This is a genomic window from Streptococcus sp. HMSC076H09 (assembly GCF_001811765.1).
In the GTDB taxonomy this organism is placed as follows: domain Bacteria; phylum Bacillota; class Bacilli; order Lactobacillales; family Streptococcaceae; genus Streptococcus; species Streptococcus agalactiae.
Genome location: NZ_KV806604.1, coordinates 57,672 through 254,634 on the forward strand (window position 1 = coordinate 57,672; position 196,963 = coordinate 254,634).

206 protein-coding genes and 2 pseudogenes (1 of these 208 running past the window's edge) are annotated in these 196,963 nt (G+C 35.1%); 169 read left to right on the top strand and 39 right to left on the bottom strand.

Annotation, left to right across the window (positions count from 1 at the left end; genetic code table 11):
* Positions 1–1,077 carry the 5' portion of a sucrose-6-phosphate hydrolase gene (locus HMPREF2818_RS05400; protein ID WP_001053054.1) on the bottom strand. 363 nt of this gene lie to the left of the window's left edge, so only the first 1,077 of its 1,440 coding nucleotides appear in the window; it begins with the start codon at positions 1,075–1,077; its stop codon lies beyond the left edge, outside the window.
* A gap of 184 nt (positions 1,078–1,261) precedes the next feature.
* Between HMPREF2818_RS05400 and HMPREF2818_RS05405 the strand changes: the two genes are divergently transcribed.
* From HMPREF2818_RS05405 to aroE, 11 genes are all read left to right on the top strand, one after another.
* A complete protein-coding gene (locus tag HMPREF2818_RS05405) occupies positions 1,262–3,181 on the top strand; it encodes a sucrose-specific PTS transporter subunit IIBC (protein ID WP_000157949.1) in 1,920 nt (639 codons plus the stop codon).
* A gap of 67 nt (positions 3,182–3,248) precedes the next feature.
* A complete protein-coding gene (gene scrK / locus HMPREF2818_RS05410) occupies positions 3,249–4,130 on the top strand; it encodes a fructokinase ScrK (RefSeq protein WP_000164268.1) in 882 nt (293 codons plus the stop codon).
* Between the two features lie 117 nt (positions 4,131–4,247).
* Complete coding sequence (gene manA / locus HMPREF2818_RS05415; RefSeq protein WP_001294263.1) at positions 4,248–5,195, top strand: mannose-6-phosphate isomerase, class I; 948 nt, start codon at positions 4,248–4,250, stop codon at positions 5,193–5,195.
* A gap of 108 nt (positions 5,196–5,303) precedes the next feature.
* The gene (secA, locus tag HMPREF2818_RS05420) at positions 5,304–7,832 is read left to right on the top strand and encodes a preprotein translocase subunit SecA (protein WP_001284141.1); all 2,529 of its coding nucleotides are present in this window, start codon (positions 5,304–5,306) and stop codon (positions 7,830–7,832) included.
* 125 nt (positions 7,833–7,957) lie between these two features.
* Positions 7,958–8,965 carry a 3-deoxy-7-phosphoheptulonate synthase gene (locus HMPREF2818_RS05425; protein ID WP_000505725.1) on the top strand — a complete coding sequence of 336 codons (1,008 nt, stop codon included), beginning with the start codon at positions 7,958–7,960 and terminating at the stop codon, positions 8,963–8,965.
* Positions 8,966–8,989: 24 nt separating this feature from the next.
* The gene (gene acpS / locus HMPREF2818_RS05430) at positions 8,990–9,349 is read left to right on the top strand and encodes a holo-ACP synthase (protein ID WP_000635015.1); all 360 of its coding nucleotides are present in this window, start codon (positions 8,990–8,992) and stop codon (positions 9,347–9,349) included.
* Positions 9,346–10,446 carry an alanine racemase gene (gene alr, locus HMPREF2818_RS05435; RefSeq protein WP_000625941.1) on the top strand — a complete coding sequence of 367 codons (1,101 nt, stop codon included), beginning with the start codon at positions 9,346–9,348 and terminating at the stop codon, positions 10,444–10,446. Before acpS ends, alr begins: the two co-directional genes overlap by 4 nt.
* A gap of 92 nt (positions 10,447–10,538) precedes the next feature.
* Positions 10,539–12,077, top strand: coding sequence for a CHAP domain-containing protein (locus tag HMPREF2818_RS05440; RefSeq protein ID WP_000043255.1), 1,539 nt, complete (start codon positions 10,539–10,541; stop codon positions 12,075–12,077).
* Between the two features lie 79 nt (positions 12,078–12,156).
* The gene (gene recG, locus HMPREF2818_RS05445; RefSeq protein ID WP_000926633.1) at positions 12,157–14,172 is read left to right on the top strand and encodes an ATP-dependent DNA helicase RecG; all 2,016 of its coding nucleotides are present in this window, start codon (positions 12,157–12,159) and stop codon (positions 14,170–14,172) included.
* A 290-nt stretch (positions 14,173–14,462) separates the two neighbouring features.
* Positions 14,463–15,377 (top strand): aldo/keto reductase, encoded by a 915-nt coding sequence (locus tag HMPREF2818_RS05450; RefSeq protein ID WP_000939995.1) that lies wholly within the window; start codon positions 14,463–14,465, stop codon positions 15,375–15,377.
* A gap of 97 nt (positions 15,378–15,474) precedes the next feature.
* On the top strand, positions 15,475–16,353 hold the full coding sequence (aroE, locus tag HMPREF2818_RS05455) for a shikimate dehydrogenase (protein ID WP_001086866.1): 879 nt from the start codon (positions 15,475–15,477) through the stop codon (positions 16,351–16,353).
* A gap of 34 nt (positions 16,354–16,387) precedes the next feature.
* Here aroE and HMPREF2818_RS05460 read toward each other — a convergent pair whose 3' ends face one another.
* Positions 16,388–17,350 carry an asparaginase gene (locus HMPREF2818_RS05460; protein ID WP_000723060.1) on the bottom strand — a complete coding sequence of 321 codons (963 nt, stop codon included), beginning with the start codon at positions 17,348–17,350 and terminating at the stop codon, positions 16,388–16,390.
* A 68-nt stretch (positions 17,351–17,418) separates the two neighbouring features.
* On the opposite strand from HMPREF2818_RS05460, the gene HMPREF2818_RS05465 reads away from it, so the two are divergent.
* Positions 17,419–18,801 (top strand): HAD-IIB family hydrolase, encoded by a 1,383-nt coding sequence (locus HMPREF2818_RS05465; RefSeq protein WP_000974891.1) that lies wholly within the window; start codon positions 17,419–17,421, stop codon positions 18,799–18,801.
* 55 nt (positions 18,802–18,856) lie between these two features.
* On the opposite strand, the gene HMPREF2818_RS05470 is transcribed toward HMPREF2818_RS05465, so the two are convergent.
* Positions 18,857–19,309, bottom strand: a complete 453-nt coding sequence (locus HMPREF2818_RS05470) for a universal stress protein (protein WP_000080032.1) — start codon at positions 19,307–19,309, stop codon at positions 18,857–18,859.
* A gap of 267 nt (positions 19,310–19,576) precedes the next feature.
* Here HMPREF2818_RS05470 and HMPREF2818_RS05475 point away from each other — a divergent pair, with 267 nt between their 5' ends.
* From HMPREF2818_RS05475 to HMPREF2818_RS05485, 3 genes are all read left to right on the top strand, one after another.
* Positions 19,577–20,788, top strand: coding sequence for a pyridoxal phosphate-dependent aminotransferase (locus HMPREF2818_RS05475; RefSeq protein ID WP_000688108.1), 1,212 nt, complete (start codon positions 19,577–19,579; stop codon positions 20,786–20,788).
* 125 nt (positions 20,789–20,913) lie between these two features.
* Entirely contained in the window at positions 20,914–21,699 is a 786-nt protein-coding gene (gene codY, locus HMPREF2818_RS05480; RefSeq protein ID WP_001133183.1) for a GTP-sensing pleiotropic transcriptional regulator CodY, read from the top strand.
* 66 nt (positions 21,700–21,765) lie between these two features.
* Positions 21,766–22,314: a cysteine hydrolase family protein gene (locus tag HMPREF2818_RS05485; protein ID WP_000158743.1), complete on the top strand. Its 549-nt coding sequence runs from the start codon at positions 21,766–21,768 to the stop codon at positions 22,312–22,314.
* Between the two features lie 46 nt (positions 22,315–22,360).
* Here the strand turns inward: HMPREF2818_RS05485 and HMPREF2818_RS05490 are convergent, their stop codons facing one another.
* Positions 22,361–23,341, bottom strand: coding sequence for a 3-hydroxyacyl-CoA dehydrogenase (locus HMPREF2818_RS05490; protein WP_256948415.1), 981 nt, complete (start codon positions 23,339–23,341; stop codon positions 22,361–22,363).
* A gap of 173 nt (positions 23,342–23,514) precedes the next feature.
* Between HMPREF2818_RS05490 and HMPREF2818_RS05495 the strand changes: the two genes are divergently transcribed.
* The 19 genes from HMPREF2818_RS05495 (at position 23,515) to HMPREF2818_RS05585 (ending at position 40,025) form a co-directional block, all read left to right on the top strand.
* Positions 23,515–24,144 carry a transcriptional regulator CcpN gene (locus tag HMPREF2818_RS05495; RefSeq protein WP_011074751.1) on the top strand — a complete coding sequence of 210 codons (630 nt, stop codon included), beginning with the start codon at positions 23,515–23,517 and terminating at the stop codon, positions 24,142–24,144.
* 10 nt (positions 24,145–24,154) lie between these two features.
* The gene (locus tag HMPREF2818_RS05500) at positions 24,155–24,985 is read left to right on the top strand and encodes a pyruvate, water dikinase regulatory protein (protein WP_000390090.1); all 831 of its coding nucleotides are present in this window, start codon (positions 24,155–24,157) and stop codon (positions 24,983–24,985) included.
* 12 nt (positions 24,986–24,997) lie between these two features.
* Positions 24,998–27,643, top strand: coding sequence for a pyruvate, phosphate dikinase (ppdK, locus tag HMPREF2818_RS05505; protein WP_000448257.1), 2,646 nt, complete (start codon positions 24,998–25,000; stop codon positions 27,641–27,643).
* 137 nt (positions 27,644–27,780) lie between these two features.
* The gene (gatC, locus tag HMPREF2818_RS05510; protein WP_000703033.1) at positions 27,781–28,083 is read left to right on the top strand and encodes an Asp-tRNA(Asn)/Glu-tRNA(Gln) amidotransferase subunit GatC; all 303 of its coding nucleotides are present in this window, start codon (positions 27,781–27,783) and stop codon (positions 28,081–28,083) included.
* Entirely contained in the window at positions 28,083–29,549 is a 1,467-nt protein-coding gene (gene gatA, locus HMPREF2818_RS05515; RefSeq protein WP_000009532.1) for an Asp-tRNA(Asn)/Glu-tRNA(Gln) amidotransferase subunit GatA, read from the top strand. Before gatC ends, gatA begins: the two co-directional genes overlap by 1 nt.
* Positions 29,549–30,991: an Asp-tRNA(Asn)/Glu-tRNA(Gln) amidotransferase subunit GatB gene (gene gatB, locus HMPREF2818_RS05520; protein ID WP_001008631.1), complete on the top strand. Its 1,443-nt coding sequence runs from the start codon at positions 29,549–29,551 to the stop codon at positions 30,989–30,991. The genes gatA and gatB overlap by 1 nt, the downstream gene beginning before the upstream one ends.
* 129 nt (positions 30,992–31,120) lie before the next feature.
* A complete protein-coding gene (locus HMPREF2818_RS05525) occupies positions 31,121–32,035 on the top strand; it encodes a DMT family transporter (protein WP_000161967.1) in 915 nt (304 codons plus the stop codon).
* A gap of 116 nt (positions 32,036–32,151) precedes the next feature.
* Positions 32,152–32,679: a YqeG family HAD IIIA-type phosphatase gene (locus HMPREF2818_RS05530; RefSeq protein WP_000020580.1), complete on the top strand. Its 528-nt coding sequence runs from the start codon at positions 32,152–32,154 to the stop codon at positions 32,677–32,679.
* The gene (gene yqeH / locus HMPREF2818_RS05535; protein ID WP_000391744.1) at positions 32,679–33,797 is read left to right on the top strand and encodes a ribosome biogenesis GTPase YqeH; all 1,119 of its coding nucleotides are present in this window, start codon (positions 32,679–32,681) and stop codon (positions 33,795–33,797) included. Before HMPREF2818_RS05530 ends, yqeH begins: the two co-directional genes overlap by 1 nt.
* A 92-nt stretch (positions 33,798–33,889) precedes the next feature.
* Entirely contained in the window at positions 33,890–34,207 is a 318-nt protein-coding gene (yhbY, locus tag HMPREF2818_RS05540) for a ribosome assembly RNA-binding protein YhbY (protein ID WP_000958131.1), read from the top strand.
* A gap of 129 nt (positions 34,208–34,336) precedes the next feature.
* Positions 34,337–34,969 carry a nicotinate-nucleotide adenylyltransferase gene (locus tag HMPREF2818_RS05545; protein WP_001162766.1) on the top strand — a complete coding sequence of 211 codons (633 nt, stop codon included), beginning with the start codon at positions 34,337–34,339 and terminating at the stop codon, positions 34,967–34,969.
* Entirely contained in the window at positions 34,966–35,553 is a 588-nt protein-coding gene (yqeK, locus tag HMPREF2818_RS05550) for a bis(5'-nucleosyl)-tetraphosphatase (symmetrical) YqeK (protein ID WP_000221168.1), read from the top strand. Before HMPREF2818_RS05545 ends, yqeK begins: the two co-directional genes overlap by 4 nt.
* Positions 35,554–35,616: 63 nt before the next feature.
* Complete coding sequence (locus HMPREF2818_RS05555) at positions 35,617–36,138, top strand: cysteine hydrolase family protein (RefSeq protein WP_000128167.1); 522 nt, start codon at positions 35,617–35,619, stop codon at positions 36,136–36,138.
* Position 36,139: 1 nt separating this feature from the next.
* A complete protein-coding gene (gene rsfS, locus HMPREF2818_RS05560) occupies positions 36,140–36,496 on the top strand; it encodes a ribosome silencing factor (protein ID WP_000136423.1) in 357 nt (118 codons plus the stop codon).
* A 65-nt stretch (positions 36,497–36,561) separates the two neighbouring features.
* Positions 36,562–37,296 (top strand): class I SAM-dependent DNA methyltransferase, encoded by a 735-nt coding sequence (locus HMPREF2818_RS05565; RefSeq protein WP_000257076.1) that lies wholly within the window; start codon positions 36,562–36,564, stop codon positions 37,294–37,296.
* A gap of 22 nt (positions 37,297–37,318) precedes the next feature.
* Positions 37,319–37,570: a hypothetical protein gene (locus HMPREF2818_RS05570; RefSeq protein ID WP_000583230.1), complete on the top strand. Its 252-nt coding sequence runs from the start codon at positions 37,319–37,321 to the stop codon at positions 37,568–37,570.
* Entirely contained in the window at positions 37,567–38,676 is a 1,110-nt protein-coding gene (locus HMPREF2818_RS05575) for a nucleotidyltransferase (protein WP_000218982.1), read from the top strand. Before HMPREF2818_RS05570 ends, HMPREF2818_RS05575 begins: the two co-directional genes overlap by 4 nt.
* A gap of 92 nt (positions 38,677–38,768) precedes the next feature.
* Positions 38,769–39,482, top strand: coding sequence for a MerR family transcriptional regulator (locus HMPREF2818_RS05580; protein ID WP_000859551.1), 714 nt, complete (start codon positions 38,769–38,771; stop codon positions 39,480–39,482).
* Between the two features lie 138 nt (positions 39,483–39,620).
* Positions 39,621–40,025, top strand: coding sequence for a cupin domain-containing protein (locus HMPREF2818_RS05585; protein ID WP_000675691.1), 405 nt, complete (start codon positions 39,621–39,623; stop codon positions 40,023–40,025).
* Positions 40,026–40,290: 265 nt separating this feature from the next.
* Here the strand turns inward: HMPREF2818_RS05585 and HMPREF2818_RS05590 are convergent, their stop codons facing one another.
* The 4 genes from HMPREF2818_RS05590 to dhaK are packed head-to-tail and all read right to left on the bottom strand — an operon-like array spanning position 40,291 to position 42,993.
* Positions 40,291–41,004 (bottom strand): MIP/aquaporin family protein, encoded by a 714-nt coding sequence (locus HMPREF2818_RS05590; RefSeq protein ID WP_000191475.1) that lies wholly within the window; start codon positions 41,002–41,004, stop codon positions 40,291–40,293.
* A 9-nt stretch (positions 41,005–41,013) separates the two neighbouring features.
* Positions 41,014–41,388: a dihydroxyacetone kinase phosphoryl donor subunit DhaM gene (gene dhaM / locus HMPREF2818_RS05595; RefSeq protein WP_001279899.1), complete on the bottom strand. Its 375-nt coding sequence runs from the start codon at positions 41,386–41,388 to the stop codon at positions 41,014–41,016.
* On the bottom strand, positions 41,388–41,966 hold the full coding sequence (gene dhaL, locus HMPREF2818_RS05600; protein ID WP_000453280.1) for a dihydroxyacetone kinase subunit DhaL: 579 nt from the start codon (positions 41,964–41,966) through the stop codon (positions 41,388–41,390). Before dhaL ends, dhaM begins: the two co-directional genes overlap by 1 nt.
* 37 nt (positions 41,967–42,003) lie before the next feature.
* Positions 42,004–42,993 (bottom strand): dihydroxyacetone kinase subunit DhaK, encoded by a 990-nt coding sequence (gene dhaK / locus HMPREF2818_RS05605; RefSeq protein ID WP_000722653.1) that lies wholly within the window; start codon positions 42,991–42,993, stop codon positions 42,004–42,006.
* A gap of 173 nt (positions 42,994–43,166) precedes the next feature.
* Here dhaK and dhaS point away from each other — a divergent pair, with 173 nt between their 5' ends.
* From dhaS to HMPREF2818_RS05650, 9 genes are all read left to right on the top strand, one after another.
* Entirely contained in the window at positions 43,167–43,703 is a 537-nt protein-coding gene (dhaS, locus tag HMPREF2818_RS05610; protein WP_000168603.1) for a dihydroxyacetone kinase transcriptional activator DhaS, read from the top strand.
* Positions 43,704–43,712: 9 nt separating this feature from the next.
* Positions 43,713–44,699 (top strand): DhaKLM operon coactivator DhaQ, encoded by a 987-nt coding sequence (gene dhaQ, locus HMPREF2818_RS05615; RefSeq protein ID WP_001232461.1) that lies wholly within the window; start codon positions 43,713–43,715, stop codon positions 44,697–44,699.
* Positions 44,700–44,816: 117 nt separating this feature from the next.
* Positions 44,817–45,533: a YebC/PmpR family DNA-binding transcriptional regulator gene (locus HMPREF2818_RS05620; RefSeq protein ID WP_000532903.1), complete on the top strand. Its 717-nt coding sequence runs from the start codon at positions 44,817–44,819 to the stop codon at positions 45,531–45,533.
* A 154-nt stretch (positions 45,534–45,687) separates the two neighbouring features.
* The gene (locus HMPREF2818_RS05625) at positions 45,688–46,377 is read left to right on the top strand and encodes a gamma-glutamyl-gamma-aminobutyrate hydrolase family protein (RefSeq protein WP_000956417.1); all 690 of its coding nucleotides are present in this window, start codon (positions 45,688–45,690) and stop codon (positions 46,375–46,377) included.
* A gap of 101 nt (positions 46,378–46,478) precedes the next feature.
* Complete coding sequence (locus HMPREF2818_RS05630) at positions 46,479–47,312, top strand: amino acid ABC transporter substrate-binding protein (RefSeq protein ID WP_000152905.1); 834 nt, start codon at positions 46,479–46,481, stop codon at positions 47,310–47,312.
* Between the two features lie 140 nt (positions 47,313–47,452).
* Positions 47,453–48,277 carry a MetQ/NlpA family ABC transporter substrate-binding protein gene (locus tag HMPREF2818_RS05635; RefSeq protein WP_000768250.1) on the top strand — a complete coding sequence of 275 codons (825 nt, stop codon included), beginning with the start codon at positions 47,453–47,455 and terminating at the stop codon, positions 48,275–48,277.
* A gap of 133 nt (positions 48,278–48,410) precedes the next feature.
* On the top strand, positions 48,411–49,787 hold the full coding sequence (locus tag HMPREF2818_RS05640) for a M20/M25/M40 family metallo-hydrolase (RefSeq protein ID WP_000176420.1): 1,377 nt from the start codon (positions 48,411–48,413) through the stop codon (positions 49,785–49,787).
* The gene (locus tag HMPREF2818_RS05645) at positions 49,780–50,850 is read left to right on the top strand and encodes a methionine ABC transporter ATP-binding protein (protein ID WP_000032379.1); all 1,071 of its coding nucleotides are present in this window, start codon (positions 49,780–49,782) and stop codon (positions 50,848–50,850) included. The genes HMPREF2818_RS05640 and HMPREF2818_RS05645 overlap by 8 nt, the downstream gene beginning before the upstream one ends.
* Entirely contained in the window at positions 50,847–51,539 is a 693-nt protein-coding gene (locus HMPREF2818_RS05650) for a methionine ABC transporter permease (RefSeq protein WP_000574037.1), read from the top strand. The genes HMPREF2818_RS05645 and HMPREF2818_RS05650 overlap by 4 nt, the downstream gene beginning before the upstream one ends.
* 48 nt (positions 51,540–51,587) lie before the next feature.
* Here HMPREF2818_RS05650 and HMPREF2818_RS05655 read toward each other — a convergent pair whose 3' ends face one another.
* On the bottom strand, positions 51,588–52,643 hold the full coding sequence (locus HMPREF2818_RS05655) for a zinc-dependent alcohol dehydrogenase family protein (RefSeq protein WP_001200719.1): 1,056 nt from the start codon (positions 52,641–52,643) through the stop codon (positions 51,588–51,590).
* 113 nt (positions 52,644–52,756) lie between these two features.
* Positions 52,757–54,124 (bottom strand): branched-chain amino acid transport system II carrier protein, encoded by a 1,368-nt coding sequence (gene brnQ, locus HMPREF2818_RS05660; RefSeq protein ID WP_000769342.1) that lies wholly within the window; start codon positions 54,122–54,124, stop codon positions 52,757–52,759.
* A 175-nt stretch (positions 54,125–54,299) separates the two neighbouring features.
* Between brnQ (HMPREF2818_RS05660) and sstT the strand changes: the two genes are divergently transcribed.
* From sstT to HMPREF2818_RS05680, 4 genes are all read left to right on the top strand, one after another.
* The gene (gene sstT / locus HMPREF2818_RS05665; RefSeq protein WP_000819594.1) at positions 54,300–55,508 is read left to right on the top strand and encodes a serine/threonine transporter SstT; all 1,209 of its coding nucleotides are present in this window, start codon (positions 54,300–54,302) and stop codon (positions 55,506–55,508) included.
* Positions 55,509–55,676: 168 nt separating this feature from the next.
* A complete protein-coding gene (locus tag HMPREF2818_RS05670; RefSeq protein WP_001095696.1) occupies positions 55,677–56,225 on the top strand; it encodes an ECF-type riboflavin transporter substrate-binding protein in 549 nt (182 codons plus the stop codon).
* A 16-nt stretch (positions 56,226–56,241) separates the two neighbouring features.
* Positions 56,242–57,918, top strand: a complete 1,677-nt coding sequence (locus HMPREF2818_RS05675) for an ABC transporter ATP-binding protein (RefSeq protein ID WP_000651259.1) — start codon at positions 56,242–56,244, stop codon at positions 57,916–57,918.
* Positions 57,911–58,741 carry an energy-coupling factor transporter transmembrane component T family protein gene (locus tag HMPREF2818_RS05680; protein WP_000013283.1) on the top strand — a complete coding sequence of 277 codons (831 nt, stop codon included), beginning with the start codon at positions 57,911–57,913 and terminating at the stop codon, positions 58,739–58,741. The genes HMPREF2818_RS05675 and HMPREF2818_RS05680 overlap by 8 nt, the downstream gene beginning before the upstream one ends.
* Before the next feature lie 34 nt (positions 58,742–58,775).
* Here HMPREF2818_RS05680 and HMPREF2818_RS05685 read toward each other — a convergent pair whose 3' ends face one another.
* The 3 genes from HMPREF2818_RS05685 to rsmG are packed head-to-tail and all read right to left on the bottom strand — an operon-like array spanning position 58,776 to position 61,567.
* On the bottom strand, positions 58,776–59,447 hold the full coding sequence (locus HMPREF2818_RS05685; RefSeq protein WP_000850144.1) for a potassium channel family protein: 672 nt from the start codon (positions 59,445–59,447) through the stop codon (positions 58,776–58,778).
* A 12-nt stretch (positions 59,448–59,459) separates the two neighbouring features.
* Entirely contained in the window at positions 59,460–60,839 is a 1,380-nt protein-coding gene (locus tag HMPREF2818_RS05690; RefSeq protein WP_000680109.1) for a TrkH family potassium uptake protein, read from the bottom strand.
* A gap of 14 nt (positions 60,840–60,853) precedes the next feature.
* Positions 60,854–61,567 (bottom strand): 16S rRNA (guanine(527)-N(7))-methyltransferase RsmG, encoded by a 714-nt coding sequence (gene rsmG / locus HMPREF2818_RS05695; protein WP_000188792.1) that lies wholly within the window; start codon positions 61,565–61,567, stop codon positions 60,854–60,856.
* A 127-nt stretch (positions 61,568–61,694) separates the two neighbouring features.
* Here rsmG and HMPREF2818_RS05700 point away from each other — a divergent pair, with 127 nt between their 5' ends.
* The 18 genes from HMPREF2818_RS05700 (at position 61,695) to HMPREF2818_RS05785 (ending at position 81,958) form a co-directional block, all read left to right on the top strand.
* A complete protein-coding gene (locus HMPREF2818_RS05700; RefSeq protein ID WP_000537055.1) occupies positions 61,695–62,249 on the top strand; it encodes a LemA family protein in 555 nt (184 codons plus the stop codon).
* A gap of 20 nt (positions 62,250–62,269) precedes the next feature.
* On the top strand, positions 62,270–63,160 hold the full coding sequence (gene htpX / locus HMPREF2818_RS05705) for a zinc metalloprotease HtpX (protein WP_000966819.1): 891 nt from the start codon (positions 62,270–62,272) through the stop codon (positions 63,158–63,160).
* Between the two features lie 104 nt (positions 63,161–63,264).
* Entirely contained in the window at positions 63,265–63,798 is a 534-nt protein-coding gene (locus HMPREF2818_RS05710; protein ID WP_000927543.1) for a YceD family protein, read from the top strand.
* Positions 63,799–64,032: 234 nt separating this feature from the next.
* Positions 64,033–64,722, top strand: coding sequence for a response regulator transcription factor (locus tag HMPREF2818_RS05715; RefSeq protein WP_000516681.1), 690 nt, complete (start codon positions 64,033–64,035; stop codon positions 64,720–64,722).
* Positions 64,712–66,217 (top strand): HAMP domain-containing sensor histidine kinase, encoded by a 1,506-nt coding sequence (locus tag HMPREF2818_RS05720; protein WP_000791116.1) that lies wholly within the window; start codon positions 64,712–64,714, stop codon positions 66,215–66,217. The genes HMPREF2818_RS05715 and HMPREF2818_RS05720 overlap by 11 nt, the downstream gene beginning before the upstream one ends.
* A 148-nt stretch (positions 66,218–66,365) precedes the next feature.
* The gene (nrdR, locus tag HMPREF2818_RS05725) at positions 66,366–66,845 is read left to right on the top strand and encodes a transcriptional regulator NrdR (RefSeq protein WP_001203682.1); all 480 of its coding nucleotides are present in this window, start codon (positions 66,366–66,368) and stop codon (positions 66,843–66,845) included.
* Complete coding sequence (locus tag HMPREF2818_RS05730) at positions 66,845–68,020, top strand: DnaD domain protein (RefSeq protein ID WP_000074512.1); 1,176 nt, start codon at positions 66,845–66,847, stop codon at positions 68,018–68,020. The genes nrdR and HMPREF2818_RS05730 overlap by 1 nt, the downstream gene beginning before the upstream one ends.
* Positions 68,017–68,919: a primosomal protein DnaI gene (gene dnaI / locus HMPREF2818_RS05735; protein ID WP_000843629.1), complete on the top strand. Its 903-nt coding sequence runs from the start codon at positions 68,017–68,019 to the stop codon at positions 68,917–68,919. The genes HMPREF2818_RS05730 and dnaI overlap by 4 nt, the downstream gene beginning before the upstream one ends.
* A gap of 47 nt (positions 68,920–68,966) precedes the next feature.
* Positions 68,967–70,277 carry a ribosome biogenesis GTPase Der gene (gene der / locus HMPREF2818_RS05740; protein ID WP_000244019.1) on the top strand — a complete coding sequence of 437 codons (1,311 nt, stop codon included), beginning with the start codon at positions 68,967–68,969 and terminating at the stop codon, positions 70,275–70,277.
* A gap of 155 nt (positions 70,278–70,432) precedes the next feature.
* Entirely contained in the window at positions 70,433–73,531 is a 3,099-nt protein-coding gene (locus HMPREF2818_RS05745) for a pilus expression-regulating Snf2 family helicase (protein WP_000089129.1), read from the top strand.
* Between the two features lie 164 nt (positions 73,532–73,695).
* Positions 73,696–74,313: a divisome accessory protein ZapJ gene (locus tag HMPREF2818_RS05750; protein ID WP_001079337.1), complete on the top strand. Its 618-nt coding sequence runs from the start codon at positions 73,696–73,698 to the stop codon at positions 74,311–74,313.
* Between the two features lie 9 nt (positions 74,314–74,322).
* Positions 74,323–75,654, top strand: coding sequence for a UDP-N-acetylmuramate--L-alanine ligase (gene murC / locus HMPREF2818_RS05755; protein WP_000048109.1), 1,332 nt, complete (start codon positions 74,323–74,325; stop codon positions 75,652–75,654).
* A gap of 85 nt (positions 75,655–75,739) precedes the next feature.
* Positions 75,740–76,243, top strand: a complete 504-nt coding sequence (locus HMPREF2818_RS05760; protein WP_000586873.1) for a GNAT family N-acetyltransferase — start codon at positions 75,740–75,742, stop codon at positions 76,241–76,243.
* An 86-nt stretch (positions 76,244–76,329) separates the two neighbouring features.
* On the top strand, positions 76,330–78,132 hold the full coding sequence (mltG, locus tag HMPREF2818_RS05765) for an endolytic transglycosylase MltG (RefSeq protein ID WP_000134314.1): 1,803 nt from the start codon (positions 76,330–76,332) through the stop codon (positions 78,130–78,132).
* 72 nt (positions 78,133–78,204) lie between these two features.
* Positions 78,205–78,687, top strand: coding sequence for a transcription elongation factor GreA (gene greA / locus HMPREF2818_RS05770; protein WP_000818772.1), 483 nt, complete (start codon positions 78,205–78,207; stop codon positions 78,685–78,687).
* A gap of 103 nt (positions 78,688–78,790) precedes the next feature.
* On the top strand, positions 78,791–80,251 hold the full coding sequence (locus HMPREF2818_RS05775) for an amidase (RefSeq protein ID WP_000231320.1): 1,461 nt from the start codon (positions 78,791–78,793) through the stop codon (positions 80,249–80,251).
* 160 nt (positions 80,252–80,411) lie between these two features.
* Positions 80,412–81,269: a transporter substrate-binding domain-containing protein gene (locus HMPREF2818_RS05780; protein WP_000751026.1), complete on the top strand. Its 858-nt coding sequence runs from the start codon at positions 80,412–80,414 to the stop codon at positions 81,267–81,269.
* 23 nt (positions 81,270–81,292) lie between these two features.
* The gene (locus tag HMPREF2818_RS05785; RefSeq protein ID WP_000611501.1) at positions 81,293–81,958 is read left to right on the top strand and encodes an amino acid ABC transporter permease; all 666 of its coding nucleotides are present in this window, start codon (positions 81,293–81,295) and stop codon (positions 81,956–81,958) included.
* Positions 81,959–82,156: 198 nt separating this feature from the next.
* Here the strand turns inward: HMPREF2818_RS05785 and yidC are convergent, their stop codons facing one another.
* Together yidC and HMPREF2818_RS05795 are read right to left on the bottom strand one after the other, a co-directional pair.
* Positions 82,157–83,089 (bottom strand): membrane protein insertase YidC, encoded by a 933-nt coding sequence (yidC, locus tag HMPREF2818_RS05790; RefSeq protein WP_000751922.1) that lies wholly within the window; start codon positions 83,087–83,089, stop codon positions 82,157–82,159.
* Positions 83,090–83,173: 84 nt separating this feature from the next.
* Positions 83,174–83,452 carry an acylphosphatase gene (locus HMPREF2818_RS05795; protein WP_000755489.1) on the bottom strand — a complete coding sequence of 93 codons (279 nt, stop codon included), beginning with the start codon at positions 83,450–83,452 and terminating at the stop codon, positions 83,174–83,176.
* A gap of 31 nt (positions 83,453–83,483) precedes the next feature.
* Here HMPREF2818_RS05795 and HMPREF2818_RS05800 point away from each other — a divergent pair, with 31 nt between their 5' ends.
* The 15 genes from HMPREF2818_RS05800 (at position 83,484) to yidD (ending at position 92,964) form a co-directional block, all read left to right on the top strand.
* Positions 83,484–84,227 carry a TrmH family RNA methyltransferase gene (locus tag HMPREF2818_RS05800; RefSeq protein WP_000207503.1) on the top strand — a complete coding sequence of 248 codons (744 nt, stop codon included), beginning with the start codon at positions 83,484–83,486 and terminating at the stop codon, positions 84,225–84,227.
* Positions 84,228–84,264: 37 nt separating this feature from the next.
* On the top strand, positions 84,265–84,768 hold the full coding sequence (locus tag HMPREF2818_RS05805; protein ID WP_000760496.1) for an HD domain-containing protein: 504 nt from the start codon (positions 84,265–84,267) through the stop codon (positions 84,766–84,768).
* A gap of 22 nt (positions 84,769–84,790) precedes the next feature.
* Complete coding sequence (locus HMPREF2818_RS05810; RefSeq protein WP_000999457.1) at positions 84,791–85,480, top strand: Bax inhibitor-1/YccA family protein; 690 nt, start codon at positions 84,791–84,793, stop codon at positions 85,478–85,480.
* 67 nt (positions 85,481–85,547) lie between these two features.
* Complete coding sequence (locus HMPREF2818_RS05815; RefSeq protein WP_000647218.1) at positions 85,548–86,069, top strand: transcription repressor NadR; 522 nt, start codon at positions 85,548–85,550, stop codon at positions 86,067–86,069.
* Between the two features lie 61 nt (positions 86,070–86,130).
* Positions 86,131–86,673: a hypothetical protein gene (locus HMPREF2818_RS05820; RefSeq protein ID WP_000039538.1), complete on the top strand. Its 543-nt coding sequence runs from the start codon at positions 86,131–86,133 to the stop codon at positions 86,671–86,673.
* A gap of 157 nt (positions 86,674–86,830) precedes the next feature.
* The gene (locus HMPREF2818_RS05825; RefSeq protein ID WP_000108275.1) at positions 86,831–87,070 is read left to right on the top strand and encodes a YneF family protein; all 240 of its coding nucleotides are present in this window, start codon (positions 86,831–86,833) and stop codon (positions 87,068–87,070) included.
* A 174-nt stretch (positions 87,071–87,244) separates the two neighbouring features.
* Positions 87,245–88,039: a glutamate racemase gene (gene racE / locus HMPREF2818_RS05830; RefSeq protein WP_000378351.1), complete on the top strand. Its 795-nt coding sequence runs from the start codon at positions 87,245–87,247 to the stop codon at positions 88,037–88,039.
* Positions 88,036–89,010 carry a nucleoside-triphosphate diphosphatase gene (locus tag HMPREF2818_RS05835; protein WP_000167813.1) on the top strand — a complete coding sequence of 325 codons (975 nt, stop codon included), beginning with the start codon at positions 88,036–88,038 and terminating at the stop codon, positions 89,008–89,010. Before racE ends, HMPREF2818_RS05835 begins: the two co-directional genes overlap by 4 nt.
* On the top strand, positions 88,992–89,513 hold the full coding sequence (locus HMPREF2818_RS05840; protein ID WP_001007723.1) for a metallophosphoesterase: 522 nt from the start codon (positions 88,992–88,994) through the stop codon (positions 89,511–89,513). Before HMPREF2818_RS05835 ends, HMPREF2818_RS05840 begins: the two co-directional genes overlap by 19 nt.
* A complete protein-coding gene (gene cbpB, locus HMPREF2818_RS05845) occupies positions 89,510–89,983 on the top strand; it encodes a cyclic-di-AMP-binding protein CbpB (RefSeq protein ID WP_000560705.1) in 474 nt (157 codons plus the stop codon). The genes HMPREF2818_RS05840 and cbpB overlap by 4 nt, the downstream gene beginning before the upstream one ends.
* Positions 89,973–90,713, top strand: a complete 741-nt coding sequence (gene xerD, locus HMPREF2818_RS05850) for a site-specific tyrosine recombinase XerD (RefSeq protein WP_000606413.1) — start codon at positions 89,973–89,975, stop codon at positions 90,711–90,713. The genes cbpB and xerD overlap by 11 nt, the downstream gene beginning before the upstream one ends.
* A complete protein-coding gene (locus HMPREF2818_RS05855; RefSeq protein ID WP_000351874.1) occupies positions 90,713–91,420 on the top strand; it encodes a segregation/condensation protein A in 708 nt (235 codons plus the stop codon). The genes xerD and HMPREF2818_RS05855 overlap by 1 nt, the downstream gene beginning before the upstream one ends.
* Entirely contained in the window at positions 91,417–92,001 is a 585-nt protein-coding gene (gene scpB, locus HMPREF2818_RS05860; RefSeq protein ID WP_000221690.1) for an SMC-Scp complex subunit ScpB, read from the top strand. Before HMPREF2818_RS05855 ends, scpB begins: the two co-directional genes overlap by 4 nt.
* Positions 91,991–92,713 (top strand): pseudouridine synthase, encoded by a 723-nt coding sequence (locus HMPREF2818_RS05865; RefSeq protein ID WP_001222206.1) that lies wholly within the window; start codon positions 91,991–91,993, stop codon positions 92,711–92,713. Before scpB ends, HMPREF2818_RS05865 begins: the two co-directional genes overlap by 11 nt.
* Complete coding sequence (gene yidD / locus HMPREF2818_RS05870; RefSeq protein ID WP_000920196.1) at positions 92,713–92,964, top strand: membrane protein insertion efficiency factor YidD; 252 nt, start codon at positions 92,713–92,715, stop codon at positions 92,962–92,964. Before HMPREF2818_RS05865 ends, yidD begins: the two co-directional genes overlap by 1 nt.
* 23 nt (positions 92,965–92,987) lie before the next feature.
* Here the strand turns inward: yidD and HMPREF2818_RS05875 are convergent, their stop codons facing one another.
* Both HMPREF2818_RS05875 and trkA read right to left on the bottom strand, forming a co-directional pair.
* The gene (locus HMPREF2818_RS05875; RefSeq protein WP_001043405.1) at positions 92,988–94,427 is read right to left on the bottom strand and encodes a TrkH family potassium uptake protein; all 1,440 of its coding nucleotides are present in this window, start codon (positions 94,425–94,427) and stop codon (positions 92,988–92,990) included.
* Between the two features lie 4 nt (positions 94,428–94,431).
* Entirely contained in the window at positions 94,432–95,781 is a 1,350-nt protein-coding gene (trkA, locus tag HMPREF2818_RS05880) for a Trk system potassium transporter TrkA (RefSeq protein WP_001220338.1), read from the bottom strand.
* A 205-nt stretch (positions 95,782–95,986) separates the two neighbouring features.
* Here trkA and HMPREF2818_RS05885 point away from each other — a divergent pair, with 205 nt between their 5' ends.
* The 16 genes from HMPREF2818_RS05885 (at position 95,987) to rsmI (ending at position 109,401) form a co-directional block, all read left to right on the top strand.
* Positions 95,987–97,339, top strand: a complete 1,353-nt coding sequence (locus HMPREF2818_RS05885; protein ID WP_000427467.1) for an APC family permease — start codon at positions 95,987–95,989, stop codon at positions 97,337–97,339.
* Between the two features lie 172 nt (positions 97,340–97,511).
* The gene (locus HMPREF2818_RS05890; protein ID WP_001019794.1) at positions 97,512–98,060 is read left to right on the top strand and encodes a tRNA (cytidine(34)-2'-O)-methyltransferase; all 549 of its coding nucleotides are present in this window, start codon (positions 97,512–97,514) and stop codon (positions 98,058–98,060) included.
* Positions 98,061–98,195: 135 nt separating this feature from the next.
* Positions 98,196–99,365 (top strand): MalY/PatB family protein, encoded by a 1,170-nt coding sequence (locus HMPREF2818_RS05895; protein ID WP_000634076.1) that lies wholly within the window; start codon positions 98,196–98,198, stop codon positions 99,363–99,365.
* A 109-nt stretch (positions 99,366–99,474) separates the two neighbouring features.
* Positions 99,475–100,104, top strand: a complete 630-nt coding sequence (gene upp / locus HMPREF2818_RS05900; RefSeq protein ID WP_000514490.1) for a uracil phosphoribosyltransferase — start codon at positions 99,475–99,477, stop codon at positions 100,102–100,104.
* A gap of 124 nt (positions 100,105–100,228) precedes the next feature.
* Positions 100,229–100,819, top strand: a complete 591-nt coding sequence (locus HMPREF2818_RS05905) for an ATP-dependent Clp protease proteolytic subunit (RefSeq protein WP_000613483.1) — start codon at positions 100,229–100,231, stop codon at positions 100,817–100,819.
* Positions 100,820–100,918: 99 nt separating this feature from the next.
* Positions 100,919–101,164: a DUF2129 domain-containing protein gene (locus HMPREF2818_RS05910; RefSeq protein ID WP_001041186.1), complete on the top strand. Its 246-nt coding sequence runs from the start codon at positions 100,919–100,921 to the stop codon at positions 101,162–101,164.
* Between the two features lie 153 nt (positions 101,165–101,317).
* Positions 101,318–102,484: an ABC transporter substrate-binding protein gene (locus HMPREF2818_RS05915; RefSeq protein ID WP_000415516.1), complete on the top strand. Its 1,167-nt coding sequence runs from the start codon at positions 101,318–101,320 to the stop codon at positions 102,482–102,484.
* A 105-nt stretch (positions 102,485–102,589) separates the two neighbouring features.
* Positions 102,590–103,459 (top strand): branched-chain amino acid ABC transporter permease, encoded by an 870-nt coding sequence (locus HMPREF2818_RS05920; protein WP_000941396.1) that lies wholly within the window; start codon positions 102,590–102,592, stop codon positions 103,457–103,459.
* Between the two features lie 2 nt (positions 103,460–103,461).
* On the top strand, positions 103,462–104,415 hold the full coding sequence (locus HMPREF2818_RS05925; protein ID WP_000662328.1) for a branched-chain amino acid ABC transporter permease: 954 nt from the start codon (positions 103,462–103,464) through the stop codon (positions 104,413–104,415).
* Complete coding sequence (locus HMPREF2818_RS05930; RefSeq protein WP_001185985.1) at positions 104,416–105,180, top strand: ABC transporter ATP-binding protein; 765 nt, start codon at positions 104,416–104,418, stop codon at positions 105,178–105,180.
* Positions 105,180–105,890, top strand: coding sequence for an ABC transporter ATP-binding protein (locus HMPREF2818_RS05935; RefSeq protein WP_000178150.1), 711 nt, complete (start codon positions 105,180–105,182; stop codon positions 105,888–105,890). Before HMPREF2818_RS05930 ends, HMPREF2818_RS05935 begins: the two co-directional genes overlap by 1 nt.
* 18 nt (positions 105,891–105,908) lie before the next feature.
* Positions 105,909–106,568 (top strand): CBS domain-containing protein, encoded by a 660-nt coding sequence (locus HMPREF2818_RS05940; RefSeq protein ID WP_001144242.1) that lies wholly within the window; start codon positions 105,909–105,911, stop codon positions 106,566–106,568.
* Between the two features lie 88 nt (positions 106,569–106,656).
* Positions 106,657–107,292 carry a dTMP kinase gene (gene tmk, locus HMPREF2818_RS05945; protein ID WP_000715592.1) on the top strand — a complete coding sequence of 212 codons (636 nt, stop codon included), beginning with the start codon at positions 106,657–106,659 and terminating at the stop codon, positions 107,290–107,292.
* A 19-nt stretch (positions 107,293–107,311) separates the two neighbouring features.
* On the top strand, positions 107,312–108,175 hold the full coding sequence (locus HMPREF2818_RS05950) for a DNA polymerase III subunit delta' (protein ID WP_000364567.1): 864 nt from the start codon (positions 107,312–107,314) through the stop codon (positions 108,173–108,175).
* 30 nt (positions 108,176–108,205) lie between these two features.
* Entirely contained in the window at positions 108,206–108,532 is a 327-nt protein-coding gene (gene yabA, locus HMPREF2818_RS05955) for a DNA replication initiation control protein YabA (protein WP_000358198.1), read from the top strand.
* The gene (gene rsmI / locus HMPREF2818_RS05960; RefSeq protein ID WP_000425866.1) at positions 108,532–109,401 is read left to right on the top strand and encodes a 16S rRNA (cytidine(1402)-2'-O)-methyltransferase; all 870 of its coding nucleotides are present in this window, start codon (positions 108,532–108,534) and stop codon (positions 109,399–109,401) included. The genes yabA and rsmI overlap by 1 nt, the downstream gene beginning before the upstream one ends.
* Positions 109,402–109,670: 269 nt before the next feature.
* Here the strand turns inward: rsmI and HMPREF2818_RS05965 are convergent, their stop codons facing one another.
* A complete protein-coding gene (locus tag HMPREF2818_RS05965; protein WP_000603271.1) occupies positions 109,671–110,306 on the bottom strand; it encodes a copper homeostasis protein CutC in 636 nt (211 codons plus the stop codon).
* Positions 110,307–110,438: 132 nt separating this feature from the next.
* Between HMPREF2818_RS05965 and serC the strand changes: the two genes are divergently transcribed.
* From serC to HMPREF2818_RS05990, 5 genes are all read left to right on the top strand, one after another.
* The gene (serC, locus tag HMPREF2818_RS05970; protein ID WP_000158397.1) at positions 110,439–111,530 is read left to right on the top strand and encodes a 3-phosphoserine/phosphohydroxythreonine transaminase; all 1,092 of its coding nucleotides are present in this window, start codon (positions 110,439–110,441) and stop codon (positions 111,528–111,530) included.
* A gap of 68 nt (positions 111,531–111,598) precedes the next feature.
* On the top strand, positions 111,599–112,147 hold the full coding sequence (locus HMPREF2818_RS05975) for an N-acetyltransferase (protein WP_001198082.1): 549 nt from the start codon (positions 111,599–111,601) through the stop codon (positions 112,145–112,147).
* Positions 112,148–112,208: 61 nt separating this feature from the next.
* Positions 112,209–113,390, top strand: a complete 1,182-nt coding sequence (locus HMPREF2818_RS05980; RefSeq protein ID WP_000232154.1) for a phosphoglycerate dehydrogenase — start codon at positions 112,209–112,211, stop codon at positions 113,388–113,390.
* Positions 113,391–113,445: 55 nt separating this feature from the next.
* Positions 113,446–113,922: a methylated-DNA--[protein]-cysteine S-methyltransferase gene (locus tag HMPREF2818_RS05985; protein WP_000966768.1), complete on the top strand. Its 477-nt coding sequence runs from the start codon at positions 113,446–113,448 to the stop codon at positions 113,920–113,922.
* 1 nt (position 113,923) lies between these two features.
* Positions 113,924–114,280: an arsenate reductase family protein gene (locus HMPREF2818_RS05990; protein ID WP_000287943.1), complete on the top strand. Its 357-nt coding sequence runs from the start codon at positions 113,924–113,926 to the stop codon at positions 114,278–114,280.
* A 40-nt stretch (positions 114,281–114,320) separates the two neighbouring features.
* On the opposite strand, the gene HMPREF2818_RS05995 is transcribed toward HMPREF2818_RS05990, so the two are convergent.
* The 3 genes from HMPREF2818_RS05995 to HMPREF2818_RS06005 form a co-directional block, all read right to left on the bottom strand.
* Positions 114,321–115,148, bottom strand: a complete 828-nt coding sequence (locus HMPREF2818_RS05995) for an exodeoxyribonuclease III (protein ID WP_000767486.1) — start codon at positions 115,146–115,148, stop codon at positions 114,321–114,323.
* 76 nt (positions 115,149–115,224) lie between these two features.
* Positions 115,225–116,067, bottom strand: a complete 843-nt coding sequence (locus HMPREF2818_RS06000) for an alpha/beta hydrolase (protein ID WP_000735436.1) — start codon at positions 116,065–116,067, stop codon at positions 115,225–115,227.
* Positions 116,051–117,268, bottom strand: a complete 1,218-nt coding sequence (locus tag HMPREF2818_RS06005) for a PTS sugar transporter subunit IIC (protein ID WP_000556340.1) — start codon at positions 117,266–117,268, stop codon at positions 116,051–116,053. The genes HMPREF2818_RS06000 and HMPREF2818_RS06005 overlap by 17 nt, the downstream gene beginning before the upstream one ends.
* A gap of 335 nt (positions 117,269–117,603) precedes the next feature.
* Between HMPREF2818_RS06005 and HMPREF2818_RS06010 the strand changes: the two genes are divergently transcribed.
* A complete protein-coding gene (locus HMPREF2818_RS06010) occupies positions 117,604–118,299 on the top strand; it encodes a YoaK family protein (RefSeq protein WP_000039372.1) in 696 nt (231 codons plus the stop codon).
* Between the two features lie 157 nt (positions 118,300–118,456).
* Here the strand turns inward: HMPREF2818_RS06010 and tehB are convergent, their stop codons facing one another.
* Positions 118,457–119,332: an SAM-dependent methyltransferase TehB gene (gene tehB / locus HMPREF2818_RS06015; protein WP_000248361.1), complete on the bottom strand. Its 876-nt coding sequence runs from the start codon at positions 119,330–119,332 to the stop codon at positions 118,457–118,459.
* 142 nt (positions 119,333–119,474) lie between these two features.
* Between tehB and metG the strand changes: the two genes are divergently transcribed.
* The 20 genes and pseudogenes from metG (at position 119,475) to HMPREF2818_RS06120 (ending at position 137,852) form a co-directional block, all read left to right on the top strand.
* Positions 119,475–121,472, top strand: a complete 1,998-nt coding sequence (gene metG / locus HMPREF2818_RS06020; protein ID WP_000136757.1) for a methionine--tRNA ligase — start codon at positions 119,475–119,477, stop codon at positions 121,470–121,472.
* A 195-nt stretch (positions 121,473–121,667) separates the two neighbouring features.
* Positions 121,668–123,005, top strand: a complete 1,338-nt coding sequence (gene brnQ / locus HMPREF2818_RS06025) for a branched-chain amino acid transport system II carrier protein (protein ID WP_000239244.1) — start codon at positions 121,668–121,670, stop codon at positions 123,003–123,005.
* A gap of 446 nt (positions 123,006–123,451) precedes the next feature.
* The gene (locus HMPREF2818_RS06030) at positions 123,452–124,063 is read left to right on the top strand and encodes a polyphosphate polymerase domain-containing protein (RefSeq protein WP_000171288.1); all 612 of its coding nucleotides are present in this window, start codon (positions 123,452–123,454) and stop codon (positions 124,061–124,063) included.
* 51 nt (positions 124,064–124,114) lie between these two features.
* Positions 124,115–124,792, top strand: coding sequence for a DUF4956 domain-containing protein (locus tag HMPREF2818_RS06035; protein ID WP_000654037.1), 678 nt, complete (start codon positions 124,115–124,117; stop codon positions 124,790–124,792).
* Positions 124,785–126,230, top strand: a complete 1,446-nt coding sequence (locus HMPREF2818_RS06040) for a CotH kinase family protein (protein ID WP_000533132.1) — start codon at positions 124,785–124,787, stop codon at positions 126,228–126,230. The genes HMPREF2818_RS06035 and HMPREF2818_RS06040 overlap by 8 nt, the downstream gene beginning before the upstream one ends.
* Before the next feature lie 6 nt (positions 126,231–126,236).
* Positions 126,237–128,396 carry a hypothetical protein gene (locus HMPREF2818_RS06045; RefSeq protein ID WP_000760425.1) on the top strand — a complete coding sequence of 720 codons (2,160 nt, stop codon included), beginning with the start codon at positions 126,237–126,239 and terminating at the stop codon, positions 128,394–128,396.
* Positions 128,397–128,535: 139 nt separating this feature from the next.
* Positions 128,536–129,948 (top strand): annotated as a pseudogene (locus HMPREF2818_RS06050) (glycosyltransferase).
* A gap of 239 nt (positions 129,949–130,187) precedes the next feature.
* Complete coding sequence (locus HMPREF2818_RS06060; protein ID WP_000752176.1) at positions 130,188–130,688, top strand: GNAT family N-acetyltransferase; 501 nt, start codon at positions 130,188–130,190, stop codon at positions 130,686–130,688.
* A gap of 197 nt (positions 130,689–130,885) precedes the next feature.
* Positions 130,886–131,134, top strand: a complete 249-nt coding sequence (locus HMPREF2818_RS06065; RefSeq protein WP_000411787.1) for a YbaK/EbsC family protein — start codon at positions 130,886–130,888, stop codon at positions 131,132–131,134.
* A gap of 89 nt (positions 131,135–131,223) precedes the next feature.
* On the top strand, positions 131,224–131,460 hold the full coding sequence (locus tag HMPREF2818_RS06070) for a DUF2829 domain-containing protein (RefSeq protein WP_000141918.1): 237 nt from the start codon (positions 131,224–131,226) through the stop codon (positions 131,458–131,460).
* A complete protein-coding gene (locus HMPREF2818_RS06075) occupies positions 131,453–132,151 on the top strand; it encodes a 3-oxoacyl-ACP reductase (RefSeq protein WP_000170241.1) in 699 nt (232 codons plus the stop codon). Before HMPREF2818_RS06070 ends, HMPREF2818_RS06075 begins: the two co-directional genes overlap by 8 nt.
* 8 nt (positions 132,152–132,159) lie before the next feature.
* Positions 132,160–132,393, top strand: a complete 234-nt coding sequence (locus HMPREF2818_RS09865; RefSeq protein ID WP_079739338.1) for a DUF3977 family protein — start codon at positions 132,160–132,162, stop codon at positions 132,391–132,393.
* Positions 132,390–132,841: pseudogene (locus HMPREF2818_RS09870) on the top strand (ASCH domain-containing protein). Before HMPREF2818_RS09865 ends, HMPREF2818_RS09870 begins: the two are co-directional and overlap by 4 nt.
* Positions 132,838–133,794 (top strand): Gfo/Idh/MocA family protein, encoded by a 957-nt coding sequence (locus HMPREF2818_RS06090; protein WP_000762189.1) that lies wholly within the window; start codon positions 132,838–132,840, stop codon positions 133,792–133,794. Before HMPREF2818_RS09870 ends, HMPREF2818_RS06090 begins: the two are co-directional and overlap by 4 nt.
* An 88-nt stretch (positions 133,795–133,882) precedes the next feature.
* Complete coding sequence (locus tag HMPREF2818_RS06095) at positions 133,883–134,260, top strand: VOC family protein (protein ID WP_000625774.1); 378 nt, start codon at positions 133,883–133,885, stop codon at positions 134,258–134,260.
* A 12-nt stretch (positions 134,261–134,272) separates the two neighbouring features.
* Positions 134,273–134,686 (top strand): VOC family protein, encoded by a 414-nt coding sequence (locus HMPREF2818_RS06100; protein WP_000237569.1) that lies wholly within the window; start codon positions 134,273–134,275, stop codon positions 134,684–134,686.
* Between the two features lie 243 nt (positions 134,687–134,929).
* Positions 134,930–136,309 carry a bifunctional UDP-N-acetylglucosamine diphosphorylase/glucosamine-1-phosphate N-acetyltransferase GlmU gene (gene glmU / locus HMPREF2818_RS06105; RefSeq protein WP_000073774.1) on the top strand — a complete coding sequence of 460 codons (1,380 nt, stop codon included), beginning with the start codon at positions 134,930–134,932 and terminating at the stop codon, positions 136,307–136,309.
* Positions 136,310–136,329: 20 nt separating this feature from the next.
* Entirely contained in the window at positions 136,330–136,884 is a 555-nt protein-coding gene (locus HMPREF2818_RS06110) for an NUDIX domain-containing protein (protein WP_000344991.1), read from the top strand.
* Positions 136,884–137,153, top strand: a complete 270-nt coding sequence (gene macP, locus HMPREF2818_RS06115) for a cell wall synthase accessory phosphoprotein MacP (protein ID WP_000517852.1) — start codon at positions 136,884–136,886, stop codon at positions 137,151–137,153. The genes HMPREF2818_RS06110 and macP overlap by 1 nt, the downstream gene beginning before the upstream one ends.
* 9 nt (positions 137,154–137,162) lie before the next feature.
* Positions 137,163–137,852: a 5'-methylthioadenosine/adenosylhomocysteine nucleosidase gene (locus HMPREF2818_RS06120; protein WP_000689758.1), complete on the top strand. Its 690-nt coding sequence runs from the start codon at positions 137,163–137,165 to the stop codon at positions 137,850–137,852.
* 39 nt (positions 137,853–137,891) lie between these two features.
* Here the strand turns inward: HMPREF2818_RS06120 and HMPREF2818_RS06125 are convergent, their stop codons facing one another.
* Entirely contained in the window at positions 137,892–138,539 is a 648-nt protein-coding gene (locus HMPREF2818_RS06125) for a metal-dependent transcriptional regulator (protein ID WP_000188493.1), read from the bottom strand.
* 166 nt (positions 138,540–138,705) lie between these two features.
* On the opposite strand from HMPREF2818_RS06125, the gene HMPREF2818_RS06130 reads away from it, so the two are divergent.
* From HMPREF2818_RS06130 to HMPREF2818_RS06140, 3 genes are all read left to right on the top strand, one after another.
* Positions 138,706–139,632, top strand: a complete 927-nt coding sequence (locus HMPREF2818_RS06130; RefSeq protein ID WP_000759089.1) for a metal ABC transporter substrate-binding protein — start codon at positions 138,706–138,708, stop codon at positions 139,630–139,632.
* A 170-nt stretch (positions 139,633–139,802) separates the two neighbouring features.
* Positions 139,803–140,519 carry a metal ABC transporter ATP-binding protein gene (locus tag HMPREF2818_RS06135; RefSeq protein ID WP_000587174.1) on the top strand — a complete coding sequence of 239 codons (717 nt, stop codon included), beginning with the start codon at positions 139,803–139,805 and terminating at the stop codon, positions 140,517–140,519.
* Position 140,520: 1 nt separating this feature from the next.
* Complete coding sequence (locus HMPREF2818_RS06140; RefSeq protein WP_000494347.1) at positions 140,521–141,354, top strand: metal ABC transporter permease; 834 nt, start codon at positions 140,521–140,523, stop codon at positions 141,352–141,354.
* A gap of 51 nt (positions 141,355–141,405) precedes the next feature.
* Here HMPREF2818_RS06140 and HMPREF2818_RS06145 read toward each other — a convergent pair whose 3' ends face one another.
* On the bottom strand, positions 141,406–142,209 hold the full coding sequence (locus HMPREF2818_RS06145) for a peptidylprolyl isomerase (RefSeq protein WP_000721132.1): 804 nt from the start codon (positions 142,207–142,209) through the stop codon (positions 141,406–141,408).
* 165 nt (positions 142,210–142,374) lie between these two features.
* On the opposite strand from HMPREF2818_RS06145, the gene HMPREF2818_RS06150 reads away from it, so the two are divergent.
* Both HMPREF2818_RS06150 and pabB read left to right on the top strand, forming a co-directional pair.
* The gene (locus HMPREF2818_RS06150; protein ID WP_000231582.1) at positions 142,375–144,822 is read left to right on the top strand and encodes a DNA translocase FtsK; all 2,448 of its coding nucleotides are present in this window, start codon (positions 142,375–142,377) and stop codon (positions 144,820–144,822) included.
* An 81-nt stretch (positions 144,823–144,903) separates the two neighbouring features.
* A complete protein-coding gene (gene pabB, locus HMPREF2818_RS06155) occupies positions 144,904–146,619 on the top strand; it encodes an aminodeoxychorismate synthase component I (RefSeq protein WP_000546843.1) in 1,716 nt (571 codons plus the stop codon).
* 28 nt (positions 146,620–146,647) lie between these two features.
* Here pabB and HMPREF2818_RS06160 read toward each other — a convergent pair whose 3' ends face one another.
* Both HMPREF2818_RS06160 and HMPREF2818_RS06165 read right to left on the bottom strand, forming a co-directional pair.
* Positions 146,648–147,001 (bottom strand): DUF3397 domain-containing protein, encoded by a 354-nt coding sequence (locus HMPREF2818_RS06160; RefSeq protein ID WP_000639447.1) that lies wholly within the window; start codon positions 146,999–147,001, stop codon positions 146,648–146,650.
* 60 nt (positions 147,002–147,061) lie between these two features.
* On the bottom strand, positions 147,062–147,967 hold the full coding sequence (locus tag HMPREF2818_RS06165; protein ID WP_000795897.1) for a LysR family transcriptional regulator: 906 nt from the start codon (positions 147,965–147,967) through the stop codon (positions 147,062–147,064).
* A 258-nt stretch (positions 147,968–148,225) separates the two neighbouring features.
* Between HMPREF2818_RS06165 and HMPREF2818_RS06170 the strand changes: the two genes are divergently transcribed.
* The 16 genes from HMPREF2818_RS06170 to HMPREF2818_RS06245 all read left to right on the top strand — a co-directional run bounded on the left by HMPREF2818_RS06170 (position 148,226) and on the right by HMPREF2818_RS06245 (position 163,738).
* Entirely contained in the window at positions 148,226–149,440 is a 1,215-nt protein-coding gene (locus HMPREF2818_RS06170; protein ID WP_001262300.1) for a M20 family metallopeptidase, read from the top strand.
* Positions 149,441–149,447: 7 nt separating this feature from the next.
* A complete protein-coding gene (locus HMPREF2818_RS06175) occupies positions 149,448–150,830 on the top strand; it encodes an MFS transporter (protein ID WP_000958259.1) in 1,383 nt (460 codons plus the stop codon).
* A gap of 210 nt (positions 150,831–151,040) precedes the next feature.
* The gene (gene rplK / locus HMPREF2818_RS06180; RefSeq protein ID WP_001085803.1) at positions 151,041–151,466 is read left to right on the top strand and encodes a 50S ribosomal protein L11; all 426 of its coding nucleotides are present in this window, start codon (positions 151,041–151,043) and stop codon (positions 151,464–151,466) included.
* Between the two features lie 103 nt (positions 151,467–151,569).
* The gene (rplA, locus tag HMPREF2818_RS06185) at positions 151,570–152,259 is read left to right on the top strand and encodes a 50S ribosomal protein L1 (protein ID WP_001085664.1); all 690 of its coding nucleotides are present in this window, start codon (positions 151,570–151,572) and stop codon (positions 152,257–152,259) included.
* Positions 152,260–152,648: 389 nt separating this feature from the next.
* The gene (nikA, locus tag HMPREF2818_RS06190) at positions 152,649–154,265 is read left to right on the top strand and encodes a nickel ABC transporter substrate-binding protein (RefSeq protein WP_001253839.1); all 1,617 of its coding nucleotides are present in this window, start codon (positions 152,649–152,651) and stop codon (positions 154,263–154,265) included.
* On the top strand, positions 154,252–155,196 hold the full coding sequence (locus tag HMPREF2818_RS06195; protein ID WP_000281516.1) for an ABC transporter permease: 945 nt from the start codon (positions 154,252–154,254) through the stop codon (positions 155,194–155,196). Before nikA ends, HMPREF2818_RS06195 begins: the two co-directional genes overlap by 14 nt.
* Entirely contained in the window at positions 155,196–156,002 is an 807-nt protein-coding gene (locus HMPREF2818_RS06200; protein WP_000044258.1) for an ABC transporter permease, read from the top strand. Before HMPREF2818_RS06195 ends, HMPREF2818_RS06200 begins: the two co-directional genes overlap by 1 nt.
* Positions 155,990–156,778: an ATP-binding cassette domain-containing protein gene (locus tag HMPREF2818_RS06205; RefSeq protein WP_000436152.1), complete on the top strand. Its 789-nt coding sequence runs from the start codon at positions 155,990–155,992 to the stop codon at positions 156,776–156,778. The genes HMPREF2818_RS06200 and HMPREF2818_RS06205 overlap by 13 nt, the downstream gene beginning before the upstream one ends.
* Entirely contained in the window at positions 156,765–157,445 is a 681-nt protein-coding gene (locus tag HMPREF2818_RS06210) for an ABC transporter ATP-binding protein (protein WP_000959463.1), read from the top strand. The genes HMPREF2818_RS06205 and HMPREF2818_RS06210 overlap by 14 nt, the downstream gene beginning before the upstream one ends.
* 120 nt (positions 157,446–157,565) lie before the next feature.
* Positions 157,566–158,294 (top strand): UMP kinase, encoded by a 729-nt coding sequence (pyrH, locus tag HMPREF2818_RS06215; RefSeq protein ID WP_000433491.1) that lies wholly within the window; start codon positions 157,566–157,568, stop codon positions 158,292–158,294.
* A gap of 15 nt (positions 158,295–158,309) precedes the next feature.
* The gene (gene frr, locus HMPREF2818_RS06220; protein ID WP_000159519.1) at positions 158,310–158,867 is read left to right on the top strand and encodes a ribosome recycling factor; all 558 of its coding nucleotides are present in this window, start codon (positions 158,310–158,312) and stop codon (positions 158,865–158,867) included.
* Between the two features lie 117 nt (positions 158,868–158,984).
* Positions 158,985–159,839, top strand: coding sequence for an RNA-binding virulence regulatory protein CvfB (gene cvfB, locus HMPREF2818_RS06225; protein ID WP_001094275.1), 855 nt, complete (start codon positions 158,985–158,987; stop codon positions 159,837–159,839).
* A gap of 137 nt (positions 159,840–159,976) precedes the next feature.
* Positions 159,977–160,486: a peptide-methionine (S)-S-oxide reductase MsrA gene (gene msrA, locus HMPREF2818_RS06230; RefSeq protein WP_000438902.1), complete on the top strand. Its 510-nt coding sequence runs from the start codon at positions 159,977–159,979 to the stop codon at positions 160,484–160,486.
* Complete coding sequence (locus HMPREF2818_RS06235) at positions 160,483–160,698, top strand: YozE family protein (RefSeq protein ID WP_001232073.1); 216 nt, start codon at positions 160,483–160,485, stop codon at positions 160,696–160,698. Before msrA ends, HMPREF2818_RS06235 begins: the two co-directional genes overlap by 4 nt.
* Positions 160,699–160,855: 157 nt before the next feature.
* A complete protein-coding gene (locus HMPREF2818_RS06240; RefSeq protein ID WP_001270883.1) occupies positions 160,856–162,628 on the top strand; it encodes an oleate hydratase in 1,773 nt (590 codons plus the stop codon).
* 123 nt (positions 162,629–162,751) lie between these two features.
* Positions 162,752–163,738, top strand: a complete 987-nt coding sequence (locus HMPREF2818_RS06245) for a PhoH family protein (protein ID WP_001158916.1) — start codon at positions 162,752–162,754, stop codon at positions 163,736–163,738.
* A 90-nt stretch (positions 163,739–163,828) separates the two neighbouring features.
* Here the strand turns inward: HMPREF2818_RS06245 and HMPREF2818_RS06250 are convergent, their stop codons facing one another.
* The gene (locus HMPREF2818_RS06250) at positions 163,829–164,575 is read right to left on the bottom strand and encodes a DUF4037 domain-containing protein (protein ID WP_223297802.1); all 747 of its coding nucleotides are present in this window, start codon (positions 164,573–164,575) and stop codon (positions 163,829–163,831) included.
* Positions 164,576–164,823: 248 nt separating this feature from the next.
* Between HMPREF2818_RS06250 and HMPREF2818_RS06255 the strand changes: the two genes are divergently transcribed.
* The 8 genes from HMPREF2818_RS06255 to HMPREF2818_RS09885 all read left to right on the top strand — a co-directional run bounded on the left by HMPREF2818_RS06255 (position 164,824) and on the right by HMPREF2818_RS09885 (position 170,262).
* Positions 164,824–165,300 carry an NUDIX hydrolase gene (locus HMPREF2818_RS06255; protein WP_000806807.1) on the top strand — a complete coding sequence of 159 codons (477 nt, stop codon included), beginning with the start codon at positions 164,824–164,826 and terminating at the stop codon, positions 165,298–165,300.
* A 321-nt stretch (positions 165,301–165,621) separates the two neighbouring features.
* Positions 165,622–166,428 (top strand): class I SAM-dependent methyltransferase, encoded by an 807-nt coding sequence (locus HMPREF2818_RS06260; RefSeq protein WP_000705140.1) that lies wholly within the window; start codon positions 165,622–165,624, stop codon positions 166,426–166,428.
* A 394-nt stretch (positions 166,429–166,822) separates the two neighbouring features.
* Positions 166,823–167,320 carry an rRNA maturation RNase YbeY gene (ybeY, locus tag HMPREF2818_RS06265; protein ID WP_001867191.1) on the top strand — a complete coding sequence of 166 codons (498 nt, stop codon included), beginning with the start codon at positions 166,823–166,825 and terminating at the stop codon, positions 167,318–167,320.
* Entirely contained in the window at positions 167,301–167,699 is a 399-nt protein-coding gene (gene dagK / locus HMPREF2818_RS06270) for a diacylglycerol kinase (protein WP_000365222.1), read from the top strand. Before ybeY ends, dagK begins: the two co-directional genes overlap by 20 nt.
* A 41-nt stretch (positions 167,700–167,740) precedes the next feature.
* On the top strand, positions 167,741–168,640 hold the full coding sequence (era, locus tag HMPREF2818_RS06275) for a GTPase Era (protein ID WP_000143288.1): 900 nt from the start codon (positions 167,741–167,743) through the stop codon (positions 168,638–168,640).
* Positions 168,641–168,876: 236 nt separating this feature from the next.
* Complete coding sequence (locus HMPREF2818_RS06280) at positions 168,877–169,278, top strand: hypothetical protein (protein WP_000551533.1); 402 nt, start codon at positions 168,877–168,879, stop codon at positions 169,276–169,278.
* Between the two features lie 459 nt (positions 169,279–169,737).
* Positions 169,738–169,989, top strand: coding sequence for a hypothetical protein (locus HMPREF2818_RS06285; protein ID WP_000973012.1), 252 nt, complete (start codon positions 169,738–169,740; stop codon positions 169,987–169,989).
* 27 nt (positions 169,990–170,016) lie between these two features.
* Positions 170,017–170,262 (top strand): CPBP family intramembrane glutamic endopeptidase, encoded by a 246-nt coding sequence (locus HMPREF2818_RS09885; RefSeq protein WP_228761751.1) that lies wholly within the window; start codon positions 170,017–170,019, stop codon positions 170,260–170,262.
* A gap of 336 nt (positions 170,263–170,598) precedes the next feature.
* On the opposite strand, the gene HMPREF2818_RS06290 is transcribed toward HMPREF2818_RS09885, so the two are convergent.
* On the bottom strand, positions 170,599–170,793 hold the full coding sequence (locus HMPREF2818_RS06290; protein ID WP_000606014.1) for a hypothetical protein: 195 nt from the start codon (positions 170,791–170,793) through the stop codon (positions 170,599–170,601).
* Here HMPREF2818_RS06290 and HMPREF2818_RS06295 point away from each other — a divergent pair.
* Positions 170,792–170,986 (top strand): hypothetical protein, encoded by a 195-nt coding sequence (locus tag HMPREF2818_RS06295; protein ID WP_001876109.1) that lies wholly within the window; start codon positions 170,792–170,794, stop codon positions 170,984–170,986. The two genes, HMPREF2818_RS06290 and HMPREF2818_RS06295, sit on opposite strands and share 2 nt — an antisense overlap.
* Before the next feature lie 50 nt (positions 170,987–171,036).
* Here the strand turns inward: HMPREF2818_RS06295 and HMPREF2818_RS06300 are convergent, their stop codons facing one another.
* Genes HMPREF2818_RS06300 through shp2 form a run of 3 tightly spaced genes read right to left on the bottom strand, consistent with a single transcriptional unit; the run spans position 171,037 to position 172,970 of the window.
* The gene (locus HMPREF2818_RS06300) at positions 171,037–171,213 is read right to left on the bottom strand and encodes a hypothetical protein (protein ID WP_000039430.1); all 177 of its coding nucleotides are present in this window, start codon (positions 171,211–171,213) and stop codon (positions 171,037–171,039) included.
* Between the two features lie 35 nt (positions 171,214–171,248).
* Complete coding sequence (locus tag HMPREF2818_RS06305; protein WP_000694240.1) at positions 171,249–172,841, bottom strand: transglutaminase domain-containing protein; 1,593 nt, start codon at positions 172,839–172,841, stop codon at positions 171,249–171,251.
* A gap of 60 nt (positions 172,842–172,901) precedes the next feature.
* The gene (shp2, locus tag HMPREF2818_RS10155; protein WP_132833258.1) at positions 172,902–172,970 is read right to left on the bottom strand and encodes a peptide pheromone SHP2; all 69 of its coding nucleotides are present in this window, start codon (positions 172,968–172,970) and stop codon (positions 172,902–172,904) included.
* Between the two features lie 87 nt (positions 172,971–173,057).
* Between shp2 and rgg2 the strand changes: the two genes are divergently transcribed.
* From rgg2 to smpB, 10 genes are all read left to right on the top strand, one after another.
* Positions 173,058–173,906 carry a quorum-sensing system transcriptional regulator Rgg2 gene (rgg2, locus tag HMPREF2818_RS06310; RefSeq protein ID WP_000410032.1) on the top strand — a complete coding sequence of 283 codons (849 nt, stop codon included), beginning with the start codon at positions 173,058–173,060 and terminating at the stop codon, positions 173,904–173,906.
* Between the two features lie 148 nt (positions 173,907–174,054).
* Positions 174,055–174,876, top strand: a complete 822-nt coding sequence (gene mutM / locus HMPREF2818_RS06315) for a DNA-formamidopyrimidine glycosylase (RefSeq protein ID WP_001114602.1) — start codon at positions 174,055–174,057, stop codon at positions 174,874–174,876.
* A complete protein-coding gene (coaE, locus tag HMPREF2818_RS06320) occupies positions 174,867–175,460 on the top strand; it encodes a dephospho-CoA kinase (protein WP_000930248.1) in 594 nt (197 codons plus the stop codon). Before mutM ends, coaE begins: the two co-directional genes overlap by 10 nt.
* Positions 175,461–175,583: 123 nt before the next feature.
* On the top strand, positions 175,584–176,285 hold the full coding sequence (locus HMPREF2818_RS06325; protein ID WP_000424353.1) for an ABC transporter ATP-binding protein: 702 nt from the start codon (positions 175,584–175,586) through the stop codon (positions 176,283–176,285).
* Positions 176,275–177,921: a hypothetical protein gene (locus tag HMPREF2818_RS06330; protein WP_000200921.1), complete on the top strand. Its 1,647-nt coding sequence runs from the start codon at positions 176,275–176,277 to the stop codon at positions 177,919–177,921. Before HMPREF2818_RS06325 ends, HMPREF2818_RS06330 begins: the two co-directional genes overlap by 11 nt.
* A 195-nt stretch (positions 177,922–178,116) precedes the next feature.
* The gene (locus tag HMPREF2818_RS06335; protein ID WP_000312381.1) at positions 178,117–179,286 is read left to right on the top strand and encodes a multidrug efflux MFS transporter; all 1,170 of its coding nucleotides are present in this window, start codon (positions 178,117–178,119) and stop codon (positions 179,284–179,286) included.
* Positions 179,283–179,429, top strand: a complete 147-nt coding sequence (gene rpmG, locus HMPREF2818_RS09895) for a 50S ribosomal protein L33 (RefSeq protein WP_001873241.1) — start codon at positions 179,283–179,285, stop codon at positions 179,427–179,429. The genes HMPREF2818_RS06335 and rpmG overlap by 4 nt, the downstream gene beginning before the upstream one ends.
* A 46-nt stretch (positions 179,430–179,475) precedes the next feature.
* The gene (secG, locus tag HMPREF2818_RS06340) at positions 179,476–179,712 is read left to right on the top strand and encodes a preprotein translocase subunit SecG (RefSeq protein ID WP_000282513.1); all 237 of its coding nucleotides are present in this window, start codon (positions 179,476–179,478) and stop codon (positions 179,710–179,712) included.
* A gap of 112 nt (positions 179,713–179,824) precedes the next feature.
* Positions 179,825–182,230, top strand: coding sequence for a ribonuclease R (gene rnr / locus HMPREF2818_RS06345; RefSeq protein ID WP_000659935.1), 2,406 nt, complete (start codon positions 179,825–179,827; stop codon positions 182,228–182,230).
* 2 nt (positions 182,231–182,232) lie between these two features.
* A complete protein-coding gene (gene smpB, locus HMPREF2818_RS06350; RefSeq protein WP_000238456.1) occupies positions 182,233–182,700 on the top strand; it encodes an SsrA-binding protein SmpB in 468 nt (155 codons plus the stop codon).
* Positions 182,701–182,783: 83 nt separating this feature from the next.
* Here the strand turns inward: smpB and HMPREF2818_RS06355 are convergent, their stop codons facing one another.
* From HMPREF2818_RS06355 to HMPREF2818_RS06370, 4 genes are all read right to left on the bottom strand, one after another.
* Complete coding sequence (locus HMPREF2818_RS06355; RefSeq protein ID WP_000042127.1) at positions 182,784–184,172, bottom strand: amino acid permease; 1,389 nt, start codon at positions 184,170–184,172, stop codon at positions 182,784–182,786.
* Between the two features lie 128 nt (positions 184,173–184,300).
* Entirely contained in the window at positions 184,301–185,227 is a 927-nt protein-coding gene (locus HMPREF2818_RS06360; RefSeq protein ID WP_001196765.1) for a glycosyltransferase family 2 protein, read from the bottom strand.
* Positions 185,228–185,355: 128 nt separating this feature from the next.
* Positions 185,356–185,748, bottom strand: a complete 393-nt coding sequence (locus HMPREF2818_RS06365) for a lactoylglutathione lyase (protein WP_001116199.1) — start codon at positions 185,746–185,748, stop codon at positions 185,356–185,358.
* Between the two features lie 87 nt (positions 185,749–185,835).
* Positions 185,836–186,510: an NAD(P)H-dependent oxidoreductase gene (locus tag HMPREF2818_RS06370; protein WP_000159254.1), complete on the bottom strand. Its 675-nt coding sequence runs from the start codon at positions 186,508–186,510 to the stop codon at positions 185,836–185,838.
* Between the two features lie 266 nt (positions 186,511–186,776).
* On the opposite strand from HMPREF2818_RS06370, the gene HMPREF2818_RS06375 reads away from it, so the two are divergent.
* The 4 genes from HMPREF2818_RS06375 to HMPREF2818_RS06390 all read left to right on the top strand — a co-directional run bounded on the left by HMPREF2818_RS06375 (position 186,777) and on the right by HMPREF2818_RS06390 (position 191,347).
* The gene (locus tag HMPREF2818_RS06375) at positions 186,777–187,619 is read left to right on the top strand and encodes an aldo/keto reductase (protein WP_070518637.1); all 843 of its coding nucleotides are present in this window, start codon (positions 186,777–186,779) and stop codon (positions 187,617–187,619) included.
* A 190-nt stretch (positions 187,620–187,809) separates the two neighbouring features.
* On the top strand, positions 187,810–188,532 hold the full coding sequence (locus tag HMPREF2818_RS06380; protein WP_001234921.1) for a pseudouridine synthase: 723 nt from the start codon (positions 187,810–187,812) through the stop codon (positions 188,530–188,532).
* 84 nt (positions 188,533–188,616) lie between these two features.
* A complete protein-coding gene (locus HMPREF2818_RS06385; protein ID WP_000824611.1) occupies positions 188,617–190,659 on the top strand; it encodes an amidase family protein in 2,043 nt (680 codons plus the stop codon).
* A gap of 109 nt (positions 190,660–190,768) precedes the next feature.
* Positions 190,769–191,347, top strand: a complete 579-nt coding sequence (locus HMPREF2818_RS06390) for an LPXTG-anchored serine-rich surface protein, SAK_1503 family (RefSeq protein WP_001865292.1) — start codon at positions 190,769–190,771, stop codon at positions 191,345–191,347.
* Positions 191,348–191,380: 33 nt separating this feature from the next.
* Here the strand turns inward: HMPREF2818_RS06390 and HMPREF2818_RS06395 are convergent, their stop codons facing one another.
* Positions 191,381–192,622, bottom strand: a complete 1,242-nt coding sequence (locus HMPREF2818_RS06395; protein ID WP_000244039.1) for an aminopeptidase — start codon at positions 192,620–192,622, stop codon at positions 191,381–191,383.
* Between the two features lie 177 nt (positions 192,623–192,799).
* Between HMPREF2818_RS06395 and HMPREF2818_RS06400 the strand changes: the two genes are divergently transcribed.
* The 3 genes from HMPREF2818_RS06400 to HMPREF2818_RS06410 are packed head-to-tail and all read left to right on the top strand — an operon-like array spanning position 192,800 to position 194,486.
* Positions 192,800–192,928, top strand: coding sequence for a DUF4044 domain-containing protein (locus tag HMPREF2818_RS06400; protein ID WP_000863865.1), 129 nt, complete (start codon positions 192,800–192,802; stop codon positions 192,926–192,928).
* Between the two features lie 60 nt (positions 192,929–192,988).
* A complete protein-coding gene (obgE, locus tag HMPREF2818_RS06405; protein WP_000061665.1) occupies positions 192,989–194,302 on the top strand; it encodes a GTPase ObgE in 1,314 nt (437 codons plus the stop codon).
* Between the two features lie 25 nt (positions 194,303–194,327).
* Entirely contained in the window at positions 194,328–194,486 is a 159-nt protein-coding gene (locus HMPREF2818_RS06410; RefSeq protein WP_000502594.1) for a hypothetical protein, read from the top strand.
* Between the two features lie 91 nt (positions 194,487–194,577).
* On the opposite strand, the gene HMPREF2818_RS06415 is transcribed toward HMPREF2818_RS06410, so the two are convergent.
* The 3 genes from HMPREF2818_RS06415 to HMPREF2818_RS06425 form a co-directional block, all read right to left on the bottom strand.
* Positions 194,578–194,928, bottom strand: a complete 351-nt coding sequence (locus tag HMPREF2818_RS06415; RefSeq protein WP_000656279.1) for a hypothetical protein — start codon at positions 194,926–194,928, stop codon at positions 194,578–194,580.
* Positions 194,929–195,076: 148 nt separating this feature from the next.
* A complete protein-coding gene (locus HMPREF2818_RS06420; protein ID WP_000818887.1) occupies positions 195,077–195,817 on the bottom strand; it encodes an amino acid ABC transporter ATP-binding protein in 741 nt (246 codons plus the stop codon).
* The coding region (locus tag HMPREF2818_RS06425) for an ABC transporter substrate-binding protein/permease (RefSeq protein WP_083306298.1) at positions 195,817–196,963 on the bottom strand (1,147 nt) is incomplete at its 5' end. The genes HMPREF2818_RS06420 and HMPREF2818_RS06425, both read right to left, overlap by 1 nt.

Consider the following 196,963-nt stretch of genomic DNA (forward strand, 5'->3'; position numbering starts at 1 on the left):
TTGAAGTTGTGTTTTAAATTCTGCTTGATGTTGACGAAGATTTTTCATAGCAGGAACGGGATATTGATAAAGGTTCCCATTTTTTATACTTAACTCTTTAACTAAACTCATAGCTCCTTGATAATCAAATTGATCGCTAGGATAATCAATATCTGGCAAGCCTATCCAACTCACGATAAAGGCACGACCATCAGAAGTGTTAAATCCTTGAGTAGCATAGGCTTCAAAACCATAATCTAAATTATAGATAGGGGATGGTTCAACTATCTTAGATGAGTTAGCATCGAAATATTGTCCGATTTTGTAGGTATTTGGATAAATGTTTTGGTAGTCCAATTCGTTTTTATCTAGTCCTTGAGGACTATAAAGTAATACAGGTTTTCCTTTGACAAAAATAATATTTGGACATTCAATCATATACTCAGATCCAGTACCACCAAAATCTAAATCTCCCACAAACTCCCAATGATGGATGTCATTATTAAGTGCTTTATATAATTTAATGAATCCGCATTTTTTACTATTTTGCGCCCCAATAACAGCATAGAATTGATTATCATAATTGAAAATCTGAGGGTCACGAAAATGCTCAGTGACATCATTTGGTTGTGAAATAAGGACCTTATCAAATTTTGTAATCTTGCCATCACTTGTCATCCATGCTCCAATTTGGCGGGGGTCACGGTTCCATTTCATGTCACGGACATTACCAGTATAAAAAAGAAAAAGCTTATCGTCAATGGCTAATGCAGAACCGGAGTATGCACCATGGCTATCATTGACATGGTCAGGTTTAAGCTTGATTCCTGTTTCTTTGAAATGAACTAAATCATCTGATTCTGTATGTACCCATTGTTTTAAACCATGTGCAGCTCCAAAGGGCCAATTTTGGTAAAAAAGATGGAATTTTCCATTAAAGTAAGAGAAGCCATTTGGGTCATTTAAAAGCCCTGTTTTAGCTTCTAAGTGATAAGTTGCTCTCCAAGGGGATTTTGAGACATTCTTTACAATATTTTCCTTATCTTCTTCAGTCCATTCATCATAAGGACGATAGCGGATTTCAGTGGGTAAATTCATTTGATACTCCTTGACTGTCTTAATATCTAATAACTATATAGTAAACGTTTTCTCTTTTGAAATCAACTCTTAATATCAAAAAATATTATTTTATGTCAAACGCTTGACATATATTTATGAGACGTGCTAGAATATTAGAGTAAATAAAATGAAACGCTTTCAAAATATCAAAGGAGATTTATAGATGGCTTCAAATACAGAAATTGCTAAACAAGTCATTAATGCGATTGGTGGTGCTAGTAATGTGCGTAGCGTAGCACACTGTGCCACTCGTCTTCGCGTTATGGTAAAAGATGAGACAGTCATTGATAAAAATACTGTTGAAAATATCGAAAAAGTTCAGGGAGCATTTTTCAATTCAGGTCAATATCAAATTATTTTTGGAACTGGTACTGTTAATAAGATTTATGATGAAGTAGTGGCTCAAGGTTTGCCAACTTCGTCAACCTCTGATCAAAAGGCAGAAGCAGCTAAACAAGGGAATGCTTTCCAACGAGCTATTCGTACTTTCGGTGATGTTTTTGTTCCATTGTTGCCAGCCATTGTTGCTACTGGTTTATTTATGGGGATTCGCGGTGCGATTAATAATGATACAGTTTTAGCTTTATTTGGGACGACTTCAAAAGCATTTTCAAGTTCTAATTTTTATACCTATACTGTCGTTTTGACTGACACGGCCTTTGCTTTTTTTCCTGCCTTGATTTCTTGGTCAGCTTTTAGAGTTTTTGGTGGAAATCCTGTTATCGGTCTCGTATTAGGATTGATGATGGTTAACTCTGCCCTTCCAAACGCTTGGGCAGTGGCCTCAGGTGATGCCCATCCCATAAAATTTTTCGGCTTTATTCCAGTAGTTGGTTATCAAAATTCAGTATTGCCGGCATTCTTTGTAGGTTTACTTGGTGCTAAACTTGAAAAATGGTTGCATAAGAAAATCCCAGATGTTCTTGATTTACTATTAGTGCCGTTCCTAACTTTTACAGTTATGTCAATTTTAGCACTTTTTGTCATTGGTCCTATTTTCCATTCAGTTGAAAACTATGTTTTAGCAGGGACAAAATTTGTCCTTAATTTACCTCTTGGCCTATCAGGTCTTATTTTAGGTGGTGTTCATCAGATAATCGTTGTTACAGGTGTTCATCATATCTTTAATTTACTTGAAGCTCAGTTAATTGCTGCTGATGGGAAAGATCCATTTAATGCTATTATTACAGCTGCTATGACAGCACAAGCAGGTGCCACTTTGGCAGTTGGTGTTAAAACAAAAAATAAAAAATTAAAAGCCCTTGCTTTTCCGGCAGCGCTTTCAGCTGGACTTGGTATTACAGAACCGGCTATATTTGGAGTAAACTTACGTTTTGGTAAGCCATTTATTATGGGATTAATTGCAGGAGCAGCAGGTGGCTGGTTAGCTTCAATATTGAAATTAGCAGGAACTGGTTTTGGTATTACCATTATCCCAGGAACATTACTTTATTTAAATGGTCAAATTGTTAAGTACCTTATTATGGTGATTGGAACTACGGCTTTGGCTTTTGTATTAACTTATATGTTTGGATATGAAGATAAAGATGAAAAAGTAGTAGCTGAAGTTAGTCCTTTGGTTGAAGAAACAGATGACAATCCAACAATTACTCAAACTAGCCAATTAAGGGCAGAAACGATTGTTAGCCCTCTTGATGGACAGGTTATTGCTCTTGATACAGTAAGTGACCCAGTTTTTTCATCAGGTATTATGGGAGATGGCCTTGCTATTAAACCAAGCGGTAATACAATTTACTCACCTGTTGATGGTTTTGTCCAAATTGTTTTTGAAACAGGTCATGCTTACGGTATCAAATCAGATAAAGGTGCAGAAATTTTGATTCATATAGGTATTGATACTGTCACCATGAATGGCACAGGGTTTACTTCTAAAGTAAAGGCAGACCAAAAAGTGAAAAAAGGTGATATTCTTGGCACCTTTGATTCAGCCAAGATTGCAGAAGCAGGTCTGGATAATACAGCTATGATTATTGTGACTAATACAGCTGATTTTGCTGATGTTATACCATTGGTAAAAGAGGGTGTTGTTACTACAGGTGACATGATTATTGATGTTAAGTGAGGATTAAAGGTTGGGATAATTATCCCAACCTTTGTCTTTGAGATAGAGATTATAGATAGGAAAAAAGATGACAAAGTTATATGGTAGTATTGAAGCAGGTGGGACAAAGTTTGTTTGTGCAGTTGGTGATGAGGAATTAAAAGTTGTAGAAAAAATACAATTTCCAACAACGACGCCTCAAGAAACGATTAAAAAGACTGTTGATTTCTTTAAAAGATTTGAAAAGAAGTTAGAGGCAGTTGCTATTGGTTCTTTTGGTCCCATTGATATTGATAAAAAATCAAAGACATACGGTTATATCACAACGACCCCAAAGTTACATTGGGCTAATGTTAATTTACTCGGCTTAATTTCTAAAGATTTCAATGTTCCATTTTATTTCACAACAGATGTTAATAGCTCTGCCTATGGTGAAGTTATAGCTCGTAACAACATTGATTCACTTGTTTATTACACCATTGGTACAGGAATTGGTGCAGGAGCTATACAAAAGGGTGAATTTATAGGAGGAACTGGTCATACTGAAGCAGGTCATACTTATATGGCGATGCATCCGCAGGACCAAGCAAATGATTTTAAAGGTATCTGTCCATTTCATAATAGCTGTTTAGAAGGTTTGGCATCTGGTCCAACTCTAGAAGCTAGGACTGGTATTCGTGGTGAATTGATTGAAGAAAATTCAATGGTTTGGGATGTTCAAGCCTATTATATTGCTCAGGCTGCAATACAAGCAACTGTATTATATCGTCCACAAGTCATTGTATTTGGTGGAGGCGTCATGGCACAAAAACACATGTTAAGACGTGTTCGCCAGACATTTGCAACTTTATTAAATGGGTATTTACCAGTTCCCAATTTGTCTGATTATATTGTGACACCAGCTGTAGAAGAAAATGGTTCTGCAACGTTAGGAAATTTTGCTTTAGCAAAGAAAATATCAAAAGGTTAATAAAACCCTTAAGCCACTACTTAGTTTAGTTAGCAAATAAAAGATTAAAAAAAGTAAGCGATATGATGGATAAAATGCTATAATAGGCTTGAATTTTACAAAAGATAGGGGATTCTTATGTCGGAACCATTATTTTTAGAAGCAAGCATGCACGATAAAATCTGGGGTGGAACAAAGTTAAGGGATGAATTTGGCTATGATATTCCAAGTGAAACAACAGGAGAATATTGGGCTATTTCAGCTCATCCTAACGGTGTCTCAAGAGTTAAGAATGGTCGCTTTAAAGGTTGTTTTTTAGATAAGCTGTATCAAGGTGAAAAAAGCTTATTTGGCAACCCTGATGATACTGTCTTTCCTTTACTAACTAAAATCTTAGATGCTAATGACTGGCTTAGTGTACAGGTTCATCCGGATGATGCTTATGCTCTTAAACATGAAGGTGAACTTGGTAAAACAGAATGTTGGTATATTATTTCTGCTGATGAAGGATCTGAAATTATCTATGGTCATAATGCTAAAACTAAAGAAGAACTTCGCCAAATGATTGAATCTGGAGATTGGGAACATCTTTTAACCCGAATTCCTGTTAAATCAGGGGATTTTTACTACGTTCCAAGTGGGACAATGCATGCTATAGGTAAAGGGATATTAATTTTAGAAACACAGCAATCTAGTGATACTACTTATCGTGTTTATGATTTTGATCGTCCAGATGCTTCAGGAAAATTACGTGATTTACACATTGAACAATCAATAGATGTTCTCACGATTGGTAAACCTGCCAATACTGTTCCTGCCAATATGAAGTTAAAACATCTATCTTCAACTTTATTAGTTTCAAATGATTTCTTTACAGTTTATAAATGGGAAATTTCTGGTGTTACCAACTTTAAACAATTTGCACCCTACCTTTTGGTTAGTGTCTTAGACGGAGCGGGTCACATTACAGTAGATAACAAAGTTTATACACTTAAAAAAGGTGACCACTTTATCTTGCCAAATGATGTTGTCAAATGGGATATTGATGGACAGTTAGAAATTATAGCAAGTCATGTTAAAAAATAATGAGAGTGGGGATACCACTCTTTTTAATCTCGATTAAAACGACCATTTATTGAAAGACAACATTATTTATGGTAAAATGTGGTGATAAGAGTATCGAAAGGAATTAGAATGGCAAATATTCTACGCACTGTTATTGAAAATGACAAGGGTGAATTAAAAAAATTAGATAAAATAGCTAAGAAAGTTGACTCTTACGCAGATCATATGGCTGCGTTATCAGATGAAGCTTTACAAGCAAAAACTCCAGAATTTAAAGAACGTTATCAAAATGGTGAAACTTTAGATCAATTGTTACCGGAAGCGTTTGCGGTAGTTCGTGAAGCTTCTAAACGTGTATTAGGTTTATACCCATACCACGTCCAAATTATGGGTGGTATCGTTCTTCACCATGGTGATATTCCAGAAATGCGTACTGGTGAGGGAAAAACTTTAACAGCGACAATGCCTGTTTATCTAAATGCTATCTCAGGATTAGGTGTTCATGTTATTACTGTTAATGAGTACTTATCAACACGTGATGCGACCGAAATGGGTGAGGTTTATAGTTGGCTTGGATTATCTGTAGGGATTAACTTAGCAGCTAAGTCACCATTTGAAAAACGCGAAGCTTACAATTGTGATATCACATACTCAACTAACGCAGAAGTCGGATTTGACTACCTTCGAGACAATATGGTTGTTCGCCAAGAAGATATGGTGCAACGCCCACTCAACTATGCTTTGGTTGATGAGGTTGACTCTGTATTAATCGATGAAGCTAGGACGCCATTGATTGTTTCAGGTCCTGTAAGCTCTGAGATGAACCAACTGTATACACGTGCGGACATGTTTGTAAAAACGCTTAATAGCGATGATTATATCATTGATGTTCCAACAAAAACAATTGGTTTATCAGATACAGGTATTGACAAGGCTGAAAACTATTTCCATCTAAATAACTTGTATGATCTCGAAAATGTTGCCTTAACTCACTACATTGATAACGCTCTTCGAGCTAACTATATTATGTTGTTAAATATTGATTATGTGGTTAGTGAAGAACAAGAGATTTTAATTGTGGACCAATTTACCGGTCGTACGATGGAAGGACGTCGTTTCTCAGATGGCTTACACCAAGCTATTGAAGCAAAAGAGTCAGTGCCAATCCAAGAAGAATCAAAAACGAGCGCTTCAATTACTTACCAAAATATGTTCCGTATGTACCATAAATTAGCAGGAATGACTGGTACTGGTAAGACTGAGGAAGAAGAGTTTCGTGAAATTTATAATATGCGCGTTATTCCTATCCCAACAAATCGTCCTGTTCAACGTATAGATCATTCAGATCTACTTTATCCAACTCTTGACTCTAAATTTAGAGCGGTGGTAGCAGATGTCAAAGAACGTTATGAACAAGGACAACCTGTACTGGTTGGTACAGTAGCTGTTGAAACGTCAGACTTAATTTCTAGAAAATTAGTTGCTGCTGGAGTACCACATGAAGTTTTGAATGCTAAAAATCACTTTAAAGAAGCTCAAATCATTATGAATGCTGGGCAACGTGGTGCTGTTACAATCGCAACCAACATGGCTGGTCGTGGTACTGATATCAAGCTTGGTGAAGGGGTTCGTGAACTTGGTGGTTTATGTGTTATTGGTACAGAGCGTCATGAAAGCCGTCGTATTGATAACCAGCTTCGTGGTCGTTCGGGTCGTCAAGGAGATCCAGGTGAATCACAATTCTATCTTTCGTTAGAAGATGATTTGATGCGTCGCTTTGGTACAGATCGTATTAAAGTGGTTCTTGAGCGAATGAATTTAGCTGAAGATGATACAGTTATTAAATCAAAAATGTTGACACGACAAGTTGAATCAGCTCAACGCCGCGTTGAAGGTAATAACTATGACACACGTAAACAAGTCTTGCAATACGATGATGTTATGCGTGAACAACGTGAGATTATTTATGCTAACCGTAGAGAAGTGATTACTGCTGAGCGTGATTTAGGACCAGAGCTCAAAGGGATGATTAAACGTACGATTAAAAGAGCAGTTGATGCACATAGCAGAAGCGATAAAAATACTGCAGCAGAAGCTATTGTTAATTTTGCAAGATCGGCGTTATTAGATGAAGAAGCTATCACAGTTTCAGAACTTCGTGGTCTAAAAGAGGCTGAAATTAAAGAACTTCTTTATGAACGTGCCTTAGCTGTTTATGAGCAACAAATTGCTAAATTAAAAGATCCAGAAGCTATTATCGAATTCCAAAAAGTCTTAATCTTGATGGTAGTGGATAATCAATGGACAGAGCATATTGATGCCTTAGATCAATTACGTAACTCCGTTGGACTTCGTGGTTATGCTCAAAATAACCCAATCGTTGAGTATCAATCAGAAGGTTTCCGTATGTTCCAAGATATGATTGGTTCGATTGAGTTTGATGTGACACGTACATTGATGAAAGCTCAAATTCATGAACAAGAGCGTGAACGTGCTTCTCAACATGCTACGACAACAGCAGAGCAAAATATCTCGGCACAACATGTACCTATGAATAATGAATCACCAGAATACCAAGGGATTAAACGTAATGATAAATGTCCTTGTGGCTCTGGCATGAAGTTTAAAAATTGTCATGGTCTGAGATGTTTACAATAACAATGATTTTAAAATAAAAATAAAACAGTCTGAGAAGACTGTTTTATCATTACTTGTCTAATAGTATGACGACTATATTGTATAGCAGAGCTTATTAATAGACTTAGGTTGTATTAGGAAAAAACATGGGATTTCATCAGTTAAGTGATAAAATTAATATTGAAATATTGAAGCAGAAAACTAGCTTAGATCTAGAAGTTAGCCAAAAAAAATTAGCCAAAGAAGAAGAGTTAAAAAATATCATAAAAGGTGAGGATCAGCGGTTTCTAGTAATAGTAGGTCCTTGTTCTGCGGATAATCCAAAGGCGGTGCTAACTTATGCAAAGCGTTTAGCTAAATTGGAAGCTGCCTTTAAAGATAAAATGTTTTTGGTTATGAGAGTTTATACCGCTAAGCCAAGAACGAATGGTGATGGTTATAAAGGCTTAGTTCACCATTCTGACAAACTAGGAGTTTTTTTTCAAGCACGTAAGATGCACTATGACATCATTCGAGAGACTGGACTCCTGACAGCTGATGAATTACTTTATCCAGAGATGTTATCAGTGATGGATGATTTAGTTTCTTACTATGCTATTGGTGCGCGTTCAGTGGAAGATCAGGGACACCGTTTTATATCTTCAGGTATAGATGCACCAGTAGGTATGAAAAATCCAACGTCTGGTAATTTAAGAGTCATGCTTAATGCGGTCTATGCAGCACAAAATCAACAGGAATTATTCTATCAAAATAAGCAAGTTAGAACAGATGGTAATTTGCTGTCACATGTTATTTTGAGAGGATATCATAATGCCGACTATCGAAGTATCCCTAATTATCATTATGAAAACCTTTTAGAAACTATTACTCATTATGAAGAGACTGATTTGCAAAATCCCTTTATTGTTGTTGATACAAATCATGACAATTCAGGTAAGCAATTTTTAGAACAAATTCGCATTGTGAAATCAGTACTTGCAGACCGACAGTGGCATACTAAAATTAGAAACTATGTTCGTGGTTTTTTGATAGAATCTTATTTAGAAGATGGAAGACAAGATAAACCAGATGTTTTTGGTAAGTCTATCACAGATCCATGTCTAGGTTGGGATAAAACAGAAATGCTAATTAGGGATATTTACAATAGTTTGTAAGTATCGAACTTATAGGAGTTACACATGATTGTTGGACACGGAATTGATTTACAAGAGATAGAGGCGATTACTAAAGCATATGAGCGTAATCAACGTTTTGCAGAACGCGTTTTGACCGAACAAGAATTGCTTCTTTTTAAAGGAATTTCCAATCCCAAGCGTCAGATGTCTTTTTTAACAGGGCGATGGGCAGCAAAAGAGGCTTATAGCAAAGCACTTGGAACAGGAATTGGGAAAGTTAATTTTCATGATATCGAAATTTTATCGGATGATAAAGGAGCGCCTTTGATTACAAAAGAACCGTTTAATGGAAAATCTTTTGTTTCAATATCTCATAGTGGTAATTATGCACAAGCTAGTGTTATTTTGGAGGAAGAAAAATGATTTCAAGTTATCATAGACCAACCAGAGCCTTGATAGATTTAGAGGCGATTGCAAATAACGTTAAATCTGTACAAGAGCACATTCCAAGTGATAAAAAAACATTTGCTGTAGTTAAGGCTAATGCTTATGGGCATGGTGCTGTTGAAGTTTCAAAATACATTGAGTCTATTGTAGATGGTTTTTGCGTATCCAATTTAGATGAGGCTATTGAGCTACGTCAAGCAGGAATTGTAAAAATGATATTGGTATTAGGTGTTGTTATGCCTGAGCAGGTTATACTAGCCAAAAATGAAAATATTACTCTAACAGTTGCTAGCTTGGAGTGGTTACGTTTATGTCAGACATCAGCAGTAGATTTATCTGGTCTAGAAGTACATATCAAAGTTGATAGTGGAATGGGACGTATAGGTGTTCGCCAGTTAGATGAAGGAAATAAGCTAATTTCTGAATTGGGGGAAAGTGGTGCCTCTGTCAAGGGGATTTTCACCCATTTTGCAACAGCTGATGAAGCCGATAACTGTAAATTCAATCAACAACTTACTTTTTTTAAAGACTTTATTTCAGGATTAGATAATTGTCCGGACCTTGTTCATGCTAGTAATTCTGCTACAAGCCTTTGGCATAGTGAGACAATTTTTAATGCCGTTAGATTGGGTGTTGTTATGTACGGCTTAAATCCAAGTGGAACTGATTTAGACTTACCTTACCCTATAAACCCTGCTTTAAGTTTAGAGTCTGAGCTAGTACATGTTAAACAACTACACGATGGTTCTCAAGTTGGCTATGGCGCAACCTATCAAGTTACTGGAGACGAATTTGTTGGAACAGTACCGATTGGCTACGCTGATGGATGGACACGAGATATGCAAGGATTTTCAGTTATAGTAAATGGAGAACTTTGTGAAATTATTGGGCGTGTCTCGATGGATCAAATGACTATCCGTTTACCTCAAAAATATACTATCGGAACTAAAGTAACCTTGATTGGTCAACAAGGTAGTTGTAACATTACAACTACGGACGTCGCTCAAAAAAGACAGACGATTAATTATGAAGTACTTTGTCTTTTAAGCGATCGTATTCCGAGATATTATTAAAAACAAATGACACAGTAGTTAACTGTTTTAAAAAATTTAAAAATATGTTAAACTAATCAGTGACAATTTTTATAGAAGGAAATCATTAGTATATGTCAAAACAAAAAGTAATGGCAACTTTGTTGTTATCCACTTTAGTCTTATCGCTATCATCACCTTTAGTGACCTTAGCAGAAACTATTAATCCAGAAACAAGCCTGACAATGGCAACAGCATCAACAGAAAGTTCTTCTGAAGCAGAGAAACAGGAAAAAACACAACCTACAGATTCAGAAACTGCTTCACCTTCAGCCGAAGGAAGTATCTCAACAGAAAAAACAGAGATTGGTACGACAGAGACATCATCAAGCAATGAATCATCATCAAGTTCATCACATCAATCTTCTTCCAACGAAGATGCTAAAACATCTGATTCTGCTTCAACAGCATCTACTCCTAGCACTAATACTACAAACAGTAGTCAAGCAGACAGTAAGCCAGGTCAATCAACAAAGACTGAATTAAAACCTGAGCCTACCTTACCATTAGTAGAGCCTAAAATAACTCCCGCTCCGTCTCAGATAGAAAGTGTTCAGACAAATCAGAATGCTTCTGTTCCTGCTTTATCCTTTGATGATAATTTATTATCAACACCGATTTCACCAGTGACAGCAACGCCATTCTACGTAGAACACTGGTCTGGTCAGGATGCCTACTCTCACTATTTATTGTCACATCGTTACGGTATCAAAGCTGAACAATTAGATGGGTACTTAAAATCTTTAGGGATTCAATATGATTCTAATCGTATCAATGGTGCTAAGTTATTACAATGGGAAAAAGATAGTGGTTTAGATGTCCGTGCTATTGTAGCTATTGCTGTCCTTGAAAGTTCATTGGGAACTCAAGGAGTGGCTAAGATGCCAGGTGCTAATATGTTTGGTTATGGTGCCTTTGATCATGACTCTAGCCATGCTAGTGCTTATAATGATGAAGAAGCAATTATGTTGTTGACAAAAAATACAATTATTAAAAACAACAACTCTAGCTTTGAAATCCAAGATTTGAAAGCACAGAAATTATCTTCTGGACAACTTAATACAGTTACTGAGGGTGGTGTTTATTATACAGATAACTCTGGAACTGGTAAACGTCGTGCCCAGATTATGGAAGATTTAGACCGCTGGATTGATCAACATGGAGGGACACCAGAAATTCCTGCTGCCTTGAAAGCTTTATCGACAGCAAGTTTAGCAGATTTACCAAGTGGTTTTAGCTTATCAACAGCAGTTAACACAGCTAGCTATATTGCATCAACTTATCCATGGGGTGAATGTACATGGTATGTCTTTAACCGCGCTAAAGAGTTAGGTTATACATTTGATCCATTTATGGGTAATGGTGGAGATTGGCAACATAAGGCTGGTTTTGAAACAACACATTCACCAAAAGTAGGCTATGCTGTATCATTTTCACCAGGACAAGCTGGTGCTGATGGCACTTACGGTCACGTAGCTATTGTTGAAGAAGTTAAAAAAGATGGTTCAGTTCTTATTTCAGAATCTAATGCAATGGGACGTGGTATTGTCTCTTACCGTACTTTTAGTTCAGCACAAGCTGCACAATTAACTTATGTTATTGGCCATAAATAATTAGACATAATAAAGGCGCTCTTGAGGCGCCTTTTTGGTGATCTTTTAGTATAATAAAAGATATTAGAAGGAGAATCTTATGCTATTACAATCACCAATTTCTAATCTTAAGGGATTTGGACCAAAATCAGCAGAAAAATTTCAGAAATTAGATATTTATACAGTAGAAGATTTACTTCTTTATTATCCGTTTCGCTATGAAGATTTTAAATCAAAATCTGTTTTTGATTTAGTGGATGGTGAAAAAGCAGTCATTACAGGCCTAGTCGTTACTCCAGCTAATGTACAATATTATGGTTTTAAACGTAACCGTTTAAGTTTTAAGTTGCGTCAAGGGGAAGCTGTCTTAAATGTTAGTTTTTTTAATCAACCCTATTTAGCTGATAAAATAGAACTTGGTCAAGAGGTAGCTGTCTTTGGTAAATGGGATGCAACTAAATCAGCTATTACTGGGATGAAGGTTTTAGCTCAAGTTGAAGATGACATGCAACCTGTTTATCGCGTAGCTCAGGGAATTTCACAGTCTACTTTGATTAAAGCTATTAAGTCAGCTTTTGAAATCAGTGCGCATTTGGAATTGAAGGAAAATTTACCAGCTACTTTATTGGAAAAATACCGATTGATGGGTCGTAGTCAGGCTTGTTTAGCTATGCATTTCCCAAAAGATATCACAGAGTATAAGCAAGCGCTCCGTCGGATTAAATTTGAAGAATTATTTTACTTTCAAATGAACCTTCAAGTTTTGAAATCCGAAAATAAATCTGAAACAAATGGTTTGCCTATTCTTTATAGTAAACATGCTATGGAGACAAAAATTTCCTCTTTACCTTTTATTCTAACGAATGCTCAAAAGCGCTCTTTAGATGAAATATTATCTGATATGTCATCGGGAGCTCATATGAATCGTTTATTGCAAGGAGATGTAGGATCAGGAAAGACAGTCATTGCTGGTCTATCAATGTATGCAGCTTATACAGCAGGTTTTCAATCGGCTTTGATGGTTCCAACGGAAATCCTAGCTGAACAACACTACATTAGTCTGCAAGAGTTATTTCCAGATTTATCAATCGCTATATTAACTTCGGGTATGAAAGCAGCTGTTAAGCGTACGGTTTTAGCAGCTATTGCAAATGGCTCGGTTGATATGATTGTAGGAACTCATGCTCTTATCCAGGACTCGGTACAGTACCATAAACTGGGGCTTGTAATTACAGACGAGCAACATCGTTTTGGTGTTAAACAGCGTAGAATTTTCCGTGAAAAGGGAGAAAATCCTGATGTTTTAATGATGACAGCCACCCCAATTCCCCGAACTCTAGCAATCACAGCTTTTGGAGAAATGGATGTTTCTATTATTGATGAATTACCTGCCGGTCGTAAACCTATTATTACACGCTGGGTGAAACACGAGCAGCTAGGTACTGTGTTGGAATGGGTAAAAGGTGAATTGCAAAAAGATGCTCAAGTGTATGTCATTTCACCGTTGATTGAAGAGTCAGAAGCTTTAGATTTAAAGAATGCAGTAGCATTGCATGCTGAATTATCTACTTATTTTGAAGGAATTGCTAAGGTTGCTCTTGTACATGGACGTATGAAAAATGATGAAAAAGATGCTATAATGCAAGATTTCAAGGATAAAAAAAGTCATATTTTAGTATCTACAACAGTTATTGAAGTAGGGGTAAATGTCCCAAATGCAACGATCATGATTATTATGGATGCCGATCGTTTTGGATTAAGCCAGCTACATCAACTTCGTGGGCGTGTTGGTCGTGGATATAAACAATCATACGCTGTTTTAGTGGCTAATCCCAAAACTGATTCTGGGAAAAAACGAATGACAATCATGACAGAAACGACAGATGGTTTCGTTTTAGCTGAGTCGGATTTAAAAATGCGTGGTTCTGGTGAAATCTTTGGTACTCGTCAGTCTGGAATTCCAGAATTTCAAGTAGCTGATATCGTTGAGGATTATCCTATTTTAGAAGAAGCCAGACGTGTTGCTAGTGATATTGTCAAAGATAATAATTGGAAAGAAAATACAGAATGGGCACTTATTCTAGATAATTTACGCCAACATTCAGATTTTGATTAAGTTTCTATTAAGGCTGTGCTAAGCTCAGTTTAAGCTTGCTGTCATATGATATTCCTATCACAGATGTGGAGGTATGTTATGACAATAATGATTACTGTAATTTATAATAGTACTTTTCAGAATAGATTTTTCTTACCGACTTATTTAGTCAATAATGAGTATCAGAAAAAAAGTTGAGTTAAATTTACTCAGCTTTTTGCATTTGTAATAGTAAGCCTTTTCATAGAAATTTTGTTATAATGAATTGATTAATCTTTCTGTTAATACAAACAGATTAGAATGGGGTGCATATGTTACAAAACATTGGACAAACAGGCATTCAAGCAACTCGAATTGCTTTAGGTTGTATGAGAATGAGTGACTTGGAAGGAAAACAAGCTGAAGAAGTAGTTGGAACAGCATTAGATTTGGGTATTAATTTTTTTGATCATGCTGATATTTATGGGGGAGGGCTATCTGAATTACGCTTTCGAGATGCAATCAAACATTTAAATGTCAATCGTGACAAAATGATTATTCAATCTAAATGTGGGATACGAGAAGGTTACTTTGATTTTTCTAAAGAGTATATTTTATCATCAGTAGATGGTATTTTAGAAAGATTAGGGACAGAATATTTAGATTTTCTCATTCTTCATCGTCCAGATGTATTAGTTGAGCCTGAAGAAGTAGCTGAAGCATTTACTAAACTAAGGGCAGAAGGTAAAGTAAAACACTTTGGTGTTAGCAATCAAAACCGGTTTCAAATGGAATTGTTACAATCCTACCTTGACGAGCCCTTAGCAGTGAATCAACTTCAATTATCGCCAGCACATACACCAATGTTTGATGCAGGGTTAAATGTTAACATGTTAAATAAAGCTTCAATTGAACATGATGATGGCATTGTTGATTATTGTCGTCTCAAAAGAGTTACCATTCAAGCTTGGTCTCCATTTCAAATTGATTTATCTCGTGGTTTATTTGTTAATCATCCGGATTATAAGGAATTAAATGAAACCATAGCTAAACTGGCAAAAAACTACAATGTTAGCAGCGAAGCTATTGTGATTGCATGGATTTTACGTCATCCTGCCCAAATACAGGCGATTGTTGGTTCAATGAATCCATCTCGTTTAAAGGCAATTGATAAGGCTAATGATATCGCTTTAACCCGTGAAGAATGGTATGATATTTACCGTAGTGCAGGTAATATATTGCCTTAAACTAAGGGAGAGAGTATAAATTACATACTCTCTTTTTAATTGAGTCAGTTTTTGGTAAAATGAACTGAAATAAATTGTTAAGAAAGAAGGTTATACAATGAATTCATTAAATGGGGAAACTTTACTAACTGGTCTAATTGCCAATCCTGCACGCCACTCTCTATCCCCGTTAATGTGGAATACCTCTTTTCAAGAAAAAAACATGAATTATGCCTATCTGACATTTGAAGTAGAAGAGGGTAAATTAACAGAAGCTGTTCGAGGTGTCAGGGCATTGGGTATTCGTGGTGTTAATGTTTCAATGCCATTTAAACAGAGTGTTATCCCTTTGCTAGATGATTTATCTCCTCAAGCTAAATTAGTGGGTGCTGTAAATACTATCGTTAATCAAGGTGGAACCGGACGTTTAGTAGGCCATATGACAGATGGCATTGGTTGTTTTAAAGCTTTAGCAGCTCAAGGTTTCAGTGCTAAAAATAAAATAGTTACAATAGCTGGTATTGGTGGTTCAGGTAAAGCAGTTGCAGTTCAAGCAGCTATGGAGGGAGTTGCGGAAATTAGATTATTTAATCGTAATAGCTCAAATTACGATAAGGTCATTGACTTATCAGATAAAATTAAAAAACAGTTTCAAATAAAGGTAGTCGTTGATTATCTAGAAAATAAGACAGCATTTAAAGACGCTATTAGAACTAGTCATTTTTATATTGATGCTACTAGTTTAGGAATGAGGCCATTAGATAATTATAGTTTAATTAACGATCCAGAAATTTTAACACCCAATTTAGTAGTTGTCGACTTGGTTTACAAGCCTAAAGAAACAGCATTGTTACGATTTGTTAGACAAAATGGAGTGAAACATGCTTATAATGGTCTAGGGATGCTGATTTATCAAGGAGCAGAAGCATTTCAATTAATAACGAATCAAGAAATGCCTATTAGCAGTGTTGAGAGAGTATTACAAACTGAAAATTAATAAAAAACTCTAGAAATATTTCTAGAGTTTTTTATCAACCTTCAATATAGTCTTTTAGATTTTGCCCTGTGAGACCTGCATTGAGTGCAATGAGTAATTTGAGTCTGGCTTTGGGAGCGTTTAGTTCTTTAACAAACATGACACCAGATTCTTGTAATCTTGCTCCGCCACCTTCATATCCGTAAACTGGCTCAGCAATACCATTAAAACAGCGAGACACTAGAACAACAGGGACACCTTGCTCAATTAATTCTTCGATTTCTTGTGCAGCTTTTGGGGGCATATTCCCTGCACCGAGTGCTTCAATAACTAATCCGCTAATATTTTGAGAATTTAAAAAGCTAATGATACCACTATCACCCATGCCAGCATATGCTTTCACGATAGGAACAGTTCCTGTAATTTTATCTAAATCAAAACGAACTCTCTCTTCAGTTGCTTTAAAGAAAAGCAGGTCTTGTTTCATAATAATCCCAAGGGGCCCATGTGTAGGGGTTTGGAAGGTCGAAACGTTTGTTGTATGTGTTTTTGTGACATATTTAGCAGCATGTATCTCATCATTCATGACAACTAGCACCCCCTTGTCGGCAGCTTTAGTACTATTAGCGACACGGAGGGCTGATAGGTAATTATAAACGCCATCGCTACCAAGTTCATTTGTGCTTCTCATAGCACCAGTAATGATGATTGGGATTTTAGGGAGTATCATTGTGTCTAAAAAATATGCTGTTTCTTCTAAAGTGTCAGTCCCATGCGTAATGACAACACCATCAAAATTACTGGCATGTTGTTTCAGATAGTGATAGATATCAAGCATATGATGAGGGGTGATTTGAGGACTGGGAAGATTTAGAAAATCTACAACAGTCAAATCAAGGTCATCTAATGATAAATCAACGTATTTCATTGGGTTATCGGCGCTGGACATGACCTGTCCCTTCTCGTTAGCATTCATGGAAATCGTTCCACCTGTATGTAGAACAAGGATTTTTTTCATTGATTTTATACTTCTTTCAAGTTGTGATATAATTTATTTTATCATAAAAAAGAGGGGATGTTGACCCAGTGGCAATTAAGGCAGTATTTTTTGATATTGATGGTACACTTCTTAATGATCGTAAGAATGTACAAAAGTCAACAATTAAAGCAATTCGAAATTTGAAAGACCAAGGAATACTAGTCGGTTTAGCAACGGGGCGAGGTCCTAGTTTTGTACAACCTTTTTTAGAAAACCTTGGTTTAGATTTTGCTGTAACCTATAATGGTCAATATATCTATAGTAGAAGTGAAATTATTTATACCAATCAATTATCTAAGACAACTGTCTATCGTCTGATTCGATATGCTGGAGCAAGAAGAAGAGAAATTTCATTAGGAACAGCCTCGGGATTACTCGGTTCAGGTATTATTGGTCTAGGAACTAGCCGTTTGGGGCAGATTGTATCTAGCCTTGTTCCGAGAAAATGGGCAAAAGCGATTGAACGAAGCTTTAAGCATTTTATTCGTCGGATTAAACCTCAAAATATTGATAGCCTCATGATTATCTTACGAGAACCTATTTATCAGGTCGTTTTAGTTGCAACAGAGGGCGAATCAGAGCGAATTCAAAAACAATTTCCTCGTGTTAAATTAACAAGAAGCAGTCCTTACTCAATGGATGTCATTTCTGAAGAGCAGTCAAAAGTTAAGGGAATTGAACGTGTTGGTCAACGCTATGGTTTTGATTTATCCGAAGTGATAGCATTTGGAGATTCTGATAATGATATTGAGATGTTATCTCAAGTTGGCATTGGTGTTGCCATGGGGAACGCCAGTCAGCAAGTGAAAGAAAATGCACGTTATACAACTGCTGACAATAATGATGATGGTATCTCTAAGGCATTAGCCCATTATGGACTTATTCAATTTGAGATTGAAAAAACATTCAGTAGTCGTGACGAGAATTTCAATAAAGTAAAATCCTTCCATCTATTAATGGATGGTGAAACTATTGAAACGCCACGCTTATATGACAGTAAGGAAGCTGGTTTCAGGTCAGACTTTAAAGTAGAAGAAATCGTTGAGTTCTTGTATGCTGCTAGTCAAGGTAACCAAAAAGTATTTGACCAATCTATCCGTAATTTACACTTAGCTATTGATAAAGCAAGAGATAAGGTTATTTCTAAAGACCATCCAGAAACACCATTAGTGGGAGAAGTGGATGCCTTAACAGATTTACTTTATCTGACTTATGGCTCCTTTGTTCTTATGGGAGTCGACCCAAAACCTCTTTTTGATACAGTACATGAGGCCAATATGGGTAAAATCTTTCCAGATGGCAAAGCTCATTTTGATCCTGTTACTCATAAAATTTTAAAACCAGACGACTGGGAAGAACATTTCGCTCCTGAGCCATCAATTCGACGTGAATTAGATAGCCAAATTCAGAAATCCTTAAATCGAAAATAAAAATATCCTGAGTTAATATAACTCAGGATATTTTAGAAAGTGAGCGTATTTAAATTTACATTGTTTTATTAGGATCACGTACAATGAGTAAATCTACTTTAGCGTGACGAAGGATGTATTCTGAGGAAGATCCGATAAGGAAACGCTCAAAGGTATTAAGACCTGTTGCACCAACCATAATCAAGTCTACTTTTTCTTTTTCTGGAATATCATGTGCAAGTAATGTTTTGGGATTACCAAATTCAATAACTTGTCTAACTTTATCTGCTCCTTTTTCACGAGCTTGTTTTTCATATTCCTCAAGGACATCTTTTGCTTCTTTTTCTAATTTTTCATAGATATAAGTATCAAATGTCGCAAAGCTTTGTAAAGCACGTGTATCTATAACATGTGTCAAGATTAATTCAGAATCATTGCGAAGAGCAACGTTAACTGCCTTTTCAAAAGCAAGTTCAGATTCTGTTGATCCATCAATAGCGACAAGGATGCGTTCATATTTTTGTGACATAAGCCTGTCCTCCTCTAAATATAACCAAAAAGAGATAACCTCTTGTACTCAACTAGCCATCTTATCAGAAGGAGTGAGTGATGAGTAAGTTAGATATGTTGGTTATTCATTTTATAGCTATATTATAACGTTTTTTCTAGAAAAATGAAAGCGTTTTATGTTAGTTTTCTGAAATAGCTTAATATTAACTTAATCGCTTGATAAACCGCAGTAAATGTTTCAATTTTGAGAATATTTGTTTTATAATGGAAGATACGAGGTATTTTTATGAAGATATTTGATAAATCAATGAAGCTGGAACATGTGGCTTATGATATTAGAGGCCCTGTTTTAGAAGAGGCGGACCGCATGAGGGCAAATGGTGAAAAGATATTGCGGTTAAACACTGGAAATCCAGCTGCCTTTGGCTTCGAAGCGCCAGATGAAGTCATTCGTGATTTAATTACGAATGCGCGTGAATCAGAAGGTTACTCTGATTCGAAAGGTATTTTTTCAGCTCGTAAGGCTGTTATGCAGTATTACCAGTTACAAAACATCCATGTTGACATGGATGATATATACATTGTTAATGGTGTTAGTGAGGGAATCTCTATGTCAATGCAAGCTTTGCTTGATAATGATGACGAGGTTCTAGTTCCAATGCCAGATTACCCGTTATGGACAGCTTGTGTTAGCCTTGCTGGTGGAAATGCTGTGCATTATATTTGTGATGAGGAAGCTAATTGGTATCCTGATATTGATGATATCAAATCAAAAATCACATCCAAAACAAAAGCAATTGTCCTCATTAATCCAAATAATCCAACTGGAGCAGTCTATCCGCGTGAAATTTTGCAAGAGATTGTGGATATTGCTAGACAAAATGACTTGATTATTTTTTCAGACGAGGTTTATGACCGTTTAGTTATGGATGGAATGGAGCATATCCCAATTGCTTCTATTGCAGAGGATATTTTTACAGTTACTTTATCTGGCTTATCTAAATCACATCGCATCTGTGGTTTCCGCGTTGGTTGGATGGTATTGTCTGGTCCGCGACAACATGTTAAAGGTTATATTGAAGGTTTGAATATGTTAGCTAACATGAGGCTGTGTTCAAATGTTCTTGCTCAACAGGTTATTCAAACATCGTTAGGCGGACAGCAATCTATTGATAGTATGTTGTTGCCAGGAGGTCGTATCTACGAGCAACGTAATTATATCCATAAAGCAATTAATGAAATACCTGGTTTATCTGCTGTAAAACCAAATGCTGGACTGTATCTTTTCCCTAAAATTGATACAGATATGTACCGTATTGATAATGATGAAGAGTTTGTGCTTAATTTCTTAAAACAAGAAAAAGTATTACTAACACACGGTAGAGGATTTAATATGAATACCGCTGACCATTTTAGAATTGTTTACTTACCACGTGTTGATGAATTGACTGAACTACAAGAAAAAATGGCTCGCTTTTTAAGCCAATACAAGCGCTAGAATGAATTTTTATTAGATAAACATTAAATTAATAATAGAAGTTCTTAAAATGTACTGATATCGATTTGCAAAAGCTAAAATGCTTTGATATAATTGTAACGCAAAACATACAAAGGATGAAGGAAATGCCGAATTTATTAGAAAAAACTAGAAAAATTACATCCATCTTACAGCGTTCCGTAGATAGCTTAGATGCCGAATTACCATATAATACAATGGCGGCTCAACTAGCTGATATTATTGACTGTAACGCATGTATTATTAATGGTGGTGGTAACTTACTTGGCTATGCCATGAAATATAAAACAAACACTGACCGTGTGGAAGAATTTTTTGAAACAAAACAATTCCCAGATTACTATGTTAAATCTGCTAGTCGTGTTTATGATACAGAAGCTAACTTATCAGTAGATAATGATTTGTCAATTTTCCCAGTTGAGACAAAGGAAAACTTCCAAGATGGTATTACAACAATCGCTCCAATTTATGGTGGTGGAATGCGCTTGGGAACATTTATTATCTGGCGTAATGATAAAGAATTTAGCGACGATGATTTGATTTTAGTTGAAATTGCAAGCACCGTTGTTGGTATTCAATTACTTAACCTTCAAACAGAAAATCTAGAAGAAAATATTCGTAAACAAACAGCGGTGACAATGGCTATCAACACTCTATCTTATTCAGAAATGAAAGCTGTAGCTGCTATCTTAGGAGAATTAGATGGACTTGAAGGACGCCTAACGGCATCTGTTATTGCAGACCGTATTGGAATTACACGTTCCGTTATTGTAAATGCTCTTCGTAAATTGGAGTCTGCGGGAATCATTGAGAGCCGCTCACTCGGTATGAAGGGAACATACCTCAAAGTTATTAACGAAGGTATTTTTGACAAATTAAAAGAATATAATTAATCATAGCATGGGACTGGGAGTAGCTTTCAGTTCCTTTTTTGAAATCAAGAGGAGATAAGAAGAAAAATGACAAAAGCACTCATCTCAATAGACTACACATATGATTTTGTGGCAGATGATGGGAAATTAACGGCAGGTAAACCAGCGCAATCTATCGCTTCAGCTATAGCTGACGTTACAGAGAAAGCATACCGGTCAGGGGATTATATTTTTTTTGCGATTGATAATCATGATATTGGAGATGTTTTTCATCCAGAGACCAATCTTTTTCCTGAGCATAATATTAAAGGGACTTCTGGTAGAAACCTATATGGTCCTTTGGGAACTCTATATGAAACTATTAAGGAAGATAGTCGTGTTTTTTGGATAGATAAGCGCCATTATTCTGCCTTTTCTGGCACTGATTTAGATATTCGCCTACGTGAAAGACGAATAGATACTTTGATATTGACAGGAGTATTGACAGATATTTGTGTATTACACACAGCAATTGATGCTTATAACTTAGGTTATAAAATTGAGGTCCCAGCAGCAGCTGTAGCTAGCTTAAATGATAGTAATCATCAATGGGCTTTAAATCATTTTAAAACTGTTCTTGGTGCAACTATTCTTTAGTTGAATTATAAAAGAGGTTAGATTTTTATCTAACCTCTTTTATAGTTTAGTCGTAATCATAAAAGCCGTGTCCAGCAGCTTTACCGGTACGTCCTTTATCAATGAATTCTTCTTTAAGCATTTTTGCAAGGTGAGCATGAAGACTATTAGGATCGCTGTTGGTATCTGAATAATTCTTCATGATATTATAAGCGGTATCGATGCCAATAATATCTAAAATTTCTAAAGGTCCCATCGGTGCTCCTGTTCCTAACTTCCAGGTTTTATCAATAGTTTCAGAATCAGAAACCTTATTATAGTACAATGCTAATGCACTCTCTAAGAATGGAACTAGTATTGAATTAAGAATATAGCCAGGTTGTTCTTTATGAATATGTAAAGGTACCATACCAATATCTTTTGAGAATGCCAAAGCTTCTTTGACAACCTCGTCGTCAGTTCCCTTATGTCCCATAATTTCAACAATATTATTTTGCCAAATATTGTTAGCGAAATGCATTGCTAAAAATTTATCAGGCCGTCCTGTTATATCAGCAAACTGACTTGGAACAAGTGTTGAAGAATTTGTTGCAAAGATTGTCTTTGAAGGTGCCACTTTAGCTAATTGTTTGTAAAAATCTTCTTTTATACTAACTGTTTCTGGGACAGCTTCGATTACTAAATCGGCGTCACTTACAGCTTGGTCTAAGTTTTTTGAAAAAGTAATTTGGTTTGGTAAATCAGCAATCAAGTCTAATGAATCGGCAACTTTTGAAAGAAAAATATGGTCTAAGCTAGGCAATAAGTTTTTATTATACTTGATACTTTTAGCTTTATCACTATATGCTTCTTTTGCTGTTTCAATTTCTGATTGATAGACTTTAGCTAATTTTTTGATACGTTCTTTTCCCTTATTTAAAGCTTCATCGTTAATGTCATAGATGGTGACAGACATTCCTTTGTAAGCTGCTTGAAAGGCGATTTGACTACCTAGAACGCCACTTCCTGCAACAGTGAGATTTTTAATTGTCATATTACAACCTCCGATACTTATATTCGAAAACGTTTTCGAAGAAAGTTTAACAAAAGATATGTCTAAAAGCAAATATATAGTATGATTATTTTTAAAATAGTATCTTTTTTTACTTGATTTCAGTAAAAAAAGATATATAATATAACATATAAAATAAATAGTATACAATATATAAAGAAGGTGATCTTATTCAATTAAATCAAAGGCAAGAAAGAATTATTGATATTATCAAACAGTTTCAGCCCATTACTGGTGAGCTAATAGCTGAGAAATTAGGAGTAACAAGAGCAGCACTAAGGTCTGATTTGGCGGTTTTAAGTATGCTAGGTATCATAGATGCAAAACCTAAGGTTGGTTATTTTTATTTAGGACAGTATCATGCTTCAATAGGGACAAGTCATTTTGAAAAGATGACAGTTTCAGAAATTATGGGGATCCCTCTGACAGTTCATCAAAAAGATTCAGTTTATGATGTTATTGTACATATTTTTATGGAAGATGCTGGTTGTGCTTTTATCTTGGATGATGATGATTTTCTCTGTGGAGTCGTGTCACGTAAAGATTTATTAAAGACCAGTATTGGCGGAGGAGATCTTTCTAAAATGCCAATAGGAATGGTGATGACACGTATGCCACACGTGACAACTGTTTTAGAAAATGAAAGTCTTTTTGCGGCAGCTGATAAATTAGTGAGCAGAAAAGTGGATAGTCTCCCTGTCGTTCGTCATGATAAGCAATATCCCGAAAAATTTAAAGTGATCGGGAAATTATCTAAAACAATCCTCGCTAGTTTGTTTTTAGAAATAAGAGATTATTAGGAGGAAACTGATGGAAGATCAACTCACTATATTTATTATTTCAGATTCTTTAGGGGAAACAGCCAAAGCTATTGCAAAAGCGTGTTTGTCACAATTTCCAGGACATGATGATTGGCATTTTCAATGTTTTTCCTATATTAACAGTCAGGAACGCTTAGAACAAGTTTTTGAAGAGGCTAGCCAGAAGACAGTATTTATGATGTTTAGTTTAGTTGATGTTGCTTTGGCTTCCTATGCACAGAAACGATGTGAAAGTGAACATTATGCTTATGTTGACTTATTAACAAATGTTATTCAAGGAATATCAAGGATATCGGGTATAGATCCTTTGGGAGAACCAGGGATTTTACGACGCTTAGACAATGATTATTTCAAAAGAGTAGAATCAATAGAATTTGCAGTAAAATATGATGATGGGAGAGATCCGCGAGGTATTTTACAAGCAGATTTAGTTATTATAGGAATTTCAAGAACTTCTAAAACGCCATTAAGTATGTTTTTAGCAGATAAAAATATTAAAGTTATTAATATTCCTTTGGTTCCAGAGGTTCCTGTTCCTAAAGAATTACGTATGATTGATTCTAGGAGAATTATCGGACTAACTAATTCGGTTGATCATCTTAATCAAGTCCGAAAAGTTCGATTAAAGTCCTTAGGTCTTTCTAGTACGGCAAATTATGCCAGTTTAGAACGGATTTTGGAGGAGACGAGGTATGCTGAAGAAGTTATGAAAAATTTAGGTTGCCCAATCATTAATGTATCTGATAAAGCAATCGAAGAAACAGCAACGATTATTTTAGAAATCTTAAAAACAAATGGACAAGTAGCTAAAAATCTGTAAAAGGAGACGCTGATGGAAACTAAGTTTGTGTATCATTTTGATGAAGGTTGTAAGGAAATGAAGGAACTGCTAGGTGGTAAGGGAGCTAATCTAGCTGAAATGACGAGTATTGGGTTACCGGTACCACAAGGTTTTACTATTACAACACAGGCTTGTAATGATTATTATGATAACGCTTGCCATATCCGAGAGAGTATTCTTAGTCAAATTGATCAAGCAATGGCACAATTGGAGGTTGAACAGAACAAGCAATTAGGAAGTGTTGATGATCCTTTGTTGGTGTCAGTTCGGTCAGGAGCAGTTTTTTCGATGCCTGGTATGATGGATACAGTTTTAAATTTAGGGTTAAATGATCGTAGTGTCCAAGGTTTAGTGAAAAAGACAGAAGACGAGCGTTTTGCTTATGACAGTTATCGTCGTTTTATCCAAATGTTTGCAGATGTGGTTACAGGCATTCCAAAATATAAATTTGATACCATTTTAGATCGACTTAAGACAGATAAATGTTATCAAGATGACACAGAACTAACTGGTTCAGATTTACAGAGACTTGTTGAATTTTACAAAGAACTATATCAAAAAGAAGCAGGAGAAAAATTTCCGCAAGATCCTAAAAGGCAGCTTTTGTTAGCAATTGAGGCAGTTTTTAAATCATGGAATAATCCAAGAGCTAAGATTTATCGTAAATTAAATGATATTTCGGAGACGCTTGGAACAGCCGTTAATATTCAAGCTATGGTTTTTGGGAATATGGGAAATAACAGCGGAACGGGAGTTGCTTTTACACGAAACCCATCAACTGGAGCAGCAAATTTATTTGGTGAGTATTTGATTAATGCACAAGGAGAAGATGTTGTTGCAGGTATCAGAACACCACAATCCATATCAAAGTTGGCAGAACAAATGCCTATTATTTACCAAGAGTTTGTAAGCGTTACCCAAAAGTTAGAAGCTCATTATCGCGATATGCAAGATATGGAGTTTACAATTGAAAATGGTAATCTTTATATGCTTCAGACGAGAAGCGGTAAGCGTACAGCGAAGGCAGCTATCAAAATAGCAGTAGATCAAGTAAATGAAGGCCTAATTAGTAAAGAAGAAGCTATACTACGTATCGAGCCTAAACAATTAGATCAGTTATTACACCCTTCTTTTGACTTGGAAAGTTTAAAGAAAGCTATTCTTTTGACGACAGGACTTCCAGCCTCTCCTGGAGCTGCTTATGGGAAAGTTTATTTCCATGCAGAAGATGTTGTTCAAGAGATGAAAAAGGGAAATCCAGTGCTATTGGTCAGACAAGAGACATCACCTGAAGATATCGAGGGGATGGTTAGTGCAAACGGGATTATAACAGCAAGAGGCGGAATGACCTCCCATGCGGCAGTAGTAGCCAGAGGAATGGGGAAACCATGCGTTGCAGGCTGTAGTCAATTATTGGTTGATGAAGTAAGACGAGAAATTTCTATTGGGCATCAAACGATAAAAGAAGGTGAGATGTTATCAATCGATGGTGCTACAGGAAATGTTTATATAGGACAAGTTCCGATGGCAGAGACTAGCGTAGATTGTGATTTTGAGATATTTATGAAATGGGTAGATGAAAATCGAGATATGATGGTGTGTTCAAATGCAGATAATCCGAGAGATGCTCAAAAGGCCTTGGACTTTGGAGCAGAAGGAATAGGTCTTTGTCGCACGGAACATATGTTTTTTGACGATGAACGTATTCCAGTCGTTAGAGAAATGATTTTAGCAGATGATGTATTGAGTCGAAGGAAGGCTCTAGAAAGGCTTTTATCTTTCCAAAGAGACGATTTTTATCAAATTTTTAAGGTATTGAAAGGTAAAACTTGTACGATTCGTTTGCTTGACCCTCCTTTACATGAATTCTTACCCCATGATAAAGAGTCTATCGAATCTATGGCAAGACAAATGGGGATATCTACTTTAGCTATTGAAAAACGGATTCAAACATTAGAAGAATTCAACCCTATGTTAGGTCATCGTGGTTGTAGACTTGCGATTACCTATCCGGAAATTTACCAAATGCAGATGAGAGCTCTTGTACAAGGCGCTATACTTGCAATGAAAGAGGGATATGAGGCAAAGCCAGAAATTATGATTCCTTTAGTGTCAGCGCATGAAGAAATCTCTATAATACGTGATCTGATTGAAGAGACAATTATTGAGGAGAGTAAATCTAAAAAAATTAACTTATCATTTCCTATTGGGACAATGATTGAAACACCAAGAGCTTGTATGATAGCGGATGATATTGCAAAGTTTGCGGATTTCTTTAGTTTTGGGACCAATGATTTAACACAAATGAGCTTTGGATTTTCACGAGATGATGCTGGAAAATTCTTAGGAGAATACGTTGATAAAGGACTTCTAAAAAAAGACCCTTTCCAAGCTTTAGATCAAAAAGGAATAGGAAGGTTTATTGAGCAGGCAGTGAGGTTAGGAAAAGAAGTTAAGCCAAACCTTAAAATAGGTATCTGTGGAGAGCATGGTGGAGAACCATCATCTATTGAGTTCTGTTACCAACAGGGGTTACATTATGTATCGTGTTCGCCGTTTAGAATTCCTATTGCTAAATTAGCGGCTGCACAGGCTAAAATCAAACAAAGTAGAAATGATATAACAATAGATAAATAAACAGTAAACGCTTCTTATCATAGGTAAGAAGCGTTTATTATGAAAAGCTGGGATAATGTGATAACATTGAGAGTTTAATATGCTATAATAGTAGAGACTATCTTAAAACGAAAATGATACAGATATAAGGAGAACTCATGAAAATTTCTGAAGAAGAAGTGCGTCATGTTGCCAATCTGTCAAAATTGCGCTTTTCTGATCAAGAGACTAAAGAATTTGCGTCAAGTTTGTCAAAGATTGTTGATATGATTGAACTCTTAAATGAAGTTGACACAGAAGGCGTACCAGTAACAACGACCATGGCAGATCGCAAAACCGTGATGCGTGAAGATATTGCTCAACCAGGCAATAATCGTGATGACTTATTTAAAAATGTACCACAGCATCAAGATTATTATATTAAAGTACCTGCAATTCTTGAGGATGGAGGAGATGCCTAATGTCGTTTAATAATCAATCAATTGATCAGTTGCATGATCTTCTCGTTAAAAAAGAAATTTCAGCAACTGAATTAACAAAAGCTACATTGGAAGATATTCATGCGCGTGAACAAGCGGTTGGATCTTTTATTACTATTTCTGATGATATGGCAATAGCTCAAGCCAAAGAAATTGATGATAAAGGAATTGATGCTGATAATGTTATGTCAGGTATTCCCTTAGCAGTTAAAGATAATATTTCAACAAAGGGGATTCTTACAACAGCTGCTTCTAAAATGCTCTATAACTATGAGCCAATCTTTGATGCTACGGCTGTTGAAAAGTTATATGCTAAAGATATGATTGTGATTGGTAAAGCAAACATGGATGAATTTGCCATGGGAGGCTCTACAGAAACATCTTATTTTAAAAAGACAAATAACGCTTGGGACCATAGTAAAGTTCCGGGAGGATCATCAGGTGGTTCTGCAGCAGCAGTAGCTTCAGGACAAGTACGTTTGTCATTGGGCTCTGATACAGGTGGTTCAATTCGCCAGCCGGCTTCATTTAATGGAATCGTTGGTATGAAGCCAACTTACGGACGTGTATCACGCTTTGGTTTGTTTGCTTTCGGTAGTTCGCTTGACCAGATTGGACCGATGTCTCAAACAGTAAAAGAGAATGCACAGCTTTTGACAGTTATTTCTGGGCATGATGTAAGAGATTCAACTTCTTCTGAGCGTACTGTAGGCGATTTTACTGCTAAAATTGGTCAAGATATTCAAGGAATGAAAATTGCTTTACCAAAAGAATATTTGGGAGAAGGAATAGCGCCAGGAGTTAAAGAAACGATTATTAAGGCCGCAAAACATCTGGAAAAACTAGGTGCAGTTATTGAGGAAGTTAGTTTACCGCATTCTAAATACGGTGTTGCTGTTTATTATATTATTGCTTCATCGGAAGCTTCTTCAAACCTACAACGTTTTGATGGTATTCGTTATGGATACCGTACAGAAAATTATAAAAACTTGGATGATATCTATGTCAATACACGATCTGAAGGTTTTGGAGACGAAGTTAAGCGTCGCATTATGCTGGGAACGTTCAGTTTATCTTCTGGGTATTACGATGCTTATTATAAAAAAGCAGGTCAAGTTCGTAGTTTGATTATTCAAGATTTTGAAAAAGTTTTCGCAGATTATGACTTGATTTTAGGTCCAACAGCTCCAACAACAGCCTTTGACTTAGATTCTTTAAATCACGATCCAGTTGCAATGTACCTAGCTGATATTCTAACAATACCAGTTAATTTGGCTGGTTTACCAGGTATTTCAATCCCTGCTGGTTTTGATAAAGGTCTACCGGTTGGTATGCAGTTGATTGGTCCGAAATTCAGTGAAGAAACAATATATCAGGTTGCTGCTGCTTTCGAAGCAACGACAGATTATCATAAACAACAACCTAAAATTTTTGGAGGTGAGAACTAATGAATTTTGAAACAGTCATTGGACTTGAAGTCCATGTTGAATTAAATACGAACTCTAAAATTTTCTCACCTTCTTCCGCTCATTTTGGTCAGGAACAAAATGCTAATACAAATGTAATTGACTGGTCTTTCCCAGGTGTCCTTCCAGTCATGAATAAAGGAGTTGTTGATGCAGGAATCAAGGCAGCACTTGCCTTGAATATGGATATCCATCAGAACATGCATTTTGACCGTAAAAATTATTTCTATCCAGATAATCCTAAAGCTTATCAAATTTCACAGTTTGATGAGCCTATTGGTTACAATGGTTGGATTGAAATCGAATTAGAAGATGGTACACGAAAAAAAATTCGTATTGAGCGTGCCCACCTCGAAGAAGATGCAGGAAAAAATACACATGGGACAGATGGTTATTCCTATGTTGACCTTAATAGACAAGGTGTTCCACTGATTGAAATTGTATCAGAAGCTGATATGCGTTCTCCTGAGGAAGCTTATGCTTATTTGACAGCTCTCAAAGAGATTATCCAATATACTGGAATTTCTGACGTTAAAATGGAAGAAGGTTCTATGCGTGTAGATGCCAATATTTCACTTCGTCCTTATGGTCAAGAAGAGTTTGGTACTAAAGCAGAACTTAAGAACCTTAACTCATTCAATAATGTACGTAAAGGTTTGATACATGAAGAAAAACGTCAAGCACAAGTTTTACGATCTGGTGGTCAAATTCAGCAAGAGACTCGTCGTTTTGATGAAACAACAGGTGAGACTATTTTGATGCGTGTCAAGGAAGGCTCATCAGATTACCGCTATTTCCCTGAACCAGATCTACCACTATTTGATATCTCGGATGAATGGATTGATCAAGTTCGTTTAGAATTACCAGAATTTCCACAGGAACGTCGTGCGAAATATGTATCGTCTTTTGGTCTATCATCTTATGATGCTAGCCAATTAACAGCTACAAAAGCAACTTCTGATTTCTTTGAAAAAGCTGTTGCTATTGGGGGTGATGCAAAACAAGTTTCCAATTGGTTACAAGGAGAAGTGGCGCAATTTCTTAACAGTGAATCAAAATCAATCGAAGAAATTGGTCTGACTCCTGAGAATTTGGTTGAGATGATTAGCTTGATTGCTGACGGTACAATTTCATCCAAAATTGCTAAAAAAGTTTTTGTGCATTTAGCTAAAAATGGTGGTTCAGCTGAAGAATTCGTTAAAAAGGCTGGTTTAGTTCAAATTTCAGATCCTGAAGTATTAATCCCAATTATTCATCAAGTCTTTGCAGATAATGAAGCTGCTGTGATTGACTTTAAGTCAGGAAAACGCAATGCTGATAAGGCCTTCACAGGTTATCTAATGAAAGCAACAAAAGGACAAGCTAATCCACAAGTTGCTCTGAAGCTGTTAGCGCAAGAATTAGCAAAATTAAAAGAAGAATAGAAATCAGCCTTTTGGCTGGTTTTTATTCGCTAATTTAGCACGAACGCCTAGGGATAAATAATTAAGAAGCTAAGATATTTATCAGATGACTCTAACTACAGTGTTTAAGAAATAAAAATGAGGGGAAAAATGACTAAAAAAGAAAAAGGAACAATGATGACCTTAGCTGCCGGACTAGCATGGGGCATTTCTGGAATTAGTGGTCAATACTTGATGTCGCACGGAGTACACGTTAACCTTTTGACTTCTTTACGATTGTTGATAACAGGTATCTTTCTCTTGTCTTTAGCTAGATCAAAACAAAAGGAGCATTTAGTAGCAGCGTGGAAACAGCCAAAATTTTTAAAGCAGGTTTTACTTTTTTCTATATTTGGTTTAGTTTTAAATCAATATGCTTTTCTCAGAGCGATTCATTTAACAAATGCTGGAACTGCAACGGTTTTGCAATATATGGCACCAATACTTATTTTGAGTATTGTTTGTATCCTAAACAGACAAAGACCAACATCTTTTGAAATAATAGCAATTGCTATGGCAATTTTAGGAACCTATATGATTGCAACGCATGGGAAATTAGGAAGTTTAGCTATCACACCGAAAGGATTAATGTGGGGGCTTGGTTCAGCCATTACTTATTCTATTTATATTTTATTACCTGTAAAACTTATTCATGAATGGGGAAGTACGATTGTTATTGGTTCAGGAATGTTTATAGGTGGGATTTTATTTAGTTTGGTGACAAAAGCGTGGCAATACCCCTTACAAATTAATGTGATGAGTATACTTGCTTATATTGGCATTATTGGTATTGGGACCATTTTTGCTTACACTTTTTTCCTTAAAGGGGTTAGTATTGTAGGTGCTGTCAAGGGTAGCTTATTAGCATCGGTAGAGCCAGTTTCTTCGGTGTTTTTGACAGTACTTGTTTTAGGAGAAATTTTTTATCCAATAGATTTACTTGGGATGTTGTTTATTTTCCTTGCTGTAACTCTAATCTCTTACAAAGATTTAATTGCATTGAAGAAAATGAAACGAGTAAAATAGTATCTTTTGGGGTTGAAACCCTAATTTAAAGGTCTTTAAAGACCTTTTTTCTTTACTCGCTATCTCTTGAGAATTATGGTAGAATGAATAGTAAAATATATTTTTTGGAGATGAAATTGAGTATAGATGATTATAGGCCGACCTTCGTGGTTGAGGCAGTTTATGATTTAAGAGCAGAAGATTTATTACGTCATGGCATTCGTGCGGTTTTAGTTGATTTAGATAATACACTCATTGCTTGGAATAATCCAGATGGTACTGCTGAGGTGCGTGCATGGTTAGATGAGATGACAACAGCGGATATTTCAGTTGTAGTAGTGTCTAACAACAATCATGCTCGCGTAGAACGTGCAGTATCACGTTTTGGTGTGGATTTTGTAAGTCGTGCGATGAAACCATTTACTCGTGGTATAAACATGGCAATTGAGCGTTATGGCTTTGATCGTGACGAGGTGATTATGGTTGGAGATCAATTGATGACAGATATTCGTGCTAGTCATCGCGCAGGAATAAAGTCCGTATTGGTAAAACCAATTGTTAAATCTGATGCTTGGAATACCAAGTTCAATCGCTTACGTGAACGTCGCGTTTGGAAAAAAATAGAAGAGAATTACGGTAAAATCGTATATCAAAAAGGAATTTAATGGAAGAGTTATTTTGTATTGGCTGCGGAGCCAGGATTCAAACTGAAAATAAAGATGCTGCTGGCTATACACCTCGTGCAGCACTTGAAAAAGGTTTAGAGACAGGAGAATTATACTGTCAGCGTTGTTTCAGATTGCGCCACTATAATGAGATTACTGACGTTCATATCACTGATGATGAATTTTTGAAATTACTACATGAGGTTGGAGATAGTGATGCCCTTGTGGTGAATGTCATTGATATTTTTGATTTCAATGGTTCAATTATTCCTGGTCTTAGTCGTTTCGTTGCAGGAAACGATGTTCTTTTAGTAGGAAATAAAAAAGATATTCTTCCCAAATCGGTTAAAGATGGAAAAGTAACACAATGGTTAACTGAGAGAGCTCATGAAGAGGGGCTTCGTCCTGTTGATGTCATCTTGACAAGTGCCCAAAATCATCATGCTATTAAGGATTTGATTGATACGATTGAAAAGTATCGTCATGGTCGAGATGTTTATGTTGTTGGGGTTACTAATGTTGGAAAGTCAACTCTTATTAACGCTATTATTCGTGAAATCACTGGTAGTCGTGATGTTATTACGACCTCACGTTTCCCAGGTACAACATTAGATAAAATAGAAATACCTCTTGATGATGGTAGCTATATTTTTGATACCCCGGGTATTATTCATCGTCATCAAATGGCTCATTATTTGACAGCAAAAAATCTTAAATATGTTAGTCCTAAAAAAGAAATAAAACCCAAAACTTATCAGCTTAATTCAGAACAAACATTATTCTTGGCTGGCCTAGCACGTTTTGATTTTATTTCTGGTCAAAAACAAGGTTTTACGGCATATTTTGATAATAACCTGAATTTACACCGCACTAAACTAGTTGGAGCAGATGAATTTTACACTAAACATGTTGGAAAATTATTAACACCACCAACAGGTAAGGAAGTTTCAGATTTTCCTAAATTAGTTCGTCATGAATTTACAATCAAGAATAAAATGGATATTGTTTATTCGGGCCTTGGTTGGATACGTGTGAAATCAGAAGCAGAAAATCCAGTAGTAGTAGCTGCTTGGGCTCCAGAAGGCGTGGCAGTTGTTTTACGCAAAGCTTTAATTTAATAACTAAATTAACCAGCAACATATGACGATTTTTCATCTAATTTAACTGATGATACAGTCATAATCCTATAATAGATAAAAAGGAAACTAATATGTTAACATCTAAACAACGTGCTTTCTTAAAATCAGAAGCACATTCTATGAAACCCATTATTCAAATTGGGAAAAATGGTTTAAATGATCAAATCAAAACAAGCGTACGTAATGCACTCGATGCACGTGAGCTAATCAAAGTAACCCTTTTACAAAATACCGATGAAGATATCCACGATGTCGCTGAAGTTCTGGAAGATGAAATTGGCTGCGATACTGTCCTTAAAATAGGACGTATCTTGATTCTTTATAAAGAGTCAGCGCGCAAAGAAAATCGTAAAATTTCAGTTAAAGTAAAAGCAGTAAAATCAAACTAAACTACAATAGATTAAGAAATAGAGTATAGAACTAAAAAACGATTTACCTAAGTTACACTTCCGTATGATAGCTGATCATGATAATCAGTGTTTGTTTTTTTAGAGATACTACTTGTTCATGGAGGAATTATGGCACTCGAATTGCTAACACCATTTACAAAAGTTGAATTAGAAGAGAAAAAGCGAGATACTAACAGAAAACAAATTGGAATTATGGGAGGAAATTTTAACCCTGTTCATAACGCCCACCTTGTTGTTGCAGATCAAGTACGTCAGCAATTGTGTTTAGACCAAGTTCTGTTGATGCCTGAATTTCAGCCACCACATATTGATAAAAAAGAGACAATTGATGAACAGCATCGTCTCAAGATGCTTGAATTAGCAATAGAAGGCATTGATGGTTTATCTATTGAACCGATTGAAATTGAACGTAAAGGTATCAGCTATACATACGATACGATGAAGCTTCTAATTGAAAAAAATCCAGATGTTGATTATTATTTCATTATTGGGGCAGATATGGTGGAATATCTACCTAAGTGGCATCGTATTGATGAACTTGTTAAAATGGTGCAGTTTGTTGGTGTTCAACGTCCAAAATATAAAGCTGGTACATCATATCCCGTTATTTGGGTGGATCTGCCATTGATGGATATCTCATCAAGTATGATTCGTCAATTTATTAAAAGTAATCGTCAGCCCAACTATTTACTGCCTAAAGAGGTATTAGATTATATCAGGAAAGAAGGTCTTTACAAATGACCTACAAAGATTACACAGGTTTAGATCGGACTGAACTTTTGAGTAAAGTGCGTCATATGATGTCCGACAAGCGCTTTAATCATGTGTTAGGAGTAGAGCGTGCTGCAATAGAATTAGCAGAACGGTATGGTTATGATAAGGAAAAAGCGGGCCTAGCTGCTTTATTACATGATTATGCTAAAGAACTATCTGATGATGAATTTCTTAGATTAATTGATAAATACCAACTAGATCCCGACCTAAAAAAATGGGGTAATAATATTTGGCATGGTCTTGTTGGCATTTATAAAATACAAGAGGATCTAGCTATCAAAGATCAAGATATTTTAGCTGCTATTGCAAAACATACTGTTGGTTCAGCCCAAATGTCCACATTGGATAAAATCGTTTATGTAGCAGATTACATTGAACACAATCGAGATTTTCCAGGAGTTGAAGAAGCTCGTGAGTTAGCGAAAGTTGACCTTAATAAAGCAGTAGCTTATGAGACTGCTAGAACAGTTTCGTTTTTAGCAAGTAAGGCTCAGCCTATCTATCCTAAAACGATTGAAACCTATAATGCTTATATACCTTATCTCGACTAATTCTTTTATTGAAATAATGGTCATGATAGGTTTGGCGATGCAGTGGTCATTTTGGAGGAAAGTATGACTTGTGCACTTTTACTAATTGATATCCAACAAGGTATTATGGATAAGAAACCAAAGCATTTAACAAATTTTGCAGAGCTTTTAGATGATTTACTTTTAAGTGCCAAAGGTTCTAATTGTGAAGTGATATGGATAAGGCATCATGATGAGGAATTGCCTCAAGGTTCTCCACAGTGGGAAATTTGGGAACGGCGACATCTTGTGACGCATCACAAAATAATTGATAAAACTTACAATAGTTGTTTTAAAGATACTCATTTACATGATTACTTGCAAAGTAAGCATATTAGTCAATTGATCATGATGGGACTTCAAACAGAATACTGTTTTGATACATCAGTAAAAGTTGCTTTTGAATATGGTTATGATATCTTTATTCCACAAGGTGGACACCTAACATTTGATACACCAACTTTAAGTGGGGATTCTATTAAAAAACATTACGAGAATATTTGGCATCATCGTTTTGCGACAATGGTAGCAAAAGATAACTTATTGAAATTAATAAACGAGGAATAAAATGACAGAAAAAGACTTACTACAGCTAGTCGTTAAGGCTGCAGATGAAAAACGAGCAGAAGATATTGTAATTTTAGATTTACAGCCTGTAACGAGTGTTGCAGATTACTTTGTGATTATGAGTGCAAGTAATAGTAGGCAGTTAGAAGCAATCGCAGACAATATCCGTGAACAAGTAAAAGGAAATGGTGGGGATGCTAGCCACCTTGAAGGCGATAGTAAAGCTGGTTGGGTACTTCTTGACCTCAATAGCGTCGTGGTTCATATCTTCTCTGAAGATGAGAGACAGCACTATAACCTTGAAAAACTTTGGCATGAAGCACCATTGCTTGATGCTGAAGACTTTATGACAGAATAAAGCTAAGCAGTCTTGGGACTGCTTTTTGAGAGATGTAATATCAAGAAAGATTTGAGAACTATTATATGGCAACGTATGAAACTTTTGCAGCTGTTTATGATGCTGTCATGGATGATACTTTATATGATAAATGGACTGATTTTTCACTTCGTCATTTTCCAAAAGGTAAGAAAAAACTTTTGGAATTAGCATGTGGTACGGGAATTCAGTCTGTTCGATTTTCACAAGCTGGTTATGCTGTTACAGGACTTGATCTTAGTGGCGATATGCTGAAACTTGCCAAAAAACGTGCAACTTCTGCTCACCAAAGTATCCAGTTTATTGAAGGAAATATGTTAGATTTATCTAATGTTGGTAAATATGATCTCATCACGTGCTATTCAGACTCTATTTGTTATATGCAAGATGAAGTCGAGGTTGGTGATGTTTTTATCGAAGTCTATAAGGCCTTAGAAGAAAATGGCGTCTTTATTTTTGATGTTCATTCGACTTATCAAACAGATAAAGTATTTCCTGGTTATTCTTATCATGAAAATGCAGATGACTTTGCTATGGTGTGGGATACTTATGAAGATGATGCACCTCATTCTATTGTCCATGAATTAACATTTTTTGTTCAAGAAGAAGATGGTCGATTTACACGTCATGATGAAGTTCATGAAGAGCGTACTTATGATATTTTGACTTATGATATTTTACTTGAACAGGCAGGTTTTAAAGATGTTAAGGTGTATGCAGATTTTGAAGATAAAAAACCAACTGCAACTTCTGCTCGCTGGTTTTTTGTAGCTCATAAATAAGTAATAATTTGGAGGTAAAAAGATGATAATATTCTTATACGCTTGTCTGATGATATTTGGGATACTTTATATTATTGAACGACGGGTAAGTCAGAAAAAGTCTAAAGTTATTTTGGGATTATTGATGAACCCTAAACTTCATTTGGATTTATTATCGGCATTAAAACCATTTGAAAAAGAAACAGATCGTCTCATATACCTTCGTAAAACTTATCACCTAGATATTATTGATGCTGTTACTTTAAATAATCAATTGAAAGAGAAAGAAGTATGACAGTTACAGGAATTGTTGCTGAATTTAATCCTTTTCATAATGGCCATAAGTACCTTTTAGAACAAGCTCAAGGAATAAAAGTAATAGCCATGTCGGGTAATTTTATGCAACGTGGTGAGCCGGCGATTGTAGATAAATGGACCCGTGCCCAGATGGCACTAGAAAATGGTGCTGATTTAGTGATTGAACTCCCTTTTTTGGTTTCGGTACAGTCAGCGGATTATTTCGCTAGTGGAGCTGTGTCTATCCTGGCACGATTAGGTGTGGATAACTTATGCTTCGGTACCGAAGAAATGCTTGATTATGACCGTATTGGGGATATTTATGTGAATAAAAAAGAGGAGATGGAAGCTTTTTTGAAAAAACAATCGGATTCTCTTTCCTATCCACAAAAAACGCAAGCTATGTGGCAAGAATTTGCAGGGATTGCATTTTCGGGACAAACCCCAAATCACATTTTAGGCTTAGCCTACACCAAAGCAGCTAGCCAAAATGGTATTCGATTAAATCCGATACAACGTCAAGGAGCTGGTTATCATTCATCAGAAAAAACAGAGATATTTGCTTCCGCAACAAGTCTTCGTAAACATCAATCTGATCGTTTCTTTGTAGAAAAAGGTATGCCTAACAGTGACTTGTTTTTGAATAGTCCACAAGTAGTTTGGCAAGATTATTTTAGTTTACTCAAATATCAGATAATGACGCATTCTGATTTGACACAAATTTATCAAGTGAATGAAGAGATAGCCAATCGTATAAAAAGTCAAATTCGTTATGTGGAGACTGTGGATGAGTTAGTTGATAAAGTCGCAACTAAACGGTATACCAAAGCAAGAATTCGACGTTTATTAACCTATATCTTGATAAATGCTGTGGAAAGTCCTATACCAAATGCTATTCATGTCTTAGGTTTTACACAAAAAGGTCAACAGCATTTAAAGTCTGTGAAGAAGTCTGTGGATATCGTGACGAGGATTGGTTCACAAACGTGGGATAGTTTGACGCAACGAGCAGATTCTGTTTATCAGATGGGAAATGCTAATATAGCAGAGCAAACATGGGGACGTATCCCTTTTCATCAATCTGTTAGTCAAAGCGACCTTTGATTTAAGCTTTATAAATTAATCATCACAAAATAATATTTTTCCCTTGACCCTTACGTAACGTTATACATTATACTCTTTTTAGAGAGGTTATTATGAAAACAGTTAAAGAAATAAGTCACATTTCTGGTATTAGTGTGCGCACACTTCATTATTATGATGAAATAGATTTGTTACCTCCTTCATTTGTAGGAGAGAATGGTTATCGTTACTATGATGATGAATCACTGATTAAGTTACAAGAAATTTTGTTATTTAAGGAACTGGAATTTCCTCTTAAAAAAATAAAAGAGATAATGGATAGTCCAAATTATGATCGTAATCAAGCACTTCTTGATCAAATTAGGTGGCTGGAACTAAAGAAACAGCGACTAGAAGAAGTAATTGAACATGCTAAGTCTATCCAGAGGGGTAAAAATATGTCAGATTTTACAGCTTATAATCAAGAAGAATTAGAAGCATTTCAAGAGGAAGCTAGAACACGCTGGGGGGATACAGATAGTTACAAAGAATTTGAAAATAGCTATAGTAAGAATGATTTTTCAATGATTTCACAAGCTATGAGTCAGATTTTTAAAGACTTTGGACAGTTGAAAGAACTTTCTCCGACAGATGAGAAAGTTCAAAAACAAGTTCAGATTTTACAAGATTATATCACAGCTCAGTTTTACAACTGCACTAACGATTTATTAGCAAGTCTTGGAATAATGTACATCCAAGATGAGCGTTTCCAAAGGTCTATTGATAATTGGGGAGGCCAGGGAACAGCATTATTTGTTTCTAAAGCTATAGATAGCTATTGTCAGTAGGCTATATTTTAGGTTTGCAATGAAATGATAGGAATCAAGGGGGAGTAGATATTATTAAAAATGTCAGACTCTTATCTAAATTTTTGACAGTAAGTGGCAAAAAGAGTAGACTGTAGGCATAGAAAGGTAGGTACCGTTATGAAAGGATTTCATGGGAATATCGAAAAATTGACACTAGGAAATACAAATTTCCGCCAAGTCCTCTATACCGCAGAACATTGTCAACTCGTTTTAATGACACTGCCTGTTGGTGGAGAAATTGGTAGCGAGATTCATGCAGAAAATGATCAGTTTTTCCGTTTTGAAGCTGGTCATGGTAAGGTTGTCATTGATGGTAATGAATATGAAGTTGCAGATGGAGACGCTATAATAGTTCCGGCAGGTGCTGAACATAACGTAATTAACACTTCTGAAACCGAGATGTTAAAACTCTATACAATTTACAGTCCAGCTCATCACAAAGATGGTATTATCCGTGCCACAAGAGAAGAAGCTGAAGAAAATGAAGAAGATTTTGATGGAGTTACTTCTGAAACTAAATAATACTAGACTAAAAAGCGCTATGTCAATAGCGCTTTTTAGCTTAACAGTAGTCATTTCTTGGAGAATATAAATAGTAATTTAGGAAGTAATGTTAAATAGCCGAGCTTTTAAGGAAACGTTAAGTAAGGGCGGTTATACTATAAACATCCTAAACTTTTTTCATAAAATCTCCAGAAAGAACACTAAGTATTTTGGTGTTTTTTCTATTTTGAAAGCATACTGCAACTACGAAAAACCAGAAAGTTAATACTTTCTGGTTTTTTAGTTAAATTAAAGTTAAAGCAATATTGTATAAGATAGCGCCAAGGACACCGCCGATAATTGGACCTACAACTGGAATCCAAGCGTATGACCAATCTGAGTCGCCCTTATTTTCAATAGGTAAGATAGCATGCATAAGACGAGGCCCTAGGTCACGTGCAGGGTTAATAGCATAACCAGTTGTTGGACCAAGAGAGAATCCTACTGCGAAAATAACTATACCAACGATAATTGGACCAAGACCTGCTGCAACTTTACTAGGACCAATTGCCATAATTGTAATCACAAGAATAGCAGTACCGATAATTTCACCAAGGAGATTCGATGGTGTATGACGGATAGCAGGTCCGGTTGAGAAGCTGGCAAGGATAAGTCCACTATCTTTTGTTTCTTTCCAATGAGGATAATAGTGTAACCATAAAATCGTTGCCGCAACCATTGCTCCTAACATCTGTGCAATGATAAAGGGGATAACTTGTCCCCAAGAAATTGCTCCAATAGAAGCCATTGCTAATGTGACTGCTGGATTTAGATGAGCAGGACTAAATAATCCAGAAACATAAACAGCAACGGTACAAGCAATTCCCCAACCAAAAACAATAGCAGTCCATCCAGTTCCTTCTTCTTTGGTTTTACTGAGCACATTTCCTGCAACTACGCCATCCCCAAGAAGAACCAAAATAAATGTTCCTAAAAATTCCCCAAGAAATTGAGTCATAATATCTCCTTATTTATTGATAGTTAATTCAGCTAATTGTGATTGAATACTATCCAGGTCAGCACCTGCCTGTAGAAGAGCAGCAGCGGTGTAAGCTCCCTCCACTACTGGGACAGAGTTAATGATAATATTTTTTTCTGAAAAATCAGCTACTAACTCTAAATTCATTTTTGCTGAACCTAAATCAAAGAAAGCTAATAACGTCTTTTTATCATTTTGCTCTACAATCTGTTGAACTTGATCAAAAGAAGTACCAATCTCACCATCTTCTGTTCCACCCACGTAAGTTATTGAGACATCCTTTGCTACCTCTGAAATAAGATCAACAACTCCTTGAGCAATATTTTTAGAGTGAGAAACAACAATAATACCAATATCAGACATTAGACACCTCCAACTTCTAGTAATGCTTTAAATAATAATCCTGAAGAAAATGACCCTGGATCAATGTGTCCTAATGAGCGTTCTCCAACATAAGAAGCGCGTCCTTTTGTTGCTTTCATCCCTTTTGTAGCATCTACTAAGGAATCAATACGGTCTTCAGTCAATTCATTTTTTTCAATCGCTTCAATAACACCGTGCCAAACATCAACCATTGTTTTTTCATTAAGTTCAGCTTTACCACGTTTTTGAATCATTTCAAGTCCTGCGCCAAGTGCCTCTGAAATGGTACTTTCACTCTGTTCAGCTTTTGTAATTCCCATAAATGCAGAACCATAGAGTGGTCCAGATGCTCCGCCTACTTTGCTTAAAAGTTGCATGGATACGGTTTTGAAAACATCGGCAGCACTACTAAATTCATTGTTATCAAGGTTTTCAATAACAGCAGTCATACCACGCGCCATATTGCCACCATGGTCGCCATCACCTATTGGAGTATCTAGTTCGGATAAATAGTCCTTGTTGGATTGAATTTTTTGGTTAAAAGTGTGCATCCATTCTATTGCAGTTTTTACTTCCATAAGAGTTCCTTTCTTTTGTTCTAATTAACAGGAATGATTACCAAGCAATGGTTGTAACGTCACTATTAAGTGCTTCTAACCACTCTTGATTTTCCAGTTTAATCAAGGTTAGTGATAAACCAGCCATATCAATTGAAGTCATATAGTTACCAAGTTTTTTGTAATTCACTTCAATGCCTTTATCTTCAAGGAGTTTGGCAACATCGTTAGCAAAGACATATTGTTCCATAAGTGGGGTTGCACCCATACCGTTAATAAGGACACCATATTTTTCGCCAGATTTAGCATCGAACGATTCAATTAACTTATCAACTAATTCTGTCGCTAAAGCCTTTGAAGGTTGCATTTTTTCTTTACGATAACCTGGTTCACCATGAATACCGATACCAAATTCAATTTCATCTTCTGCAAGAACAAATCCTGGCTTGCCTACTTCAGGAACAGTAGCCCCGCTTAGTGCAAGTCCAACAGTGTGAATGTTTGGTACTAATTCATCAGCAATAGCTTTGATTTCCTGAAGTGATTTGCCATGACGAGCAGCATGTCCTAGAATTTTATGGACAAGTATCGTACCAGCTACACCACGTTTTCCTTGTGTGTAAAGACTGTCTTCGACTGCAATATCATCATCAACGACCACACTTGCAACGTCAATGCCTTCCATTTCAGCCATATCTTGTGCCATTTCAAAGTTCATGATATCTCCTGAATAATTTTTGATAACCATGAAAACTCCAGCTCCCTCATCAGCTTCTTTAATTGCTTCAAGAACTTGGTCAGGAGTTGGAGAAGTAAATACTGCACCACACACAGCTGCAGATAACATTCCTTCGCCTACGAAACCAGCATGTGAAGGCTCATGTCCACTTCCTCCGCCAGAAATGAGAGCCACTTTTCCTGACTTCTCTTCATTGCGAGCAATGATATCAAAACCTTCTACGCGATGTACTAAATCATTATGAACATATGCTAATCCATCTAGCATTTCAGTAACAACATCAGTTGGTTGATTGAGAATTTTTTTCATTTGGAAACTCCTTTTATGTTTAATTCTCTTTTATTATAAAATTTGTAAGCCTTTTCCGGAATGGACAGATTTTCTTGTTTGTCCGCTTTGTTAGGGTTTTCAATAATCATAAATCATGTTACACTAAACCATAATAAATCATCAGCAATTCAATATAAAATAAAGGAGAAATTATGGCTTCTTCGCTTATTACTAAGAAAAAAATAGCCAAGTCATTTAAACGTTTATTTATTTCGCAAGCTTTTGACAAAATATCGGTGAGTGATATTATGGAAGATGCAGGTATTAGACGTCAAACATTTTATAATCACTTTGTTGATAAATATGCTTTATTAGAATGGATTTTCCAAACAGAATTAAGCGAACAAGTTACGGATAATTTAGACTATATCTCAGGTTTTCAGTTGTTATCAGAGTTGTTGACTTTTTTTAAAATGAATCAAGAATTCTATATTAAATTATTTCAAATTGAAGATCAAAATGATTTTTCTTCGTATTTTGAGTCTTACTGTGAGCAGTTAGTAGATAAGCTTCTTTCTGATTATAGTAAATCTAACTTTAGTCAGAAAGAAAGAGTTACATTTATCAATTATCATAGTAAAGCCCTCTCTTATTTTATAAAATATGAGTTAATAAATAACTCAAAAGAAGAATTATTTAATAGGAAAGTCATTGAAAAAATTATCAGAACATCAATAGAAAATTATTAGGACAAAGATATGAGAAAAACAGAACATCATAAAATGGAATATGTTTTTGAAACAATAAAAGCAATCACTAAAACTAACCCTAAAGTAGAGCAAATAAAAGATTTGCCCGCTATTCATTATTTAGGGCAATCCGAACAAGTAATTCCGATTTTATCAGGAGGAGGCAGCGGACATGAGCCAGCTCACTTTGGATATGTTGGTGAGGGAATGCTATCGGCAGCGATTAGTGGTCCTATTTTTGTACCACCATGTGCTAGTGATATTCTAGAGACTATTAGATTTATCAATCGAGGCAAAGGTGTTTTTGTTATTATCAAAAATTTCGAAGCTGATTTGGAAGAATTTTCCCAAGCGATTGAACAGGCTCGTCAAGAAGGCATTCCAATCAAATACATCGTTTCTCATGATGACATCTCTGTTGAAACATCAAATTTTAAAATTCGTCATCGAGGCGTTGCTGGTACTGTGTTGCTACATAAAATTATTGGACAAGCTGCTTTAGAAGGAGCAAGCTTAGATGAATTAGAACAGCTAGGACTATCTTTGACAACTTCAATGGCTACTTTAGGTGTAGCAAGTAAGTCAGCCACTATTTTAGGTCAGCATCAACCTGTTTTTGATTTAGAAGAAGGTTACATCTCATTTGGAATCGGTATTCATGGTGAGCCAGGATACCGGACAATGCCTTTCGTGTCCATGGAACATTTGGCAAACGAACTAGTTAACAAATTGAAAATGAAATTACGTTGGCAAGATGGAGAAGCATTCATTCTATTGATAAATAATCTTGGAGGAAGTTCTAAAATGGAGGAATTACTTTTTACAAATGCTGTCATGGAATTTCTGGCTTTAGACGATTTACAATTACCTTTTATTAAAACAGGCCACCTAATTACAAGTTTAGATATGGCTGGTTTATCAGTTACCTTGTGTCGTGTAAAGGATAGTAGATGGATTGATTACTTAAAACATAAGACAGATGCTAGAGCTTGGTGATAGAATTTCCATTTTACCAATTGCTATCAAAGTGCTATAATAATAGAGTTAAAATTAAGATTGCTTGCCAATATGAGCCAGCAGGTTATTAAAAATGAAATCAAAGGAGATTTTCCAATGGGACGTAAGTGGGCCAATATTGTTGCTAAAAAGACTGCTAAAGATGGTGCTAACTCAAAAGTATACGCTAAATTCGGTGTTGAAATATATGTTGCTGCAAAGCAAGGTGAACCAGACCCCGAGTCAAACTCAGCTCTAAAATTCGTTTTGGACCGTGCTAAGCAAGCACAAGTTCCAAAGCATGTTATTGATAAAGCGATTGATAAAGCCAAAGGAAACACAGATGAAACTTTCGTAGAGGGACGCTATGAAGGTTTTGGTCCAAATGGTTCAATGATTATTGTGGATACTTTGACATCAAATGTTAACCGTACGGCAGCAAATGTACGTACTGCTTACGGTAAGAACGGTGGCAATATGGGAGCTTCAGGATCGGTATCCTACTTATTTGATAAAAAAGGTGTCATCGTTTTTGCTGGTGATGATGCTGACACTGTCTTCGAACAATTACTTGAAGCGGATGTAGACGTAGATGATGTTGAAGCAGAAGAGGGAACAATAACAGTTTATACCGCCCCAACAGATCTTCATAAAGGTATCCAAGCACTTCGCGATAATGGTGTAGAAGAATTCCAAGTTACTGAACTTGAAATGATTCCTCAATCAGAAGTAGTATTGGAAGGTGATGACCTTGAAACTTTTGAAAAGCTTATTGACGCACTCGAATCAGATGATGATGTTCAAAAAGTTTATCATAATGTAGCAGATTTCTAAAAAATAAAACCGTAGTATTAATACTATGGTTTTTATTTTTGTGAGAGTTGATAGGTATTGTTAAAGAAGTGATAGGTAAAAAATATTATTCAAAAAGTTTTTTTAGGTGTAAAATGATAATTATTAGACAGTTATTGGTTGATGAGGGAGCAAAATGTTAACAAAGCCTATTATTGGTATTACAGGAAATGAAAGAGAAATGTCAGATATTCCAGGTTATTATTATGATTCGGTATCTAGGCATATTTCGGAAGGAGTTAAAAACGCAGGCGGGTTACCAGTTATCCTACCAATAAGTGAAGCAGAAAGTGCCAAAGCTTATGTTGAGATGATAGATAAGCTGATCATATCTGGTGGCCAAAATGTTTTACCATCCTATTATGGTGAAGAGAAGATAATTGAGAGTGATGATTATTCACTTGCGCGTGATATTTTTGAATTTGCATTAGTCGACGAAGCGTTGAAACAAAATAAACCAATCTTTGCGATTTGCCGTGGCATGCAGTTAGTAAATGTGGCACTTGGTGGTACACTTAATCAATCTATTGATAATCACTATCAAGAGCCTTACATTGGATTTGCTCATTATTTAAATGTGGAAAAAGGGAGTTTTCTAGAAGGCTTTATATCAGGTGATTTTAGGATCAATTCTCTTCATAGACAAAGTGTTAAACTGTTAGCTGAAGGTCTGATAGTTAGTGCTAGAGATCCTAGAGATGGGACAGTAGAAGCTTATGAAAGTCGAACAGAACAATGTATTATAGGTGTTCAATGGCATCCAGAATTAATGCTTCACCAAATTGAAAACCAAACCTTATTTGGTTATTTTGTTAATGAAACGTAGCATCCATATAATAGCAAAAACTCTCAGATGATAGAAGATAAGTGTTAGTTAAAAACTTAAAGATATTATGATATCGTGTACAATTAAAGAGGAGAAAAAAGATGACAATAAAAAAAGTGTTAAGTGTAACAGGAATTATTTTAGTGACAGTAGCGTCTCTAGCTGCTTGTAGCTCAAAATCTCATACTACCAAGACGGGCAAAAAAGAAGTTAATTTTGCAACTGTCGGAACAACGGCACCTTTTTCTTATGTAAAGGATGGGAAACTGACTGGCTTTGATATTGAAGTAGCCAAAGCTGTTTTTAAAGGTTCAGATAACTATAAAGTCACTTTTAAAAAAACAGAGTGGTCATCGGTATTTACCGGTATTGATTCAGGAAAGTTTCAAATGGGTGGAAATAATATTTCTTATTCATCAGAGAGATCTCAAAAATATTTATTTTCATACCCAATAGGCTCTACTCCTTCAGTTTTAGCAGTTCCTAAGAATAGTAATATCAAAGCTTATAATGATATTACTGGTCATAAAACACAGGTTGTCCAAGGAACGACAACTGCCAAGCAATTAGAAAATTTCAATAAAAAGCATCAGAAAAATCCTGTTACTCTAAAATATACTAATGAAAATATTACACAGATTCTAACGAATTTGAGTGATGGAAAAGCTGATTTTAAACTTTTTGACGGACTAACGGTTAACGCTATCATAAAGAATCAAGGTCTCACGAATTTAAAAACCATCCCTTTGACTATGAGAGATCAGCCTTATATTTATTTCATCTTTGGTCAGGATCAAAAAGACTTGCAAAAGTATGTGAATAATTGCCTTAAACAATTACGTAAAGATGGGACACTTTCAAAAATAGCTAAAGAATACCTTGGAGGTGATTACGTACCAAATGAGAAAGATCTCGTTACTCCTAAGGAGAAGTAGTAATAAAAAACTAAGGAGATGTCAATCCTTAGTTTTTGTTATATAGTTTAAAACTATAACAAGAGACAGTTTATAACAATTTGATTCTAATAACTTCCTATGGGATAATATCTTTATCACAAAAATTGAGGGAATTTATTATGAAGTTAAAACATATTGTCTTAGGATTAGCCTTAACAACACTTTTAGGAGTCACATTTAGTAATCAAGAAGTTTCAGCAAGCTCAACTTCAAGTAAAGTTGTTAAAGTTGGTGTTATGACCTTTTCTGACACTGAAAAAGCACGTTGGGATAAAATTGAAAAGCTAGTAGGCGATAAAGCTAAAATCAAATTCACAGAATTTACAGATTATACACAACCAAATCAAGCGACAGCCAATAAGGATGTGGATATTAATGCCTTTCAACATTACAATTTCTTAGAAAACTGGAATAAGGAAAATAAGAAAAACTTAATTCCACTTGAAAAGACTTACTTAGCCCCAATTCGTATCTATTCTGAGAAGGTAAAATCTCTTAAAAAATTGAAAAAAGGAGCCACTATTGCAATTCCAAATGATGCAACAAATGGTAGCCGTGCATTGTATGTCCTTCAGTCAGCAGGTTTAATCAAATTGAATGTTTCTGGTAAGAAGGTTGCAACAGTTGCTAATATCACATCTAATAAAAAAGATATTAATATTCAGGAGTTAGATGCGAGTCAAACACCACGTGCACTCAAAGATGTAGATGCAGCTATTATTAATAATACATACATTGAGCAAGCTAATTTAAAACCTTCAGATGCTATCTTTGTTGAGAAATCAGATAAAAATTCAAAACAATGGATTAATATCATTGCGGGACGTAAAAATTGGAAAAAGCAAAAGAACGCTAAAGCTATCCAAGCTATCTTGGATGCTTATCACACAGATGAAGTGAAAAAAGTTATCAAAGATACTTCAGCTGATATTCCACAATGGTAACGTGAATTGACTGTATAAGTTTAACAGGGAATCCTAATAGGATACAACTTATCAGCCATATAGCCATAAAGGGCCTGGGACGAATACAATGTGCCAGGCTCTTGGATTGTTTTTGAAGGAAGGTGGATGAAAGATGACTTTAACAAAGGAAGAAAATCAAATTCAAAAGTTTCTATCTGATACTATTGTTCAGGATGATATCAATATTTTAAGAGATTTAATTGCAATTAAGTCAATTTTTGCTCAGAAAGTTGGTTTAAATGACTTAGCAAGCTATCTTGGAGAAGTTTTTAGAAAAGCTGGCGCAGAAGTCATTATAGATGACAGCTATAGCGCTCCCTTTATTGTGGCAAATTTCAAATCATCAAAAGTAGATGCTAAGCGTATTATTTTTTACAATCATTATGATACTGTACCAGCAGATGAGGTAGAACAGTGGACTGAGGACCCTTTTACACTTTCACTTCGATATGGTAAGATGTATGGACGTGGTGTAGATGATGATAAAGGTCACATTACCGCACGTTTATCAGCAGTTAAAAAATATTTATCAAGACACAAAGGGGAACTTCCTCTAGATATCACTTTTATTGTGGAAGGAGCGGAGGAATCAGCTTCAGTAGGCCTTGATTATTATTTAGAAAAGTATCAAGAGCAGCTACAAGGAGCTGATTTGATCGTGTGGGAAGATGGCCCTAAAAATCCTAAAGGACAGTTGGAAATTGCTGGTGGAAATAAAGGCATTGTCACTTTTGATTTATCAGTAAGTTCAGCGGATGTTGATATTCATTCATCCTTTGGTGGGGTTGTTGATTCCTCGACATGGTATTTAATTCAAGCCCTCAATACGTTAAGGGATAACAAAGGTCATATATTGGTAGAAGGTATTTATGATAAAGTTATTCCCCCTACTAAGAGAGAGTTAGAATTAGTTGAAAAATATTCTTATAGATCTGCAAAGGCGCTAGAAGATGCTTACCAATTAGTTTTGCCCAGTTTAGCAGATAGTCATAAAACTTTTTTGAGAAAGCTTTATTTTGAACCTTCTATAGCCATTGAAGGTATAACCTCAGGTTATCAAGGTGAAGGCGTCAAAACAATTTTACCTGCTTATGCTAAATGTAAAGCAGAGGTTAGGTTAGTGCCAGGGTTAACCCCGAAAGGTGTACTAGATTCAATACAAAATCATTTGAAAGAGAATGGCTTTAATGACATTGAGCTAACCTATACCCTTGGTGAAATGTCTTATCGTAGTGATATGTCAGCGCCATCTATCCTAAAAGTTGTTGATTTAGCTGAGCAATTTTATCCAGAAGGGGTATCTCTGTTACCCACCTCACCAGGTACAGGACCAATGTATTTAGTTCATCAAGCTCTAAGAGCGCCAATTGCAGCTTTTGGCATAGGACATGCCAATAGTCGAGACCATGGCGTTGATGAAAATGTTAGTATTGCTGATTATTACACCCATATTGAATTAGTGGAGGCTTTAATAGAATCATATGAGTAAAGAACCAATTATTAAATTAGACAACATTGATGTTACTTTCCACCAAAAGAAACGTGAGATTAATGCTGTTAAAGATGTTACTATCCATATTAATCAAGGTGATATATATGGAATTGTCGGTTATTCAGGAGCCGGAAAATCTACCCTTGTTCGTGTTATTAATTTGCTACAAGAACCTTCAGCAGGTAAAATTACTATTGATGACCAAGTTATTTACGACAACAAGGTGACACTGACTAGCACACAATTACGCGAACAGCGCCGTGAAATTGGAATGATTTTTCAACATTTTAACCTAATGTCACAGTTGACAGCAGAGCAGAATGTAGCTTTTGCTCTTAAACATTCAGGTTTATCAAAAGAGGCGAAAGCAGCTAAGGTTGCTAAATTATTAGAACTTGTTGGATTATCCGATCGTGCTCAAAACTATCCTTCACAATTATCAGGAGGGCAAAAACAGCGTGTTGCCATTGCGCGTGCATTGGCTAACGATCCTAAAATCTTAATTTCAGATGAGTCTACCTCTGCACTTGACCCTAAAACAACAAAACAAATACTTGCCCTTCTCCAAGATCTGAATAAAAAATTGGGACTTACGATTGTTTTGATTACACATGAGATGCAAATTGTCAAAGACATTGCTAATCGCGTTGCTGTTATGCAAAATGGTAAATTGATTGAAGAAGGATCAGTTTTAGACATTTTTTCACATCCTAGAGAGAGTCTTACACAAGATTTTATAAAAATAGCTACTGGGATTGATGAGGCAATGCTTAAGATTGAGCAACAAGAAGTTGTCAAAAATCTACCAGTAGGTAGCAAATTAGTTCAACTGAAATACGCTGGGCATAGCACGGATGAGCCGCTTTTAAATCAAATTTATAAAGAATTTGAAGTAACTGCTAACATCCTCTATGGGAATATTGAAATTTTAGATGGTATTCCAGTTGGAGAAATGGTAGTTATCTTATCAGGTGACGAAGAAAAATTAAGACAAGCCTGCCAAGCAATTACAGATTCGCAAGTTCAATTAACGTTATTGAAAGAAGGTGGTAAAGCATGATAGAGTGGATTCAAACACATTTACCAAATGTATATCAAATGGGTTGGGAAGGTGCTTACGGCTGGCAGACAGCTATTGTACAAACCCTTTATATGACTTTTTGGTCGTTCCTTATTGGAGGTTTAATGGGATTGTTAGGAGGTTTATTCCTTGTTTTAACTAGTCCTAGAGGAGTTATTGCTAATAAATTAGTATTTGGAGTTTTAGATAAAGTTGTTTCTGTTTTTAGAGCTCTGCCCTTCATTATTCTTCTTGCTTTGATTGCGCCAGTAACTCGCGTAATTGTAGGAACAACACTTGGTTCACCAGCAGCTTTGGTACCTCTTTCTTTGGCAGTTTTCCCATTTTTTGCTCGTCAAGTTCAAGTTGTTTTAGCTGAACTTGATGGTGGAGTTATTGAGGCTGCACAAGCCTCAGGTGGAACACTTTGGGATATTATTGTAGTTTATCTTCGTGAAGGTCTACCAGATTTAATTCGAGTATCAACGGTTACTTTGATTTCTTTAGTAGGTGAAACAGCTATGGCTGGCGCTATTGGTGCAGGAGGATTGGGTTCTGTTGCTATTACTAAAGGATATAACTATTCTCGTGATGATATTACTTTAGTAGCGACTATTCTGATTTTATTATTAATTTTCTTTATCCAATTTTTAGGTGATTTTTTAACACGTCGCTTGAGTCATAAATAAAAATGTGAGAAGGCTATTCTTCTCACATTTTCATTTGTTTAAAAATTATCAGGCTGGAGTAATATCGTTTTCGATGATAACTTTGAGAGTATTGTTTTCTTCAGCAGCTTTAAATACCTTATAAGCTTCTTCGATTTCAGATAGCTTGAAGTGATGTGTTACTAGTTGTGTTGCATCGATTTTGCCTGTCTCAAGAACTTCAAGGAGCATTTCAGTTGTATTAGCATTAACTAATCCAGTATTAAGGGTTATATTTTTTATCCATAAATCTTGGAGGTTAAATTCAACAGGTTTACCATGAACACCAACATTTGCGATATGTCCTCCAATAGAAACTACATTTTGACAAATATCAAATGTTGCAGGATAACCAACACATTCTAATACGACATCAACGCCACGGCCTTTGGTAATTTTATCAATTTCTTCTTTAACTTCTTGAGTAGACGTTGATAGAATGGTGTGTGTTGCACCAAATTTTTTAGAGGCTTCAAGTCGTTTTTGAGATAAATCAACCATAATAATTTTGGCAGGAGAATAGAATTGTGCAGTTAGTAAGGCAGATAGTCCAATTGGTCCAGCGCCTACAATACAAACAGTATCACCTGGTTTAATGTGAGAAGGTAAGACGCCGATTTCGTATGAAGTTGGTAAAATATCAGATAACATAACCAATGCATCGTCACAAACACCTTCAGGTGCATGATAAAGGCTACCATCTGCATGTGGAATATGAACATATTCTGCTTGAGTACCTTCAATAAGATGTCCTAAAATCCACCCGCCATCTTCACAATGTGAAGGCAACTGGTGCTTACAGTAATAGCAAGTATTACAGGCAGTGACACAAGAAATAATTACTTTATCTCCGACTTTAAAATGATTGACAGCAGAACCAACTTCTTCGACGATACCAATGCCTTCATGACCTAAAGTTGTTCCTGGTTTACAAGCAGGAACATCGCCACCAAGGATATGTAGATCAGTACCACAAATGGTTGTTTTGACAAGTCTTACAACCGCATCTGTGGGTTTTATTACTTGAGGTTTAGCCTTATCAGTAAGTGATAATTCATTAGCTGAAAGATAAGTTGCAGCTCTCATATTAGAGTTCCTTCAAAAATTATTTATTTTCAAGGCTATTATACCACCAAAAGAAATCGGTTACAATAATTATTTTAAAATAAAAGCAGTAATTTTCGTACTGCTTTAAATTATTATGCTTTTACTTTTTTTAGAATAAGACCAACTAAGACACCACAAATTGCAAAACTAATCCATCCCATAGAATATTCACCTAAAGGAACAACTTTAGTAAAGAATGTGGTCAAAGCGGATGGAATGGTAAATAAACCAGTCATTTCGCCGAGTTTTGATAAGGCATCGTATAAAGCAGCGACAGCAGTGGCGGCAATAGAAGTTTGGTAGACAATGCAGCTACTTTCAAATTTTTGATCAAAAAAGACTAAGAAAATTAAGACTATAGTTAATGGATAGAGAAGGTAGAGAACTGGTAGTGACCAACGGATAATCTCTGATAAACCACCAAAATAGAACGTAATAGCAATTAAAGTAAAGATTGTAGCCCAAGTAATGTGACTAATCTTTGGAAGTAATTTGTGGAAGTATTCCGCACAAGCAGTGATTAATCCAGTAGCTGTTGTTAAGCAAGCAAGAAAAATAGCCGTACCTAAAATAGCTTGTCCCACAATTCCTAAATAGAAGTTAGCTGATTGACTAAGAACATGCCCACCGTCTATTGGAGTATTGTGAAGTAAGAAGGAACCATTTGCAAATTTAAACAAGCTTTGTGAAGTTGCACCAATACGTCCTACAAAAATATAAATAAAAGCTAAAAGAAATGTAGCGATAGCACCAGATTTAAGTGCCATAGAAGTAATTTCTTTTTTGGTAATTGCTCCGTACTGTTTACTTGCTTGAATAACGATAATAGCAAAAGCAATTGATGCAAGGGCATCCATTGTACCATACCCCTGAATCAGTCCTGCTAGGAATGGTAAATCCTTGAAAGCATCGCTGACATTCGTTGAAGCGTTATGTGGTGTTCCAACGATAGCAGCTGGATGGATGAGTGAGGCAATAATTAAAATACTAATAACAGTTAGTAAAAAGGGAGTTAGATATTTACCAATACGATCTACAATCTGACTAGGTCTAATAGCTAAGAAATAAGAAATACCAAAGAAAATTAAACCATAGATAATTTTGCCTAAGGAGCTGTCGCCTAAGATAGGTTGAATACCAACTGAGAATGAGGTTGCCCCTGTTCGAGGAATGGCAAAGAAAGGTCCAATAGATAGGTATAGTGCTACTGCAAAGAAAATAGCATATGTTTTAGAGACAGGTTTGGTGAAGCTTTCAACATCGGTTGCTCCTGAGTACGCCACAGCTGCAACACCAAGTAGGGGTAAAGTTACGCCTGTTAAGCAGAACCCAATGATAGCCCACGCCCAATTAGAACCAGAGTAGATACCTAAGTAGGCTGGATAAATAAGATTACCGGCTCCAAAGAACAGCGCAAAAAGCATCAAGCCGATAATGATATAAGTGTTTTTTAGTTTCATCAATGTACCTTTCTGTACAAAAAAATATTTTATTTTCGAAATTGATTGAATATTTCAAAAAGTAATTATATCAGAAAAATTTAGAATTCGTCAACCTCTAAAAAATAAAAAAGGTATTTGACGAATCTTTTTTTTTATCATATCATAGAGTTTAAGAATTTTTTAGGAGTTTAGTATGAAACGATTTTTAAAAGCTTGGAGAAAAACAAGCTTGATAAAAAAAATAACAATTGGAGTCGTTATTGGCTTATTCTTGGGTATTTTAGTCCCTAAAGCCTCTGCGATTGGTTTACTTGGTCAACTTTTTGTAGGAGGGTTGAAAGCTATTGCCCCTCTTTTAGTTTTCACTTTAGTTATTAGTGCCTTGTCGCAACACCGTGAGGGCGGTAAGACCAATATGTCAACGATAATTGGTTTGTATATCACTGCAACTTTTGCAGCGGCCCTAATCGCTGTTGTTGTGAACTATATTTTCCCTTTGACACTGATATTGAAAACGCCAGCAAAGACAGACTTATTACCTCCCAAGGGGATTTCAGAAGTCTTTCAATCTCTTTTGTTGAAAATTGTTGATAATCCCATTCATGCCATTACCGAGGCCAATTATATGAGTATTCTATTTTGGGCGGTTATTTTTGGTTTGGCGATGCGAAGCAGTAATCAGCGTACAAAAGATTTAATGCAAACTTTTGCTGATGCTACTTCACAAGTTGTCAAATGGATTATCAATTTGGCCCCAATTGGTATTATGGGGTTGGTTTTCACTAGCATTTCAGAAAACGGTATTGCTATACTAGGTGATTATGGTCTTTTAATATTAGTTTTGGTGGGTACGATGTTATTTGTAGCTCTTGTCGTTAACCCAATCATTGCTTTTGTTATGATGCGTAAAAATCCTTACCCTTTGGTATTACGATGCTTAAAGGATTCAGGTATTACAGCTTTCTTTACACGTAGTTCTGCGGCGAATATTCCTGTTAATATGAGACTATGTGAGGATTTAGGATTAGATAAAGACACTTACTCAGTATCTATCCCGCTTGGTGCAGCTATCAATATGGCTGGTGCAGCTATTACAATTAATATCCTGACTTTAGCAGCAGTAAATACTTTAGGAATTACTGTTGATTTTCCAACAGCATTCTTATTAAGTGTGGTTGCTGCTGTATCAGCATGTGGAGCTTCTGGTGTAACTGGTGGTTCACTTTTATTGATTCCGGTGGCATGTAGCTTATTTGGTATTTCAAATGACGTTGCAATGCAAGTCGTAGGAGTTGGTTTCATTGTAGGGGTGATACAGGATTCGTGTGAGACAGCCTTAAATTCATCGACAGATGTTCTGTTCACGGCTGTAGCTGAAAAATCAGTTTTTGGAAAAAAATAAACTAATGAAGGTCTTAGGTATTCTATCTGAGATCTTTTTTGGTATTTAATATTATTTTCAATCGTTTTTCAGTTCTTCTTGTCAATAAGGTTTCAAATCAGCTTGAAATATGATAAAATAAAACAGATTGTAAGTGACTGTTTAAGCTTGTTTTTCAGAGAGGTTTTTATGAATACAAACACAATAAAAAAGGTTGTAGCGACTGGAATTGGAGCTGCACTTTTTATCATTATAGGTATGCTAGTTAATATACCAACACCAATTCCAAATACTAATATTCAATTGCAGTATGCGGTTTTAGCATTATTTGCAGTTATTTATGGACCAGGAGTTGGTTTTTTTACTGGTTTTATCGGACACGCATTGAAAGATTCGATTCAATATGGTTCTCCGTGGTGGACTTGGGTTTTAGTTAGTGGTCTTTTAGGTTTGATGATAGGCTTTTTTGCTAAAAAATTAGCTATTCAATTATCTGGCATGACTAAGAAGGATTTGCTTCTATTTAATGTAGTTCAAGTTATTGCTAACCTTATAGGTTGGTCTGTCGTTGCACCGTATGGTGATATTTTCTTTTATAGCGAACCTGCAAGCAAAGTTTTTGCACAAGGTTTCTTATCAAGTCTTGTGAATTCCATTACTATTGGAGTAGGTGGTACGCTTTTGTTGCTAGCATACGCTAAATCACGACCACAAAAAGGTAGTTTATCCAAAGATTAGGATAAGAGAGTAATCTATGAAAGATTTTATTGAATGGAAGGATTTTACCTTTCAATATGACGTTCAATCTGAACCAACTTTAAAAGGGATTAACTTAAGCATTCCTAAAGGTGAAAAGGTCTTGATATTAGGACCTTCAGGGTCGGGGAAGTCAACGCTTGGTCATTGTTTAAATGGTATTATCCCAAATACTCATAAAGGCCAATATAGTGGTATTTTTACGATTAACCATAAAAATGCTTTTGACTTGTCAATATATGACAAGTCTCATTTAGTTTCTACGGTTTTACAAGACCCAGATGGCCAATTTATAGGATTGACAGTAGTAGAAGATATTGCTTTTGCATTAGAAAATGACGTTGTAGCACAGGAAGAAATGGCCTCTATCGTTGAAATGTGGGCAAAACGTTTAGAAATAGCTCCTCTTTTGTCTAAACGTCCACAAGACTTGTCGGGAGGACAAAAACAACGGGTTAGTTTAGCTGGAGTTTTAGTAGACGATAGCCCAATTCTATTATTTGATGAGCCTTTGGCTAATCTAGATCCACAATCGGGACAAGATATCATGGCATTGGTTGACCGTATTCATCAAGAGCAAGATGCGACCACTATTATTATTGAACATCGATTGGAAGATGTTCTTTATGAGCGAGTAGATCGTGTAGTTCTTTTTAGTGATGGACAAATTATTTATAATGGGGAGCCGGATCAACTTTTAAAAACTAATTTTTTATCTGAATATGGTATTCGAGAACCACTGTATATTTCTGCCCTCAAAAATTTAGGATATGACTTTGAAAAACAAAATACAATGACGTCTATTGATGACTTTGATTTCAGTGAACTATTGATACCTAAAATGCGAGCATTAGATTTAGATAAACATACAGATAAATTATTATCAGTACAGCATTTGTCGGTGTCATATGATTTAGAGAATAATACTTTAGATGATGTTTCGTTTGATTTATATAAAGGTCAGCGGTTAGCTATCGTTGGGAAAAATGGTGCAGGTAAATCTACTTTAGCTAAAGCGTTATGTCAATTTATCCCTAATAATGCTACTCTAATTTATAATAATGAAGATGTCAGTCAAGACTCTATAAAAGAAAGAGCAGAACGAATTGGCTATGTTTTGCAAAATCCCAATCAGATGATAAGTCAAGCGATGGTTTTTGATGAAGTTGCTCTGGGTCTCCGTTTAAGAGGTTTTAGTGATAATGATATAGAAAGTCGTGTCTACGATATATTAAAGGTTTGTGGGCTCTACCAATTTAGGAATTGGCCTATATCGGCTCTATCATTCGGTCAGAAAAAACGTGTTACGATTGCTTCGATACTGATTTTAAATCCAGAAGTTATTATTTTGGATGAACCAACAGCTGGTCAAGATATGAAGCATTATACTGAAATGATGTCTTTCCTTGACAAACTAAGTTGTGATGGACATAGCATTGTTATGATTACACATGATATGCAGCTTATGTTAGAGTATACAGATCGTGCAATTGTAATCGACAATGGTCTTATTGCTGCAGATGATCATCCTATTAACATCCTTTCAAATACAGAGCTTTTGAAAAAGACTCATTTAAAGAAAACGAGTTTATTTGCTTTAGCAGACAGATTAGGGATATCTCCACAGAAACTAACACAATGGTACATTGATAATCAAGGAGGTAAGAATGGCTAATCAATTAATTGGTTATCAAGAGGGTTATGGCTTTCTATACAGACTATCAGGTGCCAGTAAGTTACTATTTTTTATTTTAGTTTCTGTTGCTTGCATGACCACTTATGATACAAGATTTTTAATTCTTGTTTCATTGGGATCGCTAGTCTTATTTAGATTAGCAAAAATCAAATGGCAACAGGTGTCCTTTGTTATGACTTTAGTTGTTGTATTCGCTGTTTTAAATATTATAATGGTCTATCTTTTTGCTCCCCATTATGGTGATAAGATTTATGGTAGTTCTTCTTTATTGTTAAAAGGAATTGGCCCGTATGATGTGACTAGCCAAGAGTTGTTTTACCTCTTTAATCTGATTTTAAAATACTTTTGTACAGTGCCTTTAGCTCTTTTGTTTTTGATGACAACTAATCCTAGTCAGTTCGCATCAAGTTTAAATCAATTAGGTTTATCATATAAAATAGCTTATGCTGTTAGTTTGACCCTTAGATATATACCTGATGTTCAAGAAGAATTTTATACAATACGTCGAGCACAAGAGGCAAGAGGAATAGAATTATCAAAAAAATCGAACTTAGTAGCACGCATTAAGGGGAATTTACAGATTGTCACACCATTAATTTTTAGCTCTCTAGAACGTATTGATACAGTAGCAACTGCTATGGAACTTCGACGATTTGGTAAAAATAAAAGACGTACTTGGTACTCTAAGCAATCTTTGGAAAAAAGTGACATTGTCTTAATCATACTTGCTCTAGCTAGTCTGTTTGTAAGCCTTTATTTAATTCACCTTAATCATGGACGTTTCTATAACCCATGGCAATAAAAAACTGACCTTAATAGTCAGTTTTTTATTTTCTTTAGTTAAAGTATCCTAAATAGTCATAGCGTTGGAAGGCATCTGAGTTAGCGATAGCCACTAGAATAATACCTTCTTCAAGTGGACTATTGATTGGAACTTCGGTATCGACAGGTTTGTTTTTTGCTTTTCTAATACCTATGAGGTTAAGATCAAACTTGTGACGGATATTTAATTGTTCGACAGTTTTCCCTACCCATGATTTGGGAATTTTAAATTCAATGACAGAAATATCAGATTCAATCTGGAAGACATCTGTAATTTTATTTCTCATGAGGTTTGCAGCAACATTTTGCCCAGATTCTCGCTCCGGAGAGATAACCAAATCAGCACCAATTTCATAAAGTACTTCTTCGTATACAAGGTTTCGAGCTTTAGCAATAACTTGAGGGACGCCTAACTTTTTACAGTGCATTACGGCCAATACTGAGCTCTCTAAACTGTTTCCTGTAGCAATAATAACAGTATCACAGTCACTGATCCCGATGTGTTTTAGGAAAGCTAAATCAGTAATGTCTCCGATAGCTGCTTTTGTAACAACTTCAGCGACAGCTTGTACATTTTCAGGATTGCTGTCAATAGCAATAACATCTTGTTCAAAGTTACTTAGTTCTTGTGCGAGTGTTTGTCCAAATATTCCTAGACCAAGTACACCAATAATTTTTGTTTTCATAAAAGACCTTTTCTAACCTAGAATAATTTCTGTTTCAGCATAGTGAATTTCCTTCTCTTTTTTCTGAAGAATTGATAGCAGTACGGTAATTGGACCGACTCGACCAATAAACATGAGGAACATAATTACAATTCGACCGCCCAGACTTAATTGATTGGTAGTGTTCATTGTCACACCCACGGTTGCTAAGGCACTAGATGCCTCAAAGAAAAGAGAAAAAGGATCTATATGGGGATTGAGTTCCAGAAGAAGGAGATAGCCGCTAATAAGTATGATAAAAAAGAAAGTTAAAATCGATAGTGTTTGTTTAATAATACTGGAAGGAATTGTTCGATAATGAAAAGTCACTTGGCTTTGGCCACTCAGTTCGGCCTTAAATAGTAAGAGTAAAATGGCGATAACAGTGACTTTAAATCCTCCTGCCGTTCCACCAGGAGCTCCTCCAATTAACATTTGGATAATATAAACAAGGTTGGTTGCGAAATCAGTTTGGGTATAATCAATAGTTGAAAATCCAGCGGTACGCATCGTAACTGTTTGGAAAAAGCTGACCATTAGTTGTTTAGGTAGAGATAAATTAGCAATTGTTCTAAAATTTCCAAACTCTAACAACCAAGAAAGCAAAGTTCCTGTTAGTAAAATAATGGTTGTTGTTTTTAAAACCAGTTTAGAATGGTTGCTGAGGCGTTTTGGAAATGTCTTGATTAATTTTGGTCCCTTGTGAGATGTTTGTATAGTAGCTTCAATTAAATCTTTCCATACGGCAAATCCAAGTCCTCCTGAAATAATCAAGAAACAAACGATAATGTTAACCAAAGGATTTAGTTTAAATTGAGCTAAGCTCGTTGCCCCTAGATTATCAAAACCGGCATTACAAAAGGCTGAGACAGCTAAGAATATACTATTAAAGATACCATGACCCAAACCAAATCGAGGAATAAAATCTATGGCTAAAATGCTGGCTGCTAAAACTTCTAAAGTTAAAGTTACTTTAAAAATCATATAGAGATATTTTTTTAAATCTGTCGAACTGTTATAAGTTATCGCTGACTGCAAAAGGGTCTGATCATTTAACGACATTTTACGTCTTAGGGTATAGTAAGACAACGACATTAGTGTTACTAAACCAAGTCCCCCTGTTTGCATGAGTAAAATAGCTACAATCTGCCCCCAACCGTTATAAACCTTACTGATAGGAAAAACAGATAAACCAGTTACACATACCATTGAAACAGTCGTGAAAAGGTGATCAATGTAATGTGTTTTAGGGGCGTTAGCATATTGAAAAATTGGAAGTGAAAGTAAAATACTTCCCAATAGGATAACAGCGATAAAACTAATGCTGAGTTTACGTGCGACAGACATTGTCTTGTAATCAAAGAAATGTTTCATACTAGCTCCCAACTTTACAAAGGCTTCTTGTTTGGAGTACCAGCTTTACGAGGGTATTTATTAGGCGTTTCTTTTTTCTTGCTAACGATTGTGATATTTCGGTCATCACCATTAGGTAACTTATAATTTTTATTTACAGTTACTTGTGAAAATAGTGTTTTCAAAGCTTTTTCTGCAGAAATTAATTCCTCTTCAGCAGCTGCAGCTTTCAGTGCAATCAAGCGACCATTAACTTTAAGAAAAGGTATTGTCAATTCTGCTAGAACCTGCATTCTAGCTACTGCACGAGCTGTTACGATATCAAATTTAGCTCGAAATACTTTATCTTGACCAAAGTCCTCAGCGCGCCCATGGAAGAAGTGAACTCCTGAAAGTTCAAGTTCATTAGCTAATATGTTTAGAAAATTAATGCGTTTATTCAGTGAATCAATAATAGTAATATCAATTTCAGGATAAAGGATTTTCATAGGAATACTAGGAAAACCTGCACCAGCACCAATATCTAAAATGCTAAGAGGACTATTGTCAATATAACCTTGTAAAATCGGCGCAATAGAATCATAGAAGTGCTTTAAGTAAACCTCTTCCTTATCTGTAATAGCTGTTAGGTTAATTTTCTCATTCCATTCAACAAGAAGTCTAAAATAAGTTTCAAATTGTTTTTTCTGTTTGTCAGTAAGTGTAATACCATGCTCTATCAGAACTTGATAAAATGCTTGGGGTGTCATAGTAAACCTCAATTTCTATATCGTATAATGACTCTATTTTATCACAAATACTAATAATGGGAATAACAGGACTTTCCTAATCTAAAGAAAATTGCTATAATGGAAAAAATGTAAAGGAGCTACTACTATGGGAACTATGATTTTAATAGCAATTATTGCTTTGTTTGTTATTTGGTTGATTGTTGCTTATAACAGTTTAGTTAGAAGTCGCATGCATACTAAAGAATCATGGAGTCAAATAGACGTTCAATTGAAACGTCGTAACGATTTAATTCCAAACCTAATCGAAACTGTTAAAGGCTATGCTGCGTACGAAGGGAAAACACTTGAGAAGATTGCAGAACTGCGTGCTCAAGTTGCTAAAGCTAACACACCTGCTGAAGCAATGACAGCAAGTAATGAGCTAACAAGACAGCTTTCAAGTATTTTAGCGGTTGCTGAAAATTACCCAGATTTAAAAGCCAACAATAGCTTTGTTAAACTTCAAGAAGAACTAACTAATACGGAAAATAAAATTTCTTATTCACGTCAGTTATATAACACAACAACATCTAATTATAATGTAAAATTAGAAACTTTCCCAAGTAATATTGTTGGAAAACTATTTGGGTTCAAACCAAGCCAATTCTTAGAAACTCCTGAAGAAGAAAAAGAAGTGCCAAAAGTTTCCTTTGACTTTTAATTGAGAAGGGAGAGAGGCTTTTGCTGTATCAACAAATTGCAAGTAATAAGAGAAAAACAGTTGTCTTGTTAATTGTCTTCTTCTGTCTTTTAGCAGCTATTGGAGCAGCTGTAGGTTATTTGGTATTAGGCAGCTACCAATTTGGGCTTGTTCTAGCTCTAATTATTGGGGTTATCTATGCAGTAAGTATGATTTTTCAATCAACTAATGTTGTTATGTCAATGAACAATGCGCGTGAAGTTACAGAAGATGAGGCGCCAAATTATTTTCATATTGTTGAAGATATGGCAATGGTAGCTCAGATACCTATGCCACGCGTTTTCATTGTTGAAGATGACTCCCTAAATGCCTTTGCCACAGGCTCTAAGCCAGAAAATGCTGCTGTTGCAGCAACAACGGGCCTATTAGCTGTTATGAACCGCGAAGAGCTAGAGGGTGTTATTGGACATGAGGTTAGTCATATTCGTAATTATGATATCCGTATTTCAACCATTGCAGTAGCTTTAGCGAGTGCTGTAACTCTAATATCAAGCATTGGTAGCCGTATGTTATTTTACGGCGGAGGTCGTAGGCGTGATGATGACAGAGAAGATGGAGGAAACATCTTGGTTTTGATTTTCTCTATTTTATCACTAATCCTTGCACCATTAGCCGCTAGTTTAGTTCAATTAGCTATTTCAAGACAGCGCGAATACTTAGCAGACGCTAGTTCTGTTGAGTTAACAAGAAATCCACAAGGGATGATCTCTGCTTTAGAAAAACTTGATCGTTCTGAACCTATGGGGCATCCAGTAGATGATGCTAGTGCGGCTCTCTATATCAATGACCCAACGAAAAAAGAAGGGTTAAAGTCTTTATTTTATACGCATCCACCAATTGCAGATCGTATTGAGCGTTTGCGTCATATGTAGCTGTTAACAAAACGTAGGGTAGTTATGCCTTGCGTTTTGTTTTTTTAAGACAAAGCCTTTAAAACTTGATATAATATGACATATACTATAAAGGGAGATGGCACGTGTTACTTACAGAAATCAAAAAATCACCAGAGGGGCTTTATTTTGATAAAAAAATAGATATCAAAGAGTCGCTTATGGAGCGTCATTCAGAGATAATGGATATTTCTGATATTCAAGTTTCAGGTCATGTGGTGTATGAAGATGGTCTCTATCTACTTGACTATAATATGGCTTACGATATTACATTACCGTCTAGTCGTTCTATGAAACCAGTTGTTTTATCTGAAAAGCAAACTATTAATGAAGTTTTTATTGAAGCTGAAAATGTTAGCACAAAAAAAGAGCTCGTTGATCAGGATTTGGTCTTAATATTAGAGGAAGATGATATTAATTTAGAAGAAAGCGTTATCGATAATATCTTGTTAAATATACCTCTTCGTGTTCTGGCAGCTGATGAGGTTGGGGTAGAAGCGGATTTATCAGGTAAAAATTGGTCGTTAATGACTGAAAAGCAGTATGAAGAAAAACAAGCTAAAGAAAAAGAAAAATCTAATCCTTTCGCAGCCTTAGAAGGTATGTTTGATAGTGATTAGATAAAAATTATTAATAACATCAGTTGATATTTTAATTTTTTTTTAGTAGAATTGAAAAGTGACAGAGGACACTACTCAATAATAAAAATTAAGTCTCGCTATCGAACAATTGTTTGGGATGGCGATTTATTTATTTAAAGAAACGTTAGTAAAATGTGGGCTATCTTGTTTTTTATCTAGATATTCTAAAAAATAATTGATAGTGTTAAGTAAAGAATAAGAAGGTTGGTGTAGATGGGTAAAAAGATCTTAATAATCGAAGATGAGAAAAATTTAGCTCGCTTCGTCTCGTTAGAACTACTACATGAAGGATATGATGTTGTTGTTGAAACAAACGGTCGTGAAGGATTGGACACAGCATTAGAAAAAGATTTTGATTTGATTCTACTGGATTTAATGCTTCCAGAGATGGATGGTTTCGAAATCACACGTCGCCTGCAGGCTGAAAAAACAACCTATATCATGATGATGACAGCACGTGATTCTGTTATGGATATTGTAGCTGGTCTTGATCGTGGAGCAGATGATTATATTGTTAAGCCGTTTGCAATCGAAGAATTATTAGCACGTGTTAGAGCGATTTTCCGACGCCAAGAAATTGAAACGAAGACAAAAGAAAAAGGTGATAGTGGTAGTTTCCGTGATTTGTCATTAAATACTCATAATCGTTCAGCGATGCGTGGTGATGAGGAAATTTCACTAACAAAACGTGAATTTGATTTGTTGAATGTCTTGATGACAAATATGAATCGTGTTATGACACGAGAAGAGTTGCTAGAACATGTTTGGAAATACGATGTGGCAGCAGAGACAAACGTTGTTGATGTTTATATCCGTTACCTAAGAGGTAAAATTGATATCCCAGGTCGTGAATCATATATTCAAACTGTTCGCGGAATGGGCTATGTGATTCGTGAAAAATAAAAAAGATCAGTTTATAGGGGTAAAACAACCTCTGTCAAAAAAATTATCGCAATTAGTTTTTATCTTATTTTTTAGCCTATTTACAGTATTTTCTGTTTTAGTTTATACTTCGGCAACAAGATACGTCCTTCACAGGGAAAAAATTAATGTCGGTAGGTCATTAGAAAAAACTAGAGTTCGTTTGTCGCAAGCGAACTCTAGTTTGACATCCGATGATATTTTAGAGATCCTGTACAACCAGGTTTTTGCGGATGACATCTATCCTCATAAGCGTCAAAATGGAATTGTTAGAACGGGCGAGTCAATCGATAGTATTCTTTATGTTAATCAAGAAATGACCCTATACGATGTCAACAGGAAACCAGTTTTTTCTACACTGAGAACGGGTATGCCAACTATTGGTAAATCCATGGGAAAAGTTATCATCTCTAAAGTTGCAGATATGGAAGGTTTTGTTGGTACAAAAGCAATCTACTCTCAAAAAACAGGACAGTTGCTTGGATACGTTCAAATTTTCTATAATTTAGGTCGTTATTATAGTATGAGGCAAAACATCATTGTTTTCTTGATTATGATGGAAGTTTTAGGGACTGTTTTAGCCTTGGTCGTTATTAATAGTGCTACTAAGCGTATTGTTCGTCCGGTTAAAAATTTACACGACTTAATGCATCAGATATCTGAAAATCCTAGTAACTTAGAAATTAGAAGTAAGGTCCGTTCAGAAGACGAAATTGGAGAATTGTCTAGGATTTTTGATGGGATGTTGGATCAGTTGGAAGACTATACTCGTCGACAATCACAATTCATTAGTGATGTTAGTCATGAATTAAGAACGCCTGTCGCTGTTGTAAAGGGTCATATTGGTTTATTACAACGTTGGGGGAAAGATGATCCAGAAATTCTTGAAGAAAGTTTAGCAGCGGCATACCATGAGGCAGATCGTATGTCCTTAATGATTAATGACATGTTAAATATGATCCGTGTCCAAGGAAGCTTGGAACTTCATCAAGATGAAGTGACAGATTTATCAAGCTCTATATCAGTTGTTATTGAAAATTTCCGTATTTTGAGAGAAGATTTTCAATTTATTTTTGAAAATAATATTTCAGATATCGTTTGGGGAAAGATATATAAGATACATTTTGAGCAAGCTCTCATGATCTTAATTGATAACGCTATCAAGTATTCTCCTAGTTATAAAGAAGTCAGTGTTGTTTTATCAGTAGACAATGATTTTGCGACAGTAGTTGTAAAAGATAAAGGAGAAGGTATCTCAGATGAAGATATTGAGTTTATCTTTGATCGTTTTTATCGAACTGATAAATCACGTAACAGAGAAAGTACACAAGCTGGTTTAGGTATCGGGCTCTCAGTGTTTAAACAAATTATGGATGCTTACCATTTAAAGGTGGATATTAAAAGTGAACTAAATCAAGGGACTGAATTCATTGTTCGCATTCCTATAAAAAAATTTGAAGAAACTAAAGAAATATAAGAAAAATCCTTATGCTTAATGATAAAAGGCATAAGGATTATTTTGTGTTTTGATATGATGAGGTGATAAGAGAGGCGCTTCTTTTGTTATTACTGAATTTGTGTTAAAATAAGATGATTAAATGATATGATAGAATAGGGGTGTTGACATGCGTTGTCCAAAATGTGGCTATAATAAATCTAGTGTGGTTGATAGCCGACAAGCTGAAGAAGGTACGACTATTAGACGCCGGAGAGAGTGCGAAAAATGTGGCAACCGCTTTACAACATTTGAACGTTTGGAAGAATTGCCTCTTTTAGTCATAAAGAAAGATGGTACTCGCGAGCAATTTTCTCGAGATAAAATTTTGAATGGTATTATTCAGAGTGCTCAAAAACGCCCTGTTTCGAGCGAAGATATTGAAAATTGTATTTTACGTATCGAACGTAAAATTAGGAGTGAGTATGAAGATGAGGTTTCTAGTATCACTATCGGAAATTTAGTGATGGATGAACTCGCCGAATTAGATGAGATTACTTATGTGCGCTTTGCTAGTGTTTATAAATCTTTTAAAGATGTAGACGAAATTGAAGAACTACTTCAACAAATTACAAAGCGCGTACGGAGTAAAAAGAGTGGTAGCGTGTGATGAGTCCAATAGATGAGTTTACATATATTAAGCAAAATAAGATTGTTTATGATAGTAATAGTTTAATACAATTGTATTTCCCAATTATGGGAAGTGATGCCATGGCACTCTATGATTATTTTGTTCATTTTTTTGATGACGGAATACGACGTCATAAATTTTCAGAGGTTCTCAATCATCTGCAATACGGGATGCCAAGATTTCAAGATGCATTGGTAATGTTAACAGCTTTGGATTTGTTGACTGTTTACCAAGCCACAGGTACTTACCTTGTTAAGTTGAATCAAGCTATGTCAAATGAGTTATTTTTATCTAATCCCATCTATCGTCGTTTGTTAGAAAAACGTATAGGAGAGGTAGCAGTGGCAGAATTAGATATGAAAATACCTAAAAATGCTAGAGATATCTCTAAAAAATTTACAGATGTTTTCTCGGATTTAGGACAACCAAAACAAGAGGTAAACCGGAGTAAAAATGTTTTTGACTTGGAAAGTTTCAAACGTTTGATGATGCGAGATGGCTTACGCTTTAACAATGAAAAAGATGATGTCTTAGGTATTTATAGTGTATCAGAACTTTATCATTTAAATTGGTATGATACCTATCAATTAGCAAAACAAACAGCTATCAATGGAATGATTGCGCCTCAGCGAATGAAAGTTCAACAAAATGAGGGGCAGCATATTAAAGATAATCAGAGTTTTACAAATAATGAAAAGGTCATACTAAGGGAATCTAAAAATGATAGTGCTCTAGTGTTCCTTGAAAAAATCAAGAGAAGCCGTAAGGCAGTGACAACAAGTGGTGAGAAGACTTTACTTGAGGATTTGGCAAAAATGAATTTCCTAGACGAAGTCATTAATGTTATGGTTTTATATACCTTGAATAAGACAAAATCTGCTAACTTAAATAAGGCCTATATCATGAAAGTTGCTAATGATTTTGCCTTTCAGAATGTTATGACGGCCGAAGATGCTGTGCTTAAAATTCGTGATTTTTCAGATCAAAAAGTAAGGACTAAAACAGAAACGAAGAAGAAACAATCGAATGTTCCTGAATGGAGTAATCCTGATTATAAAGATGAGGTTAGCCCAGAAAAAGAAATTGAATTAGAACAGTTTAAAACGGATGCCCTCAAGCGTTTAGAACGATTAGGAAAGGATGGTGAATCATGAAATCAGTGGGACAAGCATTAGAAAATCAAGGGAGAGTGCCTCGCAATACAAATGATGAGCTTATTCAAATGATTTTATCAGATGCTCAGGTAGCGGAGTTCATTAAAACCCACCAACTTTCTCAGCGTGAAATAAATATCAGCATGTCTAAATTTAATCAATTTTTGATTGAGCGTCAGAAATTTAAAAATAAGGATAGTCAATATATTGCTAAAGGCTATGAGCCTATTTTGGTTATGAATGAAGGTTATGCAGATGTTTCTTATTTAGAAACACGAGAGTTAATTGAAGCACAAAAAAAACAAGCTATCAGTGATCGTATTAATTTAGTTAATCTACCCAAGTCCTATCGGAATATCAGAATGACTGATTTTGATATTAATAACGAGAGTCGAATGAAAGCTATGTCACAACTGCTTGATTTTGTAGAGACTTATCCTTCATATAATCATAAGGGGCTTTATTTATATGGAGATATGGGGGTTGGGAAATCCTATTTAATGGCAGCAATGGCGAGGGAATTATCAGAGAGAAAGGGTGTGTCAACGACTCTTCTTCATTTCCCTAGTTTTGCTATTGATGTCAAAAATGCTATTTCAAGCGGAACTGTAAAAGATGAAATTGATGCTGTGAAAAGTGTTCCAATTTTGATTTTAGATGATATTGGGGCTGAACAGGCAACGTCTTGGGTTCGTGACGAGATTTTACAAGTTATATTACAACATCGTATGCTAGAAGAGTTGCCCACTTTCTTTACGTCAAATTATAGTTTTAACGATTTGGAAAGAAAATGGGCTAATATAAAAGGAAGCGACGAAACTTGGCAAGCGAAACGAGTTATGGAGCGCGTACGGTATTTAGCGATAGAATTCCACTTAGAAGGACCGAATCGCCGTTAATAAAATAGAATGGAATTGGGAGTATTCCCAATAGTGAGAGGAGAATTATGGTATTACCTACAGTTGCTATTGTTGGTCGTCCGAATGTTGGAAAATCAACATTATTTAACAGAATTGCAGGAGAACGTATTTCCATTGTTGAGGACGTTGAAGGAGTCACTCGTGATCGTATCTATACAACGGGTGAGTGGCTAAATCGTAAGTTTTCATTAATTGATACTGGTGGGATTGATGATGTTGATGCACCGTTTATGGAGCAAATTAAGCACCAAGCAGACATTGCTATGACAGAGGCTGATGTTATTGTGTTTGTTGTGTCGGGTAAAGAAGGTGTGACTGATGCAGATGAGTATGTCTCACGTATTCTTTATAAGACCAATAAACCGGTTATTTTAGCTGTTAATAAGGTAGATAATCCTGAGATGCGTAATGATATTTACGATTTCTACTCTCTTGGTTTAGGGGATCCTTATCCCTTGTCATCAGTTCATGGTATTGGTACTGGTGATATATTGGATGCTATTGTGGAAAATCTTCCGGTAGAAGAGGAAAATGAAAATCCAGATATTATTCGTTTTAGTTTGATTGGACGTCCAAATGTTGGGAAATCTAGTTTAATTAATGCCATCCTTGGGGAAGACCGTGTTATTGCTAGCCCAGTTGCTGGTACTACGCGCGATGCTATTGATACTAATTTCGTTGATAGCCAGGGGCAAGAGTATACTATGATTGATACTGCTGGTATGCGTAAATCTGGTAAGGTATATGAAAACACAGAGAAATATTCTGTTATGCGTTCTATGCGCGCCATCGACCGCTCAGATGTTGTTCTTATGGTGATTAATGCAGAGGAAGGTATTCGTGAGTATGACAAGCGTATTGCAGGGTTTGCACATGAAGCTGGTAAAGGTATTATTATTGTAGTTAATAAATGGGATACTATCGAAAAAGACAATCATACTGTCAGTCAGTGGGAAGCTGATATACGAGATAACTTCCAATTCTTGTCTTATGCGCCAATTATCTTTGTTTCTGCAGAGACAAAACAACGTTTGCACAAGCTACCAGATATGATTAAACGTATTAGCGAAAGTCAAAACAAACGTATTCCGTCTGCTGTATTAAATGATGTGATTATGGATGCTATTGCTATTAATCCAACACCAACTGATAAAGGAAAACGTCTTAAGATTTTCTACGCAACTCAAGTTGCTGTTAAACCACCAACTTTCGTTGTTTTTGTTAACGAAGAAGAATTGATGCACTTTTCATATCTTCGTTTCTTAGAAAATCAAATCCGTGAAGCATTTGTTTTTGAAGGAACACCAATTAATCTAATAGCACGTAAACGTAAATAACATCTTATTGTTGAAATTGAAATAGAAGGTTAGGACAGTTGTTTTAGCCTTTTTTTATTTGTTACTGTATCAAAAAACAATCAATTTAGTATTTTTACAAGAAATTGGACTTGAATTTTGTTATAATTGAGGGATAAGATGAAGGTGGTAGCATAATGAGTAGAATGATTCCAGGACGTATTCGAAATCAAGGTATAGAACTCTACGAACAAGGTTTGGTGTCCTTGATTTCTCAAGAAGGTAATCTATTAAAAGCTAAAGTTGGGGATTGTCAGATTGAATATTCATTAGTAACAGAAGAAACAAAATGTTCTTGTGATTTTTTTGCAAGAAAAGGCTATTGTCAACATTTAGCTGCTCTGGAGCATTTCTTGAAAAACGACCCAGAGGGTAAAGCAATCTTATCTAAAGTTCAAGTTCAACAAGAAAGTCAACAAGAAACTAAGAAGAAAACCTCTTTTGGTAGTGTTTTTTTAGATAGTCTAATTATTAATGAAGATGATACTATAAAATATCAACTATCGGCTCAAGGAGAACAAAATCCTTATGCTAATGATATCTGGTGGACTTTAAAAATTAGACGACTGCCTGATGATAGAAGTTATGTTATTCGTGACATCAAAGCTTTTTTAAATACTGTTCGAAAAGAAGCTTATTATCAGATTGGAAAACAATACTTTGAAACTTTGTCTTTGATACAGTTTGATGAGACCAGTCAAGAATTGATAGAATTTTTATGGAGGCTCATTCCAAGTCATTCAAGCAAAATTGATCTAGAGTTTATTTTACCAAATCAAGGTCGTCACCTTAGTCTCACTCGTGGTTTTTTTGAAGAGGGCGTTACTTTGATGAATGCTTTAGAAAATTTTTCATTTGAAAGTGATTTTCATCAATTTAATCACCTCTACTTTAAGGAATTAGAAGGTGAGGATCATCTTTATCAATTTAAGGTTATTGTCCATAGGCAATCAATTGAATTAGAAATCAAAGAGAAAGACTTAAAACCACTATTTGCGAATTCTTATTTGTTTTATCGCGATACTTTCTACCATCTTAATTTGAAGCAAGAAAAGATGGTAACGGCTATTCGTAGTCTTCCCATTGAGGGAGATTTAGCAAAACATATCCATTTTGATTTAGATGATCAAGATAAGTTAGCAGCTCATTTACTGGATTTTAAGGAGATTGGACTAGTAGATGCTCCACGGAGCTTCTCTATTCATGATTTTAAGGTAAATTTTGAGTTCGATATTAATAGTCAAAATGAAATTTTATTGCAAATGGTATTTGATTATGGTAATGATTTAACTGTTCATAATCGTCAAGAACTAGAACAGTTAACATTTGCTAGTCACTTCAAACATGAAGAAAAAATATTTAAACTCTTAGAAAGATATGGCTTTGCACCCCACTTTTCAACCAGCCATCCAGCATACAGTGCACAAGAATTATACGATTTTTATACCTATATGCTTCCACAATTTAAAAAAATGGGAACAGTGAGCTTATCCGCAAAATTGGAAAGTTATCGTCTCATAGAACGACCGCAAATTGATATTGAAGCTAAGGGAAGCCTGCTAGATATTTCTTTTGATTTCTCTGATTTACTGGAAAACGATGTTGATCAAGCTCTGGTAGCTTTGTTTGACAATAATCCTTATTTTGTGAATAAATCAGGGCAATTAGTTATTTTTGATGAAGAGACTAAGAAAGTAAGTGCAACTTTGCAAGGGTTGAGAGCTAGACGAGCAAAGAATGGGCATATTGAATTAGATAATATTGCAGCATTTCAATTATCAGAACTGTTTGCAAATCAAGATAATGTTAGCTTTTCACAACATTTTTACCAATTGATTGAAGATTTGAGACACCCAGAAAAGTTTAAAATACCTGGTCTATCTGTTTCAGCTTCCTTGCGCGATTATCAGCTTACAGGTGTCCGTTGGTTAAGTATGTTAGATCATTATGGCTTTGCAGGGATTTTAGCTGATGATATGGGGCTTGGAAAAACACTTCAAACGATTTCATTTTTAAGTACAAAACTAACTAGAGATTCTCGTGTGCTTATTTTATCACCATCAAGTTTAATTTATAATTGGCAAGATGAATTCCACAAATTTGCGCCAGACGTAGATGTAGCAGTTGCCTATGGTTCTAAGATTCGTAGAGATGAAATTATTGCTGAACGTCATCAAGTAATCATTACAAGTTATTCATCATTTAGGCAGGATTTTGAGACTTATTCTGAAGGAAATTATGATTATTTAATTTTGGATGAAGCACAGGTTATGAAAAATGCTCAAACTAAAATAGCCCATAGCTTGAGATCTTTTGAGGTCAAAAACTGTTTTGCATTATCGGGAACACCTATTGAGAATAAACTGTTAGAAATTTGGTCCATTTTCCAGATCATTTTACCTGGTTTATTACCTGGTAAGAAAGAGTTTTTGAAGTTGAACCCTAAACAAGTTGCTCGTTATATCAAACCATTTGTGATGAGACGTCGAAAAGAAGAAGTTCTCCCAGAATTACCGGATTTGATTGAAATGAACTATCCAAATGAAATGACAGACAGTCAAAAAGTTATCTATTTGGCGCAATTACGCCAAATTCAAGAAAGTATCCAACATTCTAGTGACGCTGACTTAAATCGTCGTAAAATTGAAATTTTATCTGGCATCACACGATTACGTCAAATTTGCGACACTCCACGTCTTTTTATGGATTATGATGGTGAAAGCGGTAAGTTAGAAAGCCTACATCAACTTTTAACACAAATTAAGGAAAATGGACATCGTGCTCTGATTTTTTCTCAGTTCAGGGGTATGTTAGATATCGCAGAACGTGAGATGGTAGCTATGGGGCTTACAACTTATAAAATTACTGGTTCTACACCAGCAAATGAACGTCATGAAATGACCAGAGCATTTAATGCAGGATCAAAAGATGCTTTCTTGATTTCTTTAAAAGCTGGTGGCGTTGGTCTCAACCTTACAGGAGCTGATACCGTTGTTCTGATTGACTTGTGGTGGAATCCAGCTGTTGAAATGCAGGCGATTAGTCGCGCACATAGGTTGGGGCAAAAAGAGAATGTCGAGGTTTATCGCTTGATTACTAGAGGCACAATCGAAGAAAAAATTCTAGAAATGCAAGAAACTAAAAAACATTTGGTTACAACAGTTCTGGATGGAAATGAAACCCATGCTAGCATGAGTGTAGATGATATTCGAGAGATACTTGGAGTTTCTAAATAAATATGATAATGTGACTATAATATAAAAAAGAAAGTGGTCTCTCGCTTTCTTTTTTATATAAATGAATGAAAAATACCAATCTGATAAGCTTTACTTAGTTGAAAACTTTGAAAAAACAGAAAAATTAGTTTATAATAGGTCTGTTGTAGAAAGGAAGTGATAATGTGAATAGAGGCTCTAGACGATTTCCGTTGATAGCAGATGATGAACCAGTAATGTCTCCGCTTGTAAAGATGAATCTTTATGATAATGAAGATTTAATTAACAACATTCGAGGCTTTTATCAAGAAAAAACATATCAAAGCATGGTCAAAAGCAATTATGAACATGAAGAAATATCACATCCTAAGGTAATTGAAAATGATCCTGTACCACCGCAGAGTTTTGTAAAAAAAGCGACAGAGTTGAGCAAATCTCGACAAGAGGCAAAGAGGTCTGTTCGGGAGAAACGACAAGCTTACTATGCGAAACAGGAATTTAAGGCGCCATCAAAGGAAGCTTTTCAGCAACAATTGAAGGCAACAGTACCGAAAAAACAAACTCAGCGAAAGGTGACTGAACTAAGTCATCTTTCTGATCGTTTACAGCAGGAAAGCTATATATTAGCAGAAATTCCAATCATATTTCAAGAACCTGATAATACACCGAACCCAAAAACAAAGAAAAATAATTTTGATTTTTTGAAACGCAGTCAAGTTTACAATAAACAAGACAATCAGTTTCACAAAGAAAGAGCCAAGGCTCAAGAATTAAATCTGACACGTTTTAAAGACATTAATTAAGGAGAGACCATGTCAAAAACTTATCATTTTATTGGTATTAAAGGATCCGGAATGAGTGCCCTAGCACTGATGCTTCATCAAATGGGACATAACGTCCAAGGAAGTGACGTTGACAAATATTATTTTACCCAACGTGGTTTAGAGCAAGCAGGTGTAACTATATTACCTTTCTCACCGAATAATATCAGTGAGGATTTAGAGATTATTGCAGGAAATGCTTTTCGTCCAGATAACAATGAAGAGTTGGCTTATGTTATTGAAAAGGGCTATCATTTTAAACGATATCATGAATTTCTCGGAGATTTTATGCGTCAGTTCACTAGTCTAGGTGTAGCTGGGGCACATGGAAAAACCTCAACGACAGGTTTATTAGCTCATGTTTTAAAAAATATTACAGACACTTCTTTCCTAATTGGAGATGGTACAGGACGTGGTTCTGCTAATGCTAATTACTTTGTGTTTGAAGCTGATGAATACGAACGTCATTTTATGCCGTACCATCCAGAATACTCAATTATTACCAATATTGATTTTGACCATCCTGATTATTTTACAGGCCTAGAGGACGTATTCAATGCTTTTAATGACTATGCTAAGCAAGTTCAAAAAGGTTTATTCATTTATGGAGAAGATTCAAAACTTCATGAAATCACTTCTAAGGCACCAATATATTATTATGGTTTTGAAGATTCAAATGATTTTATAGCAAAAGACATCACTCGAACTGTTAATGGTTCTGACTTTAAGGTTTTCTATAACCAAGAAGAAATTGGTCAGTTTCATGTACCAGCATACGGTAAACATAATATCTTAAATGCAACTGCTGTTATTGCTAACCTTTACATAATGGGAATTGATATGGCATTAGTAGCTGAGCATTTGAAGACATTTTCAGGGGTAAAACGTCGTTTTACTGAGAAGATTATTGACGATACTGTCATTATTGATGACTTTGCTCACCATCCTACTGAGATTATTGCGACATTAGATGCTGCTCGACAAAAATACCCGTCAAAAGAAATTGTAGCTATTTTCCAACCGCATACGTTCACTCGTACGATAGCTCTTTTAGACGATTTTGCCCATGCTTTGAGTCAAGCGGATAGCGTTTATCTTGCTCAAATATATGGTTCTGCTAGAGAAGTAGATAATGGTGAGGTGAAGGTAGAAGATTTAGCTGCTAAGATTGTCAAACACTCAGATTTAGTGACAGTCGAAAATGTCTCGCCTTTACTCAATCATGATAATGCTGTCTATGTCTTTATGGGTGCTGGAGACATTCAATTGTATGAGCGCTCTTTTGAAGAATTATTAGCTAACCTAACTAAAAATACACAATAAGTTGATAGTAAGGGCTGAGAGAAGTTTCTCAGTCCTCTATCTGACTTTATCAAGAGAATTTCATAAAGAAATTAAGGAGATGAGTATGATTATTAGAAATGGTTGCCTAGAGGATTTACAGCAAGTCATTAGTATTGAACGAATAAATTTTTCAGAAGCAGAGGCTGCGAGTAAAAAAGCAATGCAAGAACGTTTAATGATAATGACTGATACTTTTTTAGTTGCAGAGATTAATGGTCGTTTAGCAGGTTACATTGAAGGACCGGTTATTAAAGGTCGGTACTTAACGGACGATTTATTCCATAAAGTTTCTGAAATCCCTGTAAGGGAAGGTGGTTTTATAGGAATTACTAGTCTATCAATACATCCTGATTTTAAAGGTCAGGGGATTGGTACAGCATTATTAGCAGCGATGAAAGACCTGGTTGTTTCTCAAGAACGAGATGGTATAAGTTTAACTTGCCATGATGATTTAATTTCCTTCTATGAAATGAATGGATTTAAAGATGAGGGAGAATCTGACTCCCAACATGGTGGTTCGCTTTGGTATAATATGATTTGGAATAATCCAACACGATCAATTTGTTAAAAGTAGATAACATTGTCAAAGTTTTGTTGATTTTATAGACTATTTAAGATATAATTGCCTGTGATTATTATTAGGAGGAAATCTCTTTGACCGAATTTAATGACGATCAGCATTCTAACCATGATCAGAAAAGTTTTAAAGAACAAATTCTGGCAGAGTTAGAAGAAGCTAACCGTTTGAGAAAGTTGCGTGAAGAAGAACTCTATCAAAAAGAGCAAGAAGCCAAAGAAGCTGCTCGCAGAACAGCACAATTGATGGCAGATTATGAAGCGCAACGTTTGAAAGACGAACAAGAAGCTAGAGCAAAGGCGCTAGAGACTAAGCAACGCTTAGAAGAGCAAGAGAAGGCTCGGATTGAGGCGAAACTTCTGGCAGAAGCTGCTCGAGAAGAAGAAAGACGTCAGGCGGAACAAGCATTAGCTTCCCAAGAAGAACAAGTTATCAATCAAGGGATGGAACCTTCAAGAGAGCTTGATAGCGGCTCCAAATCTAGTGAATTTAGGACAACTGAAAATGTACCTGACATAGATTTAAAAGCAGATAAGACTGATGTTGCAACTGCTGTGCCTAATCAAGAAACGGAAGAAATCTTTCTTGTGAGAGCAACAGATATTCCTACAGAAGGTGAAAATGTAAAACTTGGTGAGACATCAGAGTTAGAGCCCGTAGCAAAGGAACCTATCCGAGTAGAGGATTTGTCAAAAGAAGAAGAGGATATAGCTTTGTCAGCCAAGAACAAACATAACAAGCGTGAAAGACGTCAGAAAGCAGATAATGTGGCAAAACGAATTGCACGTATTCTGATATCAATTATCATACTTGTATTGCTCTTGACAGCATTTGTAGGTTATCGTTTTGTAGATAGTGCTATTAAACCTGTTGATTCCAATTCAAATAAATTTGTACAAGTTGAAATTCCGATAGGATCTGGGAATAAATTAATTGGTCAAATTTTAGAAAAAGCAGGAGTCATTAAGAGCGCCACAGTCTTTAATTACTATTCCAAGTTCAAAAACTATAGTAATTTTCAAAGTGGATACTACAATCTTAAAAAAAGTATGACTTTAGATCAGATTGCTGCTGAATTGGAAAAAGGCGGAACTGCAGAACCGACAAAACCAGCTTTAGGTAAGATATTAATTACCGAGGGTTACACTATTAAACAGATTGCTAAAGCTATTGAGTCTAATAAAATTGATACAAAGACTACAAGTACACCTTATAAAGCTGATGATTTCTTGAAACTTGTTCAAGATGAAACGTTTATTAAAAAAATGGTAGCTAAATATCCAAATTTACTAGGAAGTCTACCTGATAAATCAAAAGCTATTTATCAATTGGAAGGATATTTATTCCCAGCTACTTACAACTATTATAAAGATACAACCTTAGAAGGACTTGTTGAAGATATGATTTCAACAATGAATACTAAGATGGCACCTTACTATAACACTATTAAAGCGAAGAATATGTCTGTAAATGATGTTTTGACATTATCATCTCTTGTTGAAAAAGAGGGATCAACAGACGAAGATCGCCGTAAAATAGCAAGTGTCTTTTATAACCGATTATCAGCCGGTCAAGCTCTTCAAAGTAACATTGCAATTTTGTATGCTATGGGGAAATTAGGTGATAAAACAAGTTTAGCTGAAGATGCTCAAATTAATACTTCAATTAAATCACCATACAACATCTATACTAATACTGGTTTGATGCCTGGACCAGTTGATAGTCCAAGTATCTCAGCAATTGAAGCGACTATAAAACCTGCTTCAACAGATTATCTTTATTTTGTCGCTGATGTGAAGACCGGAAATGTATACTACGCTAAAGACTTTGAAACACACAAGGCTAACGTTGAAAAATATATCAATAGTCAAATTAACTAAGCTTATAAACATGGTGCGAGTCATCATGTTTATATCTTTGACTTGAAAAAATGAAAAGAAAAGAGAAATAAAATGGCAGAAAAAACTTACCCAATGACACAAGTGGAAAAAGATCAACTTGAAAAAGAACTTGAAGAGTTAAAATTAGTTCGTAGACCAGAAGTTGTAGAGCGTATCAAGATTGCTCGTTCTTATGGGGACTTATCAGAAAATAGCGAATATGATGCAGCAAAAGACGAACAAGCATTTGTTGAGGGCCAAATTCAAATTTTAGAAACAAAAATTCGTTATGCTGAAATTATTGATAGTGATGCAGTTGCTAAAGATGAGGTTGCAATTGGTAAAACTGTCCTTGTCCAAGAAGTTGGTACAAATGATAAAGATACTTACCATATCGTTGGTGCTGCTGGAGCTGACATTTTTTCAGGAAAAATTTCGAATGAAAGCCCAATTGCTCATGCTTTAATTGGTAAAAAAACAGGAGACTTAGCTACAATTGAATCACCTGCTGGTAGCTATCAAGTTGAAATCATTAGTGTTGAAAAAACAAATTAATAGTATAAATCATAGAATAATATCTAGAGTCTAGACGTTATTCTATTTTTTTTAAGTATTTTTTGTTATCTTATAATAAAAATACATTTTATGAGGTGTTTATATGGTTTTTAAAGATGCTACCGCTATGGCACAAGCGATAAAACAGCATAAGGTTTCGTCGCAAGAATTAGTAGAGCAAGCAATCTACAAGATCGAGGAACAGAATGTAAGCGTTAATGCTGTTGTCAGCAAGCAATATAATGAGGCGCGTCAAGCAGCCAAATACGCAAATGCATCAAATGCTCCTTTTGCAGGAGTTCCTATTCTTCTGAAAGATTTGGGACAGAATCAAAAAGGACAGCTCTCAACCTCAGGTTCACAATTATTTAAACACTATTATGCTAAACAAACAGACTATTTAGTGCAGTCCTTTGAAAAATTAGGGTTTATTATTTTAGGAAGAACAAATACCCCTGAATTTGGTTTTAAGAATATTAGTGATAGTCAACTTCACGGGAATGTTAATCTTCCATTTGACCATTCAAGAAATGCTGGAGGCTCTAGTGGTGGTGCAGCCGCAGCTGTTAGTTCAGGAATGGTTCCAATTGCAGGAGCTAGTGATGGAGGAGGGTCAATCAGAATTCCAGCAAGTTTTAATGGTTTGATTGGTTTAAAACCGAGTCGAGGACGTATACCTGTTGGACCTTCATCCTATAGAGGTTGGCAAGGGGCTTCTAGTCATTTTGCTTTAACAAAGTCAGTTAGAGATACAAAACGACTATTATATTATTTACAATCATATCAAGTAGAAAGTCCATTTCCCCTGAAAAAACTCAGCAAAGAGAGTCTTTTCGAGTTTAGCGTTAGTAAACCCCTAAAAATAGCAGTATTGATGGATTCTCCCTTAAAAACAAAGGTATCAAGTGAGGCTAAAGCAGCTATTAAAGAAGCCGCAGATTTTCTGTCTCAAAAAGGGAATCATTTAGAATTAGTAGAACAACCTTTAGATGGTATTCATTCTATGAAAACTTATTGTATGATGAATAGCGTTGAAACAGCAGCAATGTTTGATGGCATCGAAAAGAGTTTAGGGCGTTCAATGGAATTTAGCGATATGGAATTAATGACCTGGGCTATGTATCAGAGTGGACAAAGGGTATTGGCTAAAGATTACAGTAAACTCTTAGATTCATGGGATCAATTTGCAGCCACCATGGCGAGGTTTCATGAAAATTATGATTTAATTTTAACAGCAGCAACTAATCAACCAGCTCCTTTTCATGGACAATTTGATTTAGACGAGACACTCCAGAAACAATTGAGGCATATGAGAGAATTCTCAGTAAGTGAACAACAGGATTTAATTTGGAAAATGTTTGAAGACTCAATGGCCTGGACACCTTTTACACATCAGCCAAACTTGACTGGGCAACCTTCTTTAGCCATACCAACTCATCTAACTAAAGAGGGGCTACCTTTAGGTGTACAATTGACAGCGGCTAAAGGGAGAGAAGATTTATTGCTTGCTGTTGCAGAGTTGTTTGAAAAAGAGAAGCAATTCAAAGGGCCTGTTTGCCATTAATTTGAAAAGTAAACAATATTTTTGCGAAAACGGATACAATATGGTACTCTTAACAATGGTTGTATTATTATCGTAAATTTATGTATTAATTTTCATTAAATTTAATTTTCGATAGAGTACGCCAAACCATTTTAATATAATTTAATCTACAGGAGTACTTATGAAAAAGACAATTTTACTTGGTTTAGTCGGTTTATCTGCAATGACATTAGCAGCTTGCTCAAATGGTCAATCTAGCAAAGAAACAACATGGGACAATATTAAAAAAGATGGTGTCCTTAAGGTTGCTACCCCTGCAACGCTTTATCCAACAAGTTATTATGATGACCATAAAAAATTGACTGGTTATGAGATTGATATGATGAAAGCGATCGCTAAAAAACTTAAGATAAAAGTTAAGTTTGTTGAAGTTGGAGTTGCTGAATCATTTACTTCTGTAGATAGTGGCAAGGTGGATGTTGCTGTCAATAACTTCGACACAACTCCCGAGCGTTTGAAAAAATACAATTTCTCTCAACCTTATAAATATTCTGTTGGAGGTATGATTGTACGTGCAGATGGCTCTTCAAAGATCACAGCAAAAGATTTATCTGACTGGAAAGGTAAAAAAGCTGGTGGTGGCGCTGGAACGCAATATATGAAAATTGCAAAACAGCAAGGCGCTGAACCTGTTATTTATGACAACGTAACTAATGACGTTTACCTTCGAGATGTATCAACTGGACGTACAGATTTTATTCCGAATGATTACTACACACAAGTCATTGCTGTAAAATATGTAACAAAACAATATCCAGATATCAAAGTAAAAATGGGTGATGTGAAATATAATCCGACTGAGCAAGGTATTGTGATGAGTAAAAAAGATAAGAGCCTCAAAACAAAAATTGATGCAGCTATCAAGGATATGAAGAAAGACGGTTCTTTGAAAAAAATCTCTGAAAAATATTATGCTGGTCAAGATCTCACAAAAGAACCTGCTGGAACAGATAAAATTCCAGTAATTAAAGTTAAATAAAATATTTCGAGAGGAGTAGATAAGTGATAAACTGGGATGCCATTTTTAATTTGGAACTAGCTGTTAAGGCTTTTCCAAGTGTTATTCAGGGGTTACCATATACCATTGGATTATCCTTGGTTGGTTTTATTTTAGGAGCTATCGTAGGATTCTTTGTAGCTCTAATGAAGATGTCTCATCTCCGCTTACTGAGGTATCTAGCTAATATTCATATTTCCTTAATGCGTGGGATTCCTTTAATGGTTCTACTCTTTCTTATCTACTTTGGTTTGCCTTTTATAGGGATACAGTTAGATGCTGTGACTGCTTCTATCGTAGGTTTTACCATGATGTCTAGTGCATATATATCAGAAATTATCAGAGCAGCTCTTTTAGCTGTTGATCATGGTCAGTGGGAAGCTGCTAGAGCTTTAGGGTTAAAAACACCGACGATTTATAGAGGCATTATTATTCCGCAAGCAACAAGAATTGCACTCCCTTCTTTAAGTAATGTTTTGCTAGATATGGTCAAGGGTTCATCATTGACTGCGATGATTACGGTACCTGATATCTTTAATAATGCTAAAATAGTTGGGGGAACCTACTCCGACTATATGACCGCCTATATCTTAGTAGCCCTTATCTATTGGGTAATTTGTACGCTTTATGCAATTATTCAAGACTGGTGGGAAAAACGATTACTTTATTAATAAGGTAGTCTGTTAGCTAGATTACTTGCACTTTAAAAGCTAGATTTTTATCTGACTTTTAGGGTGCTTTTTATATGAAAAGTTAGGCAAAACTAAAAAGACTTAGTCTATGTTCTACATAGCTAAGTCTTTTTTACTTGAATTACATAATAATCTTTAACTGTTTAGGACAACACACCATTATTTAGTATGCTTGTTTTATCCCCGTCTTTTTTGTTTTCCGGCGTTACGATTTGTTTTTTTAGATGTAATAATTGCTTGATTAGATTCAGTGGTTTTAGTTGAACTTGTAACATCTTTTCGTGCGTTATTAGATTTGTAGGCTTTAGGAGGATTTTTAGTATATTCTTCTTCTACTTTTCGGCGTAGTTTAGGCTTAAGTACATAAGTGGTAACTAGCTGCTGGATAATACTGAAAATACCACCAATAAACCAATAAAGCGCAACACTAGCAGGTAAACTAATTGACATGAATACCATCGCTATTGGCATCACATACATCATTGTTTTCATTTGCTGACGTTGTTCATCTGGAACACCTTGCATTGACAACCAAGATTGTACAAAATAAAGAATGGCGATAATGACAGTAAGTGTCAGACTCTTTTGACCTAAGTTAAGTCCCAAGAAGGTTGCACTAGAGACTCCAGGAGTATAGCGTGCAGCAAAGAAAATAGCTGAGAAAAATGGCATCTGAATGAGTAATGGCAAGCAGCCAATACCGCCAAACATGCTAAGGCCATTCTCACGTTGAGCTGTCATTAATTCTGTCTGAGCTGCTAATTTTTCTTCTTGTGTTTTAGCATTGCGTAGTCGTTCATTGATAGGTTCGAATAAAGGCTTAAAGTACGCCATTTTTTCAGCTTGATAGCTAGCTTTCCAAGACTGATAAAGTCCAAGTGGTAAGATAATGACACGTACGATGATGGTTACAATAATGATAGCGACACCAAAACCAAGCCCTTGGTGTTGAGCGAAATAAGTAATGAGGTTGGCCATAGGCACTCCAAGAGTATTCCAGATAACTCCATAGGGTTTTCCAGCCTTATCAACGCTAACACATCCTGTCAATAATAATAATATAGACAAAGATAAGCTAGAGAATAAGATACGTTTCAATGTTTTTTTCAATGTTTTTAGTTCCTCTAATTTTTAATATACCTATCTATTTTACTTTTTTTTTAAGAATTAAACAATACTTCTGCAGAATGATTTTTAATTCCTCATTTTAAAGTCGTTAAAATCATCGAAGTTATCTAGTTTAATATCAACATAAGTTACTTTAGACCATTTTGAAGGTCCTTTTCGAATTTTCTGAATAAATTGTGTCATTTTATTTGAATCTGTGGATTGTGCTAAAATTTCAACAGTTCCATCATCGTTATTCCAAACGCGACCGTAAATATCACCTATTTCTAAAGCTAAGGAATAAGTTGCATAGCGAAATCCGACTCCTTGAACGCGCCCTGAGACAATTAAATGAACTTTTTTCATAACTTGACCTCTTTTCTGATATAATAGGTTTATGACTACTATTATAACTTCAAAATCAAATAATCTCATTAAAAAAACGAAAAAGTTGTTACAAAAAAAATATCGGAAATCTTCATATCTTATTGAAGGCTGGCATTTATTTGAGGAAGCTGAAAAATATGGTGCACAATTTTTAAATATTTTTGTGACAGAAACGGCAATAGATCGTTTGAGAAAACCCGAGGAAGCTATTGTTGTTACAGATGATGTTTTGAAAGAATTAACTGACTCACAGACTCCTCAAGGGATTGTAGCTGAGATTGCCTTTCAAGAGACAAGATGGACAGATATTAAAAAAGGGCGTTTTCTTGTATTGGAAGATGTGCAGGATCCAGGAAACCTAGGGACAATGGTTCGAACTGCAGATGCAGCGAATTTTGATGCTGTTTTTTTATCTCAGAAATCTGCTGATTTGTATAACCAAAAAACACTTCGTTCTATGCAAGGCAGTCACTTTCATTTACCAGTATTTAGGGTAGAAATAGAGCAGTTTGTTAACTTTTGTAAAGCAGAAGGGATAACTATGATTGCGACAACTTTATCTGAACAATCGGTAAATTATAAAAATCTCCCTAAATATGATCATTTTGCTTTAATCATGGGAAATGAGGGACAGGGAATTTCCAAAACTATGACAGAAGAAGCAGATGTTCTAGCACATATTGAAATGCCTGGACAAGCAGAAAGTCTTAATGTAGCAGTAGCTGCGGGAGTAGTCATTTTCAGCTTAATTTAAGTTCATATGTTATAATATCCCCAGAGGGGTGATTATAATGAAAAAGTATCAAGACGATAAGGACTTCATGGATTTGGTCGGTCACCTTATTGACCATCCACGTTTCCAAAAACTCGAAGCTATTGTCCAACATCATCACTCAACTCGCTTAGAGCATTCTATAAATGTTAGTTATACAAGTTATAAAATTGCTAAGAAGTTTGGTTGGGATGCGAGTAGTACTGCTCGAGGTGGTTTACTACATGATTTCTTTTATTACGATTGGCGTGTAACGAAATTTAACAAGAGCCATGCTTGGGTTCATCCAAGGATAGCGGTTCGTAATGCGCGAAAATTAACTGATTTAAACGCTAGAGAAGAAGATATTATTTTGAAACACATGTGGGGAGCGACTATTGCACCACCACGTTATAAAGAAAGTTATATTGTGACTATGGTTGATAAGTATTGGGCAGTACGAGAGGCTTCTCGTCCACTCAAACGTATTTTTAAGAAACCTATCCGTTTTAGTCGCAAATTCTTAGGTAGTCACAATCATTAAAATTTAGAATAGGAAAATACATATGAATGATAACGTCATTTACACACAATCTGATTCAGGGCTGAATCAATTTTTTGCTAAGATTTACGGTCTTGTAGGGATAGGAGTAGGTTTGTCAGCTGCTGTTTCTGCGATTATGCTGTATATGTTTCCACAAAATATGATTGCCATCATGCAAAAAATGCCAGGGTTGTATTTTGGAGCAATCATCTTAGAATTGGTTTTAGTCTTTGTTGCTAGTGGAGCGGCGCGTCGAAACACACCAGCTGCATTACCATTATTTTTGATTTATTCAGCTTTGAATGGGTTTACTTTAAGTTTCATTATCGCAAGGTACACGCAAACAACAGTTCTTCAAGCTTTTATAACATCTGCAGCTGTTTTCTTTGCAATGGCTTTGATTGGAGCTAAGACTAAAAAAGATTTATCAGGTATGCGTAAAGCGTTAATGGCTGCTTTAATTGGGATTTTAATTGCAAGTCTTGTTAATTTATTTATCGGTAGTGGGGGTATGAGTTATATCATTAGTATCGTATGTGTCATCATCTTTTCTGGATTGATTGCTTATGATAACCAAATGATTAAATATGTCTACAATAGCCAAGGCGGCCAAGTCGCAGATGGTTGGGCAGTTTCGATGGCACTAAGCCTTTATCTTGATTTTATTAATCTATTCTTAAATATTCTTCGTCTTTTTGCACGAAATGATTGAGGCTAACTGGTTAGATATTCTAGCCAGTTTTTAATTGTGAAATAACACCAAAGAAGGAATTTGTTATATGAAGGCACAGGAGCGTCGAGAAAATATTTTAACGACTTTAAAAGGAACAAAAGAAGCTATATCGGCAAGCACATTAGCAAAGATTTTTAGTGTTAGTAGGCAGGTGATTGTTGGAGATATTGCCTTATTGCGTGCACAACAATGTGATATTATTTCTACCCCAAAAGGATACCTTATGTCCAGTGCTCTAAGTACTCATCAATTCACAGCTAGATTGGTTTGTCAGCATGGCATAGAACAGACAGAAGAAGAACTGAAAATTATTTTGCGGTATCAAGGAATCATTATGAATGTGGAGGTAGAGCACCCTATTTATGGGATGCTGACTGCTCCCTTAAACATTCAAAGCCAAAAAGACATTGATAATTTTACTGCTAAATTAAAAGTTTCCAATGCAGAATTGCTATCCTCTTTGACAGATGGTTTACATACACATATGATTTCTTGTCAAGATCAGTCAGTTTTTGACCAAATATGTGAGGCTCTAAAAAAAGCAGGAATTTTATACATAGACAAATAACCTTACAGGTGTCTTTACACCTGTAAGGTTATTTTGTATAATAGCTTCAAAGGAGATAAAAATGTCAAAAAAAACAACACAAATGGTTTCTTATACTTCTATTTTAGTAGCTTTTGCAATCATGATTCCTATAATCATGCCTGCTAAAATAATTATTGGGCCTGCTTCTTTCACCTTAGCAAGCCATGTACCTTTATTTTTAAGTATTTTTATATCTGTTCCAGTTGCAATATTGGTAGCTTTAGGGACAGGACTTGGATTTCTACTAGCTGGTTTTCCGATTGTAATCGTTCTTAGAGCTTTATCACATATCGGATTTGCATTAATTGCGGCTTTCTTGATTAAGTCAAAGCCCTCTTTATTGATGAGTAAATGGCAAACATTGTTATTTGCTGTAGCTATTAACATAATTCATGGTCTGCTCGAATTTATTACTGTTTATATAATCACAATGACTTCTAACAGTAGTTCAACTTATTTATGGTCACTATTTTCTTTGATAGGGCTAGGCTCTCTGCTACATGGATTGGTAGATTTTTATATAGCTCTCTTCATTTGGAAATGGATGACACAAAAGTTGGGGAAAACACTTAGGATAAGATAAAGGAATCGGCTATGTGCTTAATCATGCTCTAGTGAAAATTTAATAGTGTATTGACGTGACAAGGACGATAGAGGCTTTGATTTTGTTTACATATATTTGTAAACTCTTTCTTTTTTTGCTATAATGAGTCATGTAAATAAATGAGGAGAATGAATAGATGTCAACAACTATTTGGATTTTATTAATTATCGTCGCTTTGTTTGGTGGTCTCGTGGGAGGCATTTTTATTGCTCGTAAACAAATTGAAAAAGAGATTGGAGAGCACCCTCGTTTAACACCGGATGCTATTCGTGAAATGATGAGTCAAATGGGACAAAAACCTAGTGAAGCTAAAGTTCAACAAACATACCGTAATATTGTAAAACACGCAAAAACAGCTATCAAAACTAAAAAATAAGAGTGTTTTAGCATTGAAGCGTTTAGTGATGAAATAGTGAGTGATAGTCCATCAGATTTCTAGACAAGATTTGGGCAAACTTGGTCAAGTGTAGATTTGACTGATTGGTTATTGTATAGAGAGGCTAGGACTGTTGTCCAGCCTCTTTTAGTCACTAATATTGGAGGAATAAAAATGGATAGTAGGCCTATTGGCTTTCTAGATTCTGGTGTAGGTGGTTTAACGGTTGTTAAGGAAATGTTCCGTCAACTTCCAGAAGAGGAAGTAATCTTCATTGGAGATCAGGCTAGAGCTCCGTATGGTCCTAGACCTGCTCAACAGATTAGAGAGTTTACCTGGCAGATGGTTAATTTCTTATTGACTAAAAATGTTAAGATGATTGTTATAGCTTGTAATACAGCAACTGCAGTTGCCTGGCAAGAAATTAAAGAAAAACTAGACATACCTGTTTTAGGCGTTATTTTACCAGGAGCTAGCGCAGCTATCAAATCAACTAATTCAGGGAAAGTTGGTATTATAGGTACTCCCATGACTGTTAAATCAGATGCTTATCGTCAAAAAATTCAAGCTTTGTCTCCAAATACTGCTGTGGTATCCCTTGCTTGTCCGAAATTTGTTCCAATTGTGGAATCAAATCAGATGTCTTCTAGTTTAGCCAAAAAGGTGGTTTATGAAACGCTGTCCCCATTAGTTGGTAAATTAGATACTTTAATTTTAGGTTGCACGCATTATCCCTTATTACGTCCCATCATTCAAAATGTTATGGGGGCTGAGGTTAAATTAATTGATAGTGGCGCAGAAACCGTTCGTGATATTTCTGTTTTATTGAACTATTTTGAGATAAACCATAATTGGCAAAATAAACACGGTGGTCATCACTTTTACACAACCGCCAGCCCAAAAGGTTTTAAAGAAATTGCAGAACAATGGCTTAGTCAAGAAATAAATGTGGAGCGTATAGTATTATGACAAAAACAATTTTTGAAAGTAAAACTGAAGGCAATTGGTTTTTAGGTAGTTTCCAAGCTTTTAATTATTTTACTTGTTTTGGTAATGATGAATCTTACGAAGCTATCCAAGATGTTTTTCATCGTCTATTATCAACTTTGAAAGTTGAAGGTCTACAGCTTCACGTTGTGCAGATGACTTCGGATTTTCAATTATTAGCATTCCTCGTTGATATGATTAATCAAGAGTATTCAAGGCACATCAAAGTGACTCAACATAAAGGGGCCATCTTAGTTAGTGAAGATGATCAGTTGTTCTTAGTTCACTTACCTAAAGAGGGCACTTCTTTAGAAAAATTCTTTGATTTAAAGAATGATAATAATTTTGGGGATACCATATTAATTGCGACTCACAATGAAGGAAAAACTAAGGAATTTAGAGAATTATTTGGGAAATTAGGACTCAAAGTTGAAAATTTAAATGATTACCCAGATTTACCAGAAGTTGAAGAGACTGGTATGACCTTTGAAGAAAATGCTCGACTTAAAGCAGAGACTATTTCAAAATTAACTGGGAAAATGGTGATTTCAGATGATTCCGGATTAAAAGTAGATGCTTTAGGTGGTTTGCCAGGGGTATGGTCTGCTCGTTTTTCAGGTCCTGACGCGACAGATGCTCGTAATAATGCCAAATTATTGCATGAATTAGCCATGGTATTTGACAAAGAAAGACGTTCAGCACAGTTTCATACAACCTTAGTCGTGTCAGCTCCAAATAAAGAAAGTTTGGTAGTTGAAGCAGAGTGGCCAGGTTATATTGGTACGGAACCTAAGGGGGAAAATGGCTTTGGTTATGATCCGCTCTTTATTGTCGGAGAAGGTAGTAGGACAGCAGCTGAATTGAGCGCACAAGAAAAAAATAATCTATCACATCGTGGGCAAGCTGTCCGTAAATTGATGGAGGTATTTCCAAAATGGCAATTAGAAAATTAGTTGTAATGAGTGATTCTCACGGAGATCGTGACATTGTAAAAGATATAAAGAATCATTATTTGGGAAAAGTGGATGCTATTTTTCACAATGGGGATTCCGAACTTCCTAGCTCAGATCCTATATGGGAAGGAATTCATGTGGTCACAGGAAACTGTGATTATGATTCAGGTTATCCGGAAGTTTTGGTTACAAAAATAGATAATACTGTTATTGTTCAAACCCATGGTCATCTCCATCAAATTAATTTTACTTGGGATAAATTGGATTTATTAGCTCAGCAAGAAGACGCGGATATTTGTTTATACGGTCATCTTCATCGTGCAGATGCTTGGAAAAATGGTAAAACTATTTTTATCAATCCAGGTAGTGTTTTGCAGCCAAGAGGACCAATAAATGAGAAGCTTTACGCTGTTGTAACTATAACAGATAGTAAGGTTTTGGTAGAGTATTATACTCGCCAACACCAACCCTATCCTAACTTGACAAAGGAATTTTCAAGATGATTGCTAAAGAATTTGAGTCGTTTTTGCTAAGTCATTTGGACCACTATCTAATTCCAGCTGAAGACGTTGCTATTTTTGTGGATACGCACAATGCAGACCACGTTATGTTACTATTAGCAAGTAATGGTTTTTCACGTGTACCAGTTATCACTAAAGAAAAAAAATATGTAGGTACTATTAGTATCTCAGACATTATGGCTTACCAATCTAAAGGTCAATTAACAGATTGGGAGATGGCACAGACTGATATTGTTGAGATGGTTAATACAAAAATCGAGCCGATTAATGAGGCAGCTACTCTGACAGCAATTATGCATAAGATTGTAGATTATCCATTTTTACCTGTTATCAGTGATCAAAATGATTTTAGAGGCATTATAACCCGTAAATCGATTTTAAAAGCTATTAATAGCCTCCTACATGATTTTACAGACGAATATACTATCACTCCTAAAAACAATGATAAATGATATTAATAATTTTATTGAGAGTAAGAAATTATCTCTCAATTCGCGTAAGTCCTATCACTATGATTTAAAGCAATTTTATAAAATAATTGGTGGACATGTAAATTCTGAAAAACTGGCATTGTATCAACAGTCTCTAAGTGAATTTAAGTTAACAGCTCGTAAGCGAAAGTTATCTGCAGTCAATCAATTTCTTTTCTTTTTGTATAATAGAGGAACGCTGAAGGAATTTTACAGACTACAAGAGACTGAAAAAATCACTTTGACTCAGACAAAGTCTCAAATAATGGATTTATCAAATTTCTATCAAGATACAGATTATCCGAGTGGTCGTTTGATTGCTTTGTTGATTTTATCTTTAGGTTTAACTCCGGCTGAAATTGCTAATTTGAAGAAGGCTGATTTTGATACAACTTTTAATATCTTAAGTATTGAAAAATCGCAGATGAAGCGTATTTTAAAACTTCCAGAAAACTTGCTTCCTTTTCTTTTGGAATCTTTAGAGGAAGATGGTGACTTAGTCTTTGAGCATAACGGTAAGCCTTATTCTAGACAATGGTTTTTTAATCAATTAACAGATTTCTTAAATGAGAAGAATGAGCAACAACTAACTGCACAACTTCTGCGAGAACAATTTATTCTAAAGCAAAAAGAAAATGGCAAAACAATGACGGAGCTCAGCCGCCTTCTAGGCTTAAAAACTCCTATCACTTTAGAGAGATATTATAGATAATGGATATTAAGTTAAAAGATTTCGAGGGGCCCCTAGACTTGCTCTTACACCTCGTATCTAAATATGAGGTTGATATATACGATGTACCGATTGTGGAAGTTATTGAGCAGTACCTTGCTTATATAGCAACATTACAGGCGATGCGTCTAGAAGTAGCTGGTGAGTATATGCTTATGGCAAGTCAGTTGATGTTGATAAAAAGCCGTAACTTATTACCTAAAGTAGTGGAGTCAACTCCTATTGAAGATGATCCAGAAATGGAATTGTTGAGCCAATTAGAGGAATATAGACGTTTTAAAGTGCTAAGTGAAGAGTTAGCTAATCAGCATCAGGAACGTGCCAAATATTTTTCAAAACCAAAACAAGAAGTTATCTTTGAAGATGCAATTCTTCTACACGATAAATCGGTGATGGACCTTTTTTTGACTTTTTCTCAAATGATGTCCCAAAAACAAAAAGAATTGTCAAATAGTCAAACGGTAATTGAGAAAGAAGACTACCGTATTGAAGATATGATGATCGTTATTGAAAGACATTTTAATCTTAAAAAGAAAACGACATTACAAGAAGTGTTTGCGGATTGCCAAACAAAATCTGAAATGATAACTTTATTTTTGGCAATGTTAGAGTTGATAAAATTACATCAAATCACAGTAGAACAAGACAGTAATTTTAGTCAAGTTATCTTAAGAAAGGAAGAGAAATGACTTATTTAGGCTCAATAGAAGCTCTTCTTTTTGTTGCAGGTGAAGATGGACTGAGTTTGCGTCAAATGGCAGAATTATTGTCTTTGACACCATCAGCATTAATACAGCAACTAGAAAAGTTGGCTAAACGATATGAAGAAGATGACGATTCTAGTCTATTATTGCTTGAGACAGCACAAACTTATAAATTGGTAACAAAGGATAGTTATATGACTTTGTTGAGAGATTATGCGAAGGCTCCGATTAATCAGAGTCTATCTCGGGCAAGTTTGGAAGTTCTATCTATTATTGCTTATAAACAACCTATTACTAGGATTGAAATTGATGATATTCGTGGCGTGAATTCCAGTGGAGCTATAACGAGACTGATAGCTTTTGGTTTAATTAAAGAGGCTGGAAAGAAAGAAGTGTTGGGACGTCCTAACCTTTATGAGACAACTAATTATTTCTTAGATTATATGGGAATTAATCAGTTAGATGACTTAATTGACGCCTCTTCAATTGAATTAGTTGACGAAGAAGTATCGTTATTTTCAATGGATTCAATTAATACAGAAGATAAGGAAAACAATGAGAATTAATAAATATATTGCGCATGCAGGGATTGCAAGTCGTAGAAAAGCTGAGGAATTAATCAAGCAAGGAATGGTCACGATTAATGGTCAAGTGGTTAATGAATTGGCGACCAAAGTAAAGGCTGGTGATCTGGTTGAAATTGAAGGAAGTCCAATTTACAACGAAGAGAAGGTATATTATCTCTTAAATAAACCACGTGGTGTTATTTCAAGTGTCTCAGATGATAAAGGACGTAAGACAGTTATTGACTTGTTGCCACAAGTCAAAGAACGGATATATCCTGTTGGTCGCTTGGATTGGGATACAACTGGACTTTTAATTTTGACTAATGATGGTGATTTTACTGATAAAATGATTCATCCTCGTAATGAAATTGATAAAGTTTATTTAGCACGTGTCAAAGGAATAGCTACTAAAGAAAACCTTCGACCATTAACGCGTGGCGTTGTTATTGATGGTAAGAAAACAAAACCTGCTCGCTATAATATCATAAAAGTGGATCATGAAAAAAATCGTTCAGTAGTTGAGTTAACTATTCATGAAGGTCGTAATCATCAAGTTAAGAAAATGTTTGAACAAGTTGGGTTATTAGTGGACAAGCTATCTCGTACACAATTCGGTACCTTAGATTTAACGGGTCTCCGTCCTGGGGAAGCACGACGATTAAATAAAAAAGAAATTAGCCAGTTGCATAATGCGGCTATTAATAAATCTTAATGCTTAAATCTTTTTTGATTTTCTTGGTTCGCTTTTACCAAAAAAATATTTCTCCAGCTTTCCCAGCTAGCTGTCGTTATCGTCCAACTTGCTCTACGTATATGATAGAAGCTATTCAAAAACATGGTCTAAAAGGTGTGTTGATGGGGATTGCACGTATTTTGCGATGTCATCCCTTAGCCCACGGAGGAAATGATCCTGTCCCTGATCATTTTAGCTTAAGACGTAATAAAACGGATATATCAGATTGATATATCCGTTTTATTATTTGTAATTATAGTTTTGACCATGTTTTAGGAATAAACATCAATAAAACAGGGTATATTTCTAAACGTCCTGCTATCATAGCAAATGAAAGAAGGAGTTTTGAGAATGGACTAAAGAATGAGAAAGTTTCATTGCTACCTAAGAGTGGGCCTATGTTGTTAAAACATGAGGCTGCAGCACTGACAACAACCAAAAAATCATTAGTATCAAGCGTTAAAACAAGAACGAGTGCCATGAAGATAGCTAAATAGATAGTTAGATATTTTAAAACGCCATGTTGTGTATTTTTATCTAGAACGCTTTTATTAATGTGTAGTGACATGACTCTATTAGGATAGAGTGTAGACAATACTTGGTTACGTGCAATCTTTGCTAGGCTTAAGCTACGCATGACTTTAAAGCCCCCAGCTGTAGAGCCAGCAGAACCACCGATAAACATCAAGAATAGCAAAATAACCTGTGAAAACAAAGGCCAACGAGTGATATCAGTCACGCCAAAACCAGTTGTCGTAATAATAGCTGATACTTCAAAGAAAATATGTTCGAGGCCTTGTCGAAAATTATCATACATACCGATGACGTTTAGAGCAATCATGAAAGTTGCTATTGCCACGATGCGGAGATAGTTTTTTAGTTCCTCATCACCAAAGAATGCTTTAATTTTTCGGAGTAAAAGAAGATAGTAAAGATTAAAGTTAACCCCGAAGATAAGCATACCAATAGAAACTAAGTTAGTTATCAGAGGACTATTATAATGGGCAATGCTATCATTGTAAACTGCAAAACCACCTGTACCTGCAGTTCCCATTGCTATGATAATACTATCAAAGAAAGGCATACCTGCAAAATATAATATTACTGCAAATACTGCAAACATAAGAAGGTATAACAAATACAAAATTTGTGCAGTTTTTTTAAGTTTCGAGACAACTTTACCAAATACAGGTCCAGGAACTTCAGCTCTCATAACCTCTAAATGGCTATTTTTAGAATTTTCCATGATGGCAAGGGCAAATACTAAAACCCCCATTCCACCGATAAGATGGGTAAAGCTACGCCAAAATAAGAGCGCGGGGGATAAGACACTGACGTCATCAAGAATAGTTGCTCCTGTTGTCGTAAAACCAGAAGATACTTCAAAGAAAGCATCGATAATATTAGGGATTTGCCCTGAAATAACAAATGGAAGGGCGCCAAAGAAGGACCAAAGTATCCAGCAGAGTGCAACAATTAACATGCCTTCTTTAGTGTAGATATGATAATTTTTAGGTTTAAAGAGAGAACCCAGTAATCCAAGGATGATTAGAATAATCATGGTAATGACTATACTCATCATGACACTTTGCGGTTCACGGTAAATAAGTCCAACAGTTAGAGGAATCGCTAGAAGAGCAGCTTCAATCAGCAAAAGTTTTGAGAGAAGGAAACGAATCATACTTTTATTCATATTCCTACCTCGCTAACATATCACTAGTTCTAGTAATATTTTTTAATAAGGTGATAACAACGATACGATCACCCACTGTTAAAACATCCTCACCAGTTGGGAAAATCGTTTTATTATTGCGAATAATCGCTGCAATTAAAATATTTTGCTTTAATTTTAAAGATGCAAGGCTACGATTTGCTAATTTGCTAGTTTCTTTTATTTCAAATTGTAAGGTTTCAATGCGATCGTTAGCAATATGATGCATAGCTTCTAGGTTGGAATCCTGAGCATTTACACGCCCGCGTACAAAGTGCATCACATGGTCTACGGCAATACGCTTGGGTGTGATAATGCTTGATAGTTGTTTATCGTCAATGATTTCTAGTAGGCTAGTTCGATTAACTTTGGTAATGTTTTTAGGAATACCGATACTTTCTAAGAACATTGAGGTAATGATATTTTCTTCATCAACACCAGTTAAAGTAGCAACTGCGTCAAAACTTGTAACGCTTTCTTCTAACAAAATATTTTTAGCAGTACCATCCCCATGAACGACAGGAACATTGGGAAATTCTTGACTAAAATATTCAGCTTGTTCTTGGTTGAGTTCAACTAGTTTGACGTGTGTATTGGTATTTTTAAGGATATTGAGTAGGTAGTAGGCGATGCGTCCTGCACCGATAACCATCAAGTTTTTGACAACTTTATTTTTAACGTAATTATGGAAAAGTATCATTTCAATACGGTTTCCAGTTACAAAGATTTTATCTTTGACTTGGATAGTTGCATCGCCATCAGGAATAATCAATTTGCCATCGCGTTCAATTGCGCAAATAACAATATTACCAAATTTTTTACGAATTTGACTCATTGAAGTATGACAGAGTTTATTTCCTTCTAAAATTTTAAATTCCATTAACATCACACGCCCGTTGGCGAAATGTTCAACTGAAGTTGCATTTGGAAATTCTATGGTATTAGCGATATATTGTGCTGCTAACAATTCAGGGTTGACAACTGAAGAGAAGCCAAGAAAGTTTTTATCTTTGAAGTAAGGATTAGAATACTCAGGATTACGCATGCGAACGACAGTCTCTTTTGCCCCCATTTTTTTGGCAAGAACTGCTGAAATCATATTAACTTCATCTCGATCAGTGATAGCGATAAAAATATCACAATTTTTGACTTCGGCTTGTTCTAAAATTTTATAGTTTGCCCCATTCCCAACAATTCCCATAATATCATGCTGTTTAGTGACACGTTTAAGGACGTTTTCTTTTTTCTCAATTAAAACAACATCGTGCTTTTCAGCAACAAGTGAGCGACAAAGTGCGGTTCCGACTTTACCTCCGCCGACAACAATTATTCTCATTTTTACCTCCAATAATAAACTCTATGATACCTTTTTTTTAGTAAAAATGCACGAGAATTATGGTTAAAAAACGTTTTCATCTTTCTGATAAGAGTAATATGATTCTCTTATCAGAATCTGGTGAAAAATAACACAGATAAACTTGTGACAAGCCCTAAATTAGGTTATAATTAACCTTTAAGCGTACAGTAGAAATGGAGATATTATGGAGAATCATAATTCTATTAAACAGACCTATGGATTAATGACTACAATTGCTATGATTGTAGGTGTAGTGATTGGTTCAGGCATTTATTTTAAAGTTGATGACATCCTTAAATTTACTGGTGGAGATGTCTTTTTAGGCATGGTAATTTTAGTACTAGGTTCTTTTTCGATTGTTTTTGGAAGTTTGTCAATTTCTGAGCTAGCTATTAGAACGAGTGAAAGTGGTGGTATTTTTTCTTACTACGAAAAATATGTTAGCCCAGCTTTAGCAGCAACTTTAGGCTTGTTTGCGTCTTTTTTGTATCTTCCAACTTTAACAGCAATCGTTTCATGGGTAGCTGCATTTTATACTTTAGGTGAATCATCAAGTTTGGAATCACAGATTATTTTAGCTGCTGTTTATATTTTAGCACTTAGTCTCATGAATATCTTTGCTAAGCGTATTGCAGGGGGATTCCAATCTTTAACGACCTTTGTAAAAATGATTCCTTTAGTCCTAATTGCTTTAATTGGTGCTTTTTGGTCTGATAAAGCTCCACAACTTCCACAACATTTAACAGCTATTCAGCCGTCAAATGTTGGATGGAGTTGGGTGTCAGGTCTGGTACCATTGTATTTTGCATATGATGGTTGGACAATTTTTGTTAGTATTGCACCAGAAGTCAAGAATCCCAAGAAGAATTTACCACTTGCCTTTGTCATTGGTCCAGCGCTTATCTTATTATCATATTTGGCATTTTTCTATGGTTTGACACAAATTTTAGGTGCTAGCTTTATTATGACAACCGGTAATGATGCTATTAATTATGCAGCTAACATTATTTTCGGTCCTAGTGTTGGGCGTTTATTATCTTTCATTGTTATTTTATCTGTATTAGGTGTTGCCAATGGACTTTTACTTGGGACGATGCGTCTACCTCAAGCTTTTGCGGAACGCGGATGGATCAAAAGTGAGAGGATGGCTAACATAAATTTGAAGTATCAAATGTCATTGCCAGCTAGTTTGACGGTGACGGCTGTAGCTATTTTTTGGCTTTTTGTTCACTTTATGGTTACAAAATTTAATTTATTGCCGGGTAGTGATATTAGTGAAATTGCTGTGGTGTTTAATAATACTAGTTTAATCATTCTTTATGTTTTAGTACTCAGCCTTTATCTCAAAAAAGATATTAAAAATAAATTTACCGGCTTAGTTTCACCGATTCTAGCAATTTTAGGCGGTTTGATCCTCTTTATCGGGAGTTTGTTAAGTAATTTCTTTACGGTTTTAATTTTCCAATGTTTTTGCTTATTATTCTGTTTGATTTGTCATTATATCTATCAAAAAAATAACCCAAAAACTCATGAATAGGTTGACTTTGTAGACTGAAGTGCTATAATAGTGTCAACGATTTGTTAGTTTAAATCAAACCTGTTATGATTTAAGTTAACAAACCACCATAAACCACATTGTTTGCTGAGATTGACTCCGAGCAGTGTGGTTTTTTTGCGAGTCAGAATGAGTTCTAGAAAGTGATGATGAGATGAATATTGAAACACTAACGCAGAAAAATCATCGTTCCGATAGCGGACGAAATCATATTGTTTTATTTGAACCACAGATTCCAGCAAATACTGGTAATATTGCTAGAACTTGTGCGGCAACAAATGCTCCTTTGCACATCATACGACCAATGGGATTTCCTATTGATGATAAAAAAATGAAACGAGCGGGACTGGATTACTGGGATAAGCTAGATGTTAGTTTCTATGATAGTTTGGAAGAATTTATGTTGTCATGTCGAGGGAAAGTTCACCTAATTAGCAAATTTGCTGACAAGGTTTACTCAGATGAAAATTATAATGATGATCAAGACCATTATTTTATGTTTGGTCGTGAAGATAAAGGATTGCCAGAAACTTTTATGCGCGAGCATGCCGAAAAGGCCTTACGAATTCCCATGAACGATGAGCATGTGCGTAGCTTGAATGTTTCAAACACTGTTTGTATGATTGTTTATGAAGCCCTTAGGCAGCAAAGCTTTCCTAATTTAGAATTAAGCCATACTTATGAAAATGATAAATTAAAATAATAAAGAAAGTGATCGTTTAAAATGGTCACTTTTATCTTTAGAATGTTAATTAGTATATAGTATCAAAAACAAATGGTAAAATAGTCACCAAGGCGACAAGGGATATTTTTAGCTGTAGAATAGTCAGGAGTAATTATGATTACATATGATTTCACAAGTTTACCAGAACGTTTTTCAAGTAATGCCATAAAATGGAAGGCGGTTCAAAAAGATCAAGAAATCCTTCCCCTCTGGATTGCGGATATGGATTTTCCTATCTTTCCAGAAATGTCGGAGGCTATTGAAGATTTTTCACACCAAATGGTTTTTGGCTATGATAGTCCTAAAGACAGTTTATACCAAGCTATCTCTAATTGGGAAGTGCAAGAACATGGTTATCAATTTGATAAAAAATCATTATTATTAATTGATGGGGTTATACCAGCGATTTCAGTTGCCATACAAGCCTTCACAAAGGAGGGAGATGCTGTTCTAATTAATACCCCAGTCTATCCGCCTTTTGCTAGAACTATAAAATACAATAATCGTCATTTAGTTTCAAATAGTTTACTTAATAATAATCAGTATTTTGAGATTGACTTTAAACAATTAGAAAAAGATATCATTGAAAATAATGTAAAGCTTTATATTTTTTGTAGTCCACATAATCCTGGTGGACGTGTCTGGACAAAAGGAGAAATTCAAAAAATAGGAGATATCTGTAAACGGTATAATGTTATCCTCGTTTCTGACGAAATACATCAAGATTTGGTATTATTTGATAATGTACACCATAGCTTCAATACTGTTGATTCTAGTTTTAAAGAATTTAGTGTTATTTTATCTAGTGCAACTAAAACGTTTAATATTGCAGGGACTAAAAATAGTTTTGCAATAATTGAAAATGAAAAGTTACGCTCTGATTTTAAGAAGAGGCAAATAGCTAACAATCAACAAGAAATTTCCTCATTGGGGTTATTAGCTACAGAAGTTGCCTTTACAAAAGGGAAAAAATGGTTAAAGGCCCTAAAAATGGAGTTAGAAGGATCAATAGAATACCTTTATGAGCAATTAACGCAAAAAACTCATATCAAAGTGATGAAACCAGAGGGAACTTATCTTGTTTGGTTAGATTTTTCTGCTTATAATTTAACGCATTTAGAAATTCAAGAAAAACTTCGATATGATGCCAAATTAATATTAAATGATGGTTTAACTTTTGGAAAAGAAGGGAAAAAACATGCTAGAATCAATGTCGCAGCTCCTAGGTCTGTTATTGAGGAGGCAGTTTTGCGATTAGTGACAAACTTTAGAAAAAATGACTAGACTATAAAAAAAGTCGCATAGAAAGGGTTTTTATGTTATAATACTTTGAATGTAAACAAGCGTTAGAATGTTTTTAATGCTCAAAATTAAATAGAAAGCGGTCATTATAATGGGAAAATTTCAAGTCATTTCACATCCACTTATTCAACATAAACTGTCAATCTTACGTCGCACTACAACATCTACTAAAGATTTTCGTGAGTTAGTTGATGAGATTGCGATGTTAATGGGCTATGAAGTGTCTCGTGATTTGCCTTTAGAAGATGTTGAAATCCAAACACCAGTAGCGACAACTGTACAAAAACAATTAGCTGGGAAAAAGTTAGCAATTGTTCCAATTTTACGTGCAGGTATTGGTATGGTTGATGGTTTCTTAAGCCTTGTGCCAGCTGCTAAAGTTGGTCATATCGGTATGTATCGTGATGAAGAGACTTTCCAACCAGTCGAATATTTAGTTAAGTTACCTGAAGATATTGATCAACGTCAGATTTTTGTAGTTGATCCAATGCTTGCTACAGGTGGGTCTGCTATTTTAGCAGTAGATTCTCTAAAAAAACGTGGCGCAGCTAGTATCAAATTCGTTTGTTTAGTAGCAGCTCCAGAAGGAGTGGCAGCACTTCAAGAAGCACATCCAGATGTAGATATTTATACCGCTGCTTTGGATGAAAAACTCAACGAACATGGCTACATTGTTCCTGGACTCGGAGATGCTGGGGATCGCTTATTTGGTACAAAATAAGATTTGAGATGAATAAGGCTTTTCTGAAGAACTCAGAAAGCCTTTTCTTAAAAAAGTTATTATTTGACCTTTGTTGACCAAATGATTATAATAGTGACAGTGATAAAAAGAAATGGAGAAAGATATGATTCCAGTAGTTATTGAACAAACAAGTCGTGGTGAACGCTCTTATGATATTTACTCACGTCTTTTAAAAGATCGTATTATTATGTTGACAGGCCAAGTTGAGGATAATATGGCCAATAGTATCATTGCACAGTTATTGTTTCTCGATGCACAAGATAATACAAAGGATATTTACCTTTATGTCAATACACCAGGTGGTTCAGTATCGGCTGGACTTGCTATTGTGGATACCATGAACTTTATTAAATCGGACGTACAGACGATTGTTATGGGGATGGCTGCTTCGATGGGAACCATTATTGCTTCGAGTGGTGCTAAAGGAAAACGTTTTATGTTACCGAATGCAGAATATATGATCCACCAACCAATGGGTGGAACAGGCGGAGGCACACAGCAATCTGATATGGCTATCGCTGCTGAGCATCTTTTAAAAACGCGTCATACTTTAGAAAAAATCTTAGCTGATAATTCTGGTCAATCTATTGAAAAAGTCCATGATGATGCAGAGCGTGATCGTTGGATGAGTGCTCAAGAAACACTTGATTATGGCTTTATTGATGCTATTATGGAAAATAATAATCTACAATAATAGATTTAAAAGAGTTGAGTTTATCAACTCTTTTTTTATTTGTTGGAATTATGTTATAATCTTAGTAATTACAGATATGACGCAGAAAGGAAAAAATTATTGAATAAACAAGAGCGTTTAGGAATGAGCGTTTATCTTTACTATAATCGTGACGCTCGTAAATTATATAAATACGGAGATGTTCATTATCATTCTCGTAGATTAAGATATCTAGTCATTTATGTTAATAAAGAGGATATTGTTAGCGTTAGTAAAGAGATAAAACATTTAAAATTTGTTAAGGATGTTCGGTTATCAGCAATTGATGATATTGATCAGGATTTTGTTGGAAACTTATATCGCTAAGATACTTATAGTAGTTATTAGAAAGAAGGAGTTCGGATGTCCTTCTTTTTTATTTAGTTTCTATAATTTTCAAAAAAATAATTTAAAAACTATTGACAATATTCTGATAATTCTGTATTATTTTAGTTACCATTTTCAAAAAAGGAGAAAAATATGGAAAAGAGACTTAGTTTAGGAGCTCTTGTTTTAGCTAGTACAGTTCTTTTAGCAGCATGTGGAAATGTCGGAGGAGGAGCATCTTCGACAGGAACAAAAATAGGGAAAGATATTAAGGTAGGGTATAACTGGGAATTATCAGGAAACGTTTCTTCGTATGGAAATTCAATGAAGAATGGAGCTGACTTAGCAGTAAAAGAAATTAATGCTGCTGGAGGGGTTGGCGGCAAGAAGTTAAAAGTCCTATCACAGGATAATAAATCAGAAAATGCAGAGGCAGCAACGGTTGCCACAAACTTGGTTACCAAAGGAGCTAATGTCATTATCGGACCAGCAACATCGGGTGCAGCTGCATCTTCAACTCCAAAAGTAAATGCAGCAGCAGTTCCAATGATTGCACCTGCTGCGACACAAGACAATTTAGTCTATGGTTCTGATGGAAAAACCTTAAATCAGTATTTCTTCCGAGCTACTTTTGTCGATAATTATCAAGGAAAGCTATTGTCTCAGTATGCTACAGACAACCTTAAAGCTAAAAAAGTTGTTCTATTTTATGATAATTCATCAGATTACTCAAAGGGGGTAGCAAAATCATTTAAGGAAAGTTATAGTGGAAAAATTGTTGATAGCATGACATTCTCCGCTGGTGATACTGATTTCCAAGCGTCATTGACTAAGTTGAAAGGGAAAGAATATGATGCTATTGTGATGCCAGGTTACTATACCGAGACAGGATTAATAGTTAAGCAAGCGCGTGATTTAGGTATCTCTAAACCGGTTCTTGGGCCTGATGGTTTTGATAGTCCGAAATTTGTGCAATCGGCAACACCTGTGGGAGCTTCAAACGTTTATTATTTGACAGGTTTCACTACACAAGGATCAACCAAAGCTAAAGCTTTCCATGATCATTACGTTAAGGCATATGGTGAAGAACCATCCATGTTCTCGGCTTTATCATACGATGCCGTGTATATGGCAGCTAAATCTGCTAAAGGAGCTAAAACTTCAATTGATCTTAAAAAAGCTTTAGCTAAGCTGAAAGATTTTAAAGGTGTGACAGGGAAAATGTCTATTGATAAAAATCATAATGTTGTTAAATCAGCTTACGTTGTCAAATTAGACGATGGAAAAACAAGTAGCGTTAACATTATTTCAGCAAAATAAGTATTCTCTAGAAAAATGGGAGTTTAATTTTCAGCTCCCCTTTTTTAAAAAGTAATTTTTCAGAATAATTCGACAATAATATATAATAGAAAGTATGGTTATAATATGCTTCAACAGCTCATTAATGGACTTATCTTAGGATCCATATATGCTTTACTTGCCTTAGGATATACTATGGTATATGGCATTATTAAGCTGATTAATTTTGCTCATGGGGACATCTATATGATGGGCGCTTTCATGGGCTATTATTTGATTAATCATCTTCATCTTAATTTTTTCCTAGCTTTATTAATTGCAATGCTGGGGTCTGCTTTCCTAGGTGCTGTAATTGAATATTTAGCTTATCGTCCACTGAGAAAATCAACTAGAATTGCCGCGTTAATTACAGCTATTGGTGTTTCTTTTCTTTTGGAGTACGGGATGGTATACCTTGTTGGAGCGGATACTAGGGCATTTCCGCAAGCCATTCATACTGTTAAATATAATTTAGGACCGATAACTATAACCAATGTTCAGCTCATCATTTTAGGTATTGCGCTATTACTAATGCTTACTTTACAGTTCATCGTTCAAAAAACTAAAATGGGGAAAGCTATGAGAGCTTTATCAGTGGATAGCGATGCCGCACAATTGATGGGAATTAATGTTAACCGTACCATTAGTTTTACATTTGCGCTGGGGTCTGCTTTAGCTGGAGCAGGTGGAGTACTGATTGGGCTTTATTATAATTCTGTTCAACCTCTTATGGGGGTAACTCCAGGGTTGAAAGCATTTGTTGCAGCTGTCTTAGGTGGTATTGGTATCATTCCGGGAGCGGCTATCGGTGGTTTTGTTATTGGCATTTTAGAAACTTTAGCGACTGCACTTGGTGTGTCAGATTTTCGAGATGGTATCGTTTATGCTATTTTAATTCTCATTTTCTTGATCCGTCCAGCAGGAATTCTTGGAAAAAATATTAAGGAGAAGGTCTAGGCATGAAAGAAAATATGAAATCAATTTTATCTTGGTTAGCTATAGTAGTGTTAGGGTATCTCTTGATTAGCGTGCTAATATCTATGGGTATATTTAACCTCTATCATATTCAAATTATTGAAACAATTGGGATTAATGTTATTTTAGCAGTTGGTTTGAACCTAATTGTAGGTTGTTCGGGACAGTTTTCACTAGGACATGCAGGTTTCATGGCTATTGGCGCTTATGCAGTTGCTATTATCGGCGTTAAAATGCCAACTTATGTAGGTTTTTTGATAGCTATACTTGTTGGAACTCTTGTTGCAGGAGGTATTGCCTTAGGTGTAGGAATTCCTACTTTGAGACTAAAAGGTGATTATTTAGCTATAGCTACTTTAGGTGTTGCTGAGATTATCCGTATTTTGTTGGTTAATGGAGGTGATATTACGAATGGTGCTGCGGGTATCATGGGGATTCCGCCTTTTACAACCTGGTCTTTAGTTTATGGGGTGGCAGTTGTGAGTCTTATCCTTGCAATGAATTTTTTGCGTAGTCCCTTAGGGCGTAATACAATTGCTATACGAGAAGATGAAATTGCAGCAGAGTCTATGGGTGTGGATACAACAAAAGTGAAAGTAATTGTTTTTGTTTTTGGAGCTATTTTAGCTTCTATCGCTGGTAGTTTACAGGCTGGCTACGTTGGAACTGTTATGCCAAAAGACTTTTCATTTATGATGTCTGTCAATGTTTTAATTATTGTTGTTTTAGGTGGTTTAGGTTCAATGACAGGGACAGTTTTAGCAGCAATTTTATTAGGATTATTGAATATGTTACTACAAGACTACGCTTCTGTTCGAATGATTATCTATGCTTTAGCTCTGATTTTAATTATGATTTTTAGACCTAGCGGTTTATTAGGAACGAAGGAGTTAACTCTATCTCATCTATTTCGTAAGACGAGTAAGGGAGGCAATTAGATGGCACTTCTTGAAGTAAAAAATTTAAGTAAACATTTCGGTGGCCTAACTGCTGTAGGTGATGTTTCGATGAAATTACATAAAGGTGAATTAATTGGCTTAATCGGCCCCAACGGTGCGGGTAAGACAACGCTTTTTAATCTCTTAACAGGAGTATACCTTCCTAGTAAAGGGACAATATCACTTGATGGTAAGATATTAAATGGGAGGAAACCAGCTAAAATAGCTTCTTTAGGTTTAGGTAGAACTTTTCAAAATATCCGACTTTTTAAAAATATGACTGTTTTAGACAATGTACTAGTAGGACTCAGTAATCATCACTTATCACATCCTATTGCTAGTTTTTTACGATTACCCAAATACTATCATAGTGAAAAAGCCTTAAGGAAAAAGGCACTAGAGCTATTAGAGATTTTTGGTTTGAAAGCATATCAAGATGCTCTTGCTAAGAACCTCCCTTATGGAAAACAACGGCGTTTAGAAATTGTTCGTGCTTTAGCAACAGAACCAAAAATATTGTTTTTGGATGAGCCCGCGGCAGGAATGAATCCTCAAGAAACTGCAGAATTGACGCAGTTAATTAGTCAAATAAAGAGTGATTTTGATATTACTATTATGCTAATTGAACATGATATGAACTTGGTTATGCAAGTAACAGAGAGAATTTATGTATTGGAATATGGTCGTCTGATTGCTCACGGGACACCTGAAGAAATTAAAAATAATAAACGTGTTATAGAAGCATACTTGGGGGGTGAGTTATAATGACCATGTTGAAAGTAGAAAATCTATCTATTCATTATGGTGTTATTCAAGCTGTGAATGATGTCTCGTTTGAAGTTAACCAAGGTGAGGTTGTAACCTTAATTGGAGCCAATGGTACAGGAAAGACATCAATTTTGAGGACAATTTCTGGTTTAGTAAGACCAAGTCAGGGTTCTATTTCTTTTATGGGGAAACCTATACATAAGTTAGCAGCTAGAAAAATTGTTGGCAATGGTTTAGCTCAGGTTCCAGAAGGGCGCCATGTTTTCTCAAGTTTGTCTGTTATGGAAAATTTAGAAATGGGAGCCTTTCTTCAAAAGGATCGTGAACAAAATCAAAAAATGTTAAAAAAAGTGTTTGATCGTTTTCCTCGCTTAGAAGAACGTAAAAACCAAGATGCAGCAACCTTATCAGGTGGTGAGCAGCAAATGCTCGCTATGGGGCGTGCATTGATGAGTCGTCCTAAATTATTACTTTTAGATGAACCGTCAATGGGCCTAGCTCCAATTTTTATTCAAGAAATTTTTAATATCATTGAAGACATCAAAAAACAAGGGACTACAGTTCTTTTAGTTGAACAAAATGCAAATAAAGCTCTGACGATTGCTGATAAAGCATATGTTCTAGAGACTGGGAAGGTTGTTTTATCAGGGACAGGTAAGGAATTACTAGTTTCAGATCAAGTTCGTAAAGCTTACTTAGGTGGATAATATTTAGAGGAGTCAGGTATGCCAGTGAAAGATTTTATGACAAAAAAATTAGTTTATGTCTCTCCAGACACTACAGTTGCAGAAGCTGCTGATTTATTGAGAGAACACCACTTAAGGCGTTTGCCAGTTGTTGAAAATGATCAGCTATTGGGGTTAGTGACAGAAGGGACAATGGCAGAAGCACAACCTTCTAAAGCAACCAGTCTTTCTATATATGAGATGAACTATCTTCTTAATAAGACAAAAATTCGAGATATTATGATTAAAGATATTGTGACTGTTTCACAGTATGCTAGCCTTGAGGACGCTATTTATTTGATGATGTCTCGAAAGATCGGTGTTTTACCAGTAGTTGATAATGGACAACTTTATGGGATTATCACGGATAGGGATGTTTTTAAAGCCTTCCTTGAAATTGCGGGGTATGGTCAAGAAGGTTATCGCTTGGTTATATTAGCTGATGAGGGGATAGGGGTACTATCAAAAGTCCTAAATCGTCTTTCTAGTGCAAATTTAAGTGTTAAACGTTTAGTCATTATTGAACGAAAAGCAGGTAAGAAAGCGGTCGAGATACAACTAGAAGGATACGCTGACAAGGATGTTTTAAAACAAGAACTAGTATTTGATGATGTTATTGTGGAAACTTTAGAAAAGACCGTGAAAAAACCACTTTCTTAAAAATATCAGACATGCACAATCAAGTTGTGGGTGTCTTTTTTTGATAAATTTTGATAGAATAGTAGTAATTATAAATAAAGGATGTACCATGAAAAAAGGACTAATGATTTCTTTTGAGGGCCCAGATGGTGCGGGTAAAACAACCGTTTTAGAAGCTGTTTTACCCTTGCTCAGAGAAAAATTATCACAAGATATTCTCACCACCAGAGAGCCTGGTGGCGTAACTATTTCAGAAGAAATTCGTCATATTATTTTAGATGTTAAACACACGCAAATGGATAAAAAAACAGAGCTATTGCTTTACATGGCTGCTCGACGCCAACATCTAGTGGAAAAGGTACTCCCAGCTCTAGAAGAAGGGAAAATAGTCCTAATGGATCGTTTTATTGATAGTTCTGTTGCCTATCAGGGATCAGGAAGAGGATTAGATAAGTCACATATAAAATGGCTTAATGACTATGCGACTGATAGTCATAAACCTGATTTAACTTTATATTTTGATGTTCCTTCTGAAGTAGGTTTAGAGCGTATTCAAAAAAGTGTTCAAAGGGAGGTAAATCGTCTAGATCTCGAGCAATTAGATATGCATCAACGCGTCCGTCAAGGTTACCTTGAATTGGCGGATTCGGAGCCAAACCGCATTGTGACGATTGATGCCTCCCAACAGCTAGATGAAGTAATAGCTGAGACATTCTCTATTATTTTAGATCGTATCAACCAATGAATCAGGAAGTACAAAGGTCATGGATTTAAAGCGAACACAACCCAAATTGCTGGAAAAGTTTAATACTATTTTACAGTCAGATAGGATGAGTCATGCCTATCTTTTTTCGGGAAATTTTGCAAGTCTAGATATGGCACTTTATTTAGCACAAAGTCAGTTCTGTGAAAAGCGCCAGAGTGGTTTACCATGCCAAAAGTGTAGAGCTTGTCGTTTAATCGCTAATGGAGAATTTTCAGATGTTAAAATCATAGAACCACAGGGGCAACTTATTAAGACAGAGACTATAAAAGAGCTGACTAAAGATTTTTCAAGATCAGGTTTCGAAGGGAAATCACAGGTCTTTATCATCAAAGATTGCGAAAAAATGCATGTCAATGCAGCCAACAGCCTTTTGAAATTTATTGAAGAACCTCAAAGTTCATCTTATGTCATCTTATTGACTAATGATGAAAACAATGTTTTGCCAACAATTAAGAGTAGAACGCAAATTTTTCGTTTTCTAAAACAATTGGACATGTTGGTTCATCAAGCTGAACAAGCAGGATTGCTAAAATCACAAGCTAGCTTATTAGCTCAAGTAGCAGACGATCCTAAACATTTAGAAATATTGTTGGCTAACAAAAAGTTATTAGATTACTTGAATTTAAGTCAACAGTTTGTGACGACCTTGGCAAAAGATAGGCAAACTGCTTATTTAGAAGTATCTCGCTTGACATCGCAAGTTGTAGATAAAAATGATCAGGCATTTGTTTTTCAATGGCTGACAATAATGCTGGCTAAAGAAGGCCAACTTTATGATTTAGAAAATACTTATAGAGCTCAGCAAATGTGGAAGAGCAATGTTAGTTTTCAAAATAGTTTAGAGTATATGGTGCTTTCTTAGACAAATAATACGCGCAGAGAGGAAGAGTGAATGGATAAAAAAGACTTGTTTGATGCCTTTGATGATTTTTCACAAAATTTATTAGTTGGGTTGTCTGAAATTGAGACTATGAAAAAACAAATCCAAAAATTATTGGAGGAGAATACTGTTCTACGTATTGAAAATGGTAAACTTCGTGAGCGTCTGAGCGTTATTGAAGCAGAAACAGAAACTGCAGTTAAAAATTCTAAACAAGGAAGAGAATTACTCGAAGGCATTTACAATGATGGCTTTCACATTTGTAATACTTTCTATGGTCAACGTCGTGAAAATGACGAAGAATGTGCTTTTTGTATTGAATTATTATATAGAGATTGATGGAAATGCAAGTTCAAAAAAGTTTTAAATCAAATACACATTACGGGACACTCTATCTAGTCCCAACTCCAATTGGTAATCTAGATGATATGACTTTTCGTGCCATTAGGATTTTAAGAGAAGTTGATTTTATTTGTGCAGAGGATACACGAAATACGGGACTTTTACTCAAGCACTTTGATATTACTACTAAACAAATTAGTTTTCACGAACACAATGCTTACGATAAAATCTCTGGGTTAATTGATTTGTTAAAAGAAGGGAGATCTTTAGCCCAAGTATCTGATGCAGGAATGCCCTCTATTTCTGACCCAGGACATGACCTTGTCAAGGCTGCTATTGAAGGGGGGATCCCGGTCGTATCTATACCAGGAGCTAGCGCTGGTATTACTGCTCTCATCGCTTCAGGTTTAGCTCCACAACCTCATATTTTTTATGGCTTCTTACCGCGTAAGAAAGGTCAACAAATAACTTTTTTTGAAACAAAGAAAGATTACCCTGAAACACAAATCTTTTATGAGTCACCGTTTCGAGTCTCTGATACGCTAAAACACATGAAAGAGATTTACGGAGATCGCCAAGTTGTTTTAGTACGCGAATTGACGAAACTCTATGAAGAGTATCAAAGAGGAACCATTAGTCAACTTTTAGGGCATATTGAAAAAGTCCCTCTCAAAGGTGAATGCTTAATTATTGTTGATGGTAAGAGAGATACCGAGCGAGTGAAAGACAGTAGCCAACAAGATCCACTAGTATTAGTAAAAGAATATATCGCTAATGGCGATAAAACTAATCAAGCGATAAAAAAAGTAGCAAAAGAACTTAATCTCAATAGACAAGAACTCTATGCTAGTTTCCATGATTTATAAGTAATAATATAAAAAGGTTGCCAAAGTTTTCTTTGGCAACCTTTTATAATCTCCGACTTAGCTATTGGAATAAAGAAGTAAGGTGCTTCCAATTTCCTTAAGATTTTTAATTTCAGCTCTTTTGAATACCATTGCAAATTGGATTTTATTTCTGAGAGCAGGTTATAAAAGATGGTATGCTCTTATTCCGGTTCTTTCAGGTTTTACAAAACATGAAAGAACTTAGTAGTAAATATACTAAAGAAACTTATAGCCCTGTTTCGAATTTTTTATTGAGTTATTCTAGTACCATGGGCTTGTCTAACCCCAGTTTCTTGGCAAATATATTGATAGTTTTCAGCAGTCACACCGCCGCCAACCATAATTTCAATACGATTATTAGCATATTCAACTAATGCTTTGATATGTTTGATATTTTCTATAATTGGTTCGCCATTAGATGAACCATGTAGGAGAATTCTTGTAAAGCCTAAAGCAACTAACTGATCTATTGCTTTTTTTTGGTCAGATTTCGGGATAACATCAAATGCCATATGAAAAACAAGTGGCAAACCTTGGGTAGCAGGTAGAAGTTGTTCAATGGCTTCAGTATCAATATGATTATTTGAAGTTAATATTCCCAAAACAAGAGCATCTGATTCTAACTCAACAGCACGTAGAATGTCCTCTTCCATAATACGTAATTCTAAATCATTGTATACAAAATTTCCTCCACGGGGACGAATCATAACAGCGACACTAATACCTTTTTCATGTAAATATTGATTAGCTTCTTTGATAACACCGTAGCTAGGAGTAGTGCCTCCAGCAGCAAGGTTATCACAAAGCTCGACACGTGAAATAATAGCTTTATCTAATCTGGTTAAGTCTGTTAAATTCTCTGCACAAAATTCCCTCAAAATCATAAATTACTCCTTTAAACTTGATTGTTCGCCTTTACCATTATATCACGAATAAAAAGCAAAATTAATCAAAAAAATCTTTACAATATTCAAAATACTGTGCTATAATCTTACACAATTATATGGAGGTGTTATATGACAATTTATAATTTTTCTGCAGGTCCTGCAGTCTTACCAAAACCAGTGCTTGTAAAAGCCCAATCTGAACTCCTTAATTATCAAGGGTCCAGTATGAGTGTTTTGGAGGTATCGCACCGCTCCAAAGAGTTTGATGATATTATCAAAGGTGCTGAGCGTTACTTAAGAGATTTGATGGGAATTCCGGATAATTATAAAGTAATCTTTTTACAAGGTGGTGCATCCTTACAGTTTAGTATGATTCCCTTGAATATTGCCAGAGGGCGTAAAGCTTACTATCATGTTGCTGGTTCGTGGGGGAAAAAAGCTTATACAGAGGCTGTAAAACTATCAAAAACAATTCCTTTTGAACCAATTCTATTAGCCTCATCAGAAGAATCAGTTTATGATTATATTCCAGAGTTTGATGAAAAAGAGATTGATCCTGAAGCTGCCTATGTTCATGTGACAACAAATAATACCATTGAAGGAACATCGCTTTATGATATTCCTAAAACTAATGGAGTGCCTGTTATTGCGGATATGTCTTCTAATATCTTAGCTGTAAAATATAAAGTAGAAGATTTTGCAATGATTTATGCAGGAGCTCAAAAAAATATTGGACCTGCTGGTGTAACGGTAGTTATTATCCGTGAAGATATGATTAATGAGGAACCAACTTTATCATCAATGTTGGATTATAAGATTCAGTCAGATGCTAGTTCTCTTTATAATACGCCGCCTGCTTACAGTATTTACATTGCTAAATTAGTCTTTGAATGGGTGAAAAGTCTAGGTGGTGTTGATGCTATGGAAAAAGCTAACCGTGAAAAATCAGGACTTCTCTATGATTATATTGATTCCTCAGAATTTTATAGTAATCCTGTCAGAGATAAAAAGAGTCGTTCTCTATGTAACATTCCTTTCATAACTATTAATAAAGATTTAGATGAAAAATTTGTAAAGGAAGCGACAGAACGTGGATTTAAAAATATTAAAGGGCATCGTTCGGTAGGTGGTATGAGGGCTAGCCTTTATAATGCCTTTCCTAAACAAGGTGTCATCGAATTAATTGATTTTATGAAAACATTTGAAGCAGAAAATGCATAGTAAATGTTATCACGAAAGAAAATTAAACCGTTATTATAAGTCTATAATATATAAAAGTGGGTAATATAATGCAAGTCAGATTAGCTTTTCCAAATGAAATTGACCAAATTATGCTTCTTATTGAGGAAGCGCGTGCCGAAATTGCTAAAACAGGAAGTGATCAATGGCAAAAAGAAGATGGATACCCTAATCGTAACGATATTATTGATGATATCTTGAACGGTTATGCTTGGGTTGGTATTGAAGATGGGATGCTAGCGACTTATGCGGCTGTCATTGATGGTCATGAAGAGGTTTATGATGCTATTTATGAGGGAAAATGGCTCCATGATAACCATCGCTATCTTACATTTCATCGTATTGCTATTTCAAATCAATTTCGTGGTAGAGGACTAGCACAGACATTCCTTCAAGGGTTAATTGAAGGTCATAAAGGACCTGATTTTCGTTGCGATACTCATGAAAAAAATGTCACTATGCAGCATATTCTAAATAAATTAGGCTATCAATATTGTGGTAAAGTACCTCTAGATGGGGTACGATTGGCTTATCAGAAGATAAAAGAAAAGGGAGAAACGAGCATCTATCGTGAGATTGATGAAAGAAATCCCATGTAAGAAAAAAGAAAGGGGTTATTTTAGTCAATGATGACTAAAGAGATAACCTTAGTGAAAAAGAATGGTTTTTAGTGTCAAAACATTTAATAATATTAATCAAATTGGTTTACAAGAGTTAGGGAATCGTTTCCAGATTGATGGGGATATGTCAGAAAATCCTGATGCCTATATTATTCGTAGTCAAAATTTGCATAATCAGGATTTCCCAAGTAACCTCAAAGCTATTGCTAGGGCGGGTGCAGGAACAAATAATATTCCTATTGAAGAGGCAAGTGCACAGGGAATAGTCGTGTTTAATACCCCAGGTGCAAATGCTAATGCTGTAAAAGAAGCGGTCATTGCTGCCTTATTGCTTTCAGCTCGTGATTATTTAGGAGCTAACCGATGGGTTAATACTCTAACTGGAACAGATATTCCCAAACAAATTGAAGCAGGAAAGAAAGCTTTTGCTGGTAATGAAATTGCAGGGAAAAAATTGGGAGTTATCGGCCTTGGTGCTATTGGAGCTAGAATTGCGAATGATGCTAGACGCTTAGGAATGACAGTTCTTGGTTATGATCCCTATGTTTCAATTGAAACAGCTTGGAATATTTCAAGCCATGTTCAAAGGGTTAAAGAGATTAAGGATATTTTTGAAACTTGTGACTATATCACAATTCATGTTCCCTTAACAAATGAAACTAAGCATACTTTTGATGCGGAAGCTTTTTCAATCATGAAAAAAGGAACTACGATTATCAACTTTGCTCGTGCAGAATTAGTCAATAACCAAGAGCTATTTAAAGCGATAGAAACTGGTGTTGTCAAGCGCTATATTACTGATTTTGGAGACAAAGAATTATTAAACCAAAAAGGAATTACAGTCTTTCCTCATGTAGGCGGATCAACAGATGAGGCAGAGCTAAATTGTGCTATTATGGCAAGTCAAACCATTCGTTGTTTTATGGAGACAGGAGAAATCACTAATTCAGTTAATTTCCCCAATGTACATCAAATCCAAACCGCACCATTTCGTATTACTTTAATTAACAAGAATGTTCCTAACATTGTGGCTAAAATTTCAACTGCTGTATCAGAGCTAGGTATAAATATTGATAACATTATTAACCGATCAAAGGGTGACTACGCCTACACACTAATAGATTTAGATGAAACGGATAATAACAAGATTTCTACTTTAATTGAAGAATTTGAAGGTGATGAGAATATCGTCCGTGTACGTTTAATTGCAAAACAACAATAAAGAACTAAAAAAGTCATGAATTGCTTTTCATGGCTTTTTAAGTTATGCTTATCATATGTTATATCAAGAATTCTATCAGTCTCCTCTTGGAGAAATTCGCCTTCTAGCAGACAATCTAGGTTTATCAGGGCTTTATTTTGTTGGGCAAAAATATGATATGCTAGCAGTCAACCAAGAGGAAATTGTTAATATGTCAAATTCCTATACTTTACTTGGTAAGAAGTGGTTAGATGCTTATTTTTCACAGCAAAATTTACCTAGTATTCCATTATCATTGAGAGGGACAGCATTTCAGACGAGAGTACGGCAGGAATTACAGAAAATCCCTTTTGGAGATACCAAAACTTATGGAGAATTAGCGAAAGAGCTAAATTGTCCATCTGCACAGGCTGTTGGAGGAGCAATAGGTAAAAATCCTATTTCTCTAATCATACCTTGTCACCGTGTTTTAGGAAGATATGGTCAATTAACTGGTTATGCTGGTGGCTTAGAAAGAAAATCTTGGTTATTAGAATACGAAAAGGAGAAATAATATGTATACGTTTTATGAATACCCCAAATGTACCACTTGTCGTTCAGCAAAAAAAGAGTTAACTGAACTCGGCTTAACTTTTGAAGCTATTGATATAAAAAGCAATCCTCCCAAAGCTTCGTTATTAAAAGAATTGTTAGAGAATTCGCCTTATGACCTTAAAAAGTTTTTCAATACTTCAGGAAATTCTTACAGAGAATTAGGCTTAAAAGATAAATTTGATGATTTAACTCTTGACCAAGCTTTGGACTTATTGGCATCGGATGGAATGCTTATTAAGCGTCCATTGCTAGTTAAAGATAATAAAATTCTTCAGATTGGCTATCGTACTAAGTATAAAGACCTCAACTTAGTATAAAAAGATGATTGAGTTATAACTCAATCATCTTTTTTTGGGTTTATAGTTCAATCTCCAAAATAATTGGTGTATGATCTTGACGATCACCAGAATGAATCATTTCTGACTTGGTAATTTTATCTGCGACACGGTTACTTGTTAGCCAATAATCAATTCTCCACCCTGTATTGTTGATTTTGGATGTACGACTTCGTTGTGCCCACCAGCTATAAACATTTGGAACATCGCCATGAAGGTAACGAAAAGTATCTGTAAAACCTTTGGCTAGTAGATTTGTAAAGCCTTGGCGCTCTTCATCTGTGAATCCAGCAGAACGACGATTACTGCTAGGATTAGCTAGGTCTATTTCCTTGTGGGCTACGTTATAGTCACCTGTTGCTAGAACAGGTTTTTGACTATCCAATGTTGCTAAATACTCAGCATATTTAATATCCCATATTTGACGGTCACCTAAGCGCTTTAGGCCATCACCTGCATTTGGAGTATAGACCTGTGTGATATAGCAGTTTTCCAATTCGAGAGTAATAATGCGACCTTCATTATCCATTGTAGTAGGAGCATCGATTTCAGGGAAGCTAACAATAGGATTTAACCCTTTACGATATAAGAACATTGTGCCAGCATAGCCCTTACGAGCAGGTTCGACTGATGATCGCCAAACTAAATCATATTCTGGGAAGTAAGTTTCAAGTACTTCCAAATGTTTTTTAGTAGGTCCTTTGGCAGACAGTTTAGTTTCTTGAATCGCAATGATGTCGGCATCTTCAGCAACTAAAGTATCAATAACTTGGCGTGACATTAAAGCACGTGTTGATTCACTTGTTAATGCCGCATTGAGGGAATCAATATTCCATGAAATGAGTTTCATAATAATATCCTTTTTTATTTAGTTTAATTCGCAATATATTATATCAAAATACCAGGGGCGTTGCTATTTTACAGCTTTAGTGAGGTTTTGGTAATTTACCTTTCTCATTTTTAAGAATTTTTTCTGCGACATATTGGATAACTTCAGGATTATCAGGCAAGTCAGAATGTGTAGCATTATTACCAGTTACTGTTAGTTGGGTATAGTGTTTAGCGGTTTCTTGGAAAATATATTTACCAGTCTCCACACTAGCAAATGGAACAATTTTATCACCATCATATGAATTAGTTCCTGCCAAATTATATACCATGAGACTTGATGGAATATTTCCTTTATTACTGATTAAATCTTTAAGCATTTGAGTATGATTTGAGGTGTTACTTTCTTCAAAGTTAAAAGGTGTTCCCATTGTTAACAATGATTTCATATCAAATTCATCAGAGTCGTAATAATCTTCTAGGAAAATAGTCCATGATAAGCCACCATTTGAATGACCGATAGCATTAAAACGTTTAAATTTATATTTCTTCTGAAGATCATTCATAGCAATCTGTAGCCATTTTGTTTGTTTTTTGATGTTACTATAACCATCTTCATTATTTTCAAATCCAATGACAATGTAGGGTTTGTGGTCATTGCCGCTAATTTGTCCATTGTAGATAATGCTATTGTCTTTTTTGACAGTTAACTTTAAAACGCTATGTTTTTCTCCCATTTGGTTGAGCTGTGCTAACATGCTGTTAAATCGTTCTTGAGTAGCACTGGATCCTGGAATTAAAATAGTAGGAGTCATTCGAGAGTTATAGAGTTTTATTTTGTGAGCTGTTACTTTATTGATATAGGACTTACCTAAGATAGTCATTCCTATAAGGATAATAATGAAAAGTACAGGAGGAAGCCATCTAAGTAATTTTTTCATATTGCTCCTCCTTAGCGAAAGCGATTTTGACAAACGGACGATAAATAAAGAAGCCAACAACTAGAATAATTGCAGTGACTGGAAGGTAACGCCAATCCCCATTTGAAGCAAGAAAGCCAAATAGTAGACTAGGTGTACCACTTGGGACAGTATAAACTGCAGGGTCGACAAATTTTAGGTAGAGCATAAGAGCTCCAAAAGCCTCTGCAAAGATAGTTGTTAATACCATCGGAATGAATAATATTGGTTGTAAAATGACAGGTAGACCTACTAAAAATGGTAAATTTTGATCAAAAATAAGAGGAGTTAAGGTCAGTAATGTCAATTTATAGTAATTCTTCGATTGTAGTTTTCTACTTTCATATAAAACTGCTAAAAATAAGGATAATAGGATTCCAATACCGCCAAACATAGCAAAGCTATTTTTAACAGTATAAAAGGTATACAGATAAGGGATTTTATCTGTATGTTGGCTCAAGGCAGCATTTAAATTTTCGCTAACTACTGAAAAATAGGAGTAAGGACGAAATAAAATATCTGGTACAAAAAGACCTGATAAGGTTAGAAAAATAGCTAAGATAGACCAAAGCATAATAGGAATTAATTGATGTGGCCCATCACCCAGCCATTGAGAAAAGTGATTTTGTATAAGGTATTCTAAATCAATATTAGGATAACGATATAAGATATGTGACAAAATAGAAGAGATTAATAGTAGTATAGCTAACATACTATACTGGAAAATATGATGTCGATTTTGAAGCAGTCGAGTTAAAAAGATAAAAAGATACGAAATCAAAGCCAGCATAAGCCAAATGGGTTGGCTAGGATAGTGATAATCTGTACCTGGAACAACTGAAGTTAGAAGCAACCAAACAGTGGCAAAGCCAAGTAAACTTGCAGAAAAACTTTCTTTAGTTTGGTTAGATAAGCCTCTCCATACTAAACTAGCCACAAAATAACTAGCCATAAAGTAGATTAGTAAATGAGATAAATCATAAAGAGTATTGGAAACCGTATATAACCACTCGTTTTTATAAATACTGGACTTTGTTGTTTGAGCTAAAAAAGAATCATCTGATATAACGAGTTTTTGAAGGATTTCAATCCAAGAAAAAATGAGAGCAAAAGGAAAGATATCTTTAAAACTTTTATAAATTAGATAACGGCAATGATGACATTTATAAATAGTGCTGTGCATAATCTGTACTGACCTCCTAATAGGTTGTATTTATTGTAACAAATGTTAAGAATGGTGCAAGTTTTTTGGTAGTAAAATTAAAAGTAACTAATTAAACTTCAAATTAAGGGTAAATGACTTATGAGATTTTCTTTATCCTTTCATAAAGTGAGATTGCTTCAATGCTGAGGTTATGATATACTAAAACTACATTTATCATTGCTTAATAATTTATTTAGAACTGTTAGGCTAGCTAGTGCTAATATTAATACTATTTTAAACCAATCTATTAGAAAAAAAGTGCTGAGCAAGATTGCCCAGTCTTATTTTTGTTTGCCATAAAGTTAGAGGAAAATATGTCTAAAAAGTCTCACCGTCAATATCAAATATATGAAGGGCTCAGGTGTGCGGTTGCACTCTGTTTTATTTCAGGTTATATCAATGCTTTTACTTATGTAACACAAGGAAAACGTTTTGCAGGTGTACAAACAGGGAATTTGTTATCTTTTGCTATTCATCTTAGTAATAAGCATTATAGTCAAGCGCTTGCTTTTTTGCTACCTATAATGGTTTTCATGTTAGGTCAATCGTTTACTTATTTCATGAATCGTTGGGCGAATAAACATCAACTGCACTGGTACCTATTATCTAGTTTTGCGTTGACACAGGTTGCTATAGTAACAATTATATTGACTCCTTTCTTACCATCGTCGTTTACTGTGGCAGGACTAGCCTTCTTTGCTTCAATACAAGTAGATACCTTTAAATCGCTCAGAGGAGCACCTTATGCTAATATGATGATGACTGGTAATATCAAGAATGCTGCTTATTTATTAACAAAGGGACTTTACGAAAAAAATTCTGATATTTTCTTAATTGCTAGAAATACGATTATTATTATTGGAGGATTTATCTTTGGTGTTGTTTGCTCGACTTATTTTTCAAGTAAACTGGGCGAATGGAGCTTATCATTAATATTAATTCCTCTTTTATATGTCAACTTGCTGTTAGGCCATGAATTTTATAACCTACAAGTAGAAAGGCACTCCTAATGTATGGCGTTTTATGTTGAAGAGCTATACTAAAGCTGATTGTTACAATAATGATTTGAAATATCATCTCTATATATTTTATAGGATAATTATGTATGGGTTTAGAATATACTTATTACCTAACCAAAGATAAAAGTGAGTAGATTTCTACTCACTTTTATGATCTTAATTTTCGAGCTAATAAAGTCGCAAACTGTAATTTTAAGCGATTACCGTTTTCATCCACCCTGTGCAATTCACCTAAATTTTCATTATATTTGATGATTTCCCAGTCATTGTAATAAGATTTCAATTGTCCTTCTTTGAAGGTAAAAGGGAATGGAAGCGGGCAAGGATTTTCAGCGGTATCCATAGCAGAAACGATAAGATTGTATCCTCCAATCTGAGTATGTGATTGCATTTGTAAAATAATATCAGAAATGCAGTCGGGATTTAAAAATATAAATACCACAGTTGATAAAATAAAATCATAGTGCCCTTCAATAGCAGCAGTATTAATATCATACCTTTTTATATTGTAAGGAAGCTCTTCTTCTAATGCCATATTTTCTAAAGCTACAAGGCTCTGTCCGTTTGAATCGACAGAAGTCACTTGATGTCCCAGCAGCGATAAATAAAGTGAGTTTCGCCCTTGACCACACCCAAGGTCTAATATATTACTCTTCTCAGATAAGAGAGGTGCACTGGCGATAACCTCAGAATGTGTGCGCGTGAGACCATATTTTTTATGGAAGTAATCTTCTTTTTGGCAGTAAAAAGTTAGATAGCAACTTAAGTCTGGACTATTCGGCGAAACTTTATGCCAGACTTGTGGATCAACAAAAGGAATATCACTACTAGCATCAAAAATATGCCGCGAGATTTCCTCTCCATCAGGAGATAACTGGTAAAATACTAAAGAACCACTTAGAATGGTTAGTTTTGCCCAGGTGCCTTCCTTAGTATTATGCTTTTCTAAAAATGCCTTTGGAATAGACTGTGCAGTCCAAACCGGCATAGTTTTGTAGGGGAGAAGTGTTTTTGTATTAACCATATATTAACTCTCTATTTTTAATACCTTTATTATAGCAAAAGTAGATATATTATTCAGAGATATATCCAGTTGAAAAAGATTTTATGTTATAATGTATCATGATAAAAAACACCTCTCATTAGGGTGGCTTATAGGAGAAATCATGACAGAAAAAAAATCATTTTACATTACTACCCCAATTTATTACCCATCAGGTAAATTGCACATCGGTTCTGCCTATACAACGATAGCATGTGATGTTTTGGCACGTTACAAACGCATGATGGGCTTTGATGTTCAGTATTTGACTGGTCTTGATGAGCATGGTCAGAAAATTCAACAAAAGGCTGAAGAAGCAGGCATTACACCACAGGAATATGTTGATGGCATGGCTGAAAGTGTCAAAACATTATGGGAACTTTTAGATATTTCCTATGACAAATTCATCCGTACAACAGATACTTACCATGAAGAAGCGGTTGCTAAAATTTTTGAACAATTGTTGGCACAAGGGGACATCTATCTTGGTGAGTATACCGGATGGTATTCTGTTTCAGATGAAGAATTTTTTACTGAAAGCCAATTAGCAGAAGTTTATCGTGACGAAAACGGTAATATGATTGGTGGTGTTGCGCCATCTGGTCATGAAGTTGAAAAAGTTTCTGAAGAATCTTATTTCTTCCGCATGAGCAAATATGCAGATCGTTTAAAAGCGTACTACGCTGAGCATCCAGAATTTATTCAGCCAGATGGTCGTATGAATGAAATGCTTAAAAACTTTATAGAACCAGGTTTAGAAGATTTAGCAGTGTCTCGTACAACTTACACATGGGGAGTTCAGGTACCATCAAATCCAAAACATGTTATTTATGTCTGGATTGATGCTTTGATGAACTATATTTCTGCTCTTGGTTATGGTTGGTCTGACGATCTCAGTCAATATCATAAATTTTGGCCAGCAGACATTCATATGATTGGTAAAGATATTCTTCGTTTCCACTCTATTTATTGGCCTATCATGTTGATGGCGCTGGATTTGCCATTACCAAAACGTCTAGTTGCTCATGGTTGGTTTGTGATGCAAGATGGTAAAATGTCTAAATCAAAAGGGAATGTCGTTTATCCAGAAATGTTAGTAGAGCGTTTTGGTCTTGATCCACTCCGTTATTATCTCATGCGTTCATTGCCTGTTGGTTCAGACGGAACTTTTACGCCAGAAGATTATGTTGGACGTATTAACTATGAACTTGCTAATGATTTAGGAAACCTTCTCAACCGCACTATTGCTATGGTTAACAAGTATTTCGATGGAGAAGTACCAAGGTTTGCTGTTGCAACTGACTTTGATGCCGATTTAGCTTCTGTTGCGACAGATAGTATTGAAAACTATCATAAACAAATGGAAGCGGTGGATTTCCCACGTGCCCTTGAAGCTGTATGGAATCTTATTTCACGAACTAACAAATATATTGATGAAACAGCACCGTGGGTACTTGCAAAAGACGAAACAGATCGTGATAAGTTAGCAGCTGTAATGAGTCATTTAGTTGCTAGTCTACGTGTTGTTGCTCACCTCATTCAACCGTTCATGATGGAAACTTCCGATGCCATTATGGAACAACTTGGTTTAGGGGCAACATTCGATCTTGAAAAATTGACTTTTGCTGATCTACCAGAAGGTGTTCGAGTTGTTGCAAAAGGTTCACCAATTTTCCCAAGGTTGGATATGGAAGACGAAATTACTTATATCAAAGAACAAATGAATGCTGGAAAAGCACCAGTGGAAAAGGAGTGGGTTCCTGAAGAAGTTGAATTGACATCAAGCAAAGGTCAAATCAAGTTTGAGGATTTTGACGCTGTTGAAATCCGCGTTGCAGAAGTAATTGAAGTTGAGAAAGTGGAAGGTTCTGATAAACTTCTTCGTTTCCGTCTAGATGCTGGTGATGAGGGCCATCGTCAAATCTTATCAGGGATTGCAAAATTTTACCCAAATGAACAAGAGTTAGTAGGGAAAAAACTCCAAATTGTTGCTAACCTCAAACCACGTAAAATGATGAAAAAATATGTCAGTCAAGGCATGATTCTCTCAGCAGAACATGATGGTAAATTGACAGTGTTGACGGTCGATTCAGCAGTGGCAAATGGATCAATTATTGGTTAATCGAAAAGAGCATTATGCTCTTTTTTTGTTTTCAAGAAAAAAGTGACTGAATAGTTGGAAAATTATGAAAATGACCTAGAATTTATTTTTATTTTTGATATAATAAAAGACATCGATTCTAAGCATTTAGATAGAATTTGATAAGGAGAATTTATGGAAAGGGTGTAAATAGATTATTTACACTAATGGTTGCTTATGGTAAAAAAAGGCTTTTTAACGGGATTACTCTTATTTGGTATCTTCTTTGGTGCAGGGAACCTCATTTTTCCACCAGCATTAGGTGTAGCATCTGGACAAGATTTCTGGCCAGCGATTTTAGGATTTTGTTTGTCAGGAGTTGGATTAGCTATTATTACCCTCCTACTAGGCACACTAACTAATGGTGGTTATAAGACAGAGATGTCGGAAAAATTTAGTCCGTGGTTTTCTTTAACATTTTTAGTTATACTCTACCTAACTATTGGTCCACTTTTTGCTATTCCTAGAACAGCAACGGTTTCTTTTGAAATTGGGGTTGCTCCAATTGTAGGGCATAGTCCGATTGCTCTTTTGTGTTTTACAGCCTGTTTTTTTGCTGCAGCTTATTATCTCGCTATTAGACCAAATGGTATATTAGATAGTGTTGGAAAAATCTTAACGCCTGTTTTTGCCTTTTTAATTCTCTCTTTGGTTGTTGTTGGAGCTATTGCTTATGGAAACTTGGAGAGTGCTAAGGCGAGTGCTGACTATGCAGGAAAAGCGTTTGGAAGTGGTGTCTTAGCAGGCTATAATACACTTGATGCACTTGCAGCAGTTGCTTTTTGTCTAGTAGCAACAGAAACGCTTAAAAAGTTTGGTTTTAAAACTAAAAAAGAATATTTATCAACCATTTGGATTGTTGGAATTGTTACTAGTTTAGCATTTAGTATTTTATATATTGGCTTAGGTTTTTTAGGGAATAAGTTTCCTGTCCCAGCTGATATTTTAGCTGACCCAAATGTTAATAAAGGAGCTTATGTATTATCACAAGCATCTTATAAATTATTTGGAAATTTTGGTCGTTATTTCTTGAGTATTATGGTAACATTGACATGCTTTACAACAACAGTTGGGCTTATTGTGTCAGTATCTGAATTTTTTGATAAGAACTTTCGTTTTGGGAATTATAAATTATTTGCTACTGTTTTTACTTTGATTGGCTTTTTAATTGCTAATCTTGGTTTAAATGCTGTAATTACTTTTTCAGTTCCTGTGCTAACTTTATTGTATCCGATTGTTATTGTTATTGTCTTAATTATTTTGATTAATAAGTGGTTGCCGCTTTCAAAAAAGGGAATGTCTTTGACAATTGGTCTTGTCACTTTAGTGTCGTTTGTTGAGGTTCTAGCGGGACAATGGCAAGAAAAAACATTAACTCAGTTAGTTGGATTCCTCCCCTTTCATACTATTTCAATGGGGTGGCTAGTTCCAATGTTGATTGGTATAGTATTTTCTTTGGTGCTGTCAGATAAGCAAAAAGGCCAAGCATTTGATTTAGAGAAATTTGAAGGATAGCACTATTTCAATTTTATAGATATGTCAAAAAGGTTAAAACTTAGTTTTAGCCTTTTTTATATCAGATTTTTTTAAATGATATATAGATTGTAGTAAGGTGTGATTAAACTAAGATATAAACACTTTTTAAAAATTATTTTATAACAGCTGTGGATTGAAAATATACATTTTTCTTCTAGGTTTAAATGAGCGTAACAATCATATTTATAGTATAAAAATAAAGTTTGAAATGCCTTCGTATAAAAAATATACATTATATATTTTCCTGTTGACAAGGTGTATAATTTCTGATATATTTATTTTTGCTTAATTTATTGTTAATATTTATATATAAATTAATATTTAATTAAACATAGGTGAGTGATGAACGAAGTTCTTAGACAGGAAAAAAATATTTAATATCACTTGAAGATTACTATCTTTTATCTAAGAAATTTTCCCAAGTAATGACGCTCGATTCGCATAGTTCAGACGACGGCTATACTATCCGTTCGCTATACTTTGATTCTTTAGAAGATGTTGATTGGCAAGAAAAGGAAGATGGTGTTGAGATACGAAGAAAGATTCGTTTGCGCAATTATGGTAGTCAAAGCAATTTTGCGAAATTAGAAATGAAACAAAAACAAGGTGCTAATCAAAAAAAGCGCTCTCTAAAATTAAGCAAGACAGATGCTCAAGCGCTGATTAATGGTAACAATAGTGTTTTATTAAATTATCCGGATACATTTGCTGCGGAGTGTTATTCAAGGATAACAACGCAACTTTATCAACCTAAAACGGTTATTGAGTACCAAAGAAAAGCTTTTGTTGCTAAGGAAAACAATATCCGAATCACCTTTGACCACCATATAATAGGTACAGAGGCTAGTTATGATATTTTCTCAGAGGATTTAAATCAAAATTATTTATTAGATCCTTATCTTGTTATTTTAGAAGTTAAATATAATGGATTTTTATTGTCTTATATTAAAGAACTCTTAGATTCGGTAGATAGAAGTGAACTTTCAGCGAGTAAGTATTGTTTAGGAAGAGCTGTTAGTAAACATTATCGTTTTTAGTGAAAAAGTATATACGTTAATTATTATTAAATGTGAGAGGATAACAAAAAAATGAAAGACCTATTACGAAATAGTCTAGAGCAAAGTGGAAATTTAAGTTTTCAAGATATGATTTTACATATTCTTGTAGCAGCTTTATTGAGTGTAGTTATTTATGTTTCCTATGCTTATACGCATAGTGGAACTGCCTATAGTAAAAAGTTTAATGTTTCATTAATGACATTGACGGTCTTGACTGCAACAGTAATGACCGTTATTGGTAATAATGTAGCCTTGTCATTGGGTATGGTCGGTGCCTTGTCAGTTGTTCGTTTTAGGACAGCCATAAAAGATTCAAGAGATACAGTTTATATTTTTTGGACCATAGTTGTTGGTATCTGTTGTGGTGTCGGTGACTATGTGGTAGCTGCATTAGGAAGTAGCGTTATCTTTATCTTATTATGGGTTATGGGACGTGTTAAAAACGAGAATCGTATGTTATTGATTGTGAAGTGCGATAGAACACTAGAAGTTGATTTAGAAGGAATTTTCTTCCAATATTTTGACGGAAAAGCTGTTCAGCGTGTTAAAAATTCAACAACTAATACTATTGAAATGATTTTCGAAATCTCTAGAAAAGATTACGATAAGCAACTCCATGTAGATAATCAGTTAACTGAAAAAGTGTACCAATTGGGAAATATTGATTATTTCAACATTGTTAGCCAAAGCGACGAAATCAATGGGTAGACTTATGAGAGGGAAGGTTATTTACGGCACAACCCTTATAGGTCTTTTTCTATTCTTATTTTTCTATTTTTGGATTCCTAAGCATCACATCGAGAGAATACATCATCATCGTATAAAGCAGGTAGATGCGAAGAGTGATTTAACAGGATTTAAAACCCATTTGCCCATTATCAGCATTGATACAAAGCAACAAGTTATTCCTCTTGTTACAAAAGAAGGCGGAAAATATGTCAAAGCTAGGGATAATATTAATGTTGATATCGAATTACGGGATTCTCCAAGTAGATCACATCATTTATCAGAAAAGCCGAGAATTAGGACAAAAGGGTTAATATCATATAGAGGAAATTCCTCTCGTTACTTTGATAAGAAGTCATTGAAAGTTAAGTTTGTTACTAATAAGTTAAAGGAAAAGAAGCATCGATTAGCAGGAATGCCTAAAGAATCGGAGTGGGTATTGCATGGTCCCTTTCTAGACAGAACATTATTAAGAAATTATCTGAGTTATAATATTGCTGGTGAGATTATGTCCTATGCCCCAAACGTTCGCTACTGTGAGTTATTTGTCAATGGTGAGTATCAGGGAGTATATCTAGCAGTTGAGAATATCGAACAAGGTGAGCAACGAGTTCCCATTGAAAAAAGTGATAAAAAGTTGCATAAAACACCTTATATCGTTGCTTGGGATCGTGAACATAAGGCAAAGCAAAAGTTAGATAACTATGTACATTATACACACCAGTCTGGTATCTCAGCTCTTGATGTGAAATATCCAGGTAAACAAAGATTGACATCAAAACAATTAGAGTTTATTAATAAGGACATCAATCATATTGAAAAAGTCCTTTATTCTTATGATTTTTCACAATATCCTAAATATATTGATAGAGAATCATTTGCAAATTATTTTGTCATCAATGAATTTTTTAGAAATGTGGATGCGGGTAAATTTTCAACCTATCTATATAAAGATCTTCGTGATAGAGCAAAACTAGTAGTTTGGGATTTTAATAATGCTTTTGATAATCAAATTGAAGGACGTGTTGATGAGGCAGATTTTACCTTGACGGATGCACCGTGGTTCAATATGCTCATTAAGGACAAAGCATTTATAGACCTGGTTGTTCATCGCTATAAAGAATTACGAAAGGGAGTTCTAGCGACAGAATATTTATCTAATTACATAGACGAGACAAGGCATTTTTTAGGTCCAGCTATTGATCGAAATTATAAAAAATGGGGCTATGTCTTTGATTTAAAGAATACTGATCCAAGGAATTATTTGATTCCTACTGAACGCAATGTGACAAGTTATCACAAATCAGTAGAACAATTAAAAGATTTTATCAAAAAGCGTGGCAGATGGATGGATAGAAATATTGAGACCTTGTATCAATATAGTGCACCATCGAAAAATACTAATACTTTACTGGAGTAGAACATTATGAAAAAATATCTAAGTATTGTAGCCCTTTTAACTATTTTGTTTAGCTCTATTTATTATTTGTATTACTTTGATGGTAGTTTGTATTTACCAAAGGGCTTATTAAAAGAAAATACAAGAACTAACTTTGTTGTTAAAGGTGATACTGTACTTCACAAGCCCACCAATAAACCTTTTGTTGTTAAAGGAGTAGACGTTGAGTCTTCCTTAGCGGGTTATCATCACAACGATTTTCCTATTACTCAAAAAACGTATCGTGAATGGTTCCATTTAATTTCCAACATGGGGGCAAATACTGTAAGAGTCAAGGTACCGATGAATGTTGCATTTTACGATGCCTTATATCACCACAACAAAGCATCAAAGAGGCCACTGTATTTGTTGCAAGGAATACGTATAGATTCTTATCGCAATAATGCTTCTATAACAGCTTTTAATGATAATTATAGGGGGTATTTAAAACGAGAAGCAAAAGGCGTTGTGGATATTCTCCATGGGCGTAAGCAAGTATGGAATACTGATTTTGGTAGCCGTCATTATCATTATGATCTTAGTCCTTGGGTACTTGGTTATGTCGTAGGGGATGATTGGAATAGTGGTACTGTCGCTTATACTAATCATCAAGAGAAAAAAACGCAATATAAAGGACGTTATTTTAAAACTTCTGTGGCAGCTAATCCATTTGAGGTCATGCTAGCTCAAGTAATGGATGAATTGACACATTATGAGACAGCTAAATATGGTTGGCAACATTTGATTAGTTTTTCAAACTCACCAACAACAGACCCTTTTCATTATCGAAAACCATTTGAGGCACAGGCTCCTAAATACGTACAACTAAATGTAGAAAATATTCAAGCTAATTCAAATGTTAAAGCAGGTATGTTTGCAGCATATAAAGCTATTGATTTCCATCCTCGATACAAGGATTATCTATTATTTGATAAAGAGAATATCAGTAAAGAAGATAGACAAAAGATTAAAGAACTTTCTTTGTCACAGGGATACGTTAAACTGCTAAATGCTTATCACAAAATCCCTGTTCTAGTCACGGGTTATGGCTATTCGACAGCGAGAGGTATTGCCCAAAAAGAAATTGATAAACGTCCTCTGCCGATTAATGAAAAAGAACAAGGTCAGCGTTTACTAGAAGATTATGAATCTTTTATATCATCCGGTAGTTTTGGAGCGACTATCAATGCATGGCAAGACGATTGGAATGCAAGGGCGTGGAATACATCTTTCGCCACAAATAAACATAGTCAATTCCTATGGGGGGATGCACAAGTATTTAATCAAGGTTATGGTTTATTAGGCTTTAAAAACGCAAAACATCATTATCAAGTTGATGGTAAAAGAGGCAAAGGAGAGTGGAAACATCCTCTGATGACTAGTGCAACAGGAGATGACTTATATGCTAGCAGTGATGAAAGCTATCTCTACCTTGCGATTAAAACAAAACCTGAAAAACTAAAAGAAAAACGATTATTACCAATAGATATTACACCAAAATCTGGTAGTAGAAAAATGAATGGTAGTAAGGTCACATTTTCTAAATCTAGTGACTTTGTATTGTCTATTGATCCAAATGGCAAGTCTGAATTATTTGTCCAAGAGCGCTATAATGCCTTAAAAGCGAACTATCTTCGACAGCTTAACGGTAAAGATTTTTATGCTTTCCCACCAAAGAAGAACAGTAGTAATTTTGAGCAGATAAATATGGTATTGAGAAATACAAAGATTGTTGAAGACATGGAAAAAGTAAAAGCAACAGAGAGGTTCTTACCAACTCATCCTACTGGTCTTCTCAAAACAGGAACAACTGATAGGCACCAAAAAACATTTGATTCACAAACAGATATTTCGTTTGGAAAGGACTTTATAGAGGTCAGAATTCCGTGGCAGTTGTTGAATTTTTCTGATCCATCATCTCAAAAAATTCACGATGATTACTTTAAACATTATGGTGTGAAGGAGTTAGAAATTGAGAGCATTGCTTTAGGATTAGGTGCTAATAGCAAAGAAAACACACTGATAAAGATGGCAGATTATCGTTTGAAAAATTGGGAGAGACCCGATACCAAAACCTTTTTAAAAGACTCCTATTATAGTATTAAGAAAGAATGGTCTAAAGAAAGAGAGAGAACATATGGTACATAATATTTTATATTTTTACATTTTGATTTGCTTAGCAATTATTGTTTTTAACATTCACTATATCTTAAGACAACGATTAGATAAGCTTAGTTGGCTTCGTATTCGGAAAAAGGATATAAATATCAAATAAAGGGGATTTTCTATGGCATTATTTTTTACCTTCCTAAAGGTATCTCAAGTCATTTTCTTAGTATTATTGATTGCCTATGCCAGCTTTTTAGTGATTTCATTAGTCATTGGAGGTGTTCATCTCTATGAAAAAAATGAGCGCAAAAAAAGTTTAACTAGAAATAAAGAAAAAATTCCAATTTCAATTATTGTACCAGCCTATAATGAATCAACAACCATTGTGAGTTCGATTGATTCGTTATTGCACCTTGATTATGAAGCGTATGAAATTATCGTTGTGGATGACGGTTCCAGTGACAATACTTCAGATGTTCTCAAGGAAGAGTTTGCATTAATGAAAATCTCGAATACGATTGATTCAATTATTGCTACTCAAACTTGTAAAGATGTCTTTCAGGGACAGGTTGGTAAGGTTAAACTGACACTCATTGTTAAAGAAAATGGTGGCAAAGGGGATGCCTTAAATATGGGGATCAATGCTGCTAATTACGATTATTTTCTATGTCTAGATGCAGATTCTATGTTGCAGGTAGATTCTTTGAGTCAAATTAGCAAATCCATACAGGTAGATCCGACGGTTATAGCAGTGGGAGGGCTCGTCCAAGTTGCCCAAGGTGTTAAGATTGAGCAGGGGAAAGTAGCATCTTATCGTTTGCCTTGGAGAATTATTCCTTGTGCACAAGCACTTGAGTATGATTCATCATTTTTAGGAGCTCGAATCTTTTTAGACTATTTAAGAGCTAATTTAATTATTTCGGGGGCTTTCGGTCTTTTTAAGAAAGACCTTGTTAAAGCGGTGGGAGGATATGACACCCAGACTCTAGGAGAAGATATGGAGTTGGTGATGAAATTACATTTCTTCTGTCGTAATAATAATATTCCTTATCGTATTTGTTATGAAACAGATGCTGTTTGTTGGAGTCAAGCACCAACGAATTTAGGGGATTTACGTAAACAGAGACGCCGGTGATATCTTGGCTTGTACCAATGTTTAAAAAAATATAAAAGTATTTTTGCCAATTATCGCTTTGGAGCTGTAGGATCAATTTCTTATATTTACTATATTTTATTTGAATTACTGACCCCTTTTATAGAATGTTTTGGTATTGTCATTATATTTTTGTCCTTATTATTTAATCAATTAAACATCCCATTCTTTATATCATTGGTGAGCCTTTATATCTTTTACTGTGTTTTAATTACATTAAGCTCTTTCTTACACCGTATTTATTCTCAGCAACTAGTAATAGGAATTTTAGATATTGTTAAAGTATTTTATATTGCTGTTTTTAGGTATCTTATCCTACATCCTGTATTAACTTTTGTTAAGGTTGCAAGTGTTATTGGCTATAAAAATAAAAAAATGGTTTGGGGGCATATTACGAGAGAGAAACAAATGAAGGATTTTGAAACAAGTGTTACTTAGAAGTTATAGCGATTCATATATATAAAATAATCACTAAAAGAGCGTAATTATCTACGCTCTTTTAGTGATTATCAATAATTGGCCTAATCTGAGGTTAATGTTTAAAACCATCTAAAATTTTAGAAATATAATGATAAATGAGAACCAGAACTGTTCAAAATAAAAATTAATATCACGAAAATGGTATAATTGGAGTAGTTATCAGGCAGTTAATAATAATTTTTGAAAGGATTTTAGTTATGGCTTGCATAATCAGGAGAGCAAGATTAGGAGATGAAGTCAATTTAGCTTATATTCAAACGGAGAGCTGGAAAGCTGCTTTTGGTAAGATACTACCTGAGGATATCATTCAAAAAACTACGGAAATAGAACCTGCCATAACAATGTATCAACAGCTACTACACAAGGAGGTTGGTAAGGGGTATATATTGGAAGTAGATAGCAATCCTCATTGTATGGCTTGGTGGGATAAAAGTAGAGAAGATGGTATGCTTGATTATGCAGAACTCATTTGTATACATAGTCTTAAAGAAGGTTGGGGAAAAGGTTATGGGTCTCAAATGATGAATCATGTACTATCAGAGATACAACAAGCAGGTTATAATAAAGTGATACTTTGGGTATTTACAGAAAATACACGCGCAAGGAAATTTTACGATAGGTTTGGTTTTTCTTTTAAGGGTAAATCAAAAACTTATTTTGAAAAGGAAGAAATGTGTTATGAGAAGATTTTGCACTAGCGAGATAAAGCATCCGATAATACAATAGTATAAACATCCTATTTTGAAAAACAATTTCCTTTAAGGGGAACAAATTTGTAAAAGAAAATTGTTATAGGTATAATGAAGATTATGAAGGTAAAATTTTTTGAGTGAAAAACAGTGTATCAATTTTAGGTTCTCTAGTCTACAAATAGTTATGCTAACTCTATGGAAGAATGGAGAAAATTACGAATGATTTTGAAAAAGTTATAGCTGTGCTAAATCAACTAAGTATTTCTTATGAATTAGTGGAAAATGGACCTGTTTTGTTGACGGAGCAAGCAGATAACTTTATTGTGGGAATTGAAGGAGTAAGAACAAAAATAATGTTCTTGACCAACAAGAAAAAGACGAAATATTATTTACTAATAATGGATGACCAGAAACTATTTTATCCTATGAAAACAATAGTAGCCTTTAGATGAACTAAAAGGCGAAGAAACTTTAAATTATGATTTTAAATAAGCAATAAACCTTGATATATCAATGGTTAAAGACAATAAAGGAGAACAATATGACATTTGAAGAAATTTTACCAGGTTTAAAAGCAAAGAAAAAATATGTACGTACAGGTTGGGGGGGCGCTGAAAATTATGTTCAGTTATTTGATACCCTTGAAGTTAATGGGAAAGTACTACAGGCTACACCTTATTTTCTTATTAATGTTACTGGTGAAGGTGAAGGTTTTTCCATGTGGGCACCAACACCATGTGATGTTTTAGCAGAGGATTGGATCGAGGTCAATGACTAAAGTTGTTTTAGTGACGGGCTGTGCTAGTGGAATTGGTTATGCACAGGCTCAATATTTTTTGAAACAAGGGTATCAAGTATATGGTGTGGATAAGTCGGATAAACCGAACTTAAATGGTAATTTTAACTTTATAAAGTTGGATTTATCCTCTGATTTATCCCCACTATTCACAATGGTACCGACTGTTGATATTTTGTGTAATACTGCAGGTATTCTAGATGCCTACAAGCCACTTCTAGAAGTAAGTGATGAAGAACTGGAACACCTATTTGATATTAATTTTTTCGTGACTGTTAGGCTAACACGTCATTATCTTAGACGTATGGTGGAAAAGAAGTCAGGTATTATTATCAATATGTGCTCAATAGCAAGTTTTATAGCGGGTGGCGGTGGAGCTGCATATACTAGTTCTAAACATGCCCTTGCGGGATTCACACGTCAATTGGCTTTGGATTACGCAAAAGATTGTATTCAAATTTTTGGTATAGCGCCAGGTGCTGTACAAACTGCTATGACTGCTAGTGATTTTGAACCTGGTGGATTAGCAGAATGGGTAGCTAGTGAGACGCCAATTGGTCGTTGGACTAAACCAAGTGAAGTTGCTGAATTAACTGGATTTCTTGCTTCAGGAAAAGCGAGATCAATGCAAGGTGAAATTGTCAAAATTGATGGTGGCTGGAGTTTGAAATGAGAAAATAGATTGAATTTGGTTGTGGTAATACTTGGTTATTACGTACGGAATTTGAAGCATCTGATGGTACTGAGCGGGAAGTTAAAGGAATATCAGGTGATATTTTAATAAAATCTGTTTATTTACGTGTTTGGATTGGTCAAACTGTTTATATTTTAGATGTTAAAGAAGGATTTAAAAGACAAAGAAAAATGAGTAACGCAGTTAAGTTTGTTGTGGGAATTGCTTCGGAGGTAATATGAAGGCACAAGAATTATGGAATAAGTTTAAATCTTTGAATCCTTCAATCGGTGATGAGATAGACGCATGGCAATTTGGAGCAGAACCAGATCTTCTGGCAAAGTTAGTTGTAGATGGGACAAAAACTGCAACGGCCTCTGCCTATGATTTATATGAATTAGATGAGGAAGGGTTACACAAGTTGGTTCATATGATATTATTTTGGATAGCAATGATGAAGCTATCTGTATTATTGAAATAACTAAAGTTGATATTGTCCCTTTTAAAGATGTCTCTGCAGACCATGCTTTTAAAGAAGGAGAAGGAGATAAAACTTTAGAATGGTGGAGAAAAGCTCACATTGATTTCTTTAAACCTTATTTTGAGGAGTTTGGTTTAATGTTTAGTGAGGACTCTAGGATAGTTTTAGAGGAATTCCAAGTGGTTTACCCAAAGGAGATTAACGAATGAAATTAGCGGTTTTGGGGACAGGTATGATTGTTAAGGAAGTTTTGCCTGTCTTGCAGAAAATTGAAGGTATTGATCTAGTTGCTATCTTATCAACAGTTAGAAGTTTGGAGACAGCTAAAGATCTAGCTAAGGAATATAACATGTCTCTAGCTACGAGTGAATATAAGGCTGTCTTGGACAATGAGGAGATTGACACAGTCTATATTGGACTGCCGAATCACTTGCATTTTGACTATGCTAAGGAGGCACTCTTGGCAGGAAAACATGTCATTTGTGAGAAGCCATTTACATTAGAAGCAAGTCAATTAGAAGAACTTGTATCTATTGCCAATACTAGGCAACTAATATTACTCGAAGCAATTACAAATCAATATTTACCTAATTTTGACCTTGTAAAAGAACATTTAAGCAACCTTGGAGATATTAAAATTGTAGAATGTAATTATTCCCAATATTCATCGCGTTATGATGCCTTTAAACGTGGGGAAATAGCACCAGCTTTCAATCCTGAAATGGGTGGAGGTGCGTTGAGAGACCTTAATATTTATAATTTACATTTAGTAATTGGACTTTTTGGAGAACCTATAACAGCACAGTATTTACCAAATATAGAGCGTGGTATTGATACTTCAGGAGTTCTAGTCCTAGACTATGGGCACTTTAAAACAGTCTGTATTGGAGCAAAAGATTGTAGTGCAGAAGTAAAATCTACTATTCAAGGTGATAAGGGGTCTATAGCGATTTTAGGGCCAACTAATACTATGCCTAAAATTTCATTAACTATGAATGGACAAGAAAGTCATGTTTATCAATTAAATGGTGATAGGCACCGCATGCACGATGAATTTGTTATTTTTGAAGGTATTATTAGCAATTTAGATTTTAAGCGTGCTGCTCAAGCTTTAGAACATAGTAGAACGGTGATGAAAGTTCTAGATATGGTAACGAAATAAGTAAATGACTCTTTTGAGTCATTTTTTACTTATTTTAAATACTGTATGTTATACTAATTAGTAATAAAACCGAAAGTGAGATAATAAAATGATTTCATCAATTGGACAGGTAATGCTCTACGTTAGCAATGTTGAAGCATCAGCAGATTTTTGGAAAAACAAGGTGGGTTTTGAGCGTGTTGAAAAACAGACACAAGGAGATTATGTAACCTATATAGTTGCACCGAAGTTGGATAGTGAAGTTAGCTTCGTCTTACATGACAAAGCAATTATAGCTCAAATGAGTCCTGAGCTAGATTTAGCAACTCCCTCTATTTTATTTGAAACTACTGATATTGACAGTACATATCAAGAATTAACAGCAAATGAGGTTATGACAAATCCTATTGTTGATATGGGGAGTATGAGAGTTTTTAATTTTTCCGATAATGACAATAATTACTTTGCAATCCGTGAAGTAAAATAAAAAGGAGAACTTATGGTTAAAGCACTAGAAACATACATCGTAACAAATGGAAATGGGCGACAAGCGGTTGATTTTTATAAAGATGTCTTTCAAGCGGATTTAGTGAATATGATGACATGGGAAGAGATGGACCCCAACTGTCTTGAAGACCGCAAGGATTTAATCATTAATGCTCAGCTTATTTTTGATGGCATTCGTCTTCAAATCTCGGATGAAAATCCAGATTTCGTGTATCAAGCTGGTAAAAATGTTACAGCCGCTATTATTGTGGGTAGCGTAGAGGAGGCGCGTGAAATTTATGAAAAATTAAAGAAGAGTGCACAAGAAGTTCAGTTAGAGTTACAAGAAACTTTCTGGAGTCCTGCTTACGCAAACTTAGTAGACCAATTTGGTGTGATGTGGCAAATTTCAACAGAGTTAAACTAATCGTTTTTACCATCTGAGCATTGCAATGATAGATTTATAAAAATACTGATTGCAAACAGAGAAGAAAAAATTAACGGATTTCATGTATTGAATAGCTACCAAAAGGTAGCTATTTTATTCCTAATTGAAGTAAGCTATTTTAGCTAAAGTCTATTGTAATAGGGATTTAAAGGGGTATTAGTGATAAGTTGAAGGCATTATGATATAATAGGTTGAATTATATTCAGAGATAGAGGAATTAATATGTCAAATTATGCCATTATTTTAGCTGCGGGTAAGGGAACTCGCATGAAATCTGATTTACCAAAAGTTATGCATAAAGTATCTGGTATTACCATGCTTGAGCATGTTTTCCGTAGTGTGCAAGCTATTGAGCCAAGTAAAATTGTTACTGTTATTGGACATAAGGCGGAGCTTGTACGTGATGTTTTAGGTGACAAATCAGAGTTTGTAATGCAAACAGAACAGCTAGGAACTGGCCATGCTGTAATGATGGCGGAAGAAGAATTAGCGACATCAAAAGGACATACACTAGTTATTGCAGGTGATACACCCCTGATTACTGGAGAAAGTTTAAAAAACTTAATTGATTTTCATGTCAATCATAAAAACGTTGCAACAATCTTAACAGCCGATGCTGCAAATCCATTTGGATATGGTCGTATTATCCGTAATTCAGATGATGAAGTTACTAAAATTGTAGAACAAAAGGATGCTAATGACTTTGAGCAGCAGGTTAAAGAAATTAATACTGGAACTTATGTTTTTGATAATCAAAGTCTATTTGAAGCACTTAAAGACATTAATACAAATAACGCTCAAGGAGAGTATTATCTAACTGATGTTATTGGAATTTTCAAAGAAGCGGGTAAAAAGGTAGGTGCCTATAAACTTCGTGACTTTGACGAAAGTCTAGGAGTTAATGATCGTGTAGCACTTGCAACTGCTGAAAAAGTGATGCGTCAGCGCATTGCACGTCAACATATGGTTAATGGGGTCACAGTGGTTAATCCTGATTCCGCTTATATTGATATTGATGTTGAGATTGGAGAAGAATCTGTAATTGAGCCCAATGTGACTTTAAAAGGACAGACGAAGATTGGTAAAGGTACTTTATTAACCAATGGTAGTTATTTAGTAGATGCTCAAGTCGGAAATGATGTTACCATCACTAATTCGATGGTTGAAGAATCCATTATTTCTGATGGAGTAACCGTAGGCCCTTATGCGCATATTAGACCAGGAACAAGTCTTGCAAAAGGTGTTCATATTGGTAATTTCGTTGAAGTAAAGGGTTCTCAAATAGGAGAGAATACGAAGGCAGGTCATTTAACTTATATCGGCAATGCAGAGGTAGGTTGTGATGTTAACTTTGGCGCAGGGACGATTACTGTCAATTATGATGGACAAAATAAATTTAAAACAGAAATCGGAAGTAATGTCTTTATCGGAAGTAATTCTACTCTGATTGCACCACTTGAAATTGGTGATAATGCTTTAACAGCAGCTGGATCTACCATCACAGATAATGTTCCAATTGATAGCATAGCTATTGGAAGAGGACGTCAAGTCAATAAAGAAGGATATGCCAATAAAAAACCACATCATCCTTCACAAAAGTAACACTTATTTGGGAGGTTCTTATGGATTTTGAAGAAAAAACAATCAATCGTCAAACTGTTTTTGATGGACAAATTATCAAAGTAGCTGTTGATGATGTAGAGTTGCCAAATGGATTGGGACAATCCAAACGTGAACTTGTTTTTCATGGAGGAGCTGTTGCTACTTTGGCGGTAACTCCTGAGCATAAAATTGTTTTAGTGAAACAGTATCGTAAGGCTATTGAAGGTATTTCTTACGAAATTCCAGCAGGGAAACTTGAGACGGGTGAGTCAGGTTCTAAGGAAGAAGCTGCCCTTCGGGAATTAGAAGAAGAGACTGGCTACACAGGGAATCTTGAAATTCTTTATAGTTTCTACACTGCTATTGGTTTTTGTAATGAGAAAATCGTCCTCTATCTAGCTACTGATTTACAAAAAGTTGAAAATCCTAGGCCACAAGATGATGATGAGGTCCTTGAGCTTCTAGAGTTAAGTTATGAGGATTGTATGCAAATGGTAGAAAAAGGCATGATTCAAGATGCGAAAACGATCATTGCTTTACAATATTACGGTTTAAAAATGGGAGGTCATTCTTAATGGGAAAACCATTGTTAACAGATGATATGATTGAACGTTCAAATCGAGGTGAAAAAGTTTCAGGTCAAACAATCTTAGATCAAGAAACTAAAATTATTTCTACAGAAGATGGCATGGAGCAACTAACTGACGAGAACGGTAAACATATCTACAAGAGTCGCCGGATTGAGAATGCAAAACGAAATGAATTTCAACGTAAGTTGAATTTAGTTTTATTCATTTTGCTTATTTTGTTGGCTCTCTTGTTTTATGCAATTTTTAAATTATAAGGAAATATCATGAAAATTGGAATTATTGCAGCCATGGAGGAAGAGTTAAAACTCCTTGTGGAAAATCTTGAGGATAAATCTCAAGAAACAGTATTATCAAATGTATATTACAGTGGACGTTATGGTGAACATGAGCTTGTTTTAGTACAGTCTGGTGTTGGGAAAGTCATGTCAGCGATGAGTGTTGCTATTTTAGTAGAAAGCTTTAAAGTTGATGCTATTATTAATACAGGATCAGCTGGTGCAGTAGCAACAGGATTGAATGTAGGAGACGTCGTTGTCGCAGATACATTAGTTTATCACGATGTAGATTTAACCGCCTTTGGTTATGACTATGGACAAATGTCAATGCAGCCACTTTATTTTCATTCGGATAAGACTTTTGTTTCTACTTTTGAAGCAGTTTTATCTAAAGAAGAAATGACTAGTAAAATTGGTTTAATTGCAACTGGGGATAGTTTTATTGCTGGCCAGGAAAAGATTGATGTTATTAAGGGGCATTTTCCACAGGTTTTAGCTGTCGAGATGGAAGGTGCAGCAATTGCCCAAGCTGCTCAAGCTACAGGAAAGCCCTTTGTGGTGGTACGTGCTATGAGTGATACTGCAGCTCATGATGCCAATATCACATTTGATGAATTTATCATTGAAGCTGGTAAACGCTCAGCCCAAGTATTAATGGCATTTTTGAAAGCATTATAAAAAAGTCCGTGTATTCATTAGATACACGGGCTTTTTTATTTATGTAGCAGATACATATATTTGACTTGCGATACGCTCAGGGATTGTTAGATTTTCATCGTTATAGATGATGTGATAGGTTTTTGCATAAGGGTCAATTTGTGTCAATTCAATGGTATCGTTGATATGCAAACGGTGTTGTTCGAGGTATTTCAGTAGCTGAAAATCATCATGAACACGACTGATAACATACGTGCCAAGCTGACTAATTTGGTCCAATGTCATTTGGTTAATTTCTACTAAAAACTCTCCCTTTTTAGGAATAGTCCCACCGTGTGGACAAAATTGTGGAAAGTCTAACAACTTCTCTAATTGATCAACAAAAGTTGTTGATACAGTATGTTCTAAAACTTCCGCTTCTTTATGAATATCATCAGCAGTATAGTGCAAATGGTTAACTAAAAATACCTCTACTAGACGATGTTTACGGTAAAGGTCAGAAACAACTAATAAACCTTGTTTAGTAAGATAATATCCTAAATCTTTATCTTTAACAATCAGCTGTTCACTTATCATTTTTTTAATCATTTCTGACACGGCAGGAGCCGAGACTTGCATCATTTCAGCGATTTTCTTATTGGAAATTTTGTTGTTTTTTTCACCTAATTCATGAATGCATTTTAGGTAATCTTCTTTATTTGGAGTCATATTCAGTCTTTCTTATACTTCTTAAAATCTATTTTTCTAAGACCATTATATCAAAAAATACTGAAAAAGTATTTGACAAATACTTTATAATAGGTTATGCTAATATCAAAATTAAGTTAACTTAATTTAATACATAACTTATATTAATTTTAAAAGGAGCATTTTGATGAAAAAGTGGTTAGTTATTGTATCATGTTTTGTAGCATTTTTAGGCTTAGGTGCCTGTGCTAACAAGCAGGATCAAGCCAAAAACGAAAAATTAAAAGTAGTTGTAACCAACTCTATTTTGGCAGATATAACAAAAAATATAGCCGGTAACAAAATCGACTTACATAGTATTGTACCTGTTGGTAAAGATCCTCATGAATATGAGCCATTACCAGCAGACGTTGAAAAAACAACTCAAGCAGACCTTGTTTTTTACAACGGAATTAATCTTGAAACAGGCGGTAATGCTTGGTTTACAAAATTAATAAAGAACGCTAAGAAGAAAGAAAACAAAGATTACTTTGCGGTTAGCGATGGAGTTGATGTTATTTATCTAAATGGTCAAAGCGGAAAAGGTAAAGAAGACCCACATGCTTGGTTGAACCTTGAAAATGGTATTATTTACTCAAAAAATATTGCTAAGCAATTAATTGCTAAAGATCCAAAAAACAAAGCTACTTATGAGAAAAACAGAGATGCTTATGTAGCTAAATTAGAAAAATTGGATAAAGAAGCAAAATCTAAATTTAATGCCATTCCAGCTAATAAAAAATTAATTGTTACTAGTGAAGGTTGCTTTAAATATTTCTCAAAAGCTTATGGAGTTCCATCAGCATACATCTGGGAAATTAACACTGAAGAAGAAGGTACACCAGATCAAATTACTAGCTTAGTTAAGAAATTAAAACAAGTAAGACCTTCAGCTTTATTCGTTGAATCAAGTGTTGACAAGCGTCCTATGAAATCTGTTTCAAGAGAATCAGGTATCCCAATTTACGCAGAAATCTTCACAGACTCAATTGCTAAAAAAGGTCAAAAGGGTGACAGCTACTACGCTATGATGAAATGGAATCTTGATAAGATTGCAGAAGGTTTAGCAAAATAAGAGTGAGAATCGACATTGAAATCATAATGAAATCAATGATGTAGTATTCTCGCTTAAGGCTGAGTTGTAACAATGTCGAAATCCTAATCTAAAAACTGACTTAGCTTTAATAAATACAGAGAAGTGGAGTCTGGTTTTATAACCAGCTCCATTCTACTTTTGGAGGAAAAATGATTATTAGTAAACACTTAAGCGTAAGTTATGATAATAATTTAGTGCTAGAAGATATTAATTTACGCTTAGAAGGCTCCGGAATCATTGGTATTTTAGGGCCTAATGGGGCGGGGAAATCTACGCTTATGAAAGCTCTTCTTGGTTTGGTTGATTCTACTGGAGAATCAGGGATTGGGGGAGATTTGCTACCTTTAATGGGGAGAGTAGCATATGTTGAACAAAAAACTAATATTGATTACCAATTCCCTATAACTGTTGGAGAATGCGTTTCTTTAGGATTATATAAGGAACGAGGCCTCTTCAAGCGACTATCAAAAACTGACTGGGAAAAAGTATCCCGAGTGATTGATCAAGTTGGTTTGAGAGGGTTTGAAAATAGACCAATTAATGCCTTATCAGGTGGACAATTTCAACGTATGCTTATGGCAAGATGTCTCGTTCAAGAAGCGGATTACATTTTTTTAGATGAGCCGTTTGTAGGGATTGATTCCATTAGTGAACAAATCATAGTTAATTTACTAAAAAAATTAAGTAAGGCCGGAAAATTAATTTTAGTCGTCCATCACGATTTGAGTAAAGTTGATCATTATTTTGATCAAGTAATTATTTTGAACCGTCATCTAATTGCTTGTGGACCAATAGATCAGGCATTTACCCGTGAGAATTTAAGTGCTGCTTACGGTGATGCTATTTTGTTAGGACAAGGAGACTAGAATGTTTACGAAATTTTTTGAAGGCTTATTGACTTATCATTTTTTGCAAAATGCTTTTATAACTGCAATTGTGATTGGTATTGTAGCGGGTGCAGTAGGCTGTTTTATTATCTTGCGCTCAATGTCTTTGATGGGTGATGCTATTTCTCACGCTGTTCTACCAGGTGTTGCTATATCTTTTATTTTAGGGATTAACTTTTTTATAGGTGCTATTGTCTTTGGTTTGTTGTCTTCGATTATCATTACTTATATTAAAGAAAATAGTGTCATAAAAGGAGATACTGCTATTGGAATTACTTTTTCGTCCTTTTTAGCCTTAGGTATCATTTTAATTGGACTTGCTAATAGTACAACTGACCTCTTTCATATTCTTTTTGGGAATATTTTGGCAGTACAAGATAGTGATAAATATATGACTATTATTGTGGGATTAATTGTACTGACTCTGATTACTATCTTCTTTAAAGAATTATTATTGACTTCTTTTGATCCTGTTTTAGCAAAATCAATGGGAATGAGAGTTTCTTTTTATCATTATTTATTGATGATTTTGTTAACATTAGTTGCAGTAACAGCTATGCAGAGTGTGGGAACAATATTGATCGTAGCACTTTTAATTACACCAGCTGCAACAGCATATCTTTATGTTAAAAGTCTCAGAACAATGTTGTTTTTATCATCTGCATTAGGAGCAGTAGCATCTGTTCTGGGGTTATATATCGGTTATACATTTAATATTGCCGCAGGATCAAGTATTGTTTTAACATCTACTTTTATGTTTTTACTTGCTTTCCTATTTTCTCCTAAACAAAGTTTGTTTAAAAAGAAACAATAGTGTTGTTAAAAAATGAGACTAGAAAATGTTCTAGTCTCATTTTTGATAGAATTATTTAAATTTGTAGCCTTTAATAACTTTGATACTTGTAATAGTAATTTTTTCTTTTGGTTGATCTGATTTTGTAACTTCTACCGAAGCAATTTTATCCACAGTTTCCATGCCAGAGATTACTTGTCCAAAGACGGTATAACCACCATCTAAACTTGGATTTCCTCCCTCTGAATAGGCTTTAATAATCACCTTAGGAACTTTTTTATCTGACAGTTGTTTGGAATGATCTTGCTGGCTTTGATTGATAAAGAATTGGCTGCCATTAGTGTCAGCTCCAGCATTTGCCATTGCTAAACTTCCCCTGATATTGTAGAGGTAAGGGGATATTTCATTAACAAAACCATTTCCAGAATCTTTCTTTTTATCTTTGCCATTCCATATAGATTTTCCACCGGTTCCGTCTCCATTAGGGTCACCAGATTGTATCATAAAATCTTTGATAACTCTGTGGAAACTTAACCCATTATAGTATCCTTCTTTTGCATGTGTTAGAAAATTTTCAACAGCTAAAGGAGCATATTTTGGAAATAACTTGATATTTATATCACCTTTAGAGGTTTTTATAAGCACTTGTGCCTCGTTTTTGGCAACAGCCTTGTCCAATTGAGGAAAAGCTTTTTTATCAGCTTTTAAGGCTTGCTTAGTTTCTTTGTTTAGTTGTTCAGTAGCTTCCTTTGAAGAGTTTTCAGCTAGTTTTTGGTCAACATAACGGTCTCCTTTTAGAGAACGCTCAATTGACTCGCAACCACTTAAAGTTAATATGCTGACACAGGCTAAACCAAGATAAATAATTTTTTTCATACATACTCCTTGATTAAGTTATTAAGATGATTATATTTTATCATAAATTTTTAAATAATTTATAAAAGTAAATAGTAAACCTATTGGGGGACTTGTTGAAATTATGATAGAATAGTATAGCATGAGTTGATAGAGAAAGTGAGGAACAAGTATTTCACTTGAAATATGGTATTTATGGCAAATAAGAAAAAAACAAAAGGAAAGAAAACCAGAAGACCTACTAAGGTAGAAATAGAGCGTCAAAGAGCTATTCAAAGGATGATTACTGCTCTTGTTTTAACAATTATTCTCTTCTTTGGTATTATCAGATTAGGTATTTTTGGTATTACAGTCTACAATGTTATCCGTTTTATGGTAGGTAGCTTGGCTTACTTATTTATTGCGGCAACTTTAATCTACCTTTATTTCTTTAAATGGTTGCGAAAGAAAGATGGCTTAGTAGCAGGTTTTTTGATAGCTTCTTTAGGATTATTGATTGAGTGGCATGCTTACCTTTTCTCGATGCCTATTTTGAAAGATAAAGAAATTTTGCGTTCAACTGCTCGATTAATTGTATCTGATTTAATGCAATTTAAAATCACTGTTTTTGCCGGTGGAGGTATGTTGGGTGCTTTGATTTACAAGCCAATTGCTTTTCTCTTTTCTAATATTGGTGCCTATATGATTGGTGTTCTCTTCATCATTTTGGGTCTCTTTTTAATGAGTTCTCTGGAAGTTTATGACATCGTCGAATTTATTAGAGCTTTTAAAAATAAAGTGGCAGAGAAGCACGAGCAAAATAAAAAGGAGCGTTTTGCTAAGCGAGAGATGAAAAAAGCAATCGCTGAACAAGAGCGCATAGAGCGTCAAAAAGCTGAAGAAGAAGCTTATTTAGCTTCGGTTAATGTAGACCCTGAAACGGGTGAGATTCTAGAGGATCAAGCTGAGGACAATTTGGATGATGCGCTACCACCTGAGGTAAGTGAAACATCAACTCCGGTATTTGAGCCAGAGATCCTTGCTTATGAGACATCGCCTCAAAATGATCCTTTACCAGTAGAGCCGACAATTTATTTAGAAGACTATGATTCGCCGCTTCTTAATATGAGAGAAAATGACGAGGAAATGGTTTATGATTTAGATGATGATGTAGATGATAGTGATATAGAAAATGTCGACTTTACACCTAAAACGACACTGGTTTATAAATTACCAACGATAGATTTATTTGCACCAGATAAGCCTAAAAATCAATCCAAAGAAAAGGATTTAGTCCGAAAGAATATCAGAGTTTTAGAAGAAACATTTAGAAGTTTTGGTATCGATGTAAAAGTAGAACGTGCTGAAATTGGACCATCGGTTACTAAATATGAAATTAAACCAGCAGTTGGAGTTCGTGTGAATCGTATTTCAAATCTATCTGACGACCTAGCTCTTGCTCTTGCGGCAAAAGATGTTCGTATAGAAGCACCAATTCCTGGAAAATCATTAATAGGTATTGAAGTTCCTAACTCAGAAATTGCAACGGTTTCTTTCCGCGAACTTTGGGAACAATCTGATGCCAATCCTGAAAACCTTTTAGAAGTACCACTAGGAAAAGCTGTTAACGGCAATGCTCGCAGTTTTAACTTAGCTAGAATGCCGCATCTTTTGGTAGCTGGTTCAACTGGTTCAGGTAAATCTGTGGCAGTTAATGGAATTATTTCAAGTATTTTGATGAAGGCACGTCCAGATCAAGTTAAGTTTATGATGATTGACCCCAAAATGGTTGAATTATCTGTTTATAATGATATTCCACATTTATTAATCCCTGTTGTAACCAATCCGCGTAAAGCAAGCAAGGCACTCCAAAAAGTTGTTGATGAAATGGAAAATCGATACGAGTTATTTAGCAAAATTGGTGTGCGTAATATAGCAGGCTATAATACAAAGGTTGAAGAGTTTAATGCTTCCTCTGAGCAAAAACAAATACCTTTGCCTTTAATCGTTGTCATTGTAGATGAATTAGCTGACTTGATGATGGTTGCTAGTAAAGAAGTTGAAGATGCTATTATTCGTTTGGGGCAAAAAGCACGTGCTGCAGGTATCCATATGATTCTTGCAACTCAACGTCCATCCGTAGATGTTATTTCTGGTTTGATTAAAGCAAATGTTCCGTCGCGTATTGCATTTGCTGTTTCAAGTGGTACTGATAGCCGTACGATCCTTGATGAAAATGGTGCTGAAAAGCTCTTGGGACGGGGTGACATGCTCTTTAAGCCTATTGATGAGAATCATCCAGTACGACTACAAGGTTCCTTTATTTCAGATGATGATGTTGAAAGGATCGTTGGTTTTATCAAAGACCAAGCCGAGGCTGACTATGATGATGCCTTTGATCCTGGAGAAGTATCTGAAACAGATAACGGCTCTGGTGGTGGCGGAGTACCTGAAAGTGATCCTCTTTTTGAAGAAGCCAAGGGACTCGTTTTAGAGACGCAAAAAGCAAGTGCCTCAATGATTCAACGCCGATTGTCTGTTGGTTTCAATAGAGCAACAAGACTAATGGAAGAGTTAGAAGCAGCGGGGGTTATTGGTCCAGCAGAAGGAACCAAGCCACGAAAAGTTTTAATGACTCCAACTCCGAGTGAATAAGAAAAAACTAATCTGACAAGAAATTGTCGGATTAGTTTTTTATGTTATAATGAAGCAAATAGATGAAGAAGAAGGTTACGAATGCATATTGAGACTGTCATTGATTTCAAAGAATTAGGAAAAAGATATCGTTTTAAAAATCCTACAAAAGAATTAATAGCTGATACTTTAGAACAAGTCTTAGAAGTGATAAAAGAAGTTGATTATTATCAATCTAAGAATTATTATGTTGTTGGTTATTTATCTTATGAAGCATCTGCTGCTTTTGATTCACATTTTAAAGTTTCTCATCAGAAGTTGGCTGGAGAACATCTAGCTTATTTTACAGTACATAAAGATTGTGAGAACGAAGCTTTTCCTTTAAGTTATGAAAATGTTAGATTAGCAGATAATTGGACTGCTAATGTTTCTGAGCAAGAATATCAAGAGGCAATTGCCAATATTAAAGGACAAATTAGACAAGGAAATACTTATCAAGTAAATTATACACTAGAGCTTAGCCAACAATTATGCTTGGATCCCTTTAGCGTTTATGAACGCCTAATGGTAGAACAAGGAGCAGGATATAATGCTTATATTGCCTACGATGATAAAAGGATTTTATCTGTAAGCCCGGAATTGTTCTTTAAGAAGAAGGGTGAAGTCTTAACAACTAGACCAATGAAGGGAACAAGCGCTAGAAAGCCTACTTATCAAGAAGATGTGGCGGAGCGAGATTGGTTGGCAAATGATCCCAAAAATCGTTCTGAAAATATGATGATTGTTGATTTATTAAGAAACGATATGGGCCGTATCTGTGATGTTGGAACAGTTAAGGTAAAAAAACTATGTCAAGTGGAGCAGTATGCAACTGTGTGGCAAATGACATCAACTATTGAAGGAGTTTTATCGCCAGAAGTGACACTTACGTCTATTTTTCAAGCTCTATATCCTTGTGGATCTATCACTGGAGCTCCTAAGATATCAACAATGGCTATTATTAATGAGTTGGAAAAACGCCCAAGAGGTATTTATTGTGGGACGATAGGACTTTGTATGCCAGACGGACAAGCTATTTTTAACGTTCCTATTCGCACAGTACAAATGAAAGGTCAACAAGCCTATTACGGCGTTGGTGGAGGTATTACGTGGGAGAGCCAGACAGATTCTGAATATGAAGAAACCCGTCAAAAATCAGCTGTTTTAACACGTGTCAATCCAAAATTTCAATTAATAACTACAGGAAGAGTGACTGAAAATAAACTTCTTTTCTCTCAACAACATGTCGAGAGATTAGTTGAATCAGCGTCTTATTTTGCTTATCCTTTTGATAAAAGTAAATTCGAAAGGGAACTGAAAAAATACCTTCATCAGCTAGATGAGAAGGATTACCGCTTGAAAATAATGCTTGATAAAACTGGTAAGGTAACGTTTGAGGTAAAACAACTAGTGAATTTATCAAAAAAGTTTTTAACGGCAGAGGTGGTCGTACAAGACTACCCTATTAAATTATCCCCGTTTACTTATTTTAAAACTTCTTATCGCCCACATATTATTGAAGGTCAGAATGAAAAGATATTTGTATCTCCTGAGGGGTTGCTATTGGAAACAAGTATTGGGAATATTGTTTTAGAAAAAAATGGAAGGTTTTTAACCCCAGATTTATCAGAAGGAGGGTTGAATGGGATTTATCGTCGTCATCTCCTTGAAAACCAAAAAGTAATTGAAGCACCACTAACTTTAAAAGATTTAGAATCAGCCGATGCTGTATACGCCTGTAATGCTGTTAGAGGGCTTTATCCTCTAAACCTAAAGTAAAAAGAGCTGGAAATTTATCCAACTCTTTTTATTGTACTTTGATAAAGATGATAACCAATAATCCTAGGTAAAAAAGGAAAGTTAGAATAAAGCCAGATCTCCAAAATAATTTTAAAAAACGTTTATAAGAAAAAAGAGTCTTTGTTCGTAGAAGCTTTATTGTAATTCCGATTGCCAGTAATGAAATGAGAATCAGATAGTAAGGTAAAAGATTTTGTTTTAACAGACTAGATGATATTAATGGAATTAAAAAAACAAAAATAGGAAAAGCAACATCTGGAAACATAATGTTAAATTTTTTAAGTTTAAATATTTTGACAAGAACCTGTGAAAATATAGGGATTAAAACAAGAAATAAAGAAGCAATAATTTTGTATATCATAGGTCTATTTTATACCGATTTTGGTAAGATGTAAACTGATTTTCAATAGAATTAGCGAAACTACTTGGTTAAAAAAGCTTTATAAAGTAGGAGAGCAATTCCAGATAATTCAACATCTTTTTTATAAATCATAATGTACTCTGAAAATAACTTATTTTTATGAAAATGGTAGACATTGCACTCTTTATCCAAATAGCGATGAATGAGAGTTTGTGGAACAAATGTTGCTCCCATCCCTGACAAAGATAGGCTAGCTGCTGTAGGAACGGTACTAGTTGTAATCATCTGATTTAATGACATGTGATGAAGCTCATAGAATTGTGCAATTGTTTTGCCAATTCCGTACTCTAATGGTGTTAGGATAAGAGGTTCATTGTCTAGAACTGAAATAGGATATTCAAAAGGAATAATCTGTCCACGTTTTTCAGCGTTGTAGAGTTGGCTGGTGGTAGGTATCATTAAAAACAATTCGTCGCGGTAAATAGTGGTTGATGCAATTCCATCTTTATAAACGATAGGAGCCATCCCAACAGCTAGGTCAATATCACCACTCGCTACCAATTGTTCAGAAATATTTTGATTGTTTTCGAGTAATTTGACAGAAATTTCTGGGTGCTCCAAGTTAAATTTTGGAAGTACATTTGCCAGAATAGAACTTGCTAAGCCAGAGTTAATCCCAAGTGTGATTTCTCCTTTTTTATCAGAACGGATGAGATATAGTTCTTTGGCCATTTGACGCTCAATCATATCAATTTCTTTTAGGTAGAATAGATATCTCTGTCCAGCATAAGTTAAAAAGGTTTGGTGCCCTTGGCTCTGGATGAGTTTTATTTTTAACTCATTTTCTAATTGCTTGATCACTTTGCTTAGGTAAGGTTGAGAAATAAAAAGGTGTGCAGCGGCTTTAGTGATGTTTGAGTATAGTTCGATACTCTCTAGATACATTAATTTTTGTTGATTTTTCAAGACTTTATAACCAGTTTGATATCCTTAGATTAATAATAAGTTATGATACGTTATGGCTATAAGTTTACTATCATTTTGAGCTAAAATCAATCTATTTTAATTTAGTAGTATAACATGATATATTCATAACTATTTAGTTATAGAAATATCTAAAAAAATTTATTTGTAAAAAATTATTTTCAAAAGTAGACTATATAAGAGCAGATTGTTAGAATAATAGCCTTATTTTAACTGTTCATATTTTAAGGAGGAAAGCAAATGGCCAATGCATCTTTGCGACATCAATTATTTGAAAAACTTGACCAAAAATGTGATCAAATGGTTGCTATTCGTCGCTATTTACATGAAAATCCCGAATTATCATTTAAAGAGACAAAAACAGCAGCTTATATTTCAGATTTTTATAAAGGTAAGGACTGTCATGTTCAGACACAATTTGGTGGTATGAATGGCGTCGTAGTTGATATCTATGGTGATAAAGCGACAGATAAGCCCATCAAACACATTGCTTTGAGAGCCGACTTTGATGCTCTTCCAATTCAGGAAGAGACAGGGCTTTCTTTTGCTTCAAAAACAGCGGGCGTCATGCATGCTTGTGGACATGATGCCCATACAGCTTATTTATTGATTTTGGCTGAGAGCTTGATTGAATTAAAATCAGAATTTTCAGGTCATATCCGTATCTTACATCAACCGACTGAAGAGGTGCCACCGGGCGGAGCAAAAGCAATGATTGAAGCAGGATGTTTAGATGGCATTGATGCTGTTCTTGGTATCCATGTTATGTCAACGATGGAAGAGGGGACGGTACAATATCACGCAGGTCCCATTCAAACAGGGCGTGCCACTTTTAAAGTTATTTTGCAAGGTAAGGGTGGACATGGTTCCATGCCACATCGTGCAAATGATACAATTGTTGCAGCTTCTAGTTTTGTTATAGCAGCGCAAACGATTGTCAGTCGTCGAGTTAATCCATTTGACACAGCAGTAGTTACTATCGGATCTTTTGATGGTAAAGGTTCTGCTAATGTGATCAAAGATAGTGTAACCTTAGAAGGTGATGTGCGCGTGATGTCTGAAGAGACACGAGGTGTTGTTGAGGAGGAATTTAAGCGTATTCTAGATGGAATAGCACAAACTTATGGTGTTAGTTATCAGTTAGACTATCAGAATGATTATCCTGTTTTAGTTAATAACAGTGAAGTGACACAGAAAGTTGCAAATAGTTTAAAATCTGTTGCTATAAAGGAAATTTTAGACGTCATTGATTGCGATCCTCAAACGCCGTCTGAAGATTTTGCCTATTATGCTCAAACAATCCCAGCTTGCTTCTTCTATGTTGGAGCACACGAAGAGGGGCAACCATATTACCCACATCATCATCCAAAATTCCAAATTGCAGAATCATCATTGATGGTATCTGCTAAATCAATGGCAACTGCAGCGCTTGCTATGCTTGAAGAAGGAGAATAGATAACATATGTTAACGACAAAGGAAAATTTCAAAGGAAATAACAAATTATTGGTGGGAATTGTACTCGCTGTACTATCATTTTGGTTATTTGCACAGTCTATTTTAAACATGGGACCAGATGTTCAGTCATCATTAGGTATTTCATCTGGTGCAATGGATATTGGTGTCTCAAGTACGGCATTGTTTTCAGGTTTATTTATTGTTGTAACTGGTGGTTTAGCAGATAAACTTGGTCGAGTTAAATTTACTTTTATTGGTCTTTGCTTAAATATTATTGGTTCTCTACTAATTGTTTTAGCTAATGGAGCAGTGCTATTTATTATGGGACGTATTTTTCAAGGATTGGCAGCAGCTTTTATTATGCCATCAACAATGGCCTTGGTTAAAACGTACTATGATGGTAAAGATAGACAACGTGCAGTTAGTTTCTGGTCAATCGGATCATGGGGTGGCTCAGGTCTATGTTCTTATTTTGGTGGAGCGGTGGCAAGTACTCTAGGTTGGCGTTATGTCTTTATCTTTTCAATCATCGCATCAGTAGTTAGTTTTCTATTAATTTTAGGAACCCCAGAAAGTAAAAATGTTGGACAAAAAACTCACTTTGATTACCTTGGTTTAATTATTTTTATTATTTCAATGTTATCGTTAAATATTGGGATATCTATGGCTCAAGAACATGGATTGATGAACGTTATTCCATTGAGTCTTTTTACAGTGATGCTTATTGGATTTGTTCTGTTTTATTATGTTGAAACACGTAAATCTAATAGTTTTATTGACTTTCATCTGTTTGAAAATCGATTTTACTTAGGTGCGACAATATCAAATTTCTTACTGAATGCAGTTGCAGGAACTCTGATTGTTATTAATACTTACATGCAACAAGGTCGCCAGCTAACACCAAAGGTTGCAGGTGAAATGTCTTTAGGCTATTTGGTTTGTGTACTAATTGCTATTCGAGTTGGTGAGAAAATTTTACAACGCTTTGGTGCCCGTAAGCCAATGCTTTTGGGAGCTATGAGTACATTTGTTGGGATATTTTTAATGACTTTGGTCAATATTCAAGGCCCTTTGTATCTTGTGTTAGTCTTTGTTGGTTATGCTTTATTTGGGACAGGCTTGGGGATCTATGCGACACCATCAACGGATACAGCTATTTCTAGTATTCCTAATGAAAAAGTAGGTTCTGCATCTGGAATTTACAAAATGGCAAGTTCACTAGGTGGTGCAATTGGTGTAGCAACTTCAATTGCGATTTATCATGCTTTTTCTGGGAATGCAGATTTTCACAAAGCAGCTTTGTGTGGATTAATTTTAAACCTAGTTTTTTGTAGTCTATCGATCTTATCAATTCTTTTTGTTATCCCTAAGAAAATTGAGGATAAATAAATAACAATACTTGAGATTCAAAATCTCAAGTATTGTTGTAATAATGTAAAAGGAATTGGGAAAGAAATTTAAAATATAATGAAATTAATGGCTTCAAACTATTGCTTTTATTTATGATTATAGTATAATGGTAAGGTATGTTATAAACATACCTGTGGGAGGTAAAAATTTCTAATTACCGCCAAAACCACAACAGGAGGATTTTTAAAAATGGCTAAAAAAGTTGAAAAACTTGTAAAACTTCAAATTCCTGCTGGTAAAGCAACTCCAGCTCCACCAGTTGGACCAGCACTTGGTCAAGCAGGAATCAACATCATGGGATTCACTAAAGAGTTTAACGCTCGTACAGCTGATCAAGCTGGTATGATTATTCCAGTTGTTATCTCAGTATATGAAGACAAATCATTTGATTTCATCACTAAAACACCACCAGCTGCTGTTCTTTTGAAAAAAGCTGCAGGTGTTGAAAAAGGATCAGGTGAACCTAACAAAACTAAAGTTGCAACAGTTACTCGTGCGCAAGTACAAGAAATTGCTGAAACTAAAATGCCAGATTTAAACGCTGCAAACCTTGAGTCTGCAATGCGTATGATCGAAGGTACTGCTCGTTCTATGGGATTCACTGTTACTGACTAATCAGAAACACCCACATAACCCGCAAGACTTCATCGTAGTTTGATGAGTGACGTGGGAGATTTTAAATCAAATCGATTGACCACATTACAAGGAGAATTTTAAAATGGCTAAAAAAAGTAAAAACTTACGTGCTGCTCTTGAGAAAATTGACAGCACTAAAGCATACAGCGTAGAAGAAGCTGTAGCTCTTGCAAAAGAAACTAACTTTGCTAAATTTGATGCAACTGTTGAAGTTTCTTATAACCTTAACATTGACGTTAAAAAAGCTGACCAACAAATCCGTGGTGCTATGGTTTTACCAGCAGGTACTGGTAAAACTTCACGTGTTCTTGTTTTTGCTCGTGGTGCTAAAGCTGAAGAAGCTAAAGCAGCAGGTGCAGACTTTGTCGGTGAAGATGACTTAGTTGCTAAAATCCAAGGTGGATGGCTTGACTTTGATGTTGTTATCGCAACACCAGATATGATGGCACTTGTTGGACGTCTTGGACGTGTCCTTGGACCTCGTAACTTGATGCCAAATCCTAAAACTGGTACAGTAACTATGGACGTTGCTAAAGCAGTTGAAGAGTCTAAAGGTGGTAAAATTACTTACCGTGCTGATAAAGCAGGTAACGTCCAAGCCCTTATTGGTAAAGTTTCATTTGATGATGCTAAATTAGTTGATAACTTCAAAGCATTTAATGATGTTATTGTTAAAGCTAAACCAGCTACTGCAAAAGGAACTTACATCACAAACCTTTCAATTACAACAACACAAGGTGTTGGTATCAAAGTTGATCCTAACTCACTTTAATCAATAAAAAAACTAGGAATTCCTTCCTAGTTTTATTTATTCTATATACTTAACTGGTTAAGTATATATTTTAATAATCAAAGGATATTATATGTGTTTCTTTTGAAAAATAGCTTTTTATATGTATTAACCTTCTTAAAGACTAATGAATGTGTGATGTGTTTTAAGTAATAGATGAGAAAAAGGAAAAATGAAATTGGCGATATGGTATGTGACTATTATGATTATTCTTTAGCAATAATCTATTAAAATGAGTTCGCAGGGAATAAGTAAATTTTGTATCGTTGTAGATTTTTTATTTTAAGATTCTTGACAAGACATTACTAAAATGATTTAATTAAGTTTGCTTAAAAAAATAATTAATTAAACTTAAAAGAAAGTTGGTGAAAATGAGACGTAACATATTATTGAGCATTACTTGTTTATTGATGGTGACTCTGACTGCATGCCATTCACAGGATAGCAAAAGTCATAAACTAAACAGTGATAAACTTACGCTTGCTTGGGGAGAAGACTTTGGTGATGTTAATCCGCATCGCTATAACCCTGATCAGTTTGTTATCCAGGATATGGTTTATGAGGGGTTGGTACGATATGGTGACAATGGGAAAATTGAACCAGCTTTAGCGGAAAGCTGGAGCATTAGTCAAGATGGAAAAACCTACACTTTTAAATTGAGAAATGCTAAATATTCTGATGGCAGTAACTTTAATGCTGCGAATGTCAAACGTAATTTTGATAGTATTTTTTCGAAGTCTAATAGAGGTAATCATAATTGGTTTAATTTAACGAATCAATTGGAAAATTATCGTGCCTTGAATCAAAGTACTTTTGAAATTAAACTGAAACAAGCTTATAGTGCTACTTTATATGATCTCTCTATGATTCGACCAATTCGCTTTTTATCTGATAGCGCTTTCCCTAAAGGTGATGATACAACTAAGAAGAATGTAAAAAAACCAATTGGAACGGGTCAATGGGTTGTGAAAAGTAAAAAGCAAAATGAATATATTACCTTCAAACGTAATGAGAATTACTGGGGAAAGAAACCAAAATTAAAAGAAGTAACCGTAAAAGTTATACCCGATGCTCAGACGCGTGCTTTAGCATTTGAATCAGGTGACGTTGATTTGATCTATGGGAATGGCATTATTGGTTTAGACACTTTTGCCCAATATACGAAGGACAAGAAATATGTCACAGCTATTTCTCAACCTATGTCAACAAGACTTTTGTTGCTAAATGCTAAGGAAACTATTTTCCAAGATAAAAAAGTTCGTCAGGCAATGAATCATGCTATTGACAAGGTTTCTATTGCTAAGAACACTTTTAGAGGAACAGAAAAGCCAGCAGACACTATTTTTTCAAAATCAACACCTCACTCAGATGCTAAGTTAAATCCTTATAGCTATAATGTTGATAAAGCAAATCAGCTATTGGATCAAGCTGGTTGGAAGATGGGAAAAAATAAGGTTCGTGAAAAAGATGGTAAAGCTCTAACCTTACGTCTTCCTTATATCGCCACTAAGGCAACTGATAAAGACCTGGTAACTTATTTCCAAGGAGAATGGCGTAAAATCGGTATTAATGTTTCTCTTATTGCTATGGAAGAAGATGATTATTGGGCTAATGCTAAAAAGGGTAATTTTGATATGATGTTAACCTATTCTTGGGGAGCACCATGGGACCCTCATGCTTGGATGTCGGCATTAACTGCCAAGGCAGATCATGGACATCCAGAAAATATAGCTTTAGAAAATCTAGCAACTAAAACTGAAATGGATAGACTTATTAAGTCAGCTCTAGTAGATCCTAAGGAAGAAAATGTCGATAGAGACTATAAGAAGGTTCTTGAATTATTGCATGATGAGGCTGTATATATCCCATTAACTTATCAATCGGTGATTTCTGTTTATAGGAAGGGTGATTTTAAAACCATGCGTTTTGCGCCAGAAGAAAATTCATTCCCATTACGCTATATAGAAAAAAACAATGTATCTAAGTAGTTCGATCATCAAAAAAATATTGTCAGCTTTTTTGGCATTGTTTTTCATATCACTTCTAACATTTATTCTTATCAAACTATCAACAGTTAATCCAGCAGAAAATTACCTTCGTTTATCAAAAATAAGTGTTAGTCCAGAAGCACTAAAAGAAGCAGAGCACTATCTAGGTTTAGATAAGCCATTATGGAAGCAGTACTGGCTGTGGTTCCAAAAAGCATTAACAGGAGATTTTGGATATTCTTATGTGCTCAGGTTGCCGGTATTAGATTTGGTTTTACAACGGTTTTTGGCTACTTTATTTCTAGGCACGAGTGCCTTCTTGCTAATTGTTACCATTTCTACCCCGTTAGGTGTGTGGGCTGGCTTACATGAATCTTCTCGGAGTGATTACTTGATTCGATTTTTGAGTTTTTCTAGTGTGTCTATGCCAAGTTTTTGGGTTGCTTACTTGTTGATGCTGCTATTTTCGGCAAAATTAAATCTTCTGCCTGTTTCAGGAGGTAACGATTTACAAAGTTTAATTTTGCCAAGTATTACCTTAAGTTTTTCTACCGTAGGTCAATATATAGCCCTTATTCGAAAAGCTATTAGTCAAGAAAATAGAAGTTTAAATGTGGAAAATGCTCGATTAAGAGGAGTAAAAGAACGTTATATTGTCACACATCACCTCCTTAGAAATGCCTTACCTGCGATAATGACGGCACTTAGCTTGACTTGGGTTTACTTATTAACAGGATCAATTATTGTTGAAGAAATTTTTTCATGGAATGGAATAGGACGTTTATTTGTGACCAGTCTAAGGACTTCAGATCTTCCAGTAATACAAGCTTGTATGCTAATTTTTGGAACCTTATTTTTAGCTAATAATTTTATGACACAGTGTCTTATGAATTGGGTTGATCCTCGGTTACGAAAGTCAAGGGAGAAATAATGTCAAAAAGAATTTATTTTTCGAGTAGCTTACTGGTATTGTTAGTGATTAGTGCCATTTTTGCCCCTATTCTATCTAGCTTTGATCCACAATACGTAGATTTATCACAAAAATTATTGGCTCCCAATAATGTTCATTTGTTAGGAACTGACCAATTGGGTAGAGATGTGTTATCTCGCTTGCTTTATGGTGCTAGATATTCACTGTTTTTAGCTATTATTATTAGCTTATTGGAATTAACGATTGGTATGTTTGTGGGTCTTATTGTTGGTTGGTATCAAGGAAAGTTAGAAAACCTCTTTTTATGGATAGCTAATATTATTTTAGCTTTTCCGAGCTTTTTGCTCTCTCTTGCAACCGTGGGGATCTTAGGTCATGGTCTAGGGAATTTAATTTTTGCAATTGTCTTTGTGGAATGGGTTTACTATGCTAAATTAATGACCAATTTAGTTAAGAGTGCAAAAAAAGAGCCTTATGTGATAAATGCGCAAATTATGGGACTTTCGGTCTGGCATATTTTAAGAAAACATATTTTTCCTTTTGTATATCAGCCAATCCTCGTTATGGTCCTTATGAATATAGGAAATATTATTTTAATGATTTCTGGCTTTTCTTTCTTAGGGATTGGTGTGCAACCTAATATCACAGAATGGGGAATGATGTTGCACGATGCTAGAGGATATTTTAGGACAGCTACTTGGATGATGTTATCTCCTGGAATTGCGATTTTTTTAACAGTATTTTCCTTTAATACTTTAGGCGATGCCATAGATAAAAAAGATTGGAAACGACAATGGAACAGTTAGAAATAAGGAAATTGTCATTACAGATAGGAGAGGTCCCTGTACTAAGAGATTTTAGTTGTAAAATAGGTATGGGAGAATCGTTAACTATTATTGGTGAGAGTGGTTCAGGGAAAACCCTCTTGGCAAAATTATTGGTTGGTCATATTCCACAAGGTATGACAGTTAGAGGAAACATATTTTTTAAGGGAGTTGATTTAGGTAAACTAACTGTAAAGCAGTGGCAGAAATTAAGGGGACGAGATATTGCCTATTTAGTACAAAATCCCATGTCTATGTTTAATCCTTTTCAAAAAATTGAAGCGCATATTTTGGAAACAATCCTTAGTCATGAGAAATGTTCAAAGAGAGTAGCCTTATCTAAAGCGTTAGAATGGATGAAACGTTTAAATTTAGATGATGCGATATCCCTGTTAAAAAAATACCCCTTTGAGCTTAGTGGAGGAATGCTACAAAGAATTATGTTAGCCACTATATTATCTCTTGATCCTCAGGTAATCATATTAGATGAGCCGACCTCAGCGGTTGATTGTCATAATTGCTCTACTATATCAGCTATTTTGCAGGAATTGCAAAATAATGGAAAAACCTTGATTACTGTAACGCATGATTATCAGTTAGCTAGAGACCTGGGGGGGCAATTACTAGTTATAAGTGAGGGAGAAGTTGTTGAACAGGGACAAACCCAAACTATTTTAAGCAATCCTCAACATAACTATACGAAAGCACTGACAGTGCAAATGGAGTATGAAGGAGATATTCTTAATGTTGGTTTGTAATCATGTCGGAAAAACCTTTGGACGACAAGAGGTTTTAAAGGACTGTCATTTTCATCTTAAGAGAGGAGAAATAATTGGTATAATGGGTAAAAGTGGCAGTGGTAAAAGTAGCCTTGCCCGACTCATTATAGGACTAGATAGTCCTACTTGTGGTTCGATACATTTTCAAGGAAAAAATTACACACCTAAAGATGGTAGGGCGCAGATTATCCTTGTTTTTCAAGATGCGCTTAGTTCGGTCAATCCATATTTTAGTATTGAGGAAATTTTGAATGAAGCTTTTTATGGAAAAAAAATAACTTTTGAATTATGCCAAATATTAGAAGCGGTGGGTTTAGATGGAACTTATCTAAAATATAAAGCTAGACAACTTAGTGGTGGTCAGCTACAGAGAGTTTGTATCGCTAGAGCTTTACTCTTAAAGCCTAAAATTATTATTTTTGATGAATCCTTAAGTGGATTAGACCCAGTAACTCAAATTAAAATGCTACATTTATTACAAAAAATAAAACGCCGTTATGAATTAAGTTTTATAATGATTTCTCATGACCCTAAAATTTGTCAAGCTATCTGTAACCGGGTCTTTCTGATAAAAAATGGTTATTTAGTAGAAGATAATGAATTCTTGAAGAGAGCGTGTTCTACTAACTGTTTGACCAATCTCTGAATTATTATGTTTTTCTTATTTTAGGAGTTGATAAAGAAATCAACTTACTAGTGTCATTGCTCTATTAAAATTTTGCCTTTTATGGTAAAATAATAAAGACAAAATAAGGAGAACATAGTAGTGGAACCTAAATATCAACGTATATTAATTAAGTTATCTGGTGAAGCATTGGCGGGAGATAAGGGTGTCGGTATTGACATTCCTACCGTTCAATCTATTGCAAAAGAAATTGCCGAAGTACACAATTCAGGTGTTCAAATAGCACTTGTCATTGGTGGAGGTAACCTTTGGCGTGGAGAACCTGCAGCAGAAGCAGGGATGGATCGTGTTCAAGCTGATTATACAGGGATGTTAGGGACAGTAATGAATGCTCTTGTAATGGCTGATAGCCTTCAACAATATGGGGTAGATACTAGAGTTCAAACAGCTATTCCAATGCAAACTGTTGCTGAGCCTTACGTACGTGGTCGTGCTTTACGTCATCTAGAGAAGAATCGTATTGTTGTCTTTGGAGCGGGTATTGGTTCGCCTTATTTCTCAACTGATACAACAGCAGCGCTTCGTGCTGCTGAGATTGAGGCAGAAGCAATTTTAATGGCTAAAAATGGAGTAGATGGTGTTTATAATGCTGATCCAAAGAAAGATGCCAATGCTGTCAAATTTGATGAATTAACTCACGTTGAAGTAATAAAACGAGGGTTAAAAATCATGGATGCAACCGCATCAACTATTTCAATGGATAATGATATTGACCTTGTTGTTTTCAATATGAATGAGACTGGTAATATTAAGCGTGTTGTTCTTGGAGAACAAATCGGAACAACTGTTTCAAACAAAGCATCTGAATAGGAGTGTATAAAAAATATGACTAAGGAAATCGTTACAAAAGCTCAAGAGCGTTTTGAGCAATCACACCAAAGTTTATCAAGAGAATTTGCAGGGATTCGTGCAGGACGTGCTAATGCTAGCTTGCTTGATCGTATTCAAGTTGAGTATTATGGAGCGCCAACCCCACTTAACCAATTAGCCTCTATTACTGTACCAGAAGCTCGTGTCCTTTTAATTTCACCATTTGATAAATCATCAATCAAAGATATTGAGCGTGCTATTAACGAATCAGATTTAGGTATTAATCCTGCAAATGATGGTTCAGTTATTCGTCTTGTTATTCCAGCTTTGACAGAAGAAACACGTCGTGATTTAGCTAAAGAAGTGAAAAAAGTCGGAGAAAATGCTAAGATTGCTATCCGTAATATTCGCCGTGATGCTATGGATGAAGCTAAGAAGCAAGAAAAGAATAAAGAAATTACAGAAGATGACTTGAAATCTCTTGAAAAAGATATTCAAAAGGCTACTGATGATGCTGTAAAACATATTGATGAGATGACTGCTAATAAAGAAAAAGAATTGTTGGAAGTTTAATAGTAACGTTTGCTATCTTTATTATGATTGGCAAGTAATAAAATGATTATGGAGGTAACTGATAGAATCAAAACCAGATGGATTTGGTTTGTCGGTTACCTTTTTAAAAGGAGAAAAATGAATACATTATTAGCGACAGTCATAACAGGCTTAGTAACTGATGAAAACAAAGATTTTTATTTTATCCAAAAAGATGGCTTTACCTTTGCATTATCAAAGTCAGAAGGAGAGCATCACATTGGTGAAATGGTTAAAGGATTCGCCTATACAGATATGCAACAAAAAGCACGTCTTACAACTAAAGAAACATTTGCGACTCGAGATCATTATGGTTGGGGGACAGTTACTGAGGTACGTAAAGACTTGGGAGTATTTCTTGATACTGGTCTTCCAGATAAGCAAGTGGTTGTTTCTTTGGATGTTCTTCCTGAATTGAAAGAACTTTGGCCTAAAAAAGGTGATCGCCTCTACGTTTGCTTAGATGTTGATAAAAAAGATCGTCTCTGGGCTCTCCCTGCAGATCCTGAAGTGTTTCAACGAATGGCAACCCCTGCATATAACAATATGCAAAATCAAAATTGGCCAGCAATCGTTTATCGCTTAAAATTGTCAGGAACTTTTGTTTATCTACCAGAAAATAATATGCTCGGCTTTATTCACCCTAGTGAACGTTACAGTGAACCTCGTTTAGGGCAAGTGCTGGATGCACGAGTTATTGGCTTCAGAGAAGTTGATAGAACCTTAAATTTATCATTAAAGCCTCGTTCTTTTGAAATGTTAGAAAATGACGCACAAATGATTTTAACGTATTTAGAAAGTAACGGAGGATTCATGACTTTAAATGATAAATCTTCTCCAGAGGAAATTAAAGCTACTTTTGGAATTTCCAAAGGTCAGTTTAAAAAAGCACTTGGAGGACTCATGAAAGCTAAAAAGATCAAACAAGATCAGCTAGGTACAGAATTATTATAAACTTTTGAACTTTTAAAGTTTTCTCACGAGGTCGTTTTAGTTATAGCTAGAATTAATGGCTAATTATAGAAAAAAGCTGAGAGGAAATTTTGGCTTTTTTTGTTATAATGTATCTATTAAAAAGAATGGAGAACGATATGGAACGTGCGATTTTTGCTGGAGGTTGTTTTTGGTGTATGGTACAACCATTTGAAGAATTAGATGGTATTGAATCTGTTTTATCTGGATACACTGGAGGACATGTTGAGAATCCAACTTATAAAGAAGTTTGTAGTAAAACTACTGGACATACAGAAGCTGTTGAAATTATTTTTAATCCTGAAAAAATCTCTTATGCAAATTTAGTTGAGTTATATTGGGCACAAACAGATCCAACAGACGCTTTTGGTCAGTTTGAAGATCGTGGGGATAATTATCGTCCTGTCATCTTTTATGAGAATGAAGAGCAACGTCAGATTGCTCAAAAATCAAAAGATAAGCTACAAGCTTCGGGTAGATTTGATAGACCAATTGTAACCAGCATTGAGCCTGCTGATACTTTTTACCCAGCAGAAGACTATCATCAAGCATTCTATCGGACTAACCCTGCTCGTTACGCCTTGAGTAGTGCCAGAAGACATGCATTTCTAGAGGAGAACTGGCATTGAGAAAATCATTTTACAGTTGGTTGATGACACAAAGAAATCCAAAATCAAATGAACCAGTAGCAATCCTAGCAGATTACGCTTTTGATGAAACCACTTTTCCAAAACATAGTTCGGATTTTGAAACAGTTAGTCGTTATTTAGAAGATGAGGCCAGTTTTTCCTTTAATTTAACAGATTTTGATGATATTTGGGAAGATTATCTCAATCATTAACAATAATATAGAGATTGTATTTTCAATCTCTTTTTTTAGGTTATAGAAATTGGACACATTGTCTAAGACTGTCTGAAAAGCAGGTTTTTTAATGGCAATCGTTTTCACAAAGGAGTAGAATATAGTCATCTAAAATATAGCCCTAGGGAGGTTGTTTATGAGATATACAAATGGAAATTTTGAAGCCTTTGCAAGACCTCGAAAACCTGAAGGTGTGGATAAAAAATCCGCTTATATTGTTGGTTCTGGTTTAGCAGGATTAGCTGCCGCTGTCTTTTTAATACGTGATGGTCAAATGGATGGTCAACGTATTCATATTTTTGAAGAACTACCTCTTTCTGGAGGATCACTTGACGGTGTCAAACGACCTGATATCGGTTTTGTAACGCGTGGTGGTCGTGAAATGGAAAATCACTTCGAATGTATGTGGGATATGTACCGTTCCATCCCCTCTCTCGAAGTTCCAGATGCTTCTTATCTAGATGAATTTTATTGGCTTGACAAGGATGATCCCAATTCATCTAACTGTCGCCTCATTCATAAACAGGGAAATCGCTTAGAATCTGATGGGGATTTTACACTCGGAACACATTCCAAAGAGTTAGTTAAGCTAGTCATGGAGACTGAAGAGTCTTTAGGTGCTAAAACGATTGAAGAAGTCTTTTCAAAAGAATTTTTTGAAAGTAATTTTTGGACTTATTGGGCTACTATGTTTGCCTTTGAGAAATGGCATTCAGCGATTGAAATGCGTCGATATGCTATGCGCTTTATCCATCATATTGGTGGTCTGCCTGATTTCACTTCATTAAAATTTAATAAATATAATCAATATGATTCTATGGTGAAACCAATCATTAGTTATTTGGAGTCTCATAATGTAGATGTTCAATTTGATAGCAAGGTAACTAATATCTCCGTAGACTTTAAGAACGGTCAGAAGCTTGCAAAAGCTATTCATCTCACAGTTGGCGGTGAAGCAAAAACAATTGATCTTACTCCAGATGATTTTGTTTTTGTAACGAATGGATCTATCACTGAAAGTACGAACTATGGTAGTCATGATACTGTAGCTAAACCTAATACCGATTTGGGAGGTTCTTGGAATCTTTGGGAAAACTTAGCTGCTCAATCTGATGAATTTGGACATCCTAAAGTCTTCTACAAAGATATTCCAAAAGAGTCATGGTTTGTTTCTGCTACTGCAACAATAAAAGATCCAGCTATCGAACCTTATATAGAGCGTTTAACACATCGTGACCTCCATGATGGTAAAGTAAATACAGGAGGCATTGTTACAGTTACAGATTCTAATTGGATGATGAGCTTTGCTATCCATCGCCAACCGCATTTCAAAGAGCAAAAGGAAAATGAAACAATTGTTTGGATTTATGGACTCTATTCAAATGTGGAAGGTAATTATATTAAAAAACCAATTGAAGAATGTACTGGTCGAGAAATCACAGAAGAGTGGTTGTATCACTTAGGTGTTCCTGAAATGAAGATTCATGATTTATCTGATAAACAATATGTAAGTACAGTTCCTGTTTATATGCCTTACATTACTAGTTATTTCATGCCTCGAGTTAAAGGTGACCGACCAGATGTTATCCCGCAAGGTTCTGTTAACCTAGCCTTCATTGGTAATTTTGCAGAATCTCCATCCAGAGATACAGTATTTACAACGGAATATTCTATTAGAACTGCTATGGAAGCTGTTTATACTTTCTTAAATATTGAACGTGGTGTTCCAGAAGTCTTTAATTCAGCATTTGATATTCGTGTCTTGTTGCAATCTTTATACTATCTCAATGATAAGAAATCTGTTGAAGATATGGATTTACCAATACCTGCCTTAATGCGTAAAGTAGGCATGAAAAAAATTAGAGGAACTTATTTAGAAGAATTACTTCGAGAAGCTCATCTTTTATAATGTAAAATAAAATCGAGAAAACTTGTTTTTCTCGATTTTTTAGTTTTACAACGACTAAAATCACCAAAGAAAATGAAATTTTGTTATAATGTAGTCACTTACTGTACGAAAAGGAAGAATAATTTGCAAGAATACTCTATCGAAATTACTTTACAACATCCAGATGATATGATGTCACTCTTTGGCAGCAATGAGCGCCATTTAAAATTAATTGAAGAAAATTTAGATGTTATCATTCATGCTAGAACTGAACGTGTTCAGGTATTAGGTGACTCTGAAGAAGCAGTAGAAACCGCTCGGTTAACCATTGAAGCATTATTAGTGCTTGTTAACCGCGGGATGACTGTGAATACTTCAGATGTTGTAACAGCCTTATCCATGGCACAAAATGGTTCAATTGATAAATTCGTTGCCCTTTATGAGGAAGAAATTATTAAGGATAGCTATGGTAAGCCTATCCGTGTTAAGACTTTAGGGCAAAAAATATACGTTGATAGCGTTAAAAATCATGATGTTGTTTTTGGTATTGGGCCTGCTGGAACGGGAAAAACTTTTTTAGCAGTCACTCTAGCAGTAACGGCACTAAAGCGTGGTCAAGTTAAACGAATAATCTTAACGAGACCAGCGGTTGAAGCTGGTGAAAGCCTTGGTTTCTTGCCTGGAGATCTCAAAGAGAAAGTTGATCCTTATTTGAGACCAGTTTATGATGCCCTATATCAAATTTTAGGTAAAGAGCAAACAAGTCGCTTAATGGAGCGTGAAATCATCGAAATTGCTCCATTGGCTTACATGCGTGGTCGTACTTTAGATGATGCATTTGTCATATTAGATGAAGCGCAAAACACCACTATAATGCAAATGAAAATGTTCCTAACACGTCTTGGCTTCAATTCTAAAATGATTGTAAATGGCGATGTTAGCCAAATTGACTTACCAAAGAATGTTAAATCTGGTTTGATTGATGCTGTTGAGAAATTACGAAATATCAAAAAGATTGACTTTATTCATTTATCAGCAAAGGATGTTGTAAGACACCCTGTCGTTGCTGAAATAATAAATGCTTATTCAGATTCAGAAAGTAGTCACAAGCTACAATCTGATAAGGACTGATGTTTGCCACTAGGAGACGTTGTTAGAGAGTGTGTCAATATGTAAAAAACGCCTAATGCTTTAGGCGTTTTTATGATGGTGTACTTCAACTTAACCTATCAAGTGTTGAAAATTTTCTTTAAGCATGACGTCGAGATGCATTATTATATCGTTTAATGTTTCTTTAACAGTGTGTTCGTTGGAGTTGTGATGACATAGTTTAATGATATTTTCTTCGAAATGTTTAGGAAGCAATGTAGCATTCTTCTTAGCATAGGAAATCATTCTTTTTTCGCCAGGATGTGTCAACTTATTAAGTGCAAAAATAATATCAAAGTAGGAATCTAAGAAAGCAGTAGTTCTATGGTGAGTACTAACAAAGTCTTGGCGTTTAAGGGCTTTTATAATTTGTTTATCGTAAGAGGGAAGCTTGCCAGTTAATAAGTTACGATTTTGAATGATAATTTGTTTTTGTAACTGACTGGGATAAGAAACTTCGAATCTCTCTTTGAGTGATTGTAATTGATTTTCAGGATCATAGAGTATTTGGCAATTGATGAGGTTATGCCAAAAACAAGTAGTGTATCCAATTCGAGAATTGTGGTGTTCAACGACATCTTCTAAGTCTGATAAAAAGTTATCTATGTTACGATAGAGAATATCAATATCAGTTCCGTCGTTTAAAGTACCATTATCTTCAAGCTCCCAGTAATGATTGTTAAGTTCAATGTAATGACAGTGCTTGTTAAGGATACGTTTACGACTAGTGATATCAGGAGTTGCTGCACAATAAACATACAAATCATAATCGGAAGATTGGTCAAAACTGTCACCAGAGCGTGAGCCTCCGAGTGCTATAGCAACAACATTTGGAAGTTTAGAGAAATCTTGTCAGAGTTTTGTGAAATGGTCCATAAATGCTCTCCTAAAAATGTAAAATATTGATGTGTCTCCATTCTACAGGGCTATCTCTTTTTAGTCAATAATTAATAGTAAGTTAATAAAAGAGGTAACGGTTCTAATATTCAAGAAGTGTATATGAGTGATTTGAAAAGGAGATATTTTATGCTACAATACGTACATATTAGTTTAAACAAGGTGATAGAATGAAACAAGATTATATTTCCTACATTAGGTCAAAAGTTGGACATGAGACTATCTTTTTAACATATTCTGGTGGTATTTTGACAGATGGTAAGGGACGTGTCTTACTCCAATTAAGAGCTGATAAGAATTCTTGGGGAATTATTGGTGGATGTATGGAGTTAGGTGAGTCATCAGTAGATACATTGAAAAGAGAATTTTTCGAAGAAACTGGATTGAGAGTGGAACCAATCAGACTGTTAAATGTTTATACTAACTTTCAAGACTCTTATCCCAATGGCGATAAAGCACAAACCGTCGGTTTTATTTATGAAGTAAGCTGTCCAAAACCAGTTAATATAGAAGGTTTTCATAATGAGGAAACATTGCAATTGGACTATTTTTCTAAAGAAGACGTCAAAAATATTACGATCGTAAATGAACAACACCAATTAATTTTAGATGAATATTTTTCACAAACATTCCAAATGGGGCGTTAAAAGGATGGGAAATACTAGGTGTGACTTTAAAGAACTTCTAACTTTTATTGATATGTTGTTAGGCATTCTTGTAGAAACAAATGTTAAGAAAATAAGGAGTTCTCATTTGTATATTTTATAATTATTAAAAAGAAAAACAGTAGCTTGCAATAATTTAGTGACTGTTTTTTTAGAAAGCATAAGAAGTACAGAAAAAGAAAATTATGGAATATTGGATGGTGGGGATATGCTTTACTTACGGTATTGGAATGATATACTTAAAGAAATCCAGTTTTAGAAATCTAAATTTCTAAGTAAAATAGCATAAAGGAGAGTAGATGAATGAAGATAACATTACACGGCGTTGCTGAAACGTTATTAATCACCTTATATATTAGGGCTAAAGATGCGATGGCTAAACATCCGATACTTAATGATCAAAAATCCTTAGCAATTGTTGAACAGATAGAATATGATTTTGATAAATTCGATAATTCAGAAGCTTCTTTTTATGCAACATTAGCTAGAATTCGCGTTATGGATAGAGAAATCAAAAAATTTATTAGAGAAAATCCAAATAGTCAAATCCTTTCAATTGGTTGTGGACTTGATACAAGGTTTGAAAGAGTCGATAATGGACAAATTAGGTGGTATAACCTTGATTTGCCAGAGGTTATGGAGATAAGAAAATTATTTTTTGAAGAGCATGAAAGAGTTACTAATATAGCAAAATCAGCCCTAGATGAAACTTGGACACGGGAGGTAAATCCCCAAAATGCCCCTTTTCTAATCGTGTCAGAAGGTGTTTTAATGTTTCTAAAAGAAGATGACGTAGAGACTTTTCTTCATATCCTGACAAATTCATTTAGCCAATTTATGGCACAATTTGATTTGTGTCATAAGGAAATGATTAATAAAGGAAAGCAACATGATACAGTAAAGTATATGGATACAGAATTTCAGTTTGGTATCACAGATGGTCATGAGATTGTGGATTTAGACCCTAAATTAAAGCAAATAAATCTGATTAACTTTACAGATGAGATGAGCAAATTTGAGTTAGGCACACTTCGCTCTTTACTTCCAACAATTCGTAAATTTAATAATTGTTTAGGTGTGTACGAATATAAAGCATCTGAGAAAAAGTAACAAAAATCTATTTATATAAAGAGACATTCTAAATGTAAATTTGTCATAATCGTTATAGCATTTGTAGCTTTGTTTATTTAGGAATTAGTTTTACGTAAGTTAGGCGCTCTAAAGTTTGTATTTTGAAGTAAATACTAATTCATAAGTCAGAATTTTATTGAAATGGATTATAAGTGTGTAATAGTGATTATTAGCTTTCTCTCCCTTTTTTAATACTCTTATGGTATAATGATGTGAAAGAATAGCTTGAAGGAAGGAAGAGAACGCACTTTTATTTTGAGAACTAGTTTTAGATAAAAGTGAAAAACTTAGGAAAGTAGATGTGTCGATTATTTAGAATTATGCATTACACTTTATCTTTTCTAAACGTTTTGGGTCGTTCTTACTATATAAGATGTACGTTGAAATGATTGATGAAACTGGACAAGTTTCAGAAGATATCAAAAAGCAAACTCTTGATTTGTTAGAGTTTGCAGCACAAAAAACAGGTAAAGAGAATAAAGAAATGGCTGTAACGTTTGTCACTAATGAACGTAGCCATGAATTGAATTTAGAGTATCGAGATACCGATCGTCCGACTGATGTTATCAGTTTAGAATATAAACCTGAGGTTGATATTTCTTTTGATGAAGAAGATCTGGCTGAAAATCCTGAACTTGCTGAGATGCTAGAAGATTTTGATTCTTATATTGGTGAACTTTTTATTTCTATTGATAAAGCTAAAGAACAAGCAGAAGAGTACGGTCACTCTTATGAACGTGAAATGGGCTTTTTAGCTGTACATGGTTTTTTGCATATTAACGGTTATGATCATTATACACCCGAAGAAGAAAAAGAGATGTTCAGCTTACAGGAAGAAATTTTAACTGCTTATGGACTTAAACGACAATAATCAAAAAAAATGGAAAAATCGCACCTTAACATCAAGCATGGAATTTGCTGTTACAGGGATTTTTACAGCTTTTAAAGAAGAAAGAAATATGCGTAAGCATTTGGTTTCTGCCATTTTAGTAATACTTGCTGGTCTTACTTTTCAAGTATCTATGGTGGAGTGGTTATTTCTTTTATTGAGTATTTTTTTGGTAATTACTTTTGAAATTATCAATTCAGCTATTGAAAATGTAGTTGATTTGGCAAGTAATTACCATTTCTCGATGCTGGCTAAAAATGCTAAAGATATGGCAGCAGGAGCGGTTTTAGTTGTTTCCTTATTTGCCGTATTGGTGGGATTGATTATTTTTATACCCAAGATACTTGCTTTACTTTTATGATGAGAAGTATTACGAATAAATTGAATGGAGAAAGAAAAGAAATGACATTTAAGTCAGGATTTGTAGCAATTTTAGGTCGTCCAAATGTTGGAAAATCAACCTTCCTAAACCATGTTATGGGACAAAAAATTGCTATCATGAGTGATAAAGCTCAAACAACACGTAATAAAATTATGGGGATTTATACAACAGAAACTGAGCAAATTGTTTTCATTGATACCCCAGGAATTCATAAACCAAAGACCGCCCTTGGTGATTTTATGGTTGAATCTGCTTATAGTACTTTACGTGAAGTTGAAACAGTTCTTTTCATGGTTCCTGCCGATGAAAAGCGAGGCAAAGGCGATGATATGATTATTGAACGTCTTAAGGCTGCCAAGATTCCTGTTATTTTAGTAATCAACAAAATTGATAAGGTTCATCCAGACCAACTTTTGGAACAGATTGATGACTTCCGTAGTCAAATGGATTTTAAAGAAGTAGTGCCAATTTCTGCCCTTCAAGGAAATAATGTGCCAACCCTAATCAAGTTATTGACTGATAATCTTGAAGAAGGTTTCCAATATTTCCCAGAAGATCAGATTACTGATCATCCGGAACGATTTTTAGTATCAGAAATGGTTCGTGAGAAGGTACTTCATTTAACGCAACAAGAGGTTCCTCACTCAGTAGCTGTTGTTGTCGAATCCATGAAACGTGATGAAGAAACTGATAAAGTGCATATTCGTGCAACTATCATGGTTGAACGTGATAGTCAAAAAGGCATTATCATTGGAAAACAAGGTGCTATGCTCAAGAAAATAGGAAAAATGGCGCGCCGTGATATTGAACTTATGTTAGGTGATAAAGTTTACCTAGAGACTTGGGTAAAAGTCAAGAAAAACTGGCGTGATAAAAAGCTTGATTTAGCTGATTTTGGCTATAATGAAAAAGAGTATTAATGAGTTTATTTTGAGATCCGCAAGTTAGTGGGGAAGAGTTAGATAAGTTCACCGTGAGACTTGATTCGCACAGAAAAAGCAATTCACGAGGATAAAACCAACTAGTCATAATTTTGAGATTATATTCACAAATTAATTAAAGGGAGCCAAACATGCTTGTTGGCCCCTTCTTAAATAAAGGAGAGCACATGACTCAAGATTATATTTGCTACCTATAAAGTAGAGGAGGTGAGGATATGCATAATATATTAAGATTTTTAGGCATTGTTATTATTTCTGCAGTGATTCTATTTAGTATAGGTAGTTTCTACGATTTATCATTAATGAAAAATATACTACTTATCTGTTGGAGTTTTCTCTTTGATCTATTGGTTTTTGTCTTCAAACAAAGACAAACGACAGAAGTACTCACATGGTATCAAGTTGTTAAGCAATTTTGGTTATTTATTAAGTGTACTATTCTTATTCCTATCTTAGTTGCTTTTATTATAATGAAAGGATGTTTGACAAGTATATCAGATATATTAATTTACTTTTATTTACACCTTGTCGTTGTTTATTATACGATAGGAATGATTTTATCATTAGGTCGTATCATTTCTCCTGAACACTCTATGTTTAATAAACTTAGAAAGTGAAATGAATTATATTTAAAATTTGTTTTCAACAGAGCGGATTTGACCATCTGTTGTTTGCCATGCCTTTCATAATTTTTCAGTAATTATGATAGTTGTTCTGTTCTCCCAATCATAAAACTTTAAATAAGATTCTATTAGTTCTTGCCTCACTCTCCTTAAGTTTTTGGTAAAAATCGAAAAGTTACCAGACTTTAAAGGGGAGTTTTTTATTTGTCAACAGTTAGTAGAAAAACGATATATTGCTCCATTTAGATTAATTATGGAGATAACCAAATAATAGCTTGTGATAAGAAGATACCTTTGAAGTTTCAGAAAAAATCTGTTTTCCATCCTGCTATATTCATCTTTGCCAAAGTTGCAACAACACAATAATAACAATTGCTTGGGCATTGGGTGATTAGTTTACTATCAATAGGGTTAGAGTGGAGTTGGAGTATATGGATTGGCATTAATCTTATAATGATGATTCTGTTGAGTTATGTGCTAACAAAAACTGAGCCAATCAGTAACTACCAAGAGTCATCATCTAACCTCAAAAAATGGCTATTTGCAATAGGTGCTTTTAGCGTTTTATTTTGCTGGGCACTACTAGTAAAAACATTTTTCCCAATAAGGCAAAACCAGGAGGGATTAATAGCTGATATGAATCAGGTCAATCACTACTTTCGAGTTGTCTTATTATTGACTATCTGTCTTATTGCCCCAATTTAAGAAGAGATAACGTTCAGGTTGTTTGTCATGAGAACATTTGGGAACTCCCTGAGTGGTCCCTTGGTTGTGATCTTATCTTCTATACTATTTAGCTGGTCTCACTTACATGGTCTATCTGTCGTCGACTTTGTTGTCTATTTTGGTATGGGTTTGATTTTCGCTAGTTTGCACCACTATACAAAATCCATTCATTATTCGATTGGCGAGCATATTGTTTGGAATAGTTTGTCATATATTTTTTATTTTCTAGCATTTTTGCTTGATTTACTCTAAGTAATAAGATTGAGAGACTAATCATTACTAAGACATTTTTGTCAGTTTAAAAGAGCTTTTTGGCTCTTTTGTTATTCGTTTTTTTAATGAATAAAATGTTATTATTTTATTGTTAACTAAATAAAGTTCGTAACTTTATATGATTTATATAGAATTACGAGTTTTTTGTTAGATAAATATGAGAAAATATAGTATGATGAATTCCTAAATAAAAAATAATGAAAGGAACATGATGTTAAAAGATGTTAATGTTGGAATGAGTCATTTATTAGTTAGAGGTGCTATTATTCTAGTAGTAGGGATTGTTTTTCTGTTGCAACAGATTCAGTAAGTACTTCAAGTGGGAGCTTTGGAATAGGTTATCGAGAAGAAAAGACCCAGACGTTCTCTTTGGATCAGCTGTCCCAAGTGATTTTGTATTGCGGGGAGCCCAATACTGTTAGATTTACTTATACAAATAGCTTCTATATGATGAAAGATATTTATATCGCTCTGGATGGTGCTGGTAGCTCTTTGACCACTCATGATCATGCTGTTCCTAATGATTAAACCAGATTATATAAGGTATTTCAAAGTCATTGACGATATGCATGATACCATGTACCAACAGACTGTTTTTCATGTTCAACTGCAAGCTTGGAAATACACCATGAAATCGATTGATCAATTAGTTGTAGATGATTTGAATCATATCAGTAATGAGAAAACCACTTTGGTTAAATAAAAAGGAACACTGTCAAAAATGGCAGTGTTCCTTTTTATTTTAGGAGAGAGCTAAGATTGGTCATCTAATGGGATTTCCACATGTTCAACTGTCATAGTAATGACAGGTTTGATAACACAATCTCTGTCTTTAGGGATAGTCTCCTGTTGCAGAGGCGCCTCATCGCTCCAAATTTTCTTGTCAGAACAATTGGAATGTAGATAATTTGAATCAGTCTTTTTAGACATTTCATATCCTTTCCAGGCTCAATACAATTTTTGAGTTATGCACCTTGATGGCGATCAGCTGGAATATCTTTAGCTAATGCATTGTATTGACTATCCAAAAGATGATCAGCATCCATTATTGTTTTACCAACAAGGAAATATTTATTGCTTTTTATATTATTATCCCATGTTGTATCAACATAATATTTAACGCCATTAATAGTAACAATGTTCCAAGCGTGATTTCCACCTCCAGCTTGACCAGTTACATACCATACTGATAAGCCAGCAGTAGCAGCCATATCTTTAAACATTACTGCAAAGGCTTGACAAACACCACGTTTATCTTTGTAGAGTGCTTCAGGAGCATGGATACTGATACCACTAGCAGTTTCACGAGTGGTTGCCAGTTCTTCAGTCGCGTAAGTGTAATTATTAACCAAGTGGTCATGAATTACTTTAGCTTTTTCATAATCACTTGTGATATTTTTGTTAGTAATATTTTCTTTGACAAAAGAATCTACAAACTGTTTATATTCTTTATGTAATCCTACCATGTCACCTTTAAGAGTATAGGTGATTGTGATGTCGCTTTTTACAATAATGCGTTGGATTTGTCCACCAAGAGTATAAGTGCTAATGTTACTTTTGGCATTGAATTCAGTTGCTGTTCCAAGTGTATCTCCAATTTCCCGGATGATGCTTCCGAGATTTTTTTGGTATTCGTCAACTTGTTCTTGAGTTTTAAACTCCATTTGAACACTGATGTGTGGTACTTGGTTGCTAATATTATTTCGTAAAACTTCTTTTAAACTATCGTAATCGGCAATATTAGCTGACTCAGGCTGTGATGCCTTTGCATCAGAGGTAGCCTGTTTTTCCTCACTCTTAGTTACTTCTTGTTTATTGCCTGACGCTTCTGATTGAGTAGTTTTTTCTTCTACTTTGTTTGCAGGAACAGAAGTATTTTCGCTAACTTTGAGAGTAGCAAGTTTAGAAGTCTCAGTTTCAATAGCCGCTGTTGATAGGGCATCTACTTCTTGTTGAAGGATTGCCATAGCAGCTTTGTAATTATTAACTTCAGCTACAAGAGGTTCAATTTGATTTCTGAGTGAATGAAATAAATTTTCAGCTTCTTGTATAGAATTCACAGAGTTGTAGTTTACAGTTGCTAAAATAGCTTGAATTTTGTTAACAACCTGATTACGTTGCCCCACGAGCTGAGCTGCTTTATTTTGACTTGTCTGAAGCTTATTATGATTTTGGTCAATCAGATTTTGAACAGTTTGGTTAATGACATTACGTTGATTAACGATAGCATTATAGTTACTGGGAGAGAGATGACCAGCTTTCACCTGGTTAAATAATTGCTCATCTTTTTGTTTAAATAATGTTATAGCTCTATTTAACTGTTCAATAGTTGGATTAGCATTTAGTTGAGTGAATGAGTTGACATTATCAACAACAAATTGATTGAGCAAACGATGTTGTTCCTTGATGTAACTAATAAGCTGCTCTTCATTATTTTGCTTACTGATATAGTGATACTCACTGGTGGTGTCATCAGCTTTAACCTCATAGTTAATAGTTGATAGTGAACTGATAATTAAAGCTGCGGCAAGGCCACTAATAATTTTTTTAATCTTCATTAGTTCTCCTGTTATAAACTAAATAAAATGGGATTCCATAACAACCATTTGTGGGGAGTTTTATCCACCAACGATAATTAGGATATCCATGATTAATGTGAACAACAAAGCTTTGTTAATTTTTTTCATGACTATCTCCTTTCTGATTTTCTATTTTGTACTTGTATTATATAATGGATTTAAAGGGTCTTTTAAATTGTTGTGAAAGTGGGAAAAATGGAAAAAGAATTAGGAAAAACACTAAGAAGATTACGTAAAGGAAAAAAAGTTAGTATTTCTTCTTTAGCAGATGAGCACCTATCCAAGTCACAAATCTCAAGGTTTGAGAGAGGAGAGTCAGAAATTACTTGTAGTCGTTTGCTTAATATTTTAGACAAACTCAACATCACTATTGATGAATTTGTGTCGATTCATTCTAAGGCGCACACTCATTTTTTTATCCTTTTAAATCGAGTAAGAAAATATTGTGCTGAAAAAAATGTAACTAAATTAGTGGCTCTCTTAGAGGATCATAACCATAAAGACTATGAAAAGATTATGATTAAGGCTCTTATTTTTTCAATTGATCAATCAATAGAGCCTAATCAAGAAGAATTAGCACGCTTAACAGACTATCTTTTTACGGTGGAGCAGTGGGGATATTATGAAATTATTCTCTTAGGAAATTGCTCACGTCTCATTAATTACAATACTTTATTTTTATTGACCAAAGAAATGGTTAATTCGTTTGCTTATTCAGAACAAAATAAAACCAATAAAATCCTAGTTACACAATTAGCAATTAATTGTCTAATCATCAGCATTGATCACTCTTACTTTGAGCATAGCCACTACTTAATTGATAAGGTTAGATCATTGTTACAGGATGAAGTTAATTTCTATGAAAAAACTGTTTTCTTATATGTAACTGGATACTATCATTTAAAACTTGGTGATACTTCTTCAGGAAAAGAAGATATGAGGAAAGCTTTACAGATTTTTAAATATTTAGGTGAAGATTCATTTTACAATACTTATAATGAACATTATTGTCAAAAAGTACTTGGCAATAATAAAGAATGCTAATGAGTGCAAGTTTATGAGTAATTTTTAAAGCTTTTGTCTCAAAATGATAATAAGAAAGGAAAATAGAAATCGAATGGTCAGGTGACATCAAGAACGTTTGGAAATTATTGCTCTAAGCAATGACTATTGATTTTTAGACTATATATTTATGCCAGAATTACCAGAAGTAGAAACCGTTAGAAAAGGACTAGAAAGACTTGTAGTTAATCAAGAAATAGCTTCTATAACGATTAAAGTCCCTAAAATGGTGAAAACTGATTTGAATGACTTTATGATAAGTCTACCAGGAAAAACAATTCAACAGGTATTGAGACGAGGGAAGTATCTTCTTTTTGATTTTGGTGAAATGGTTATGGTATCACATTTACGCATGGAAGGAAAATATCTACTCTTCCCAAATAAAGTACCAGATAACAAACATTTTCACCTTTATTTCAAATTGACTAATGGCAGCACATTGGTTTACCAAGATGTCCGTAAATTTGGGACATTTGAGTTGGTTCGTAAATCATCTCTCAAAGATTATTTTACTCAAAAAAAATTAGGTCCTGAGCCAACTGCTGACACATTTCAATTTGAGCCTTTTTCAAAAGGCTTAGCAAACTCCAAAAAGCCAATAAAACCTTTACTATTAGATCAGAGATTAGTAGCAGGACTTGGAAATATTTACGTAGATGAAGTCTTGTGGGCAGCAAAAATTCACCCACAGCGTTTGGCTAATCAATTGACCGAATCTGAAACAAGCTTATTACACAAGGAAATTATTCGCATTTTAACTTTAGGCATCGAAAAAGGTGGCTCCACGATTAGAACATATAAGAATGCTCTTGGAGAGGACGGTACGATGCAAAAGTATTTACAGGTCTATGGTAAAACTGGGCAACCGTGTCCAAGGTGTGGTTGTTTAATTAAGAAGATAAAAGTAGGAGGGAGAGGGACGCATTATTGCCCTCGGTGTCAATGCTTATGACAAAAATAATAGGACTGACAGGAGGGATAGCTTCTGGAAAGTCAACGGTAACAAAAATAATACGAGAATCAGGTTTTAAAGTCATAGATGCGGATCAAGTGGTTCATAAATTGCAAGCTAAGGGTGGGAAACTTTACCAAGCTTTATTAGAATGGTTGGGTCCCGAGATACTTGATGCTGATGGTGAGTTGGATAGACCAAAGCTTTCTCAAATGATTTTTGCTAATCCAGACAATATGAAGACATCAGCTAGGCTACAAAATAGTATCATTCGTCAAGAGTTAGCATGTCAGCGCGACCAATTAAAACAAACAGAAGAGATATTTTTCGTGGATATTCCTTTATTGATTGAAGAAAAGTATATAAAATGGTTTGATGAGATTTGGTTGGTATTTGTTGATAAAGAAAAACAATTACAACGATTAATGGCCCGTAACAACTACAGTCGAGAAGAAGCAGAATTACGACTTTCACACCAAATGCCTTTAACAGATAAAAAAAGTTTCGCTAGTCTTATTATTAATAATAATGGTGATTTAATAACTTTAAAAGAGCAAATATTGGATGCTCTTCAACGTTTATAGAACTACTAAATGGATAATGTATTTATCCATTTTTTGTCTTTATTACACTAGTTTTAAAAAACTTGCGATTAAACCACAGTAATAGTACAATGATATAAAAGGTTTACTTTCAAAGGAGTTTTTATGGAGTTAGTAATTAGAGATATTCGTAAGCGGTTTCAGGAAACAGAGGTCTTGAGAGGAGCAAGTTACCGATTTTATTCAGGTAAAATAACAGGGGTCTTAGGTAGGAATGGTGCTGGGAAAACAACTTTATTTAATATACTTTATGGGGATCTTGCAGCTGACAACGGGACCATTTGTTTATTGAAGGATAATCACGAGTATCCTCTTACCGATAAGGATATTGGTATTGTTTATTCCGAAAACTACCTTCCAGAATTTTTAACAGGGTATGAATTTGTAAAATTTTACATGGATTTACATCCTTCAGATGATTTAATGACAATAGATGATTATTTAGATTTTATGGAAATAGGACAAACAGAGCGTCATAGAATTATCAAAGGATATTCTGATGGAATGAAGAGTAAGCTCTCATTAATTTGCCTGATGATTTCTAAGCCAAAAGTAATTTTACTAGATGAGCCACTGACTGCAGTTGATGTTGTATCAAGTATTGCAATAAAACGCCTTTTGTTGGAATTAAGTGAGGATCATATTATTATATTATCAACTCATATAATGGCCTTAGCAGAAGATCTATGTGATATTGTGGCTGTATTAGACAAAGGAAAACTCCAAACATTAGATATTGATCGTAAACATGAACAATTCGAAGAGCGTCTTCTTCAAGTGTTGAAGGGAGATGAATATGACAAGTAAAGCATTAATATGGTCTATATTACAGATTGATAGTGCTAGAGCTTATAATAGTTTTTTATATTACCTTCAGAAAATCCCCTGGTTGGGAAGAAAAATCCCTAACCGATGGTTTAAAACCGATGATATAAAAGGTGTAGTACTATTTATTCGTATCATTTTCTTTTTCTTAAGAGGTTTTGGTCGTTCCATAGGTTACGTACTATATTGTTATGTTTTATCATTTTTTGTTAGAAGTGGCATGAAGCAGTTAAATATTTTACCGCAAGAAGGTTTTACCCTAACTTTAACATTGATGGTGATTACCTCTCTTTTAATTGTCATAAATTTCTATATAAAACTTATAGAACCTAATGATATGCAACAAACTCATATGATTCGCCTTTTCAGAATTGAGCCATCGAGGTATTTCCAATCCGCTGAACTTTTAGAAGCCAGTAGTGAACTATTTTTTAGAAGTTTGAGCTTTGGCATATTTTTCCATTTAAATCACTTTGCTTTTTGGCATGGTTTGACTTTTGCTTTATTTTTAGCAGGTAGTCGCCTTGGAATCAAGGTGCACTGTTTACCTTTATATGGTAGAGGTAAAGACCAAGAGAATCCAGAGTCTTTACTAAATATTTTATTTTACTTAGGGATTGGTATAGGAGTCTTCCTTTCTCTCTTTTTCCTTCTTCTTGGCAAACAGTTCTCTCCATATCCATTTTTTTCATGGTACACCGGTATTGCAGGACTTATCATATGGTTAGTTAGTTACTATCGATTAAAAACTTATTCTAAACTTAACCACTTGACCTACCTTACCCTAACGCATGAGACGATGAAGGAGAAAATTGCAAAGATTGATAATATAGAGCTGCTTGGGATTGAAATGAAAGATAGGGATATAAATGTCAGTGAACTTTCTCCCCTGCTATTTGAAAATTTATCAGGTATTTCATATTTAAACGCTATCTTTTTAAAACGGATGAGTAGATACTTGCAAAGGAAAATTTTGGTACGTTTAGCTGTTTTAAGTGTTCTGTTTGGAATAGAACTCCTTTTCCTGCTATTTTTTAAAGAAAAGATAAATATTCCGATGAATGAGCATAGTTTTTCAAAATTCCTATTTTTGAGTGCAGTTCCAGGATATCTAATATATATCGGTGAATCCTATTCAAAATTTTGTTTCTATCATTTGGATCGTCCATTATTAAGATATAATTTCTATCGTGAAAGAGAAAATATCTTAGCAACCTTAAAAATACGTTTCCTTTATAGTATAAAACTTAATTTCCCCATTTTTGTAGCTTTAAACATATGTTTTGGAACCTATTATTTTAATTTTTTCACCCCTAAGATTGATCAGATTATCATATTAGTAATTACACAAGCTATATCAATGATTTTATTTAGTTTTTACTTTTTGTATCTTTATTTCTTCTTACAGCCTTTTACAGAAGGATTAAAATCAAAGAGTGCTATGTATAATATTTTAACCTTTATTATATACTATATGGGATATAAGCTATTTACCTTTACTAAATCTATAACGATGCCAATATTATTAGTAAGCCTAGGAATTATAGTTGTTATTTTAATTATTGGCTATTTAGCAGTTGTAGTATTTGCTCCAAAAACTTTCCGTTTAAAAAGTTAATTTTAATTGTGGTATAATAACAGAGGCATGTGATAACATAGGTTTAGTTACATAAAGGAAATTATAATGGAAATAACATCTCAAATAGATGTTAAATCTCAATAAAACTGCTAAGATAGTTAGTGGTAGAAAAGTTTAGAAAGAAGATGATGTTTTATCTCAGTTGAAACGGTTAACTGGAAGCAAAATTTAAAAGTGGCTTGGCTCGGTAATTTTTTTACTGGGGCAAGCTTTTCACTTGTTATGCCTTTTATGGTATTATATGTAGAACAATTAGGAGCACCTAGCAACAAAGTAGAGTGGTATGCAGGCCTATCAGTATCCTTATCAGCCTTGTCTTCAGCTTTAGTTGCCCCATTATGGGGGCGCTTAGCTGATAAATATGGTAGAAAACCGATGATGGTAAGAGCAGGGTTGATGATGACTTTTACTATGGGAGGCCTTGCTTTCATTCATAGTGTTACAGGACTTCTGATTTTACGTATATTAAACGGCATTTTTGCAGGCTATGTACCTAACTCTACAGCTTTGATAGCAAGTCAAGCTCCTCAAGAGGAATCAGGATATGCCTTAGGAACCTTAGCGACAGGAGTGACTGGAGGTATGTTAATTGGTCCACTTTTAGGGGGACTTTTAGCAGAGTGGTTTGGTATTAGGGAAGTTTTTTTATTAGTGGGAACCATATTGTTAATATCTACTTTAATGACCATTTTTATGGTAAAGGAAGATTTCAAACCCATTTCTAACGAAGAAACCATGCCAACTACAGAAGTGTTCAAAAGCGTTAAAAGCTTACAAATTTTAATAGGGCTGTTTGTAACAAGCATGATTATTCAAATTTCTGCACAATCAATTGCACCTATTTTAACACTTTACATTCGTCATTTAGGACAGACTGAAAACTTGATGTTTGTTTCCGGATTAATTGTTTCTGGTATGGGATTCTCTAGTATTCTGAGTAGTCCAAAGCTAGGAAGAATCGGGGATCGCATAGGCAATCATCGTTTGCTATTATTAGCTCTACTGTATAGTTTCCTCATGTATGTTTTATGTTCATTGGCACAGACTTCATTACAGTTAGGGGTTATTAGATTCCTGTATGGTTTTGGAACAGGTGCCTTGATGCCGAGTATTAATTCAATCTTGACTAAAATTGCTCCAAGACAAGGTTTATCAAGGATTTTCAGTTATAACCAAATGTTTAGCAATTTAGGACAAGTATTAGGTCCTTTTGTCGGTTCAGCAGTTTCTATTCATTTAGGATTCCGATGGGTTTTCTTTGTGACTAGCTTCATCGTTTTAGCTAATTTTGTTTGGTGTTTTATTAATTTTAGAAAATATATTAGAGTTAAGGAAATTGTGTGAGAGTTAAAATTAATTTAAAGTGTAGCTCTTGTGGTAGTAAGAATTATTTAACCAGTAAGAATAAAAGTAATCATCCCGATAAAATCGAGGTTCCAAAGTATTGCCCAAAGGAGAGAAAAGTAACACTACATATTGAATCTTAATAAGTTTTATGTTAGAATGTACTTTGACCATAGTGGAGGAATTAACATGTATAACCTATTACTCACCATTCTACTTGTTTTATCAGTATTATTGATTATCTCAATTTTCATGCAACCACAAAAGAATCCAAGTAGTAATGTTTTTGATAGTAGCGGTTCTGAAGCCCTTTTTGAACGTAGTAAAGCTCGAGGATTTGAAGCTTTTATGCAACGTTTTACAGGTGTTTTAGTCTTTTTCTGGCTACTAATCGGCTTAGTATTATCTATTTTATCAAGTCATTAATGATAGCTAAATACAGATAAGTGAGGATGGGGGATAGCCCAACCTCACTTTTTGTTAGTAGAATGGTTGTAGAGTAATAATAAAGTGACTAAAGTTACTAGAAAAGGAAATAATGAAAGAAAAAATTATAAAATATTTGGAAGAACACGGTAAAACCAGCGTTAATGACTTAGCTGCTGCCCTAGATATGGCAGGCGCAAAAGCATTTCCAAAATTAATCAAAACAATCTCAAATTTGGAGAGCCACAGGCAATTAAGATTTGACGATAATGGAAGTCTTTCTCTTCGAAAGAAAGAAGCTAAGAAAAAGGAAATCACAGTAAGAGGTCTTTTTAGAGCAAATAAAGCAGGATTTGGTTTTCTTAGTATTGACCAAGACGAAGATGATATGTTTATCGGAAAAAACGATATTGCTTATGCTATTGATGGTGACACAGTAGAAGCTGTTGTAAAGAAACCAGCGGACCGTCTTAAAGGGACTGCAGCAGAAGCGCGTGTTGTTAATATTGTTGAACGTAGTTTAAAGACGCTTGTTGGTAAGTTTGTCTTAGACGATGAGCGCCCTAAATACGCAGGATATATCAAATCAAAAAATCAAAAAATTAATCAAAAAATTTATATACGCAAAGAACCGGTCGTTTTAGACGGAACAGAAATTATCAAAGTAGATATTGATAAATATCCGACACGAGGACATGATTACTTCGTAGCAAGTGTCCGTGATATCGTTGGACATCAAGGAGATGTTGGTATTGATGTTTTAGAAGTCTTGGAAAGTATGGATATCGTCTCAGAATTTCCTGAGGACGTTATTGCAGAAGCTAATGCTATCCCAGATGCTCCAACGGAGAAAGATTTAATTGGGCGTGTTGATTTACGTCAAGAGGTCACTTTCACTATTGATGGAGCTGACGCCAAAGATTTAGACGATGCTGTGCATATTAAATTACTGGATAATGGTCATTTTGAACTTGGAGTTCATATCGCAGATGTATCATACTATGTTACTGAAGGCTCTGCCTTAAATCGTGAAGCACTTAGTCGTGGTACGTCCGTATATGTCACAGATCGCGTTGTACCAATGTTACCAGAGCGTCTATCTAACGGTATATGTTCATTAAATCCAAATCTTGATCGTTTAACGCAGTCTTGTATTATGGAAATTGACCAAAATGGGAAAGTTGTTAATCATCAAATTACACAGTCAGTGATTAATACCACTTATCGTATGACTTATACTGCTGTAAATGATATTATTGCTGGCGATGAGGAAATCTGCTCAGAATATGAGTCTATTGTGCCCTCAGTACAGCATATGGTTACTTTACACCATACTTTGGAAGCTATGCGTACGCGTCGTGGAGCGCTGAATTTTGACACATCTGAAGCAAAAATTATGGTTAATGATAAGGGAATGCCAGTTGATATTGTTATTCGCAACAGAGGCATTGCTGAACGCATGATTGAGTCATTTATGTTGGCGGCAAATGAAACGGTTGCTGAACATTATGCTCGTCTAAAATTACCATTTATTTATCGTATACACGAAGAGCCTAAAGCTGAAAAATTACAAAAATTCATCGATTATGCTTCTATTTTCGGTGTTCACATTCAAGGAACAGCAACTAAAATCACCCAATCTGCTTTACAGGACTTTATGAAAAAAGTACAAGGGCAGCCAGGAAGTGAAGTGTTATCTATGATGTTATTGCGCTCGATGCAACAAGCTAGATATTCTGAACACAACCATGGACATTATGGACTTGCTGCGGAATATTACACTCACTTTACTAGCCCCATTCGACGTTATCCAGACTTGTTAGTTCATCGTATGATTCGTGATTATGGTGATAAAGCGATGGATAAAGCTGATCATTTTGCTAACCTTATCCCAGAAATTGCAACTCAAACGTCTAGTCTTGAGAGACGTGCCATTGATGCTGAACGTATTGTAGAGGCAATGAAGAAAGCTGAATATATGGAAGAATATGTTGGTGAGGAATTTGAAGGTGTGGTTGCAAGCGTTGTTAAATTTGGTATGTTTGTAGAATTACCAAATACTATTGAAGGATTGATTCACGTAACGACCTTGCCTGAATATTATCACTTTAATGAACGTACGCTGACGCTTCAAGGTGAGAAATCTGGGAAAGTTTTCCGTGTTGGTCAACAAATTAAGGTTAAGTTGATTCGTTCTGATAAGGAAACTGGTGATATCGATTTTGATTATTTACCATCAGATTTTGATATTGTCGAAAAGGTAAGTAAAAGTTCGCGTGAGGGTCGTCCTAATCGAAGTTCTAAACGAGAACTTCAGCATAGAATTTCTGAGCGTGATAATAAGAACAAAAATACATCTAAGAAAAAAGCATCTCGAAAACCCAAAAGGAACTCGGATAGCAAATCACATCATCACAAAGACGATAGAACAACAGGTTCAACCAAGAAAAAAACGAAAAAAACTTTCTATAAAGGCGTTGCTAAGAAAGGTCAAAAACGGAAATCTAAGAAAGGTTAAGTATGGTTAAAGGTCAAGGAAACGTTGTAGCACAAAATAAAAAAGCGCATCACGACTATACTATCGTTGAAACAATAGAAGCAGGAATTGTTTTGACAGGAACAGAAATCAAAAGTGTCCGCGCAGCGCGTATTACATTGAAAGATGGATATGCACAAATAAAAAATGGTGAAGCGTGGTTGATTAATGTTCATATTACACCATACGATCAAGGTAATATATGGAATCAAGATCCTGATCGTACACGAAAGTTATTACTAAAAAAACGTGAGATTGAAAAAATATCAAATGAACTGAAAGGGACTGGTATGACTCTGGTACCTCTAAAAGTTTACTTAAAAGATGGTTTTGCTAAAGTTCTATTGGGTTTGGCAAAAGGAAAACATGATTATGATAAGCGAGAGTCTATCAAACGTCGTGAGCAAAACCGTGATATTGCCCGTCAGTTAAAAAACTATAATTCACGATGATTATCAAAAGGTTAGGCAATTGCCTAACCTTTTTTGGACGAAAAAAGTGAAGTTGATTGACCAACTTCACTGATAATATAGACTTAATGTGATTTATGTTTGAAGTGACTATATAAACCAAATCCAATAATCCAGATGGTTGCTCCAATAGCCCCGATGTATGTTGAATCTTGCAAGAAGAGAGAAACGAATACAAAGAGGAAGAAGAGAAGTGTGATTGGTGAAAGGATTTTGTAAGCAGGCATTTTATAACCATCTTCCATAAAATCAGGTGATTTACGATATTTCCAATGTGCAATCATAATAAGAACATAGATAGAAATGTAAACACCAGAAGATGATGCAGTAATTAAGGAGAAGGCATCTGAAATACCAGGTAAAACACTGATAAGTGCTGAAGCTCCAACGATTACAGCTGATGCAATAATAGCTCGACTTGGAACGCTTTGACGAGATAATTGGTCTAATTTTAACGCTTTTGTAAGAGTATTTGGTGATTCATTAGCCAATTGGAATAAATGACGCCCTGTTGAGTATAAAGTAGAATTAAGAGCAGATGCTGCAGACGTTAGGACAACAAAGTTAATCAAAGCGGCAGCCCACTTAATCCCAGCTAGTTTGAATACTGTAACGAAAGGTGACTCATTAACTGGTAACTGTTGCCATGGGAAGATGGCCATAATTGCTAATAATGAACCTGCGTAGAATAAAATAATACGCATCGGAATTTCTTGGATTGCTTTTGGTAAAACTTTACGTGGATTAGCTGTTTCAGAAGTTGTTACTCCGACAAATTCAATAGCTAAATAAGCAAAGAATACCATTTGGAAAGCCATGAAGAAATTCAATTTACCTTTAGGGAACCATTCAAAATGATTGGTGATATTTGAGATTGAAGCGTGGTATCCGTGACCGGTGTCAAAGTTTGTTAATACCATAAAGATACCGGTTGCTATTAAACCAAGAATTGCAATAACTTTTATCATAGCAAACCAAAACTCGGTTTCTCCGAATGCTTTTACGGCAATTAAGTTGATAGAACTTAGGATAGCTAAAAAAACAATTTGGATAATCCAGGATGGCCATTCAGGGAACCAAAATTGAACATACTCTCCTACGGCTGTAATCTCTGCCATACCGATAAATATTAGGGAAATCCAATAAGAAAGTGTTGAGAAAAATCCCCAACCGGGTCCTAAATATTTGGTAATGAAATTAATAAAAGTATGCTGATTTGGATCTTGATAAAGCATCTCTCCAATAGCACGCATCATGAAGAACATGAAAGCGCCAGTGATAGCATAGACAAGAACTATTGAAGGACCCGTCAGGCTAATTGAACGACCTGCACCAAGAAAAAGCCCAGTTCCGATTGTCCCTGCAATCGCAATTAACTGTACGTGACGATTTTCTAGGCCGCGTACCATACCATTCTCAGATTTTTGAGTGTGGTCATTATTATTTTTTGACATTATAAATACTCCATCTATTTTTGAAAAACTCCTTTATTATATAATTTTTTTGCAAAATTCGCAATAATTACTATACAATATTTTTCTATGATAAAATCTCCTAGCTAAGTGAGCTAAGAGATTTCAATTCATCCCTCTTCCTTGACAATATAGACTGGGCGTTTTTTAGTTTCTAGGAAAATCTTAGAGATGTATTTGCCTATAATTCCTAGCGACAATAACTGAATACCACCCATAAAAAGCACGATGGTAACTGTGCTTGCCCAACCTGAAACGGGATCCCCAAATAGTAATTTTCGAATAATAATAAAAATGATAGCTAAAAGTGATAGTACTGAACTAAGAGTTCCAATCCAGGTAGCTATAGCTAATGGAATTTCTGAGAAGTTGATGAAACCGTCTAGAGAGTATTTTAAGAGATTAAAGAAACTCCATGAGGTCTTACCCGCAATTCGTTCTCGATTCTCATAACTGATATAAGCGACATCATACCCAATCCAGGAAAAAATCCCTTTTGAGAAGCGATTCACTTCATTTAGCTCGAGAATACTGTCAACAACTTGTTTTGTCATGAGACGAAAATCACGCGCACCATCAACCATTTTAGTATCTGACACTTGATTGATTAATTTATAAAAAAGCTTGGCAAAAAGAGAGCGTATCAACGGCTCCCCTTTACGATCTTTCCGCCTTGTAGCGACAATATCATAACCTTCTTGAAGTTTTAGGTACATTTCTGGTAATAAAGTGGGTGGATCTTGCAAGTCAACATCCATAACAGTAATAAAATCACCAGTAGTATGTTCTAAACCAGCCAATAAAGCAGCATCTTTACCAAAATGGCGTGAAAATGAAAGGTAATGAACATTGTCAAATTGTCTAGCTGCTTTCTTAAGAAGTTCGAGTGTACGATCGGTAGAACCATCGTTTACGAAAATATATTCAAAATGGGTGTAACGAGCCATTTCGGATTCAACTTTTTTGATTTCTGTTAAAAAAGTTGAGACAGTCTCTTGTTCATTATAACAAGGGACAATAACTGATAATAAAGCCATTTGTAATTCTCCGTATCATTCTTGCTTAAATTTTAACATAATATGGGAAAAAATAGAAAGATTATAAGGTAATCATAAAAAGGACTAGGTTTTTGCCTCAGTCCTTAACTTAATATGATGAGATGTTATTAGTCAGCTTTAAATTGACTGAGTCGAATAACTTCAATTTTATAGCCATCTGGATCTTGAATAAAGTAGAACATATTAGGTTTACCTGGTAATCCAGAAATTTTTGTTACAGAGTAACCAGCTTTCTGATGGGCATCATAAGTAGTTTCCAAATCGTCTACACCAACAGCAATATGACCATACCCATTTCCTAAATCATAAGCTTCGTGATCATAGTTATAGGTTAACTCTAATTCGTAACTAGGGTCGTCCTCTAGGGCCATATAGACTAAAGTAAATTGATTTTCAGGAAAGTCATTGCGACGAACTTCCTTAAAACCAAGTGCTTCTTGATAAAAAGCAATTGAGGCGTCCAAATCTTTAACGCGAATACAAGTATGTAAAAATGGCATAGTCTCTCTCCTATTTCTTTATTAAACGTATTATGTCAAAATAAAATTGTCTTTTCAAAAATATTGATTATAAATTAGGCTGTCTATTTACTCAACCCAAGTAATGACCTCTTGACGTTCTTTCCTAGCACGGGAATGTTTAGGTTCACGCAAACGATAACCAAATGAAACCATACAAGAAATAGCTTCTTTCTTATCGTCTATTAACCCTTCTTTACTAAGGATATTATTGACCTTTTCATAGTCAAATCCTTCAATTGGGCATGAATCTACGCCGATCATAGCAGCAGCCGTCATCATATTACCAAGTGCGATATAAGTTTGTTTTGCTGTCCAATCCCAAAGAGAACGTTCAGAATCAATTTTCATATCGTTTTCTTGGAAAGATTTGTAGAGAGGTATCCTACTCTCAAGGGCGGCTGGATCACCTAGACCACGTCGAACGAGACTGTTGATCATGCTATCAGCGTTATAATAAGCACCTTTTTCAGCTAGTAGTAAAACAAAGTGACTAGCAGTATCTAGTTGATATTGTGCTCCCCAAGCAACTTCCTTAAGTTTATCTCGAAATTTTGCAATTGTTTGTCTATCTAGTACTAAAAATCGCCAGCCTTCTAAACCGACTGAAGAAGGACTCAACCAAGCAGTGTCTAAAATATACTCCATATCTTCTTTAGGAATATCATTATTATTATAAACACGAATCGCCATACGAAAATCAAAAGCTCTTCGAACTTGTTTTTTGATATCTTCTTTTGTCATTTTAGATCCTCCTGTTATTAATGCTATCATATCACAATTTAGAAAAAATCTCAGCAGGCGGTATCGTGGCAAAGTAGAGCTACAAAATTCTAATGACTGTCAGAAAAATAAAGGGAATGAACAAAATGATAGGGTTTTGATGAAGAAAGTTATATAATTTTACATAAGGAGGGGATAATACCATATATCAAACTATCATTTAGATGTTTAAAATAGATGTTTTTCACTATGAAATTCATTTTTGTCACATAGAAAAGGAGATTGTTATGGAAACATATACTCTATCGAATACTCTTAACATTCCTAAAATTGGTTTTGGGACATGGCAACTAACTGAAGGTGAAGAAGCTTATAAGGCAGTGACTCATGCTTTAAAAGTTGGTTATACTCATATTGATACTGCTCAGATTTATGGCAACGAACACAGTGTTGGACCTGCTAGAAGAGACAGTGGTTTGGTGCGAGAAAGTATCTTTTTGACAACTAAGATTTGGAATGACAAACATGACTATCATTTAGCCAAAGCTTCTATTGATGAATCTCTGCAGAAATTAGGTGTTGATTATATTGATCTTCTTTTGATTCATTGGCCAAATCCAAAAGCTCTTCGTGAAAATGATGCGTGGAAAGCTGGGAATGCAGGCACTTGGAAAGCGATGGAAGAAGCTTATAAAGAAGGAAAGGTAAAAGCTATTGGTGTTTCGAATTTCATGAAACATCACTTAGAGGCTTTATTTGAAACTGCCGAAATAAAACCTATGGTTAATCAAATTATCCTAGCACCAGGTTGTGCTCAAGAGGATTTGGTTCGCTTCTGTAAAGGAAATGATATCTTATTAGAAGCTTACAGTCCATTTGGAACAGGTGCTATTTTTGAAAATGAATCTATAAAAGCTATTGCTGAAAAATATGGTAAATCAGTTGCACAAGTAGCTCTTCGCTGGTCACTTGATAATGGCTTTTTACCATTACCTAAGTCAGCGACTCCCAAAAATATTGAAGCAAACCTTGATATTTTTGATTTTCAATTAAACGAAGATGATATTACTACCTTAATACAACTAGATTCAGGTATTAAACCCAAAGATCCAGATAATGTCTCATTTTAATAAGAAAAGATGGAAATGTATTTCCATCTTTTTTATGTGGGATAGTTCCTTAAAGTTAAGAGAACCATTAAGACCTCCATTGACGAGGAGAATATATTAATGATAATATTACTAGAAAAGTAGTAATAAAGGATGAATATGGTAAAATCCTTTACAATATATCATTATCGAAAGAGGTTATAACATCTAAATGAGACTTGATAAATTTTTAGTAGAATGCGGACTTGGTTCACGTACTCAAGTCAAATTAATATTGAAAAAAAAGCAGATTAGTGTTAATGGTAATAGCGAGACATCTCCAAAAGTACAGGTAGATGAATATAGAGATGAGATTAAATATAATGGAACTCTAGTGTCATATGAAAAGTTTGTTTATTATATGCTTCATAAACCCAAAGGTGTTATATCAGCAACGGATGATCCTTCGCATAAAACCGTGTTAGATTTGCTAGACAAAACTGCTCGAGATAAAGCTGTTTTTCCAGTGGGGCGTTTAGATATTGATACAACAGGCCTTTTGTTAATAACTAATAATGGGGAATTAGCGCATAAAATGTTATCACCTAAAAAACACGTTGATAAATGCTATGAGGCAAAAATCTCAGGGATAATGACAGAAGACGATATTTTGGCATTTGATAAAGGGATTATTCTGAAAGATTTTACTTGTTTACCAGCATTATTAGAAATTGTGGAAGTAAATCAGGTGAAGAAGCAGAGTCTTGTTAAAATCACTATTAAGGAAGGAAAATTCCATCAAGTTAAACGTATGGTTGCTGCGTGTGGTAAGGAAGTCTTAGAGCTAAAGCGTCTAAGGATGGGAAATCTACAATTAGATAAACAGCTAGAAAGTGGACAATGGAGACGGCTAACAATAAAAGAAATAGAAAAATTAGAAAAATATATGCAATAATATAAAACAACAGTTAATATTTTAGCAATTTGATAACACTTAGATTATAATGTAAACGTATACTTTTTTAGATTGGAAGATCAAATGAAACGTAAATACTTTATTCTTAATACGGTGACGGTTTTAACGTTAGCTGCTGCAATGAATACTAGCAGTATCTATGCTAATAGTACTGAGACAAGTGCTTCAGTAGTTCCTACTACAAATACTATCGTTCAAACTAATGACAGTAATCCTACCGCAAAATTTGTATCAGAATCAGGACAATCTGTAATAGGTCAAGTAAAACCAGATAATTCTGCGGCGCTTACAACAGTTGACACGCCTCATCATATTTCAGCTCCAGATGCTTTAAAAACAACTCAATCAAGTCCTGTCGTTGAGAGTACTTCTACTAAGTTAACTGAAGAGACTTACAAACAAAAAGATGGTAAAGATTTAGCCAACATGGTGAGAAGTGGTCAAGTTACTAGTGAGGAACTCGTTAATATGGCATACGATATTATTGCTAAAGAAAACCCATCTTTAAATGCAGTCATTACTACTAGACGCCAAGAAGCTATTGAAGAGGCTAGAAAACTTAAAGATACCAATCAGCCGTTTTTAGGTGTTCCCTTGTTAGTCAAGGGGTTAGGGCACAGTATTAAAGGTGGTGAAACCAATAATGGCTTGATCTATGCAGATGGAAAAATTAGCACATTTGACAGTAGCTATGTCAAAAAATATAAAGATTTAGGATTTATTATTTTAGGACAAACGAACTTTCCAGAGTATGGGTGGCGTAATATAACAGATTCTAAATTATACGGTCTAACGCATAATCCTTGGGATCTTGCTCATAATGCTGGTGGCTCTTCTGGTGGAAGTGCAGCAGCCATTGCTAGCGGAATGACGCCAATTGCTAGCGGTAGTGATGCTGGTGGTTCTATCCGTATTCCATCTTCTTGGACGGGCTTGGTAGGTTTAAAACCAACAAGAGGATTGGTGAGTAATGAAAAGCCAGATTCGTATAGTACAGCAGTTCATTTTCCATTAACTAAGTCATCTAGAGACGCAGAAACATTATTAACTTATCTAAAGAAAAGCGATCAAACGCTAGTATCAGTTAATGATTTAAAATCTTTACCAATTGCTTATACTTTGAAATCACCAATGGGAACAGAAGTTAGTCAAGATGCTAAAAACGCTATTATGGACAACGTCACATTCTTAAGAAAACAAGGATTCAAAGTAACAGAGATAGACTTACCAATTGATGGTAGAGCATTAATGCGTGATTATTCAACCTTGGCTATTGGCATGGGAGGAGCTTTTTCAACAATTGAAAAAGACTTAAAAAAACATGGTTTTACTAAAGAAGACGTTGATCCTATTACTTGGGCAGTTCATGTTATTTATCAAAATTCAGATAAGGCTGAACTTAAGAAATCTATTATGGAAGCCCAAAAACATATGGATGATTATCGTAAGGCAATGGAGAAGCTTCACAAGCAATTTCCTATTTTCTTATCGCCAACGACCGCAAGTTTAGCCCCTCTAAATACAGATCCATATGTAACAGAGGAAGATAAAAGAGCGATTTATAATATGGAAAACTTGAGCCAAGAAGAAAGAATTGCTCTCTTTAATCGCCAGTGGGAGCCTATGTTGCGTAGAACACCTTTTACACAAATTGCTAATATGACAGGACTCCCAGCTATCAGTATCCCGACTTACTTATCTGAGTCTGGTTTACCCATAGGGACGATGTTAATGGCAGGTGCAAACTATGATATGGTATTAATTAAATTTGCAACTTTCTTTGAAAAACATCATGGTTTTAATGTTAAATGGCAAAGAATAATAGATAAAGAAGTGAAACCATCTACTGGCCTAATACAGCCTACTAACTCCCTCTTTAAAGCTCATTCATCATTAGTAAATTTAGAAGAAAATTCACAAGTTACTCAAGTATCTATCTCTAAAAAATGGATGAAATCGTCTGTTAAAAATAAACCATCCGTAATGGCATATCAAAAAGCACTTCCTAAAACAGGTGATACAGAATCAAGCCTATCTCCAGTTTTAGTAGTAACCCTTTTATTAGCTTGTTTTAGCTTTGTAACAAAAAAGAATCAGAAAAGTTGATTGTAATGTAAAATAATTCCTATTTTTCACTTTTTAGTATCATATTTTCGATTTTTATGTTGTAATAAATTATAATGAAGATGTAAGGAATTATAAAATAGGAAATAATATGAAAGTGAAAAATAAGATTTTAACGATGGTAGCACTTACTGTCTTAACATGTGCTACTTATTCATCAATCGGTTATGCTGATACAAGTGATAAGAATACTGACACGAGTGTCGTGACTACGACCTTATCTGAGGAGAAAAGATCAGATGAACTAGACCAGTCTAGTACTGGTTCTTCTTCTGAAAATGAATCGAGTTCATCAAGTGAACCAGAAACAAATCCGTCAACTAATCCACCTACAACAGAACCATCGCAACCCTCACCTAGTGAAGAGAACAAGCCTGATGGTAGAACGAAGACAGAAATTGGCAATAATAAGGATATTTCTAGTGGAACAAAAGTATTAATTTCAGAAGATAGTATTAAGAATTTTAGTAAAGCAAGTAGTGATCAAGAAGAAGTGGATCGCGATGAATCATCATCTTCAAAAGCAAATGATGGGAAAAAAGGCCACAGTAAGCCTAAAAAGGAACTTCCTAAAACAGGAGATAGCCACTCAGATACTGTAATAGCATCTACGGGAGGGATTATTCTGTTATCATTAAGTTTTTACAATAAGAAAATGAAACTTTATTAAATATAAAAAGGAGGACTAACCTCCTTTTTATATTTAAATAGCCCATTCGCCATTTCTAAAGATTGGGACAGCAGTTCCATCTGCACGAATACCATCAATATCCATTTGTTCTGAACCAATCATAAAATCAACATGTGTTGAAGAACGATTTAAACCAGCTTCATCCAATTCTTGACTTGTCATTTCTGTTCCTCCTTCTACATTGAAGGCATATGCAGATCCAATAGCGAGGTGATTAGAGGCATTTTCATCGAATAAAGTATTAAAGAAAATCAGTCCAGATAGTGAAATTGGTGTTTTATGTGGGACAAGTGCAACTTCCCCAAGCGATCTTGCCCCATCATTTTCCTCGATTAAGCGTTGGACTGTTTCTTGCCCTTTTTCTGCAGTGACATTGATAATTTTACCGTCTTTAAAGGTAAATGTCATATTTTCGATAATAACGCCAGCATAACTGAGAGGTTTTGTACTTGTCACATACCCATCTGCACGACGGTAATCAGGTGCTGAAAAGATTTCTTCAGTAGGCATATTAGCGATAAAAGTCTCTCCCTGAGCGTTGAGACTACCGGCTGCCTCCCAAATATGATTTTTAGGCATACCAAGCGTTAAATCTGTACCTGGTGCGGTATAATGAAGAGCATCAAATTGTTCTTGATTTAGTCTAGTAGCTTTTTCTAATAATTTAGCTTCATGTGCGTCCCAAGCAGCAATAGGATCATCTTCATAAATACGATTTAATTTGAAAATGGTATCCCAAAGAGCATCAACTTGTTGGTCGCTTGTTTTTAATTCTGGGAAGACAAGTGCAGCCCATTCTCTACCAGCAGCTGCAGCCACGTTCCAAGATACTTTATTAGCTTGTATTGCTCTACTTTGTTCCTCTAAGGCAATAGCGGTTGCTCTAGTTGTTTCAGATAAACGTTTAGGATCAACAGTAGCGAAAGCGTTAGGGTTAGAAGATTTCACAACTAATCGACTAGCCTTCTTATTTAATAGTGCTAAAGATTTATCAACGGTATACTGTGGAACATTCGTGAGAACTTCATCTGAAGCATGAAGTAGTCGCTGGCGCGTGATAAAATCATCTGTATAATCAACAATAACTTCACTTGCTCCCTTTTCATAAGCGGCTTCAGTTAAAAGCCTTGCTAAGTGGACTTGTTCCACATCGATTGTTAAAGCGAGAGTGTGCCCTTTTTGGACATTTAAACCTTTAGAAATAATTAATTGGGCATATTTTTTTAAAAGGTTGTCGAAATCTTGTAAAACCATACTAGCTCCTTTAAATTTACTATTTTTTATAATTTATCATAAACTCTTATAAAGCACAAGGAAATATGGAAGCGATTTAATAAAGATATATTTAAGCTAACGGTTTGTAGTTTGCGAAATAAGACGTTTCGTGTTAATATAGACTTAACTATATATTCAGTAAATGAGGTGACATGAGTGGCTTTTGGAGATAACGGACAACGAAAAAAAACTGGGTTTGAAAAACTAACTCTTTTTGTTGTTATTTTGATGGTACTAGTAACAGTTGGTGGTTTGGTATTTGGTGCTATTAGTGCAATCATGTAATGAGAAACGCTGTAAAGCGTTTTTTTATACTGAATAGAATAAAGAATAGGAATTTTAGAAATGAGTATGTTTTTAGATACTGCCAAAATTAGTGTTAAGGCAGGTCGCGGTGGTGATGGCATGGTTGCTTTTCGCCGTGAGAAATATGTCCCCAATGGAGGCCCGTGGGGCGGTGATGGCGGTAAAGGCGGATCGGTCATTTTTAAAGTAAACGAAGGTTTACGAACTTTGATGGATTTTCGATATAACCGTAATTTTAAAGCAAAAGCTGGTGAAAAAGGGATGACTAAAGGTATGCACGGTCGAGGTGCGGAAGACCTTATTGTGTCATTACCACCTGGAACAACTGTTCGTGATGCTACTACAGGTAAGGTTATTACCGACCTTGTGGAGCATGATCAGGAATTCGTTGTAGCCAGAGGTGGCCGCGGTGGTCGTGGAAATATTCGCTTTGCAACCCCACGTAATCCAGCTCCTGAAATTGCTGAAAATGGGGAGCCTGGTGAAGAACGTGAATTACAATTAGAATTAAAAATTTTGGCTGATGTTGGTCTCGTTGGTTTCCCATCAGTTGGGAAGTCGACGCTACTTAGTGTTGTTTCAGCAGCAAAGCCTAAAATTGGTGCCTATCATTTTACGACAATTGTCCCTAATTTAGGGATGGTTCGTACAAAATCAGGTGATAGCTTTGCAATGGCTGATCTTCCTGGTTTGATTGAAGGGGCTAGTCAAGGTGTCGGATTAGGAACTCAGTTTCTTAGACATATTGAGCGTACACGTGTTATTCTACATGTTATTGATATGTCGGCAAGTGAAGGACGAGACCCTTACGATGACTATGTTTCAATTAATAATGAGTTGGAAACTTACAATCTTCGATTGATGGAACGTCCGCAAATTATTGTTGCCAATAAAATGGACATGCCTGATTCAGAAGAGAATTTGGCAGCATTCAAAGAAAAATTAGCAGCAAACTATGATGAGTTTGATGACATGCCTATGATTTTTCCAATTTCAAGTTTAGCACATCAAGGACTAGAAAACCTTATGGATGCGACGGCTGAATTATTAGCCAATACAGAAGAGTTTCTTCTTTATGACGAAACTGACATGCAAGAAGATGAAGCATACTATGGATTTAACGAAGATGAACGTCCATTTGAGATTACACGTGATGATGATGCAACGTGGGTATTGTATGGTGATAAGCTAGAAAAACTCTTTGTTATGACAAATATGGAACGCGATGAATCAATAATGAAATTTGCTCGTCAGTTACGTGGTATGGGCGTTGATGAAGCCCTTCGAGAGCGCGGAGCTAAGGATGGAGATATTGTTCGTATAGGTAACTTCGAATTTGAATTTGTAGATTAATGCAGTACTTGATTGGAGGTTTTTTATGGGAGATAAACCGATATCATTTCGTGATAAAGATGGGAATTTTGTTTCAGCGGCCGATGTCTGGAATGCTGAAAAATTAGAAGAACTCTTTAACACATTAAATCCTAATCGTAAACTTCGTTTAGAACGCGAAAAATTAGCAAAAGAAAAAGGATAGTTAAGTAACTATCCTTTTTAGTTATTTTGGTATGAAAAAAGACTCTAAAACATAATTGATAGAGTGTTAAGGTACAGATTACTTTATTATTTTAAACGTTTTTGAGCTTTTTGATATACTGAAGAGCATTTTTTACAATGGTTGGAGTATAAGTAATAAATTTATAAGCAAAATAAAAAGCACAAACTAAAGTTATAAAAAATAGTAAGTAAATAATAGGGTTTTGCGTTAAGAATCCTTGAAAAAGAAGTACAAGGTTAAGAATTACGGTAGAGATACTTAAGATAAAAATAACTAAATAAGCAATAATAGTTGTCCAAAACCTTAAATGGATGTTACTCACCTTTTCCCATTTAATATCTAAAAAGTCATCTATAAAGTTGACATGATAAGTCATATGTTCTTTAATAAAGTGCAATATTCTGTTAATATAGTCTTTCATACTGCTATATTATCATACTGAAAGCCCTTGTGCAACATTATTCAAACATTCTAGCTGATGTTTTGCTAATTTTAGAAGAAAACTTATCCTATTATAATTTGTTTGTGATTAGGATATAAAAAAAGATGACACGAAGTCATCTTTTTTATTAAACGTTTAAAACTTTATTAAGGAAGTCTTGGAGACGTGGGTGTTGAGGTGTATCAAAGATTTGCTCAGGTGTCCCATCTTCGAGGAAACGACCACCATCTGTAAAGATAACACGATTGGCAACTTGACGAGCAAATCCCATTTCGTGTGTCACAATTAACATAGTCATACCTTGTTCAGCTAAATCTTTCATAACATTGAGAACATCTCCAACCATTTCTGGATCAAGTGCAGAAGTTGGTTCGTCAAAAAGTAAGATATCTGGATTCATCGCTAAGCTTCTTGCGATAGCTACACGTTGTTTTTGTCCTCCAGATAAACTATCTGGTTTGGCATTAGCTTTATCGGCTAAACCAACTTTTTCAAGTAATTCCATCCCATGCTTTTCAGCTGCTTCTTTAGATTCTTTACCAAGTTCTATAGGAGCAAAAGTGATGTTTTCAAGAACTGACATATGTGGGAAAAGATTGAAGTGTTGAAATACCATTCCGATATTTTCACGTGCTTTGTCTATGTCTGTTTTTGGGTTTGATAACTCAAAGCCGTCCACAACAACTTTTCCACTTGTGATTGATTCAAGTAAGTTCAATGTGCGAAGGAAAGTTGATTTTCCTGAACCAGAAGGTCCAATAATACAAACAACATCACCTTCATAAAATTTAGCATCAATACCTTTTAAAACTTCATTTTGCCCATACGACTTGTGTAAATCTTGGACATCAATTTTTAATTCTGCCATTATTTAAGCCTCTTTTCTAAACGTTTTGCTAGACGGGTGAGAAGGGTAATGATTACAAGATACATAATTGCAAGGATAGCATACATACGGAATGATTGATAGTTACGTGCAATTATGATTTTACCAGTTTGGAAGAGTTCCACAAGTCCGATTGCTGATACAATTGTTGTATCCTTTAATGAGATGACAAATTGGTTGATAAAGTTTGGTAACATAAGGCGTACTGCTTGAGGCAAGATAACCTTTTGCATAGTTTTGCCGTAAGAAATACCTAAACTACGACTTGCTTCCATTTGACCAGAAGGAACAGCTTCAATACCACCACGTACAATTTCAGCAATGTACGCACCACCATTTAAAGAAAGAGCGATAGTAGCAGCAACGAAGTCATTAATTGGACTTTGGTGACCTGTGATGCTTTCGATTAAATTAGGAATACCCCAGAAAATAAAAGCGGCCACAATCATGAGTGGAATACCACGGACAATATCAACAAAAATCATTGAAATTGTGCGGAGAGTATTACTTGGTGATACGCTCATCATACCAAAGATAATACCAATAACCATAGCAATCGCAAATGAGATAAGAGTTAAACTTAAAGTAGTTCCAATACCAGATAGCAATTGTTTGTAGTTATTAGAAATTAACCCTAAAATAGTTGATTCATCTACAGGTTTAGCAGCTTTATCGTTTGAAGAGGTGCTGGCTGTGGAAAGGTATTTTTTAACAAGTTTATCGTACTCACCCGATTTTTTGAGTGAAGCAAGACCGTTGTTAAACATTTTAATTAATTCTGGATTTGCCCCTTTTTTCACTGCAAATCCGATATCGCCTGATTTTTCACCTTTGATAGGTGTTTCAAATTTACGACCTTGATTAATAGCGTAAGCAAGAACTGCTTCGTCATCCATTAGAGCATCAATTGAACCTGAGTTCATACTATCATACATTGTAGATGCTTCATCAAATGCTTTAACATGATAGTTGTACTTATCTGCGTGGTCTGATAACCAAGTATATGAGGCAGTACCATTTTTAGCACCAACTGTTTTTCCTTTTAAATCTTGGTATGATTTGACATTGCTTCCTTTTTTAACCGCTAAGATAACGCTAGATGTGTAATAAGGATCAGAAAAATCAAAG

Excerpts from the sequence above, each read along its gene's own strand:
- HMPREF2818_RS05405 (WP_000157949.1), top strand. The coding sequence starts at position 1,262 with ATGGCTTCAAATACAGAAATTGCTAAACAAGTCATTAATGCGATTGGT.
- scrK (WP_000164268.1), top strand. The coding sequence starts at position 3,249 with ATGACAAAGTTATATGGTAGTATTGAAGCAGGTGGGACAAAGTTTGTT.
- manA (WP_001294263.1), top strand. The coding sequence starts at position 4,248 with ATGTCGGAACCATTATTTTTAGAAGCAAGCATGCACGATAAAATCTGG.
- secA (WP_001284141.1), top strand. The coding sequence starts at position 5,304 with ATGGCAAATATTCTACGCACTGTTATTGAAAATGACAAGGGTGAATTA.
- HMPREF2818_RS05425 (WP_000505725.1), top strand. The coding sequence starts at position 7,958 with ATGGGATTTCATCAGTTAAGTGATAAAATTAATATTGAAATATTGAAG.
- acpS (WP_000635015.1), top strand. The coding sequence starts at position 8,990 with ATGATTGTTGGACACGGAATTGATTTACAAGAGATAGAGGCGATTACT.
- alr (WP_000625941.1), top strand. The coding sequence starts at position 9,346 with ATGATTTCAAGTTATCATAGACCAACCAGAGCCTTGATAGATTTAGAG.
- HMPREF2818_RS05440 (WP_000043255.1), top strand. The coding sequence starts at position 10,539 with ATGTCAAAACAAAAAGTAATGGCAACTTTGTTGTTATCCACTTTAGTC.
- recG (WP_000926633.1), top strand. The coding sequence starts at position 12,157 with ATGCTATTACAATCACCAATTTCTAATCTTAAGGGATTTGGACCAAAA.
- HMPREF2818_RS05450 (WP_000939995.1), top strand. The coding sequence starts at position 14,463 with ATGTTACAAAACATTGGACAAACAGGCATTCAAGCAACTCGAATTGCT.
- aroE (WP_001086866.1), top strand. The coding sequence starts at position 15,475 with ATGAATTCATTAAATGGGGAAACTTTACTAACTGGTCTAATTGCCAAT.
- HMPREF2818_RS05460 (WP_000723060.1), bottom strand. The coding sequence starts at position 17,350 with ATGAAAAAAATCCTTGTTCTACATACAGGTGGAACGATTTCCATGAAT.
- HMPREF2818_RS05470 (WP_000080032.1), bottom strand. The coding sequence starts at position 19,309 with ATGTCACAAAAATATGAACGCATCCTTGTCGCTATTGATGGATCAACA.
- HMPREF2818_RS05475 (WP_000688108.1), top strand. The coding sequence starts at position 19,577 with ATGAAGATATTTGATAAATCAATGAAGCTGGAACATGTGGCTTATGAT.
- codY (WP_001133183.1), top strand. The coding sequence starts at position 20,914 with ATGCCGAATTTATTAGAAAAAACTAGAAAAATTACATCCATCTTACAG.
- HMPREF2818_RS05485 (WP_000158743.1), top strand. The coding sequence starts at position 21,766 with ATGACAAAAGCACTCATCTCAATAGACTACACATATGATTTTGTGGCA.
- HMPREF2818_RS05500 (WP_000390090.1), top strand. The coding sequence starts at position 24,155 with ATGGAAGATCAACTCACTATATTTATTATTTCAGATTCTTTAGGGGAA.
- ppdK (WP_000448257.1), top strand. The coding sequence starts at position 24,998 with ATGGAAACTAAGTTTGTGTATCATTTTGATGAAGGTTGTAAGGAAATG.
- gatC (WP_000703033.1), top strand. The coding sequence starts at position 27,781 with ATGAAAATTTCTGAAGAAGAAGTGCGTCATGTTGCCAATCTGTCAAAA.
- gatA (WP_000009532.1), top strand. The coding sequence starts at position 28,083 with ATGTCGTTTAATAATCAATCAATTGATCAGTTGCATGATCTTCTCGTT.
- gatB (WP_001008631.1), top strand. The coding sequence starts at position 29,549 with ATGAATTTTGAAACAGTCATTGGACTTGAAGTCCATGTTGAATTAAAT.
- HMPREF2818_RS05525 (WP_000161967.1), top strand. The coding sequence starts at position 31,121 with ATGACTAAAAAAGAAAAAGGAACAATGATGACCTTAGCTGCCGGACTA.
- yqeH (WP_000391744.1), top strand. The coding sequence starts at position 32,679 with ATGGAAGAGTTATTTTGTATTGGCTGCGGAGCCAGGATTCAAACTGAA.
- yhbY (WP_000958131.1), top strand. The coding sequence starts at position 33,890 with ATGTTAACATCTAAACAACGTGCTTTCTTAAAATCAGAAGCACATTCT.
- HMPREF2818_RS05545 (WP_001162766.1), top strand. The coding sequence starts at position 34,337 with ATGGCACTCGAATTGCTAACACCATTTACAAAAGTTGAATTAGAAGAG.
- yqeK (WP_000221168.1), top strand. The coding sequence starts at position 34,966 with ATGACCTACAAAGATTACACAGGTTTAGATCGGACTGAACTTTTGAGT.
- HMPREF2818_RS05555 (WP_000128167.1), top strand. The coding sequence starts at position 35,617 with ATGACTTGTGCACTTTTACTAATTGATATCCAACAAGGTATTATGGAT.
- rsfS (WP_000136423.1), top strand. The coding sequence starts at position 36,140 with ATGACAGAAAAAGACTTACTACAGCTAGTCGTTAAGGCTGCAGATGAA.
- HMPREF2818_RS05565 (WP_000257076.1), top strand. The coding sequence starts at position 36,562 with ATGGCAACGTATGAAACTTTTGCAGCTGTTTATGATGCTGTCATGGAT.
- HMPREF2818_RS05570 (WP_000583230.1), top strand. The coding sequence starts at position 37,319 with ATGATAATATTCTTATACGCTTGTCTGATGATATTTGGGATACTTTAT.
- HMPREF2818_RS05575 (WP_000218982.1), top strand. The coding sequence starts at position 37,567 with ATGACAGTTACAGGAATTGTTGCTGAATTTAATCCTTTTCATAATGGC.
- HMPREF2818_RS05580 (WP_000859551.1), top strand. The coding sequence starts at position 38,769 with ATGAAAACAGTTAAAGAAATAAGTCACATTTCTGGTATTAGTGTGCGC.
- HMPREF2818_RS05585 (WP_000675691.1), top strand. The coding sequence starts at position 39,621 with ATGAAAGGATTTCATGGGAATATCGAAAAATTGACACTAGGAAATACA.
- HMPREF2818_RS05590 (WP_000191475.1), bottom strand. The coding sequence starts at position 41,004 with ATGACTCAATTTCTTGGGGAATTTTTAGGAACATTTATTTTGGTTCTT.
- dhaM (WP_001279899.1), bottom strand. The coding sequence starts at position 41,388 with ATGTCTGATATTGGTATTATTGTTGTTTCTCACTCTAAAAATATTGCT.
- dhaL (WP_000453280.1), bottom strand. The coding sequence starts at position 41,966 with ATGGAAGTAAAAACTGCAATAGAATGGATGCACACTTTTAACCAAAAA.
- dhaK (WP_000722653.1), bottom strand. The coding sequence starts at position 42,993 with ATGAAAAAAATTCTCAATCAACCAACTGATGTTGTTACTGAAATGCTA.
- dhaS (WP_000168603.1), top strand. The coding sequence starts at position 43,167 with ATGGCTTCTTCGCTTATTACTAAGAAAAAAATAGCCAAGTCATTTAAA.
- dhaQ (WP_001232461.1), top strand. The coding sequence starts at position 43,713 with ATGAGAAAAACAGAACATCATAAAATGGAATATGTTTTTGAAACAATA.
- HMPREF2818_RS05620 (WP_000532903.1), top strand. The coding sequence starts at position 44,817 with ATGGGACGTAAGTGGGCCAATATTGTTGCTAAAAAGACTGCTAAAGAT.
- HMPREF2818_RS05625 (WP_000956417.1), top strand. The coding sequence starts at position 45,688 with ATGTTAACAAAGCCTATTATTGGTATTACAGGAAATGAAAGAGAAATG.
- HMPREF2818_RS05630 (WP_000152905.1), top strand. The coding sequence starts at position 46,479 with ATGACAATAAAAAAAGTGTTAAGTGTAACAGGAATTATTTTAGTGACA.
- HMPREF2818_RS05635 (WP_000768250.1), top strand. The coding sequence starts at position 47,453 with ATGAAGTTAAAACATATTGTCTTAGGATTAGCCTTAACAACACTTTTA.
- HMPREF2818_RS05640 (WP_000176420.1), top strand. The coding sequence starts at position 48,411 with ATGACTTTAACAAAGGAAGAAAATCAAATTCAAAAGTTTCTATCTGAT.
- HMPREF2818_RS05645 (WP_000032379.1), top strand. The coding sequence starts at position 49,780 with ATGAGTAAAGAACCAATTATTAAATTAGACAACATTGATGTTACTTTC.
- HMPREF2818_RS05650 (WP_000574037.1), top strand. The coding sequence starts at position 50,847 with ATGATAGAGTGGATTCAAACACATTTACCAAATGTATATCAAATGGGT.
- HMPREF2818_RS05655 (WP_001200719.1), bottom strand. The coding sequence starts at position 52,643 with ATGAGAGCTGCAACTTATCTTTCAGCTAATGAATTATCACTTACTGAT.
- brnQ (WP_000769342.1), bottom strand. The coding sequence starts at position 54,124 with ATGAAACTAAAAAACACTTATATCATTATCGGCTTGATGCTTTTTGCG.
- sstT (WP_000819594.1), top strand. The coding sequence starts at position 54,300 with ATGAAACGATTTTTAAAAGCTTGGAGAAAAACAAGCTTGATAAAAAAA.
- HMPREF2818_RS05670 (WP_001095696.1), top strand. The coding sequence starts at position 55,677 with ATGAATACAAACACAATAAAAAAGGTTGTAGCGACTGGAATTGGAGCT.
- HMPREF2818_RS05675 (WP_000651259.1), top strand. The coding sequence starts at position 56,242 with ATGAAAGATTTTATTGAATGGAAGGATTTTACCTTTCAATATGACGTT.
- HMPREF2818_RS05680 (WP_000013283.1), top strand. The coding sequence starts at position 57,911 with ATGGCTAATCAATTAATTGGTTATCAAGAGGGTTATGGCTTTCTATAC.
- HMPREF2818_RS05685 (WP_000850144.1), bottom strand. The coding sequence starts at position 59,447 with ATGAAAACAAAAATTATTGGTGTACTTGGTCTAGGAATATTTGGACAA.
- HMPREF2818_RS05690 (WP_000680109.1), bottom strand. The coding sequence starts at position 60,839 with ATGAAACATTTCTTTGATTACAAGACAATGTCTGTCGCACGTAAACTC.
- rsmG (WP_000188792.1), bottom strand. The coding sequence starts at position 61,567 with ATGACACCCCAAGCATTTTATCAAGTTCTGATAGAGCATGGTATTACA.
- HMPREF2818_RS05700 (WP_000537055.1), top strand. The coding sequence starts at position 61,695 with ATGGGAACTATGATTTTAATAGCAATTATTGCTTTGTTTGTTATTTGG.
- HMPREF2818_RS05715 (WP_000516681.1), top strand. The coding sequence starts at position 64,033 with ATGGGTAAAAAGATCTTAATAATCGAAGATGAGAAAAATTTAGCTCGC.
- nrdR (WP_001203682.1), top strand. The coding sequence starts at position 66,366 with ATGCGTTGTCCAAAATGTGGCTATAATAAATCTAGTGTGGTTGATAGC.
- HMPREF2818_RS05730 (WP_000074512.1), top strand. The coding sequence starts at position 66,845 with ATGAGTCCAATAGATGAGTTTACATATATTAAGCAAAATAAGATTGTT.
- dnaI (WP_000843629.1), top strand. The coding sequence starts at position 68,017 with ATGAAATCAGTGGGACAAGCATTAGAAAATCAAGGGAGAGTGCCTCGC.
- der (WP_000244019.1), top strand. The coding sequence starts at position 68,967 with ATGGTATTACCTACAGTTGCTATTGTTGGTCGTCCGAATGTTGGAAAA.
- HMPREF2818_RS05745 (WP_000089129.1), top strand. The coding sequence starts at position 70,433 with ATGAGTAGAATGATTCCAGGACGTATTCGAAATCAAGGTATAGAACTC.
- murC (WP_000048109.1), top strand. The coding sequence starts at position 74,323 with ATGTCAAAAACTTATCATTTTATTGGTATTAAAGGATCCGGAATGAGT.
- HMPREF2818_RS05760 (WP_000586873.1), top strand. The coding sequence starts at position 75,740 with ATGATTATTAGAAATGGTTGCCTAGAGGATTTACAGCAAGTCATTAGT.
- greA (WP_000818772.1), top strand. The coding sequence starts at position 78,205 with ATGGCAGAAAAAACTTACCCAATGACACAAGTGGAAAAAGATCAACTT.
- HMPREF2818_RS05775 (WP_000231320.1), top strand. The coding sequence starts at position 78,791 with ATGGTTTTTAAAGATGCTACCGCTATGGCACAAGCGATAAAACAGCAT.
- HMPREF2818_RS05780 (WP_000751026.1), top strand. The coding sequence starts at position 80,412 with ATGAAAAAGACAATTTTACTTGGTTTAGTCGGTTTATCTGCAATGACA.
- HMPREF2818_RS05795 (WP_000755489.1), bottom strand. The coding sequence starts at position 83,452 with ATGAAAAAAGTTCATTTAATTGTCTCAGGGCGCGTTCAAGGAGTCGGA.
- HMPREF2818_RS05800 (WP_000207503.1), top strand. The coding sequence starts at position 83,484 with ATGACTACTATTATAACTTCAAAATCAAATAATCTCATTAAAAAAACG.
- HMPREF2818_RS05805 (WP_000760496.1), top strand. The coding sequence starts at position 84,265 with ATGAAAAAGTATCAAGACGATAAGGACTTCATGGATTTGGTCGGTCAC.
- HMPREF2818_RS05810 (WP_000999457.1), top strand. The coding sequence starts at position 84,791 with ATGAATGATAACGTCATTTACACACAATCTGATTCAGGGCTGAATCAA.
- HMPREF2818_RS05815 (WP_000647218.1), top strand. The coding sequence starts at position 85,548 with ATGAAGGCACAGGAGCGTCGAGAAAATATTTTAACGACTTTAAAAGGA.
- HMPREF2818_RS05820 (WP_000039538.1), top strand. The coding sequence starts at position 86,131 with ATGTCAAAAAAAACAACACAAATGGTTTCTTATACTTCTATTTTAGTA.
- HMPREF2818_RS05825 (WP_000108275.1), top strand. The coding sequence starts at position 86,831 with ATGTCAACAACTATTTGGATTTTATTAATTATCGTCGCTTTGTTTGGT.
- racE (WP_000378351.1), top strand. The coding sequence starts at position 87,245 with ATGGATAGTAGGCCTATTGGCTTTCTAGATTCTGGTGTAGGTGGTTTA.
- HMPREF2818_RS05835 (WP_000167813.1), top strand. The coding sequence starts at position 88,036 with ATGACAAAAACAATTTTTGAAAGTAAAACTGAAGGCAATTGGTTTTTA.
- HMPREF2818_RS05840 (WP_001007723.1), top strand. The coding sequence starts at position 88,992 with ATGGCAATTAGAAAATTAGTTGTAATGAGTGATTCTCACGGAGATCGT.
- cbpB (WP_000560705.1), top strand. The coding sequence starts at position 89,510 with ATGATTGCTAAAGAATTTGAGTCGTTTTTGCTAAGTCATTTGGACCAC.
- xerD (WP_000606413.1), top strand. The coding sequence starts at position 89,973 with ATGATAAATGATATTAATAATTTTATTGAGAGTAAGAAATTATCTCTC.
- HMPREF2818_RS05855 (WP_000351874.1), top strand. The coding sequence starts at position 90,713 with ATGGATATTAAGTTAAAAGATTTCGAGGGGCCCCTAGACTTGCTCTTA.
- scpB (WP_000221690.1), top strand. The coding sequence starts at position 91,417 with ATGACTTATTTAGGCTCAATAGAAGCTCTTCTTTTTGTTGCAGGTGAA.
- HMPREF2818_RS05865 (WP_001222206.1), top strand. The coding sequence starts at position 91,991 with ATGAGAATTAATAAATATATTGCGCATGCAGGGATTGCAAGTCGTAGA.
- yidD (WP_000920196.1), top strand. The coding sequence starts at position 92,713 with ATGCTTAAATCTTTTTTGATTTTCTTGGTTCGCTTTTACCAAAAAAAT.
- HMPREF2818_RS05875 (WP_001043405.1), bottom strand. The coding sequence starts at position 94,427 with ATGAATAAAAGTATGATTCGTTTCCTTCTCTCAAAACTTTTGCTGATT.
- trkA (WP_001220338.1), bottom strand. The coding sequence starts at position 95,781 with ATGAGAATAATTGTTGTCGGCGGAGGTAAAGTCGGAACCGCACTTTGT.
- HMPREF2818_RS05885 (WP_000427467.1), top strand. The coding sequence starts at position 95,987 with ATGGAGAATCATAATTCTATTAAACAGACCTATGGATTAATGACTACA.
- HMPREF2818_RS05890 (WP_001019794.1), top strand. The coding sequence starts at position 97,512 with ATGAATATTGAAACACTAACGCAGAAAAATCATCGTTCCGATAGCGGA.
- HMPREF2818_RS05895 (WP_000634076.1), top strand. The coding sequence starts at position 98,196 with ATGATTACATATGATTTCACAAGTTTACCAGAACGTTTTTCAAGTAAT.
- upp (WP_000514490.1), top strand. The coding sequence starts at position 99,475 with ATGGGAAAATTTCAAGTCATTTCACATCCACTTATTCAACATAAACTG.
- HMPREF2818_RS05905 (WP_000613483.1), top strand. The coding sequence starts at position 100,229 with ATGATTCCAGTAGTTATTGAACAAACAAGTCGTGGTGAACGCTCTTAT.
- HMPREF2818_RS05915 (WP_000415516.1), top strand. The coding sequence starts at position 101,318 with ATGGAAAAGAGACTTAGTTTAGGAGCTCTTGTTTTAGCTAGTACAGTT.
- HMPREF2818_RS05920 (WP_000941396.1), top strand. The coding sequence starts at position 102,590 with ATGCTTCAACAGCTCATTAATGGACTTATCTTAGGATCCATATATGCT.
- HMPREF2818_RS05925 (WP_000662328.1), top strand. The coding sequence starts at position 103,462 with ATGAAAGAAAATATGAAATCAATTTTATCTTGGTTAGCTATAGTAGTG.
- HMPREF2818_RS05930 (WP_001185985.1), top strand. The coding sequence starts at position 104,416 with ATGGCACTTCTTGAAGTAAAAAATTTAAGTAAACATTTCGGTGGCCTA.
- HMPREF2818_RS05935 (WP_000178150.1), top strand. The coding sequence starts at position 105,180 with ATGACCATGTTGAAAGTAGAAAATCTATCTATTCATTATGGTGTTATT.
- HMPREF2818_RS05940 (WP_001144242.1), top strand. The coding sequence starts at position 105,909 with ATGCCAGTGAAAGATTTTATGACAAAAAAATTAGTTTATGTCTCTCCA.
- tmk (WP_000715592.1), top strand. The coding sequence starts at position 106,657 with ATGAAAAAAGGACTAATGATTTCTTTTGAGGGCCCAGATGGTGCGGGT.
- HMPREF2818_RS05950 (WP_000364567.1), top strand. The coding sequence starts at position 107,312 with ATGGATTTAAAGCGAACACAACCCAAATTGCTGGAAAAGTTTAATACT.
- yabA (WP_000358198.1), top strand. The coding sequence starts at position 108,206 with ATGGATAAAAAAGACTTGTTTGATGCCTTTGATGATTTTTCACAAAAT.
- rsmI (WP_000425866.1), top strand. The coding sequence starts at position 108,532 with ATGGAAATGCAAGTTCAAAAAAGTTTTAAATCAAATACACATTACGGG.
- HMPREF2818_RS05965 (WP_000603271.1), bottom strand. The coding sequence starts at position 110,306 with ATGATTTTGAGGGAATTTTGTGCAGAGAATTTAACAGACTTAACCAGA.
- serC (WP_000158397.1), top strand. The coding sequence starts at position 110,439 with ATGACAATTTATAATTTTTCTGCAGGTCCTGCAGTCTTACCAAAACCA.
- HMPREF2818_RS05975 (WP_001198082.1), top strand. The coding sequence starts at position 111,599 with ATGCAAGTCAGATTAGCTTTTCCAAATGAAATTGACCAAATTATGCTT.
- HMPREF2818_RS05980 (WP_000232154.1), top strand. The coding sequence starts at position 112,209 with ATGGTTTTTAGTGTCAAAACATTTAATAATATTAATCAAATTGGTTTA.
- HMPREF2818_RS05985 (WP_000966768.1), top strand. The coding sequence starts at position 113,446 with ATGTTATATCAAGAATTCTATCAGTCTCCTCTTGGAGAAATTCGCCTT.
- HMPREF2818_RS05990 (WP_000287943.1), top strand. The coding sequence starts at position 113,924 with ATGTATACGTTTTATGAATACCCCAAATGTACCACTTGTCGTTCAGCA.
- HMPREF2818_RS05995 (WP_000767486.1), bottom strand. The coding sequence starts at position 115,148 with ATGAAACTCATTTCATGGAATATTGATTCCCTCAATGCGGCATTAACA.
- HMPREF2818_RS06000 (WP_000735436.1), bottom strand. The coding sequence starts at position 116,067 with ATGAAAAAATTACTTAGATGGCTTCCTCCTGTACTTTTCATTATTATC.
- HMPREF2818_RS06005 (WP_000556340.1), bottom strand. The coding sequence starts at position 117,268 with ATGCACAGCACTATTTATAAATGTCATCATTGCCGTTATCTAATTTAT.
- HMPREF2818_RS06010 (WP_000039372.1), top strand. The coding sequence starts at position 117,604 with ATGTCTAAAAAGTCTCACCGTCAATATCAAATATATGAAGGGCTCAGG.
- tehB (WP_000248361.1), bottom strand. The coding sequence starts at position 119,332 with ATGGTTAATACAAAAACACTTCTCCCCTACAAAACTATGCCGGTTTGG.
- metG (WP_000136757.1), top strand. The coding sequence starts at position 119,475 with ATGACAGAAAAAAAATCATTTTACATTACTACCCCAATTTATTACCCA.
- brnQ (WP_000239244.1), top strand. The coding sequence starts at position 121,668 with ATGGTAAAAAAAGGCTTTTTAACGGGATTACTCTTATTTGGTATCTTC.
- HMPREF2818_RS06030 (WP_000171288.1), top strand. The coding sequence starts at position 123,452 with ATGACGCTCGATTCGCATAGTTCAGACGACGGCTATACTATCCGTTCG.
- HMPREF2818_RS06035 (WP_000654037.1), top strand. The coding sequence starts at position 124,115 with ATGAAAGACCTATTACGAAATAGTCTAGAGCAAAGTGGAAATTTAAGT.
- HMPREF2818_RS06040 (WP_000533132.1), top strand. The coding sequence starts at position 124,785 with ATGGGTAGACTTATGAGAGGGAAGGTTATTTACGGCACAACCCTTATA.
- HMPREF2818_RS06045 (WP_000760425.1), top strand. The coding sequence starts at position 126,237 with ATGAAAAAATATCTAAGTATTGTAGCCCTTTTAACTATTTTGTTTAGC.
- HMPREF2818_RS06060 (WP_000752176.1), top strand. The coding sequence starts at position 130,188 with ATGGCTTGCATAATCAGGAGAGCAAGATTAGGAGATGAAGTCAATTTA.
- HMPREF2818_RS06065 (WP_000411787.1), top strand. The coding sequence starts at position 130,886 with ATGGAGAAAATTACGAATGATTTTGAAAAAGTTATAGCTGTGCTAAAT.
- HMPREF2818_RS06070 (WP_000141918.1), top strand. The coding sequence starts at position 131,224 with ATGACATTTGAAGAAATTTTACCAGGTTTAAAAGCAAAGAAAAAATAT.
- HMPREF2818_RS06075 (WP_000170241.1), top strand. The coding sequence starts at position 131,453 with ATGACTAAAGTTGTTTTAGTGACGGGCTGTGCTAGTGGAATTGGTTAT.
- HMPREF2818_RS06090 (WP_000762189.1), top strand. The coding sequence starts at position 132,838 with ATGAAATTAGCGGTTTTGGGGACAGGTATGATTGTTAAGGAAGTTTTG.
- HMPREF2818_RS06095 (WP_000625774.1), top strand. The coding sequence starts at position 133,883 with ATGATTTCATCAATTGGACAGGTAATGCTCTACGTTAGCAATGTTGAA.
- HMPREF2818_RS06100 (WP_000237569.1), top strand. The coding sequence starts at position 134,273 with ATGGTTAAAGCACTAGAAACATACATCGTAACAAATGGAAATGGGCGA.
- glmU (WP_000073774.1), top strand. The coding sequence starts at position 134,930 with ATGTCAAATTATGCCATTATTTTAGCTGCGGGTAAGGGAACTCGCATG.
- HMPREF2818_RS06110 (WP_000344991.1), top strand. The coding sequence starts at position 136,330 with ATGGATTTTGAAGAAAAAACAATCAATCGTCAAACTGTTTTTGATGGA.
- macP (WP_000517852.1), top strand. The coding sequence starts at position 136,884 with ATGGGAAAACCATTGTTAACAGATGATATGATTGAACGTTCAAATCGA.
- HMPREF2818_RS06120 (WP_000689758.1), top strand. The coding sequence starts at position 137,163 with ATGAAAATTGGAATTATTGCAGCCATGGAGGAAGAGTTAAAACTCCTT.
- HMPREF2818_RS06125 (WP_000188493.1), bottom strand. The coding sequence starts at position 138,539 with ATGACTCCAAATAAAGAAGATTACCTAAAATGCATTCATGAATTAGGT.
- HMPREF2818_RS06130 (WP_000759089.1), top strand. The coding sequence starts at position 138,706 with ATGAAAAAGTGGTTAGTTATTGTATCATGTTTTGTAGCATTTTTAGGC.
- HMPREF2818_RS06135 (WP_000587174.1), top strand. The coding sequence starts at position 139,803 with ATGATTATTAGTAAACACTTAAGCGTAAGTTATGATAATAATTTAGTG.
- HMPREF2818_RS06140 (WP_000494347.1), top strand. The coding sequence starts at position 140,521 with ATGTTTACGAAATTTTTTGAAGGCTTATTGACTTATCATTTTTTGCAA.
- HMPREF2818_RS06145 (WP_000721132.1), bottom strand. The coding sequence starts at position 142,209 with ATGAAAAAAATTATTTATCTTGGTTTAGCCTGTGTCAGCATATTAACT.
- HMPREF2818_RS06150 (WP_000231582.1), top strand. The coding sequence starts at position 142,375 with ATGGTATTTATGGCAAATAAGAAAAAAACAAAAGGAAAGAAAACCAGA.
- pabB (WP_000546843.1), top strand. The coding sequence starts at position 144,904 with ATGCATATTGAGACTGTCATTGATTTCAAAGAATTAGGAAAAAGATAT.
- HMPREF2818_RS06160 (WP_000639447.1), bottom strand. The coding sequence starts at position 147,001 with ATGATATACAAAATTATTGCTTCTTTATTTCTTGTTTTAATCCCTATA.
- HMPREF2818_RS06170 (WP_001262300.1), top strand. The coding sequence starts at position 148,226 with ATGGCCAATGCATCTTTGCGACATCAATTATTTGAAAAACTTGACCAA.
- HMPREF2818_RS06175 (WP_000958259.1), top strand. The coding sequence starts at position 149,448 with ATGTTAACGACAAAGGAAAATTTCAAAGGAAATAACAAATTATTGGTG.
- rplK (WP_001085803.1), top strand. The coding sequence starts at position 151,041 with ATGGCTAAAAAAGTTGAAAAACTTGTAAAACTTCAAATTCCTGCTGGT.
- rplA (WP_001085664.1), top strand. The coding sequence starts at position 151,570 with ATGGCTAAAAAAAGTAAAAACTTACGTGCTGCTCTTGAGAAAATTGAC.
- nikA (WP_001253839.1), top strand. The coding sequence starts at position 152,649 with ATGAGACGTAACATATTATTGAGCATTACTTGTTTATTGATGGTGACT.
- HMPREF2818_RS06195 (WP_000281516.1), top strand. The coding sequence starts at position 154,252 with ATGTATCTAAGTAGTTCGATCATCAAAAAAATATTGTCAGCTTTTTTG.
- HMPREF2818_RS06200 (WP_000044258.1), top strand. The coding sequence starts at position 155,196 with ATGTCAAAAAGAATTTATTTTTCGAGTAGCTTACTGGTATTGTTAGTG.
- HMPREF2818_RS06205 (WP_000436152.1), top strand. The coding sequence starts at position 155,990 with ATGGAACAGTTAGAAATAAGGAAATTGTCATTACAGATAGGAGAGGTC.
- HMPREF2818_RS06210 (WP_000959463.1), top strand. The coding sequence starts at position 156,765 with ATGTTGGTTTGTAATCATGTCGGAAAAACCTTTGGACGACAAGAGGTT.
- frr (WP_000159519.1), top strand. The coding sequence starts at position 158,310 with ATGACTAAGGAAATCGTTACAAAAGCTCAAGAGCGTTTTGAGCAATCA.
- cvfB (WP_001094275.1), top strand. The coding sequence starts at position 158,985 with ATGAATACATTATTAGCGACAGTCATAACAGGCTTAGTAACTGATGAA.
- msrA (WP_000438902.1), top strand. The coding sequence starts at position 159,977 with ATGGAACGTGCGATTTTTGCTGGAGGTTGTTTTTGGTGTATGGTACAA.
- HMPREF2818_RS06240 (WP_001270883.1), top strand. The coding sequence starts at position 160,856 with ATGAGATATACAAATGGAAATTTTGAAGCCTTTGCAAGACCTCGAAAA.
- HMPREF2818_RS06255 (WP_000806807.1), top strand. The coding sequence starts at position 164,824 with ATGAAACAAGATTATATTTCCTACATTAGGTCAAAAGTTGGACATGAG.
- HMPREF2818_RS06260 (WP_000705140.1), top strand. The coding sequence starts at position 165,622 with ATGAAGATAACATTACACGGCGTTGCTGAAACGTTATTAATCACCTTA.
- ybeY (WP_001867191.1), top strand. The coding sequence starts at position 166,823 with ATGTACGTTGAAATGATTGATGAAACTGGACAAGTTTCAGAAGATATC.
- dagK (WP_000365222.1), top strand. The coding sequence starts at position 167,301 with ATGGACTTAAACGACAATAATCAAAAAAAATGGAAAAATCGCACCTTA.
- era (WP_000143288.1), top strand. The coding sequence starts at position 167,741 with ATGACATTTAAGTCAGGATTTGTAGCAATTTTAGGTCGTCCAAATGTT.
- HMPREF2818_RS06280 (WP_000551533.1), top strand. The coding sequence starts at position 168,877 with ATGCATAATATATTAAGATTTTTAGGCATTGTTATTATTTCTGCAGTG.
- HMPREF2818_RS06285 (WP_000973012.1), top strand. The coding sequence starts at position 169,738 with ATGATGATTCTGTTGAGTTATGTGCTAACAAAAACTGAGCCAATCAGT.
- HMPREF2818_RS09885 (WP_228761751.1), top strand. The coding sequence starts at position 170,017 with ATGAGAACATTTGGGAACTCCCTGAGTGGTCCCTTGGTTGTGATCTTA.
- HMPREF2818_RS06295 (WP_001876109.1), top strand. The coding sequence starts at position 170,792 with ATGCTGTTCCTAATGATTAAACCAGATTATATAAGGTATTTCAAAGTC.
- HMPREF2818_RS06290 (WP_000606014.1), bottom strand. The coding sequence starts at position 170,793 with ATGATCATGAGTGGTCAAAGAGCTACCAGCACCATCCAGAGCGATATA.
- HMPREF2818_RS06300 (WP_000039430.1), bottom strand. The coding sequence starts at position 171,213 with ATGTCTAAAAAGACTGATTCAAATTATCTACATTCCAATTGTTCTGAC.
- HMPREF2818_RS06305 (WP_000694240.1), bottom strand. The coding sequence starts at position 172,841 with ATGAAGATTAAAAAAATTATTAGTGGCCTTGCCGCAGCTTTAATTATC.
- rgg2 (WP_000410032.1), top strand. The coding sequence starts at position 173,058 with ATGGAAAAAGAATTAGGAAAAACACTAAGAAGATTACGTAAAGGAAAA.
- mutM (WP_001114602.1), top strand. The coding sequence starts at position 174,055 with ATGCCAGAATTACCAGAAGTAGAAACCGTTAGAAAAGGACTAGAAAGA.
- coaE (WP_000930248.1), top strand. The coding sequence starts at position 174,867 with ATGCTTATGACAAAAATAATAGGACTGACAGGAGGGATAGCTTCTGGA.
- HMPREF2818_RS06325 (WP_000424353.1), top strand. The coding sequence starts at position 175,584 with ATGGAGTTAGTAATTAGAGATATTCGTAAGCGGTTTCAGGAAACAGAG.
- HMPREF2818_RS06330 (WP_000200921.1), top strand. The coding sequence starts at position 176,275 with ATGACAAGTAAAGCATTAATATGGTCTATATTACAGATTGATAGTGCT.
- secG (WP_000282513.1), top strand. The coding sequence starts at position 179,476 with ATGTATAACCTATTACTCACCATTCTACTTGTTTTATCAGTATTATTG.
- rnr (WP_000659935.1), top strand. The coding sequence starts at position 179,825 with ATGAAAGAAAAAATTATAAAATATTTGGAAGAACACGGTAAAACCAGC.
- smpB (WP_000238456.1), top strand. The coding sequence starts at position 182,233 with ATGGTTAAAGGTCAAGGAAACGTTGTAGCACAAAATAAAAAAGCGCAT.
- HMPREF2818_RS06355 (WP_000042127.1), bottom strand. The coding sequence starts at position 184,172 with ATGTCAAAAAATAATAATGACCACACTCAAAAATCTGAGAATGGTATG.
- HMPREF2818_RS06360 (WP_001196765.1), bottom strand. The coding sequence starts at position 185,227 with ATGGCTTTATTATCAGTTATTGTCCCTTGTTATAATGAACAAGAGACT.
- HMPREF2818_RS06365 (WP_001116199.1), bottom strand. The coding sequence starts at position 185,748 with ATGCCATTTTTACATACTTGTATTCGCGTTAAAGATTTGGACGCCTCA.
- HMPREF2818_RS06370 (WP_000159254.1), bottom strand. The coding sequence starts at position 186,510 with ATGACAAAAGAAGATATCAAAAAACAAGTTCGAAGAGCTTTTGATTTT.
- HMPREF2818_RS06375 (WP_070518637.1), top strand. The coding sequence starts at position 186,777 with ATGGAAACATATACTCTATCGAATACTCTTAACATTCCTAAAATTGGT.
- HMPREF2818_RS06380 (WP_001234921.1), top strand. The coding sequence starts at position 187,810 with ATGAGACTTGATAAATTTTTAGTAGAATGCGGACTTGGTTCACGTACT.
- HMPREF2818_RS06385 (WP_000824611.1), top strand. The coding sequence starts at position 188,617 with ATGAAACGTAAATACTTTATTCTTAATACGGTGACGGTTTTAACGTTA.
- HMPREF2818_RS06390 (WP_001865292.1), top strand. The coding sequence starts at position 190,769 with ATGAAAGTGAAAAATAAGATTTTAACGATGGTAGCACTTACTGTCTTA.
- HMPREF2818_RS06395 (WP_000244039.1), bottom strand. The coding sequence starts at position 192,622 with ATGGTTTTACAAGATTTCGACAACCTTTTAAAAAAATATGCCCAATTA.
- obgE (WP_000061665.1), top strand. The coding sequence starts at position 192,989 with ATGAGTATGTTTTTAGATACTGCCAAAATTAGTGTTAAGGCAGGTCGC.
- HMPREF2818_RS06410 (WP_000502594.1), top strand. The coding sequence starts at position 194,328 with ATGGGAGATAAACCGATATCATTTCGTGATAAAGATGGGAATTTTGTT.
- HMPREF2818_RS06415 (WP_000656279.1), bottom strand. The coding sequence starts at position 194,928 with ATGAAAGACTATATTAACAGAATATTGCACTTTATTAAAGAACATATG.
- HMPREF2818_RS06420 (WP_000818887.1), bottom strand. The coding sequence starts at position 195,817 with ATGGCAGAATTAAAAATTGATGTCCAAGATTTACACAAGTCGTATGGG.